Here is a 222,308-nt window from a genome sequence, read left to right on the forward strand (position 1 = left end):
GGACACCAGCGACGGGGAGTCGGTCCCGGAGCTACGCCGGGAGAACAGCCGTGTGGCCGGCGGCCGGTTCGGTGCGGTCACAGACAGATCTCCGATGTCGGGGGAGCGACGCGCGAGGGTTACGGGACGCACGCACGGACGGCACGCGCTGATGGGCACCATCTCGACACGTGCCGGGGCCTCACCCGGCGCAGCGGGCGACGGCCGTGGGGTCGGTCAGCGGCTGAGCGGACAGCCCGCGCTCGCGACCCGGAGCAGGTCGACGTAGCGCCGGGACACGAGCAGGCAGGGCCGCGGTACCGCCCTGCGCTCCGCCCAGCCGCTCAAGACCGTCCTGCCTATCCGGGCGAATCCGCCCACCGGGCCAGGCTGCGCCCGGGTCGTCCCAGTCGGGGAGAAGATCACCGGCGGTGATCGTCAGTCAAGCGTTCGCCGTCTTCCTCACATTCAGCCGCCGTGGCCGATGTCAGACGGTCGCCACTACCTTCTCCGCCAGCACGCAGGCCGTTCTCCTCAGAACGTGGCCCAACAGACCGCAGACGGCGACCACCGCGCGCGGCGCACAGGCGCACCGCATCGAGTGCCAACGCCGCCAGGGAGCACGGCCACGAAGCCAGCGGCGTTCCTCTGCCCGGTGTCGTGCATGCCCGGCAGCGGCCGTCCAAGGCTGCGACGTGGAGTGCCGTAAGCGACTCGATGACGTCCGGCATGGAAGCAAGCTCCTCGACGAACTCTCGCCAGATGTCGGCATGCGTAGCAGGCGTGCTCATCCCCCGGCCCCATCTGTGGACTGACGACAGGATCGCACAACTCGACCAAGTCGCCCAACACGCACAGATCGCCAGTATCGATCAGGTTGACCGTGTCGCTCTCGCCATCGCTTAGCGTGATCGCCGTGACGGAGAGCGATGACGAAGAGGAGTTGACGACGGGGGTTGCAGCCAAGCGACTCGGTATCTCTCGCATGACTCTCGTTCGCTACGCCGACGAGGGCTACGTCTCTCCGTCTCGCGTGCTCCCGTCCGGCCACCGGCGCTGGAAGCTCTCAGAGCTCCAGCGTCAGCTCCGCGACCTCCCGCCTCGGGGACAGCGCGGAGGCGGCTGAGAAGTCGCAGGGCTCGCCGACGCCATACGCGATGAGCGCAGGCGTCACCGTGGAGCGGGCAACGGGCCGCCCCGGGTGACCACCTGCAGGCGCGGTGCGGTGGGGTCGCCCCCGGCCACCGCGATGTCCCCACCGATGTCGGTGCGCCGGACGGTGGCCCCTGCCCGTTCGAGCCCGCTGAGGAGCCCCGGATCGGGGTGTCGGTACCGGTTGCCCGCACCGACGCTCACCAAGACGGTGTGCGGCGCCACCGCGTCGAGGAAGCCCGCCGACGTGTAGCGGGAGCCGTGGTGCGGCATCTTGAGCACGTCGGCCCGCAGGTGGGCGCCGGAGGCCAGCAGGTCGGCCTGGGCCGCGAGCTCGACGTCGCCGGTGAGCAGCACGCTGGCCGCCGGGGTGGCGGCCCGCAGCACCAGCGAGCCGTCGTTGACCGCCGTGCCGTCGTCCGGGTCGATGCCGGGCTCGGGGTGGCGGGGGGCGAGCACGTCCAGGGTGAGCCCGGGCCATTGGAGGCGCCGCCCGGCCGTGAGCGCTACGAGCGGGGCACCGGCTTCTGCGGCGCGGCGGGCGACCATCTGCAGCGCCCAGCGCGGCTCGTGGACCGGGCCGACCGCGACCGCCCCCACCGGCCGCCCGCGCAGGGCGCCCGCCAGGCCACCGATGTGGTCGGCGTGCAGGTGGCTCAGCACGACCATGGCGATCCCCTGCACGCCCAGCCGGTCGAGGCACACGTCGACCGGGCCGTCGTCGGGACCGGCATCGACCAGCACGACCCAGCCGGGGCGGCCGGTGGTCAGCACCACGGCGTCTCCCTGCCCGACGTCGCACATCACCAGGTGCCACCCGGCGGGCGGCCACCCGGGCGGGGCGATCCGGGTGGGCACGAGCACCAACGCGAGCCCGAGCAGCACGGCGAGCAGCACCGCCCGCGACCGTGGTGACCGCCCGAGCACGAGCAGCACGAGCACCAGCACGCCGAGCAGCACGGCGCCCCCGACCCCGTCCGGCCACGGCAGCACGGCCCCTGGCACGGCCGCCGCCCGGTCAGCGACCAGGACGAGCCACCCCACTGCCGGCCCGGCCAGCCAGGCGCAGGCCTGCGCCGGCAGCGGCCCGAGTGGGGAGAGCACCGCGGCGAGCACCCCGAGGACGGTGGCCGGGGCGACCGCGGGCACCGCGAGCAGGTTGGCGAGCACCGCGATCGGGCTCACCTCCCCGCTGAGCCCGGCCACCAGCGGTGCCGTGACGAGGAACGCCGCGGCGGGGACGGTGAGCGCCTCCGCGGCCCAGGCGGGCACGCCCCGGCGGCGCAGCGCGTCGGTCCAACCGGGAGCGAGGAGCACCAGGGCCGCGGTGGCCAGCACGGACAGCGCGAACCCCGGGTCGACCGCCAGTGCCGGGTCGGCGGTCAGGAGCACCAGCACGGCCGCGGCGAGCGCCGGCATCGCCGACCGCCCGCGCCCGAGCGCCAGCGCCAGCAGCACCACCGCACCCATCACGGCGGCCCGCACCACGCTCGGCGACGGCCGCGCGAGCACCACGAACCCGGCCACCGCCGCGGCGCTCAGCGCCGCCGCGAGCCGGGGGTCGGCCCGCAGCAACCGCAGGAGGGCGAGCACGGCGCCCCCGACGATGGCGAGGTTGGCCCCCGACACCGCGAGGAGGTGGGTGAGCCCGGCCGCCCGGAAGTCGGCGTCGACCTCCGAGGTGAGCCCTCCGGTGTCACCGACCGCCAGCCCGGGCAGGAGTCCGGCCGACGCGGGCGGCAGCACCCCGGCAGCCTCGCGCAGGCCAGCGCGCAGCCCGCCCGCCGCGTCCTGCCACCAGGACGCGGCCGTGACCTCCTGCGGCGGCCCGCGCACCCGTAGTACCGCGACGGTGAGGTCACGGCGCCCGGCCGGGGCGAGCAGGCCCTCCGCGGTGGCCTCCTGACCGGGCGACAGCCCGGTCCACCCCTCCGCGGGCGCGATCAGCAGCACGCGGCCACCCGCGCTCCACCGCCCGTCGCCGACCTGCACGTCGGTGAGCACCGCCGGGACCAGCACCTGGCCCGCCGCAGCGGGACGGGAGCCGTAGGCCGCGTCGCGGATGGGCCGGGGGTCGTCGCGAAGCACCACCCGCACCGTGGCGGCCGCCCCCCGCTCGGCGGGCTCGCGCAACGGGTGTTGCACGAGGAGCAGCGTGTGGGCCGTGACCACCACCGAGGCAGCGGCGGCGCAGCCCGCGGCGGCGAGGACGGCGGCCCCGTGCCGCGCGCTGGACGTCGCCCGCGCCGGTGTCCCTGCGGCGCGACGCGCGCTCCTGGCGAGCACCAGTGCGGCCGCGATGATCCCGGCCGTACTGATCACTGCGGCACACACCCCGGCGACGGGGCCGAGCCCGATGCCGAGCAGCACGACAGCCCACGCCGCCAGCGCGGCGGGCACCAGGCGCAGATCCGGGGGACGCGGGGGTTCGGCGGGATCGCGGGCGCGCATCAGACCGTGACCAGCTCACGCAGCTGCCCGAACCGGCGCTCACCGATGCCCTCGATCTCGCGCAGCTGCTCGACGCGGGCGAACCGGCCGTGCCGCGTGCGCCACTCCAGGATCCGCTGAGCGGTGACGGGCCCGACTCCCGGCAGGGCGTCGAGCTGCTCAGGGGTGGCCGAGTTGAGGTCGAGCTTCCCCGGTGGCCTGCCGGGCGCCGCCGGGCCGGACCCAGGAGGCGCCGGGCCACCCGCTCCACCCGCCGCGCCGGGCAACGCATCGGGGGCCGGTGGCACGCCGACCGCGACCTGCTCGCCGTCGACAACCCGGCGCGCGAGGTTGAGCCCGGCGAGATCGGTGCCGGGGACGGGGCCTCCCGCGGCCGCCAGCACGTCGGCGACCCGGGACCCCGCTCGTACCTCCACCAGCCCCGGACGCACCACCCTTCCCGAGACGCTGACCACGAGCGGCTCGGCCGGGACCGTGGCGGATCCGGTCGTCGGCGCAGCGGGGGCCGGGACGGGGACGGTGGCCGTCTCCGCGGCCGCGGTGGCAGCCGGCTCGGCGACCACTGCCACCTCGGGCAGTCCACCGACGGGTTCGGCCCGCGGCCGCTCCACCCAGACCCCGATGGCGGCGACGACAGCGGCGGCGGCCGCGACCAGCGCCAGCGCGGTGGCCCCGGGGCGGCCGGGATCGACCCGGGCGTCACGCCAGGCGGCAGGCAGCAGCCGCCGCAGTCGCCCCGGCCGCGGAGCATCGCCCCCGCCGATCACGACCCGCGGGAGCGGCCCCGTCGGCTGGTCGCCGACCGGCACCGACCCCGCCGCCGGCGTCGAGTCGGGGCCGGGCCCGCGCGGAGGCATCCCCGGCGGGACACCGAGCACCGCGGTGAGCCGTCCGGGCGCGGATGAGGGGTCGGGGCGAGCCACGCCTCGACGCTAGGTCCGGTACAGGCCCCCGCCCCGACGACTTCGGGACCTGTGGACGGCCGAAGGGCGATGGGGACAACTCGCGCCCCGCCGCCCCTGCACTCCCCGAACCGTCACCCCTCCCGACCACACTGGACACCGGGGGGCGGCGCCCAGCCCCCCGACCATGATCGCCGCGAACCGCACCGGACCGCCCTCGCCAGGGCCACCACGCACGGCTCGCCGCGACCACCCGGCCCGAGACGCACCTCACCGCCCTCCCCAGGGCCACCACGCACATCTCGCCGCGACCACCGGCCGCGCGGAAGCGCGTCAGCGCTTCGGCACCACCACGACGCCGAGCAGCCCGAGCCCGACGTGTGCGCCGATCACGGCTCCGACCTCCGACACGAGCAGCCGGGTCGCCGCGGGCAGGCGTTCCCGCAGCAGGGTGGCGACCTCCTCCGCCCGGGCGGCTGCCCCGAGGTGGTGGACGGCCAGGTCGACCGGCCCGTCTCCCGCGGCCCGCACCGCGAGCTCCACCAGCCGCTGCGCCGCACGTGCTGTGGTGCGCACCTTCTCCAGCGGCACGATGCGGCCCTGCACGACGTGCAGCAACGGTTTGACGGCGAGCGCGGTGCCGACCAGCGCCGCGGCGGCCCCGATCCGGCCGCCGTGGCGGAGGCGGTCCAGCGTGTCGACGGAGAAGAAGACGCGGCACCGGCCGGCCACGTCGGTGGCGGCCTCCTCGACAGCGGCGGCGTCGGCCCCGGCGTCGGAGGCGTCGGCCGCGGCCAGCACCGCGTACCCGAGGCCCATCGCGGCCGCCCGGGAGTCGACGATCCGGATGCGGTGGGGGCCGACCTGCTGGGCCGCCATCCGGGCCGCGTCCCACGTGCCGGAGAGCTCCCGCGACAGGTGCACGGAGACGACGCTGTCGGCACCGGCGGCGAGGGCGCCGCTGTAGCACGCCGCGAAGGCGGCCGGGGTGGGCCGGGAGGTCTGGACGTCGAGGTGGCGGTCGGCGAGCGCGGCGCACAGCTCGGCGGTGTCGATGTCCAGTCCCTCGAGCCCGACGCGGGAGCCCAGGCGGACCTCCAGCGGTACCACGCCGATCCCGCGCTCCTCCGCGACCCCGGAGGGAAGGTAGGCGGTGGAGTCGGTGACAACGGCGACGGTCACGACGACGCACCTTATGGCACGGATGTCCGTCAGCGTGGCAACACGGGCCGCAGCACGCCGGCGCAGGCCGCGCCGACCTCCGCGTGCGCCTGCCATCCCCAGTGCATGCCGTCGGGGTTGCCGTGGCCGCCGAGCACGTGGTCGGCGACGAGGGCCCGCAGGTCGAGCACCGTGGCGCCGCACTCGTGGGCCCAGCGGCGGGTGGCGTGCTCGGCTGCGGCCCGCCCGGCGTGCACCGATCCGTAGGCGGCGGCGCGGTGCACGGCAGGCAGCATCGCGAGTACGGGGATCCCGGGCCGGATGGTGAGCACGGCCTGGCGGCAGCGCTCCAGGTACTGCACGGTCAGCCGCGGCGGGAGCGCGACCGGGCCACCTCCCGGCACCGTCGCGGCGAACGCGCGCGCGAGCGCGGGCTGCGCCTTCCGGTACCCGGTCCGCACCACCCGGCGCAGCCCGGCGGGGCGCAGCACCGGGATCAGCTCGCGCAGCGCCGTGGGCAGTGGCGACGGGAGGCTGTCCATCCCGCCGACCCCGAACACCAGCGCGTCGACGGTGGGCATGACCGTCCACACCCGCGGATCGTGGGTGAGGGCGTGCCAGGCGTGCCGGGCCGTCCACCCGATCCCGGCGACGAGCTCCGCGCGCCCGCCGAGTGCAGCGGCGGCGACATTGGGCCAGAGCCTCGGGTCGTCGGCGGGTTCGGCCCGGTGCGGGCCGTGGAAGGCGAGCGAGTCGCCGAGTACCAGCAGGACGGGGGCGTCCGCCGTCACTCCGGGCCGTCGGTGTGGATCACGACGTGCCGACGTTGTAGCCCGACAGCCGCCAGCGCGGGTGGTCGGCACGGCGGGCCAGCGTGGCCCACCGGCAGTTGCCGATACCGCCGATGGACGGCCAGGACGACGTCGGCAGCGCGAGGAGCCCGCTGACCAGACCCGCGATCAGGCCGCCGTGTGCGACCAGCAGCACGGTGGCTTCCGGGACCGACGCGAACTCCTCGTCCAGCTCGTCGATCACGGGGCCGGCGCGCCGCACCACGTCGACGCGGGACTCACCGCCCGGGGGCCGCCACGCGGGATCGGAGCGCCACGCGGCTATCGCACCGGGCCAGGCCTCGTCGATCTCCGGCACCGAGCGGCCCTGCCACTCCCCCAGATGCGTCTCGCGCAGCCGGGGGTCGAGCTTCACGGGCAGGCCGCAGGCGGCACCGACGATGTCGGCGGTGTCGACCGCGCGCCGCAGATCCGAGCTGATGAGCCGGTCGGGGGCGACCCGCGCGATCTCGGGCGCGACGGCCGCGGCCTGGGCGAGCCCGGTCTCGGTGAGCATCGAGTCGATGTGGCCCTGCATCCGGCCTGCGACGTTGTAGTCGGTTTGGCCGTGGCGGAGCAGCACCAGCCTCCGCAGGCTCACCCGGCCGCGTCCCCGCCGCCGACGGACCCCGCCCCGTCGGGCACGACCTCGGCCTCCGGGAACGCGATCCGCGGACAGTCCTTCCAGAGCCGGTCCAGCCCGTAGAACCCGCGCTCCTCGGTGTGCTGGACGTGCACCACGACGTCGACGAAGTCCAGCAGCACCCAGCGGCCTTCCCTCGTGCCTTCCCGCCGGGTGGGCTTCGCTCCGTGCAGGCGCAGCTTCTCCTCGACCTCGTCGACGATGGCCTGCACCTGGCGCTCGTTGGGCGCTGAGGCGATCACGAAACAGTCGGTGATCACCAGCTGGTCGGACACGTCGAGCACGACGATGTCCTGGGCCTTCTTGTCTGCTGCTGCGGCCACCGCCACGCGGGCCATGTCGAGCGCCTCGTCGGTCGCCGTCACCGTTCCCCTCTCCCGGTGGACCTGGGCCCACCTCGTCACGGCTATTGTCCCAGCCCCTGCCGGGACCGCTGGACTCGGCCACCACAGGGCGCCACCCGAAGGTTTGCCGTCGGGCGCATCCGGGGTAAGGGCGAAGATCAGGCGCATGTGCGACAAGGCAGCCGGGGGGCCGATGACGCAGGAATCGACGACACAGGAACCGACCGCCGAGGACGAGGTCGCTCGGGCCGCCGCCCAGGATGTGGCACGCCTGCTCGACCGCCGCGGCCTCAAGGACATCGTCGCGTTGGCCCGGCGCGTCCTACGTGACGCTCAGCTGCGTGCTCCCTCTGTCGCGGTACCACGCGGGAGCGACACCTGACCGGCCATCTGTACGCTGCGCTAGCATGAACGGCTTCCTGGGCGGAATGCCGCCGGCCGAGCAACTGATGACCCTGAACCGGGACGACCGGGACGGGTGTCTCGTCCTCATCGTGCACGGCGAGGTGGATCTGAGCACGGGCAGCCGTCTGATGGAGGCGGGGAGCGAGGCCCTGCACCAGGCCGCGGGACGACCGGTGGTCCTCGACCTCTCAGGCGTCGACTTCCTGTCCTCCTCGGGCATGGGGCTGCTGGTCGCCCTGCACGACGAGGGCCGCACGATGCGCACCCCGCTCCGGGTGGTCGTCGACGAGACGCGCTCGGTGATCCGTCCCATCCGGACGATGGGGCTGGACGAGGTGCTCGCGTTGTTCGGCTCCCTCGACGAGGCCCTCACGGCCTGACCGGTAGAGACGTCGATGGCGTACCCCGAAGATCTCGACGCGGTGATCTCCATGGTCCTCATGGCGGATCCCGTGTCGCTCTCGGTCGTGCGTCAGCGGTTCCGGCGGTGGCTGACCACGCTGCGCTGGCCGGAGCAGGAGATCGACGACGTGGTGATGGCCGTCAACGAGGCGGTCACCAACGCCATCGAGCAGATCCACCCGTCGGAGATCGGCGCCGAGGTGCGGGTGGCCGCCCGACAGTACGCCGAGCCGGACGGCGGACGGCGCGTCCTCGTCGCGGTGGCCGGGGGCAAGCTGTGGCGGCCGGAGCCCGCCGGCTTCCGCGGCCAGGGTCTCCTGATGATCCACTCATGCATGGACGACGTGGGCGTGAGCCGTGAGCACGACGGCATCACGATGATGATGACCAGCGCGAAGGTGCCCCCGCTGACCTACGAGCCCTGACCGCGTCCCGCCGTCAGTGCGAGGTGACGGGGGCGCCCTTCCTGCCGAAGAACTCGACCAGTCCCCGGGGGGAGTCGTCGGCGAAGCACAGGTCGAGCCCGCGGGCGGACTTCCGGGCGGCGACCGCGGCGCGCGGGAACATCGCCGTCTCGTACTGGTGGAGCGCACCCTCGACGTCGTCACCGTGCTCGATCAGCGCCAGCGCGAGCTCACGGGCGTCGAGCATCGCGGCGTTCGCGCCCTCGCCGGCGAACGGCGACATCAGGTGGGCGGCGTCGCCGACCAGGGTCACACCCGGGATGCGCGGCCACGAGTGGCCGGCGGGCAGGGCGTAGATCCGGCGAGCCGTGATCTCGTCGTCGCAGTGGCGGATCAGGTCGGTCAGGGCCGGGGTCCAGTCGGCGAACTCCGCCAGCAGGGCGGTGCGGACGGCGGCCACGTCCGACCAGTCGACGCCGCGTGTCTCGATCCAGTCCTCGGCGGTCCGCAGCATGGCTCCCAGGTGCAGGTCGCGGCCTCCGTGCCCGCCGAGGTTCTTGTTGTCCGACAGGGCGAACAGGCTCCCCGTGCCGGCCAGGGCGGCGGAGGCGGGCACCGTGGTCGGGGCATCGGTGACGTGGAACTCGACGCAGCTGATCCCGACGTACTCCGGGGAGGCGCTCGAGAGGAGTTGTCGGACTCGCGACCAGGCACCGTCGGCCCCGACCAGCAGATCGGCGGTCCGGCGCGCGCCGTTGGCGAAGGCGAGCTCGAACCGTCCGTCGTCCAGGCGGCGGGCCCGGCTGAGCTTGTGGTCCCAGACGACCCGTCCCGGGTGGAGCGAGTCCAGCAGCAGGGCGCGCAGTTCCGTCCGGTCGATCTCGGGTCGTCCGCCCTGGCCCGACCCGTCGCCGGGGACCTGGTCGATGAAGACGGTGCCCGCCTTGTCCATCACCCGCATCGCCTCCGCCTGCGGCCGGGTCAGCCGGCGGAACTGCTCGTACAGTCCCGCTTCGCGCAGGGCCGATTGGCCGGACTCGACGTGGAGGTCGAGCAGGCCACCCTGCCTCCGGGCGTCGGCGGTGGCGTCGAGTTCGTAGACGGTGCTGGCGATGTCGTGCTGCTGCAGGATGCGGGCCAGCACCAGCCCGCTGAGGCCGCCGCCCACGACGGCGATGGACAGGGCGGACGAGGAGGGCATGTCGATACCTCGAATGTGTCGGCAGTGAGACGTATACGGCGTATGTGACCAGTCATGTACACCGTAAACGTCCCATAGGATGTCCGCAACCCACGCGAGGAGCACTGCCGTGACCGACGAACCGCCGCCCGTCATCTGGGCACGTCTCTCCAGCCAGGGGCGGGGGCCGGCGCGCACCCTCGACCACACGGCCATCACCGCGGTCGCGATCGCCCTGGCCGACGAGGAGGGGGTCGACGCGGTCTCGATGCGCAAGGTCGCGGCGCGGATGGACCACAGCCCGATGTCGCTCTACCGGCACGTCGGCAGCAAGGACGACCTGACCGAGCTGATGTACGACGCGGTGCTGGGCGAGCTGGACCTGACCGGGATCCCGTCCGGGAACTGGCGGGCCGACGTTGGCCGGCTCGCCCGCGAGATGCGCCGGCTGCACCACGCCCACCCGTGGATCGCCCGGTTCGGGCACCGGCCGACCCTCGGGCCCAACGCCCAGCGGTTCCGCGAAACCGGCCTGGCCTGCGTGGACGGGCTCGGTCTCGACATCGACGCGATGATGGACGTGCTGGCCACCGCCCTGCAGTTCACCCGGGGCTTCGTCGTGCAGGAACTGGGCGAGGTCGAAGCACAGCGGCACACCGGCCTGGACTTCGCGGGCTACCAGCGCCAGGTCGGACCGTTCATCACGCAGTTGCTGCAGGGAGGACAGCTCCCCTACCTGAAGCGGCTGATCGTCGAAGCCGAGGACCACCCCGATCCGGACGTGGTGTTCGAGCGTCGCCTGGCGATGGTGCTCGACGGGCTGGCGGCCGCGATCGGCCGCCCGGCCTGACGACGTCTCAAGACATCGCTCTATCCCGTCCGGGCCGTGATCGTGCCGAGGGGAATGTTGCCCGACCAGCACCCGGGAGCCGTGTCGTACCGGAGGAATCCGGTGCCGCCCGCACCGCCGTCGCAGTAGGTGGCCGCGTAGTCCGAGTCGAGGAATGCGGCGTCAGGATTGATGTCGGTGCCTGCGAACGGTGCTCCGGGGAAGGTCTCCGCTCCCACGTTCAACCAGTTGTAGTCGCAGTTGTCCGGGGACGTGAAGCAGGGCTGCTGGCCGATCGGGTTCGGACCGAAGGTCGTGGTGTTGAACGCCACCGTCCAGATGACCTCCGCGGGCAGCACGGTGGTACCGGTGATGTCGATCGTGACCCGGTGCACGAAACCGTCGTGACAGGTGCTGTCCGATGGGTCGAACCACTGGCCTGCGTTGGCGCCGACGCAGTTCACCGGGTCGGCCGACGGGCGGTACGGAATGCTGCTCGTCTCCGTCCGGCTCGCCAGCAAGGGTCCGGGTGCCGGGACGGCCCCGGAGTTGTCCACGGCATAGACGTTGACGGTGATCGGGTGGTCGAACGTGGCCCCCGGCGTGGTCGCACAGTTGTCGCTGACCCAGTTCCCGCTCTCGCAGGCCCAGCTGACGAGCACCACCTCCACCGACTCCAGCAAGGAGCCGGCCCCGGACTCGAGCCCCACGTGGTCACCGAGTTGGCTGGTGCCGTTCGCCTGGAAACCGAGAGACGGCACCTGCACGGGCATGTCGTCCGGAATCGAGCTGTACACGATCTCCGACTCGCCACCGGGACCGGGACCAGGACCAGGACCGGGTCCGGGTCCGGGACCGGGGGGCGACGGGGGACGGTAGGTACTCCCGTCACCGACGTTGACGCAGTTCCCCCGCTGGCTCTGGCTCGGGAGCGACAGGATCGGGCCGAGGAGCCCGGTGGCGGTCGCGTCCTGCTCGACGTCGCACCGGTTGACCTGGTTTCGCTCGACGCCGCGGTCCGCCGAGATCGAGGTGCCGTCACCACGGTCGTCCGCGCCGGTCGCGAACGCCAAGGGGGCGAGCGCGAGTACGCCGGCCGCGGCAGTGGCCACCACGGCTCCAGCCTTTTTCAGCACAGCACTTCTCCTCATTGCGGGCCGGCGCGAAATGCCGACGCTCCGAGCCGACGCGTCAGCTGCCGGACCACAGTGAGGGTCTCGAGAGGGGAGCCTGCTGACCGGGGGTCAACCTAGCGCGTATTCCCCACTCAACCAAATACCCGGACACCACCGAATCAGGGAAATACAGTTGGTCAGGTTACGCATCTGATGGGGTGGAGTATTCCCGGTGAAATGGAGCGCGGAATCGATCGCTCTCCACGGAGAGTCGCAGGGACATCACCCGGAGGGTGACGACGGTCAGAGCCGCCCGTACTTGTTGTAGACGTCGATCACCGGGACACCCGCCTGGACCTCCTCGCGGACCTTGTCCTCGACGTCCTTGGCCTCCTCGGACTTCGCCAGCACCTCGTCCAGCGCGTCCTTCGGAATCACCAGCACCCCGTCCTCGTCCCCGAAGATCCAGTCGCCGGGGTCGACGCGGACCTGGCTGCTGGTCGTGCCGGTCATCGCGATCGGGACCTCGATGTCGTGGATCCGGGAGCGGCGCAGCGACTCGATCGGCGACGTGTACCGCACGAAGACCGACAGCCCGTCGATCTCACGCACCAGCCGCCCGTCGCGGATGCCGCCGTCGATGACGACGCCCGTGGCTCCGCGGGCGCGGCTGGCGTTGCTCATCAGCTCGCCCCAGATGCCGCTCTGACGCTCCCCCGCCGCGGCAACGACGACGACGCAGCCGTCGTACATCTGCGTGAAGACCCCGAAGTCGGCCAGCTTCGTGTTCGGAGGCATCTCCGCGCGCTCCCGCATGTCGGGGCCGGCCGCCACGGTGTAGGCGGGGCCGGCCACCTGCATCGCGTGGTCGAGCGGTGTGATCGCCAGGTCGAGGCACTGATGGGGCAGGCCCATCTCGTCCATGATGTCGTAGACCACCGCCGAGTACAGCGCCTTCAACCGCTTCGCGGTCTGCGCCACCCAGGCCGGGTCGGTACGTGCGGCTCCGTGTCCGTTCGTCATGTTCTGCGTTCCCCTCCTACTCGAAGATCCCGTAGCCGGGCACGGCGTGCGCACGCACGCCGTCCATGTCGAGCTCGACGCCGATGCCGGGGGTGTCGGGGAGGGTGATGTACCCGTCCTTGACGATCGAGCCGCTGCCGTCGGGCGCCGTGACGTAGCTGTCCCACACCTCGCGCTCCTCGAGCGCGTGCCACTCCTGCACGAAGAAGTTCGGGATCGCGGCGCACTGGTGCGCCGTGGCCATCGTGCCGAGCGGCGTGGAGACGAGGTGCGGCGCGAACGGCACGTAGTGCATCTCGGCGAGGTTGGCGATCTTCTTGGCCTCGGCCAGGCCTCCGCACTTCGGAACGTCGGGCTCGATCACGTCGACCGCCCCGCGTTCGAGCAGCTCACGGAAGCCCCACCGGAGGTAGAGGTTCTCGCCCGCGCAGATCGGCGTACGGGTCTGGGCGCGCACCCGGACGAGCGCGTCGACGTTCTCGGCGGGGACCGGCTCCTCCAGCCACATCAGGTTGAACGCCTCCAGCTCCCAGGCGATCCGGCAGGCGCTCGGCACGTCGTAGCGGGCGTGCAGGTCGATGGCCAGGTCGATGTCGGGGCCGATCGCCTCCCGGACCGCCGCCACCCGCTCCACCATCGTGCGCAGCTCGGCGGCGTTGACCGTGTGGTTGAACTCGTCGAACTTCGCGCGATGTTGCAGGTCGTCGATGTCGAACTTGATCGCGGAGAAGCCCTCCTCGACCATCCGCTGGGCCCGGTCGACGCAGCCCGACACCGAGCCGGCCGGGTCGTCGCCGTCGCCGCAGTCGGCGTAGAGGCGGATCCGGTCGCGGAACTTGCCGCCGAGCATCCGGTAGACGGGCTGCCCCGCGGCCTTGCCTGCGATGTCCCACAGCGCCAGCTCGATCCCACTCAGGGCGATCACGAACACGCCACCCTGCGGGCCGGCGAAGACCTTCCGCCGCCGGAGCTTCTCCCAGCACCGCTCGACGTTGCGCGGGTCCTCCCCGATCAGCAGGTGCGCCAGGTCGCCGATCATCCCGACGACAGCCCCCGCTCCGGCGTCGGGGTTCGCCTCGCCGAACCCGCTGATGCCCTCGTCGGTGTCGATCCGCACCAGCGTGGCGTGACCGTGATAGGCGACCACGGCTGTCGTGACGTTGACGATCCTCATGCTTCCCCTCCCGGGAGCAGCCATCCGCCGGACACGGTGGTGCCCACGGCGTGCTGTGGGCGGGCAGGTGCCCCGGGGAGGCCGGGCGGAACCCCTCCCCGGAACTCGGATATCAGGCCTGGTAGCGGTGCGAATCCAGCGACTTGTCCGATAAGCTGCAGACATGGCAAGGAGACAAGAGCTGGCGGACGTTGTCAAGGTCCGCACGCTCCCGGTGCAGGTGGCCGCCCACCTGACCCGCCGGATCGCCGACGGGGAGTTCGCGGACGAGCGCACCCCGTCGGAGCTCGACATCTCGCAGGAGTTCGGCGTCTCCCGCGCGGTCGCCCGCGAGACGATCAAGATCCTCGCGTCGCTCGACATCCTCGACGTCGCCCAGGGCAGGCGCGTCGTCGTGCGGCCCGCGACCGAATGGGACTACCTGAACCCGTTGCTGGCCGAGTGGCTGCCGGAGGAGCACGTCGTCGGCCTGCTGAACGAGCTGCACCAGATGCGGCTGCTCCTCGAACCGGAGCTGGCGGCCATGGCCGCGGCCACGATCACCGAGGAGACGCTGGCCGAGCTGCGGGCGGAGCTGGCCAGGATGGCGAGCCTCGAGGAGGAGCCGGACGACTACCTCGAGGTCGACCACGAGTTCCACATGGCGATCTGCCGGGCGGCGAACAACCGGATCCTCGACCGGATCATGTACTCCGCACGGTGGCTGGGCACCGCCAGCCGGCGGGTGACGAACGCGGAGCCCGGCGGCCTGCACCGCGCCACCGACGACCACGCCCGGATCTACGCGGCGCTCGAGGCGAGGGACCCCGCCGCCGCGCGCGAAGCGATGCGGTCACACCTGCAGCAGACCATCCGGATCCTCACCGAGAAGCAGCAGAGGACGAGGACCCGTAGGGCGAAGCGGTAGGGCACGACGGCTCGGCCGCAGAGCCGCGGCGAGCCCCCTTCGATGTCCCGGCGTCGGGACGGAAGGACGGTGCGAGTTGGGAGCGAGCGAGAAAGGGCCGATCCGGCTCGGGCTGATCGGCACCGGGCTGGCCGTCGAGAAACTCCACTGGCCGGCGCTGCGCCGGCTCGCGGACCGGTACGTCGTCACGGCGTTCGCCGACCACTCCGTCGCCCAGGGCGAGCGCTTCTCGTCCTACAGCGGCGTCGACATGGCCGGCTTCACCACCGACCACCACCGGCTACTGGCCCGCGACGACGTGGACGCCGTGCTGATCTCGGTGCCGATCCCCTCCCTGTACGAGGTGGCGCAGGACTCGCTCGCGGCCGGCAAGGACGTGCTGTGCGAGAAGCCGGCCGGCACCGACGAGGACCAGGCGCGGGCGTTCCTCGCACTGGAGGAGCGGTATCCGCAGCGCACGGTCCTGATCGGGGAGAACTACTTCTACCGCGACGACATCCGCCATGCGCGCGCCCTGCTGGACGACGGCGCGATCGGCAAGCTGCACCTGATGGCGTGGCGCCGCGCCAGGCGGCTGGTGCCGTGGGAGGGCGTCTTCGCCGGCACGCCGTGGCGGCACCGGCCGCAGTACCGCGGCGGCGTCCACCTCGATGCCGGTGTCCACGACATCGCCCAGATCCGGATGCTCTGCGGCGATGCCGTCCGGGTCCACGGGGCCGCCCAGTGGGCCAACAGCACGATCGAGGCACCGTCGGACCTGACGCTCAACCTGGTCTTCGCCTGCGGCGCCATCGGCAACTACACGGCCACGTACTCCGAGATCGCCGTCCCGAAGGAGACCGAGGACCTGCGGCTGTACGGGACCGAGGGCGTGCTCGTGCTGTCGGGCCCGGAGTCGGAGCGGCAGGTCACGCTGACCCGCGCGGACGGATCGACGCAGACCGACGTGTTCCGCGGGATCGACAACGGCTACCACGCCGAGCTCTGCAACTTCTCCGACGCCGTCCGGCACGGTGAGCCGGTGGTGGGCACGGTCCGGCAGAGCGTGGCGAACATGCTGATCGTCCTGCGCGCGCTGGACTCGGCCGAGCAGGACACCGTCATGGCGCTCGACGACGCCCCGCCCGGCGGGGGCGGCGTCCCGCTGTGGCGGCCACGGGGCGGGTCCGGGCTGTTCGACGGCCTCCCCGGGGAACGTTCGACAAGAACGGCGATCTCGACCGTTGACAGACAGTGATTGCCCTTTTAGGGTGACCCGCGTCGCATTACGTGATACCGCGTTCCGCTACACGAAACCCGAGTAGCACAACACAGCGCTCTCTCCGGCAAGGGGGCCGGTGATCGCTGCGCCGCGCCCCGAATTCGGATTCTCGAAAGGCGCATCGAGCCGCCGTACCGGGCTCGTTCCTCGCACGACCGGGGAGGTGGACAACCTCCCGGCCCCCGTCGGTTGCACTGTCGCCCCGTCGGCACGCGTCCTCTCGAACAGGACGCAAGGAGGAGTGGTCATGACCCAGCGGTCGGAATGGTCCAGACGGAAGTTTCTCGGGACGAGCGCGCTCGGAATTCTCAGTCTCAGCGCGTGCGGGGGTCAGGCTGCCGCCCCGCAGGTGCAGGTCGATGTCCCGCAGGGCGTCATCGATGCGGCGTCCGGCCTGCGCGGAAGTTCGATGGGGATGCTCTCGCAGAAGCTCTACTCGGAGTCGGCGAACGCCGCGCTCGACCGCTCGATCCAGGCCTTCGCCGGCGCCACCGGCACCACGATCGAGAACTCCCTCGTCCAGGCCGACTCCGGCGACATGGTGGCCAAGACCGACGCCGAGGTGAAGGCCGGAAACGCCCGTGACCTGGCGTTCTTCACCGACTCGCGGTTCATCGCACAGTTCCACAACCTCGGCGACCTCACCGACGTCACCGACGTGGTGGAGGAACTGAGGGCCCAGTTCGGCGAGCCCGCTGCCGAGACCAAGAACTACTGCGTCTTCGACGGCCGGTGGTATGCGATCCCCTACCACTTCATCGGGGTCGGCTCGTTCTTCCGCAAGGACTGGCTCCAGGAAAAGGGTATCGAGCTGAAGGACGCCTATACCTGGGAAGAACTGCGGGACATCGCACTCGAGATCTCCGACCCCGCGCAACGACGTTTCGGGTGGGGTCAGACGGTGAACCGCTCCGGCGACGCCAACGGGTTCATCGAGAACGTCATCAACACTTACGGTGGCGCGATCTCGTCCAACGACGGGCTGAAGGTGGAGTTCAACTCGCCGGAGACCGTGGCCGCGGTCACGTTCATGGGCGACATCTACACGAACCCGAAGTACAAGCCGATGCTCCCGCCCGGCATCGAGAGCTGGACCGACTCCAGCAACAACGAGAACTGGCTCGCCGGAATCATCGGGTTCACCCGCAACCAGTACAGCGTCTACGCCGACTCGAAGACGAAGCAGAACCCGGTCTACGCCAATACGCACCCGTTCATCGACGGAATCGGGCCCGCGAGCGACCGCCCGATCACCTTCGGCCAGTCGCAGGCGTTCGTCGTGTTCAAGGGAGCGAAGAACCCGGATCTCGCGAAACAGGTGGCGAAGTACCTGGCGAGCGGCACTCCCCTGCTCGGCGTGGCGAAGGAGGCCCCCGGCCTGGTCAACCCGGCGTGGGACAAAGTGTGGGACTCCGACCCGTACTACACCAGCGGCGACCCCGCGTTCTCCGCCCTGCGCAAGATCACGCAGCAGCCGCTGCCGCTGACCACGTCGACCGGCTACGCGTTCCCGCAGACGCCCAGCTCCGGGCAGCAGGCCAGCGTGGCCGCCTACCTGCTGACCGACATGATGCAGTCGGTCGTCCAGGGCACGCCGCCCGCTGAGGCGGTGGCCACCGCGCACGACCGGATGGTGCAGATCTTCGAGCAGCAGGGCCTGCGGCAGTGACGATCCTGCGTCCCCGGCCGGCTCCGGTCGCGCCGGCCGTCACCCGGGCGTCGCTCACCTCCGTTCAGCGCCTGCTCGGCCGGGACTGGCGGCTCGCCGCGGTGTTCATGGCCCCCACGGTCATCCTGGTCGCCGCGCTGATCCTGTTCCCGATCGTCAGCTCGGCGATCACCAGCACCACCGAGCGGCACGGGGCGGAGACGGTCTTCGTCGGCGCCGACAACTACACGGCCCTGATCGGCGACGAGCTCTTCCACACCGGCGTGGTGAACTCGTTCGTCTTCACGGCGTACGCCGAGATCTTCAAGGTGGTCCTCGGCCTGATCGCCGCGCTGATGCTGCACCACATGCGGCGGGGGAAGGCGATCGTCGCGGGGGTGCTGCTGCTGCCGTGGGTGGTGCCCACCGTCGTCACGGCCTTCAGCTGGCGGTCGCTGTTCGACCCGATCTTCGGCAGCGTCAACACCCTGCTCACCGACTCCGGGATCGGCCCGGTGCTGGCGTCGCTGCACCTCGTCGACGCGTGGCCGGCAGGCTGGCTCTCCGACGCCTCGCTCGCCATGCCCTCGGTGATCCTGGTGAACGTCTGGAAGGGCATCCCGTTCTTCACCGTGACGTTCCTGGCCGGGCTCAAGGCGATCGACCACGGCCTGCACGAGGCCGCGATGGTGGACGGCGCGTCGCCGTGGCAGCGGTTCGTGCACGTCACGCTGCCCGGACTGCGCTACGTCATGATCGTCACGGTCCTGCTGTCGTCCATCTGGACGTTCAACAACTTCGACCTGATCTGGCTCATGACCCAGGGCGGTCCGGGCGACGCCACCGCGCCGTACGTGATGGTGGCGTACTCGAAGGCGATCCAGCAGCTGCAGTTCGGCGCGGGCGCCGCGGTGACGCTGGTGATGGTGCCGATCATCGGCATCCTCGTCGTCATCCTCGTGCGGATGATGCGGCGCAGCGACGCCCCCGGCGCCGGGGACCTCGGCCGCAGCCGGCTCACCCCCGCGCAGCGCAAGGCCCTGCCCTGGGTGGCCGTCGCCGTCGCCACGGCCGCATTGGCCTGGGCGTCGCCGCAGATCATCTGGAAGGCCGCACTGGTGCTCGGGGTCTGCGTGGTGCTCGCCGCGGGCGTCGGGCGCGCCATCTCCACACTCGCCGCGCGCGGCAGGGAGAGGGCCGCACGGACGGTCAACGGCGTCGGGTCCGGCGTGGCACTCATCGGGCTGCTGCTCTTCGTGCTCGGCCCGCTCTACTGGATCGTCGTCACGGCGTTCAAGTCCGACACCCAGATCACGATGCGGACCAGCGACCTGTGGCCCACGCCGTGGAGCATGGAGCAGTTCACGGACCTGTTCACCAGCCAGCCGTTCGGCACCTGGTACCTCAACACGATCCTGGTGTCGGTGGCCTCCACGGTGATCGCGCTGATCTGCGCCGCGCTGTCGGGCTACGCGCTCGCCCGGCTGAAGTTCCGCGGCTCGGAGAGCTTCACCGTGACGATCCTGCTGACGTACGTGATGCCGGGCGCGCTGCTGTTCATCCCGCTGTACCAGCTGATGAGCGGGATCGGGCTGAACGACTCCCTGTGGTCGCTCGTCATCACCTACCCGACGTTCACGCTGCCGTTCGCGACGTGGCTGCTGGTGGGCTACTTCAAGTCGATCCCGGCCGATCTGGAGGAGGCCGCGCTCACCGACGGGTGCACCCGGTTCCAGGCCTTCTACCGGATCGTGCTGCCGCTGGCCAAGCCCGGCCTGCTGGCCGTCGCGCTGTTCACCCTGACCAACGCGTGGAACGAGTTCCTCTTCGCCTTCGTGTTCATCACGAAGGACGGCTACAAGACGCTGCCCGTCGGGATGCAGTCGATGATCTTCGGTGACGTCGTGCCGCAGGGTCAGCTCGCTGCGGCATCGTTGCTGATCAGCATCCCGGTCGTCCTCATGTACGCCTTCGGGCAGCGGTTCCTCACGGAGGGCCTCACTGCCGGGGCGGTCAAGGGATGACCCCAGGCTCGGACGGGGCGCCGGCGTCCCGGCGGGGACGCTCCAGCCCCGTGGGGACGTCGGTGGAGAAGGCGATGCGGATCCTGGAGGCGCTGGCCGTCGAGGACGGGCCGCACCGGCTGATGGACGTGGCGGAGCGGGCAGGTGTCCCCCGCTCCACCGCGTACCGGGTGCTCGCCACGCTCGGCGCGCAGGGGTTCGCCCAGAACTGCGGCGACGGGCGCTACGGGATCGGCAGCCGCCTCGGCGGCCTCGGGGCGCGGGTCGTCCGGATGCTGTCGACCGGGGTCGGCCCGACGCTGCAGGAGCTGCAGCGAGGCGCGGGCGGCAACACGGTCCATCTGGCCGTCCGGGTCGGTGACCACGCCGTCTACCTGCACAAGGTCGACAACGACAAGCCCTACGAGATGCGCTCGCGGGTGGGCAACCAGCTGCCACTGCACAGCACGGCGATCGGCAAGGCGATCCTCGCGCACCTGCCGCCCGGCGAGGTGGAGGCCATCGTCACGACGGCGGGGATGGCGTCGCGCACCCCGGCCACGATCACCGAGGTGGGCGCGCTGCACGCGGAGCTCGCCGACGTGCGCGAGCGCGGTTTCGCCCTCGACGACGAGGAGAACGAGCTCACGGTGCGGTGCATCGGCGCCGTGGTGCTGGACCGCAGCGGCCGGCCCCGCGGCGGCATCAGCGTCTCGTCGGTGACGTTCATGCTGGACCGCGAGGAGCTGCTCGGCTACGTCCCGCTGCTGCAGGCCACCGCCCGGAAGGTGGCCGGCCTGATCTGACCCGTACGACCCGACGAGAGAGAGAAGGCGAACCGGACGTGCGCATCCAACCCGGCAAGGACGACCTCGAGGAGCTCACCGCAGCCTGGACGGGCGAGCGCTTCGGCTCCGGCCGGCCCCGCGTCCCCGACGAGGTGCTGGCGAGCCTGCGCCTCGCCACCACCGAGGAGGCGTGGGGGTTCCTGTTCCAGGCCGGCTACGTGCGGCAGTTCGCCGGCGAGTGGCGGGAGACGCACCCCGGCACCGTGATCGTCGGGCGGGCCGTCACGGCACAGTTCCTGCCGCACCGGCCCGACCTCGACGCGGTGGTGGTGGAGGCCGGCAGGCGGGAGGGACACCTGGAGGCCGACCGGCAGAACTCCTGGGTGATCGAGACCCTCGAGAACGGCGACATCATGGTCGTCGACATCTTCGGCAAGATCGTCGAGGGCACGGTGGTGGGCGACAACCTCGGCACCGCCGTGGCCACCCGCACCGGCGTCGGCGCCGTGATCGACGGCGGCATCCGCGACCTGCAGGGCCTGCAGCAGCTCGGGGGCGGGGTCAACATCTTCCACCGGGCCGTCGACCCGACACCGATCCGCGGCGTCACCCTCGCCGGGATCAACATTCCGATCCGCATCGGCGGCGCCACGGTGCTGCCCGGGGACGTCGTGCTCGGGACGCCGACGGGCGTTGCGGTGATCCCCGCGCATCTCGCCGCCGCCGTGGCCGCGGCCAGCGAGGACACCCGCGTCCGGGACGTGTTCGGCAAGCAGCGCCTGTCGGAGCGCCGCTGGACGAGCGCGCAGATCGACGTCCCGACGTGGAGCGAGGAGATCGAGGCCGACTTCCAGCAGTGGCGCGCGGCCCGCGCCGGAGAGGAGCGCTGACGGTGACCACCACCAGCAACGAGCCGTCCGTGATCACCGAGGAGCACATCAGCACCGCGTCGCGGCCGAGCGCCCTGCGCATCACCGACCTGCGGGTGGCCAACCTGCACGGGGTGCCGTTCCGGTCGTCGATCATCCGGATCGACACGAACCAGGGCCTCGTCGGGTACGGCGAGGTGCGCGACCAGGCGAGCGCCACCTACGCGCTGATGCTCAAGAGCCGCCTCGTCGGCGAGAACCCGTGCAACGTCGACAAGGTCTTCCGCAAGATCAAGCAGTTCGGCTTCCACGCCCGGCAGGGCGGGGGCGTGTCCGGCGTCGAGATGGCGTTGATGGACCTGGCGGGCAAGGCCTATGGCGTGCCGGCGTACGCGCTGGTGGGCGGGCAGTTCCGGGACTCGGTCCGGTGCTACGCCGACACGCCGTCCGTGCCCGACCCGCACGAGATGGGACAGCGGCTGCTGGAACGCAAGCAGCGCGGGTTCACGATGCTCAAGATGGACGTGGGCGTGGACCTGCTGTGGGACATCCCCGGCACCCTGATCGCCCCGCCCGGCGCCCGCGAGACAAAGACGGTGATGCACCCGTTCTCCGGCATCCAGGTCACCGCGAAGGGCGTGGACCACCTGGCGAGCTACGTGGAGACCGTGCGTTCGGTCGTCGGCTACGACGTGGCGCTCGCCGCCGACCACTTCGGACACATCGCGCTCGACTCGTGCATCCGGATCGGGCGCGCGCTGGAGCCGTTCACGCTGGCGTGGATCGAGGACCTCATCCCGTGGCAGTTCACCGACCAGTGGCGCCAGCTCACCGAGGCCGTCGCCGTGCCGACGTGCACGGGTGAGGACATCTACCTCACCGAGGGGTTCAAGCCGCTGCTCGACGCGGGCGCGGTCCGGGTGATCCACCCCGATCCCGCCACGTCCGGCGGCATCAGCGAGACCAAGCGGCTGGGCGACTACGCGCAGGAGCGCGGTGTCGCGATGGCGCTGCACCTCGCGGCGTCGCCGATCGCGACCATGGCCTGCGTGCATCTGGCGGCGGCCACGGAGAACTTCCTGGCACTGGAGCACCACGCCGCCGACGTGCCGTTCTGGAGCGACCTCGTCACCGACCTGCCCCGGCCGCTCATCCAGGACGGCCACATCATCGTGCCCGAGACCCCCGGCCTCGGGTTCGGCGACATCAACGAGGAGCTGTTCATGACACATCTCGACCCCCGGGACCCGGTGTTCTTCTCCGAGTCGACGCACTGGGACGGCGAGTCGAGCCACGACCGGCTCTGGAGCTGAGCATGCGGATCGCCGTCACCGGGGCGGGTGGAAAGCTGGGGCGCCACGTCGTCGCGCGCGCACTGCTCGCCGGCCACGACGTGGTTGCCGTCGACCTGCCGGCAGCGCTCGGCGAGTTGCAGCAAAGCCAATTTGACGCAACGACGTTGCCGCAAAGTGGCTTTGCTGCAACCGTCGAGTGCCGGGCCGCGGACCTCACCCAATTCGACGAGGTCCGGGCCGCGCTCGCCGGGACCGACGCCGTGGCTCACCTGGGCGCGCTCATCCACCCCCGGTACCCGGAGCCCGTGGTGCACCACACCAACGTCGGCGGCACGCACCACGTGCTGGTGGCGGCCGAGGAGCACGGGCTGGACGCGGTCTGCCTCGCGTCGAGTGTCAACGCGATCGGCGGGATATTCAGCGCGACCCCTCGCTACGACTACCTCCCGATCGACGAGGAGCACCCCACCTACTGCGAGGACTCCTACAGCCTGTCGAAGTGGATCGGCGAGCAGCAGATGGCGGCGTTCGCCAGGCGCCGGCCGACCGTCACATTCTCCGCGCTACGGCTGCACGCCCTCCGCCAGGACTTCGCCGCCGCCCGCCGGCCGGCCGAGGACGACCGGGACCCCCGGGAGCTGTGGGGGTGGACGTCCTTCGACTCCGCGGCAGCGGCCTGCCTGCTCGCCCTGCACCGCAGCACGCCGGGGCCGGCCGTCTACAACATCGTGGCCGCCCGGACCAGCACCGACGTCCCGTCGGAGGAGCTGGCCCGGCGGTGGTACCCGGACGTGCCGCTGCGCCGGCCGCTGCCCCGGAACACGGGCTTCTGGGACACCGGAAGGGCACTCGCCGAACTCGGCTGGGACGCCGAGGACGAGCATCCTGCGCTGTCGGACAGGGAGCGGAACGCCCGGTAAGGCGGTGGACGGAGACCATCGCGACCCCGTCCACCGCCGCACCGGCGCTACTCCACGAGCGCGGTGATCTTGCCGAGCGGCTTGTTGGTGTCCCAACACGATGTGGTGTCCGTGTCGAGCCGGAGGAAGCCCGTGCCGCCCGCACCGCCGTCACAGTAGAAACCCGGCTGGTTCGAGTCGAGAAATGCGCCGTTGGGGTCGATGTCGACCCCGACGTACGGTGCTCCGGCGAAGGTGTCGGCTCCGAGGTTCAACGAGTCGTAGGTGCAGCCTTCCACCGTGGCGACACAGGGGGCCGGACCGATCGGGTTGGGCCCGGCGTTCGTCGTGTTGAAAGCCACCGTCCAGATGACCCGGTCAGGCAACGGCGTGCCGGCCGGGAAGTCGAACCTCAGCCTGAACGAGATGCCGCTGTAGCAGGCATTGTCGGACGGGTCGAACCATTGACCGGCATCGGCGCCCGTGCAATTCACCGGGTCGGCCGACGGGCGGTACGGAATACTGCTGACTTCCGTGCGGGTGGCCAGCAGGGCGCCCGGCGTCGGAGTGGGACCGGAATCGTCCACGGCGTAGACATTCATGGTGATCGGGTGGGCGAACGTGGCCCCAGGCGTGGTCACACAGTTGTTGCTGTAGAAGTTGCCGACCTGACAGGCCGAGCTGTCCAGCACGACCTCCAGCGACTCCAGCTCCCGGTCGGGCCCTCCGGCGAGCCCGACCTCGTCGCCGAGCTCGCTGGTGCCGGTGGCGTTGTAGCTGATGGAGATCACGTGGCCGGGCAGGTCGTCCGGGATCGAGCTGTAGACGACCTCGGAGTCAGGGCCGGGCCCGGGAGGAGGAGGCGGCGGCGGCGGACCGAGGGAGCTCCCGTCACCGACGTTGACACAGTTGCCCTGCTGGCTCTGGGAGAGGATCGGGCCGAGAAGCCCCGTAGCGGCTGAGTTCTGCTCGAAGTCACAGCGGTTGACCTGGTTCCGCTCGACGCTGTCGTCCTCGATGACGAACGAGGTGTTGTCATCTCCGTCGCCGCGGTCGTCGCGGTCGAGCGCGAATGCCAATGGGGTCAGCGCAAATATGCCGGCCGTGGCGGCGACCGCCACGATTCCAGCCTTCTTCAGCACAGGTGTTCTCCTCATCGCGGGTCGGCAACAGGGCCGACGCTCGGAGTCAGCGCGTCGGCCGAGGCCAACTGCGGAAGGGCCTCTTCGGGGGAGCCCGCCGACCGGCGGCAAATGTATCGCGTACGCCACCGTCGACCAAAGCGGGTAACACTATCGTACGAATAAAGTACGGACAGTCAGGTTACGCGTCTGATCGTGCTTGTTAAGCCCGGGAGAATTGCCGCGGAACAGGCGCCCGACAACGGAGAGTCGGCTCATTATCACCCGAACGGAGGCGTACCTTATCGACGGCGCGCCCGAGAGGCGAACGCTCTCACCAGGCGCTGTTGCCGGGCCGGTCGGCCGTCCCCGTTTCGGCTCGTTCCGCGGCCGCGCCAGCGCCGCGCTCAGTCGAGGACCGCGGTGGCCTCGACCTCCACCAGATGATCGGGCACGTCCAGCGCCGCGACGCCGATCAGCGAGCCCGGCGGGACCGGGGTCACTCCCAGCTTCGCAGCCGCCCGGGCAACTCCCTCTCCGAAGAGGGGCATCTTGTCGGGGGTCCAGTCGGCGACGTAGACGGTCAGCTTCACGACGTCGTCGAAGGAGCCACCGACCCCGGCCAGTGCGGTGGCGACGTTGAGGTAGCACTGCTCGACCTGGGCGGCGAGATCGCCCACGCCGACCGTGCGCCCGTCGGCATCCCAGGCGACCTGACCGGCGATGAACACCAGCTTCGTACCGGTGGCGACCGACACCTGCCGGTACGCCTCGACCTGCGGCAACCCGTCGGGGTTCACCAGGGTGACGGCCATGCATGACTCCTTGTCGTGAGAGCCCGTGGTTCACGGACCCCGTAACCATAGCAATGCGATGCTATGTAATTTGGCGTCATGGCCAGGACGAAGGACCCCGCGGTCCGCACCGTGCTCGTCGAACGGGCCGCACGCATGCTCCGGACCCGCGAGCCCATCACCCTGCGATCACTGGTGGCCGGGACCGGTGTCTCGACGATGGCCGTCTACACCTACTTCGGCGGCATGGACGGCATGTGGAAGGCCCTGCGGCAGGAGGGCTTCACCCGCCTGGCGAGCAGGTTCGCGACGGTGCCCACGTCCGCGGACCCGGTGCAGGACCTGACCGCGCTGGTCGCCGCCTACCTCGGCAACGCCCTGGATCACCCGGACCTGTACCGGGTGATGTTCGACGCGAACTTCGACCTCGAAGACCTCACGGCCGCGGACGCGACCCTCGAGCATCTGGTTCGCGCCGTCGACCGATCCAGGCAGGCCGACCGCTTCCGCGCCGACACCGACCCGCTCGAACTGGCCACCCAGAGCTGGGCCATCGCCCACGGGCTGGTCTCCCTGGTCGCCAACGGCCCCCTGCCGCACAGCACGCTCGCCAACGGCGTCCCCCTGCTGACCGCACTGTTCGTCAGCAGAGGAGACGACCCCGACAGGTGCCGACTCTCGGTGGAGAACGGCTGGACACTGCCACCGGAGCGGCCGGGGCCGGCGTAGCGGCGACGCTTCGAGAGGCGTTGATAGGTTCAGCAGGTGGACCTCCCAGCGCCGGCACCGTCGATTCGGGGAATGGCCGATCTGGCCACCCCCATGTCCATCCGGGTGGCCGCGACGCTGAGCCTGACGGAGCGCGCGGGGGGCGGCGCCACGGCGGAGCAACTCGCCTTCGATACCGGAACCGCGGCGCCGGCGCTCCGACGCTTGCTCGATCACCTCGTCACGATCGGTGTCTTCGCCCTCGATCCGGAGTCCAGCCGCTACCGGCCCACGACCCTCGGTGCCCAGTTGAGCGAGGACGCCCCGGAGGGGATCAAACCCCTGCTCGACATCAACAGCGCCGGTGGACGCGCCGAACTCGCCTTCGTCGAACTGCTCGGGACGATCACCACAGGCGCTCCGGCCTACCCGCACCGATACGGGCGCGAGTTCTGGACGGACCTCGACGCCCACCCGGAACTACGGCGCTCGTTCGACGCCCAGATGAACTGGCGGTTCCGGGTACAGGCGACACAGATCGCCCAACGCTTCGACTGGAGCCGGTTCCCTGAGATCCTCGACGTCGGCGGCGGGGACGGGACCGTGCTCGCGGCGATCCTGACCGCCCATCCCGACGTTCGCGGACGGGTCCTGGACCTACCCCCGACGGCTACCGCTGCCATCGGCAGATTCGCCGCAACCGGACTCGATGACCGGGCCGGGGCGGTGTCCGGCAGCTTCTTCGACCCCTTGCTCGCCGGTGCCGACGCCTACCTTCTGTCCGACATCCTGCATGACTGGGACGACGACCACGCCCGCCAGATCCTGGCCGGGTGTCGCCGGGCCGCCGCGCCCGACGGCACCGTGGTGGTGATCGGGCCGGTGCGAGGGCAAGGCGCCGACACCGCGATGGACCTGTTCATGCTGATGTGCTTCGGCGGCCGGGAGCGGACGGTCGACGAGCTGGCCGAGCTGGCCGCCGACTGCGGGCTCACGCTCCGCGCCTCAGCACCAGTGGCCGAAGGGCGGACGGCACTGGAGTTCGCAGTCCCGCCCCTGTGATGGGCGATCCCGACTCTCCCGATCTACGATCGAGAAAGCTCAGGTATATGCAGTGCCGCCACGTCGCGGATTGCATCCGCAGTCTGAGCCGGCAACTGGTCGCTCGTCTCGATGACAATGGCGCCGACGACCCGTCCAGCAGATCTGAGCTGCTCTGCTTCACCCACGGCCGACTGCAGAATCTCTGCCTGCCGCTCTCCGTCGACACCCCGGATTTCATCACCCGCCAGAAGGGGTGACTCCCCCGCGGCCCTACGCGCGATTCTGTCAGCCAAAGCGGCCGAATCAGCCACCAATTCAACGAACAGTGCGGGGTCCGAGCTGCTCAGCTTGGCTGCTACCGAAGCGTCGCGATCCACAGCGATGAGCACCTGCGCCCCGGCCCGCTTGTAGGAATTCCACAGCGCAGCCGTACGCGCCGCACTGACCTCGACCGGAGGGCTCGGGTGACTGAAACGTAGTTGGCCGATGTCGACAAAAGCCGCCGAGACGCCTTCCTTCCAGAGGTCGTGAAGAAGCTGCCAGCAGGCCGTCGACTTCCCCGTCGCGGTCGCACCCGTGACGACGAGGACGGATCCACCGGATGCGGGCTCCATGTCGGACTCTCCCATCTCCTGGACAGGGGCCTCGTCCGTCTCGACATCGAATTGGTTCAAGAGCTCGTCGACCGTCTCATCAGGCCGCTGGCCCGTCGTATCGAACGAAGCCCCGAAGGCCGTTCGGTCCAACTGCTCAGCGAGGATCATCAGCTGCTCCAGAAGCCCGGCCGGCGACCCCCGACCAAGAAAGCGACGCCTCAGTTCATCTCTCTCACACACCAGTCGCACGACACGGAAATCCGCGATATTCCCCAGTGGATGACCAGCCAAATAGGGTTCGATCCCAACGTCTGGATCGATCACTCCGGACACGATGATCCGCCGAGCTCCTGCCAACCGGAGAACTGAGAGCTGCACGAGCAGGTTCTCGATCTTGATTCGATGACTTGCGTCGCCACCGCCCGGAGGAGGACCGATCAAGCCGAGCTGATCCATATCCAGATAGGCGACGTCTGCGCCGCGGGCCGCAATCTCTTTGAACAGACCCCAACCAACTGTTGATTTCCCCGTCCCGGGGGCGCCGCTGACCCAGAGGACCTGCATCTGGTGGGTGCTCATCACGGCCGACGGTACGGCGGCAGATCAAGCGAATTCCGCCGGCACTACAGCTCGGTCCTGATGGAACGGCACATCAGGTCAGGACGATGGCTCCTGGTACAGCCCGCGCTTCGAGATGTACTGCACGACCCCGTCCGGCACCAGGTACCAGACGGGACGGCCGTCGGCGACCCGGCGCCGGCAGTCGGTGGACGAGATGGCCATCGCGGGCACCTCGACGAGCGTGACGGAGCCGTCCGGCAGGTGGTGGTCGTCCAGCTCGTAGCCGGGCCGGGTGACCCCGACGAAATGGGCCAGGTCGAACAGCTCGTCGAGCTTCTGCCAGGAGAGGATCTGGGCCAGCGCGTCGGCGCCGGTGATGAAGTAGAGCTCCGACCCGGGACGCTGCCGGTGCAGGTCGGTGAGCGTGTCGGTGGTGTAGGTGGCCCCGCCGCGGTCGATGTCGACCCGGCTGACGGTGAAGCGGGGGTTGGACGCCGTGGCCACCACTGTCATCAGGTAGCGGTCCTCGGCCGCGCTCACCTCGCGCTCGGACTTCTGCCACGGCTGCCCCGTGGGCACGAACACGACCTCGTCGAGACCGAAGCGGTCGGCCACCTCGCTTGCGGCCACGAGGTGGCCGTGGTGGATGGGGTCGAACGTCCCGCCCATCACCCCGATCTTGCGCTTCACCTCATGCAGAGTAATGCGCGCGGCGAAACACAGTCGCAACTCAACGGCCGTAGCGTCATCTGAACCAATCGGTTCAACAAGCGCAGGAGACCGCCATGCACCTGAGTCCCGACCTCGCAGCGGCCTGTCTGGTGCCCCGCAGGGTGTCCACCCCGGAGGAGGCACGGGACGTGATCGCCGCCGACGGGGCGGCGATCGTCGGTGGTATCGCCGACGAGGAGGCGGCCATCGCCTTCGGCCGGGACGTGCTGGGCGAGGATCTCGTCCGGATCGGACGGCAGATCGAGGCCACCGCACGGCGTGCCGCCGCCGACGGCGCCCGCGTCGACGAGCAGCCGCCCGACGCCCGCGGCCGCAAGCGCCGGATCTCGGGCGACACCGCACTGCCGATGCCCCCGCACAACGACGGGTTCGCGTTCGGTGACCACGCGCCGGACCGGCTCTTCCTGTACGGCGCCCGACCGGCAGCCGTCGGCGGCGAGTCCTTCCTCATCGATGGCGTGGCGCTGCTCGACATCCTCGACCAGGACCCCGCGAACGCCGAGATGGTGCAGTTCTGCCGCACGGTCGACATCGACCACTCGGAGCCCAACTTCCCGCAGGACCGGTTCTCCCCGATCCTGCGCACCACCCCGGCAGGACGGCCGCAGGTGCGCCACCACCCCTATCTGGCGCCGGTCATGGGCCCCGACGAGGCGGCGCAGTGGCCGTTCGTCGAGCACTGGAAGGCCGCGGTGACCGCGGCGCGCGACACCGGCGCCCGCTTCCGGCTGGAGGCAGGCGACATGGCCTGCGTGGACAACTACCGGCTCTTCCACGGCCGCCACGGCTACACCGATCCGGCACGGGTGCTCTACTCGATCTGGGGCTGGAGCACTGCGGCCGTCGCGGTGCCGACCGGCGCGCTGGACATCGTCAACCCGCAGAACCCGGCTCAGCTCGCCGGCTGACGCACCTCGGCCGGGACCCGTTGCTCGGTCGCGGCCCGGCAGCGTTGCGCGAAGGCGGCGGCGGCGGCCGCGTAGGTCGCCGTCACCGCCTCGTGGTCGCCGGTGGAGATCAGGTCAAACTGCAGGCCGCGCCACAACGCGACGATCTCGCGGGCCAACCCGGCTGCGGGAGCGGCCGGAACCCCCTCGGCGCGCAGCGCGGCGGCCACCTGGTTGGTCCAGTCGTGGCCGACCCTCGCGAGGAACTCGTCGAAGCGGCCGGGGTTGTGGGCGGCCTGCCCGAAGATCTCGAAGAACAGCCGGTGGAACGGGAGGTTCTCCGGGGCGGCGATGCCCCTCCAGCAGTTCAGCAGGCGGTCGACCAGCGGCGTACCGGGCTCGTCAAGTGCGGTCATGGCCGCGGCGAAGGCCGGGAACCGGCGCGACGCCTCCAGCAGCGCCTGCCCGATCAGCTTCTCCTTCGAGCCGAAGTAGTAGAGCAGCATGCGGTTGTTCGTACCGATCGCCGCGCCCAGCCCACGCAGCGTCATCTCGGCGATGCCCTGCTCGAGCACGTGGTCGGCAGTCAGCCGCAGCAGTCGGTCCCTCTCGGGCTCCGCGCCACCGTCCACCATGGCGCATCACGCTACCCGGGCTGCCCGGAAGCCCTTCTCGTTACGTCCGGGCGCCGAGAGCGCAACACGCCAGCAACCGTTGATCCCTAGCGTGGCTGAACCGCTCGATTCACCGGAGTCCGAGATGCGAGCACGAGGCAGCGCCACCCCGTCCCCCACCGACACCCCCTCCGCCGGGGCCATCACCCTGCGCGGGATCGTCAAGGAGTTCCCCCTGCGGCGCGGCACGGCGCTGCGGGCCCTGGATCGTCTCGACCTCGAGATCGCCCGTGGCGAGTTCGTCGCGCTGCTCGGCCCGTCAGGCTGCGGGAAGTCCACCGTTCTCCGGCTCGCCGCCGGTCTCGAACAGCCCACCGATGGCGAGGTGCTCGTCGAGGGCCGCAGCCCCGCGGAGCTAATCACGGCGCACCGGCTGGGCGTCGCGTTCCAGGAACATGCGCTGCTGCCATGGGCCAGTGCACGCTCCAACGTCGCGCTGCCGTTCCGGGTGGCCGGGCGGCAGGTCGACCGCGAGCGCGTCGACGCCCTGCTCGAGCTCGTAGGACTCGCCGGCTTCGAGGACGCGCGGCCCCGCCAGCTCTCCGGCGGGATGCGCCAGCGGGTCGCCATCGCCCGCGCGCTCGCGCTGGAGCCCGACGTCCTGCTGCTCGACGAACCGTTCGGAGCGCTCGACGCGGTCACGCGGCGGCGGATGAACCTCGAGCTGGCCCGGATCTGGATGGAGCAGCAGATCACCACCCTGCTGGTCACCCACGACGTCGACGAGGCCGTGCTGCTCGCCGACCGGGTCGTCGTGATGACGGGCAGGCCGGGCCGGGTGCGGCACGTGCAGCAGGTGGAGATCCCGCACCCGCGGGGCAGCGACGTCACCCGCGACCCGGAGTTCCACGCACTCGTCGACCGGCTCACCGGGATGCTCGACGACCCCGAGCCAGCTGCAGCGGCCTCGTGAGCCGGGCCGCCGTCGGAGCAGCCGCGCTTCCCCGCAGCCCGGGGCTGGCCGCGGGCGGAGTTCTCACGTTGCTGGTGCTCGTCGAGGTCGTCGGCCGGCTCGGACTCGCCGGGCCGGGCTGGCCCCCGCTCACCGCCGTGCTCGGTTACGTGGCCGAGCCCGCAGCACAGCAACTGCTGGGCCGCGCGCTCGTGGCCACCGGCTCCGCCGCGCTCGGCGGGTTCCTGCTCGGAAGCGTCGCCGCGCTGCTGGTGGCCGCTCTCAGCGTCCTGCTGCCGGCCACGGCTCCCGGGCTCGACCGCCTCGCGGCCGTCGTCAACGCGGTCCCGCTCATCGCCCTGGGGCCCCTGCTGATCACCACTGCCGGCCGGGAGGCCACCCCGACCCTCGTCGCCGCACTGGCCGCGGGCTTCGCCCTGTTCGTCGCCGCGACGTCGGCACTGGCGTCGGCGAGCGACGCCCAGCGCGACGTGTTCGCCGTGCTCGGCGCGGGCCGGGCCCGCACGCTGCTGCGACTTCAGCTGCCTGCCGGGCTCCCGCTGATCGTCGACGGGCTCACCCTCGCCGCTCCGGCCGCGGTGCTCGGCGCCGTCATCGGGGAGTGGTTCGGCGCGCGGCGTGGACTCGGCGTGCTGCTGGTCAGCTCCATGCAGAACGTCCAGACCAACCAGTTGTGGGCCGCCGCGCTCACCGCGGCCGCGCTGTCGCTGCTCGCCTACGTCCTGCTGGTGGCACTGCGCGCGGCCGTGAACCGGAGGTTCCAGTGACCCAGCTTGCGAGCGAATCATCGCTGCCGGCGTCCCGGCAGGCTCCGGTGGGCCGGGAACACCCCTCCCGGCCCTCGCCGGTGCGGCTGGTCGCGCACGGGCTCGGCCGCGTCGCCTCCCGGTACTGGACGGTGGCCGCGTTCGTCGTCGGGTGGCAGCTCTGGTCGTCCCTCGGCGGCTACAACCGGATCGTCGTCCCGGCGCCGGCACTGGTGTTCACCGACGTGTTCGGCAACCTCGACGCCTACCTGCCCGATCTCGGCTGGACGCTCGCCATGGCCGCGGGCGGACTGGTCGTGGGCATGGCGCTGGGCTCGGGGCTCGCGGTCGCGGTGTGGGCGTCGCGGATCGCCTCGGGCATGATCACACCCTTCGCGCTCGTCATGCGGTCGGTGCCGGTGGTGGCGATGATCCCGGTGCTGGCCAGGGTGCTCGGCTACGGCTGGGTCACCGTTCTGGTGATCACCTCCGTGGTCTCGTTCTTCCCCGCCTTCGTGTTCGTCGGGGCCCGGCTGCGCGACGCGCCGCAGGCGACGTCCGACCTGATGGCCGTGCTGGGCGCGGGGCGCTCCACCGTGCTCCGACTGCTGCTGCTCCCCCACGCCGTGCCCGGGCTGCTGGTGGCCTTCCGGCTCACCGCCCCGACAGCGGTGCTCGCGGCGATGCTCGCGGAGTACCTGATGGGTGGACGGGGCCTCGGCACGTTGTTCGCGCAGTCGGTCAGCTTCTACCAGCCCGACCGGGCCTGGGGCACCGCGCTCGTGGCCACGGTCGTCTCCGTCGCCTGCTTCGTGGCCGCCCGGGCCGTCGAGCGCTGGGGCGTCGTCCGGTTCACCTGACTCCTGCCGACGCATCCCCACGACCCCCCGATCCCCGAACCTGAGGAGACCCATGTCCAGCGACCCCGCACTCTGGTCCCGCCGCCGGTTGCTGCGCACAGCAGGCATCGCCGGTCTCGGCCTCGGTCTGGCCCCCGCGGCGCTCGCCGCCTGCGGCGCCGGTGGCGACACCGGCGGCGGCGGAACGACCTCGGTCCGGGTCGCGCTGGGCTGGATCTCCAACGTCGAGTTCGCCGGCTTCTGGATCGCCGACGACCGCGGCTACTACACGCAGGAAGGCCTCGACGTGGAGTTCATCCCCGGTGGCCCGAACGCGCCGGATCCGACGCAGACCCTCGCCGCTCGGGGCGCCGAGATCGCCATCCCTGTGGCGCTGCAGGCGTTCCTCTCTGCCGTCAACCAGGGCAACGACTTCGTCGCCTACGGGACGATGTTCCAGAACGCGCCGTCGGCGCTGCTGTCGATGGCGCGCAGGCCGGTGCGCACCGCGCAGGACATCGTGGGCGCCCGGGTACTCGGGCAGCAGGGGGTGCAGCCCTACATCGACGCGGCGATGCGGCTGGCCGGCGTGCCCGTCGAGTACCAGTTCATCCCCGTCGGATACGAGCCGAGCCCGCTGGTGGACGGTCAGGGCGACGTCTACACCTGCTTCGCCACCAACCAGCCGATCACGCTCGAACAGCAGGGCCTGGTCCAGGATCGGGACTTCATCGTCACCACCTACCAGCAGCTCGGGCTGGAGCAGTACGCCAGCGTGCTCTGCAGCGAGCGTTCCTGGCTCGACGCCAACCGGCCGACGGTCGAGAAGTTCATGCGCGCGACGATCCGCGGCTGGCAGGACAACGCGGCCGACCCGTCGGTCGCGGCGCACCTCGCGGTCGAGAAGTACGGTGCGGATCTCGGCCTCGACCTCGCCCAGCAGACCAGGGAGAACGAGTTGCAGATCCCTTACACCGAGAGCGACCTGACGGCATCCAGCGGGCTGTTCCGGATCGACCCGGCCCGCCTCTCCGGCCCGATGTACAAGGCATACACGGCGGCCGGGGTGACCCCGCTGCCCGACGTCGCGAAGATCGTCGACACCGCGGTGCTCGACAACGTCTTCCAGGGCAAGGCCACCGTCTCATGACCCGTGACCTCGCCCGGCTGCCGAAGGCCCACCTGCACCTGCACCTCGAGGGCGCGATGCGCCCGTCGACGCTCGCCGATCTGGCCGCCGCGGCCGGTGTGCCGGTCCCGCCGGTGCGGGGCTACACCTCGTTCGCCGAGTTCGGTCTGCAGTACCGCGCGGCGTCGGCGTTGATCACCACGGAGGACCACCTGCGGCGCGTGGTGCGCGAGGTCGTCGACGACGCCGCGGACGACGGCGCGCTCTGGGTGGAACCGCACTTCTACCCGCCGCGCTACACCGGGCAGCTCGGCACCTCCGAGGACGTGCTCGAGATCGTCCTCGACGAGGGGCAGCGCGCCGCGGCGGCCCGCGGGATCGGGTGCGGCTGGATCGTCTCGGCGCTGCGGGACTTCGACCCTGCCCAGGCCGTGGAGCTGGCGAAGCTGGCCGCCCGGTACGCGGGCGCGGGCGTCGTGTCGTTCGGGCTGGCCGCCGACGAGGCGCTGTTCGGGCCGGAGCCGTTCGCGGAGGCGTTCGGGATCGCCCGCGACGCCGGGCTGATCTCCGCTCCGCACGCCGGCGAGCTGGCGGGGCCGGCCAGCGTCTACGGCGCGCTCGACGCCCTCGGCGCGCGGCGCATCTGCCACGGCGTCCGCGCGATCGAGGACCCGGCGCTGGTGGAGCGGCTCGCCACCGACGAGATCGTGCTCGACGTGTGCCCGACGTCCAACGTCATGCTCGCCGTCGTGCCGTCCTTCGACGAGCACCCGCTCGTCCGGCTGCTCGATGCGGGCGTCCGCTGCACCCTCAACGGGGACGACCCGCTCCTGTTCGGCCCCGGGCTGCTCGCGGAGTACGAGCTGGCGCGCGACACGATAGGGCTGTCCGACGAGCGGCTGGCACAGCTCGCGCGCTCGTCACTGGTGGGCTCGGGCGCTCCGGCGGAGCTCGTGTCCGACGGTGTGGAGCGCGTCGAGGAGTGGCTGACGACCCCGGTGTGACGCCGGATCAGCGAGCGGCGTTCTTCACGAACCCGGTGTCCGCGTCGCGCAGCGAGGTGTCTCCGCCGTGCCAGCCGCCGCGGACGTGGCGGCGCACGGTGTGGTCGTCGGTGGCGCGAGCGGCGGAGTGCCAGAGGTACGCGTCGTGCAGGATCACGTCGCCACGCTCGGCGTAGACCGGGATCTCCCCGCGGATCTTCTCGAAGCCCAGCGGCATGGGCGCGGGCGGTGGCGTGTCGGTGTAGCCGCGGGCGGCGGGCGTGCCCTCGGGCACGGCCACGTTGTTGATGTTCTCGAACGGCGACGCCGTGGCCCAGAGGTGGCTGCCGGGCACCACCCGGAGGAACCCGTTGGCCGGGCTGGTGGCGTCGATGTGGATCGTGAACGCCGTGCCCGGCCAGATGTCGAGGTGCGGGACGGCCTGCCAGTCCGCGTGCCAGCCGATGCGGGTGTAGCCGGACTCCCGGCCCGGCCGGGCGTCCTGGTAGACCACGCCACCTCGCGCCGGCCAGTGGTCCGGGCCGAGGATCCGCGTCACGAGCTCCACGAGGGCCGGGTTGGCGAGCGCCGCACCGATCGTCGGGGCGAGCTCCTCGACGCGCTCCACGTAGTTGACGACGTGCTCGGCCTTGCTCTCGTCGTCGAGGTACTTGCGGGAGCCGTGCCGCGCGTCGAGCTCACCGGCGAGCACGCCCTGCTGGGCGGCCACGCACTCCGCCTCCAGCGCGTCGATCGCGCTCTCGTCCAGCAGGCCGCGCAGCACCACGAAGCCCCAGCGGTCGTAGCAGGCCTTCGCCGCGTCGGAGCCATCGGCGGGGGCGAACACGCCGAGGTCGGTGAAGGCGGTCAGGTCCGGAACGGTCACGTCGACTCCTCTGTATGAACCGGGCGGTTCACACAGTGTGAACGATGACGGTGCGAGTCCGCGTTACGTTCCAGTGAAGGGGTCGAGCGGCCTACGCGCCGGCCCCCGCGGCCAGGGCATCGGCCAGGAAACGCAGCTCGCGGTGCATCGTGTCCTGGCCATCCTCCGCGTGGCGGGCCACCGAGTGCCGGTAGCTGACGGCCGAGGCCAGCAGGTGCGCGGCGCTGTCCACATCGGCGGCGGCGCAACCGCTCGGTCGGGCCGCCGCGACGACGGCGCGGATCTGCTCCACCAGGCGGGCGAAGCGCGCACGCAGTGCGTCGAGCACGGCGGGATGGGTGTCGGCCTCCCGCCAGAGCAGGTGCGAGAGCATCGCCGACGAGTCCAGGGTGCGGTCGAGGACATCGACCAGGCGGTGCAGGCTCGCCGCGACGTCGCCGGGCACCACCACGTTCGCCGGGTCGAGGTGCTCCTCGGGCAGCCGCTCGACCAGTGCCGTCAGCAGGTCCGGCTTCCGCTTGAAGTAGTAGTGCACCAGGCCCTTCGGCACGCCCGCCCGCTCCGCGATCCGTGACGTGGGCGTGGCGTCGAAGCCGTGGCCGGCGAAGAGTTCCTCCGCCGCGGCCAGGATCCGGTCGCGCGCACCCGGCTCGGTCATGTCGCACTCACCACCCGTCCATCGTGGCGCCGCCCATCCTGACGCGCAGCACGGCCGTGGCCAACCGGGCCACGGCCGTGCTGTAGATCTTCCTGTTACCGGCTCAGTGCTGTCCGGCCAGCCCCCGGTGCTCCGCGTTGGCGGCCGGCAGGGCGGCGAGCCCCACGGCGACCGTCAGCACGCCGGCGACCCAGGACGTCCAGGACGCCCCGCCCAGGTCGCTGTAGCCCAGCACCCACGGCGAGATGAACAACAGCACGCCCAGCACCGCGTGCACGTACTCACTGGCCACCGAACCCGGCTGCGCCAGCGACCAGAGCGCCGTGGCGGCGATCAGCACACCGAACACGATGAGCGTCCACAACGCGGTGGCGTCGGTGCTCACCACGATCGGCGACAGGAGCGTCAGCACGCCGATCACCAGCGCTGCCCAGTCCTGCCACCGGTGCCATGACCTTGCGGTCATCGCGATCACCCTTCCCTCGTGGAGATGAGATCCAATGAGTTGATGATGCGCCTGACTGGCCGCCCGGTCAAGTTTGTGGAGAGGCGTCCGGTGCGACCTCCGCCACACCGCGTCAGCGCTGGTAGGCGTGCCGGAACTGGATGCTGATGCGGGGCCCGACCAGGCGCGTCTTGGGTACGGAGTGCTGCCACGTGCGCTGGCAGGAGCCCCCCATCACGAGAAGGTCGCCCGGCCCGGGGAGGTACCCGATCGACGCGCCGCCGCCGGTGGGACGCAGCCGGAAGGGGCGGACCGCACCGAGCGAGACCAGAGCGACGATCGCCTCCGGAAGGTCACGGGCGACGCGATCGCCGTGCCAGGCGACGCTGTCGGCGCCGTCCCGGTAGAGGTTGACGCCCACCTGCGTGAACGCGACGCCGTAGCGCTCGCTCAGCACCCGCGCCATCTCGCCGAGCTCCGCGGGCGGGACGGGGCCGTGGTCGAGGCGCCAGCGATGGGTGAGGCGGGGCTCCGGCACGACCCGGTCGTACATCCGCACCTCCCGGCCCGCCCACGGCGTGGTGTCGAGGAGCCGGGCGAAGAGCCCGTCGGCACCACGGCACCACCCGGGCCCGTGGTCGACCCACGCCCCCTCCCCCAGCTCACGGCGTCGGACCCCGGAGAAAGCAGCGTCGATCTCGACGCCGTCAGCGGCGGCGTCGAGCAGCGACGGCTGCCAGGCGAGGTCGAAGGGCGACACGCAGGCGACGGTACCTCGAATCGAACATCAGTTCGATCTCGATCACGCGGGAAGCGCTACCGGCGGACCTCGTTGAGGTAGTTGTAGATCGTGTACCGGGTGACGGCCAGCTCGGCGGCGAGGCTGTCGACCGCGTCCTTGATCAGGAAGTAGCCCGCCTCGTCGAGCTCCTGCACCACGGCCGCCTTGTGGGTCTTCTTCATCAGCTCCACCGGCACCCCGGTGCGGTCGATGGCGTGGTCCACCAGTAACCGCTGCAGGCTGTCGACGTCCGGCGGGAACGTCTCGCGCCGTTCCCCCTCACGCGTGGCGCCGGTGGTGGCCGGACGTTCGCTGTTGATGCACAGGCAGCCCACCGCGACCCCGTTCTCGTCGCGCAGGAACATCGTGGACGACCGGATCGGCCGCCCGTCCGGTCCGTGCGTCTCGTAGTCGGTGAGGTCGTGCGTGGTGCCGCGGCGCACCAGCCCGAGCAACAGGTCGGTGATCGGGCCGCCCGGGGTGCGGCCGGTCAGGTCGCCGGCCACCGCGATGATCGAGTCGGGCAGCCGCGACAGGTCGTGCAGCACCACCTCGGTGCCCGGGCCGAGCATCGTGGCCAGGCCGGAGACCGCGGGCACCAGCGCGGCGAGCAGGGCGTGGGACGCCTCGGCGGGTGGGCCGGCCGGGGATCGGGAGCCCGGGGGCGCCAGCCGCGCGAGCCGGGCCAGCGCCACGCGGACGTGCTCGGCAGCCGAGGCGGGGGTGGAGGCGTGCGGTGACAGCCGGACGTGCTCGGGGCGGACGGTCGCGGCGATCCCCTCCGCGGCCAACGCGGCGCCGACCTGCTCGGCCGGGTGCCCGGGCAGCTCGAAGGCCAGGATCCCGGCCCGGCGCCCGGTGGAGGAGACGATCCGGGCGCCCACCGACAGCAGGGCCTCCTCCAGCTCCCCCACGCGCTCCCGGATCCGGGCCTCGACCGTCGCCACGCCGACGTCCTCCACCAGTTCGAGCGCCGCGGCGAAGGCGCCCGACGTGACCGGGCTGAGGTTGCTGATCGACCAGGCCGCGGCGGTGTGTGCGGGCGGGTGGATCTCGTCGTCGAACAGTCCCGGGTCGCGGGCCCCCGTCCAGCCCGACAGCACCTGGTCCATCCGCTCCAGCGCGCGGTCCGACAGCACGGCGAAGCCCGTGCCCCACCCGGCGCGCAGCCATTTCTGCCCGCCGACCACGAGCACGTCGGCCACCTCCCACGGCGCGTCCACCACACCGAACCCCTGGATGCCGTCGACCACGAGCAGCCGGTCGCCCGCCACGTCCCGGATCGCGGCGAGATCCGCGAGGTACCCGGTGCGGAAGTCGACCGCGCTCACGGAGACCACGGTGATCTCGTCGGTCAGGGCGGCCGCGACCGCGTCGGCGGTGACGTGGCCACCCGGTGGGGACAGCGGGCGCACCCGCGCGCGACCCACCTGCTCGGCGCGCGCCCAGGGATAGGTGTTGGACGGGAACTCCGCCACCGGCACGAGCACCTCGCCGCCCGGCGCGTGGAACGCCGCCTGGAAGAGGCCCGTGCTGGTGTTGGGCACCAGCACGACGTGGTCGGTGTCGCTGCCGCACATCCGGGCCGCGGCCGCCTTCGCGCGCACCTCCTGCCGCATCAGCTCGTCCACCGTGGTGGGGCCGGCCTTCGTCGACAGCTCCAGCAGGTGCGCCGTGGTGTCGAGCACCGCGTGCGACGGGGGCCCGAACCGCGCGAAGTCGAGGTAGCCGGGCGGCTCGTCGAACTGGGCGAGGTAGCGGGGCGAGAGCCGGGCAGGCGGCCGCGTCCCCGTCACAGGACCCGGGCCAGGAACTGGCGGGTGCGCTCGTGCCGCGGCGCGGCCAGCACCTGGCTCGGTGGTCCGGTCTCGACCACGGCTCCGTCGACCATGAACACCACCTCGTCGGCGACCTCTCTGGCGAAGCCCATCTCGTGGGTCACGACGATCATCGTCATGTCCTCGGCGGCCAATGCCCGCATCACCTCCAGCACCTCTCCGACCAGCTCCGGGTCGAGCGCCGAGGTGGGCTCGTCGAAGAGCATCAGCTTGGGCCTCATCGCCAGCGACCTCGCGATGGCCACCCGTTGCTGCTGCCCACCCGAGAGCTGACCGGGGTAGGCGTCCGCCCGGTGCGCGAGGCCCACCCGGTCGAGCAGGGCGAGCGCCTCCCGCCGGGCGTCGCCAGTGGCCACCCCGAGAACCCGGACGGGGCCTTCCGCCACGTTCTCGAGAACGGTGCGGTGGGCGAACAGGTTGAACCGCTGGAACACCATGCCGATGTGCCTGCGCTGCTTGGCCACCTCGCGTTCGGGCAGCTCGTAGAGCTTGCCGTGACGCAGCCGGAAGCCGATCGGCTCGCCGTCCACCCAGACCTGCCCGCCGTCGATCGTCTCGAGGTGGTTGATGCACCGCAGGAAGGTGCTCTTGCCCGCGCCGGACGGCCCGAGCAGGCAGACCACCTTCCCCTTGGACACCGTCAGGTCGATGCCGCGCAGCACCTCCGTGTCGCCGAACCGCTTGCGCACGCCCACGGCACGCAGCAGCGGCTGTTCAGGCCCGGCGTCAGACATCGCGGCTCCTCACCGTCGGTGCGGTGCGCAGGGCCCGGGCGGCGCGGGACCACGGACCGCTCGCCGAGCCGGTGCGGTCGGCCGCGTCGAACGCGCGCTCCAGGTAGTGCTGGCCGACGCCGGCGACCGTGACCACGACCATGTACCAGATCGCGGCGGCCAGCAGGGTCTCCATCACCAGCAGGTTGTTCGACGAGATGTTGTTGGCCGCGTGGATCAGCTCGGTGACCCCGATGACGGACGCGATCGAGGTGCCCTTGAGCATGTTGATGAAGTCGTTGCCGGTGGGCGGGATGATCACCCGCATGGCCTGGGGCAGCACCACCCGGCGCAGCGTCAGCAGCGGGCCCATCCCGATCGACTTCGCCGCCTCGGCCTGGCCCTGATCCACGCTGTTGAGCCCGGCGCGGACGATCTCGGCCATGTAGGCGCTCTCGTTCAGCGCCAGCCCGAGCAGCGCCGCCACGAACGCGGTGACCAGCACGTTGGTCTGCTCGTGCAGCAGGTAGCCGCCGAACGGCAGCGGGATCGAGATGTAGGTGAAGACCAGCGCCAGGTTGTACCAGATCAGGATCTGCAGCAGCACCGGAAGCCCGCGGAAGAGCCAGATGTAGGCCGCGGCGAACCAGCGGGCCACGGGGTTGACCGACCGGCGCATCAGGGCGATCACGACCCCGATCACGATCGCCGAGCCTTGGGCGACCACCGCGAGCACCACGGTGTTCAGCAGGCCGACCAGGATCACGCGGTACCAGAGGAACTCCGGCACCGACCCGTACTGGACCTGGGCCTGGGCCAGCGCGACCCCGAGCAGGGCGAGCAGACCGAGGACGACGACGCCACTGACCCAGCGCCCCCAGTGCCGGAGCCGGACGATCGGCAGTTCGCCGCCGACAGCGAGCGCGCGGCCGTCCTGCACGTCAGCTTCCGCCATTGACGCCCACCTGCGCGATGGCTCCCTGCTGGACGCCCCAGGCGTCGAGGATCGTGGCGTAGGTGCCGTCGGCGACCAGCGACTGCAGCGCGCCGCGGACCGCCTCGGTGAGCTGGGTGTTGGTCTTGTTCACGCCGATGCCGTACGGGCCGCCGTTGATCGGCTCGCCTGGGACGACCTCGAAGAACTCCCCGTCGCCCGCGGTGCGCGAGATGTAGACCGCGCTGGGGAGATCGTTGAGGATGGCCGCGACGCGGCCGGTGCGGAGCTGGTTCTGGTTCTGCGTGTCGCTGTCGGTGGCAGTGACCGTGATCGGTCCCTTGCCCGCCTGGACGCACGTCGCGCTCTGCTCGGTGGCGAACTCCTGGTGGCTCGTGCCCTGCACCACCGCGACGGCCTTGCCGCACAGGGTGTCCGGGCCCGTGATGCCGTCCGGGTTCCCCTTCTTGACCATGATCGTGATGCCCGAGGTGAAGTAGTCCACGAAGTCGATCTGCTTCTGCCGCTCGGCGGTGTCGTTCATCGCGGCCATCGTCATGTCCACCCGGCCGGACTGGAGGCTCGTGATGAGGGAGCCGAACGCCATGTCCTGGTAGGCGACGGTGACCCCCAGCTTCGCCGCGACGGCCTTCGCCAGGTCGACCTCGTAACCGATGGGGGTGGTGCCGTCGGCCGCGTAGAAGTTGTTGGGCGCCGACTGGAGGTTCGAGCCGATCGTCAGCTTGCCGGCCTGCGCGATCGTGGGCGGCAGTGTGGCGGCGAGCTGTGCGTCCTTCTGCACCCCCGCCAGCACCGACGACGTGTCGGGGACGGCGCCGCCCCCGGCGGGCGCGGCCGCGGGTGCGGCCGCGCCGTCGCCCGAGCCACCCCCGCACGCGGCGACGGCGATGGTCGCGAGCCCGGCGATCGCGGCGAGTCGCCAGCGGCCGGGCCGCTTTCGGCCCGTCGAGTTCTGCTGCAGGACGGACACGGGTACCTCCACGAGCTGGGGAGCGGGCGCGATGGGGGCAGACGGTACAACTGCCAGTTGAACCGGTCAACAGCGTGTTGAAACCACCCGGGAGTGTCGGACCCACCGGTTACGGTCCCCGCTCGTGAAGATCACCGGCCAGCGCGCCGCCTACGGGCTCGCCACCGAGTTCGATCCGTTCCGCCGCATCGAGGCCGACACGCTCGCCCTCGCCGACGCCGCCGAGGGGCACCTCGCCTCCCCGGTACCGAGCTGTCCGGCCTGGTCGGTGGCCGACCTGGTCTGGCACCTGCTCGAGGTGCAGCACTTCTGGGGGGCGATCGTCGCCGGCCGCGTGCAGGACCCGGCCACGGTGCCCGACCCGGTGCGCCCGGATGACGCCGACCTGGTCCCGGGGCTGCGAGCCGGCGTCGCCGGGCTCGTCGAGTCGCTGCGCGGCGCCGAGCCCGGGGATCCGGTCTACACCTGGGCCGCGCGGCGCGACGCGGGGTTCGTGGTGCGCCATCAGGTGCAGGAGGCCGCGGTTCACCGGTGGGACGCCGAACGGGCCACCGGCCGGGAGAGCCCGCTCGACGCCACGGCCGCCACCGACGCCGTGGAGGAGTTCCTCGAGGTCAGCACGCCGTTCCGGACGAAGGACGCGGCACCTGTCGGCGGCACGCTCCAGCTGGTCGCGGTGGACACCGGGTTCCGGTGGCAGGCCGCGGAGGACCACGATGGCGCAGCTCGCTGGCAGCGGCTGGCCGGCGGGGGCGCAGACCAGGCCGGCGGGGCCGACGGCCCGGACGCGGACGTCGTGGTCCGGGCGACCGCGTCCGACCTGCTGCTCTACCTCTACCGCCGCCGTCCGGCCGGCGCCCTGGACGTCACCGGCGACCTGGCGGTCGCCGAGCGGTTCGCGCTGCGCACCGGCACCGACTGACACCGATGCCTGACACCCCGAGACGCCGCGTCGCCGGCACGCAGGTGCGTGCCGGCGACGTATCAGCGGGAGATCGTCAGAGCGGGATCGTCAGGAGCGCAGCCCTCCGTGGTCGTGAGCCAGGCCGCCGCCACCCGCGGTCGCGCCGGTCGGTCCACTCGGCGCCGCGGGCGCGGCGCCCGTGATCAGCGCCGGGTCGGACGCCAGCGTGAAGGTCGAGTACGCGATGGCGTCGGCGTGCTCCTCCAGCGCGGTGTCGTTGATGTTGGCGATGGTGTCGCAGGCCTGGTGGTAGCAGGGGTCGTACGCGGCCCCGGCCGTGCCGCCGTAGGTGGCCGCCTGCTCCGGGGTCTTCACGCCCTCCGCTCCGGTGAACAGCCCGCCTGCGGGGATCCCGGCGGCGATGAACGGCCCGTAGTCCGAGCGCCCGTCGAAGTCGGTGCCTTCACTTGCGAGGCCGCGGTCGGCGAAGAACTTCTCGAACACGTCCTCGATCGCCGCCGATCCGGCCGGGCCGGGGCCTGCGCCCACGGCGTCGGAGTTGTCGCCGTCGTAGACGAAGCGCACGAAGTTGGGCGAGCCCACCATGTCGAAGTTCAGGTAGCCCGCGATCCGGGCCCGCTCGGGCTCCGGCAGCGACGCCACGTAGTGCTCCGACCCGAGCAGTCCGAGCTCCTCGGCTCCCCACCAGGCGAACCGCACGGTGGCCGTCGGCTTGGCCTTCCCCATGAGCGTGGCGACCTCGAGGATCGAGGCGCTGCCACTGCCGTTGTCGTTGATCCCCGGGCCCTCCGGCACCGAGTCGAGGTGTGCCCCGACCATCAGCACGGTGTCCCCGCCGCCCTTGGCGGTCTCGGCGAACACGTTGGTGGTGGTGCGGTTCTCGCTGATCGCGTCCACCTGCAGGCTCACGGTGGCGTTCTGCAGCGACTCACCGAGAGCGAACGTCGTGCCCACCACCGGGATGGCGAGCGGCGCCCCGAGCGTGCCCTCGAGGAGCTCGGTGCGGTCCGGGGCGTTGCCCTCGTTCATGATCACCGCACCCGCGGCCCCCGCCGCCGCGGCGTTGGTGGCCTTCACCCCGAAGTCGCACGTCCCGCGCTGGAGCAGGGCGATCCCCCCGGCGGGGAACCCGGCGAAGTCGGCCGCCTCGCAGCCGCTCGTCGAGCCACCGACCGACGGCAGCAGCAGGTCCACCGGCACCGCGGTGCCGGTCACGTCACCGCTGCCGGAGAACGTCATCGGAGCGAAGTCGGTGCCGACCGCGTAGGTGGCCTCCGCGGGCGCGGTCTGCGCGAACGCGGCGCTGTTGAGCTGGAAGAACGGGAACTCGAAGTCCTGGGTGGTGACGGTCAGCCCCGCCTCCCGGGCCTGGTCGGCCACGTACTGCACCGACGCGTCGTAGCCGTCGGTGCCGGAGGCACGGGTGCCGTCGTGGGCGTCGGCGATGTCCTGGAACGCCTGCAGGTGGGCACGCACTCCCTCCACCGTGACGCATTCCAGGAGCTTCTCCACGGAGTCGTTGGTGCGGTTGTCGCATCCGGCCGGCGCCGCGGACGCCGGCCCGGCGGTGAGCACGGAGCCGACGAGGGCGACGAGCCCGGCTGTGGATGCGGCGACGACCCGTGATCGACGGGGCCGCGTGGCTGCGGTCATAGAGGGCGCTCCACGTTTTGTCACGGTGACCCCTTTTGTGGGGGTCACTCCGATGGAGGAGAATGCGATCTTTGTCACGCAGAGTCAAGTGCTGGATTCGCTTGGTACGCGTGTGCTACCCAAGAGCTCCCGATTGGGTCAGACGGGGAGCAGGCCCTCCACCACATCGGCGAGCTGCGCCGCCGTGCGGCACTCGTGCATCGGCAGCACGCCGGCGTAGCGCAGAGCGGCGGAGTCGCCGGTGCCCCACTGGCGGCGCGGCTCCGGGTTGAGCCAGTGCGCATGCCGCGCCCGGCCCACCAGGCGCCCGAGCACGGTGAGGTTGGGGTCGCGGTAGTTGGTGCGCGCGTCCCCGAGCACCAGCAGCGAGGTCTTCGACGTCACCGCATCGCCCCAGTGCTCGGCGAAGGTGCCGAAGGAGCCGCCGTAGTCGCTGTGGCCGTCGAATGCGACGAGGTCGGCCTCGCGCAGCACCCGCTGCATCACCCCGGACAGCTCCGCCCCGGGGTCGAACAGGTGGGTCACCTCGTCGGCACGCTCGACGAACGCGAACACCCGCACCTTGCTGAACTGCTCGCGCAGGGCCTGCACCAGCAGCAACGTGAAGTGGCTGAACCCGGCCACCGAACCGGAGACGTCGCAGAGCACCACCAGCTCCGGGCGCCCCGGACGGCGCTTGCGGTAGGCCGGGCGCATCGGCACGCCTCCGGTGGACATCGAGCGGCGCAGCGTCCGCCGCATGTCGATCGTGCCGCGCCTGGCGTGCCTGCGCCGCACGGCCAGCCGGGACGCGAGCCTGCGGGCGAGCGGGTGCACGGTGCGACGGAGCTGGGCGAGCTGCTCGGCGTGGGCGGAGAGGAACTCCACCTGCTCGGCCTGCTTCGGCACGGCCGTCCTCGCCACCTGGTCACGGCCGCGCTGCTCGGCGGTCCGCCGCCGCACCTCGTCGGTGATCATCTTCCGGAACGCGGCGATGCGGTCGCGGATCTCGCGGCGCCGTACCTCGTCGGAGAACGCGTCCTCCTCGGCGCCGCCCGCCCTCAGCTCGTCAAGGATCCGCGCCAGCAGCGTCTCGGGCGAGAGCACCCGCAGCGCCTGGTAGGCCGACCAGCTCGGCTGGCCGCCCGCCCCCCGCACTCCGGTGCCGGCCGCCCCCGAGCGCCCGAGCGCGTCGACCACGGCACGCGCCAGCTCGGCGAGCGCCGCGGTGTCGCCGTCGCGCAGCAGGTCGGCGAGGATGTCCCGCAGCGCGTCGACGTCCACCGGCCCGTCGGCGGCGTCGTCCACGCGAGGTACCTCGACCTCCGCGGAGCCCGCCCCCAGCGCCGCCGGGAAGTACAGCTCGAAGAGCGTGTCGAACACCTGTCGCTGGCCGGAGCGGCGCAGCAGCGCGGCGGCGAGCCCTTCCCGGACGTGCTCGCGGTGGATCAGGTTGAGCGCCCCGAGCACGCGTGCGGCGTCGACGGTCTCCCCCGGCCCGACGGACACACTGTGGCGGCGCAGCGCGGTGACGAACTCGACGAGGTGCCCGGGCAGGCCGTGCTCCGAACCGATGCTCACCGCGGTGTCCACCACCCCATGATTACCGCCGATCAGTTCAACCGCAGCTCCGCGGCGGCCGCCGCGGCGTCGGACCGGTGTTTGAGCACCACGCCGAGCGTGGCGCGGACGGTGTCGTCGTCGAGGGTGTCGAGCCCCAGCGCCAGCAGGGTGCGTCCCCAGTCGATCGTCTCCGCCACCGAGGGGGCCTTGCGCAGCTCCAGGCCGCGCAGCACGCGCACGGTGCGCACGAGGGCGTCCACCAGCGACTCGGCGAGCTCCGGGACGCGGCTGAGCACGATCCGCCGTTCCAGGTCGGCGTCGGGGAAGTCGAGGTACAGGAAGAGGCACCGGCGCTTCAGGGCCTCGGAGAGCTCACGCGTGGAGTTCGAGGTGAGCAGCGCGAACGGCCGCCGGGACGCGGTGATCGTGCCCATCTCGGGGACCGTGACCTGGAAGTCGGAGAGCACCTCCAGCAGCAGGCCCTCCACCTCGACGTCGGCCTTGTCCATCTCGTCGACGAGCAGCACGGTCGGCTCGGTGCGCCGGATCGCGGTGAGCAGCGGGCGTGGGAGCAGGAACTCCTCGGAGAAGACGTCGTCCCGGGTGTCGTCCCAGGACTCGCGGCCCTGGCCCGCGGTGATCCGCAGCAGCTGCTTGGCGTGGTTCCACTCGTAGAGCGCGCGGGCCTCGTCGATGCCCTCGTAGCACTGCAGCCGCACGAGCCCGGCGCCGGTGGCCGCGGCCACGGACTTGGCCAGCTCGGTCTTCCCCACGCCCGCCGGACCCTCCACGAGCAGCGGCTTGCCCAGCCGGTCGGCCAGGAACACGGTGGTGGCGACGGCCGTGGAGGCGAGGTAACCGACGCCTGCCAGCCGCTCGGCCACGTCCGCGACCGAGCCGAACAGGGGTGACTGGGGAGCACTCATCGACCTCATCCTGCCTTGCAGCTCGTCGCTTCGCCCAGGGCCGGTCGGCGCCGGACAGCGGGCGGGGATCAGGGCGCGAAGGCCCGCCGTACGGTCTCGGCCAGGATGTGTCGGCGCTGCTGGTGGACGGCCTCCTCCTCGGTCCTGTCGGCGGTGTAGGTGAGGCTCGCTGGCCCCCAGGTGGCGGACAGGGCGACGACGAGCCGGTGGATCTCGGCCGCGTCGATCGAGGCGGTGACGGAGCCTGCCTGCTGCCCCTCGACGACCGCGCCGACCTTGTCGGCCTCGGCCTCGTCCAGTGAGGTGAACAGCGCCCCGACGGGCGTGCGCTCCAGCCGGGCCCAGGTGGCGAGGCGCACCAGCTCCGGCCGCTCGAGATAGAAGTCGTAGAGGCCCACCGCGTACCCGGGCAGGTCGTCGCCGCTGCTGGGGACGGTGGCCACGAGCAGGTCGAGGTGCTCCTCGATCACCGCGTCGAAGAGTCCCTCCTTGCTGCCGAAGTAGGCGTACATCTGCGCCTTGTTCGCCTGCGCTTCCGCGGCGATCCGGTCCACCCGGGCGCCGGCGATCCCGTGCGCGGCGAACTCCGCCGTGGCCGCGTCGAGCAGCCGCCGCCTGGTGGCCTGTCCGTCTCGCATGGGTTCCAGCCTAGCGAGCGAACAGACAAACCAGTTAGTTGCTTGCGGGAGGCGATGACCGTACCGTCGAACAAACCAACCAGTTTGTTTCTCAGTAGGGAGCGCACACATGCGCCAGGTACAGGGGTTCGCGTCGCTGGAGCCGGGAACGCCGTTGCAGCCGTGGCGGTTCACCCGTCGCGACCTGCGGCCCGATGACGTCGCGGTCGAGGTGACGTACTGCGGGGTGTGCCACAGCGATCTCCACGCAGTCGACGCCGCGGGCCCGCGGCCGCTCGTCCCCGGCCACGAGTTCGTCGGCCGGGTCGGCGCGGTCGGATCGGAGGTCACCCGCTTCGCGGTCGGCGACCCGGTCGCCGTGGGCAACATCGTGGACTCGTGCGGAACCTGCCGCGCCTGCCGCGCCGGTCAGGAGAACTACTGCGAGGCGTTCCCCACCACCACCTACGGCGGCGTCGACCGTGTCGACGGGACAACGACCCAGGGCGCCTACGCGAACGAGTACGTCGTGCGGGACGAGTTCGTCCACCACCTGCCGCCGGAGCTCGACCCGGCAGGCGCCGCACCCCTGATGTGCGCGGGGGTGACGGTGTGGGAGCCGCTGCGCCGGTGGGACGTCGGACCGGGAAAGGACGTGGGGATCGTCGGGCTCGGCGGCCTCGGCCACCTGGCCGTGAAGCTCGCCACGGCGCTGGGCGCACGCGTGACGGTGTTCACCACCTCGCCGGGCAAGGAGGAGGCCGCTCGCGCCCTGGGCGTCGACGAGGTCGTGCTGTCCCGCGACGAGGCGGCGATGGCCGCCGTGGCCGGACGCTACGACGTCATCCTCGACACGGCCTCCGCCGCCCACGACCCCGCTCCCTACCTGCGGGCACTGGCGATGGACGGCACCCTGTGCGTGCTGGGCATCCCCGCCGAGGGCTGGCACGTGGACGCCATGAGCCTGCTGGTGGGGCGCAAGTCGCTGGCCTCGGCCGGTAGCGGCGGTGTCCGGTCCACGCGGGAGCTGCTGGACTTCGCGGCCGAGCACCGCATCACCGCGGACGTCGAGGTGCTGCCGGCCGAACAGGTCGAGATCGCCCTGAAGCGGCTGCGCGCGAACGACGTGCGCTACCGTTTCGTGCTCGACATGACCGGTTGGGCGCCCGTGCCGTCGCGCGACTGAGGTCTCGGTCGGGGGAGCGTCGGCGGCCGCCCGCCCGGCTGTCGGTGCTGTCGTCCACCATGGGGCACGTGACGACAACCCCCCAGGCAGCGACGGCAGAGCCCGCAGCAGCGACGCAGGGCCTCCGGGCCCGTGCCGAGGCCGTGCTGGCCACCCTGGCCGGTCCGTCGGCCCGGCTGCGCGACGACCAGTGGAGGGCCATCGAGGCGCTGGTCGCGCAGCGCAGGCGCGCGCTGGTGGTGCAGCGCACCGGGTGGGGCAAGTCCGCCGTGTACTTCGTGGCCACCGCGTTGCTGCGGGCCGACGGCGCCGGGCCCACCGTCATCGTCTCGCCGCTGCTGGCGCTGATGCGCAACCAGATCGACGCCGCCGCGCGCGCCGGCATCCACGCCGTCACGGTCAACTCGGCCAACACCGCCGACTGGGAGCGCACCTACGACGCGGTCGACGCCGGCGAGGTGGACGTCCTGCTGGTGAGCCCCGAGCGGCTCAACAACCCCGACTTCCGCGACCGCGTCCTGCCCCGGCTCACCGCGAGCGCCGGGATGCTGGTGGTCGACGAGGCGCACTGCGTGTCCGACTGGGGCCACGACTTCCGCCCCGACTACCGCCGCCTGCGGGCACTCATCGCCGATCTGCCCGACGGCATACCGGTGCTGGCCACCACCGCCACGGCCAACGACCGCGTCGTCGTCGACGTCACCGAGCAGCTGGGTCTCGCCTCGGGGGAGCCCCTGGTCCTGCGCGGCTCGCTCGACCGCGAGAGCCTGCGCCTGTCCGTCGTGCGGCTGCCCACGCCCGCCCAGCGGCTGGGCTGGCTCGCCGCACAGCTCGACGCCCTCCCCGGCGCCGGCATCATCTACACGCTCACGATCGCCGCCGCCGAGGAGATCGCGGAGTTCCTGCGCGAGCGCGGCGTCCCGGTGTCGTCCTACACGGGCAAGACCGATCCGGCGGAGCGGCTGGCGGCCGAGTCCGACCTCCTGGCCAACCGGGTCAAGGCGCTGGTCGCCACCAGCGCGCTCGGCATGGGGTTCGACAAGCCCGACCTCGGGTTCGTGGTGCACCTGGGCGCTCCCGCCTCGCCGGTGGCCTACTACCAGCAGATCGGGCGCGCCGGGCGCGCCGTCGAGCGGGCCGAGGTGGTGTTGCTGCCCGGCCGGGAGGACCGCGACATCTGGGCCTACTTCGCCTCGCTCGCGTTCCCGCCGGAGCCGCTGGTCCGCCAGACGCTGCGGGTGCTCGGCCCCGAACCGCTCTCCACCGCCGCGATCGAGACGCGCGTCGACCTCTCCCGCACCCGGCTTGAGATGCTGCTCAAGGTGCTCGACAGCGACGGCGCCGCCCGCCGCGTCAAGGGCGGGTGGGTCGCCACCGGGCAGGACTGGGTCTACGACGAGGAACGCCACCGCCGCATCGCCGAGGCCCGCCACGCCGAGCAGCAGGCGATGCTCGACTACCTCGACACGGCCGAGTGCCGGCTGGTGTTCCTGCGCCGCCAGCTCGACGATCCCGACGCCCAGCCGTGCGGGCGGTGCGACAACTGTGCGGGGCAGGTGTGGAGCACCGACGTCGACGCCGGGGTCACCACCGCGGCCGAGGAGCGGATCACCCGCCCCGGGGTCGAGGTACCGCCCCGCAAGCAGTGGCCCAGCGGCATGGCCGAGCTGGGCGTGCCGGTGTCCGGCCGGATCGCCGCCGGGGAGCTCGCCGATGTCGGGCGGGTGATCGGACGGTTGTCCGACATCGGGTGGGGCACCCGGCTGCGCGAGCTGGTGGCGGGTCCCGATGCCCCGATCCCGGCCGACGTGCTCGACGCGTGCGTCCGGGTGCTCGCCGGCTGGGGCTGGGAGGAGCGCCCGGTCGGCGTGGTCGGCATCGGTTCCCGCACCCGGCCCCACCAGCTCGACCACCTGGCCCGCCGGATCGCCGAGATCGGTCGCCTGCCGTTGCTGGGCACGCTGGTCCCTGCGGGGCCGCGCCCCGCCGCGCACGACAACAGCGCTCAGCGCCTCGCGGCGGTGTGGGGAGCGTTCGAGCCGCCCACGTTCGCACCCCCCGGCGGGCCCATCCTCCTCGTCGACGACCTGATCGACAGCGGGTGGACGGCCACGGTGGCCGCACGGTTGCTGCGCCAGGCCGGGGCCACCGCCGTGCTGCCGTTCGCGCTGGCGCTGGCCGGCTGAGCGCGCCGCAGCGCGGCTCGTCACTTCGTCGGCAGTCCGGGCATGTCCAGGAGCAGGCAGCAGTGCTCCTTGCGGACCACGGCCACCCCCGGAGGCAGCGGCTCGCGCAGCGCCCCCGCTGGCACGGCCGCCATCTGCCACTCCGCCGCACCCGGCCGGCCCGCCGTCAGCCACCGTTCGAGCGCGGTGAGCAGCCGGACACCGAGCACGGGGCCGGCCGCCCCGTACACCCGCACCCCCACCGAGCTGGCTCTGCTCCCATCGGAGCGATCCGGGCCGGCCACCACCATCGCGAGACCCGACGGCTGCTCGCCCCGCACCGTGGCCAGCGCGATCGTGCCCCGGCCGGGCCCCAGCGGTAGCAGGTCGTCGGGCAGGCCCGTCTCCGCGTCGGACGCCAGCAGGCGGCACGTTCCGAGCTCGGTGAGGGCCAGCCAGAGCCCGAACCCGTCCCACACGTCCGCAGATCCCAGCCGCACCGGCACCGGGAGCAGGCCGCCCGGGCAGGCGAGGGCCGCGGCCACCTCGGCCGCGTCCGGTCCGGGCCCGTCCTCGGCCACCTGCAGCATGAGCCGGAAGCCGTCCAGCCGGGCCGCGACGTCGGTGCTCGCCCCGAGGCCGCGGAGCCGGATGAAGGCACAGCTGCGCACCGAGTCACTGCGCAGCACCCCGTCGGGGCCGAGGTCGAGAGCCGTGGAGAGCTGGCTGCCGCGCACCGCGAGTGGCAGCAGCAGGCGCCCACCCGGCGCGAGCTGCGCCACCCACTCGGGACGGATGTCGCTGCTGCCGACGGTCAGCACGATCCGGTCGTAGGGAGCCAGCGGTGGGTGCCCGAGTGCGCCGTCCCCCACCACCAGCCCCACGCCCGTCACCCCGGCATCGGCCAGGTGGACGGCGGCGCCGGCGATGAGGTCCTCGTCGATGTCGACGGCCGTCACCGCGCCGGTCGGGCCGACGATCCGCGCCATCAGCGCCGCGTTGTAGCCGGTGCCCGCCCCGATCTCGAGCACCCGGTGCCCCGGCCGCAGGTCGAGCTGCTCCAGCATGATCGCCATCATCGACGGCTGCGACGCCGAGCTGGTGGCCACACCCTCGGCGAACTGGACCGCGACCGCCTCGTCGGCGTAGGCGTCGTCGATCGAGAGCCCGGGCAGGAAGAGGTGGCGGGGCACTGCCCGGAACGCGTCCTCGACCGCAGGCGAACGGATGCGCCCGGCGTCACGCAGGGCGTCGACCATCCGGGCGCGAGCTCGGTCGGCGGCAACCACCACACCGAGTCTCGTCTCGGCACCGGGCGGCGACAACCTGGAACGAGCCCGTCACACGCGCGGGGGCGACTCGCGCACGGAGAACGGGCGACTCGCGGGGTCAGAACGGGCGACTCGCGCACGGGAAACGGGCGACTCGCGCACGGGAAACGGGCGACTCGCGGGGGTGGGGCGGGGGTGGTCAGGTCAGGGGGACCAGGTCGTCGGCGTGCACGACCTCGCGGCGCTGTTCGGGGGCGAGGTCGCGGGAGCGGCGGCCGATCAGCGACGGCAGCTCGGTGGCGTCGAAGCCCACCACCCCGCGCGCGACGACGACGCCGTGCGGCCCCACGAGGTCGACCACGTCGCCCGCCACGAAGTCACCGGAGATGCCGTGGATGCCGGCGGCGAGCAGGGAGCGCCTGCGGCCGATCACCGCGGCCACGGCGCCCGCGTCGAGGTCGAGCGAACCGCGCACGTCCGCGGCGTGCCGCAGCCAGAACCGGCGGGCCGACATCCGGCGTCCGGAGGGCTGGAAGGCGGTGCCCACCTTGGGGCCCACCTCCGAGGCGTCGAGTGCGGAGGTGACGTCCTCCGACGCCGCGAGCAGCACCGGGATGCCCGCGGCGGCGGCCATCGCGGCCGCCGTGATCTTGGTGGCCATGCCGCCACGGCCGAGGCTGCCCTCGCCGGGCCGCGCGATCCGCACGGTCTCCAGGTCGGACGGCGCCTCCACCTCGCCGATCAGGCGCGAGCCGGGCAGGCGCGGGTCGCCGTCGTAGAGGCCGTCGACGTCCGACAGCAGCACGAGGCCGTCGGCGCCGATGAGGTGGGCCACGAGTGCGGCCAGCCGGTCGTTGTCACCGACCCGGATCTCGTCGGTGGCGACGGTGTCGTTCTCGTTCACCACCGGGAGCACACCGAGGCCGAGCAGGCGTTCGAGCGTGCGCTGGGCGTTGCGGTAGTTGGCGCGGCGGATCATGTCGTCGGCGGTGAGCAGCACCTGCCCGATCGCCTGCTCGTGCCGCGCGAACGAGGCCGCATAGGCCTGTGCGAGCAGCAGTTGCCCCACGGCCGCCGCGGCCTGCTGGGTGGCGAGGTCGCGGGGGCGGCGGGACAACCCGAGCGGGGCCAGCCCGGCCGCGATCGCCCCCGAGGACACCAGCACCACCTGGCTGCCCGCCGCGCGCCGGGCCGCGAGGGCGTCGACCAGCGCATCGAGCCGCAGCGGGTCGAGCCCGCCGTCGAGGCTGGTGAGCGAGGACGACCCGACCTTGACGACGATCCGGCGCGCCGCGGCGAGCTGTCCCCGGGCGGTCACGGCCCGGTCCGGGGCCGTTCCCCGGAGCTCACGGACTCGTCCCACACCGCGTCGTCCCAGACCGGCGGGGCCGCCGGCTCGGCCGCCTGCTCCGCCTCCAGCAGCTCGGCGTCGGTGCGCGGCTTGCGCCGTTCGATGCGGGCGGCCTTGCGTTCGGCCGCGCTGATGCGGTCGTCCCGCTCCAGGCGCCGGTCGGTGCCACGCCCGGACATCAGCACGGCGACACCCGCGGGGGTGCTCGGCTCCCAGTCGAACGTGACGTCGCCGATCGTCACCGGGCAGCCCGGCTTCGCGCCTGCCTTGGCCAGCGCGTCCTCCACGCCGAGCCGGGCGAGCCGGTCGGCCAGGTACCCGACGGCCTCGTCGTTGTCGAACGACGTCTGCCGGATCCAGCGCTCGGGGCGGGCCCCGCGCACGACGAACCCGCCGGGGAGCTCGCGGTCGGCCTCCACCGTGAACCCGGCGTCGTCGACGGCCTGGGGCCGCAGCACGATGCGGGTGGGTTCGAGGATCGGCTGCGCCGCGCGGTAGGCGCGCACCTGCTCCGCCATGGCGAACGTCAGCTCACGCAGCCCCGCCCGGCTCACGGCCGAGATGGCGTAGACCGGCCAGCCGAAGCGCTCGGTGAGCTCGGCGGCGACGAGCTCGGACATGTCCTGGGCGTCGGGGACGTCGATCTTGTTCAGCGCGATCAGGCGCGGCCGGTCGGCCAGCTCCCCGCCGAGTGCCGGGGTGTAGCGGGCGAGCTCGTCCTCCAGCGCCTGGACGTCGGCGACGGGGTCGCGGCCGGGCTCGAACGTGGCGCAGTCGACGACGTGCACGAGCACCGAGCAGCGCTCGATGTGGCGCAGGAAGTCCAACCCGAGGCCGCGGCCCTCGGACGCCCCGGGGATGAGCCCGGGCACGTCGGCCACGGTGAAGATCTCCTCGCCCGCGGTGACCACCCCGAGCTGCGGCACGAGCGTCGTGAACGGGTAGTCGGCGATCTTCGGGCGCGCCGCGGAGAGCGCGGCGACCAGTGACGACTTGCCCGCCGAGGGGAACCCGACGAGGCCGACGTCGGCCATCGAGCGCAGCTCGAGCACGAGGTCGCGGCTCTCCCCCGGCTCACCGAGCAGCGCGAATCCCGGTGCCTTGCGGGCGGCGGAGGCGAGCGCGGCGTTGCCCAGCCCGCCACGGCCACCCTCCGCGGCGACGAAGCGGGTGTCGGCCCCCACGAGGTCGGCGATGATCTCGCCGTTGCCGTCGAAGACCACCGTGCCGTCGGGGACCCGCAGCTCCAGGTCCTCGGCGTTGGCGCCGGCCCGGAACCCGCCTTGGCCCTGCTTCCCGTTGCGGGCCATGGCGTGCGGCCGGTGGTGGAAGTCGAGCAGGGTGTGCACGCCGGGGTCGACGACGAGCACGATCGAGCCGCCCCGACCACCGTTGCCGCCGTCGGGGCCACCGAGCGGCTTGAACTTCTCGCGGTGCACGGAGGCGCAGCCGTTGCCGCCCGCCCCCGCGGTGGCGTGCAGCACCACCCGGTCCACGAACTTCGACATCGACTTCTCCTCATACACGACAACGGCGGGCCACCCCGAGGGCGGCCCGCCGTTGTGCAGAACTGGGGTGGTGCCGGCCTCAGACCGAGGCCGGAACGATGTTCACGACCTTGCGGCCGCGGGTGTAGCCGAACTCGACAGCTCCGTCGACGAGCGCGAACAGCGTGTCGTCGCCGCCGCGGCCGACGCCGGTGCCCGGGTGGAACTTGGTGCCGCGCTGGCGGACGATGATCTCGCCCGCACCCACGACCTGGCCGCCGAAGCGCTTCACGCCGAGGCGCTGTGCGTTGGAGTCGCGCCCGTTGCGCGAGCTGGACGCACCCTTCTTGTGTGCCATGGCTGCGTCTCCCTACTTCGCGATGCCGGTGACCTGGACCTTCGTCAGGGGCTGACGGTGCCCCTGGCGCTTGTGGTACCCGGTCTTGTTCTTGAACTTGTGGATGCGGATCTTCGGGCCCTTGGTGTGCTCGACGACCGTGGCGGTGACCGACGCAGCAGCGAGCGCCTCGGCGTCGGTGGTGACGTCGTCGCCGTCCACCAGGAGCAGGGCCGGAAGGGTGACCTCCGCGCCGGGCTCACCCTTGATCTTCTCAACGGTGAGCACGTCGTCGACGGCCACCTTGTACTGCTTACCGCCGGTCTTGACGATCGCGTACATCGACGCACTGCTCCTAGCTCGGGGGACGAAGCACAGAACTCTGTCCTCTTCTGTAGCTCTGCGCGGGCCGCGGCAACCGATGAACAGAGCGCGGCGCAGGGGTCCCAGGGTACGGAAGGGTTTCGGCGAGGGTCAAACCGGGTCTCCCCCGCCGTCGCCGGTGGCCGGGGGCCCGGCCGGACGGGAGGCCGCCCGGCGGGTACGCCGGGGCCGCGTGACCCCGGTGGGCTCGGGCTGCGGCGGCACCGCGACGGGTGTGGCGGGCTCGCTCGCCGCTGCCGGTGTGGCCGGCACCGTGACGACGGCCGCCACCGGTGCGTCCCCCGAGGCCGCGACCGGCGCGCCGGCCGTGCGGGTGACGCGGCCGCGCCGCTGGCGAGGCCGGGGCTGCCCGTTCGCCTCGGTGGCCGGGTCGGCCACCGTCGCGGAGGCGGAGTCGGCCGCCTCCTCCGACGCGGCAGGAGCGGGCCGCGTGGCCTGCTCCGCGAGCGACCGCTCGACGACGACCTCCTCGACCGCGTCGGCGGCCACGTCGACGGGACCGGCCTGGGGCGAGGTCTCGACCACGCCCCGGCGCACGACCCGGCGGCTGCCGGAGCGGCGACCGGTGGGTGCGGGTGCCTCGACGACCTGCGGGTCCTCGACGGCGGGCACGTCGACCACGGGTGCGTCGGCCGCCTCGGCGACCGGCACGTCGGCCACGACGGGTGCCTCCACCGCGACCGAGGGCTCGGCCGGTGCCGGCTCGGCCACCGCCGCCGGGGCCTCTGCCACCGGCGTCGGAGCGCCGACGTCGATCGCGGCGTCGGACGCGTCGGGCGCGGACACCGCGTCGACGGTGACGCCGTTGTGCTGGCCACCGCCCTGGTGGGCGCCGTTCTGCTGGCCACCACGCTCGTCGCCGTCACCGCGCCGGTTGCGGCCCCGCGACCGGCGGCCGGAGACGTCGCGGTCCCGGTCGGCCCCGCGGTCGGAGCGGTCGCCGCGCTCGGTCCGGCCCGGGTCGGCCTTCTCGGTGAGCGGCTCGGTGCTGATGAGCACACCGCGGCCGCGGCAGTGCTCACACGGCGTGGAGAAGTGCTCCAGCAGCCCGCCGCCGACCCGCTTGCGGGTCATCTGCACGAGGCCGAGTGAGGTGACCTCGGCCACCTGGTGGCGGGTACGGTCCCGGGCCAGGCACTCGGTGAGCCGCCGCAGCACCAGGTCGCGGTTGGCCTCGAGCACCATGTCGATGAAGTCGATGACGATGATGCCGCCGATGTCACGCAGCCGCAGCTGGCGGACGACCTCCTCGGCCGCCTCCAGGTTGTTGCGGGTGACGGTCTCCTCGAGGTTGCCGCCGGAGCCGGTGAACTTGCCGGTGTTGACGTCGATGACCGTCATCGCCTCGGTGCGGTCGATCACCAGCGTGCCGCCCGACGGCAGCCAGACCTTGCGGTCGAGCGCTTTGAGCAGCTGCTCGTCGATGCGGTACTCCTCGAAGACGTCGGACGGGCCGACGTGGCGGTGCAGGCGGTCGGCCAGCTCGGGGGCGACGTGCCCGACGTAGTTCTGGAGCGTGTCCCACGCGTCGTCGCCCTCGACGATGAGCCGGGAGAAGTCCTCGTTGAACTGGTCGCGCACGACCTTGAGGAGCAGGTCGGGCTCCTCGTAGAGCAGCACCGGCGCCTTGGGCTTGTTGGGGCCGGTCTGCTCGGCCCTGGTCTTCACGACCTCCCACTGCGCCTGCAGGCGGCGGACGTCGCGCTCCAGCGCCTCGTGGCTGACGCCCTCCGACGCCGTGCGGATGATCACCCCCGCCTCGCTGGGGACGATCTCCTTGAGCATGTCCTTGAGCCGCTTGCGCTCGACGTCGGGCAGCTTGCGGCTGATGCCGGCGGCACCGCCGGACGGCACGTAGACCAGGAAGCGGCCGGCCAGGCTGATCTGCGTGGTGAGCCGGGCACCCTTGTGGCCGATCGGGTCCTTGGTGACCTGCACCAGCACGCTGTCGCCACTGGAGAGCGCCTGCTCGATGCGGCGGGCCTTGCCACCGAGACCGGCGGCGTCCCAGTCGACCTCGCCTGCGTACAGCACGGCGTTGCGACCGCGACCGATGTCGACGAACGCGGCCTCCATGCTCGGCAGCACGTTCTGGACACGCCCGAGGTAGATGTTGCCGACCATGGACGGCCCCGTGCCGCCCTGGTCGGTGACGAAGTGCTCGACGAGGATGTCGTCCTCGAGCACCGCGATCTCGACGCGGTTGCTGTGCTCCCGCACCACCATGGCCCGGTCGACGGACTCGCGGCGGGCCAGGAACTCGGCCTCGGACAGGATCGGGACGCGGCGGCGCCCCGCGTCGCGGCCGTCGCGGCGGCGCTGGCGCTTGGCCTCGAGACGGGTGGAGCCGCGCACGCTCTGCACGCCGTCGCCGTCGCTGTCGTCGGTGCGCTGCTCGCGCGGCTGCCGCACCCGGACGACGGTGTTGGGTGCGTCGGGCTCGTCGGACGTGTCGGCGCTGTCGTCGCCCGCTCCACGGCGGCGACGCCGACGGCGGCGGCGGCGCGAGCCGCCTGCCTCGTCGTCGCTCTCGCGGTCGCTGTCGTCGTCCTGCTCGGCGCTCGGCTCATCGGAGGCAGCGGCCTCGTCGGCCTCGGCCCCGGCGGCGTCGGCGCGGGCCGGCTCGTCGGAGTCGTCGGAGTCGTCGCCGCTCTCGTCGTCGAAGCCGTCGCTGCCACGCCCGCGGCCCCGGCCACGGCGGCCACGGCGCCTGCGCCTGCGGGCCCCGTCGTCGTCGGAGTCGTCGCCGTCGGCCGCGGGCGGGGAGGCCTGCTCGTCCGTGGTGTCGGTGTCGGCGTCCGGCGCTGTGCCGGCGTCGGTGTCCGGGCCGGCAGGAGCGTCCGGCTCGACGTCGACGGGCGCGGGTGCGGCCTCGGCTTCGGCCGACCGGCGGCGGGTGCGCGCGGGGCGCGTGGGCGGCTGGAACAGCGGTGTGGGGGGCGCGAACAGCGGCGTGAGCGGCGCGGCGACCTCTGCGGCAGCGGGCTCGGCGGCCGCGGGCGGCTCCTCCACGACGGGCTCGGCGGAGCCCGCCGCCGGCTCGGCGGAGCCGGGCACCAGTGCGGTGACGACCTGCTCGGCCGACTTGCGGTCGATGCTGGACTGCGCGCTGCGCACCTCGACGCCCAGGTCGGTCAGTGCGGCCATGACCTCACGGCTGGTGCGTCCGAGCAGCTTCGCCAGTGCGTGCACCCGCATCCGCTCGGGCAGTTCGTCCAGGCCGGGTACGGTGACCGGCCCGCCGGTGCTACCGGCGGGCGAATCGATATTCGACATTCAGCTCCTCCGCCCCCGGGCGCCTCCGGGGAGGCCGCCGCGCGGGGACACGTGCAGTTCTGTTCTCGCCGCGCGGTGCGCGCCGAGCAATCCTCTGGTCTCGCTCCGCCCCGGAGGGCGACTGTGCTCGACGACGTGTCGTGACCGGCAGTAGCGCCGGAGCCGACCCGCCGGTTCAGGCGCGGGTTGTGACCCGGTCGGAACCGAGTGGGTCGGCCAAGTCGCCTCGATGGTCGAGCAGTCCCTGCGCCATCCGGGTCGCCTTCGCGGGCACCGGCGGCCTGAGGCCTGCGACAACGTCGAGTGCACCCAACACGTCATCGGGTCGAACGGCGGGTGTCGTCTGCCGTACGACCGCCGTCATTATCGCACAGTTTGGCGTCTGATCGGTGGGAGTCGCCGGTGACCCACCCGACGGCGCGGTTGCGACGGTGTCGTCGATCACCTCGGCCCGCACCAGAGCCGCCCTGACGTCGATCTGCCGTCGCCCGGACGGTGTGACGCGTTCCACGACCACGGAGGACTCCGCCAGCAGCGCCGCGAGCGCCTCCCGCAGGGCGTCGGGTTCGACGCCGGGCAGTTCGAGCAGCCAGTGGCTGGCGTCGATCCGGTCGGCCAGCGACGGCCCGTCGGCCACAGCCGCGGCGAGCACGTCGAGCCCGTCGGGCAGGGCCGCGTCGAGCGCGGCCACCAGCACGGCCGGGTCGACCGGGCTGGTCAGCCCGATCTCCAGGTACTCCGCCTCGCTCGCCGAGCCGGTGGGTGCCGCGCCGATCCAGGACAGCCGCGGATGCGGGCTGAAGCCGTGGGAGTGCGCCACCGGCACCCCGGCCCGCCGCACGGCCCGCTCGAAGCTGCGCGCCACGTCACGGTGGGAGAGGAAGCGCAGCCGGCCCCGTTTGGCGAAGCGCATCCGGATGCGCTGCACGGTGGGAGGAGCGGGGTTAGCCGCCTCCCCGGGACGCACGCGGGCCATGTGGGCAGCCTACGAGCACCGGGCCGCCGACTACTGCGCGGGCGGCCGGTTGGCCTTCACGGGGAACTCCCCGGTGTGGCCCATCCGTTCGGCGGCAGCGGACTCGACTCGCGTCCGCACGGCGAACCAGCCGCCCACCAGCGCCGGGACGATGACCACGAGCGAGCCGACCGTGAACGTCCCCACCGGGTAGTCGAGCGCCATCAGCACCAGCACACCGACGAGGAACACCAGGGTCACGTAGCCGGTCCAGGGCGACCCGGGCAGCCGGAACGATGGCCGCCGCACGACCCCCGCCTTCGACCACGCCACGAGCCGGAGCTGGCAGGCCACGATCATCCCCCAGCTCGAGAGGATGCCCAGCGCCGCGACGTTCAGCACGATCTCGAACGCCTGCTCGGGCACCACCGCGTTCAGCCCGACGCCGAGCAGCGTGATCACGGCGGTGAGCGCGATGCCGCCGAAGGGCACACCGCCGCCGGACATCCGCGCGGTGAACCGGGGCGCGGAGCCGTTCATCGCCATCGACCGCAGGATCCGGCCGGTGGAGTACAGGCCCGCGTTGAGGCTGGAGAGGGCGGCCGTGAGCACCACGAGGTTCATCAGCGTGCCCGCACCCGGCACCCCGATGGCCGCGAAGAACGTGACGAACGGGCTGGTGCCTGCCGCGTAGGAGGTGAAGGGCAGCAGCAGCGACAGCAGCAGCACCGAACCGACGTAGAACACCGCGATACGCAGGACCACCGAGTTGATCGCCCGCGGCATGACCTTCTCCGGGTCCGCGGTCTCCCCCGCCGCCGTGCCGACGAGCTCCATCGCGGCGTAGGCGAACACCACACCCTGGGTGATCACGATCGCGGGCAGCAGCCCGTTGGGGATGAGGCCGCCGTGGTCGCTGATCACCCCGATGCCGGTGGCCGCGCCCTGGATCGGGAACCGGCCCACCAGGAAGACGGTGCCGACCACCAGGAACGCGATCAGCGCGACCACCTTGACCAGCGCGAACCAGAACTCCAGCTCGCCGAACACCTTCACGGACACGAGGTTGACGCCCAGCACCACGACCAGTGCGACGAGCGCGATCAGCCACTGCGGCACCGCGCTGAACATCCCCCAGTAGTGCACGTACAGCGCGATCGCCGTGACGTCCACGATCGAGGTCATCGCCCAGTTCAGGAAGTACATCCAGCCCGCGGCGAACGCGGCCTTCTCGCCGAAGAACTCCCGCGCGTAGGACACGAACGAGCCCGACGACGGGCGGTGGAGCACCAGCTCGCCGAGCGCCCGCAGGATGAGGAACGCGAACAGACCGCAGACGGCGTAGACGATGGCCAGCACCGGGCCCGCCTCGCGCAGCCGCTCACCCGCGCCGAGGAACAGGCCGGTGCCGATGGCGCCGCCGATGGCGATCATCTGCAGCTGCCGGGGTTTGAGGCCCTTCTGGTAGCCCTCCTCCTCGTGGTGGAAGCTCGGGCGCGCCTCCACCGCCGTCCTGCTGTCGCCGTCCCCGCCAGTGCTGCTCGCGGCAGTCCCGGATCCCGTCATGCGTGCCCCCCGATCAGTTGATCGGCGCATTTCACCCCGGGGGCGTCACGGTCGCACGGTGGAACCGATCTTGGTCGGGACGAAGGTGACAGAGCTGGTCAGACGGGCACAGAACGCCGAGGACCGGACGTCAGAGCACGTCCTCCAGGTGGATGGGCAGGCGACGGAACCGGCGTCCCGTCGCGTGGTGGACCGCGTTGGCGACGGCACCGGCGACGCCGACCATGGACACCTCGCCGAGACCCTTGACCCCGAGGCTGTTGAGCATCGGGTCGGGGGTGTCGATGAAGTCCACGTCGATCTCGCCGATGTCGGCGTTGACGGCGATCGGGTACTCCTCGAGCGAGGCGTTCAGGAAGCCGCCGAAGCGCGGGTCGACCTCGCTGCTCTCCCGCAGTGCGGCACTGATGCCCCAGACCACTCCGCCGCGAAGCTGGCTCGCGGCGGTGGTGGGGCTGGCGACGCGGCCGCAGTCGGCGACGCTGACCACCCGGGGTACCCGGATCCGGTGGATGGTCGGCTCGATGTGGACCTCGACGAAGTGCGCCACCCAGCTGAACGTGACGAAGCCGGGGTGCTCGGGCCCTCCCGGGGCCGGCAGACCGGCCCGGAGCCGGTCGAGGACCTGGGGCGGCTGGCCGGGCGCGGTGTAGACGGCCTCGACCTCGACGGAGTCGCGTCCGGTCGCGGCCACCGCCGCGGCCACGTCGACCGGGCCCTGCTCGGGGACCTTCAGGGCGGTGCGCAGCTCCGCGAGAGCGAGCGCGATCGCGGGCAGCGCTCCCGCGGTGCCCCAGGATCCCGCGGTGAGGTGGTGCGGAAGGGCGCGGGTGTCCCCGACGGCGGGGGTGACGTCGCCTGCCGGGATGCCGAGGTCCGCCGCGACGGTCCGGACCATCGCGGTGCGCAGGCCCTGGCCCATCTCGTGCGCACCGACCTCCACCCGCACCGCGCCGCTCGGCTCGGCGCACACCCGGGCGGCCGTCGGTGCCGCCATGCCCGGGTAGCACCCCACCGCGACGCCCCAGCCGACCCGACTGCCGTCGTCGGCACGCATCGAGCCCGGCTCCGGCGTGCGCCGGGCCCAGCCGAAGCGCTCGGCGCCGCGGCGCAGGCACTCGGCGAGGTGTCGGGAGGAGAACGGCTCGCCGCTGACGGGGTCGGTGTCGGTGTCGTTGGCCAGCCGCAGCTGCACCGGGTCCTGCCCGAGCGCGACGGCGAGCTCGTCCACGGCGGACTCGAACGCGAACGCGGCCGCGTGCTCGTACGGCGCGCGCATGTAACCGGGTGTCTGGACGTCGGTGCGCACCAGGCGCTGGAGGCCGCGGTAGTTCGGGATGCCGTAGAGCCGGGAGGTGATCTCCGTGTGGGTCCCGGGGAACAGGTCGTGGCGCGAGGTCTGCTGGTCCACCTCGTGCACCGCCGCGAGCATCCGGCCGGTCCCGTCGGCGGCGAGCCGGATGTGCTGGCGGGTGGCCGGCCGGAAGCTGCTGTCGTGGAACACCTGTGTGCGCGGCACCACCAGCTTCACGGGCCGCCCCACCCGGCGGGCCGCGATCGCCACCAGCGCGGTCTGGGGCTGCAGCGAGTTCTTCTGCCCGAACCCACCGCCCACCGAGGGGGAGATCACCTCGACCCGGTCGGCGTCGATCCCGAGCTGCGTGGCCACCCCGTGCTGCACCGCACCCGCGTTCTGCGTGCCCTCGTGCACCGTGAGGATGTCGGCGCCGCCGTCGCCGGCACTGCGCCACTCGGCCACCGTCCCGATCAGCTCCATCGGGTTCTGGTGCTGAGCCGGGTGGTCGTACACCGCGTCGATCACCACGGCGCCGGGCCGGGTGGCGGCCTCGGCGAGTACGCCGTCGGCGTCACCGGCCACGACGTCGGCGAACATCGGCAACGGGATCGCCTCGGACTGCACCAGCGTCTCGGCGCCGGGTGCGTCGAGCGTGAAGGCGCCGGGCTCGCTCTCGTACTCGGCGCGCACCAGCGCGGCGGCCTCGGTGGCGACGTGCAGGGTGTCGGCGACGACGAGCGCGATGGGCTGGCCGCGGTAGGCGATGCGGTCCCCCGTCAACGGCTGGAAGCTCTGGAAGCCGTACCCGCCGCCCAGCAGGAACCCTCCCGAGGTCAGCTCGTCGGCGTCGGCGTGGGTGAGCACCAGGTGCACCCCGGGCAGTGCCACTGCCTCCTCGGTGTCGAGGTGGACGAGCCGGCCCTTGGCCACGGTCGCCACCGCGAGCGCCGCGTGCAGCATCCCCGGCGGCACCCGGTCGGTGCCGTACCGGAGGGTGCCGGTGACCTTGTCGCGGGCGTCCACCCGCACGGTGCTCGGCGGGGCGGTCTCGGTACTCACTGCACTGCTCGCTCTCCGGCGATGCGCAACGCGTCGGTGACGGTGCGGACGGCCAGCTCGATCTTGAACCCGTTGTGCCGGCCGGGCCGGGCACCGGCCAGTGCGGCCTCACCGGCCCGGCGGGCGGTGTCGACGGTCAGCGGCGCCCCCACGAGCGTCCGTTCGGCGGCGGCGGCCCGCCAGGGCCGGGTGGCCACCCCGCCCAGCGCGATCCGGGCGTCGGTGACCACACCGTCCGCGTCGAGGGCGACCGCCGTGGCCGCGGAGGCCAGCGCGAACGCGTACGACTCCCGGTCGCGGATCTTGTGGTAGGTCGACCCGCGCGCGGTACGGGTGGTGGGCACCCGGATCCGCAGGATCAGCTCCCCGGCCGCGAGGGTGCTCTCCCGCTCCGGGTGCGAGCCCGGCTCGTGGTGCAGATCGGCCAGCGCCACCGTGCGGGCGCCGTCCGGGCCGAGCACGTCGACCACGGCGTCGAGGGCGATGAGCGCGACCGCCCAGTCGCCGGCGTAGGTGGCGATGCAGCTGTCGCTGGTGCCCAGCACGGCGTGGGCGCGGTCGATGCCCTCCAGCGCGGAGCAACCGCTGCCGGGCTCGCGCTTGTTGCAGGCGAAGGGCGCGCCGCCGCGGAAGTAGCTGCACCGGGTGCGCTGCAGCAGGTTGCCACCGACGGTGGCCATCGTGCGCAGCTGCTGAGTCGCCGCCTTGGCCAGCGACTCCGCCAGCATCGGGTAGTCACTCAGCAGCACCGGGTCCTCGGCGACGTCGGCCATCCGGGCGCCGGCGCCGAACACCAGCTCGTCCGGGCCGGACGTGTCGACCACGGCCAGCTCGGGCAGCCGGTGCACGTCCACCACCGCGGGGGGCGCCTCGACGCCCAGCTTCATGAGGTCGTACAGCGTTGTGCCGCCGGCGAGGAACCGGGCGTCGGGGCCGGCTGCCATCAGCGCGGCGAGCGCTTCGGGCACGCTCGCCGGAGCCGCGTAGGCGAAGGGACGCAACGCTCAGCCCTCCGTCCGGTCGGCGACGGCGCGGACCGCGGCGACGATGCCCGGGTAGGCGCCGCACCGGCACAGGTTCCCGCTCAGGTACTCCCGCGCCTGAGCGTCGTCACCGGCGTGGCCCTCGTCGATGCACGCGATCCCCGACATCACCTGGCCCGGGGTGCAGTAGCCGCACTGCAGCGCGTCGTGGTCCACGAACGCCTGCTGCACCGGGTGCAGCTCCCCGCCGGGACCGGCGACTCCCTCGATCGTCGTCACCGCTGTCCCCTGCGCCTGCACGGCGGGGGTCAGGCAGGACAGCACCCGCCGCCCGTCCACGTGGACCGTGCACGCGCCGCAGTGGCCGTGGTCGCAGCCCTTCTTCGTGCCCGTCAGCTCGAGCCGCTCGCGCAGCACGTCGAGCAACGACTCGCGCGGGTCGAGATCCAGCTCCACGTCCTCGTCGTTGACCCGGAAGCCGGCATGCACCGTGGTGCGCAGTGGTGGGGACGGCGCGGTCGTACGCGCCGTCTCGTCGGTTCGTACCGGTGTGGCCATGGTGCGGAACTGTAAAGAGACCGAACCACAGATCGCATCTGCCAGATTGCTCAAAACCGCCGAAGAATTGCGGCGCTAGGAGCGCCGCTCCCGCCGATAGGCCGAGGGAGAGATCGTCATCTCCCGGGCGAACGCCGAGGAGAGATGGGCCGGGTTGCTGAACCCGCAGAGGTGCGCGATGTCGCTCACCGGCAGGTCGCCGCGCTCCAGGTGACGCCGGGCGGCCGCCACGCGGAGCTTGGTCAGATGGCGGTGCGGGGTGCGCCCGGTGGCCGCCTTGAACACCCGCAGGAAATGGAAGGAACTCAGGCCCGCCGCCCGGGAGATATCCGCCAGGCTGAGCGGTTGGTGGAGATTCTCCTGCATGAACTGCAGCGCCCGGCGCACGCGCGCATCCTCCTGCCGGGGCACCGGCCGCAGGAACCTGCCGGTGTGGCGCACGAGAAGGTGCACGGCGAGGAACTCGGCCGCGGACTCCGCGTAGAGGTCCGGCGCGCCCGTCGCGGCCGCGTCCGCGAGCCCGAGCATCACCTGCTCCAGGAGCGGGTCGGTCACCACCAGTGCGTCGGCCTCCGGCAGCTCCCCGCCCCCCATCTCGGCGGCGGCGCGGCGCAGCGTGCTGCCCGGCAGGTGGACGTGCAGCCTGCCGATCGGTTCGGGCGACGTGCTGCGCCACCGCAGCCGGGTGGGCCGCCCCGGCGCGGTCATCCCGATGCTCCCGGGCAGGTAGCCGGCGCTGCGCCAGCGGCCGTCGACCCAGGACTCGATCTCCGTGCGACCCGACGTGACCAGGACGACCTGCTGGGCGTCGGAGGGCGGGATCATGACGTCCTCGACCTCGGGGGCGTCATCGAAGCGGCGTACCAGCAGGGAGCGCCAGCCGGCCTCGTGCCAGCTGGAGAACACCTGGCGGGAGTAGCCGGTCTGGTCCACCTCGAGCGCCTCGAACCCGGCCCCGCCTTCCGCCTGCGGCGCACGGGGGAAGGTGGGCGGAGCGGGGTTCGTGGCCTCCCCGGAACGCTCGCGGGCCATGTCCCGAAACTACGCGAGCCGTCCTAGGGGGTGTCCCGTGGATCTTGGTCGATGAGAGCCGTGATCCAGGTGGTTCCTGACGGCGCCGCTGGATTGCCCTCATACCGGGCGTATTCGGGCGGTCCGGCGGTGTCGCCAGGGGCCGCCTGGGCGCGGCTGTCGCGATTGAAGATCCGCGGGACACCCCCTAGGGCGGTGGCGGCGCCGGAAGGGTCGACGGATCGAGCAACAGCAGCTGCTCCCCCGCCGACGCGAAGCCGGCCCGCCGGTAGAACGCCGCGCTCCCCGACGTGGGGGCGAGCAGCAGCCGCCGGTAGCGGCGTTCCCTGGCGTGCTCCAGCGCCGCGGACAGCAGGGCCGCGGGCACCCCGCGGTCGGCGAAGGCCGCCAGCACGAAGGCGTTGCCGACGTGCCCGATGCGACCGCCGCGCGTGCCGGGACGGGGCATGTGCACGATCTCGACCACGTTGATGGAACCGATGGCCGTGAACCCGCTGCGCGGCGTCCCGACCTCGGCCAGCCAGAACGTCCGGCGCGGCAGCTCCACCCGCCACCACTGCTCGAACGCGGCCTCGAAACCGGGATCCTCGACCGGTCGCCCCGCGCGTTCCTCCAGCCAGGCGCGGCGCAGCTGGGCCAGTGCGACCACGTCGCGCTCGTCGGCGACCCGGATTCCGAGCGGTGGACCGGAACCGGTGCGATCAGCCACTCGTGCCCGGGCCTCCGGACAGGGGGTTCACGACGGTCAGCGGGATGAGCGTGGTGCCGCTCGGCCCCACCTCGATGTCCGTGCCCGTGGACGGGCAGACGCCGCAGTCGAAGCACGGCGTCCACCGGCAGTCGTCCTGCTCGCGGCCCGACAGGGCGTCCTGCCAGTCGTCCCAGAGCCAGTCGCGCTCCAGCCCGGAGTCCAGGTGGTCCCACGGCAGCACCTCGTCGCGACCGCGCTCCCGGGTGGTGAACCAGTCGAGCGAGACGCCGAGCGGCTCCAGCTCGCTGGCCGCGGCACCCGTCCAGCGCTCGTAGGAGAAGTGCTCGCTCCAGCCGTCGAACCGGCCGCCGTCGCGCCACACCCGCTCGATCACCCGGCCGACGCGCCGGTCCCCGCGCGCGAGGAGGCCTTCGATCAGCGAGGGCTGCCCGTCGTGGTAGCGCATCCCGACGTTGCGGCCGAGCTTGCGGTTGCTGTTGACGGCGGCGCGCAGCTTGCGCAGCCGCTCGTCGACCACGTCGGGGTGGGCCTGGGCGGCCCACTGGAACGGGGTGTGCGGCTTCGGGACGAACCCGCCGATGGAGATGGTGCAGCGGACGTCGTTGTGCCCGGACGCCGCGCGACCGGCCTGGATCACCCGGTGGGCCATCCCGGCGATCTCGAGGACGTCCTCGTCCTCCTCGGTGGGCAGCCCGCACATGAAGTAGAGCTTCACCTGCCGCCAGCCCTGCGCGAACGCCTCGGAGACGGTGCGGATCAGGTCCTCCTCCGACACCATCTTGTTGATCACCCGCCGGATCCGCTCGGACCCGCCCTCCGGGGCGAACGTGAGCCCGGAGCGGCGGCCGTTGCGGGAGATCTCGTTGGCGAGGTCGATGTTGAACGCGTCGACCCGGGTGCTGGGCAGCGACAACGACGTGTTCGTGCCCTCGTACCGGTCGGCCAGGCCCTTGGTGATCTCGGCGATCTCGGAGTGGTCGGCACTCGACAGCGACAGCAGCCCGACCTCGTCGAACCCGCTGGCCCGCACCGCCGAGTCGACCATCTCGCCGATGCCGGCCAGCGACCGCTCACGCACCGGCCGGGTGATCATCCCGGCCTGGCAGAACCGGCAGCCGCGCGTGCAGCCGCGGAAGATCTCCACGCTGGCCCGCTCGTGCACCGTCTCGGCCAGCGGCACCAGCGGCTGCTTCGGGTACGGCCAGGCGTCCAGGTCGCTCGTGGTGCGCTTGGTGACCGTACGCGGGACGCGCTCGTCGAGCGGCGCGACCGCGGTGATCGCGCCGTCGTCGCCGTAGGTCACGTCGTAGAGCGAGGGGACGTAGCAGCCGTCGACGGCGGCCAGGCGCAGCAGCAGCTCGCGGCGGCCACCGGGCCTGCCCTGGGCCTTCCACTCCTTGACGACGTCGGTGATGTCCCCGACGACCTCCTCGCCGTCGCCGATCGCGGCCACGTCGACGAAGTCGGCGATCGGCTCCGGGTTGAACGCCGCGTGGCCGCCCGCGACCACGACCGGATGGTCGATCCCGCGGTCGGTGGCGTGCAGCGGGATCCCGGCGAGATCCAGCGCGGTGAGCAGGTTGGTGTAGCCGAGCTCGGTGGAGAAGCTCACGCCGAGCAGGTCGAAGGCTCCGAGCGGCCGGTGCCCGTCGACGGTGAAGGCGGGCACCCCGTGCTCGCGCATCAGCGCCTCGAGGTCGGGCCAGACGGCGTAGCAGCGCTCGGCGAGCGCGTCGGCCCGCTCGTTGAGCAGCTCGTAGAGGATCATGACGCCCTGGTTGGGCAGCCCCACCTCGTATGCGTCGGGGTACATCAGCGCCCACCGCACCGCGGCCGACTCCCAGTCCTTGAGCTGCGCGTTCAGCTCGCCGCCGACGTACTGCACGGGCTTGGAGACACGCGGCAGCAGCGGTTCGAGGTCGGCGAACACGGACGGAGCGGTCATGGTGCCTCGGAGGTGAGTGCGTCGCCGGTCATGCTGGTCCAGGGTAGTCCCACCATCGGGGCGGCCGCCGACCGCGCGGCCTCCGGCCCGGGCCCGCAGGTCGGTACGGTGATCGCCGGGACCAACGAGGGAGCGCGCCGATGACCGTCGGACGCATACCACCTGCCCTGCTCGCCGCTGCCGCGCTGGCGGTCGTGCCCCTGGTGACCCTGCCGCTGCCGTGGTGGACCGCACCGCGGCAGCCCGTGGTGCTCCTCGGCGTCGGTCCCGCGCTGCCGGGCGCCGCCGCGCGCTGGCCGGGCTGGGAGCTGCTCGGCCCACTCCGCACCGTCCTGCTGGCCGCGCTCGTCGTGGCGGCCGTGAGCGTGGTGCTGCTGCGGTCACGGCGCGGGGGGCGCTGGGCCGTGACCGCCCGGGTGCTGCTCGTGGCGGCCGGGGCCGGGCTCGTCGCGACCGGGGTGTGGGTGCTCGCCGGTTGGAGTGGCTCCGCAGCGGCGGGCGCCGTGATCGCGATCCTCTCGGGAGCGGGTGTCGTGGTGCTGGCGGCGGTCCGGACGCCCCGGGCCACCGTGGTGGGGGTCCTCGTCGCCGACTTCCTCGCCGTGGCGCTCGTGGCAGCGGCCGTCCCGCTGCTGCCCGGCGGGGCCCGTCCCGCCATGGGCGACCGCTCCGCCGGGCCGTTCGTGCGCGTCGCCGGGCTGGACGCACCGCAGTTCCGCAGCGGCACGACCGGGCTCGCCGGGTCGGCCGGGACGAGGGTCGTCGCCCTCGACGCCGGTGTCGGTACCGCGAGCCGGGACGGGCTCGCCGTCGTGGACGCCCGCGGGCGGGCCGACGTGCTCGCCGTGACCCCGCACGACCCACCCTCGACCGCCGGCCCGTCGATCCTCGGGGTGAGCGGCGGCCGGGTGGTGCGCTGGTCGGCCGCGGACGCCCTGACGGTGACGGGGCTCGACGCCGCCGACCCCGTGGCCGTCACCGTGCACGGCGTGAGCGCCGCGAGCCCGCCCGGCCCGGACGGCGTGGTGTGGCTGCGCGCCACCGGCGACCCGCCCGGCACCGCCCGCCTCCTCGACCTCGCCGAGCGCGACGGCACGCAGTCCGCCGCCGGCACGTTCCTGCCCGTGTTCACCATCCTCGGCCCCACCGACAGCACCCCGATCGACGTCACCGCGGTGCTGCCCGTGCGCGACGGCGGCCTGCGGTTCGTCGCGCAGGCCGCCGGTGTCCGCCTGGAACGCCTCTCGAGCGGGCCGACCGCCCGCGCGGAGGTCACGGTGCTGGCGGGCGGGCTCGACCCCGGCTGCGGCATCACCGGCTCCGGCCCGGCGAGCTTCCTCCCCGGCCCGAGCCCTCTCGCCGTCGACGCGGGGGGCGGCATCTGGTTCGTCGCGGGCGAGGCCGCGGCAGCCCGCCTCGTCCGGCTGGACCCGGGCGGGGACCTCCGGGCCGTGGCGGCACCGTTGCCGGGTGCCGTCGCCGCGCTGACGGTGGCTCCGGCGGGCGACGTCGTGCTCGCGCTGGCCGGGGCCGACGGCCCGGCGCTGTGGCGGCTCCCGCGGCCGGACTCCGCGCTCGGCGACCTCCCACCGCCGCCCTCGTCGTGCACCCCGCACCCGGCTCCGGTGGCCCGGCCCGTCGGCCTGGTGCCGGTGGCCCGGGCCGGGCGCGACACGCTCGGGGTGCCCCTGGGCGTGGACGGGCGGTGGGCGGCCGGCACCGCGGGGCCGGGCGCCGAGGTGGCCGTGGTCGCCGCCGACGGGACGCGCACGCCGGTCGGCACCCGCCGGGACGGCACCCCGGGGCGGGTGTGGCCCGACGGTGCCGGCGGCGTGTGGTGGCTCGAGTCCGCCCCCGGGCACGGCGCTCCGATCGCGCTCGTACACGGGACCGCCGCGGGCGAGCAGCGGTTGCCGGCCGGGCCCGACCCGGCGGCGGGCGCGGGAGGCGCCACCGGCCTGGTCCCCGACCTCGGCGGCCGCCCACCGCTGCTCGCCACACCGGCGGGCGCGTTCCGGATCGACGGCGGCACGGCCGTGCGGGTCCTCGACGGCCGGGTCGGCAGCGGGGTCGTCCGCGCCGACGGCCGGGGCTGGGTGCTCGTGGACGGCAGCCTGTTCACCCTCGACGGCGACCGCGTGCTGGGCACCGTCATCGACGCGGGCGGCCGGGCAGGCGACATCACGCCGGTGGCCGTCCAGCTGGCCCGCGGCGTGGCGCCCGCCGCGCTGGCGCTGCCCCGGGCCACCGTGGCCCTCGACCGGGCGGGGCGCGCGGTGGTGGTGGCCGACGACGTGGTGCTCGCGGTCGGCGACGACGGCGGCGTCTCCGTGGTGGCACAGGACCGGCGGCTGGTGGGTCTCGGGCTGTTCGCGGCCGAGGGCGGCCTCATGGCCTACGACGCAGGCGACGTGCTCCGGGTGGACCTTCCCTAACCCCAGGCGGCACGCATGGGGTTGCCCGCCGTGGTGAGCCTGCGGGTGGTGGCGGCGATGACCACCACGATCGCGATCGCCCCGGCGACGACCACTCCGGCAGGCGGGTCGTTGAGGGCGATCCCGGCGGCCGCCCACACCGCCGCGACCGCGTAGCCGACGACTGCCGTGCCGGAGAGCACCACCCACGAGGCGATCACCGCGACCGCCAGCAGCACGACGACCGCCGCGATCGCGGCCAGCGCCCCGGTGCCCGGCAGCCCGACCCACACCCCGGTGGCCGCGGTACCGAGCGCGGTGGCGAACGACACCCATCCCGTGTACAGCGCGACGGTGCCGCGCAGCACGACCCGCTCCAGCACGCTCTCGGCCGGCTGGCGGGTGAGGCGCCCGAACACGACGGCCAGCGCGACGAGCAGGGCGAGGATCAGCAGCTCGGCCAGTGGCAGCCAGCCAGCCCCGAACGACAGCACCCAGCCGGCGTTGAGCACGGCCGACACCGCGAGCCACCAGCCGATCTCCCGGTGGATCTGCCGCCCCCGCTGGCCCGGCAACGCCTGGTAGACCGCGTAGGCGAGGAACCCGGCGTAGATCGGCGCCCAGATGGCGAACGCCCACCCGGCAGCGAGCAACGGCGTGGCGTAGTCGCGGGCAACGACCCCGATGGGCTCCCCGACTCCCCCGGTTCCGGCGAGCGCCGAGACGACGATCTGGAGCACCGCGAGCAGCACCACCACGATGGTGCGGACGAGGTCGACGAGCGCAGGCCGCTGGGACGTTACCGTCATGGCAGCCATTGTCGGCCTGCTCACGGGCGCCCGGCCAACCGAGTCGATGACGGGTCGGTGACGGGTCAGGCCGCGAGGGCGAGCGGAAGATCGGCCATGGGCCGGTTCTAGCGGAGCAGAAGGACGTCCAGCCTGCGCGATGCCACCGTGACTCCGACCGCGATCATCACCACGAAGTACGTCAGATGGCCGAGCATCCCGAGGTGCACCACGCCCGTGGTGAGACCCCGCATCAGCTCGACGGCATGGAACAGCGGCAGGCACTCCACCACGATCTGCAGCCACCGCGGGTACACCGAGAGCGGATAGAACGTGGTGGAGAACAGGAACATCGGCAGGATCGCCAGGGTGACCAGGTCGAAGTCCTGCCACGACCGCATGAACGAGGTGGCCGCCATGCCGACGGCGGCGAACGCGAACGCCACCACGAGCGCAGCGGGCAGCGCGAGGAGCGCCCACGGGGAGACGAGCAGCCCGAAGCCCGCCATCACCGACAGGAACCCCAGCGCGTAGAGGCCGCCGCGGATGAGCGCCCAGCCGATCTCCCCGAGTGCGATGTCGACCGGCCCGAGCGGCGTGGCCAGCATGGCCTCGTAGAGCCGGCCGTACTTGAGCTTGAAGAAGACGTTGAAGGTGGCGTCGAACACGGCCCCGTTCATCGCCGATGCGGCGAGCAACCCGGGAGCGATGAACGCCGCGTAGCTGATGGGCGCGCCGTCGGGCCCGGGCAGCATCCCGACCAGCGACCCGAGCCCCTGGCCCATCGCGATCAGGTAGAAGACCGGTTCGAAGAACCCGGAGACGAACGCGAGCCAGGCGCGCCCGGACGCCGTGGCCGACCGGAGCAGCAACGCGTGGGAGCGCCCGGCGTAGCTCCCGGCGGGGAACAGCCGCAGCCACGGGACGGGCGCGGGTGCCTGCGTGGTCACCGGACCAGCCTCCTGGCGAAGAATCGGGTGGAGAGCGCGATCCCGAGCGCGAGCAGCGCGACGAGGTAGGCGAGATGCCCCAGCGCCGCGAGCGGCTGCCAGCGGTCGAGCGCGGCCGCGCGGGCGAGCTCGGTGCCGTGCCAGAGCGGAGAGACGAGCGCGAGGGGCTGCACCCACTCCGGCAGCCGGTCGACCGGGAAGAACGTGCCCGAGAACAGCGTCATCGGGATGACGACGAACCGGAACAGCGCGTTGAACGCCGCACCCTCGTTCTCCCGCGTGGCGGAGAACGCGGTGACCAGCGCCGCCACCGCCGCTCCGGCGAGCACGGCAGCCAGCAGCGACACCACGATGCCCGCGCTCGCGACGCCCCCGAACAGGGCGATCACGATGACGTAGATGGCGCCGGAGCCGGCCATCTTGGCCGCCACCCAGACCAGGTGCCCGAGCGCCACCTGCGCCGGGGAGATCGGGCTCGCCGCCATCGCGTGGTAGAACCGCTGCCACTTGAACCCCGACAGCACCGGATAGGTGGACTCGAACGCCGCGCTCTGCACCGTGGACACCGCCAGCAGCGCCGGCGCCAGCCACACCAGGTAGTCGACACCCCCGGTGGCCTCCGCGGCGCTGCCGGTGCCGGCGACCAGCGACCCGAACCCGACCCCGAAGGCCAGCAGGAACAGCAGCGGCTGCAGCACGGACGACACGGCGGTGGCCCGCCAGTTGCGCCGGTACCACGTCCAGAAGTGCTCCACCACCAGCAGGATCCCGCCCCACCGGCCCGGTGCCCGACCGGTGGACCGCGGCCCGGCACCCTGGAGCGCCGCATTCACCGCAGGCTCCCTCTGTGCCGATGATTCGCTCGCCAGCTCGCTCATCGCACGGCCTCGCTGCGCTCGGTCGACGCTTCGCAAGGGCGCTGTGTCGATGATTCGCTCGCAGGCTCGCTCATCAGTCCACCAGGGTGCGGCCGGTGAGCCGGAGGAACACGTCCTCCAGCGAGGAGCGCCGCACCAGCGCCGAGAGCGGCACGAAGCCGGCTCGGGCCACCTCGGCATGGGTGTGCTCGCCGTCGGCGGTGTAGAGCAGCAACCGGTCGGGCAGCTCCTCCACCCGCTCGGCCAGCGGCGCGATGACCGCCGCCTCGGGCCGGAGCGCGGGGTCGAACCGCAGCTCCAGCACCTCGCGCGTGGAGTAGCGCTCGATCAGCTCGGCAGGTGACCCCTCCGCCACGATCACGCCGCCGTCCATCACGACGAGCCGGTCGCACAGCTGCTCGGCCTCGTCCATGTAGTGGGTGGTGATGATCTGGGTGACGCCCTCGCGTTTGAGCCGGTACAGCCGCTCCCACAGCAGGTGGCGCGCCTGCGGGTCGAGACCGGTGGTGGGTTCGTCGAGCAGCAGCAGCTCCGGCTCGTTGACCAGTGCGCGCGCGATGGTGAGGCGGCGCTTCATCCCGCCGGAAAGAGGCTCGACCTCGTCGTCGGCGCGGTCGGTTAGCTGGGCGAACTCCAGCAGCTCGGTGGCCTTGGCCCGCACGTGCGCCCGGGAGAGCCCGAAGTAGCGGCCGTAGATCTGGAGGTTCTGCCGCACCGTGAGCTCGGCGTCGAGGTTGTCGAGCTGGGGGACGACGCCGATGCGGGCGCGGATGCGCGGGCCGTCGACGTCCGGATCCATCCCGAGCACCTGCAGCGACCCGTCCGTGCGGGGCGACACGCAGGCGATCATCCGCATGGTGGACGACTTGCCTGCGCCGTTGGGACCCAGGAAGCCGAACACCTCACCACGGGCGACGTCGACGTCGACACCGCGGACCGCCTCGAAGTCGCCGAAGCGCTTGCGCAGCCCGCGGGCCTGAACCAGTCCATCCGCCACGAGAAGCACGGTAACCGGCGAGCCCGACAAAAATCGCGCCGTTTGATCGGGGCCCTGGCTAACTAGTAGACCGGTCTCTATAGTCATGGTGTGCCTGATCGATCCACCACCCGTCAGCGCGTGATCCGGACCGCGGCGGACCTGTTCCGCGTGCAGGGCTACCACGCCACCGGCCTCACCCAGGTCCTCACCGAAGGCGGGCTGCCGAAGGGCTCGCTCTACTTCCACTTCCCCGGCGGGAAGGAGCAGCTGGCGGTCGAGTCGGTACAGCTGGCCGGCGCCGAGTTCGGAGCCGCGCTCGCCGCGACGCTGGCGAGCACGCCGGACCCCGCGGAGGCGCTGGAGCGTGCCGTCGCCGCGCTCGGGGAGCACCTGGCCGCCACCGGCTACCGCGAGGGCTGCCCGGTCGCGACGGTCGCCCTGGACACCGCGGCCCACAACGACGCCGTCCGCACGGCCTGCGCCGACGTCTACGGCTCGTGGCAGTCGCTCGTGGCCGACCACCTGCGCGCGGCCGGGGTAACGGAACCCGACGACCTCGCCACCGTCGTCCTCGCCGCGGTCGAAGGCGCCCTCCTGCTCGCCCGGACCCGCCGCGACGTCGCCCCCCTGCGCGCGGTCGGCAGCCGCCTGCGGGTCCTTCTCGACAACGAACGGAGCTCGCTATGAAGGTCCACCACCTCAACTGCGGCACGATGCGGCCCTTCGGCGGCAGGCTGGTGAGCGGGACGGGGCCCCTCCTCGCCACCGCCGAGCTGGTCTGCCACTGCCTCCTGATCGAGACCGACCACGGCCTCGTCCTGGTGGACAGCGGGCTCGGAACGGGCGACGTCACCGATCCGGACGCGTCACTGAGCAGAGGGTGGCAGTGGCGGTCCCGACCGGTGCTCGACATCGCGGAGACCGCGCTGCGCCAGGTCGAGCAGCTGGGATACAGCGCGTCCGACGTGCGCCACGTCGTGCTCACCCACCTCGACCTCGACCACGCAGGCGGCCTGCGGGACTTCCCCGACGCCCAGGTGCACGTGCTGCGCACGGAGCTGGAGGCGGCGACCGCCGCGCGCACCAGCGCCGAGCGCATGCGCTACCCGCGCCTCCACTGGTCGCACGTGACCCGGTGGGCACCGCACGACCCGCAGGGCGAGAAGTGGTTCGGCTTCGAGGCGGTGCGCGAGCTTCCCGGACTGCCGGCGGAGATCCTGCTGGTCCCGCTGATCGGCCACACCGTCGGGCACACGGGCGTGGCGGTGCGCGACGGCGACCGCTGGCTGCTGCACGCAGGCGACGCCTACCTCTTCCACGGTGAGATGCGCCCGGAAGCGCCCTGGTGCTCCCCGGGGCTGCGCTTCATCCAGAACCGGATGGAGACCGTACGCGGGCTCCGCCTCGCCAACCGGGACAGGCTGCGCGAGCTGGTGCGCTACCACGGCGACGAGATCACGGTGTTCAGCGCCCACGACCCCGTGGAGCTGCGGACCGCCCAGCGGGGCCGGGTGGCCGGCGGCCTCAGCGCAGCCGCAGCTGGAACCAGTGCTCGTCGCGCAGGTCGTCCGGGCCGAGCCGCAGCGTCTCCGGCCACACCCCGACCTCGGTGAAGCCCCGTCTCAGGTAGAAGCCGGCCACGTCGGTGCCACCGCGGGTGGAGAGCATCAGCTGCTCCAGCCCGAGCGCGGTGGCGTGGGCGACCGCCGCGTCGAGCAGCGTCCGGCCCCAGCCGCGACCCTGCAGGTCGGGGCGGACCATGAGGCGCAGGACGTCGGCCCGGTGGGCCTGCACGCCCACGCCGGTGCGCAGGAAGACCGTGCCGGCCAGCGTGTGGTCGGCGCCGATCACGATGAGTTGCTGGCGCTTGGCGCGGACATCCTCGACCGCCTGCACCGCGGCCGCGCGGATGTCGGCCTCGGGGGCGTCCGGGGCGAAGCCGACGGCCCCGCCCGCCCGCGTCACCGCGACCCAGAGCGTGCCCAGCGCCGTGTCCATATCGGGATGCACCTCGCGGACGAGGTGCGGGCCGCTGACGAAGGGCTCGTCGGCGGCGGGCGTCACAGGTTCGGGAACCAGAGCTTGATCTCCCGGGCCGCGCTCTCCTCGGAGTCGGAGCCGTGGACCAGGTTGAACTGCGTCTCCAGCCCGAAGTCGCCGCGGATGGTGCCCGGCGTGGCCTTGGCGACGGGGTCGGTGCCCCCGGCGAGCTGGCGGAACGCCGCGATGGCCCGCGGGCCCTCGACGACGGCCGCGAGCACCCGGCCCGAGGTGATGAACTCGAGCAGGTCGCCGAAGAAGGGCTTGCCGTCGTGCTCGGCGTAGTGCTGCTCGGCGAGCTCGCGCTCGACGGTGCGCAGCTCGAGCGCGACGATGTCGAGGCCCTTGCGCTCGATGCGGGCGAGTACCTCGCCGATGAGCTTGCGCTCGACGCCGTCGGGCTTGACGAGGACCAGGGTGCGTTCAGTCACGCGTCCAGGGTATCCACGGCCCGCGAGGGGGCCGCGTCAGGGATCCCGCAGCTGCTGGCTGGGGAGCTCTCCGCGGGCCATCTTCCCCGCGAGGTCGCGGCGCAGCAGCAGCAGCGCGACCCACACCAGCACGAACACCACGCCCATCACACCCAGGGCCGGCACCAGCAGGCCGCAGGCGACCATCACGACCTGCAGCGCCAGCGCCAGCCGGAGCCCCCATGGTCGCCGCTGCACCCCGGCGGCGACGACCATCGCGACGGCGAGGGCCAGGATCACCCCGACCGCGAGCGGCGTGGCGCCGTCGCCGAACTTCGACAGCACCAGCAGCGAGAGCGCCACCACGATCGACTCCAGGACGAGCGTGGCGGCGAAGACCCCGCGCACGCCCTTCATGGGGTCGGGAACGGTCACAGCGGTTCCTTGGCGAAGAGGGCCCTCACCTCACCGGCCGTGACCACCGAACCGGTGACCACCACGCCCACCCCGGACTCGCCGGCCTCCTCGGCCAGCTCCCCCGCCTGCTCCACGGCCGTGGCCAGCACGGGCTCCACGCTCACCCGGTCGGAGCCGAAGACCTCGACGGCGAGCGCGCCGAGCTCGTCGGGGTCCATGACCCGCGGCGAGGAGTTGGCCGTGACGACCACCTCGTGCAGCACGGGCTCCAGCTCCTCGAGGATGCCGCGGACGTCCTTGTCGCGCATCACCGCGAGCACGCCGACGAGCCGGGTGAAGCGGAAGTCGGTGGTCAGGGCGGTGGCCAGCGCGCGGGCGCCGGCAGGGTTGTGCGCGGCGTCGATGAGGACGGTGGGCACACCCTGACCTGCCGCGACCCGCTCGAGCCGCCCCGGGGAGGCGACACCGGCGAAGGCGGCGCGCACGGCGTCGGGGTCGAGCGGCTGCCGCGGCCCGGCACCGATGAGCGCCTCGGCCGCGGCGAGCGCCAGCACGGCGTTGCTCGCCTGGTGCTCGCCGTGCAGCGGCAGGAAGATGTCGTCGTAGGTGCCGGCGAGGCCCTGCAGGGTGAGCCGCTGGCCGCCCACCGCGATCTCGCGCTCGCGCACGCCGAACTCGGCGCCCTCCCTGGCCACCTGCGCGTCCACCTCGACGCAGCGCTCCAGCAGCACCTCGGCCACGGCCTTGTCCTGCGCGGCCAGCACGGCCACCGCGCCGGGCTTGATGATCCCGGCCTTCTCCCTGGCGATGCCGAGGATGTCGGTGCCGAGGAACTCCTGGTGGTCGAGCCCGATCGGGGTGATCACCGCGACGTTGCCGTCGGCGACGTTGGTGGCGTCCCAGCGCCCGCCCAGCCCGACCTCGATGACGGCCGCCTCGACCGGCGCGTCGGCGAACGCGGAGAAGCCCATCGCCGTGAGCACCTCGAACTTCGACAGCGTGCCGAGCTTGGCGTCGACCATCTCCGCGAACGGCAGGACGTCCCGGTAGATCTCGACGAAGCGCTCCGGCGTGATCGGCCGGTTGTCGATGGTGATCCGCTCGGTGACCCGCTGCAGGTGCGGGCTCGTGTAGCGGCCGGTGCGCAGACCGATCTCGGTGAGCAGGGCGTCGACCATCCGGGACGTGGACGTCTTCCCGTTGGTGCCGGTCAGATGCACGATCGGGTAGCCGCGGTGCGGGTCGCCGAGCACGTCCACGAGCGCGGCGATCCGCTCCAGCGACGGTTCGATCACCGTCTCCGGCGCCCGCCGGTCGAGCTCGGCGTCGGCGGCGAGGAACTCGGCGAAGCCGATCACCGTCGACTGGGCGGGCACGACGTCAGGGCTCTCCCCGCCACGGATGGCGTCGAGGACGTGGGAGACCACCGTGTCCTCGGCCAGCTGCTCGGGCGACCGGACCTCGCCCTCGCCCTCGGGCAGCTCGTCGGATGGCGTGCTCATGATGCGGGCAGGGCGGCCAGCCTGGCCTCGATCCGGTCGATGTCGGCGGCGGCCGCGGCGCGCCGTGACCGGATGCCGTCGACGACGTCGGCGGGCGCCTTCTCGACGAACTTGGGGTTGCCCAGCTTCTTGTCCGCCTGGTCGAGCTCCTTCTGCGCGGCGGCCAGGTCGCGCCCCAGCCGCGCACGCTCGGCGGCCACGTCGATGGCGCCCGACGTGTCGATCTCGACGTGGACGGTGCCCCCGGCCAGCCCGACCTCGAACGACGCGGTGGGCGCGAACTGCGCTCCCGGCGGGTCGAGGCGGACCAGCGAGCCGACGGCGGCGCGGTGCGCCCCGAGTCCGGCCTCGTCCAGCCCGACGAGGCGGGCGGCGATCCGGCGGCTGTCGGGGACGCGCTGCTCGGTGCGGAAGCGGCGGACCTCGGTGACCAGCCGCTGCACGTCGAGGACCCGGGCCGTGGCCGCGGCGTCGGTGGACACCCCGGCGTCGACCGGCCAGTCCGCGACGACGACCGACTCCCGACCGGTGAGCCCCTGCCACAACGCCTCGGTGAGGAACGGGATGACCGGGTGGAGCAGGCGCAGCAGCGCGTCGAGGACGTGCCCGAGGACGGCACGGGTGCCGTCGGCCGTGGCCTCGTCACGCAGCTGGACCTTGGCCAGCTCGACGTACCAGTCGCACAGCTCGTCCCAGGTGAAGTGGTAGAGCCCCTCCACCGCCTTGGCGAACTGGAAGTCCTCCAGCAGCGCGTCGGTCTGCTCGCGGACCTCGCGCAGCCGCCCGAGGATCCAGCGGTCGGCGTCGGTGGGCGCGGCGGGCAGCGGGAGCGCCGGGGACGCCCCGTTGGACAGGGCGAACCGGGTGGCGTTCCACAGCTTGGTGCCGAAGTTGCGCGACGCCTGGACGGCGTCCTCGCCGATCGGGACGTCGGTGCCCGGGTTGGCTCCGCGCGCCAGCGCGAAGCGCAGGGCGTCGGTGCCGTAGCGGTCCATCCACTCCAGCGGGTCGACCGAGTTGCCGGACGACTTCGACATCTTCTTGCCGAACTGGTCGCGCACCATCCCGTGCAGCGCGATGGTGTGGAACGGGATCGCGTTCTCCGGGCCCCGGTCCTGCATGGCGTAGAGGCCGAACATCATCATCCGGGCGACCCAGAAGAACAGGATGTCGTAGCCCGTGACCAGCACCGACGTGGGATAGAACTTCGCGAGGTCGGGGGTCTCGTCGGGCCAGCCCAGCGTGGAGAACGGCCACAGGGCCGAGGAGAACCACGTGTCGAGGACGTCCTCGTCCTGCGTCCAGCCTGCCGGCGGCTCCTCGTCCGGGCCGACGCAGACCATCTCGCCGTCGGGGCCGTACCAGACCGGGATGCGGTGGCCCCACCACAGCTGCCGGCTGATCGTCCAGTCGTGCATGTTGTCGACCCAGCCGAACCAGCGTGGCTCGAGCTCCTTCGGGTGGACGGCGACGCGGCCGTCGCGGACGGCGTCACCCGCGGCCTTCGCGAGCGGCGCGACCTTGACGAACCACTGCAGCGACAGCCGCGGCTCGATCGGCTCCTTCGAGCCCCGCGACGAGTGCCCGACGCTGTGGAGGTAGGGCCGCTTCTCGGCGACGATCCGGCCCTGCGCCGCGAGCGCCTCGCGCACGGCGACGCGCGCCTCGAAGCGGTCCATGCCGTCGAACTCCGTGCCGGTGTTCGCGATCCGGCCGGACTCGTCCATGATCGAGGGCATCGGCAGGTCGTGGCGCCGCCCGATCTCGAAGTCGTTGGGGTCGTGGGCCGGGGTGACCTTGACCGCGCCGGTGCCGAAGCTCGGGTCGACGTGCTCGTCGGCCACGACCTTGATCATGCGCCCGACCAGCGGCAGCTCGATCTCCCGGCCGACGAGGTGCGTGTAGCGCTCGTCGTCGGGATGGACGGCGATGGCGGTGTCGCCGAGCATCGTCTCGACGCGGGTGGTGGCGACCACCACCGAGTCGTCGCCGTCGCCGTAGCGGATGGAGACGAGCTCGCCCTCGACCTCGCGGTGCTCGACCTCGACGTCGGACAGGACGCTGCGCAGCTCCGGCGACCAGTTGACCATCCGCTCGGCGCGGTAGATCAGGCCGTCGTCGTAGAGCCGCTTGAAGATGGTGCCGACGGCCCGGCTGAGCCCCTCGTCCATCGTGAACCGCTCGCGCGACCAGTCGACGCTGTCGCCGAGGCGGCGCATCTGGTCGAGGATCTTGCCGCCGTGCTCGGCCTTCCACTGCCAGGTGCGTTCGACGAACGCCTCGCGGCCCATCTCGCGGCGGCTCGTGCCCTCCGCGGCGAGCGCGCGCTCGACCAGCGCGTGGACCGCGATGCTGGCGTGGTCCATGCCGGGCAGCCACAGCGTCTCGTAGCCCTGCATGCGGCGGCGCCGCACCAGGACGTCGATGAGGGTGTGCTCGAAGGCGTGGCCGATGTGCAGGCTGCCCGTGACGTTCGGCGGCGGGATGACGTTGCTGAACGACGGCTTGTCGCTCGACGCGTCGGCGGTGAAGTAACCGGCCTCCACCCACCGCTGGTACATACCGGCCTCTACCTCACCCGGATTCCACTGGGCGGGCAGGTCGGCAGTGCGGGATGGGAGGGTGTCGGTCACCCTTCGAGTCTACGAGCCGCCGTCGACCCGGTTCTCCGCGCACCCACCCCGGGGGGCGGGAGCAGGAGGGCGTGCAGGCGGTGGAAGCCCAGCACCGGGGCCGTCCGGCGCTGCCGCACGAGGCGCAGGTCCAGCGCACGCACCCGCCCGCTGCCGGGCTCGTAGACGCGCCAGCTGTCGGCGTCGAGCACACCGAGCGCCAGTACGTAGTGCCGCGGCACCAGCGAGCCCACCAGCATCGGCACCGGCCGGCCCGCCGCGAGGGCTGCGGTCGCCTCGTCGAGGGCGGCCGTGAGGTCGGCGCGGGACCTGTCGTCCACCAGCCGCACCCGGTAGGGCCCCGCGCCGGGGACGTGCCGGCGCAGCCACCGCACCATCCCCCACGGCGTGGTGCCGAGCGCCCGGGGCCAGAAGCGGTTGGTCTGGCGGTGCACCTGCTGCTGGCGTGCGTCGTACCGGGCGCCGAACCCGCTCGCGACGCCGTGCGCGTCGGCCACGGTCGTGCCGGAGGCGGTGGCCGCACCGGCCACCGCCTCCCCGTCCAGCCGCAGCATCTCGGCGGGGTCGGCCCACGCCGCCAGCGCGACGAGCACGGCGCTGCCGCAGGCCGTCCGGTCCACCTGGTCGAGGCGCGCGTCGCCGCGGCGCTGCTCGCCCATGTGCTCGCCGAGCAGCGGCCTGCGCCCGCCAGCCAGCGGAAGCACCTCCGCGACCCGGCCCGGCTGCCGCGCACCACCCGGGACGAGCGACCGGACCCGCCGCGCCACTCCGCACACCGTCCGCATGCCGCGATCCTCCCTGCGGACGGCCCGATGCGCACCTCCCCGGGATTTTCCGGGGCTTGCCGTCAGCGCGCCGCGGTCAGCGCCCTCGACCAGAGCTCCCCGCCGTCCTGGGCTCGCAGCGTCACCCGCAGCTCCCCGCCGCCGGGAGCGACCTCGACCTCACCGAAGTGCTGGAATCCCTCCATCGGGGAGGCGTTCGCCGCCGGAGGCGTCCGCGAGAACACGACCTCGGGGCCGAACGTGGAGTCCATCGCGTTGGGTCCGAACGCCCCGGCGTTCAGTGGCCCGGAGACGAACTCCCAGAACTCGTCGAACTCCGTGAAGGCCGCCCGGGAGGGCGAGTAGTTGATCGCCGCCGTGTAGTGCACGTCGGCCGTCAGCCAGACGACGTTGCGCACCTTGCGGTTCTTGAGCTGGGTCAGCACCCAGGCGATCTCCGCCTCGCGCCCGCTCGGCGGGCCCGCGACGCCGTTGGCGACAGCCTCCCACGCCGTGCCGTCGGGCACCTGGATGCCGATCGGCATGTCCGACGCGACGATCTTCCAGGTGGCCTTCGACGAGGCGAGCCCGTCGACCAGCCACTGCGCCTGCTTCTCGCCGAGGATCCGCTCCATCGGCGCGGTGTTGGCGTCGTTGGCGTCGCGGTAGGTCCGCATGTCGATGACGAAGACCTCGACGTGCGGGCCGTAGGGCAGGCGCCGGTAGACCCGCCCGTCCACCGCGCGGCGCGGGTCGAGCGGCACCCACTCGTGGAAGGCCTGGAACGCCCGCTTCGCGAGCACGTCGACGCGCTTCTCCGTGTAGCGGTCGTCGGTGATCACCTCGCCGGGGTACCAGTTGTTGAGGACCTCGTGGTCGTCCCACTGGTTGATCTGCGGCACGGCAGCGCTGAACGCCCGCACGTTGTCGTCGAGCATGTTGTAGGCGTGCTGCCCGCGGTACTCGGCGAGCGTCTCGGCCACCTTGGCCTTCTCCGGCGTCACGACGTTGCGCCACGTCCGGCCGTCGGGGAGCGTGACGGTCTCGGTGAGCGGGTTGTCGGCGTAGACGGTGTCGCCGCTGTGGATGAAGAAGTCCGGGTCGCGGTCGGCCATCGCCGCGAAGATCCGCATGCCGCCGAGGTCCGGGTTGATGCCGAAGCCCTGGCCGACGACGTCGCCCGACCACACGAAGCGGACGCCGTCGCGCTTGCCGGGCAGCGTGCGGAACGAGCCGCTCACGGCCTCGCTGACGCTGCGGTTGTCGAGGTCCTCGGCCGTGACGCGGTAGTGCACGGTGCGCCCGCCCGCAGGCACACGCAGCTTGCCCGTGAAGTCGGTGTCCGGGGTCAGGACCGGGCCGCGCAGGGTGCGGGAGTCACGGAACTCCGGGTTGTCGGCCACCTCGACGACCATCCGGGACGGGCGGTCGGCTCGTGCCCAGACCAGTCCGGAGCCGGCCAGCACGTCCCCGGACTGGACGCCATGGGTGAGCACGGGGCGGTCCGGACGGGCGAGGGCGGGCACGGCGAAGGCGGGAGCGGCACCGCCCAGCGGTACGGCGGCGGCGAGGCCACCGATCGCGGCGGTGCGGAGCAGGGTGCGGCGGTCGAGGTGTGGGGAGCGCATGGCAGGCATGCAATCCGATCGGGTGAACCGGACGCCGGATCGTCGAGGGGACGGGCAGGTGAACACTCCCCGTCCGGTTGCCGCGGCCAGGGGGTGTCCCGTGGATCTTGGTGGTGAAGATCCACGGGACACCCCCTACTCCCCGGCGCGGAGCTCGCGGCGGTCCAGCCGCCAGGACACCAGAGCCACCGCGATCGCCGCGGCCGCCAGCAGCACCCCGAGGTAGGCCGGGGCCGTGTAACCCCAGCCGGCCCCGATCGCCAGACCGCCCAGCGCGGGCCCGAGCGAGTTGCCGACGTTGAACGCCGAGGTGTTGGTCGCGCTCGCCAGCGTCGGGGCGGCGCCCGCCAGCGCGAACACCCGCGCGTTCAACGGGGCCCCCGCGATGAACGCGACGGCACCGAGCAGCACCACCAGCCCGACGACGACCACGGGTACCGGCGCGAACACCCCGACCAGCCCGAGCAGCACACCGGCCGCCGCGAGGCCACCGAACAGCGTGGGCCACGGGTACGGGTCGGCCAGCCTGCCACCGACCACCACGCCGACGAGGCTGCCGAGCCCGAACCCCAGCAGCACCCCGGGCACCCAGCGTTCGTCCAGGCCCGTGACGTCGGTGAGCAGCGGCGCGATGTAGCTGAACGCGCCGATCATGGCCGACTGGTACAGCGCCGTGGTGCCCAGCGCGAGCCAGAGCCGGCCGCGGCGGAACGCGGCGAGCTCGGCGGCCAACCGGGGCGCGGCGCCGTTCTCCGTCCGGCGCGGGACGCTCAGCACCACCCCGACGGCGCTCACGGCGGCCAGCGCACCGACCGCCCAGAACGCCGAGCGCCAGCCGAACTGCTGCCCCACGAGCGTGCCGAGCGGCACCCCGGCGACGTTCGCGACGGTCAGCCCCCCGAGCAGCACCGACAGGGACATGGCACGCAGCTCCGGCGCCACCACGGACACCGTGACCACGGCCGCCACCGCCCAGAACGCGCCCGTCGCAACGGCCGTGACCACCCGGGCGACGAGCAGCACCCCGTACTCCGGCGAGAGGGCGCTGACCACGTGCCCGACGACGAACACGGCGAGCGCGGCGAGCAGCGTGGTGCGCCGCGGCAGCCGCAACGTCAGCACGGCCATCGCGGGAGCGCCGACGATCATCCCGACCGCGAACGCCGAGATGAGGTAGCCGGCCTCGGGGATGCCGACCCGCAGGTCGGCGGCCAGCTGCGGCAGCAGTCCGGCGATCATGAACTCGCTGGTGCCGAGCGCGAAGATGCTCAGCGCCAGCACCGGGACGACCCGCGGGATGCGGGTGGGCAGCGACGGTGCGGCGACACCCGGCACGGTTCCCCCTTCGGTGCGAGACCGTCGATCACAACCGGCCACACTCGCCCCGGATTCCGCGGAACCCCGCGACCCCGTGGCACAGTGCACCTATGACCCAGATCGCACCCGAGATCCGCGCGTTCCTCACCGAGGGCACGCGCACCGGCAAGCTGGGGTTCGTCGCCGCCGACGGACGGCCGCTGGTGGCTCCGGTGTGGTTCGTGGTGGAGGGTCCCGACGACGCCCCCGAACTGGTGTTCAACACGGGCGCAAGCACCGCGAAGGGCCGTGCGGTGGCGCGCGACCCCCGCATCGTGATCTGCGTGGACCTCGAGGAGCCGCCCTACGCGTTCGTGCAGGTGCAGGGCGAGGCGACGGTGTCGGAGGACCCCGACGAGCTCCTGCGCACCGCCACCGCGATCGCCGCCCGCTACGTGGGCGCCGACCGCGCCGAGGAGTTCGGGAAGCGCAACGGCGTGCCTGGTGAGCTGGTGGTGCGCCTGCGCCCCACGAAGGTGGTCGCCGCGCTGGACATGCTCGGGACGTGAGGGCGGGTCAGGCTCGCTTCGACTGGTCGCCCGCCGGGGTGCCGCGCTCGCTGTCGCTGTCCCAGCCCTCGGCCAGCCTGCTGATCTTCTGGGAGTAGTCCCGGGCGGCGACCGCGGGGTCGTCGGCCCGCCCGGCCGCGACTCCGACCAGGAATGCCGTGACGGGTGCACCCGGGCGGCTGACGCCGTGGGCGACATCGGAGGTCAGGTCGAGCACCAGGTCGGTGGTGGCGGCGCTGTCCAGCGCCTCCTCCAGTCCCAGCTCCCGGGCCACCGCGGTGACCCACTCGGACAGGGCGTTCGCATCGCTGCTCGGGCTCACGTGCCCGACCCTATCCGGGGGACCGCGGTGGCGCCGGGTGGGTGGATCAGCCGAACAGGGCGGGGATCTTGATCAGGAGCTGGTACAGCCCGTAGCCGAGTGGAATGAGCACCCACAGCCAGGCGACGACGGCGCCCACCCACTGCAGGGGGCCCCACTCGGGTCCGGTGTCCCCGGTGACGTTCTCCGCCGTACTCATGCGCGTACTCCTGCCGTGGACGCCGACTCACCGGAGACCGGCTCGTGGAACTTCTCGTTCACCGGGCGGATCAGCTCGTTGCAGACGAACCCGATGGCCAGCAGAACAATCATGATCATGAACGCGGGTGTGTACCGGCCGGGCCCCTGCACCCCGGCCTCGATCCGCGCGTCCGCGATGGCGTTGACGATGAGCGGGCCCAGCACGCCTGCCGTGGACCACGCCGTGAGCAGACGCCCGTGGATCGCGCCCACCTGGTAGGTGCCGAACAGGTCGCGCAGGTACGCAGGCACCGTGGCGAAGCCCGCCCCGTAGAAGGACAGGATGAAGATCGCGCAGATCAGGAACACGACCCGGTTGGCGTTGGTCGTGAGCGTGACCGTGAGGTACAGCAGCGCGCCGACACCGAGGTAGATCCGGTACATGTTCTTGCGGCCCAGGTAGTCCGACAGCGAGGACCACAGGATGCGGCCGAGCGAGTTGGCCAGCGACAGGATGGACACGAACCCGACGGCCGCGGCCGCGATCGTCGTGGCGGGCGAGCTGCCGCTGAAGAAGTCGACGAAGATCGGGCTGGCGCGCTCGAGGATGCCGATCCCTGCGGTGACGTTGAAGCACAGCACCACCCACAGCAGCCAGAACTGCGGCGTCTTGATCGCGTTGCGCGCCGAGACGTTCCCGCGGCTGATGAGCGCGCCCTGCCGGGCCTGGGACGCGTCCCAGCCCGCGGGCTTCCAGTTCTCCGGGGGCACCCGGATCAGCAGCCATCCGACGGACATGAACACCGCGTAGATCAGGCCCATCACCAGGAACGTCATCGCGATGCCGTGGACGTCCGGGTCACTGCCGGAACCGCCGAACGCCGCGAGCAGCTGGCTGGTGAGCGGCGAGGCGATGAGAGCACCACCGCCGAAGCCCATGATCGCGATGCCCGTGGCAAGCCCCGGCCGGTCCGGGAACCACTTGATCAGGGTGGACACCGGCGAGATGTAACCGATGCCGAGCCCGATCCCACCCACGAAGCCGTAGCCGACCACGACCAGCCAGTACTGCGAGAAGTACAGACCCAGTGCGGAGATCAGGAACCCGGCGACGAAGCACGCCGACGACACGACCATCGCCCAGCGCGGCCCGTTGGCGTCGACCTTCGTGCCGAAGAGCGCGGCCGAGAGGCCGAGCATGATGATCCCGAGCGTGAACGGAAGCGCACTCTGGACACCCGAGATGCCGAGCCCGGCCTCCAGCGGCGGCTTGAAGACGCTCCACGCGTAGGCCTGGCCGATGGCGAGGTGGATCGACAGCGCAGCGGGCGGGATGAGCCACCGACTCCACCCCGGGGGAGCGACGATCCGCTCCCGTTCGAGAAACCCAGCAGCCATTACGGTCCCCTTGCCTAGAGCACGTGTGCGCCCAGAACTTAGGAGGATCTTGTTGCAGATGCAACTCGCACAGGGGTAAAAAGGTGCGCTTGACCTGGACATTTGAGGCAAGTCCGAAGATCCGGTCAAGACTCGTTCAAGATCTGCTACAGCCGGCATCCGGGCCTACACGGGCCGTGGAACGCCGAACGCCGGCCCCGCGATGCGGGACCGGCGTTCGGGCCGTGCGATGAGCTCAGGCGGAACGTTCCCGGCGCTCGCGACGCGGGGGAACCCGCGGCACGATCGTGGGGTTCACGTTCTCGCGCACCGTCTGCTCGGTGACGACCACCTTGGCCACGTCGTCGCGGCTCGGGATGTCGTACATGACCGGCAGCAGTACCTCTTCCATGATCGCCCGCAGGCCGCGGGCACCGGTGCCGCGCAGGATGGCCTGGTCGGCCACCGCCTCCAGCGCGTCGGCGGTGAACTCCAACTCCACGCCGTCCATCTCGAACAGCTTGTGGTACTGCTTCACCAGTGCGTTGCGCGGCTCGGTGAGGATCTTGACGAGGGCTTCCTTGTCGAGCGAGGTGACCGAGGCGACCACGGGCAGCCGGCCGATGAACTCGGGGATCAGGCCGAACTTGATGAGGTCCTCCGGCATGGTGTCACCGAAGCTCTCGGCCGACTCCAGGTCGTTCTTCGAGCGGATCTCCGCACCGAAGCCCAGACCGCGACGCCCCACCCGGTCGCCGATGATCTTCTCGAGGCCCGCGAAGGCCCCGGCCACGATGAACAGCACGTTCGTCGTGTCGATCTGGATGAACTCCTGGTGGGGATGCTTGCGTCCACCCTGCGGCGGAACGCTCGCCGTGGTGCCCTCGAGGATCTTCAGCAGCGCCTGCTGCACACCCTCACCGGAGACGTCGCGCGTGATCGACGGGTTCTCCGACTTGCGGGCGATCTTGTCGACCTCGTCGATGTAGATGATCCCGGTCTCGGCCCGCTTGACGTCGTAGTCAGCCGCCTGGATGAGCTTGAGCAGGATGTTCTCGACATCCTCGCCCACGTAACCCGCCTCGGTGAGCGCCGTGGCGTCGGCGATCGCGAACGGGACGTTGAGCAGCTTCGCCAGCGTCTGCGCGAGATAGGTCTTGCCGCAGCCGGTGGGGCCGAGCATGAGGATGTTGGACTTCGCGAGCTCGACGCCATCGCCGTCGGCCCCGCGTGCCTTGTCGCCCGCCTGGATGCGCTTGTAGTGGTTGTAGACAGCCACGGAGAGCGTGCGCTTCGTCTGGCTCTGCCCGACGACGTACTGGTCGAGGAAGTCGTGGATCTCGGCGGGCTTGGGGAGCTCGTCGAGCTTCACCTCACCGGCCTCCGCCAGCTCTTCCTCGATGATCTCGTTGCAGAGATCGATGCACTCGTCGCAGATGTAGACGCCAGGACCGGCGATCAGTTTCTTGACCTGTTTCTGGCTCTTCCCGCAGAACGAGCACTTGAGCAGGTCACCGCCGTCGCCGATGCGTGCCATGAGTGCAGACCCCAAATCCCATCTAGCGCTACCCCGTCCGGCGGGCCCGGTAGGAGCGTTCTCGTGACGGTACCCGTCGAACGCGTCCCCCGGGGAGCTTCAGCGCACCCTGAATCGTGGACGTGTCGGCGGACGGTCGGCGTCGAGGGTCGACGAACGGACCCCGACGCGCAACCGCGCCTTCTCTCTTGAGTCAGACAGCCGAAAGCTTGCGGCTCTGGATGATCTCGTCGACGATGCCGTAGTCCTTGGCCTCTTCGGCCGTGAGGATCTTGTCGCGCTCGATGTCCTCGCGGACCTGCTCGGGGGTGCGACCGCTGTGCTTGGCGAGCGTGGTCTCGAGCAGCCGCCGCATCCGCGAGATCTCCGCGGCCTGGATCTCGAGGTCGGACACCTGGCCGTAGATGCTCTCCACGGCGGGCTGGTGGATCAGGATCCGCGCGTTCTGCACGGCGAGCCTGCGGCCCGGGGTGCCGGCGGCGAGCAGCACGGCCGCAGCCGACGCGGCCTGCCCGAGGCAGACCGTCTGGATGTCGGGCCGGATGAACTGCATCGTGTCGTAGATCGCCATCAGCGACGTGAACGAGCCGCCGGGCGAATTGATGTACATGCTGATCTCGCGGTCCGGGTCGGCCGACTCCAGGCACAGCAGCTGCGCCATGACGTCGTTGGCCGACGCGTCGTCGATCTGCACGCCGAGGAAGATGATGCGCTCCTCGAACAGCTTGTTGTACGGGTTGGACTCCTTCACCCCGTAGCTGGTGCGCTCGACGAACGACGGCAGGACGTAACGGGACTGTGCGCCCTCGGGCGCGCGGCCCCCGGGCATCTCGAACCTGGTCACCGGGCACTCCCGTTCTCACTGACCGCGTCCGGCAGCTGGCCGGCGCGGGAGATCACGTGGTCGACGAATCCGTACTCCAGCGCCTCCTGCGCGGAGAACCACCGGTCGCGGTCGAAGTCGGCGGTGATCTTCTCGACCGGCTGGCCGGTGTGCCCGGCGATCAGCTCGGCCATCTCGCGCTTGTGACGCTTGAACAGCTCGGCCTGGATGGAGATGTCGGACTCGGTGCCGCCCACACCCGCCGAGGGCTGGTGCATGAGGATCTGGCAGTGCGGGAGCGCATAACGCTTGCCACGGGCGCCCGCGGAGAGCAGGAACTGCCCCATCGAGGCGGCCAGCCCCATCGCGTAGGTGGCCACGTCGCACTCGATGAATTCCATCGTGTCGAAGATGGCCATACCGGCGGTCACCGAACCGCCCGGCGAGTTGATGTACAGCGCGATGTCGGCCGTCGGGTCCTCGGCCGAGAGGAGCAGCATCTGCGCCGCGATCCGGTTGGCGATGTCGTCGTCGACCTGCTGGCCGAGCACGATGATCCGCTGCTGCAACAGCCGCTCGTAGACCGAGTCGGACAACGTCATCGACGCGGGCGCACCCCGTCGCATGTCCGCTCCGTAGGTACGGTCCGCGCTACGCGGGCCGGTGTCCTGTGGGCTCACTTCACCCTGCCTTCTGCTGGTCAGCTCGCGTGTTTGGTCGGGTTCGACCCTACGCGGACGGGCGGTCCGCCCGCCGCGTACGGCCGGGTTGTTCGCTGTAGGCGTGGCGGAGCCGGACTCAGGAGCCGGCGGGGGTCTTGTCCCCCGTGGCCTCCGAGCCGGCCGCGGCACCGTCGGCCGGGGTCTCGCTGGTCGTGTTCTCGTCGGCCGCGTTCTCCTCGGACGGGTTCTCGTCCGACGGGGTCTCGTCGGCCGCGTCCACCACCTGCGGCGTCTCGTCGTCGTCACCGAGCAGCTCGGAGAGGTCGACGGGCCGGCCCGAGGCGTCGGTGACGGTGGCCGCCCGCACCGCCTGGATCAGCGCCTTGCTGCGCCGCACGTCGGCGTAGATCGCGCCGAGCTGGCCCGCCTCCTGGATGCGCTGCACGAACTCCTCGGGCGGCATCTGGTACTGCTGCGCCTGGAAGACGATGCGCTCGGTGAGCTCCTGGTCGTTGACCGAGACCTCCTCGGCGTCGGCCAGCGCGTCGAGCACGAGGCGGGTGCGGACCGACTTCTCCGACTCCTCCTTGGCCTCGGTGTCGAACTCCTCGCGCGTGCGGCCCTGCGACTCGAGGAACTGCGCGAAGCGCTCCTCGTCGTGGTCGAAGCCGTGGACGGCGTCGTGCACGCGGGACTCGACCTCGGCGGCCACGACGCTCTCCGGCAGCGGCACGTCGGTGGCCTCCACCAGCGCGTCGAGCACCTTGTCGCGGGCCTGCGTGACCTGCTCCATCCGGCGCACCCGGCCCAGGCGCTCACGCAGGTCGGCGGTGAGCTCCTCCAGCGTGTCGAACTCGCTGGCGAGCTGGGCGAACTCGTCGTCGGCCTCGGGGAGCTGACGCTCCTTCACCGCGGTGACCGTGACGGTGACCTCGGCGTCCTGGTCGGCGAACTCGCCGGCCACCAGGCGCGAGGTGAACGTGGCGGACTCGCCTGCCGACAGGCCCTCGATCGCCTCGTCGATGCCGTCGATCAGGCCGCCCTGGCCCACCTGGTAGGAGAACCCGGTGGTGGTGGCCTCCTCGACGGGCTTACCGTCGACGCTGGCCGACAGGTCGATGAGGACGAAGTCGTCCTTGCCTGCGGCCCGCTCCACGCCCGTGAGCGTGCCGAAGCGGGCCCGCAGGTTCTCCAGCTGCTCGTCGACGTCGGCGTCGGTGACCTCGACGTCGTCGACGGACACGGCGACCGAGTCGAGCTCGGGCAGCGTGATCTCCGGCCGGACGTCGACCTCCGCGGTGAACGCGAGCTTGTCGCCGTCGGCGATCTCGGTGACCTCGATGTCCGGGCGCCCGATCGGGGTGACCTCACCCGCGGCGCTGACGGCCTCGGTGTACTTGGCCGGCACGGCGCCGTTGACGACCTCCTCGAGCACCACGCCGCGGCCCAGCCGCGCCTCGATGATTCGGGCGGGCACCTTGCCCGGGCGGAACCCGGGCACCCGGACCTGCTGCGCGATCTTCTTGTAGGCGCGGTCGAAGTCCGGCTTCAGCTCGTCGAACGGCACCTCGACGTTGATCCGGACTCGCGTCGGGCTCAGCCGCTCGACGGTGCTCTTCACGGTGGGGTACTCCTCGGTGCTGGGCAGTGTCGGGACACACGACGCGGACGGTGCGGGCCGCAGGCGAGGTGGGTCCTCAGGCGTACCCGGTCGCAGCGCCGGAGGGCGCGCGGCCGGTCGTTCCCGCGAGTCTAGGCGAGGCGGCGCGGCGCACCGCGTCCGGCCACCGCAGGCGCTCCCTAGAGCGACGTTGCGGGGCCGGCCACCACGTCGGAGAAGGTGACGTCCACGGCGACCGGCCCGAGCAGCCCTCGGACCACGGCGCCGAGCTCGGCGGCCAGCTGCGGCAGCGGCGTGCCGTACCGCGCGACGACGGCCAGCGCGACCGGTTCGCCGTCGACCCCGATCCGGACCCCGAGGACACGGCCGCCCGCCAGGTAGGAGGCGACAGTGCCGAACGGGCCGCCGTCGAGGCTCTCGACGGCGGGATGGGCGAGCACGGCCGCCGCGAGCTGGGCCGGGTCGCCGGACAGGGACATCGCAGCAGGCTACGGCTAGCGTGTCCGTGGTGGCGGGAACCCGGGGTGGGGCGGGACCGCGGACCGCGGAGCTGGACGAGCCCACGCTGGTGGTGCGCGCCCAGGAGGGCGACGTCCGGTCCTTCGAGATCCTCGCCCGCCGGCACCAGGCGGCGCTCTACCGGCTCGCGGTGCGGGTGCTGGGCGACCCGGGCGAGGCGGAGGACGCCCTCCAGGAGGCGTTGCTCGACGCATGGCGGCGGATCGGGAGGTTCCGGGGCGACTCGGCCTTCTCCACGTGGATGTACCGCGTGGTCACCAACCGCTGCATGAGCGTGCTGCGCACCAGGCGACCGCTGCCCGTCGACCGGCTCGACGAGTCGGCTGCCGCGTCCGACTCCCCCGAGCGCAGCGTCGAGGTGGACGCCGGGATGGCCGCGCTCGGTGAGGCGCTGCGGGGCCTGCGCGACGAGCTCCGGGTCTGCTGGGTGCTGCGCGAGCTCGAAGGGCTGGGGTACACCGACATCGCCCACATCACCGGGGCGAGCGAGGATGCGGTGCGCGGCCGGATCCACCGCGCGCGGGTGCAGCTGGCGGAGGTGATGCGACCGTGGCGGTGAACGGGGGCTCCTCGGCGGACGGCCCGGACGACTCCGTCCCCCGGCTGGGCTGCGGCCGCGATGCGGCGCTGGCCTGGGACCGGGCGGCGGCCGGGACCGCACCTGACGAGCACGAGCGCGACTGCCCGCACTGCGGCGCGGCGTTCGCCGACGCGCGTGGCCTCGACGCGGTGGTGCACCGCATGGCGTCGGAGGAGCTGGAGCCGCCGCCCTCGACGATGGACCGTGTCATGGCGGCCGTGCTCACCGAGCTCCGCCCGCACGACCTGCTGACGCTGCCGTCGCCGCACGGACCGGTGCGGCTGAGCCGCCCGGCCGCCGCGGCCGTGCTGCGCCACGTCGTCGACCGGATGGACGGCCTGCGGGCCCGCAGCTGCCGTATCGAGCAGCTCGGCGAGGCGGGAGCGCAGGCGCACGCGGCCGACGTGACCATCAGCGTCACCGCGCGGTTCGGCATCGACCTGATGTCGGTCACGGCCAGGGTGCGCCAGATGATGATCGCGGCGGGCGAGCAGGCGCTCGGGGTGCCGGTGCGGCGGGTGGACATCGACGTGGTCGATCTCTTCGGGGAGGAACGGCCGTGACCGAGCAGGACCCTCCGGTGCACCTGCACGTCGGTGACGCGGTGGTGGCCCGGGTGGCGGCCCACCGGGCCCGGCTGGTGCCCGGCGTCGTCGCGCTGCGGCCCGACCTGCCCCAGGCCCTGCTCGGGATCGCGGGGACGGTGTTCGGGCACGACCGCTCCCGGCTCCCGGTGGACGGGGTGAGCGTCACGGTGGACGGGCCGTCCGTCGAGGTGGCGGTCAGTGTCGTCACGCGGCTGGGACACAACTGCCGCGACCTCGCCGTGGCGGTGCAGCGGGACGTGGCGGCCGAGGTGCGCGCCTACACGGGGCTGGACGTCACGGTGCGGGTGACGGTGGCCGACGTCCTGCTCGACTGATTTCCCGCCCGTCGGCGTCAGCGCCGCCGGGCGTGCAGCACGCAGTCCTCGCACAGGCCGCCGCCCGGCACGCGGTAGTACAGGCAGCAGCTGCGGCGCCGGAACGACCAGTACCGGTCGGGACCCACCGGCGGGAGCAGCTCGCCGGTGCCGGCCAGCCGACCGGCCGCGAGCAGCCGCCGCGCCACCTCGGCGGCCCGCTCGGCGGCCTGCGGGCGCTGCATCCCGACCAGCCGTTTCGCCCCCGCCACCGACGAGGCCACGCTCCCCCACAGCACCCGCTCGGAGATCCGCACCTGCGCGCGCACCGCCGCGACGAGCGGCTCCAGGTGCTGCGCGAACAGAGCGGCCAGCGCGACCGCCGCCTCGTCCGGCCCGGGCACGGGCACGGTCTCGGGCGCGGAGCACCACAGCGGCCACGGGCCGCCCGCCGACGGCCGCCAGTGCAGGGCCTGCGGCGTCAGCTCCGGCAGCTCCCCGTGCAGCACCGCCGCGCCGAACGGCGCCGAGACCAGGAGGGCGGCCAGCCCCTGGAACGCGATCGACGCGGCCACTGCGGCGTCCACCTGATCGGACGCGTCCGTCGGGGTGAGTGCGCGGCGCACATAGGCGATGCGCTCGTGCAGGGGGCCGGGGTCGGTGTAAAGATCCACGAAGGGGCGCCACGAGGGGTCGACGCCCTCGGCCGGCTCGGTGGCCACCGTGAAGAACGGGCCGAGTGCGGCGACGTCGGCCAGCACGGCACGCGCGGTCGTCATCGCAGTGTGCCGGGACGGCCACGGGTCGTTAACGAGCCAGACACAATACCTGCTGGATGCCCGAAACCAAGCTTCCTGCGCTGGTCACAGTGGTCACTTCAGCTCTTACTGGCGAATCGCCGCATTGCCATGCGACATTAGCGGAAGCGATCCCGCACCCGCTGCCGTGTGCGCTCGCGCGCGTGCGCAAGAGCCGGCCGACGCCTCACGACGGCGCTCGGCCGTCGTGTCGGCTCCCGGGCGACAACCGGGTGAGGACGCTGCGCCGCGGAGCCGTCCATGCCAGAACAGGCAGTGGGTCGGACTGGTCCGTTACGTTGGTTTTTCCTACCACCACGTCGTCCCGATGCATGTGTCGGGCTGCGCACCGAGACGACAGGAGAGGCACTCATGGCTGTGAACCCAGCGGGTACCTCGGCGGGGCTCTACGCCCCCGAGTTCGAGCACGACGCTTGCGGCGTTGCCATGGTCGCCGACCTCGCCGGTCGCCGCGACCACAACATCGTCCGCAAAGCGCTCACGGCACTGCTGCGGATGGAACATCGTGGTGCGCGCGGCGCCGAGGTCAACACCGGCGACGGCGCAGGCATCCTCATCCAGGTCCCTGACGAGTTCCTCCGCGCGGTCGTCGACTTCGAGCTGCCCCCCGAAGGCACCTACGCCGTGGGCACCGCGTTCCTGCCCGTCGACGCCGGGAAGGCCGAGGCCGCCGTCGCGGAGATCGACCGGCTGGCCGCCGAGGAGGGCCTGCGGGTCCTCGGCTGGCGCGAGCTGCCCGTCGACCCCGACGCCGCCGACATCGGGCCGAGCGCCCGCGCCGCCATGCCGAGCTTCCGCCAGCTGTTCGTGGCCGGCGTCGAAGAGGGCGACGCCGCCCCCACCGGCATCGTGCTGGAGCGCCGCACCTACTGCCTGCGCAAACGCGCCGAGCACGCCACGGGCACCTACTTCCCCAGCCTGTCGCCGCGCACCATCGTCTACAAGGGGATGCTGGCCGAGCCGCAGGTCGAGGCGTTCTACCCCGACCTTTCCGACGTGCGCGTCACGAGCGCCGTGGCCGTCGTCCACTCCCGGTTCTCCACCAACACCTTCCCGGCCTGGCCGCTCGCGCACCCGTACCGGTACGTGGCGCACAACGGCGAGATCAACACGCTGCGCGGCAACCGCAACTGGATGGCCGCCCGCGAGGCGCTGCTGGAGTCCGACCTGATCCCGGGCGACCTCTCCCGGCTCTCCCCGATCGTCACCCCGGACGCCAGCGACTCGGCCACGTTCGACGAGGTGCTGGAACTGCTGCACCTGGGTGGTCGCAGCCTGCCGCACGCGGTGCTGATGATGATCCCCGAGGCGTGGGAGAACCACGACGAGATGGACCCGGCCCGCCGGGCCTTCTACGAGTTCCACTCCACGCTGATGGAGCCGTGGGACGGTCCCGCCCTCGTCGTGTTCACCGACGGCACCCAGATCGGCGCCGTCCTCGACCGCAACGGCCTGCGGCCCGCCCGCTACTGGATCACCGAGGACGGCACCGTCGTGCTGGCGTCGGAGGTCGGTGTGCTCGACGTCGAGCCGTCGGCCGTGGTGCGCAAGGGCCGCCTGGAGCCGGGCCGGATGTTCCTCGTCGACACCGAGGCCGGCCGGATCGTCGACGACGCCGAGATCAAGGGCGCGCTGGCGGCCGAGCACCCCTACGCCGACTGGCTGCACGCCGGGCTGATCCGGCTCGAGGACCTCGCCCCGCGGGAGCGCGAGATGCCCAGCCACACCGCGCTGACGCTGCGCCAGCAGTCCTTCGGCTACACCGAGGAGGAGCTCAACATCCTCCTCAAGCCGATGGCGAGCTCGGGTGCCGAGCCGATCGGCTCGATGGGCAACGACGCGCCGCTCGCCCCGTTCTCGCAGCGGCCGCGGCAGCTGTTCGACTACTTCACGCAGCTGTTCGCGCAGGTCACCAACCCGCCGCTGGACGCGATCCGCGAAGAGCTCGTGACGTCGCTGCGGTCGTTGCTCGGCCCGGAGCAGAACCTGCTCGACGCCGGGCCCGCCAACTGCCGCACGGTGGTGCTGCCGTTCCCGGTACTGGGCAACGACGACCTGGCCAAGATCATCCACATCAACGACGACGGCGACTTCCCGGGGTTCGCCTCGCACACGGTGCGCGGGCTGTTCCCCGCCGCCGACGGCGGCAAGGGGCTGCGCGACCGGCTCGACGAGATCCGGGCCGAGGTGTCCGAGGCCATCGCCGACGGGGCCCGGCTCATCATCCTGTCCAGCCGCGGCGTCGACGCCGACTGGGCGCCGATCCCGTCGCTGCTGCTCACGGGCGCGGTGCACCACCATCTCGTGCGCGAACGCACCCGCACCCGGGTGGGCCTGATCGTCGAGTCCGGCGACGCCCGCGAGGTCCACCACATCGCGCTGCTCATCGGCTACGGCGCCGCGGCGGTCAACCCGTACCTGGCGATGGCCACGGTCGAGGACCTCGCCGACCGCGGCGACATCCCCGGCGTCGACGCGCGCACCGCCGCGAAGAACCTGGTCAAGGCGCTGGGCAAGGGCGTGCGCAAGACGATGTCCAAGATGGGCGTCTCCACGGTGGCGTCCTACACCGGCGCGCAGATCTTCGAGGCCGTCGGGCTGGGCAGGGACGTGATCGACGCCTGCTTCCGCGGCACCACCTCCCGGCTCGGTGGCGTCGGCTTCGACGTGCTGGCGGAGGAGGTCCTCGAGCAGCACCGCCGGGCCTTCCCCGCCGACGGCGTGCGCCGCACGCACAAGGCGCTCGAGACCGGCGGCGAGTACCAGTGGCGCCGCGACGGCGAGCTGCACCTGTTCAACCCGCAGACGGTGTTCAAGCTGCAGCACTCCACGCGCTCGGGCCGCTACGAGATCTTCAAGGAGTACACCCGCCAGGTCGACGAGCAGGCCGGCAGGCTCATGACGCTGCGCGGCCTCTTCCGGTTCAAGGAGGGCGTACGCCCGCCCGTACCGATCGACGAGGTCGAGCCGGTCGAGGAGATCGTCAAGCGGTTCGGCACCGGCGCCATCTCCTACGGGTCCATCTCGCAGGAGATGCACGAGACGCTCGCGATCGCGATGAACCGGCTCGGCGGCCGTTCGAACACTGGTGAGGGCGGCGAGAACCCCGAGCGCTACACGCCCGACCCCAACGGCGACAGCAGGCGCAGCGCCGTGAAGCAGGTGGCGTCCGGCCGCTTCGGGGTCACGAGCGAGTACCTGGTCAACGCCGACGACATCCAGATCAAGATCGCGCAGGGCGCCAAGCCCGGCGAGGGTGGGCAGCTGCCCGGCGGCAAGGTCTACCCGTGGATCGCCGAGACGCGGTACTCCACACCCGGCGTCGGGCTGATCTCCCCGCCGCCGCACCACGACATCTACTCGATCGAGGACATCAAGCAGCTCATCCACGACCTGAAGAACGCCAACCCGCGGGCCCGCATCCACGTGAAGCTGGTCAGCCAGGTCGGTGTCGGCACGGTCGCGGCCGGCGTGGCGAAGGCCTACTCCGACGTCGTGCTCATCTCCGGGCACGACGGCGGCACCGGGGCCTCGCCGCTCTCCTCGATCAAGCACGCCGGTGGCCCGTGGGAGCTCGGCCTCGCCGAGACCCAGCAGACGCTGCTGGCCAACGGGCTGCGCGACCGCATCGTGGTGCAGACCGACGGGCAGCTCAAGACCGGCCGCGACGTCGTCATCGCCGCGCTGCTCGGCGCGGAGGAGTTCGGCTTCGCCACCGCGCCGCTGGTGGTCTCGGGGTGCATCATGATGCGCGTCTGTCACCTCGACACCTGTCCGGTGGGCGTCGCCACCCAGAACCCCGAGCTGCGCAAGCGCTTCGACGGGCGTCCGGAGTACGTCGTCAACTTCATGCGCTTCATCGCGCAGGAGGTGCGCGAGCACCTGGCACAGCTGGGCTTCCGGTCCGTCGCCGAGGCCGTCGGGCACGCGGAGGTGCTCGACACCGACGACGCCGTGCGGCACTGGAAGACCGAGGGGCTCGACCTCTCGCCGGTGTTCCACACCCCTGAACTGCCCGCCGGTGCCGCGCGGCACCGCACCAAGGGGCAGGACCACGGCCTGGACAAGGCACTCGACAACACGCTGATCCAGCTGTGCGAGGGCGCACTGTCGCTCGGCGACAAGGTCCACCTCGACCTGCCCGTACGCAACGTCAACCGCACCGTCGGCACGATGCTCGGCTACGAGGTCACCCGGAAGTGGGGCGGCGAAGGGCTGCCCGACGGCACCATCGACGTCACGCTCACCGGCTCGGCCGGGCAGAGCTTCGGCGCCTTCGTGCCGCGGGGCATCACCCTGCGCCTGGTCGGCGACTCCAACGACTACTTCGGCAAGGGGCTCTCGGGCGGGCGGCTCACGCTGCGCCCCGACCCCGAGGCGCCGTTCCCGGCCGAGGACAACATCATCGCCGGCAACGTCATCGGCTACGGGGCCACGTCGGGCGAGATGTTCATCCGCGGCGTCGTCGGCGAGCGGTTCTGCGTGCGCAACTCCGGCGCGCTGGCCGTCGTCGAGGGCGTGGGCGACCACGGCTGCGAGTACATGACCGGCGGTCGTGTCGTCGTGCTGGGCGGGATCGGGCGCAACTTCGCGGCCGGCATGTCCGGTGGCGTCGCCTACGTGCTCGACCTGCCGGAACACCGGATCAACCCGGAGATGGTCGATCTCGACCCGCTCGACGACAGCGACCGCGAGTTCCTGCGCGACGCCGTCGAGCGCCACCACACCGAGACCGGCTCGGCGGTGGCCCGGGCGCTGCTCACCGACTGGGAGGACGCGGTGGCGCGCTTCGGGAAGGTGATGCCCAGGGACTACAAGCGGGTGCTGCAGGCCCGCGAGGCGGCCGAGCGTGACGGTCGCGATGTCAACGCCGCGATCATGGAGGCCGCACATGGCTGACCCGAAGGGTTTCCTCAAGGTTCCCCGGGAGACCCCCACCCGTCGCCCCGTCGACCTACGCCTGAGGGACTGGCGGGAGGTCTACGAGGAGTTCCCGGACGACCAGCTGGAACTGCAGGCCAGCCGCTGTATGGACTGCGGCATCCCGTTCTGCCACCAGGGGTGTCCGCTGGGCAACCTCATCCCGGAGTGGAACAACCTCGTCTACCGCAGCGACTGGCGTGAGGCCATCGAGCGGCTGCACGCCACGAACAACTTCCCGGAGTTCACCGGCACGCTGTGCCCGGCGCCGTGCGAGTCGGCCTGCGTGCTGGCGATCAACAGTGACGCGGTCACGATCAAGCAGATCGAGCTGCAGATCATCGACCACGCGTGGCGCGAGGGATGGGTGCCTCCGCAGGTGCCCGAGGTGCGCACGGGCAGGCGGGTCGCGGTCGTCGGTTCCGGGCCGGCCGGGCTGGCCGCCGCGCAGCAGCTCACCCGCGTCGGGCACGACGTGGTGGTCTTCGAGCGGTCCGACCGCATCGGCGGCCTGCTCCGCTACGGCATCCCCGAGTTCAAGATGGAGAAGCACCGGCTCGACCGGCGGCTCGACCAGATGCGCGCCGAGGGCACCGAGTTCCGCACGTCGGTCGACGTCGGCGTGGACGTCACCGTCGAGCAGCTGCGGTCCGACTTCGACGCCGTGGTGCTCGCGGGCGGGGCCACGGCGTGGCGCGACATCCCGGTGCCGGGCCGCGAGGTCGATGGCGTCTACCAGGCGATGGAGTTCCTGCCGTGGGCCAACCACGTGCAGCAGGGCGACATCGACGCTCCCCCGGTCACGGCCGAGGGCAAGCACGTGGTGATCATCGGCGGCGGCGACACCGGCGCCGACTGCCTCGGCACCTCCCATCGTCAGGGCGCCGCGTCGGTCACGCAGCTGGAGATCATGCCGACGCCGCCGGAGCGCCGCACCGACCACATGCCGTGGCCCACCTACCCGATGGTCTACCGCGTGTCGTCCGCCCACGAGGAGGGCGGCGACCGGCTGTACTCGGTGAACACCACCGAGTTCGTCGCCGACGAGGATGGGAAGCTCGCGGGGCTGCGCCTGGTCGAGGTCACCCGCGACGAGAACGGACGGTTCGTTCCCGTGGAGGGCACCGAGCGGGAGCTCCCGGCCCAGCTCGTGCTGCTCGCCATGGGCTTCGTCGGCCCGGAGAAGGGCAAGCTGCTCTCCGACCTCGGCGTGGAGCTCGACGAGCGCGGCAACGTCGCACGTGACGCGGAGTTCATGACCAACGTCGAGGGTGTCTTCTCGGCGGGCGACATGGGCCGCGGCCAGTCGCTCATCGTGTGGGCGATCGCCGAGGGCCGGGCCGCCGCGGCCGGGGTGGACGCGTTCCTGACCGGCCGCGCCGTCCTCCCCCGCCCCATCGCCCCCACCGACCGCCCCCTCACGTAACCCGGGGCGCGCACTTCGGAGCCGTACTGCTGTCGCGGAGCCCGTTCCGGCAGCAGTACGGCTCCGTAACGCGAAGTGCGCGGGCGTCAGTGGCGTCGGAAGAACTCCGACGCGGTCGGGCGGAACAGGAGTGTCAGCGCCACCAGCACCGCCGCGATGTGCGCCACGCGCAGTCCGGTCACCAGCAGCGTCGGGCCGTCCGCCGTGGCCAGGAACGCCGTTGGTGAGCCGCCGGCCAGCAGCCACGTCGCCGGTTCGACCACGAGCGAGAGCGTGCCGATCCCACCGAGCAGCACCGCCACCGCCCACCGGACGGCGCCGCGGCCGGTGTGCAGGGCCAGCACCAGCACGGCGAGTGCGGTGTAGATCGCGAACCGGGCCCACAGCTGCGCCGGGGTGGGCGGCTCCGGCAGCAGCAGCCGGACCAGGACCTCGGCCGCTCCGGCGGTGATGGCCGTGAGCCACAGCAGCACCGAGAGCCGGACCGTTGCGGGGACGGGGGTGGGGGTTCCGGTGCGGGTGGGTGCAGCGGTCACGGGTGCCTCCTCGGTGGACGTGCCACCGAGTGTTCGCCGCCAGCCGGGTCGGGTCGGGCCGGTGCACCCCCTGATCGGGGCGGGGGCCCTCCCCCGTGGCGGCGCTCAGGCCCCCGCGTCCAGCCCTTCGCGCAACCGCTGCGCGCCCGCGCCGCCGTAGCGGTCGAGCACGCGCTGCCGCATGGTCGGGTCGGCGCGCGGCACCGGTTCGAGGAAGACCTCCTGGAGGTCGGGGAAGCGGTCGTGCAGCTCGATGTCGATGTCGACACACGCCCGCTCCAGCGCGGCCGCGTCGAGCGAGTCGGCGAAGTCGAGCCGTGCGCAGAGCAGCACCTGGTCGGTCCCCACGGTCATCGTGAGCAGGTCGACGACCGCGTCGACCTCGGGCCGGGCGGCGAGTGCGTCGCGCAGCGCGTAGACGGTGCGCCGGTCGGCCTGGCGCCCGATCAGCAGGCCGGCGTTGGTCCGGCCCAGGATGAACGCCACCCCGCTGAGCAGCAGGCCGATGAGCACCGACGCCAGCCCGTCCCAGAAACCCGAGCCGGTGAGCTGGTGCAGTCCCACGCCGCCGAAGGCGAGCAGGAGACCGATGAGCGCCGCGCTGTCCTCGAAGAACACGCTCTTCACGGTCGGGTCGTCGGTGTTGCGCAGCCACGCGCGGAAGCCGACGTCCTCGGCGGCGGCCTCGTTTCGCACCTGGCGCACCGCCTGCAGCCAGGACGCCCCTTCGAGCAGGAACGACACGCCGAGCACCGCGTAGGCCACCCACGCCAGGGTCTGCTCGGCATCGCTGCCGAGCATCGCGCGGATCCCTTCGATGAACGCGAACACGGCTCCGGAGACGAAGATGCTCACCGCCGCGATCAGCGCCCAGAAGAAGCGGGCCTTGCCGTAGCCGAAGGGGTGGCGCTGGTCGGGGCGGCGGGCCGACTGGCGCAGCGCGGTGAGCAACAGCAGTTCGGTGGCGGTGTCCGCGACGCTGTGCGCGGCCTCCGCGAGCATCGCCGCCGAGCCGGTGAGCAACCCCGCCACCAGCTTCAGCACCGCGATCAGCGCGTTCGCCCCGGTCGCGACCAGGACGGTGAACGTGCTCTCGCCTCCGCTGCCTTGCGGCTTCTCCCCGGGCGCCTCCCGTGGCTTCTCCTCGTGCACGGGCCGAGGCTAGGCGGCCGCATGGCCCGGTGCTCAGCCACGGTGCGCTTCGCCACAGCGCCCCTGCTTGCGGCCGGCGCCGGACCACCGCAGGCCGGTCCCGCGGCTACCGTCGTGGGCGCGTGCGTACCTTCCCGAGCGAAAGGAGCGTCCCGTGACCGACCCGCAGACCCTCCCGGACGATCTGCCGCGGCCCGTCGACGACGGGGCCGCCGACCACCTGGCCGGCACCACCATGCCGGCGGTCGTGCTGCCCACCACCGCAGGCGACACGCTCGACCTCGCCGCGTTCGGTGCCGGCCGCACCGTCCTCTACATCTATCCGCTCACCGGCAGGCCGGGCGCCGACCTGCCCACCGGGTGGGACGAGATCCCGGGTGCCCGGGGCTGCACTCCGGAGACGTGCGGGTTCCGCGACCACTACGAGGATCTCCGGGCGGCAGGCGCGCGAGCCGTCTACGGCCTGTCCAGCCAGGACACCGCCTACCAGCGCGAGGTCGTCGAACGCCTCCGGCTGCCGTTCGCGATGGTCTCCGACGAGACTCTCCGGCTCGCCGCAGCGCTGGACCTGCCGACGTTCGAGGCCGACGGGATGACGCTCTACCGGCGCATCACCCTGGTGGTGCGCGACGGAACGATCGAGCACGTCTTCTACCCGGTGTTCCCACCCGGCGAGCACGCCGAGCAGGTGCTCGGCTGGCTCCGCGAGAACGGCACCGGCTGAGAACCGGGGTCACCTCCCCGCGAGCCGCTCCACCACCGGCGCGAGCTGCTCGAAGAACGCGCCGTTGACGCTGATGTAGGAGACGCCGAGGGCGTCGCGGCGCCGCTGCAGCTCGTCGGCCATCTCCGTGGTGCTGCCGCGGAGCATCACGAGCGAGTCGTGCTCGATCAGCGTGGCGGCGTCCGCGCCGACGAAGCTCTGGGTCCACGGCGGCACCTCGGTGCCCACGACGAACAGGTTCATCGCGAGCTCGATGGCGTCCGCCCGGTCGCCCGCCGCGTTCCGGAGCGTGCGCACCATGCCCGCCACCTCGTCCCGGGAGGCGAGCGGCGCAGCGGCGAGCGTGACGATGTCGGCCTTGTCCGCGGCGACCGCGAGCGCATTGGGGCCGCCCGCGGCCACCAGCACGGGGGTGCGGCGCTCGGTGCCGTCGAGCTCACGCAGGTGGTCGATGCTGTCGGCCACCTGCTGGAGCCGCTCCGCAGCGGTGCCGAACGGGACGCCGAGGCTCTCGGTGAACTCCCGGACGGCCGGGCGACCCGTGCCGATGCCGAACTCGAACCGGCCACCGGTGAGGACCGAGAGGCTGTGGCCCTCCCAGGCGGCCGATCGGGGCGGACGCAGCGGGCTCGCCAGCACGAAAGTGCCGACGCGGAGGTCCTTGGTGGCGCTCGCCGCCACGGCGAGCGAGGGGAACGGTGCCAGCAGCTGCAGGCCGTCGGGCATCAGGAGGGACGAGTAGCCGAGCTCCTCGGCGCGCCGCGCGGACGCGATCCACTCGTCGGGACCGCCGGTGGGCGTCGCCACGACCCCGAACCGGAACGCTCTGTCGCTCATCTTTCCCTCCAGACAGAAGGTCGTTACATCTGTGAATGATTGACGTCAGAGAACGATTTGTCAACTGGTACGGTCGGCCGGTGACCGCGTCCCCCCGGCGTCTCGAGGACCCTCCCGGGGCCGCCTTCCTGCTCGCCGCGCTCGGGGCGCACGCCGCCGCCCGCTTCGCCGAGCGGATCGCCACCCTGGACCTGACGCCCCCGCAGACCGGCCTGCTGCGGGCGATCGCCGCCACCCCCGGCCAGAGCCAGCAGGCCTTGGCCCAGCTGCTCGGCACCCCGGCGAGCCGGCTGGTGGGCCTGGTGGACTCCCTCGCCGACCGGGGGCTGGTGGAGCGCCGGCGCAACCCGGCCGACCGGCGGCTGCACGCCTTGCACCTCACCGCCGACGGTGAGGCGCTCGCGGAGCGGATCGAGGCCGTCGGCCGCGAGCACGACGACGCGATCCTCGGCAGCCTGGAGGACGAGGAGCGGGCCCGGCTGCGCGCCCTCCTCGCCCGGATCGCCGAGGACCAGGGCCTCACCCCGGGCGTGCACCCGGGCTACCGGCGGCTCTGAGCCGGGCCCGTCCGCCGCCGCCGGAGGTGTGCGCCACCGACACATCCGGCGCTGCATCCGTGGTGTCTCCGCACCGCGCGTAAGCGCCCCGGCAGACGTACCGTCGTCCGGCATGACCCCTTCGACACCGGTGCTGGCCGACCGCACCGCGCTGGTCACCGGTGCGGCGTCGGGCATCGGCGCCGCGATCGTGCGACGGCTCGTCAACGACGGCGCGACGGTGCTCGCGGTCGACCGTGACGAGGCAGGCCTCAAGGTGCTCGCCGAGGCCGTGCCCCAGGTCGAGCCCGTGCCCTGCGACCTCGCCGACCTCGCCGCGGTCGACGCGCTACCTGCCGCCGTGGACGTCCTGGTCAACAACGCCGGGCTGCAGCACGTCGCCCCGCTGCACGAGTTCGATCCCGAGCGCTTCTCCCTGATCCTGCGGGTGATGCTGGAGGCGCCGTTCCGACTGGCCCGCCTCACGCTGCCGCACATGTACGACCGCGGCTGGGGCCGGGTCATCAATATCTCCAGCGTCCACGGCCTGCGTGCGAGCCCCTTCAAGTCGGCCTACATCAGCGCGAAGCACGGCCTGGAAGGGCTGTCCAAGGTGATCGCGCTCGAAGGGGCGGCGCACGGCGTCACCAGCAACTGCATCAACCCCGCCTACGTCCGCACACCGCTTGTCGAGCGGCAGATCGCGGACCAGGCTCGCACGCACGGCATCGACGAGGACGCCGTCGTCGAGCAGGTGATGCTCGGCCCGGTGGCCGTGAAACGGCTCGTCGAGCCCGACGAGGTGGCCGAGCTCGCCGCCGTGCTCTACGGCTCGGCGTCGTCGTCCATCTCCGGATCGTCGCTGTCCATGGACGGCGGCTGGACCGCTCACTAGGAACACCGGGAGACAACGTGGTCGACAGGGAACAGCCCCGCAGCAACATCATCAAGGTGGTCGCGGCCAGCATGGCCGGCACCACCGTCGAGTGGTACGACTTCTTCCTCTACGGCGTGGCCGCCGCCGTGGTCTTCCCTGCGGTCTTCTTCCCCTCGAGCGACCAGGCCGCCGGCACGCTGCTCGCGCTGGGCACGTTCGCCATCGGGTTCATCGCCCGACCGATCGGCGGCATGGTGTTCGGTCACTTCGGTGACAAGATCGGCCGCAAGACGCTCCTGGTGGTCAGCCTGGTGATGATGGGGGTCGCCACCTTCGCGATCGGGCTCCTACCGGGGTACGCGACGATCGGTATCGCGGCCCCCCTGCTCCTGGTGGTGCTGCGTCTCGTGCAGGGCTTCGCGCTCGGCGGCGAGTGGGGCGGGGCGGTGCTCATCGTCTCCGAGCACGGCGACCCTGCGCGGCGCGGCTACTGGGCGAGCTGGCCCCAGGCCGGCGTCCCGTTCGGTCAGCTCCTCGCCAACGGCCTGCTGTTCCTGCTGTCCGCCGTGCAGAACGACGCCGACTTCATCTCGTGGGGCTGGCGGATCCCGTTCCTGCTGTCCGCGGTGCTGGTGCTGATCGGGCTCTACGTGCGGCTGTCCGTGGAGGAGTCGCCGCTGTTCAAGGAGGCGCAGGCCCGGGCGGCGAAGCTCGCCGCCGCAGGCGAGAAGGAGGCCCTGCCGATCGTCGAGGTGTTCCGCCGCTACCCGCGCGAGGTGTTCACCGCGATGGGCGCCCGCTTCGCGGAGAACGTCTCCTACTACATCTTCACCATCGTCATCACGACGTACGTGACGCAGCGGCTGGGCCTGTCCAGCTCGTTCGTCCTCGGGGCCGTGCTGATCGGTGCCGCCGTGCACCTGGTCACGATCCCGATCTGGGGCGCGCTGTCCGACCGGATCGGGCGCAAGCCCGTCTACCTGCTCGGGGCCGCGGGCGTCGGGGTCTGGGCGTTCGTGTTCATAGCGCTCGTCGACACGGGGAACTTCGCGCTCACCGCGCTGGCCGTCGTCGGCGGGCTCGTGTTCCACGGCGCGATGTACGGCCCGCAGGCCGCGTTCCTGTCCGAGCTGTTCGGGACGAAGGTGCGCTACTCCGGGGTGTCGATCGGCTACCAGCTCGCGTCGGTCGTCGCGGGCGGCCTGGCCCCGATCATCGCGGTGGCCCTGTACACCACGTTCGACAGCGGCTACGCGGTGTCGGTGTACGTCGCCCTCAGCGCCGCCGTGTCGATCTTCGCGGTCGGCACGTACGCCGAGACGCGCACCCGCGACCTCGCCGCGGATCCCGCTGTCTTCGGCAGCGCGTCCCGCTGAGCTGCGGCGAGACCCGTCGGACCGGCACCGGGCTCCTCCGCGGCCCGGTGCCGGTCCGGCGGCGCACGACGCATGTCCGTGAGGCGACGGCGATCATCACGACGTTCCAGGCCGACTACCCCGAGCTGCCGACCGAGGACCGTCCCGCCGCCATGACGTCCGTTCTCCACGCCCTCGTGCTGCTGGCCGGCACAGACCCGAACCGCTGACCACGGGCGTTGTCGGCAGCACCCCGCCGCGGGCTCGATCCGTGCCAGGCTGCGGAGACGCGAGACGGGAGGCAGTGTGTACGAGCACGCGCCGCGAGGGACCGGTCATGACGCCCACGGTGATCACCGGACGGCGCACGCGATCCACCCGCGGACCGGGAACCGGAGAGTGGCCCGGCTGTTGACGCTCCAGCGCACGGCCGGCAACGCCGCGGTCCGGCACCTGGTGGAGCAGCGTCCCTCCACCGGCAACGACGTGGTGCCCGTGCAGCGGCGGCTGCGCCTGGCGGACCGCGACATCGGCGCGGAGGGGACACGGGCCGCCGAGGAGACGTGGCGCCGGGTGGAAGCTCTGCCGAGCTACCGACAGCGCACCCGCGACGAACAGGACCAGATGCGCAAGCAGTTCTGGAAATGGGTCGACGACGGCAAGATCGGCACGAAGGGCCCCAAGTCCCACCCGCTGTTCGGCAGCAAGAGGCAGGACCGCAGGTACGACACGGTCGATGAGCTCGAACTGGGCCTGTACGGGTGGGTGGCGGCGAAACCGGGGCGGCGGGCCGAGAAGGACCACGCCCACCTGATCGCGGGGAGCGCGGAGGTCAACACACGCCTCGACGGCATCCTCGTCGGGCTGTACCAGGCGGTCCTGAACCTCCCGGACGAGAACCGCCTCGCCGTCCTGCAGGAGCTCAACGAGAACGACGTGGACCTCGGCGACGGACCCAGAGCCCGCGGCACCTATCAGAAGTACTTCGAGGAGAAGGCCCGGAAGACCGGCGACCGGCGGATCGCCCCCACGATCACCAACGGCTTCCTCGACGTGCTGGCCCAGCCCTGGAGATACTCCTTCCGCGACAAGATGATCGCGATCCACGACCTCGAGGAGTACTTCGGGCCGGCCAAGAAATGGGTCCCACCGAGTGCGGGTGAGGGACTGCTGGACGTGCTGGAGCCCGACGAGATGTTGTCCACCGTGGGCTACCGGGACGGTGTGCGGCAGACCGACCCGAGTCGCGGACGCACTCGAGGACCCCGGAGGTCCCAGGGCACCCGCAACGAGCGCGACCCCGTCACCCGGTTCGCTCGGCAGCTCAAGCTCCCGATCTGGGCCGGCTCCTCGTCCACGGCGGCCCGGATGCTGAAGCTGGGCCAGGCCTCAGGTGCCGGCATCCGGGATCTCACGGTCCTGGCGCACAGCATCTTCGCCTTCTGGCGGGTCTCCTACGACCACACGTCGAGCCTGGCGCCCCACTCGATGCACGAGGTGATGGACATCGCCCAGAACTTCGGCATCCCCTACGACCCGCGCGACCCCTACCGCGAGCTCCGCTACAACGAGGTCGAGGAGCGGCAGCAGGAGCTCAAGACCGACATCGACAAGATCATCGACTCCTTTCTCGCCGGCATCGAGAGTTTCCGCCCCCAGCTGGAGCTGCCGGGCACGCACACCGGCCCCCGCGGACCTGCCACCGAGATCATCGACCACGCCGTCGAGGTCTTCACCGAGTTCAGAGCCCACTATCCGCGCATGGATCCGTCCGATCGGCCGAGAGCGTTCCGGGCGGTGCTCCAGTCCTTCACCACGCTGGCGGAGCTCGGGATCCAGGGCTGACGGCCGGAGTTGCCGTCCCTGGGGCTCTCTCCTCCGACTCTCCTCCCGCCGGGGGCGGTGGCATGATCACCGCCGTGTCCCGGACCGCGCTGGAGCTGCTCCGCCTGCTCGCGCAGGACGCTCCCGCCGAACGGATCGACGAGCAGTCGCGGGCACTCGCCGAGGCCGACCCGCAGACCGCGGCGGTGGCCCGCGAGCTCGCGTTGCGGGTGCGGAGCGGGATCGACGCGCAGCGCAGGCGGGAGGCCGAGCTGTCGGCGCTCGTCGACATCGCGCGCGACCTCGCGTCCCGGCCCGAGCCCGGCGGGGTGCTCGATGCGATCGTGCGGCGCGCCCGCAGCCTGCTGAGCACGGACGTCGCCTACCTGACCCTCGCCGACGCCGAGCAGGGCGACACGTTCATGCGGGCGACGGCCGGGTCGGTCTCGGCGGCGTTCCAGGCGTTGCGGCTGCCGCAGGGCGCAGGCCTCGGCGGCCTGGTGGCGCAGACCCGGCGGCCGTACTGGACCGCCGACTACCCGGGCGACGAGCGCTACGCCCACACCTCCGAGATCGACTCGGCCGTGGACGAGGAGGGGCTGGTCGCGATCTGCGGCACCCCGCTGCTGGTGGACGGCGAGTTCGTCGGCGTGCTCTTCGCGGCCAACCGCAGCCGCCGCCCGTTCAACCGCAGCGAGGTGGCGCTGCTCGGCTCGCTCGCCGCGCTCGCCGCCGTCTCACTCGTGCAGTCCCGGCGCGCCGCCGAGACGGCCCAGGCACTGGCGGCCCTGTCGAGCGCACACGCCGGGATCGAGCAGGCCGCGGCGGCGCACGACCGGTTCGCCGGGGTGGTGCTGTCCGGCGGCGGGGTGGACGACATCGCGGCCGCGCTCGGCGAGCTGCTGGGCTGCTGGGTGGCGGTGCTCGACGTCGACGACCAGCGGATCGCCTCGCACGGTCCCGCTCCCGCGCCCGGCCCCGACCACGACCCGCTGGCCACGGCGGAGGCGGTGCGCCATTCCGCCGCGTCGGGCCGGCTCGCGGAGGCGGGCGGGGTGTGGGCCGTCGTGGTGAGCGCGGCCGGCCAGCGGCTCGGCACGCTCGTGCTCGGCGGCTGCGCGCCGCTGGACAGCGGGCAGGGCCGCACCGTGGAGCGGGCGGCGATGGTGACCGCGCTCGTGCTGCTGTTCCGGCTCCGCGCGGCCGAGGCCGACCAGCGGGTGCGCACCGACCTGCTCGCCGACCTGCTCGGGCGCCCGGACGGCCAGATCGACGGCGCACTCGTCGAGCGCGGGCGGTTGCTCGGGCTGCGGCTGCAGACCCCGCACGTGGTGGCCGTGTGCCGCGGCACGCGGCGAGGGCTCCACCTGGCCGCAGCCACCGCGGGGGACGGCCGCGGGCTCGCGGGTGAGCACCACGGCGAGATCGTCGCCGTCGTGCCGGGACGCGACCCCTCCGCCGTCGCGGCCGTCCTGTCCCGTCGCCTGGGAGCAGACGACGCCCAGGTCACCGTGGGTGCCACCGGTCCGGTCGTCCCCGCCGCCGGCCTGCGTGACGCCCACGCCGAGGCCCGCCGCGTCACCGACGCACTGGCGGCGATCGGGATGCGGGCAGGCTCGGCCCACGACCTGGGGTTCGCGGGGCTGGTGACCAGCACCCCCGGCGACGTCGAGCGCTACCTGCACCGCGTCCTCGGCTCGGTGACCGAGTACGACACCCGGCGGGGCAGCGACCTGCTCGGCACGCTGGAGGCGTACTTCGCGGCGGGCGGCAGCCCCCGCCGGGCGGCGAGTGCGCTCCACGTCCACGTCAACACGGTGGCGCAGCGGCTCGACCGGATCGCGTCGCTGCTGGGCCCCGACTGGCAGGGCCCGGACCGGGCGCTGGAGATCCAGCTGGCGCTGCGGCTGCGCAGGATCCGCGCGGGCTAGCTCCGCCGCGTCCACAAGATCAACGTGCAGTCGTTCACCCGCGATCGTGGATCGTGAACGAGTGCATGTTCGGCCCGATGACAGGAGGGCTCGTGACCGCGTCGAACCCGTTCCTCGGGGCGCTGACGGGCGAGTACTACGCCCTGGGCCGCCCCGACTACCACCCGGCCGCGGTCGGGGCGGTGGCCCGGCTGCTGGACCTCGGTGATCCGCTCAGCCTCGCCGTGGACGTCGGGTGCGGCACCGGCATGTCCACGCGCGCGCTCACCGCCGTCGCGGCGCAGGTCGTCGGGCTGGACGTCTCGGCGTCGATGCTGCGCGCCGCAGCCCCGGCCGCCGGGGTCGGTTACCTGCAGGCCGGCGCCGAACGTCTCCCGCTGGCCTCGTGCTCGGCCGGGCTCGTCGTCACCGCCGCCGCGTTCCACTGGTTCGACCAGGCACGAGCCCTCGCCGAGGTGGCCCGCGTCCTTCGTCCGGGCGGCGGGTTCGCCGTGTACTCCGACTTCTTCAGCGGCCGGCTCGGCGGCGCCGATGCCCTCACGGACTGGCTCGCCGGCACCTACCGGCCGCGCTACCCGGGGCCGCCGAGACGCAGCCACTTCGACCGCGACGCGGCGGACGTCGCCGGGCTCGCGTTCGTCGGGTCGGAGGAGCTGCGGTACGACGTGCCGATGACCGCGGACGCGCTGGCGGATTACCTGCTCAGCCAGAGCAACGCGACCAGCGCGATCGACGACGGCCGCACCACCCGCGCCGAACTCCGCGCATGGCTCCTCGCCGAGTTCGAGCCGCGGATGCCGGCCGAGGTCGTCCGGGCCCAGTTCACGTGCACGGTGTGGTGCAGCCGGAAGTGACCAGGCCCGGGCGCCCCGCGACGGGGCGACTCACCCGCGCGAAACGGGCGACTCGCGGGGCAGGGGCGGGCGACTCGCGGGCGGGAAACGGGCGACTCGCGGGGCGGGGGGCGGGGGGCGGGGGCGGGGGCGGGTCAGGGGGACGCGCGGCGGCGGCGCACCAGCCCGACGAGGCCGCCGGGGGCGAAGAACACCACCGCAACGAACAACGTGCCCAGCACGAACGTCGGCTCCGACAGCGGCACGCGCAGCACGGCCGGGAGCCCGGCCACCGCGTCGGAACCGGCCAGCTCCAGCAACCGGTTGTCGAGGTAGGTGTAGAGCACGCCGCCGAGCACCGCACCCCACCTGCTGCCCGCGCCACCCAGCACCACCATCACCAGCAGCCCGAGGGTCAGCTCGCTGGTGGTGAGGGAGGGGGTCGCCCCGCCCACCACGAGCAGGTGGGCCACGCCGCCGAGCGTGCCGAGCAGGCCCGCCACCAGCACGGCGAGCAGCTGCGCCCGGTACACCGACAGGCCCAGCACCGCGACGCGTTCGGGGTTCTCCCGCGCCGCGGCCCAGATGTGTCCAGCGCGCGAGCGCACGAGCCAGGCCACCACCCCCCAGCACAGCGCCAGGTACGCCAGCGCGAGCCAGTACCGGTACGGCGCGTTGACGACGCCGACCAGCAGGTCCGGGAGGCCCTCGCGGTCGAGCGGGAGGCCCTCCTCGCCACCGGTGAGCCCGCCGGGGTTGCGCAGCACGAGGATCGACCCGGCCTGCGCGAACGCCAGCGTCACCATCGCGAACGCGATGCCGGTGACGCGCAGCGCGACCGCGCCGACGAGCAGCGGCAGGACCACGCCCACCACCACCGCGATCCCGACGGCGGCGGCCAGGCCCACTCCGGGCCGGGCCAGCGCCAGCGCGGCGGTGTAGGAGCCGGCCGCGACGAACAGCGCGTGGCCGAACGAGAGCAGCCCGGTGCGTCCGAAGAGCAGGTCGTAGGACAGCGCGACGCCCCCGAACACCAGGCAGAGCGCCAGTAGCTGCATCGACCCGGGGCTGTTCACCAGCCCCGGCAGCACCCCGGGCAGCGGCACCGAGACGTACGGCAGGGCCGCGAGCACCACGAGCATCACCACCGGCGCCACGGCCGAGCGCCACCACGGTGCGCGCCGCGGCGCCTCACCGGCCGTCGCCCGCTGCCGGACCTGCTCGACGATGCTCATGCCGTCCTCCCCGACAGCCCACCCGGACGCACGAGCAGCACCAGCGCGAGCAGCAGCACCACGGACAGGTCACCCACCCCGGAGGCCGTGTAGTAGTTCGCGAGCTGCTGCACCAGCCCGACGACGACCGCGGCCACCGCCGACCCGGTCAGCGAGCCGAGACCGCCGATCACGACGACGATGAACGCGAAGATCAGCAGCGAGGTGCCCTGTCCCGGCGACACGCTGCCCAGGTACACCGACCCGAGCACGCCGCCGAGTGCCGCGACCGCGCCACCGATGGCGAAGACCAGCGTGAACGTGCGGCGCACCTCGATGCCCAACGCCTCGACCATCGAGCGGTTCTCCACCCCGGCCCTGATGACCAGCCCGATGCGGGTGAACCGGAGCAACGCCAGGAGCCCGAGCAGCACCGCGACGGCGGCGACGAGGAGCACGAAGCGGTCGTTGGGGATCGCCGCGCCCCCGATCGTCGTGACACCGGACGCGAGCGCGGGCCGCGGGAACGGCAGCGGGTCGGCGCCCCAGATGCCGCGCAGCAGCGCCACGCCCACCAGCCCGAGCCCGACGGTGACCAGCACCTGCTCGATGTGGCGACGGTAGAGCGGCCGGATCAGCAGCAGCTCCACCCCGGCGCCGACGGCCGCCCCGACCACCACCCCGAACGCGGTGGCCAGCACGAACCCCCAGCCGTCACCACCGGCGCCGGGCAGCCCGCCGGACGCGGCCCACCACGCCGCGTAGGCGCCCGCGGCGAGGAACGCGCCGTGCGCGAAGTTCAGCACGCCCATCAGCCCGTAGATCAGGCTCAGCCCGGAGGCCACGAGGAAGTACAGGGCCCCGAGCCCCAGCCCCGTCGCCAAGAGCAGTACGAACGTACTCACGAACGGCTCCCCACTCCGAGCAGCTCCCTGGTCCGGCCGTGGTCGGCCAGCAGCTCGTCGGCCCGTCCCGTGTGGACGACGCCGCCGGCGTCGAGCACCACGACGTCCCCGGCGAGCCTGCGCACCACGGGCAGGTTCTGCTCCACCAGCAGCACGGGCGTCACCTGCGCCACCCGTTCCAGCGCGGCCGCCACCTCGGTGACCAGCCGCGGCGCGAGACCCTTGGTCGGCTCGTCGATCAGCAGGAGCCGGCTCGGCGGGAGCAGTGCCCGCGCGAGCGCCACCATCTGCTGCTGCCCACCCGAGAGCGTCCCCGCGCGCTGCTTGCGGCGTTCGGCCAGCTCCGGGAACAGCTCGTGCACGAGCGCCGCGCGTTCCGGCTCGGGGTCGGGGCAGGCCAGCCGCAGGTTCTCCGCCACCGTCAGGGTCGCGAACACCTCCCGGTCCTCGGGCACGTAGCCGACGCCCTGACGCACCACCCACGGTGTGCGCCCGCGGCCGATCTCGTCGCCCGCGAGCCGGATGGAGCCGGTGCGCGGCACCAGCCCGACGACGGCACGCAGGGTCGTGGTCTTGCCGACGCCGTTGCGGCCGAGCAGGGCGGTCACCCCGGTCGGCGCCACGGTCAGCGACACCCCCTGCAGGACGTGCGAGCCGCCGATGCGGACGTGCACGTCGTCCAGCTCGAGCACGGGAGCGTGTGTCACAGCTCCTCCCCCAGGTACGCCTGCTGGACCGTGGCGTCGGCGGTGACCTCGGCGGGCGAGCCCACTGCGAGCAGCCTGCCGTGGTGCAGCACCGCCACCCGGTCGGCCAGCCCGAGCACGACGTCCATGTGGTGCTCGACCATGGTCACGCTGACCCCGCCGGCACGCAGGCCGCCGATCAGCTCGACCAGAGCGGGCACGTCCTCCACCGACACCCCGGCCATCGGTTCGTCGAGCAGCAGCACCGACGGCTTCCGGGCGAGTGCGATCGCGATCTCGAGCTTGCGCTTGTCGCCGTGGGAGAGCTCGCCTGCCGTCGCCGTGGCGCGGTGGGCCATCCGGACCTGCTCCAGCAGCGCGTCGGCCTCGGCCAGCTCGTCGCGTCCCTGCGCCCCGCGCAGCACCGACAGCGGGCCCGGCCTGCGGCTCTGCACCGCCAGCCGGACGTTCTCCCTGGCCGAGAGACCACCGAACAGGCTGGAGGTCTGGAACGTCCGGCCGAGGCCGTGCCGGGCGCGGGCGGCGGCCGACGCGCGGGTCACGTCCCGCCCGCCCAGCTCGACGGTGCCGCTCGTCGGGCGCCGCACCCCGGAGAGCAGGTGCAGGAGCGTGGACTTGCCCGCGCCGTTCGGGCCGATCACGGCCAGCAGCTCGCCGTCGCGGACGCCGAGGGTCACCTCCGCGAGGATCACCGCGCCGCCCACGACCCAGCCGAGGTCGTGGGCGGCGAGGACCGGGGCTGCCGTGGCGGTGACGTCGACCGGGCTCACTTGACGGGTGCGACGGGTGGGGCCACCGCGTCCGGGGAGAGGGTGTCGACGAGCTGGGGCGCGAAGCCGCCGCCCGAGGGCGTGAGCCGTGCGGTGAACATCGGCTGCAGCACGGCGTGGTCCTCGGCGCGGATCGTCGTCTCACCCTTCGGCCCCGTGAACGTCCAGCCCTCCAGGGCCTTGGCCATCGCGGCGGTGTCGTCGCTGCCCTCCTCGAGGGCGTGCACCACCATCTGGGCGGCCACGAACCCGTCGTTGGTGAACAGGTCGACCTCGGCGCCCTGCTTCGCGAGGCCCGCCTCCAGCGCCTTGTAGGCCTCGTTGGAGGTGGCGCCGGGGAAGAAGTGCGACAAGAAGTGGATCTTGTCGGCGGCCGGGCCGAAGATCGGGTAGGTGGCCTTGATGTCCAGCCCCGTCACCACCGTGGACGCCTCGAAGGCGCCCTGCTGCTGCAGGGTCTGCCACATCTGGGTGGCGTTGGCGCCGGCCCAGGCGACGAACAGCAGGTCCGGTGCGGCGTCGACGGCCTGCCGGGCGAAGGGGGTGAGGTCGGTGGCACCAGCGGGCACCAGCACCGGGGTGACCCGCGCGCCCTTCCCGCCGAGCACGGTGGTCACCGCCTGGGCGTTGGCCTGCCCGAAGGCGCTGTCCTGTGCGAACACGATCACGGAGCGACCGGCCGGGTCGCCGACGATCGTCCCGGCGGTCAGCACGTCCTGGTAGGTCTGGCGCCCCGAGCGGAAGGTGTACGCGTTCGCGCCGGTGACCGCGTCGGTGGCGGCCGGGCCGGAGATGAACAGCACCCGGTTCTCCTCGGCCAGCGGCGCCACCTGCAGTGCCACGCCCGATGCCGTCGACCCGGCGATCACCTTGTAGCCCTGTCCGATCAGGTCGGTGGCGGCGGCGACTGCCTTGGCCGGGTCGCCCGCGTCGTCGGCCTCGGTGATCTCGACCGAGCGCTCGCCGACCTTCCCGGTGCCGCCCGTGGCGTAGTCCAGGCCGGCCCGGAACCCTGCCGCGTACTGAGCGCCGTAGCTCGCGAGGGGGCCCGTGGTGGAGTGCACCAGTCCGACCCGCAGCGGCGCGGTCGCGCCGTCGGCACCGGAGCCCTCGCCGCTCGATCCGGGCGCGCCGCAGGCGGCGAGCAACACGGCCAGTACGACGATGAGCAGGGCCGCTGGAGAGCGACCGGAACGCTGGAGCATGACTCCTCCTCGAGCACACGCGGGGCTGCGAGGACGCTACGAAGCACGGGACCGGTCGACCATGGGCGCCGACGCCACAGCGGTTACCTCCGGAGTGTGGTCAGCGCACTCCCCGCCGCGACTCGCCCATTCGGCGCATTCCACGTGCCGCCGAACGCGCAACTGCACCGCTTCCCGGCGGCAAGAGGGGTACGCCGATCACAGATCGTGTTCCCCCACTCGACGGAGAGTACGGATCGACCGAAACCAGACGAAGTGTCAGCCGTTGTTCCGAGTGACCGGGGCCGGCGGACAATGGGGAGCCTCCGCCGGCACCGGTTGATCCCCCGGGTCAGAGCAGCCGGAACACCGGGTACCCCGGAGCGATCGCGAGCAGCTGCTCATCGCTCGCCGAGGCATCGACGCCGTCGAAGAACACTCCGACCTCGAACTTCCACCGCCGCAGGTACTCCCGCAGCACGGGGGGCTTGTCGGCGTCGACGAGCTCGGTGGCGGTGAACGCCTCCACCCGTCGGCCGAGCCGCAGCTCTCCCCCTCCGGCGACCCGGAGGTTGCGTACCCACTGCGTGTGCCCGCGCGGGGCCACCAGGTACCGCACACCCTCGTGCACGAGCGGGTTGACCGGAGTGGTTCGCCACTCGCCGCTCTTCCGGCCGCGGACGGCGAGCAACCGGGAGCCGAAGACACTCAGGCCGAGACCGGTGAGCCGGCCGACGATGCTGTTGAAGACGGCGGTGCCCCGGGCGGCACGGATGTTGCGGGCACTGGTCATGGTGGCTCTCCTCGTCAATTCGAGAGCAGCGCTCTCGTTCACGAGCAGTGAACCAGGTGTGGTCGGCAGCGTCAAGAGCACCGCTCTCGTTCGGGTCCGGCGATCTCGCTACTCGACGAGCAGCAGGTCGAACGCGTCGTCCCCGATCCAGACCCGCAGGCCGTCGCCGTCGTCGGTGATGAACCCGTCCTCCTCCTCGCCGAGCTCACGAGAAGCCCCGAGGGCGCGTGCGGAGAACTCGACGCGACCCTCGCCGACCTCGCGGGGCCGGTACTCGGACGCGAGCCGCGCGGTGCGGCTCTCGGTGGCGAGCCAGCGCGCGTTGTCGGTGCCGACCTCGGCCACCCACCGTTCTTCACCCATGGGGCCGGAGTATGGCGCTGATCAGCGGGGCGCGACCAGCACCAACGGCGACTCGGTGGGGTGCTGCGCGGCCGCGAGCGCCCGGCGCGCCCGGTAGGCCCGGACGCGCTGCACCAGTGCGAACAGCCCCGCCGTCAGGACGGCCATCACCGCACCGGCGAGCAGGCTCAGCAGCGGGCTGCCCCCGGTGATCGGGCCGAGCAGCAGCCCGATCAGCAGCATGTAGACGCTCCACGCCGCGGAGCTGGCCACCGACCCGACGAGGAAGCGGGGCACGTCCAGCCCGAAGCGGCCGGCGGCCGCCGTGCTCACCAGCCGCCCGCCCGGCACGAACCGGGCCCCCACCAGCACGGTGCCGGGCCGCAGCAGCAGGTGGCGGCGGACCCACGACGACAGTCCACCCTCGCACTCAGTGGCGCGGGCCAGCACCCGGTGCGAGGAACGGCCGAGACCGAAGACCAGGAAGTCGCCCGCGACCGAGCCGATCAGAGCGGCCACGAACAGGCCGGTCACCGCCAGCGCGTTGTGCGTGCCGAACGCCACGGAGGCCGCGCTCATCAGCAGCGTCTCGCTGGGCAGCACCGGAAAGGGCCCGTCGATGGCGATCAGGACCACGAGCACGGGCAACAACCAGGGGCTGTGCAGGATCGCATCGCAGACGGCCACGACTTCCAGCACGATGGGCGGGTCCTCTCGGGTGCGGTCGTACGCAGGCGCGAGGCCCACATCTGGGGAGCTCCTCCCAGAGTGACAGATGGACGGCGGGCAACCAGTGGTGGTACCCGGATGACCCGGACGGAGGTTGTCCCCACCGTCCGAGCTCGTCGTTGCTCCGTCCGCAACCACTCCGTCGCGCACGTTCTTCCCGCGCGCCGCCACATAGAGTTCGACGTACCGGGGCGGACGCTCACGAGGAGGCTCCCATGGATCGACGACGTACGGCGCTCCGCGCCGTCGCCGTGATGGTGGTCGCCGCGCTGCTGGCACTGGCAGGCCCGGCAGCTGTCGCCGTCGCCGCCCCGGCCGCACCGGCTCCCACCCAGGCCGGCGAGGGCACCATCTCGCCCGGCGCCCTGATGATCAGCCCGATCGACGACGAGAGTGCCAACGCCTGCACGGCCGCCTTCGCCTTCTCCGGTGGCGGGAAGACCTACCTCGGCTACGCCGCCCACTGTGCGAGCGCAGGCGCGTCCACTGACCTGAGCGGCTGCCAGGAGCAGACGCTCCCGCTCGGCACCACCGTCCGCATCGAGGGCCGAGGGGGCGCCACCGGCACCGGCCGGCTCGCGTACAGCTCCTGGGCCACGATGAAGGAACGCGGCGAGACGAACCAGTCGCTGTGCCTCTACAACGACTTCGCCCTCGTCCAGCTCGACTCCGCCACGGCTGCGGCGGTCGACCCGAGCGTGCCGATCCTCGGCGGCCCCACCGCGCTGGACACCAACGGCACGGCCAACGGGGAGCCGGTGTTCAGCTACCAGCCGAACAACGGCGGCACGGTGGTCAAGGAGGGCAAGGCCGTCAGCGAGAGCGGCGGCGGGCGCGCCCACCGCGTCGACACCGTCCCGCCGGGGCGCCCCGGTGACTCCGGCAGCGGCTACCTCGACGGGGAGGGCAGGGCGTTCGGCGTGCTCAGCACGCAGTTCCTCGACGGCACCGGCACCAACGGCGTCACCGACCTCGCGATGGCCCTGAACTACGCCAACCGCTACGGCGGCATCGGGCGGGTCTCTCTCATGGCGGGAACGAAGCCGTTCACTCCGCCCCGGAGCTGATCCTGGATCGCCCGATCGATGACATCCCCATCTTGCATCGAAGGAAATCTGTAGTTATCGTTGTAGCTATCGGAGCGGTCGAGGCCCTCCTCACCGCTCCGGACGCATCGCAGCTTCAGTGTCGAGCAGGAGAGGAGTGGCGAGCGATGCTGATGCGTACCGACCCCTTCCGGGAGCTGGACCGCCTGACCCAGCAGGTGTTCGGCAACGCCCCGGGCACCTGGTCGCGTCCCACGGCGATGCCGATGGACGCCTACCGCGCCGGTGACCAGTTCGTGGTGGCCTTCGACCTTCCCGGGGTGTCCCCCGACGCGATCGACCTCGACGTCGAGCGCAACGTCCTCACCGTGAAGGCCGAACGACGCCCGGCCGCCGGCGGCGAGCACGTCGAGTTCCAGGTGGCAGAGCGCCCGCTCGGGGTGTTCTCCCGCCAGCTGTTCCTCGGCGACACCCTCGATGCCGACCACATCGACGCGACCTACGAGGCGGGCGTGCTGACGCTGCGGATCCCTGTGGCGGAGCAGGCCAAGCCCCGCAAGATCGCGATCGCCGACGTCGAGAGCGAACAGAAGCAGATCAACGCCTGACCGCAGCGATCACCCGGTTGCCCCGGGAGGCACGGGCATGACGAACCAGCACCTGATGGAACGGACACCCGTCGAGGCGCTCCGCATGGACCGCGGGGCACTGCGGGCGGAGTTCGACGCGATCATCGCCGCGAACTTCCCGGACGCCGCCGGGCAGCTGCGGCGGCTGCCGCCCCGGCGGGCGGCAGCCGTCACAGCCGCCGTCGCACCACTGGACGCGGACGGCCCGCCGCCGCCCCCCGACCCCACCCCGGAGGGCGGTCCCGCGCGGGACATCCGGGCCCGGCAGCGTGGGCCGCCCTTCCGGACACCACCTGATGACGGGTTCCCCACGGCGACAGCACCGACGGCGCCGGCCCTGCGCCGACAGGAGGTGATCACTCGGACGACCTGACAACCGAAGACGCGTTGCGGCCCCGCGCCCATCACCGCATCACGAGTCCTGCAGGCGACCGCGCTCCTCGACTCCCCTGAGCGAGCCCGCCTCACGCCTTATCGGCGACAGCGACGGTGACCGGCGCCGGGCCGCACGCCCGGGCCCGCGGTGCAGCGGCCGTCAGCGGAACGCGTCGGCTCGGCGAACGTCGTACCCGGCCGCCCGGTGACCTGCGCGACGGTCGGCGCTGCGGGTGCTGGGCCAGCTGGGCCATCCCCTCGATTGTCCTCGTCGTCCGGTTCGACCGTCGAAGGGCACCGCGTACAGTGTACGAAGTTGACCCTCTCCCCGTCCGCGAATTTCCAGAACCGACCAGAACTGGACCAACGTTCATTATCGGCAGATGATGAAGCGACGATAGTCACCTTTCATTACAGGGCGCGGCAGCTAGGCTCGGATATCCATGACCGACCCTGGGGGGATCGTCGTGCCGAGTCCGGTGACCGCAACAAAAGTGCAGGTGACCGTCCTGTGACGGCATCCGGGGAGCACCCGGGCTCGATGCCCGGCCGACGTGGCCTGCTGGCTGCGATCGGCATCGGAAACGCAATCGAATGGTACGACTGGAGCATCTACACGACGTTTTCCGTGTTCTTCTCCTCCCAGTTCTTCACGAGCGGAAATGCCGACACCGACCTACTGAGCACACTGGCCGTGTTCGCGGTCGGATTCGTCGCACGCCCCTTCGGGGGCCTTCTCTTCGGCTGGATGGCCGACCGGATCGGACGGCAGCCGGCGATGACGCTCGCCGTCGCCGTGGCCGCAGCCGGAAGCCTGATCATCGGCATCACGCCGACCGCCGCCACGATCGGCGTCGCCGCGCCGGTCGTGCTGCTGCTGGCCAGGCTCATCCAGGGGCTGGCCCAAGGCGGCGAACTGCCGTCCGCGCAGACCTACCTCGTGGAGGTCTCCCCGGCGCCCCGGCGCGGACTCTGGTCCAGCCTCATCTACTTCTCAGGCTCACTGGGCACGCTGTTCGGCACAGTACTGGGAGCACTTCTCGCAGCCCTGCTCAGTCACGCAGACCTGCTGGCCTTCGGGTGGCGTGTCCCGTTCTTGTTCGGCGGCATTCTCGGCGTGTTCGCGGTGGTCATGCGGAAGCGACTGGCAGAGACCCCGGTTTTCGCGCGAGCCCCCGCCCCCCGCACCACAGGCCGCCGGGAAAGTGCGACATGGCAGCAGTTCGTCGCGCGTCCCTCCGTTCTGCTGCGGGTGATCGGCCTGACCGGAGGCGGCACCATCACGTTCTACTCGTGGTCGGTGGCGGCACCGACCTTGGCGATCGGACAACGCGGCACGGACGCGGCCGGCGCTCTCTGGGCCGGTTCGGTGGCAACCGTGGTGTTCATCGCGGTACTGCCGCTGTGGGGGGCCCTGTCGGACCGGATCGGACGCCGCCCGGTCCTGCTGATCAGCTGGGTGCTGCTCGCGATGCTCTCCTTCCCCTTGCAGGCGCTGATCCAGGGCCAGGCGTGGCAGCTCCTGGTGGCGATGAGCATCGCGCTGATCCTGGTGGCCGGCACCGTCTCGATCGCGCCGGCCCTGTTCGCGGAGATGTTTCCCACCGGTGTGCGTGCCTTGGGCTTCGGCCTTCCCTACGCCCTGGCCGTGGCCGCGTTCGGGGGCACCGCGCCCTACCTCCAGGCCTACGCCTCCGCGCACCACGCCCCGGCGGCGTTCACCTGGTGGGTGATCGCCCTGGTCGTGGTCTCGGTGATCACCACGCTGCTCTCCCCGGAGACCCGCGGGCGCGACCTCGACACCGTCGACTCGCCGCTGGCCTCCTCGGGGAAGCGCGCCTGAGCACCTACGACCGCCGTGCCTGTCGTGCTCTCAACGAGGGCGCAGACCGTCGACGACGACCGTCACGATCGTCTGCGCCCGCGTGTCCCACTCCGTCTCGGGGATACGTGACAAGGCACCCAGGAGAAGGATGACGTCAGCGGCATCAACCCCGTCGCGCACCTGACCGGCGGCTCGTCCCCGATCGAGCAACGTCCCGAGCGCTTCGTCGAGCCGGTGGTGCTGGTCGACGTAGACGTCGCGCCACGCCGATGCCTCGATCGCCGCCATGACACCACGCTTGACCCGCGCGTACTCGACCAGCCGCTGCAGCCAGCAGGTCAGCGCCCGAAGCGGGGGATGTTCCGCCAGCAGCGGCGCCACGGCGTCGACGAGCTGGGTCAGCTCGTACCGGTACACCTCCGCCAGCAGGTGCTCCCGGGTCGGGAAGTGCCGATAGAGGGTGCCCTGTCCGACACCCGCCGACTTGGCGACCCCGTGCAGCTTCAGGTCGGCGGCCGCGCCGTTGGACCGGCTCAGTTCGGCCCGCGCAACCTCGACAATGCGGTCGCGGTTGGCGACGGCGTCGGAACGGCGCTCACGACCCGCCACGACGTCCCTCCCTTCCCGCTCACTGAAGCGGACAGTTGTCCGGTACCGTGCGACCCGTAACCGGACAACTGTCAGCTTAGAGGAGGCACATCGATGAGCAGACTGGACAGCAAGGTCGTCGCCATCACCGGAGCCAGCAGCGGTATCGGGGCGGCCACCGCACTGGAGCTGGCGACCCGTGGCGCGGCTGTCGTGCTGGGCGCCCGGCGCACCGACCGGCTCGACGCGCTCGTGGCGCGGATCCGGACCGAGGGTGGCCGCGCGGAGATGCTGGACGTCGACGTCACCGGGCGCGCCGATCTCGAGCGACTGGTCGCGCTGGCCGTGACCCGGTTCGGACGCCTCGACGTCCTGGTGGCCAACGCCGGAGTCGCCCGGATCGCCCCCATGGCAGCCCTCGACGTCGACGACTGGGACGCGATGATCGACGTCAACCTGCGCGGTGTCCTCCACGGCATCGCCGCCGCGCTGCCGGTGTTCCGCAGCCAGGGCCACGGGCACTTCGTCACCACCGTGTCCACGTCGGGCCTCAAGATCGTCCCGACCCAAGCCGTCTACGCGGGTACCAAGAACGCCGTGCGGACGCTGCTGGAAGCTCTGCGCCAGGAGTCGACCGACGGCGTTATCCGCACGACCTCCATCTCGCCGGGATACGTGCACACCGAACTCGTCGACCACATCGACGACCCCGAGACGCGAGAACAGGCCCAGCACGCCATGGCGACGCTCGGCATCAGCCCCGACGCCGTGGCGCGAGCCATCGCGTTCGCCATCGAGCAGCCCGATGACGTGGAGATCGGGGACATGACCATCCGGCCTGCCCGGCAGGGCTGAGGATGCCCTAGGGCTGGAACGTGAGCTCCGGGGTCACCGCCACCTCGAGGAGCAGGGGTTCGCGCCGATCGGCGAGGGTCGGCACCACGGCGTCCAGGGCCTCGACGAGGTCGTCGTAGGTGTCCACGCGCCGGGCCGGGCAGCCCAGCGCCAGCGCCAACCCGTGGACGCTGACCTCCTCGAACGCAGGCCACGGCGCCTTGCCACCGCCATGCTGCTCGGCCAGCCGGTCCATCACGGCGTAACGGCCGTTGGCGAGCACGACGAACAGCACGCCGCAGCCGTAGTGGGCTGCGCTCCACAGCGACTGGATGCCGTAGAGCGAGGACCCGTCGCCCACCACGGCGACCACCGGACCGTCCGGCCGGGCCATGCGCACACCGATCGCCGCGGGCATCGCGAACCCGAGCCCGCCCATCGCCGCGCTGAGGAACCCCAGCGGGCGCCGGGCGGGCAGCAACCGGTGCAGGTCGGGGCGGCTGGACGGGGTCTCCTCGACCACGACCGTCTCGGACCGGAGCCGCTGCGCCAGCGCCGCCATCACGTGGGCGGCGCGCAGCGGCTCACCCTCCTGCGGAGGCAACGGCGGCGACGGCCGCTCCGAACGGGTCGTGGCCGGCGGGCGTTGTGGCACCCGGTCGGCGAGCAGCCGGCAGACCGGCGCCGGAGCCGCCACCACGGCGAGGTCGACGGGGCTGTGGTGCGCGTCCTCGACGTCGTCGGTGACCAGCGCGACCGTCGTGCCGTCCTCGACCAGCGGGCCGGCCTCGAACGGGTACTGCCGGAACACCGGCGCGCCGACGACGAGCACGACGTCGTGGCCCGCGAGCGCCTGCCGCAGGCGCCCCCGGCCGGCCGGGAGGTGCCCGGCGAACTGCGGGTGGTCCTGCGGGAACCCTGCCCGGGCCGCGAACGACTCCTGCCAGACCGGACACTGCAGCCGCTCGGCGAGGGCGACGAGGGCGGCCCACGTCGCGGGGTCGTCGGCGTCCGCGCCCACGACCAGCGCCGGGGAGACCGCCCCGGCCAGCAGGCCGGCGAGTGCGTCGACGGCAGCGGGCTCCACGGCCGACGCGCGGTGCAGCACCACCGGCGCGGGCACGGGGGTGTCGTCCGCGGGAGCCGCCCAGTCGTCGCTCGGCACGATGACGAGCGCCGGACCCCGGTCGTCGCGCGCCTCGTGCCAGGCCCGGGCCACCGCGCCCGGCACGTCCTGCGGACGGGCCGGTGTCGTGACCCAGACCGGGTACCGCCCGGCCAGCCCCTCCAGGTCTCCGGCCAGGAACGGCTGCAGCGCGAGGTGGCGGCGGTCCTGCTGGCCCACGATCACCACCAGCGGCACGCGGTTGACCCGTGCGGTCGCCAGCGCGCCGACCGCGTTGCCCAGGCCCGCCGTCGTGTGCAGGTTGACGAGAGCGGGCCGGTCCATGGCGGTGGCCCAGCCCGTGGCGATGCCGACGACCGAGCCCTCGTGCAGCGCGAGGACGAAGTCGACGTCGTCGGGCAGGTCGGTCAGGAAGGCCACCTCGGTGGAGCCGGGGTTGGCGAAGATCGTGGTCAGGCCGTGGCGGCGCAGGACGTCGAACGTCGCGTCGCGGACCGTCCGGGTGGGGCCGCTCATCCGGTGGTCGCCTTCTCGACGGAGGCGGGTTCACCGGTGCGGGCCACGACGGCCACGGAGACCGCGCCGATGGCCGCCGCCGCGGCGAAGATGTAGAAGCCCCACGGGTAGGCGAGGCCGGCGCTGAGCAGCGCGCCACCGATCAACGGGCCGGAGATCGCACCGAGCCTGCCCACCCCGCTGGCGGCGCCCAGCGCCGTGCCGCGGGCCGCCGCCGGGTAGAGCTGGCTCACGTAGGCGTAGACCAGCACCTGGGCGCTGAACACGAACACCCCTGCGAGCAGCACGCTGATGTACACCCCGACGCCGGGCAGCCGCACGCTGAGCAGGGCCAGGAACAGCGCGGCGGCGCTGAACCAGGCGATGGCCGAGCGGCGGGTGCCGATCCGGTTGGCCACCTGCCCGGCGACGAGCAGGCCCGCCACCGCGCCGACGTTGAGCACGAGGAGCAGCGCCAGCGCGGCACCGAGCTCGTACCCGGCCGACCGCATGATCTCCGGCAGCCACGTGTTCAGCCCGTAGACCAGCAGCAACCCCATGAACGACGTCACCCAGAACGCGAGCGTGGCGCGCAGGTACCCGCCCCGGAACAGGATCGTCACCGGGTTGCGCTCGCCCGCACCGCTCGCGGTGACGCCGGTGGCCCGCTCGCGCAGGAACGACTCCGACTCGGGCAGGTACCGCAGCAGCAACGGCACGAGCACCAGCGCAGGCAGCGCCCCGAGCACGAACATCGGGCGCCACCCCCAGGCCGGGATCACGACGATGCCCAGCAGGGCGGTCAGGACCGCGCCGGCGTGGTAGCCGGTCATCAGCGTGGTGGTGGCACTGCCGCTGCGGCCCTGGCGGGCGTACTCGTTGACCAGCGCGAGCGCGACGGGCAGCACGCCGCCGAGCCCGAGGCCGGCGAGGAAGCGCAGGAGCCCGAAGACCCACGGGTTCGGGGCGAACGCGCACAGCAGCGTGAGGACGGAGAAGCCGATGACGGTGAGCAGCATCGTCCGGCGCCGCCCGATGATGTCCGTGACGGGACCGATGGCGAGCGCTCCGACCATCACACCGAGCAGCCCGACCACCGAGATCAGCGACGCGGTGCCAGGTGTGAGCCCCCAGTCGGGATAGCGCAGCAGGGGCGGCAGCACCACGCCCAGCACCACCAGGTCGAAGCCTTCGAGGGCCACGGCCGACCAGCACAGGGGCGCCACCCAGCCGTCCCGGCGCGCACGAGGGTTCGTCGGGTTCACCGTTGAATCCGCGGACATGACCCCACCTTTCTCCGTTGGGCGGGAGTATGGGCGGCAGGTCCGCGCCCGTCAGCGCCTCTTCCCGCCCAGTGGAGAACGGGGGCCGAGCGCCCGGGTCACCGCGGCCGCCGTGACCCGCACCGCCGGCACCAGCAGTTGCAGGTTCTCCGTGCTGCTGGGCACCACCACGGACAGGCTCGCGACGACGTCCCCGGACGGCCCGACGATCGGCGCCGCGACGGACGACGCGCCGTCGGTCATCTCGTCGCGGGACAGGCAGTAGCCGGTGCTCCGGATGTCGGCGAGAGCCCGTCTGAGCCGGCCGGGGTCGGTGATGGTGCCTGCGGCCGTCCGGGGCAGCTTCCGCGCCAGGAACTCGTCGACGAACTCGGCCGGGGCGTGCGCCAGCAGCACCTTGCCGGGCCCGCTGGCGTGCAGCGGCAGCCGGCGGCCCACCCGCGACCGCACCGGCACGTCGGTGTGCCCGGCGAGCCGCTCGACGAAGAGCGCCTCGTGATCGTCGAGGACGACGAGGTGGACGACCTGCCCCGTGACCGCGGCGAGGTCCTGCAGGGCGGGCAGCGCGGAGTCGCGCAGGTCGCGGGCCACGGGGGCGAGGGAGCCGAGCTGCCACAACCGGATGCCGATCCGGTACCGGCCACGCGCGGGCCGCTCCAGCACGCCCCACTCCACGAGCTCCGCGACGAGCCGGTGCGTGGTGGCGGAGGCCAGCCCGGTGGCCGCTGCGATCTCCCCGAGCGTCTGCTCCGGGCGCTCGTCGGAGAACGACCCGAGCACGGCGAGCGCGCGGCCCAGCACGGACCTGCCCCGGCGGGAGTCCCCCATCGCCACTCCCTCCCCGTCCGTCGGCACGCCGATGAGTTCCGCGCCGGGGGGCGGTCCTACCGCCGTACGTCCGCCTCCCTCACCCGAAGGAAGATCTCATGTCCTCCACCACACGCACAGCCTCCACCGGCCGCGTCTCCCACCGCATCCTGTGGGGCGTCCAGATCCTGATCGGTCTCTTCCTCGTGATCGGCTCCGCGATGCCGAAGTTCTTCGGCGAGGCGTACGCGGTGGACATCTTCACCCGGATCGGAGCAGGCCAGTGGTTCCGCTACCTGGTCGGCGTCCTGGAGCTGGCCGGCGGGATCGGGCTCCTGACCCCATGGCTGGCCGCACCGGCGGCGCTCGGGCTCATGGGCCTCATGGTCGGGGCCGCCTTCACCCAGGCTGTGGTGCTCGACGCGCCCGCCATGGTGCTGACGCCCGCGATCCTCTTCGTCCTGCTCGCCGCGGTGGCGTGGGGGCGCCGCGAGCAGTTCGCGCGGGTCCTCGAGATTGCCCGACCCTAGATCGTCCGCGTGCTTCCGCCGTCGATGACGTGCTCCGCACCGACGATCGACGAGGCCCGGTCCGAGACGAGGAAGGTGACGAGCTCGGCCACCTCCTCCGGCCGGGCCGGGCGGCCGAGCGGGATGCCGCCGATCGAGTCCATGATCTTCCGGCGCGCGGTGTCCTCGTCGACGCCGTCCGCGGCCGCCAGCGCGCTGACCATCCCGCTCGCCCCCGCCGTCTCGACGAACCCGGGCGAGACGGTGTTGACCCGGATCCCCTTCGGGGCCATCTGGCCGGCGAGGTTCTTGCTGTAGCTCGTCAACGCGGACTTGGCCGCCGCATACGGCACGGTCGTGGGGAGCGGCACCCGCCGCTGGACCGAGGTGACGTGGACGACCGCCCCCCTGCCCTGCTCGATCATCGACGGGAGCAGGGCGCGGTCGAGCCGCACGGCGGAGAACAGGTTGACGGCGAACTCGTGCTGCCAGTCGTCGTCGGAGAGGGCGAGCACGCCGCCGGGCTCCTGGCGGGACCCCCCGACGACGTGGACGACGATGTCCACGCCGCCCAGCCGGTCAAGGGCCGCGCGCGCCACGCGGTCCACCCCCTCCGGTGTGCTGACGTCGGCGGCCACGAACAGCTCAGGGTCCGGCAGGTCGGCGGGCGTGGACCGGGCGGTGGTGATCACGGTGGCGCCCGCGGCGGTGAGCCGGGCGGAGATCGCGGCCCCGATACCGCCGCGGGTGCCGCCGGTGACCACGGCTCTGCGGCCGTCGAGCTCACCCATCACGGCGCTCACGGGCAGATCGTGAGGGCGGTGATCCGGCCCTCGGAGACGGTGAAGTGCTGGTGCAGCTCCACGGGGCTGCCCGGGAAGTTCCCGTCGACTCGGATCCGCACCAGGGTGGCAGCGCCGCTGCGGCGCGTCCCGAGCACGGTGCGGGTGAGCTCGTAGGTGGCCGAGATCGAGTCGCTCCAGGCGCGGATCGCGTCGGTTCCGATGTGGTCGCGGCCCTCGTCGTGCACGACCGCGTCGGGGGCGAAGCTGGCGAGGGCCGCGCCGGCGTCGTCGCCGTCCTTCGCCTCGAGGTAGGCGGCGACGGCCGCGGGGATGTCGTCGGACATGGGTGTCTCCCGGTTCGTGTGCAGTCCTGTGTTAGGTGTCGACGCCGAGGCGTCCCGGCGGTCAGTCGCCGGTGGTGGTGAGGTCCTGGTCGCCGATGACGCGCAGCAGGCTGAGCTTCTCGGCGGTGTCACTACCCGGTGGTGGGGTGAAGACGAGCACGCGCTGGTCCTCGGCGGGCGTCAGCAGGGTCTCGCTGTCGAGCTCGACCAGCCCGATCTGCGGATGCAGCACCCGCATGCGGCTCCGCCTCCGGACGGCGACCTCGTGCCGGTCCCACAGGGTCGCGAACTCCGCGCTTGCGGTGCGGAGCCGCCGGACGAGCCCGGCGGCCCCGGCGTCGTCGCCGCGGCGGGCGACGGCGGCACGCAGGTCGGCCACGTGCACCCGGCTGAGGTACTCGTGCTCGTCCTGCGGGTGCGCCGCGCGCACCCGGGGGTCGGTGAACCACCGCACCACCACGTTGCGGGACTCCTCCCGCTCCGAGCAGACCTCCCCGAACAGGTACCGGGCCATCTCGTTCTGGGCGAGGAGGTCACCGAGGTCGCCGAGGATCTGCGCGGGCGTGGCGGGCAGCGCGTCGAGCAGGTGCATCAGCCCGGGCCGGACGTGGTCGCCCGCGAGCCGGCCGGTGGGCGCCTGATGACCGGCCAGTACGTAGAGGTGGTCGCGCTCGTCGTCGGTGAGCCGCAATGCGCGGGCCAGCGCCGCGACCACCTGGGTGGAGGGCTGCGAGCTGCGCTGCTGTTCCAGCCGCATGCAGTAGTCGGCCGACACCCCCGCCAGCTGCGCGACCTCCTCCCGGCGCAGGCCCGGCGTGCGCCGCCGCGAACCCGCCGTGAGCCCGACGTCCGCCGGGCGCAGCTGCTCCCGGCGGCGACGCAGGAAGTCGGCGAGCTCGCGGCGGTTCATGGCTCCGAGCATCACCGCTTTCCCGGCCCCGTGCCACGGAGAGCGAGTCCTAGCCTGCGCCGGGCATATCCGGCACCCCGTCCGCGTTCCATCCACCGTACTAATTGCACACGCAACAACTGGAGGCGAGACATGCAGCTCGGCATCTTCTCGGTCGGCGACGTCACGCCCGACCCGACGAACGGCCGCACGCCCACCGAGGCGGAGCGGATCAAGGCGATGGTCACGATCGCCCTGAAGGCCGAAGAGGTCGGGCTGGACGTGTTCGCCACCGGTGAGCACCACAACCCGCCGTTCGTGCCGTCGTCACCGACGACGCTGCTCGGCTTCGTCGCCGCACGCACGAAGCGGCTGGAACTGTCGACGGGGACCACGCTGATCACCACGAACGACCCGGTGAAGATCGCCGAGGACTACGCGATGCTGCAGCACCTCGCGGACGGCCGGGTGGACCTCATGATGGGGCGCGGCAACACCGGTCCCGTCTACCCGTGGTTCGGCCAGGACATCCGCAACGGCATCGCGCTGGCCGTGGAGAACTACGCGCTGCTGCGCAGGTTGTGGCGCGAGGACGTGGTCGACTGGGAGGGCCGGTTCCGCACGCCACTGCAGAGCTTCACCTCGACCCCGCGACCGCTCGACGGCGTGCCCCCGTTCGTCTGGCACGCCTCGATCCGCAGCCCCGAGATCGCCGAGCAGGCGGCCTACTACGGCGACGGCTTCTTCCACAACAACATCTTCTGGAACAAGGAGCACGTGCAGCGGATGGTGGAGCTGTACCGCACGCGCTTCGAGCACTACGGCCACGGTGCGGCCGACCAGGCGATCGTCGGGCTCGGCGGCCAGGTGTTCATGCGGAAGAACTCGCAGGACGCCGTGCGTGAGTTCCGCCCGTACTTCGACAACGCCCCCGTCTACGGCCACGGCCCGTCGCTCGAGGACTTCACGGACCTGACGGCGCTCACGGTGGGCAGCCCGCAGCAGGTGATCGAGAAGACGCTCTCCTTCCGGGAGATGGCAGGCGACTACCAGCGTCAGCTGTTCCTCATGGACCACGCCGGGCTGCCGCTCAAGACGGTGCTGGAGCAGCTGGACATCCTGGGTGAGGAGGTCGTGCCGGTGCTGCGCCGTGAGTTCGCGGCGCTGAAGCCCGCCCACGTCCCGGACGCCCCGACGCACGCCAGCCTGCTGGCCGCGGCCGAGTCCGGCAGCGACCACGAGGTCAGCGAGAACGAGAACGAGGAGGTCGTGGCATGACCAGCCGCAAGATTGCCGTGGTGAGCGCCGGGGTCAGCGTCCCGTCCTCCACCCGGCTGCTCGCCGACCGGCTCGCCGCCGCCACGGCGTCGGCCCTGCGCGAGCGCGCGGTCGACGCGGACGTCGACGTGATCGAGCTGCGCGACCACGGCCACGAGCTCGTCGACAACGTGCTCACCGGGTTCCCGGGTCCGTCGTTGGCGGCGGCGCTGAGGTCCGTGACGGACGCGGACGGCCTCATCGCCGTCACGCCGACGTTCTCCGCGTCCTACAACGGCCTGTTCAAGCTGTTCTTCGACGTGCTCGAGCCCGAGTCGCTGGCCGGGAAGCCGGCGCTCATCGCCGCCACCGGCGGCACCGGCCGCCACTCGCTCGTACTGGAACACGCCGTGCGCCCGCTGTTCGCCTACCTGCGCGCGTTGGTGGTGCCGACGTCGGTGTTCTCGGCGCCCGAGGACTGGGGCGCAGGCGACCGGACGGCGCAGTCGCTGGACCAGCGGATCGCCCGGGCCGCCGGGGAGCTGGCCGACCTCGTCGCCGCCCGTCCCGCGCAGAAGGCGGCGGACCCGTTCCTGGAGCCGACCCCGTTCGAGCAGCTGCTGAACGGATCGTGATCCCCGGCTCGCGATGATCGGGAGCACGCAGCATCGAGGCGTGGAACCGTGGCCGTCCATGCGCAGGTACAGCATTTGGCAGGTGGAGACGGGGAGGGCGGCGTGTGCGACGACGTCGTTGCCGGAGGTGCGTTGCTTCATCACGAACATCACACGTGAAGCGCGTATACGTGCATTGTTCCGGTAGCTATGTGCAGGATCTCGAATTGCCCAGACGTGCGGCCTCTCCGGCTGAAGTGGCAGCCGTTCCCGGCTCGCCAGGATTCGTCAGAGATCTGTAAGACGGGAGCATCGCCACCGGAGGCAGCGGACCTCGGCGTAGAACGTAGGGTTGAGTCGCCCATTCGCCTAAGCGAGGAGGAGTGCACTCGTGAGTATGACCGTCGGATCCGACTCCACGATCGGGCATCGAGTCTCGGCTGCTGGTGCGACGATTCTGAGGTACGGGCTCGCTGTGGTCGTCGCCTGGATCGGGGCGCTCAAGTACACAGGTTCCGAGGCAGAGCGCATACAACAGTATATATCACCCAGTCCGTTGATGAACTGGATGGATGGCATTCTTACCGTCAGAGTCCTCTCCGATGCGCTGGGGACCGGCGAGATCATCGTGGCCGTGTTGATCGCTCTGAAGCTGCTGCTCCCCCGGCTGTCCGCCCTCGGCTCCGGCCTCGCCATACTGCTGTTTCTCAGCACCTTGAGCTTCTTGTTCACCACTCCGGGCATTGGTGATGCCTCGGCTGGGGGGTTCCCCGCCTTATCGCCGGTCGGACAGTTTCTGATCAAGGATTTGGTGCTGCTCGGTGCGTCTGTCTGGACCCTCGGTGAGTCCCTTCTTGCGGGGCGACCGCCAGTTACTCCAGATTGACGGAATACCAGAGATCGACATTCTTGATCGGGTTGCAGCTGACCAGACGCCATCCTCGTCTCCTACGCCGCCGCCGGACGTGACGACCAGCGGTTCGGGGACACCCAGCGCACTCCGCCCTGCCGATCCGCCTCGGTCCGCCGGGCGGCGTGATCGGTGCGCCGGCGGGTTGTCCGAGTCCTGGTGGGGACGGTGACCGCGGCCCTACGATCTTCCGGCGTGGGTCCCGGACGCCGGGACGGAACGGGAGACGACAAGGGATGCGGACCGTCGCGCTCCTCGCCTACGACGGGGCCCAGGTCCTCGACCTCATGGGTCCCGCCGAGGTGTTCTACGTCGCCAGTGAACTGGCGGGCGGCGGCGCCTACCGCGTCCACATCGTCTCGCCGGACGGGCGCGACACCGTGAGCGCCTCCGGTCTCCGGATGGGCGTCACGTCGTCGCTCGCCGATCTCGACGACCCGATCGACACGTTCCTGATCCCCGGCACACCCCACTGGGCGCGCGTGATGCGGGACGAGCCGCTCCTCGCCGTGATCCACGGCGGGGCGGCCCGGGCCCGGCGCGTGGCGGCCGTCTGCGCCGGCGCGTTCCTGGTGGGCGCGGTCGGCCTGCTGGAAGGCCGGCGCGCCACCACGCACTGGATGTTCCTCGACGACCTCGCCGAGCGTTTCCCCACCACCACCGTGGAGCGTGGCCCGATCTTCGTGGGCGACGGGCACGTCTTCACCTGCGCGGGCGTGACGGCGGGGATCGATCTCGCGCTGGCGATGGTGGAGGCCGACCACGGCCCGGACCTCACCCGGCAGGTCGCCCAGTTCCTCGTGGTGTTCATGCAGCGCCCTGGCGGGCAGGCCCAGTTCAGCGTCCGGATGCAGGCGCAGCCGCCCGCCCGGTCACCGCTGCGCGCGATCCTCGACGCCGTCGTCACGGACCCGGCGGCCGACCACCGGCTGTCGGTGCTCAGCGAACGTGCCGGGTTCAGCGAGCGGCACCTGGCACGGGTGTTCCTCCGCGAGATCGGCATGACCCCGGCCCGGTACGTCGAACAGGTGCGGGTCGAGGCCGCCCGCGCGCTCCTGGAGACCTCGGACGCCCCCCTCGACGCCATCGCGCGCCAGGCCGGGCTGAGCTCCACGGAGGCGCTGCGGCGCAGCTTCACCCGCGAGGTGGGCACCACCCCGCACGCCTACCGGCAGCGCTTCCGGACCACGGGGGTGGCGACCACGAGCGCCGGGTGATCTCCCGCCTCAGGCCGGGATCTCGACACCCGCCCCGATGGGCAGCCAGCGCACCCGGCCCCGGAGGTCCTCCGGCGCCCCCTCGAACTCCCTCTCGACCGCGTCCCGGCCCTGCCTGAAGTGCTTCCAGCCCTCGTAGTGCACGGGGACGACGGTGCGCGGACGGACGAGCCCGACGGTCTCGACGGCCTGCGCGGCCGTCATGGAGTAGCGCACCGGCCCGGTCACGGGGAACTGGACCCCGCCGAGGTGCAGCAGCGCGGTGCCCACCTCCAGCCGGTCGGCCACCTCCCGTACCCCGTCGTAGAGCACGGTGTCGCCCGAGATCCACAGCACCCCGTGCTCCTGGCCGTCCCAGCGCAGGGCGAAACCGATCACCTCGCCGACGATCGCGCGGCTGCCGGGCGGCCCGTGCCGGCACGGGGTGGCGGTGACCTCGATCGTCGTGCGGCCCGGCGCCTCGAGATGCGTGGTGCCCCAGGCCCGCAGGCCACGGGCACTCCCGCCCAGGCGGCCCGCGCCGGGCACGGTGGTGAGGACCGTGCCGGCCGACGGCAGCAACGCGCGCCCGGCGTCGTCCAGGTTGTCCCCGTGGTGGTCGTGGCTGAGCAGCACGGCGTCGATCGGCCCGAGATCGGCCACGGCGACGGCAGGCCCGACGAGCTTGCGCGACGACGTCCCCCAGCCGAAGGCGTACCTCCGGCCGGGGGCGTCGAACGTCGGATCGGTGAGAAGCCGCCAGCCACCGACCTCGATCAGCGCCGTCGGACCGCCGATGTGGGTGATCCGAACGGCCGTCACGCTGTGGTCGCCGCTCCTTGCGTGAGCCTCGCGGACGCGTGCCGGGCGGCCCAGGCCAGCGCGTAGTCGGCGATCTCCTCCCAGCCCTGCTGGGCGGGCAGCAAGTGGCACTTGCCGCTGAACTCGGCCACCTCGGTGACCGTGGCGGACTTGTAGTGCTTGGCGTTGGACCACTGGATCTTCGCCGGCATCAGGTGGTCCTCGGTGCCCGCGACGAACAGCAGCGGCGCGCGCTGGTCGTTGTGGTAGTCGACGTAGGTGCCCTGGTGGCCGGGCACCAGGTTGGCCAGCGCCGACTCGAACAGGATCGAGCCGGAGGCGGGGATGTGGTAGCGCTCGTAGAGCGCCCGCGACTCCTCCTCCGTGAAGGTGTTCGTGAACGCGTAGTGCCACTGCTCGTGGGTGTAGCCCACGGCCTTGTGCCGGTTGGCCGGGTTGCCCAGCACCGGGAACGTCGCCTTGATCTGGCTGAGCGGCACCACCGGCACGCCCTCGGTGGGAGCCGAGTTCAGCGCCACGCCCGCGGCCCCGAAACCGTGGTCGAGCAGGATCTGCACGAACGCGCCACCTGCGGAGTGGCCCATCAGGATGGGCGGGGTGTCGAGCTCGCGGACCACGGACTCGAGGTGCTCGACGATCCCGGGGATGGTGGCGGCCTCGATCGGCGACGGGTCGGCGTTGAGTGCCTCCACCTCCACCTCGTACCCGGGGTAGGCGGGGGTGATCACGCGGTAGCCCTGCTGCTCGTAGCGCGTGACCCAGTGCTCCCAGCTCCGGGGCGTCACCCAGAAGCCGTGGATCAGCACGATCGTGTCGGTGGTGGAGTCGCTGCTCAAGGTCGTCCTTCCCAGACGGAGTCCTGAAAGGAGCATCGAGGTCGGGAGGGTGACGAACAAGGACATAACGCCCTTGTTTACGGACATTTCCCCCAGGCCCCGCCGAGGCCGCCTGCCGAGCGGGTGAGGTCGACCTGGTGGGCGTGGGGCGCGGACGCAGGCCCGCTCACGTCGATCTCGCGCGGTCCAGGGCCCGGGCGAGCTGCGCGAGGATGCGGTCGGGGCGGTGCAGGATGTCGAACTTGGTGTACCGGTAGATCCGCCAGCCCTTGTCGACGAGAGCGGTGTAGCGGCCGACGTCGCGCAGCACCGCGCCCACATCGGCGTGCCCCGCGCCCTCGTACTCGATGCCGATCAGGCGCTCCGGGTAGGCCAGGTCGAGCCACACCGCGGTGCGGGACCGCTCGTCCTGCACCACCCACTGCGCTTCGGGGCGGGGGAGGCCGCCCTGCACGATGAGCATCCGCAGCCGTGACTCCATCGGTGATCCAGCCCTCCGGTCGGCGTGTGCGAGCACCCGGGCGATGCCCTCGTTCCCCCGAGCGCCCGGGTAGTGGCCGGCGAAGTGCAGCAGCAGGTCCGGCGCGAACCCGTGCCGGTTGGCCAGCGCGTCGACGGCGACGACGCGGTCGACGAGATCACCGCGGCGCGCGAGGTCGTAGGCCGTGCGCACCGGGCTCGTGACCTCCAGCCCGTCGACGTTTCGGATCTCTCCCCGCGCCAGCCGCTCGCGGCGCACGAGCAGTCCGGGCGGGGTGCGCTGCCCCCGGTGCGGCACCGTCACCTCGGGCAGGGCGTTGCGCGGCCCGCAGGAGGCCCCGAGCACCTCGGCCGCGGAGTAGCCCGACAGCACCCCGCGGCCCTCGACGTAGCGGTACGCGGCGTGCGAGCGCAGTGTCAGGTCGGCTGGCGGCGTGTCGGGCGCCGCGACGTAGGTGTCGGGGAACAGCCGGAGGAACCGGGGGCCGCGCAGCCGATCCCGGGTGACGAGGCCGGCGGCGACGGCAGCCGACCCGCGGAACGCCACGGGCCATCCGGGAACACCAGACATGCCCCGAGGATGGCCAGGGCCGGGCCGCGGCGGGCGCGTTCCGCAGAACTGCCCGCGAGATCGACCTCAGCGGGGTGCGCGGACCGGAAAACCCCCACCTCGTCGATCTCGAGCGGCGCCTATTCCTCCCACCCGGCCCGGCCGAGGATCTCGCGGATGACGGGCCACTTCGCCTCGGCGTAGTAGTTGATGTCGCGCCACTCCCGTTCGGCCAGCTCGCGCTTGGTCCTCTCGTAGAGGTCGCGGTCCGCGTCGCTGGCGCGCAGCCGGTTGCGGAAGGCCAGGTACCTGCGGGTCTCGACGTCGTCGGGCGGATAGCAGTGCAGGTTGACCGGCTCGTCGGGCTCACCGATCCGCAGGCAGCGGTGCCCGGGCTCGCGGACGCGCACCTCGTAGCCCGCCGCCTCCAGGTCGGGAAGGTAGGCGGGCTCGTCGTCCGGGTCGTCGATCCCGACGACGATGTCGACGATCGGTTTGGCGGCGAGGCCGGGCACGGAGGTGGAGCCGATGTGCTCGATCAGCCGGGCCCGATCGCCGAGGATCCGGCGGAGGTCCGCGGCCCGCGCGGCGAACCGGACGGGCCATTGGGGGTCGTACTCCGCGAGTACGACGCGGGTCGGGCGCAGCGGGCGCATGAGAATGGCACTGAGGACGTCGTCGGTGAGGGGTTCGCCGGCCATCGGGACAACCTTTCGGTGGGCAGCAGGCAAACGTAGCTCCGGCACCCGCGCTCGATCAACGCCGTTACGTCAGTCGCGGTCGGGATCCGGGTGGACCGCGACGAACACCGACCAGGGCCGTCCTCCCGGGTCGGGCGTCCGGGCCGCGAACTCCTGCAGCACGTCGTCGAGCCGCCGGACGAGCTCGGCGTGGCCGGCGTCGTCGAGCCGCAGGCCGAGGCGGGAGACGGAGAGCTCGTCCTCACCGACGCCGGACGTGGTCTCCAGGAACGCCTCGATCATCGGGCGCGACGACCGGTGCTCCTCGAGCATCCAGGACTTGCGGGTGGCGCGGTACGGCACGGGACGCGACCCGCGGGGGCCCTCCTGCACGGGCAGGGCCTCGAGGAACCCGGTGGCCCGGAGCGTCCGCACGTGGTGCAGGACGCTCGCCGGGGGGCGGCCCAGCCGCTCGGCCAGCTGGGCGTTGGTCATCGGCTCGTCCAGGCACATCCGCAGGATCCGCAACCGCAGTGACGACGCGAGAGCCTTCGCCTCGGCGTCCGTCGCGGGGCGCCGCCGGGAGTCGGAGGGGTCCACGACGACAACGGTAGCTGCCGTTTCTCACTGATTGACTTTTCTCAATCGGTTACCCAGGATCACCGGCGTGAGCTCCACCGAACCCGCCGCCGCGTCCCGGGTCGCCCGCTGGTACCGCAAGAGCCTCGCGGGCCACCCGGCCGGCCGGGACTTCCGGCAGCTGTGGGTCGGCGACACCATCAGCCAGTTCGGCACGCAGATCGGCCTGATCGCGTTGCCGCTGCTGGCGGTGTCCGTCCTGGGCGCCGACGAGTTCGAGATGGGCCTGCTCGCGACGTTCGAGACCCTCGCCTTCCTGGTCATCGGCCTACCCGCGGGCGCGTGGATCGACCGCATGCGCAAGCGCGACGTCCTGATCGCGGGCGACGTCGTGCGCGGCATCGCCTTGCTCACGCTGCCGCTCGCGTGGCTCCTCGGGGTGCTCACGTTCCCGCTGCTGCTCGTGGTGGCCACGATCGTCGGGGTCGCGACCGTGTTCTTCGACGTCGCGTACCAGAGCTACCTGCCCTCGCTCGTCCCGTCGTCACGCATCAGCGAGGGCAACGCGAAGCTGCAGGTCTCGCAGTCCGTCGCGCAGGTCGCGGGGCCGGGGATCGGCGGCGTGCTCGTGCGCGTGCTGGGCGCTCCCCTGGTGATCCTGCTGGACGCGCTGTCGTTCCTCGGCTCGGCCCTCTTCGTGCTGCGGATCCGGCACCGGGAGGAGCGGCCACCCGCAACCGGACGCCGCGCGCTGCACGTGGAGATCGGGGAGGGGCTCGCGTTCGTCTTCCGCCAGCCCCTGCTGCGGCGCATCGTTGCGACCACCGCGGTGTCGAACCTCTTCGGCGGCATCAGCAACGCACTGCTCGTGCTGTACGCGATCCGGGACCTGGGCGTGGGGGAAGCGGGGCTCGGGCTCGCGCTCAGCGTCGGCGCGGTCGGGGGCCTCGCCGGGGCCCTCCTCGCCGAGCCCCTGATCGCGCTGGTCGGGGAGGGCCGTTCCATCGCCCTCGCCCTGCTGCCAGGCCTGCCGGCGCTGGCGCTCGTCCCGCTCGCCCACGGGCACTCGCCGCCGGCCGCGATCGCGATGCTCGCGGCGTCGACCGCCGTGGTCGGCCTCGGGATCGTCGTCTACAACGTCGCGCAGGTCTCCTTCCGGCAACGCCTGTGCCCCCGGCTGCTGCTCGGGCGCATGAACGCCTCGGTCCGCTTCGTCGTGTGGGGGACGATGCCGATCGGCGCGTTCCTCGGCGGGGTCCTCGGCAGCCGGTACGGCGTGGTCACCGCACTGTGGGTCGGGGTGGCCGGGCAAATGCTCGGAGCGCTGCCGGTGCTGCTCAGCCCGCTCGCGCGCATGCGCGACCTGCCCCGAGACCTCGACGAGCACGCCGGCGACGAACCCGCCACGCACCGCGTCGACGGCTAGGACGGCGCGGCTGACCTGCCGCGGATGCTGTAGAGCGCGAAGGGGGCATCCTCGTGCACGCCGTCCTTCCCCTCGACGAGACCGGTGGCCCGGACCTCCCCGACGAAGGACATCCCCAGCCGTTCCATCACGGCGCGCGACCGCCGGTTGTGGATCTCGGTGTAGGCCGCCACCTCGTCGACGCCGAGCACCTCGTCGACGAAGCTCAGCGTGGCCCGACCGATCTCGGTGGCGTACCCCTGGCCCCAGAAGGCCTCCCGGACCGCCCAGCCGATCTCGACGTACTCCGTGCCGGCGATCGTGGTGCGCGACGCACCACCGCGCCCGACGAGCTCACCGGTGACCTTGTCGTAGGCGATCCACTTGCCGATGCCGTCGGCACTCCACGACTCCGCCATCGTCGCTGCCCGCGCCGCGGCATGGTCACGGGTCCACGTTCCGCCGTACCAGGCCGCGATGCCCGGGTCCTGGTGAAGTTGCCACAGGTCGCCGGTTCTCGTCGGGTCGACGGCTTCCAGCCGTAGCCGCCGTGTGTGGACGGGAACGGGACCGGACAACGGGCACCTCCTGGTCATCGGTGATGGGCCGCGCGCCGGATGTGGTCGGCGAGCGCTCCGGCGGCGGGCGACGAGGTGCGTGCCGCCGAGCCCCGGCACAGCGACAGGCGTCGATGCGACCAGCTCTCGTGCAGGTCGCAGACATCGAGCGCGCCGTCCTGGTCGAGAGCGCGGCGTGGGACGACGGCGAGCCCGACGCCGGCGGCGGCGAGGGAGATCACCGCGCCGAGGGTGCCGACGAGGGTGCGGTACCGGGCCACCGGTGCGTGAGGTCCGAGGTTGGCCTCGATCGAACGCTGCAGCGGGGCGTCGGACTGGAGCCCGACCAGGGGATGTTCGGCGACCTCACGGAACGTCATCGCCGTCCGTCCGGCCAGGACGCCGCCGGCCTGGCCGATGACGACCAGTGAGTCGTCGCCGAGAGGTTCGGTGTCGAGACCGGAGCCGGCTGCTTCGTCGTCGAGCACGACACCGAGATCGGCCTCCCCGTCGACGAGCATCTGGACGATCTGCGAGCTGCGGCGTTCCGACGCGACGACGTCCGAGTCGGGGTGCTCGCACAGGAACGACACCAGCGCTTGCGGCACGAGCCGGTGCATGGCCGAGCTACCGGCCAGCACGATCAGCGGGGCGGTCTCGGGCCGGAGGTAGCCGGCGACGGCACCCTCGAGACGTGCGGCGTGGGTGAGGACCTCGCGCGCGTGGCGGGTGAGTGCCGCTCCGGCGGGCGTGGGCCGCACTCCCCGCCGCCCGCGTACCAGCAGCGGCACCCCGGCGTGGTGCTCCAGGGCACGGATCCGGCTGCTGGCCGAGGGCAGGCTCAGGTGCATCCGCCGGGCGCCGGCGGTGATCGACCCTTCCGCCACGGTGTGCAGGAAGAGCCGTAGATCGACCAGGTCGTACCGCACTCGGCCAGCCTATGGGATCTCCGAAGGACAGCTGCGCCGATTCCGCATTGTGAGTCGGGCACCGTCGGCCGATGCTTCCTCGCGTGACGGATTTCTGGGCTCTGCTACTGGCTGGCATTGCGTCCGGAGCATTGAACTCCGTCGGCGGCGGAGGGACCTTTGTCGCCCTGCCCGCACTGGTTTCCGCCGGCCTGCCCCCGGTCACGGCCAACGCGTCGTCGACCGTCGCCCTGCTACCCGGGGCCCTGTCCAGCGCGTGGGCCTACCGTGGCGAGATCGTCCCGGTCGGCACCACGACGAACCGCTCGTTGACGTCGGTGAGCCTCCTCGGTGGCGGGGTCGGCGCCGGCCTGTTGCTGGCTCTGCCTGCGGCAACGTTCGACGTCGCGGTGCCGTGGCTGCTCGCCTTCGCCACCGCCGTGCTCGCCGTGGGCCGTCCGGTGTCCCGCCTGCTTCGAACGACATGGGGACATCCGCTCGACCTGGGACCGCGCAGCGTTCTCGCCGGCCAGTTCGTCCTGGCCGTTTACGGCGGGTATTTCGGCGGCGCCGTCGGCATCATGATGCTGGCATTGTGGAGCGTGGGCCTCGGATTGGACGCCGCGGTCGGAAATCCGATGCGCGTCGCTCAATTGGCAGCCATCTACACGCCTGCCGCCGCGTTGTTCCTCATCGCGGGCGAGGTCCTGGCCGACCCGATCCCGCTCACGGCGGTGTTGGTCGGAGCACTGCTCGGCGGGTATCTGGGCGCCCACCTCGCACGCCGGCTCCCGGCCCCGCTGCTGCGCGCCATCGTGCTGACGACCGCCGTGACGATGACCGTGCTCTATTTCAACCGCGGTTGATCACCGCGCTGCCGTCGGCGCGCAACACGCGGTCTCCTCGACCTCGGGCGCCGCTCCGCCGCACTGGCAGTCGCCGGCGGCGCCGGCCGTCGCGCCGACGGGGTGGATGCTCGTGGCGTCGGGGGCGTCGGCCTTCACCGTGTAGACCTCCCACCGCTCCTGGCCGGGCCCGCGCACCCACACCTTGTCCTGCAGGGCGTAGCAGCAGGTGGTGTCGTTCTCGACGTCGGTGAACAGGCCGAGGCCGGTGAGCCGCTGCGTCGCCTCGTGCACCTCGTCGGTCGTCTCGACCTCCACCCCGAGGTGGTCCATGACGGTGGGCAGGCCGGGCTCCCCCTCGATGAGGACGAGCTTGAGGGGCGGTTCGGTGATCGCGAAGTTGGCGTAGCCCGGGCGCCTCTTGGCCGGTTCCACGCCGAACAGCGAGCGGTAGAAGGCAACCGAGGCGTCGAGGTCGGACACACGCAGCGCGAGCTGGACTCGGGACATGACCACTCCTTGTTTCGATGTCTGTCAAGACAAGAGGTTGCACCCTTGGATTGATGGCTGTCAAGATAGAGACATGTCGAATCAGGAGCGGATGCTCGCCGACCTCGCCGACGCGGTGGGCTGCTGCTCGCCGCTGGCCCGGGAACCGTTGTCAGCGGGCCAGGCCGTCGAACTGGCCCGGCTGTTCAAGGCGATGGGCGACCCGGTGCGGCTGCGCCTGCTCTCGCTGATCGCGTCGCACGAGGGCGGCGAGGCCTGCGTCTGCGACCTGACCGACGTCTTCGACCTGACGGGCCCCACGATCAGCCATCACCTCAAGGTGCTGCGCGAAGCCGGGCTGATCTCCGGGGAGCGGCGCGGGACCTGGGTGTACTACCGCGTCCAGCCCGAGGCGTTGCGACGGCTGTCCGCCGTGCTCGTCCCCGACGACGCCCTGACAGTCCCGGCGTGAGCACGCAGGAGGCCGACAGCACGTCCAACGCGCCGGCGGTCGTCGGGAAGCTCTCCACGCTCGACCGGTTCCTGCCCGTCTGGATCCTCGCCGCGATGGTCGTCGGGCTCGCCGCCGGCCGTCTCGTCCCCGGTCTCGGTCCGGCGCTCGACGCGATCGCCGTCGACGGCGTCTCGTTGCCCATCGCGCTGGGGCTGCTGATCATGATGTATCCGGTGCTGGCCAAGGTCCGCTACGACCGGCTCGACACCGTCACCGCCGACCGGCCGCTCCTGGTCTCCTCGCTGCTGCTGAACTGGGTGCTCGGACCGGCGGTGATGTTCGCACTGGCGTGGCTGCTGCTGCCCGACCTGCCCGAGTACCGCACCGGCCTGATCATCGTCGGGCTCGCTCGGTGCATCGCCATGGTCATCATCTGGAACGACCTGGCGTGCGGTGACCGGGAGGCCGCCGCCGTGCTCGTCGCCCTGAACTCGGTGTTCCAGGTGATCGCGTTCGCCGGGCTCGGCTGGTTCTACCTCGACGTACTGCCCGGCTGGCTCGGGCTCCCGCAGGCCGGCCTCGCCGTCTCCGCCTGGCAGATCGCGACCTCGGTGCTGATCTTCCTCGGGGTCCCGCTGCTCGCCGGCTACCTCTCCCGCCGGCTGGGCGAACGCACCAAGGGCCGGGAGTGGTACGAGTCCCGGTTCCTGCCGAGGATCGGCCCGTTCGCGCTGTACGGGCTGCTGTTCACGATCGTCGTCCTCTTCGCACTGCAGGGCGACGCCATCACCAGCCGACCCTTCGACGTCGCCCGCATCGCATTCCCCCTGCTCGCCTACTTCGCGATCATGTGGGCCGGCTCGTTCCTGCTCGGACGAGCGATCGGCCTGAGCTACGAGCGCACCACCACGTTGGCGTTCACCGCAGCGGGCAACAACTTCGAGCTCGCGATCGCGGTGGCCATCGCCACCTTCGGCGTGACGTCCGGGCAGGCGCTGGCCGGTGTGGTCGGCCCGCTGATCGAGGTGCCCGTGCTCGTCGGGCTCGTCTACGTCTCCCTCGCCGCCCGCCGGCGCTGGACCCGCCACCCCACTCCCGGAGGAACCCCGTGACCGACGACCCGACCACCGTTCCCGAGGTGCTCTTCGTCTGCGTGCACAACGCCGGCCGGTCCCAGATGGCCGCCGCGCTGCTCCACCACCACGCGCAGGGCCGGGTCCGGGTCACCTCGGCAGGCTCCGCGCCCGCCGACGACATCAACCCGGCCGTGCGCACGGTCATGGCCGAGATCGGCCTCGACCTGACCACGGCGTTCCCGAAGCGACTCACCACCGACGCCGTCGAGGCCGCCGACGTAGTCGTCACCATGGGCTGTGGCGACGCCTGCCCGGTCTTCCCCGGCAAGCGCTACCTGGACTGGGGGCTCACCGACCCGGCCGGCAGAAGTGCCGAGCAGATCCGCCCCATCCGCGACGAGATCGACGCCCGGGTCCGCGGGCTGCTCACCGAGCTCGTTCCGGCTCCCCCGTCCTGACCCCCGCCGGGGCCGTCGTCGATGAACAGGCGAGGACCGCCCGGGGGTGGGATGCTCCGATGCGTGGTGAGACCAGGGTGACCGACCACGAGGCCGCCCGGGTCGGGCCCGAGGTCGAGCCCCTTGCGCCGATCCGCGCCACCGACGGCGCTCTCGCCGAGGACACCGACGCCGACCTGGCCCGCCGCTTCCGGGCCGGTGATCCGGCGGCGCTCCGGGAGGCCTACGACCGGCACTCACGCGTGGTGTTCGGGCTCGCGTCGCGGGCTCTCGCCGGACACGACGACGCCGAGGACGTCACCCAGCAGGTGTTCGTCGGGGCCTGGCGCTCGCGCGCGACGTTCGACCCCGGGAGGGGCTCACTGGGGGGTTGGCTGGTCGGCATCACCCGCCGTCAGATCGCCGACGGGTACGCCGCCCGCGCCCGCGACCGCAAGATCACCGAACGGGCGGCCCACGCCGCCGTGGCCCAGCACCCGGGACCGGTGCCCGACCACGTCGTCGACGCTGTCGTGGTCGCCGACGAGATGGGACGGCTGCCTCCCCAGCAGCGCACCGTGGTGCGGCTGGCATTCTTCGACGACCTGACCCACCAGCAGATCTCCGCGGTGACGGGGCTGCCGCTGGGCACGGTCAAGAGTCATCTGCGGCGAGGGCTCGTGCGGTTGCGACGGCGGTGGGAGGTCGACGGTGTGGCATCCCGACCCTGACGCGCTCACTCTTGCCGCGCTGCCCGCAGAACCGCCCGACCCGCAGGTCGACGCCCACCTGACGACGTGCGCGCTGTGCCGCGAGGAGGTTGCGGCGCTGCGCGACACCGTCGCGATGGCGCAGGCCGGGGACGCCGGCCCCGCCGCGATGCCGCCACCCGCGCGCGTCTGGCAGGCCGTGCTCGACGAGCTGGGCGACACCGCGGCCCCGTCGCCCTCGGGGGTCGACCGCGGTACCGGTGGGCGTTCCGGCGCCGCCCGCCCGCGGTGGCGGCGCTGGGCCCTCCCCGTCGCGACGGCCGCAGCCGGTCTCGTCGCGGGCGTCGTGCTCGGTGTCGGGTTCGCCGGAGCTCCCCGGCCGGCGACGCTGGCACAGGTGCCGCTCGCGCCGCTGGCCGCCGCCGACCCCGCCGCGTCGGGGAGCGCGGACGTCCTGGAGTCCGGCGGGATGCGCCAGGTCGAGGTCACGGTCGACGATCCCGGCGGGATCCGGCCCGGGGCCTACCTGGAGGCGTGGCTGATGGACGCTGCGGGGACGCGGCTGTACTCGCTCGGCGCCCTCGCTCCCGAGGTCGACGGCTCCCGCTTCCGCGGGACGTTCGCGCTGCCCGCGGACCTGACTCTCGACCAGTTCGGTGTCGTCGACGTCTCGGCGGAGTCGCTGGACGGCGACCCGTCGCACTCCGGCACGAGCCTGCTGCGCGGGCACACGACATGAGCCGCCGGGGACGGCTGTGACTCCCTCGACAGTGGTTCTGCCCGCTCGCGGCCTACGCTCGTGATCGATCGGACCGGCAGTCTCCGGGAGGCCGGTCAGCCGAGACGTTCCGGGAGTGCCGATGCCGACCACCACCCGCGCTGCCGTGATGTGGGGCGCCGACCAGCAGTGGGACGTCGTCGAACTCGATCTCGACGACCCCAGGGACGGCGAGGTGCTGGTCCGCTTCGAGGCGGCAGGCCTGTGCCACTCCGACGACCACATCCGCACCGGTGACATGCCGGTCCGCTACCCGATGGTCGGCGGGCACGAGGCGGCCGGCGTCGTCGAGGCCGTCGGCCCCGGGGTGCGCCGCGTCCGGCCCGGTGACCGCGTCGTGTGCTCCTACATCCCGGTCTGCGGCACCTGCCGCTACTGCTCCACGGGCCGCCAGAACCTCTGCGACGCCGGCCGCAACGCCGTCAGCGGGATGCTGCCCGACGACACCTTCCGGTTCCACTCGCGCGACGGCCTCGACGTGGGCGGCATGTGCGTGCTCGGTGCCTTCGCCCAGCGCGCCGTGGTCAGCGAGTTCTCGTGCATCCCGCTGGACGACGACATCTCGTTCGAGCTCGCCGCCCTCGTCTCCTGCGGCGTCCCCACCGGCTGGGGAAGCTCGGTCTACGCCGCCGGGGTCCGGGCCGGGCAGACCGTGGTGATCTACGGCTGCGGCGGTGTCGGCATCAACGCGGTGCAGGGCGCGGCCTACGCAGGGGCCAAGAACGTCGTCGTGGTCGACCCCGTGCAGTACAAGCTGGACACGGCACAGGAGTTCGGAGCCACCCACACGTTCAGCGACCCGCAGGAGGCCAGGCGGTTCATCAAGAACGCCACGCGGGGCCAGTACGCCGACCACGCCATCGTCACGGTGGGGGTGAACGACGACACGGTCGTCTCGCACGCGATCGCCATCACCGGCAAGGGCGGACGGGTCACGATCACCGCCGCGGGCCGGGTGAGCGAGCAGCAGGTGAGGACGTACGACGGGCTGCTCGTCGCCTACCAGCGCCAGGTGCAGGGCGCGCTGTTCGGAGCGTGCAACCCCCTCCACGACATCCCCCGCCTGCTCGGTCTCTACCGCAGTGGCGACCTGAAGCTCGACGAGCTGATCAGCCACCGGTACACCCTCGACGAGATCAACGACGGCTACCGCGACCTGCTCGACGGGAAGAACATCCGCGGCATCCTCGTCCACGAGCACTGACCCCCCCCCCGCGAGTCGCCCACTCCGCGCCCGCGAGTCGCCCATTTCCTGCTGCGAGCGGCCCCGTGACAGCGTTGTGGTCCCGTGTTGCTGTTCCAGGGCGCTCTGACGCAGCGATATGTGTCCATGACGCGGAGGCATGGCCTGGGCGGGTCTCAGGTTCCGCTGAAGTCGGGTGCCGGGCCCATCGCGTTGAGTGCCGTGACGATCGTCCGCTCCTCGTAGGCGAAATGTGCCTCCAACTCGGACGAGAGCCGATCGAGCTCGTCCCGTAGCCGTCCGGGGTCGCTCTCACCGGAGACGTAGCCGTCGACGAGCCGGCGGATCTCCCCTTGCAGCCGTGCGACGACAGCGTGTTCCTCACCCAGTTTCGCCAGTTCCGGAGCGAGCGCGGGGAACCGTTGCGCGAGCATCGGGAATGCGCCCATGTTCTCGCCCGTGTGGTGTTGTTCCAGCGCTCCGCAGAACTCGAGGCACCGCCTGCGCATCTGTTGCGCGAGGTCGTCCGGCCTGCGGTCAATGGTGACGGCATCCGCCCGGCCCTCGTATATCTCGTCCACCTGACGACGAAGCTCGACCAGCTCGCTGCGCAGCCAGTCGTGGCCCTCCACAAGCAAATCGCCTAGCCCCCGCGCCCGATCCACACCCGGTGTCGGCGAGATGCGGTGCAGGGTCACCACCGGAATCACCCGCGTGGTCCTGGTCTGGTAGTCCCCGAATCCCGGAGCCTGCTCGACGACTTTGCGAAAGAGCGCGTCGCGCTCCTCGCCGACGGGGATTCCCGCGATCGCGTCATAGGTCTCGGTGCCGGCCTCGACCGTCACCGCCGGGTTGTGCCGGATGTTGTGGTACCACGCCGGATGGGTGGGTGCGCCCATGGCGGACGCGACGACGAGCGGCTGCCCGTCGATCTCCAGATACCCGAGCGGACTCGTCCGGCGCAGGCCGGTCCTGGCGCCGACGGTGGTCAGGAGGGCCAGCGTGGAACCCTCGAACATCCCGCCCACTCGGCCGCCGTTGGCCCGGAACTCCGCGATGATCTGGCGCTGGAACTCGTCGAAGTCAAAACTCTCCTCGGTCATGCTGCCCTTTCGAATCGATCCATCGGATCGGAGGACGACACCACCAAGAGACGGCACGAAAGAACCCCGCGGGCCAAACGCACTGGGAAAGCGATACCGCGACTCCGGCGAGGAGCAGTACCGATCTCTATAGTGGCTGAGTAGCCGCTACCTCCATGCGTAGGCCCATACGGGGCTCGCCGGAAAATTAGCACGAGGCCCCCGACGCGGCAAGGCCGGATCATCGCCGCGATAGGCACGTCCCGCGGTCAGGGCCCGCCCATCAACACGTACTCGGCGAGGCGGTCGTCGTCCCCGACGAACACCTCCATGCCGCACACCGATTCGTCGGGACGGCCGAGGATGTCCATACGGTGATGCAGCGGCGGAGCGAAGGTCCCCAGCCTGCGGAGGGGCTCTCGGTCCGGCGCCGCGGCGTCGACGTCATGCCTGGTCGTCACAATGGCATTGCCATTGCCCGACATGGCGAAGTGCCGGCCGCAGACCTGCACCTTCTCGGGCAGCGCCGCCGGCGAGAACAGCGACACCCTGTACAGGTGCTCATGAACCACGCTGTACCCGCCGACGAGGACGACCAGCGCTCCGAGCACGAGCAGGGCCCTCTGTCGCGGTAGCACCGTTGAATCTTGGCACCAGAGGCACCACGCTGTGACGGCTCTGGCGCTCGGCATCGTCGTCGGCCAGACTCCCCGCATGGGGCCCGGTGATCCTCAGGTCCGACGCGACGCCCGGACCGTCGAGATCGCTGTCGCGGTGCTCCTGGGTGGCCTCATCGCAGTTGTCCCCAACGTCGCGCTGTGGCTGGCCGGCCTTGCCGTGGGTGTCGAGGACCCCGGCTGGGACTCGACGAGACACACGGTCCTGATCGCCACGATCGTCATCGGCGTTGCCGTGGCGGCCGGGTGGCTGTTTCGGGCGCGCCGAAGAGGGCTCTGATCGGAGAAGATGCCGGGCTGTGGCCGCCGACTGCCTGATCTGTGAAAAGCACGCCGGACGCGGCCCGCTCGTCGGCCCTGTGGTGTGGGGGAACCGCGATGTGCTTGTCTCGCACCGGCCGGCCGACCCGGACGGCCGAGGTTTCCCGGGCCATCTCTTCGTGGAGAGCCGACGACACGTCGCCCGCTGGGACGAGTTGACGTCGGGCGAGGCCGAGTCCGTTGCGAGGGCGGCATGGCTGGCAGCCCGGGCCCTACGCGCCGAACTGCCCGTGGAACTCGTCTTCTCCGCGATCATCGGAATGAATGTGCACCACTTTCACCAGCACGTCTTCGTGCGGTACCCCGAAACACCGAGTGACGTCGACTGGATGGGGTCGCTCTCGTGGGACGGGGCACCGCGATCACACGTCGACGCTCTCGCAGCCCGGCTCGGACGGCACTTCGGCCGGGAGTGAATCCGTCACGCGGTCCGGGCGAGGCGGAAGCCGAGGTCGTCGATCGCGAACGACGGGTGGCTGCGGCGACGGACCGTGGCTCCGCAGCCCCGAGCCGACTCGGCCCAGCCACCGCCGCGGAAGATGCGGTAGGAGCCGTAGACCTCCTCGTCGTAGAGGTCCCAGCACCACTCCCAGACGTTTCCCAGCATGTCGTACAGCCCCCACGGGTTGGGCGCCTTGCCGCCCACGTCGTGGAGCCGACCCCCGGAGTTGTCCGCGTACCAGGCGATGTCGTCGATCTCCCCGTACCGGTATCCGCTGGTCCCCGCCTTACAGGCGTACTGCCACTCCGCCTCGGTGGGTAGGCGGTAGCCGTTGGAGGCCCAGTCGCAGGTCACCTCCCCGGTCCGGGCGTCGCGGGAGTAGGCCTGCTCGAGGCCGGAGCGGTCCGACATCAGGTTGCACAGGTCGATCACGTCGTGCCAGCTGACGTTCACCACGGGCGAGGCACCGCCCTCGGTCGTGACGGGATACCGGCCGAGCAGGAACGGGGCGATCTCGACCCGCCAGCGGGTGCCGCGGCGGTCGTCCCGAAGATCCACGGCGCCACCGGGGACGCGGACCATCGAGGAGACCGACGAGTCGTCGGCGGGCGGTTGCACGCGGTAGGCCTCTCGGGTCGGACGCCCACGAGACGTGGCGCGGCGGCTGGTTGGCTCCTGCTCGGCGGTAGGGCGTCCCAGCCGAAAGTCAGTCGGCCGCGGACCCGCGCCGGCCGTTGCGCTGGTGGACGGGTGCGGCGTCGGGCTCCACGGACCACTCGACGAACCTCCGGGCGAGCCCGGTGCCCATGCCGAGGTTGTCGGGCCGCCGGTCGCTGTACTGCCGTCGCGCGCTGAGCACAGGGCGGAGGCAGAGCACGTAGGTAGCGCCGATCATCAGTACCGCGAGCACGCCGGAGAACAACACGGCGATCATCACCGTGAACGAGTCGACCATCACTGACATCCCGCCGTGCGGCCGGTCAGGTCGGCGAACCGCTGCTCGACACCGTCGGCGTCGGACCAGTGGTGCTGCCCGTACATCATCATCAACATCTCACGCCCCCCGGCGAGTACGGCGACTCCGTACAGCAACTGCATAGCTCCCCCTCGAGACATGACCACACGGCCTCCGACGGCACCGCGGATCTACTGCCTACGTACGGAGACAGTACAACGTCCGTGGCCGCGGAGAAGCTGATGGTTCGCTGTCAATATCACTACGGACAACGGGCCCGACCGGTTCAGTGGTTGCTGCCCACATGTGACACGGACAACGTGCTCGAACCACCCGCCGCCGGCGTCAGCAGGCTCCCGGCGCGGTGGAGCGGGCCACGCGGGGCGGCTGCCGGCGCGGCCGTCCACCATAACTACGACCTCGGTACGGAGGTAGTAGTTCTGTCCGTGCTGCGTCAGGATGAGCACGGTCGATGTCTGGAGGCGGCATGCGCGGGTTCGGCGAGCTGGAGGCGGTGGTGATGGACCGGCTGTGGGCGATGGGCGGGTCCGGCACGGTCCGTGATGTGCTCGAGCAGCTGCAGCAGGACCGCACCATCGCCTACACCACGGTGCTGTCCACGATGGACAACCTCTACCGCAAGGGCCACCTCACCCGGGCACGGGAAGGTAAGGCGCACCGCTTCCAGACCGTGGTCAGCCACTCCGAACACACCGCTGCGCTGATGCACCAAGCCCTCAACACCGACTCCGATTCCGAAGCGGTGCTGACGCACTTCGTCGGAGAGATGACCGACGACGAGCTGGCCCGGCTGCAACAGGTCCTGCGCCGCCGCTCCAGCGAAACACCTCGATGAGCTTGCCCGTCTGCGTCCTGGGCTCCAGCGTGGTGGTGACGGTGGCCGGCCCCCCGGTGCTGCGGCGGGCCACGCGCGCCGGGGTCGCTCCGGCATGGGGGATGGCCGCGTGGATCACCACCATGGTCAGCGTGCTGGGCGCCTGGGTGGTGGCGGCGGCCATGCTCGTCGATGGGCTGGCCAAGGGTTGGGGCCATCTCGACGGGGCGCTCGGCTGCTGTGTCGCCGTACTGGCCGGCCTGGTCGGGGATGCACCTCGCGGGATCGTGCAGAGCGGACTGACCACGGCAGTCACGCTCACCACCCTCGCGCTCGCGCTGGTCGTGGTGCGGGTGGGGTTCGACCTGCGTCGGGCTCGCGCCGGCACCCGCCGTCACGCGGAAGCTGCGGTGCTGGCCGCCCGGGGGACCCCACGCGGCCCCGGCGGAGCGCTCGTGGTGGACGTGAAGCACCGCAGTGTGTACTGCCTGCCCGGGCGGATCCGCACCATCGTGTTCACGCGTGCCGCCCTGGACGCGCTCGACGAGGCCCAGGTGGCGGCGGTCATGGCCCACGAACGGGCCCACCTGACCGGACGCCACCACCAACTGCTCGCCTTCACCGCCGCACTGGCGCGGATCCGGCCCGGCAGGCGCTTGTTCGCTGAAGGCGCCGCCTCGGTCGCCCGACTGGCGGAGATGGCCGCCGACGACGCCGCCGCGCGACGCCACGGCCGGGAGACGGTCGTCGGCGCGTTGCTCGCCCTGTCCGGACCCGACCGGTCGCCTCAGGGCCGAGTCCCGGCCCCAGGGCTCGGTGCGGCGGGGGCCGGGGTGGCCGACCGCGTGGAACGCCTGCTGTTCCCGCCCGGCCCGGTCCGCGCCCGCCTCTCCCGCGTCGCCACCACAGGCGCTCTGCTGTTCGGCCCGCTCCTGGTGGGATCCCTGACGGTCCTGTCCCCGCTGTGCATGCCCCTCATGCTGTGACCGGAACCGGGTGCCCGGTGGCCGGCACGGAAGAATGCTGCGGTGACCTGGACATCGCCTGCGCCCGCCCCTGCACCCGGCCTGCTGACAACCGGACCGATGACGGGCGCGGAACGGCCCATCCTGGAGAGCTACCTGGCCCACCACCGCGCGACGTTGCTCAGGATCTGCGCAGGCCTGACCGGCGAGCAGCTCGCCGCGCGGCCGGTGCCACCGTCGACGTTGTCGTTGCTGGGGCTCGTTCGGCACCTGGCCAAGGTCGAGCGGATCTGGCTCAGGCAGCGAGTCGCCGGGCAGGACGTACCGCCACTGCACGGCGGCCCGGGCAACAACACGGACTTCGACCTGGTCGACCCGGCTCGCGCCGAGCACGAGGTGCAGGCTCTGTGCGAGGAGTGGCACCTCGGGGATGAGGCGGTCGCGACGGTGCCGCTCGACCACGAGTTCGACTTCCGCGGCGACCCGATGTCCCTGCGCATGGTCTACGTGCATCTCATCGGTGAGTACGCCCGGCACAACGGCCATGCCGACCTGCTGCGTCAGGTGCTCGACGGCGTCACCGGGCGCTGAGCTCCCGGACTACCGGTTCGCCCGGTGGAGTTGCTTCTCGACGAGACGCCGGACTGCGGGGATGAGCATGGCGCGCATCGTCATGTCGGTGAGCCAGACGTGCGCCTGGGTGGGCGGGGCGTACTGGCGCACCCCCGCCCGGGCCGCCGCCTGCCGCTTCGTGATCGTCGGGCGCAGCGCGGCCTCCCACCGGTCGAGCGCGGCGGTGACACCGACGTCCGCGACATCCTCCAGGGCGGTGCCGAGTCGATCGGCGCCCGTCATGGCCAGGGTGGCGCCGTAGCCGGCGAACAGCGTGACGCACCAGGCGGCATCACCCAGCAGCACGACCCGGCCGCTGCTCCACCGGTCCGCGACGATCTGGCTGACCGAGTCGAAGTACGCGGCTGACGGGTTGGCCGCGAGCTGACGCAGGGCGTCGGGCACGCCGCCACCGAGGTCGCCGAACGCCGCGGCGAGCGCGTCAGCAGCCCCGCGCGCCAGCTCGGCGTCGGGGTCGGCACACCGGTAGGTGAAGAACGCCGACGACCGCTCCGAACCCATGTTGATCACCGCGGCGGTACGGCCCGGTCCGATGAACGTGGTGCCGGACGCGTCCGGGACGCTCGCCGGAGCGTCGTCGAGCGGGAACGCGGCCACGACGAGCCCGAGATCGACGCGGAGGTCCCGCTCGGCCCCGATCACCGCAGCACGGACACCGGAGTGCAGCCCGTCGGCGCCGACGAGGAGGTCGACCCGCTCCGTGCTCCCGTCGCTCAGGGTCACCGAAACCCCGTCGGCACCGTCCTCGACGCGAGCGACGGTGGTGGCGAAGCGGATCTCGACGTCGTCGCGCACCGCTCGGTACAAGGCGGACTCGAGATCTCCCCGGAACACGGTGACGGCCCGGCCGCCCAGCGCGGCCTGTACGACCGACTGGGGGACGGCGAACTTGTGCCGCCCATCTGCCTCACCAGGATCGAGGTGAAGGTTCCCAGGTCACGAGCCTCCAGCTCGGGAAGGATGCCGAGCTGCTCGGCCGCGTCGTAGCCCGGTCCGACCAGGTTCACCAGGTAGCCGCTGCTGCGCCGGCCGGGCGCGCGCTCGACGATCAGCGTCTCCCACCCGATGCGACCGAGCCGCGTCGCCGTGGCCAGCCCGGCTATCCCAGCACCGGCGATCAGCGCCCGCCTCGCTCGTCCTCGGCCGTTCGTGTCGTGCTCGCCGTGATCCACCGTCATCTCCTCGGACGTGAAATGAGCGATCGCTCATACTTAGTATGAGCATTTGTTCATACTCGGCGCAAGGAGGCGGGATGCACGTGCCCGGGCACCTACACTCAGGTCATGCCCCGTGGCATCGCGATCCCCGAGGTCCGGCAGCAACTGTTCGCCGCCACCGAACGCGTGATCGTCCGCGACGGAACAGCCCGCCTCACCACCCGGGCGATCACCCGCGAAGCCGGGGTGGCCACCGGACTGCTGTACGCCCACTTCCCCGATCTCGACGACTTCCTCGCCGCGTACGCCGTTGACCGCGCCTTCCTGCTGTGCGCGCAGGCCGCCCACCTGCCGGGGCGCGCCGGCACCGGCACCGTGGCCGGGAACCTGACCGACGCCCTCACCGCGACGCCACCGGAGGCCCTGCTGGCGCAGGTGCAGCTGCTCTCCGCCAGACCGGGACTGGCCGGCCGGGTCCGCGCCGTCCTGGGCGACACCGCAGCCGGGCTCGATGCCGTCGAGCAGGCGATCAGCCACTACCTCACCCAGGAGCAGCGCATCGGCCGGCTGCCCGCCACCGCCGTTCCCGCGGCGCTCGCCCTCGCCCTGGTCGGCACGCTCCACCATCTCGCCCTCGGCGCGGAGTCCACGCCGGTTCAGCGATCCCGGATCGCGGAGCTCACCAACGCGCTGATCAACGGGGACGCGGCCGGCTTCCCCGACCCGCACACCACGACGACCGAGAACGCCGAACCCAGGTAGCCGTCGCCTGCGGCGCTCCGGTCAGCTCTCCGGGGACACCCCGGGACGACGCACCCCCGTGACCCGGACGCGGAAGCCCGTCGTCGGGCCGGGGGTCGGGGCCGCCTTGCGCCGGAGCACGTAGTCGGGCGGATCGAGAGCCAGGTCGAGCCGGTGGAACAGGCGCGCCGCCGTGAGAGTCATCTGCACGTCAGCGATGCCCTTGCCGAGACACGTGTGCGGGCCCTTGCCGAACGGCGCGTACGCACCGGGGGTGGCGTGCTCGCGCCGCTCGGGGCTGTAGCGGTCGATGTCGAACGCCTGCGGGTTCGGGAAGTACTCGGGCAGGAAGTGCGGGACGGTGACCGCGCAGTACACCGGTTCACCCTCCCGGATCCGGTATCCCGCGTACTCGAAGTCCCGATCGGCGACCCGCGGCTGCGCGACGGCGATCGGGTAGAGGCGCATCGCCTCCATCACGGCCCCGTTGATGGACGGCATGTCGGCGAGGGACGCATCCGTGACGGGACCGCGGGCGAACACGGCGTCGGCCTCGGCCCGGACCCGCTCGAGCACCTCGGGGTGCTTCAGGACGGCGTAGACCAGCGAGGACAGGGTGTTCGCCACCGTGTCGAGACCCGCGACGTAGGGGCCGGTGAGGGCGAGGACGAGGTCGTCGGCCGAGACGAGTGACGGATCGCGGTCGTGCGCGTCCATGATGTCGTCGACGAGCGTGCGCGCGTCCCCGACGGCGGCCGGCCGGTTGCGATGGTCCCGGATCATCTGCCGGCCGAGTTCGTTGACGCGCGCCTTGGCCCGCCGGTACTTCGGCCGCTTGAGCACGATCGCGGGACGCTGCTCGGTGACCAGTGCGTTGAGGATGTACAGGATCACCGTCCGGATGTCCGTGACGTACTCGCGCGGCGCGTGGCCGGTGAGCAGGATCCCGAGCTGGCTCGTCACCATGTACTGGATCGCGGTGACCACCGGCACCGCCGTCCCGGCCCGCCAGTCCTGGTCGAGGCAGCCGTCGGTGATGGCGACGACGTCGTCGAGCCTGCCCCGCAGCGCCTCGCGCGAGTACCCGCGACGCATGACCTCCCGCAGCCTGCGGTGCTCGGGACCGTCGACCCCCGTGAGCGTCCGCGTGGCGCCGTACTCGTCGACGAGCCCCTGCCACACCTCCTTGGACCGCAGGCTCGCCTGGCCGTCACGCGAGCCCATCCAGCGGGCGAGCTCCGGCCCCGCGAGGACGGTCAGCGTCCGGTTGAGGGCGCGGACGCGGAAGACCGGGCCGTGTTCGAGATAGCTGCGGACGAAGAACGCCGCCGGGTCCCGCGCGAGGTCGGCGACACTGCCCACGACGGGCAGCCCTCGCACGACGGGGATCGTCTTGTCCGCGACTGTCGGTGTGCTCATCCAGTCCCCCCTGATCCGCGTACCAGCGTCCCGCCTCCACCGGCACCGCGTCCAGGGTGGTCCGGCCCACCGTCGGGCGATCAGTCGCGCCACGGGTGCCGTAGCTTGCCCCGGTGTCGACCGCCCTTGCCGGCTACACCGCCGACCATGCGCTCCCCCTGGCCACGCTGGACCCGGACGCGCCCTTCGACGACCTCGAACCGCTGGCCGCCCGCTTCCGCGCCGCGCGGGTCGTCGCGATCGGCGAGAGCGCGCACTTCGTCCGCGAGTACTACTGGTTGCGACACCGCCTGCTGCGGTTCCTGGTGGAGCGGTGCGGGTTCACGGCCTTCGCGATGGAGTCCGGGTTCAGCGAGGGGCTCGAGGTGGACTCCTGGGTCCGCGGCGGCCCCGGCGACCTGGACACCGTCGCCGAGCGGGGCATCACCTACCGGATGGGCCGGTGCCCGGAGATGCGCGCCCACCTGAGCTGGATGAGGTCGGCGTCCGTGCCGTTCGCCGGACTCGACGTCCCGGGTTCGGCCGCCTCGCCACTGCCCGCGTTGCGCAACATCCGGCGCTACGTGGACGGTGCCGACCCCGGCGCCGTCCCGCTGGTCGACGAGCTGATCAACCGGGTCGAGAAGTACGCGAGCGAGTCCACCATCACCGCGCTGGCCGCCTACACGCAGCTCGACCGGGCCGACCGCGATGCCGTGACCGCCGGCCTCGCCGATCTGGCCGTGTGGTTCGACGCCACACAGGGCGCAGCCGCCCGAGACACCCACGACGTCGTGCGACACGAACTGCGGTTGGCCTGCCTGCTCGACCATGGTCTGCGCAGCCAGGCAGCGCAGATCCTCGCCGGGTCGACCGCCCATCCCCCTGTCTCCGCACGTGACCGCGGGATGGCCGAGTCGGTGTTCTGGATGCTCGACCGCTTCGGGGCGGACGCGAAGATCGTCATCGGCGCCGCCAACAACCACATCCAGCGGGCCCCCTTCACCATGCCGGGGTTCGAGCTGTCCGTCGCCGGGACCCACCTGGCCCACCGGCTCGGCGACGCCTACGTGGCGGTGGCCGTGACCAGCACCGGGGGCACGACGACGACGCGCCGGGCCAACCCCGCCGCTCCGGGTGGTGTCGAGATAGCGGGTGCCGAGCTCGGGCCGCCCGTGGACGGCAGCATCGAGGCGGTGCTCTCGGGGCTGAGCGTCGTGGACCTTCGTGGCGCCCGCGGTCACATCGCGGGGCCCGACAGCATCCGGGTCATGGACATCTACCAGCCGACGCCGGTGCTCGACGCCTTCGACCTGGTGGTCAACATCCCGCGGATCTCCCCCAGCGCGCAGGTCACCGGCTGAGCACGCCGGTCAGAGGATCTTGCGGAAGTACGTGGCGTGCCGGTCGTAGCCGATCGCCTCGTAGAAGCTGTCCGCTCGGGTCGTCGCGAGGGCGACCAGCCTGCCGCCCCGCCCGCGCACCCCGTCCTCGAACGCGGCCATCAGTCGCGAGCCGAGGTTCCGGCGCCGCAGGCTCTCGTGGACGGCGATCTCCTCGACCCAGGCCACCGGCCCGTTGGCGAAGAAGGCCGGGTGCTCGAACCCCAGCAGGTAGCCACCGACCTGCCCGTCGACGTCGATCACCAGCACGTGCGCATCGGTGGCGGACAGGACGGCGGCGAAGCTTCGACGGAACGCCGCCGGCTCGACGGTGAACGAGACGGCCATGTCGGCGGCCAGCTCGAACACGGCCTCGACGTCGCCGATGTCCGCAGGCCGGACGCGCGACGTGGGGAGATCGGTCATGTGGTCGACGCTACGACAGCTGTCCTGACGTCACCCGGTACGGGCGTTGCCCGGCCTGGGATGGGTGAGACGCCGCAAACCGGGCATCCCGGGGTCGTCCCCCAACAGGCCGATGACAAGGACGTCGCACATGTTCATGAACGTTCAGCGCCTGATCAACGAGATCGTCCCCGACGAGCCGGATCCTGCCGCGGCGAACGCCCTGCAGGAAGGGCTCGGCGGTCAGTTCGGCGAGATGCGCACGATGATGCAGTACCTCTTCCAGAGCTTCAACTTCCGCGGAGCGGCAGCCAAGCCCTACCGCGACCTGCTCTACGGGGTGGGGACGGAGGAGATCAGCCACGTCGAGCTGATCGCCACCACCATCGCCCGGCTCACCGACGGGTCGCCGCGTTACAAGGGCTCGGCCAAGAAGCCCCTCGACGAGCCGGGCAAGGGCGGCGCGACACCGCTGGCCGACGCGATGAGCATGGGCAACATCCACCACTACCTCGTCGGAGCCCAGGGCGCCCTGCCCGTGGACGCCGCGGGCAACCCGTGGTCGGGCTCGTATGTCTACAACAGCGGCAACCTGGTGCTCGACCTGCTCTACAACCTCATGCTCGAGTCCACCGGCCGGCTGCAGAAGTGCCGGATCTACGAGATGACCAAGAACAAGACCGCCCGCTCGACGGTGGCCTACCTGATCGTCCGCGACCAGGCACACGAGAACGCCTACGCGAAGGCGCTGGAGACCCTGGGCGTCAACTGGGGCAAGACCCTGCCGATCCCGAAGACCGACGCCGAGCGTTTCCCGGAGGTCAAGAAGCTGCTCGACCAGGGGCTGCACCTCAAGCAGTACACGTTCAGCCTCGACAACCTGTCCGAGGCCGGCAAGATCTACCGCGGCTCCGCTCCCGCCGCCTCGAACGGTGCCGCGTTGACCACCGAGCAGCGGCCCGAGGGGTTCCCGATGGACATCGCGGTGGAGCGTCCGGAGGAGTTCGCGCCCGGGCTGGACCCGGCGCTGCTCGAGCTCGTGCAGGCCACCGCCGAGCTGGAGCTGGCCGAGGCCGACGCCCCGGGCTCGGGCGCGGGCAAGAAGCGCCGCTGACCTCCCCGGTCACCACGCTGAGCAGAAGCCCCTCCGATGTCGGAGGGGCTTCTGCCGCGTGATGGGTTGCTGCCGGTGGCTCAGGGGGCGACGGGAGCAGCACGCCCGACGAGGGCCGTCAGCACCACGAGGAGCGCGACCGATCCGCCGAGCACCATGACGGTCGACGGGGGGCGGCGTCCACCACGACACCCCGAAGCAGTGCCCGATGGCGATCGTGGCTTGGAAGGACGACGTGAAGAGGATGGAGGCCGCCTCCGGCGCGGGGGGCCGAGGTGGAGAACCAGGTCTGCGAGCAGACCGGGACGGCGCCGTAGGCCAACCCCCACATTGACCGGTGGGGGTCTGGCGGAACTGGTCGCTCGCGGCCGTGCTCCCGCCGGTGCCGCCGTCGTGGAGCCGACCGAGCTTCTTCACCTCCACGTGCGCCAGCCCGCCCGGGCGGGTGCGTTCGCAGCGGCGGATCACCGTGCCTGCCGGTGGGGCGGTCGAGCCAGGCCGGCCGTGCGAGTCCGTGGCGGTCGGACGGCGTGGAGCGATCGGCAAGCCCGGCGGCCACTGTCACGAGCGCTGAACGGCCGTTGACCTGCGACGATGAACATCAGCTCGAACATATGTTCGAGTATGATGGAGGGGTGTCGGACAGCCCGCTCACCACCGCGCACCGCCTCCTGGCCGAGGCGATCCACGCGCTGTCCGCGGTCACCGACGCCGCCACCGACGACGACCTGCTGTCCGTCCTCACCTTGTGCGAAGGCACCAGCCGGCGGCTGGACCGGGTCGTCGTCGCCACCGTGGCCACTCTGGAACGGCGGGGCACGTTCGCCGAGCGCGGCTACACGTCCACCTCGGCGGCGTTGGGGGATCTGCTCGGCTGGGAACGGTTCGAGGCCCGCCAGCGGGTGGTCGCCGCCGAACAGGTCTGCCCACGGGTCGGACTCGACGGCACCGCGCTGCCCGCGAAGCTGCCTGCCACCGCCGCGGTGTTCGCCGCCGGGCACACCGGCCTACGCCACGTCGCAGTGATCGCCCGCGTGCTCGCCACCCCGGCCGCAGAAAGGCTCACCCCCGACGTGTGGGCCGGCGCCGAAGCCCAACTCGCGGAGAAGGCCGCCGTCTACACCCCATCCGAACTACAGGCCTGGGGCACCGCTCTCGTCGAGGCCCTCGACGAGGACGGCGCCGAGCCCGACGACCGCCCACCCGCCGCGGTCAACGAACTGCACCTGCTCCGGCACCGCGGCAAGCCCGGCGGCACGGTGAAGGGCCGGTTCGACGACGCGGCGATGTTCGACGCCATCGCCACCGTGATCGACGCCCACGCCCGGCCCGCCAGTGGCGACGAGCACCGCAGCACCGCGCAACGGCAGGCCGAAGCGCTGGCCGATGTGTGCGGGTACGTGCTTGACCATGGTGATGTGCCCGCGTGCGGTGGGCGGCGTCCACACCTGAATGTGTTGGTTCGGCTGGAGGATCTGGAGAACCGGGCTCGCGCCGCGTGTTTGGACTTCGGGGGCACGTTGTCGCCGGAGTCGTTGCGGATGCTGGCTTGTGACGCGAGGGTCGTGCCGGTGGTGTTGAACGGGAAGGGTCAGCCCCTCGATGTCGGGCGGGTCACCCGCACCATCCCGGACGGGCTGCGCCGTGCCATCGCCGCCCGCGACCGCGGGTGCGCCGGGTGCGGGCGGCCGCCGTCATGGTGCGAGGTCCACCACATCACGGCTTGGCAGAACGGTGGCGACACCGCCCTGCACAACTGCGTGATGTTGTGCCGGGCGTGTCACCGGCTGCAGCACCACTCCGAGTGGGAAGTCCGGATCCGCGACGGGTTGCCCGAGTTGATCCCCCCGGCCTGGATCGACCCGCAGCGAAGACCCCGCCGAAAACCACTCCTGCACCTCGCCGCATAAGAGGTCGCGAAGAGAGGCGCGGTCGGCAGAGCCTCTGTGATCACTGGGGGACACATGTCCTCAGGCCACGCCGTCAACAACGCTCATGGTCACTACAGCTAGACCCCCAGCTCGGCCGGGACGCGGGCAGCCGCGATCGCCTTCAGCAGAAGGGCGTGGTCGCGCTCGTTGCGGTCCGCGTACACCTGCGCGAAGTCGGTGACCGCATCCGCGAACGTGTTCGAGGAACCGAGGTAGGCCGCGATCGCGATGCGGTCGCCGGTGCGGGCGTGCGCACGGGCGAGGGTCCACGCGCACAGCTGGGCGTAGATCCGCATTCCGGCGGGGACCATCTCCTCGACCTCCACCGAGCCCTTCCAGTCCCGCAGCTGGCGGAGGTAGAAGTCGCGTTCCTGCCCGTCGACCCCGGACACGCGCTGCCACCCCAGCAGGATGTCGCCGACGGTCTGCATGAGCCGCTGGCCGACCACCACCCGCTCGGCGTGGTTGGGCTGTTCCGCCGCGCCGAGGTACGGCTCCAGCACCGACGCAGTGGCCTCCTTGGCCTGCAGGAACAGCGGGTCGCCTGCGTCTCGGCCCAGGAACAGGATCATCCACGAGCGGGTCCCGACGCTCCCGATGCCCACGACCTTGCGGGCGACGTCGACGGGGCGGTACTGGTCGTACAGGGCTCGTCGCTCGGGCGGCAGGCTCGCGCGGTAGCTGCGCAGCAGCTCGTCGATGTCGCGCTCCAGGTCGCTTCGAGCCGCGACGTCCGGGTACAGGTCCCGCACCGGTACGACGAGGGGCGGCTCGGCGACGAGCCGCAGGCGCCCGTCCTCCATGCTCGTGAACCGGCGCAGAGCGCCGAGGTTGTCGCGGGTGCGCGCCTTGGCCAGCCCGCGGGCCAGGCGCTTGCGCCCGGTGGCGGCGAGCTCGGACTCGTAGCGCCGGCGGATCTCCTCGACGTCCGCACGGGCGTACCAGACCTCCAGGGTGGGCATGCCGGCGAACGAGTGCATGGCTCGCTGGTACTCGCGGGCGGCGGTGCGGAGGATTCGCCGGCGGTCGGCGGCGCGGAACCCCCGGTCGCGGCCGGCCACCTCGAGGCTGGTGATCAGCCGCTTGACGTCCCACTCCCACGGCCCGCGCAGCGTCTCGTCGAAGTCGTTGATGTCGAACACCAGCCGCCGCTCGGGTGAGCCGAAGAACCCGAAGTTGGACAGGTGCGCGTCACCGCAGAGCTGGACGTCGATACCGGACACCGGCGAGCCGGCCAGGTCGCAGGCCATCACAGCAGCCGCGCCGCGGAAGAACGCGGAGGGCGAGGCGGCCATCCGCCCGTACCGGATCGGGAGCAGGTCCGGTTCGCGCGACCCGTCCTGCTCGGCCAGTACCTCGACCGGATCCGGGCGCGGTCCGGCCAGGCAGCGCCGGTCGTGCGCGGAGCGTGGGGCGTCGACGCGGGCGGCCCTCCCGCGGTCGACGCACTCCGCGACGCTCGGCGGCCGGATCCCCTCGGCGGCAGCCCGTTCCGGAGCGGTGGTGGCCATCCGGTCCTCCTGGTTCTCGAACGGTGGACGGGCGGTGCCGGTCACGCCAGGCGTGGCGGAGCGCCCTCGTGGAGCGCGTCGTCGATCCAGCGCAGGACCGGCGGGTCGATCGGCATGCCCCGCACGTGTCGGGGTGCCACCCACTTCGCCTCGCACGTCTCCCTGCCGTCGGGGGCCGGAGTGCCTCCGACGGCGCGGGCCTGCAGGACCACGACGAACTGCTGGCGGACGCTCCCGTCCACGGCGCGCACGACGTGCGCCGGGTCGGTGTAGATCCCGACGAGCCCGGTGATCTGGGCCTGCACGCCCGCCTCCTCGGCGGTCTCGCGCACACCGGCGGACATGGCGCTCTCCCCGACGTCGACCCGCCCGCCGGGGAGCTCCCACGATCCGCTGTCGCAGCGCCGGACGAGCAGCAACTGCGCCAACGGGTTGCGGGCGGCGACGAACACCGACGGCACGACGGTGGTGGCCGAGGGCGCGCGCGGATCGTGGAAGTGGACGGCGCGGGCCGGCTCGGCCGGGGATGGCGGGGGTGGAACGGCTCCGGGGCCCGGCCCGCGTTCGGCGCCGAGGCTCCCACGCTCGGACGAGCGGCCGGCGGTCTCGCTGCCGAAGGACGTCGTGTCCATCCCGCCTCCTTCCGGCCGCCGCGGGTGGTGCCCGGCGCACCGTGACAGCGTCCGCGTGACCGGATGGCCGCACATCCTCCGCTGCGGGTGAGGGCTGCCCCTCCGGGTTCTGTCACCCGGCGAGGGTGATGCCCGCCGGGCGACCGAGCCCGCAGAGTCGCCGGCACCAGGACCGACCGGAGGGTAGGCAGATGGCAACTTTGACGGTGTGGCGGTTCGACACGGCCGACGGGGCGCAGAACGCGCTCACGACGCTCGAGCGGCTCCAGAAGGAGGAGCTCATCCAGGTTGTGGACGCCGCGGTGGTGTCGTGGCCCGAGGGGCGGAAGAAGCCACGGACCAAGCAGCTCCACAGCCTCGCCGGGGCGGGTGCGCTCGGCGGGAGCTTCTGGGGCCTGCTGTTCGGCCTGATCTTCTTCGTGCCCCTGCTCGGCATGGCGGTCGGCGCCGCGATGGGCGCGCTGACCGCCTCGATGGCCGACGTGGGCATCGACGACGACTTCATCCGCAAGGTGCGCGACAAGGTCACGCCGGGCACCTCGGCCCTGTTCGCGATGACCTCGAACGCCGTCACCGACCGGGTGCTCGAGCACTTCCAGGGCACCCGCGCCGAGCTCATCTCCACGAACCTCTCGGCCGAGCAGGAGGCGAAGCTGCGCGCGGCGTTCGAGGAGAGCGAGCAGGAGGCTTGACCCGACGTTCATCACCATCTTCGGGTGACCTCGACGATCAGGGGGCGCCATAGCGTGCCGTCATGGGCGTACCCGCTGATGCTCCGGACCCGTCCCCGACCGACGGCCGGCCCGGCGCCGCGCCGGTGGGGGCCGCGCTCCCGCGCGGGGTGGTGGTGCTGCTCGGCACGGCCGCCGCGATCGTCATCGCGGCGGGCCTGCGCTCGGTCGCCTGGCTGATCGGGCCGGTGTTCCTGGCCCTCATCATCGTGATCGCGGTGGCGCCGGTGCAACGCTGGTTCCGGCAACGCGGCTGGCCCCGGTGGGTCATCACGCTCGTGCTGGTCCTCGCGGTCTACGGGGTCGTGGTGGTACTCGCCCTGACGGTCGTCGTCTCCATCGCCAGGCTGGCCACGACGCTGCCGGAGTACGCCGAGCAGAGCAAGGCGCTGGCACAGTCGGCCACGAACCTGCTGGCACGGTTCGACGTGAGTCCTGAGCAGTTGCGGCACATCGTCGACTCCCTGGACATCGGCAAGCTCGTCGGGCTGCTCGGCGCCTTCCTCGGCAGCATCGCCGGCCTCGCCGGCAACCTCGTCTTCATCCTGGCGCTGCTGCTCTTCCTCAGCATCGAGACCGGCGGCGCCGCAGCGCGGATCCGGCTCATCGCCACGGACCGTCCCGCCGTCAGCGAAGCGCTGGGCAACTTCGCGCACGGCACCCGCCAGTACCTGGTCGTCACGACGGTGTTCGGCCTCATCGTCGCCGTGCTCGACACCATCGCACTGGCCCTGATCGGCATCCCGCTCGCCGTCACGTGGGGCCTGCTGTCGTTCGTCACCAACTACATCCCCAACATCGGGTTCATCCTCGGAGTCGTTCCCCCGGCACTCCTCGGTCTGCTGGTCGGCGGCCCCCAGACGATGGTCCTGGTCATCGTCCTCTACTGCGTCCTCAACTTCGTGGTGCAGTCACTCATCCAGCCCCGCTTCATCGGCGACGCGGTCGGCCTCTCGATCACCGTCACCTTCCTGGCACTGGTGTTCTGGACCTGGCTGATCGGGCCTCTCGGCGCGATCCTGGCGATCCCGCTCACGCTGCTCACCAAGGCCCTGCTCGTCGACATCGACCCGCGCGCCGCCTGGGCGGACGCCCTGCTCCGGTCCTCCGCCATGAACGTGGACGAGTCACCGGCCACGCCGACCACCCCGGCCACCCCGGCCGCACCGCGCCGGCCATGGACCCGGTGGCGGCTGCGCCATCAGCGCACACCGGGCTGAGCGTCCGGCCCGCGCGGCCACTCCGGACGGCGACCGTTCACCCGTTCCGGGCGACGCGACCGCCCGTTCCCGCGGCGACGATCGCCGCCCAGGTATCGCCGCGAGGAGGAGCCACCGATGAGCACCCGGATCCCGTCCCGCGGAGACCCGCCGTGACGCCCTGCGAGCCGGAGCGCGCCATGACCGGACCCGGCGGGAGGAGACGAGCATGAGGACCGGTCCCGAACCTGCGACCGCACACCCGCAACACGGGATGAGCCCGCGGCGGATCCTCGCGCTGGTCGTCGCCGCACTGACGCTGATCTTCATCGTCCAGAACCGGGACACGGTGCAGATCCAGTTCTTCACGCTCACCGTGACCGCGGCGCTCTGGCTCATCCTGGTCATCATGGTCGCCGTGGGCGTGCTCATCGGCGTGCTGGTCGGCCGCCGGAGCTAGCCGACCCGTCGAGGCGCGAGGCAGCCCGCTCGGCGTCCCTCGCACTCCGAGATCTTCCCGCGACCACCTGCCGGTGCACCCGGACCGGGCGTGCGCACAACCGCGCAAGCACCGGGGCGCAGGGCCCTGCGTCCCGGTCCCACAACGCCAGAGGCGCCGTCCATGAACGCATCCGCCCTCATCGTGCTGGTCATCGTGACCGCGCTCGTGTTCGACTTCACGAACGGCTTCCACGACACGGCGAACGCGATGGCGACGTCCATCGCGACCGGTGCCCTGCGTCCCAGGGTGGCGGCCGCGATCGCCGGTGTCCTGAACCTGGCCGGCGCGTTCCTGTCGGTGGAGGTGGCCAGGACCATCGCCGGCGGCCTCGTCGACGACACGCGGATCACCCCGGCCGTGGTCTTCGCCGGGCTCGTCGGCGCGATCCTGTGGAACCTGCTGACGTGGCTGTTCGGCCTGCCCTCTAGCTCGTCCCACGCGCTGTTCGGCGGGCTCATCGGTGCGACGCTCGTGGCCGGCGGGTTCGGTGCGGTGCACGTCGACGCGGTGGTCGGCAAGATCCTCTTGCCCGCGGTGATCTCCCCCCTGCTCGCGGGGCTCATCGCGCTCACGGTGACGTTCCTGGCCTACCGGATCACGGTGCGGTCCGACCGCGCGACCGTGCACCGGGGCTTCCGGCTCTGTCAGGTCGTCTCGGCGTCGATGGTCGCGCTCGCCCACGGCGCCAACGACGCGCAGAAGACCATGGGGGTGATCACGCTGACGCTGGTCACGGGGGGTGTGCTCGTCCCGGGTTCGGGCCCGCCGTTCTGGGTGATCGCGGCGACCGGGATGGCCATCGCGATCGGTACCTACATGGGCGGCTGGCGCATCATCCGGACCTTGGGGCACCGGGTGAGCACCATCCACACCACGCAGGGCTTCACCGCCGAGACGACCAGCGCGGCGGTGATCCTCACCTCGACGCACCTCGGGCTCCCGTTGTCCACGACGCAGGTGTGCACCGGTTCGATCTTCGGTGCGGGTGCGGGGCGCAGCCGAGCCACCGTGCAGTGGGGACTGGCCGGGCGCATGGCCGTGACGTGGGCGGTCACCCTCCCCGCTGCCGCGGCCGTCGGCGCGATCGCCTCCGCGGTCGCGGCGCACGGCACGGGCGGCGTGGTCGCGGTCGCCGTCGCCGGCGTCGCGCTCGGTGGCGGCATCTACGCCGCGTCGCGCCGCAACCCCGTGAGCGCGCTCAACGTCAACGACGTGCCGACGCCGCCGCCCGTCCGCGCCGCGGCCTGACCGGAGGTCCGCATGACGATCGCCTGGGGTTCCCTGCTCGTCGTCGCCGTCGGGTCCGTGGCGGTGGCGGTCACGGTCGTGTCGCTGGTCGCGTTCGCCCTCGTCGCGCTGTCGCGCTGTCGCGAGGAGGCGGCGGCCGGCGGAACCTCCACGGCGGGGCTGGTGCTCGTTTCCGGCTGCCTCGCCGGGGCGCTGCTGGTCGTCGGCTACGGGCTGTACGTCATCGCCGCGTGACCACGGCGCCGGCCGGCGGTCCGCTCATCCGATCCGGGTGAGGACGCTGCCCGACCTTGCTCGCACGCTGGCGGCCCACCCGCCCGTCCCCGGGCAATGGCCGAGGAGCAGCTGGGCATGAGCGAAACGACCGCCGGCGGCGCGACCGGCCCACCCCGACCGTCCCCGGCACGGCGCATCGCTGCGGCCGGAGCTCTGCTGGGCCTCCTCGCGGCGATCGTCGCCGTCGTCTCCGCCGCCTTCCGGAACCTGGGGCTGCTGGCGCTGACCGCGGTCCTGGTGGCGCTCGCCGTCGTCGCGGGGTGGACCGCGCTGGTGAACCGCGGCTCGCGGCGCCTGGTCGCCGCGGTGGCAGCGGGCGCGGCGCTGCTGGGCGTCATCGCCCTCCTCGTGGTCGCCGTGCTGCAGCTCGACGCCGCGGAGATCGGGCGGATCGTGCTCGTCATCGTGCTGGTGGCGGCGTCGCTGGCGACGGCGAGATACGCGCTCGGCGACGAGCCCGCCCGCCATCCGGAGGGGCTTCCGGTGGGCCCGGCCCGGCGCGGGGTGCTGCTCATGAACCCGCGGTCGGGCGGGGGCAAGGTCGACCGCTTCGACCTGGAGGGGGAGGCCCGCCGGCACGGGGTCACCCCCGTCCGGCTGCGTCCCGGAGACGACCTGCGGGCGCTCGCCGAGCAGGCCGTCGCCGACGGAGCGGACGTTCTCGGCATGGCCGGGGGCGACGGGTCGCAGGCCCTCGTGGCGGACGTCGCGCGCACACACGACGTGGCCTTCGTCTGCGTCCCGGCCGGCACGCGCAACCACTTCGCGCTCGACCTCGGCCTGGACCGCCTCGACGTCGCCGGGGCGCTCGACGCCTTCGGTGCCGCGGTCGAACGCCGCGTCGACCTCGCCCAGCTCGGAGACCGGATCTTCGTCAACAACGCCTCGCTCGGGGTGTACGCCACCGTCGTGCAGTCCGAGGCCTACCGCGACGCCAAGCTCGCGACCACCGCGCGCCTGCTGCCCGACCTGCTCGGACCCGAGGCCGACCGGTTCGACCTGCGCTTCGACGGGCCCGACGGGCAGGCCGTGACCTCGGCCGACATGATCCTGGTGTCCAACGACGTCTACCGTCTGGACAGCATGAGCGGCTTCGGGACCCGCCCCCGGATCGACGACGGCCTGCTCGGGGTGGTCACGGTGGACGTGGACCGGACCCGGGACGTCCCGGCGCTCGTCTCGGCCGAGGCGACCGGGCGGATCCGCCGCTTCCGCGGCTACCGCGCGTGGAGCACCCGCGAGTTCGTCGTCGACTCGGCCGAACCCCTGATCGACGTCGGCGTCGACGGCGAGGCGCTGTGCCTGCCGCCGCCGCTGCGGTTCCGCTCGCTGCCGGGTGCCCTGCGCGTGCGGGTGCCGACCACCGCGCCCGGCCTCTCTCCCGCCGCGGCCGCACCGCCGAAGGTCGGCGAGGCCGTCCCGGCTCTTCTGCGGGTGCTGAGCGGCCGGACGGCCCGGTAGCACCGGCGGACCGGGCTCCCACCGTCACCCTGTCGGGGTGAGGACGGCACAGGCCGGCGCAACCAGGCTGGCCCCGCCGAAGCCGGGCGGCAGTCACGGGCCCGGCGACGGCCGCAGCGGAGGAGGTGTCCCATGCCGGTCGGAGCAGGCGGCGGCGAGGCTCTGCGCAGGATCGAGGCGGCACTGGCCGCGGACGACCCGGCACTGGCCGAGTTGTTCCACAGGTGGCGCGAGCGCCCCGGCGCCGATCCCGGCGACCCGGACTACTGCCCGGTCGACCGGTGGACGGGGCTGGTGCTGCTGCTCGGGCTGGCGTCCCTCGCCGTCGGGCCGATCGCCATCGTGGTGCTGCTGGTCCTGGTGGGCCCGCTGTACCTGGTCACGCTGCGAGCCCGAAGGGCGGAGGTCCGTTAGCCCGTGCATCCCGAGGACGGGCAGGACGGCCGGGGCCGCTGGAAGGCGCTGGTCCCGCTGGGGCTCGCGCAGTTCCTGGTCGTGCTCGACACGTCGGTGATGAACGTGTCGATCAGCCAGCTGGTCGCCGACTTCTCGACCACCATCACCGCGATCCAGGCCACGATCACGCTGTACACCCTCGTGATGGCGGCCTTCCTCATCGTGGGGTCCCAGGTCGGTGACATCATCGGCCGGCGGCGGGCCTTCGGGATCGGGCTCGTCGTCTACGGGATCGGCTCGGGCCTGACCTCGATCGCGCCCGCGCTCTGGGTGCTCGTGCTCGGCTGGTCGGTCATCGAGGGCCTGGGCGGGGCGCTGGTGCTTCCGGCGCTGGCCGCGCTCGTCGGCGGCAACTACACCGGCCGCGACCGCGCCGCCGCCTACGGGGTGATCGGGGGGCTCGCCGGCGCCGGAATCGCGGTGGGCCCCCTGCTCGGCGGCTGGATGACCACGTACCTGAGCTGGCGGTTCGTCTTCGCCGGGGAGGTGGTCGTCGTCGTGTTCATCCTCCTGACGATGCGCTGGATCGCCGACGCGCCGGCGATCGGGCCCCGCCGCCGACTCGACGCCGTCGGTGCCACGCTGTCCGTGGTCGGCCTCGCCCTGGTGGTCCTCGGGGTGCTGCAGAGCGGGGCCTGGGGATGGCTGCGACCGCTCGACCCGCCCGTCACGGTGTTCGGGCTCTCCCCGACCCCCTTCGTGATCGCGGCCGGCCTGGTGCTGCTCGGCCTGCTCCGCAGCTGGCTGCGCCGCCGGGAACGCCGCGGGCTCGACCCGCTCATCCGCTGGAGGTTGTTCGACGTGACCCCGCTGCGGGCCGCGCTGGCGACCCTCGTCGCCCAGAACCTCATTCTCCTGGGCCTGTTCTTCACGATCCCGCTCTACCTGCAGGTCGTGCACGGCCTCAACGCGTTCGAGACCGGGCTGCGCCTGCTGCCGGTGTCGGTGACGATGCTGGTGACGTCGATGTGCGCGCCGCTGCTCAACCGCGTCGCGAGCCCCCGGACGGTGGCCCGGGTCGCGTTCGCCGTGCTGTTCGCCGCCACGATGTGGCTGGTCGCCACCGTGCGCCCCGCGCTCGACGACGCCTCCTTCGCGGTCGCGATGGCGCTGCTGGGGATCGGGACGGGGCTGCTCGCGGCGCAGCTGGGCAACGTCGCGCAGTCGAGCGTCGGGGACTCCGAGCGCAGCGAGGTCGGCGGCCTCCAGTACACCGCGCAGAACCTCGGGTCGTCCCTGGGCACCGCGCTCATCGGGTCCGTCGTCGTCGGCGCCCTCACCGTCACCGCGCTGTCCGGGGTGCAGGAGGACCCGCGGATCTCCGACGCCGTGCAGGAGCAGGTCGGGGTCGCGGTGGCGGGCAGCGTCCAGTTCGTGCCGATCGACCAGGTCCGGCAGGCGCTGGCGGATGCACAGGTCCCACCTGCGGAAGCGACCGCCATCCTCACGACCTATGCGGACGCTCAGCTGCAGGCGCTGCGGATCGCGCTGCTCGTCGCCGCCGCGATCGCGCTGCTGAGCCTCTTCCTCACCCGTGGGCTGCCCGGGACCAGGCTCGCGGAGCCGGTCGGCGAGCCCGAGCGCGGCCCGGCCGGACCGGAACCCGTGGAGTTCCTCCGTCGCGGGTGAGGCAGGCGACGCCGGAGCGGTCCAGTCTCCGGTTCGCGGAGCCCTTCCGCGACTGTCGACACCTTCGGGGTGATCACGATGACGCTGGCGGCAACCCAGAGCGGCTATCCGCTGCTCAACCTGTTCTGGACGATGCTGCTGATCTTCGGCTTCGTGCTGTGGTTCTGGCTGATCATCGTCGTCTTCACCGACCTGTTCCGCCGCGACGACATCACGGGGTGGGGAAAGGCCGGCTGGACCGTGTTCATGATCGTGCTGCCCTTCCTCGGCATCTTCTGCTACCTCATCGCCCAGGGTCGGTCCATGGCCGAACGCCGGCAGTCGGAGATGGAGGCCGACCGGGCGAGGTTCGAACACGACGTCCGCAGCATCGCCGGCAACGGCGACCGCCCGGCGGACCAGATCGCGAAGGCGAAACAGCTCCTCGACTCGGGCAGCATCACGCCCGACGAGTTCGAGGTGCTGAAGCGCAAGGCGCTGGGAGCGCAGACCGCACCACGATGACGCCGCCGCGGTGACCGCGCCGGCGGCCGGTGGGTCGCCGGGACGCCGGCGAGGAGGCGACGTGGACGCCGGAGCAGGAGAACGGGGTGCCGGGATCACGGTCACCCTGGCCGAGGCCGGGGCGGGCGCCGTGCTGTCGGCGTGGCGGATCGGCCGCCCGGTCCGCGCGCTCGCCGGTGCCGCACTGGGCACGGCGGCGAGCACGGTCGCGCGGCTCACCCCGCCCGACGTGCTGGCGGAGCTCACCGAACGCGGACGGGCGGGGCGGGCCGGGCTCGAACGGCACGCCGCCGCGGTGCTCCGGTTCGCCGTGCGCCAGGTCGTCGCGGCGCTCCTCGAGACCACCGACCTCACGGCGCTGGTGCGCCGCCACGTCGACCTCGACGCGGTGGCGGCGGGGCTCGACGTCGACGCCGTCGCCGCGCGGATCGACCTCGACGCGATCGTGCGCCGTATCGACCTCGACACGGCGGTCGCCCTGGTCGACATCGACGCCGCCGTCGCCCGCGTCGACCTCGACGCGATCGTGCGCCGCGTCGACCTCGACACCGCGGCCGGACGCATCGACCTCGACGTCCTCGCCGCACGGATCGACCCCGACCCGGTGGTCGCCCGGGCCGACCTCGACGCCGTACTCGCCCGCGTCGACATCGTCGGGATCGCCCGCGCCGTGATCGACGCGATCGACCTACCGGAGATCGTCCGGAGCTCGACAGGCACCCTGACGTCGGACACGATCCGCGGCGTCCGGCGCGAGGCGATGCAGGCCGACGAGGTCGTGGCCGGCTTCCTCGGCCGCCTGCTGCGTCGCCCCGCGCAGCGGGCACCGGTACCGCCGTGAACGCCCGGGCGGTGTCCGACGCACCGCCGGGCGAGGTCGCCGGGATCGTCACACGGACGGCCGCGGCGATCATCGACCTGGTCGTCGTCCTGGCGATCATGGGTGGCCTGCTGGTCACCGCGGCCGGCCTGCTGTTCGTCTGGTCGCCTCTGTCGTTCCGCTGGCCCACCCCGTCGTGGGCGCTCTCGCTGGGGATCGGGGCGCTGATCGCGGCGACCTACCTCACCGTCGCCTGGGCCACGAGCGGGCGCACCTTCGGTGCCGGCGTGCTCGGGCTGCGGGTGCTGTCCGTGCGGCGCACCCCGCTCGGATGGGCGCGGGCCGCCCTCCGCGCGGCGCTCTGCCTGCTCTTCCCGCCCGGCCTGCTGTGGGCGGCGGTCAGCCCGCACCGCCGCTCGCTCCAGGACGCGGTGCTGCTCACCGTCGTCGTCTACGACTGGAGCGACGACGCCGGCATGCGGCGTTCGGCGCCACCCCGGTCTGGCGCGACCGACCGCACCGGGCCGCTGTGACCAGCAGCCGGCAGGCCGCGGCTCCCCTGCCCGGCGCACCGGATCGTCCGATCCGGGTGGGGTCACGGCAGCCGGGATGCGCGAGCCTGCCCGGGAACAGCCCGCCCGCGGGAGCAACCGACGTCGGGAGGTCGGAGATGGCAACGGCGGCCACCGCATACCCGTTGCTCGGCCTGATGTGGACGATGCTGATCCTCTTCGGCTTCGCGCTCTGGTTCTGGCTGGTCTTCGTCATGTTCGGCGACCTGTTCGGCAGGACGGACCTCAGCCCGTTGGCCAAGGCGGGGTGGATGGCCGTCCTGATCCTGGTGCCGATCCTCGGGGTCCTGGCCTACCTGGTCGCGCGGGGCACCGGACTGGGCGCAGGCAGGCGCGAGGAGACGCGCTGAGACCGTCAGTCGCGGGGAGCCCTCTGCACCGCCACGACCTCCAGACCCAGCGACTGGATCAGCGCCAGCACCTCCTGCACACCGCCGTCCTCGGCGACCTCGCCCGAGATCACCGTCTCGGCGGGCACCTCGTGGACCTCCATGCCACGGAAGGCGCCCCGCGCCCGTTCCGACAGGCGCCCGATGATCCGGAACTCGTAGCGGCGTTCGGGCACGACGTTCCTCCAAACCTCGAGGGCCGGCTCCGCGCGGCCGGTCCCTCGGCTGCCTCGTCGGCAGGGCAACGGTCGCGCCCCGGCCGGACGGCCGCGTCATCCCGATGAGGTGAACAGCCGTCAGGGGAACAGATGCCGTTCGTGGGCGAGACGGACGGCGTCCCGGCGGGTGGACACGCCGAGCTTGCCGTAGATCGAGCGGATGTGACTCTTCACCGTGTTGATCGACACCGTGAGCTCGTCGGCGATGTCACCGGCACTGAGCAGTGACGGGAGCAGGGAGAGCACGGCCAGCTCCCGCTCGCTCAGTGGGGCGGGGACGTCCGGGTGGATCACCGCCAGCGCGGCCGCGATCCGCTTCGCGAACCGCGCGTCCACCCCGGGGGGCGGGCCCGGGGACAGCAGGTCACGGATCGGTCCGCTCGTCAGCGCGAAGGGACGGGCCACGTCCATGGCCGATCCCAGCTCGAGCGCGGCGGCGAGCTCGGCACGGCCGCCGGCAGGCTCGCCGCGGCGCAGCGCGACCTCGGCCTGCAGGAGGTGAACCTCGATCGGCGTGTGCGCGGCCAGCACCACGACGGAGCCGGCGGCGAGCGGTTCCAGCGCAGCGCCGGCCGCCTCGATCCGGCCCGCGCGCAGGTGCGCCCATGCGTCCATCAGGAGCACCTCGCCGACCTTGCCGACCCGCCGTTCGAGCCATTCGGCCACCTCGCCCGCGAGGTCGCCGCCGCTCTGCACCAGGGCCGCCCGGTGCTCGAGGACGGCGAGCGCCGCCAGCAGCGGGGCCGGCCCGTCGGCATCGCCGAAGGCGGCGCGGGCCAGCCGGCACCCGGCGAGACCGGCCGCCCGCTCCCCCAGGTCACCGAGGGCGGTCCCGTGCACCATCCGGAGAGCCAGCTCCGTGTCCGGCGTCGGCAGCGCCCGGGTCGCCGGCACCGCCTCGGCCCGCGCCCGGGCGGCAGCGGGATCGCCTGCGAGCAGGCAGCCGTAGGCGATCAGCGCGGCGGCGCCGGCCGTCCACACGGTGGAGCACCTCCTCTGACCTGCGGCCACGAGGGCGCCCGTGGCTGCGGCCGTCATCTCGCGGTACCGGCCCAGCGCCGATTCGAGGCCGGCGAGCAGCGACAGCGCCCGCACCTCGACGTATGGGAGGTCGTGCTCGCGCGCGAGCGCCACGACGCCGTCGAGGCGCTCGCGCAGATCCTCGGGGTCGGCCTCGGCCTGCCCCAGCGCTGCCTCGGCGCGGCTCAGCCGCAGCAGCGCGTCCAGCTCGACGGGGACCGGCCATGGCGGACGGGCCGCGAGTGCATCCACCGGCGTGCGGCCGGTCACGAGCAGCTCGACGCTCGCGCGGAGGACCGCGAGCGCCGCTCCCCCGTCGCTGGGCCGGAGCCGCCGGGCCCGCTCCAGCGCTGCCGCGGCCTCGGCGGGGGCGTTGTCCTCGTGGTGCACGAGCGCCTCGAGCAGCGCCGGCCACGGATCAGTGGCACGGGTGCCGGGCCCGGCCACGGCGAGTGCCTGCCGCACGGCCGCGAGCCTGCCCGTGGCGACGAGCCGGACACCGCCTGCCCGCAGGACGTCGAGCAGCAGCGCGGGCTCGCCGGCCCGCTCGGCGTGGCGCAGGGCATGCTCCGGCTCGGCGGCAGCGAGCCACCAGCGGGCCGCGCGGGCGTGCGCCCGGTGGTGGCTCGCGGGGAAGTGGCGCTCCAGGTCGGTGATCAGGTGCGTCCGCAGCAGCGTGTGGATGCGGTAGGTCCCGGCTGCCCGGCGCTCGACCAGCGCGGTGGCGCGAGTCAGCTCGTCGAGCACACGCTCGGCGTCAGGGCGCCCGGACAGGGCGACGGCCAGCCCGGCCGGCAGCTCCGCACAGATGGCGGTCACGCGCAGGAACTGCCGGATCTGCACCGGTAGCCCCGCCATGACCTCGTCGGTGAGATAGTCGGCGACCGACCGCTCGCTTCCCGAGAACTGCGCGATGAAGCGCTCGGGGTCGGCCCGGCTGCGCAGTGCGAGCGCGGCCAGCCGGAGGCCGGCCACCCAGCCCCCGGTCTCGGCGTGCAGGACCGCCACCTGCTCGGCGGTGACGTCGAGCCCGGACGCGTGCAGCAGGGCGGCTGTCTCGTCCACGGTGAAGCGCAGGTCCTCGGCACGCAGCTCGTGCAGCCGGCCCTCCAGGCGCATCCGCGGCAGGGGCAGCGGTGGGTCCACCCGGGCCGCCAGCACGAGCCGCAACCGCGCAGGCCTGCGGCGGACGAGCCGGGCAAGGTCCCGCAGTGCGGCCGGGTCGATCAGCGCGTGGACGTCGTCCAGGACGACCCTGATCACCGGACCCGGGCCGTCGAGCGCCATCGCCAGCTCGTCGACGACGTCCAGCCCGGCCAGGTCGCCCCCGCCGCTACCGACGGTCCGCAGCGGGCTATCGGCCGGCAGACCGGGGAGCGCCGCCACGGCGGCGAGCAGCGCGGACCGCAGGCGCGGCGCGTCGTCGACGGCGTCGAGGCAGATCCAGGCCGACGGCGGCCCACCGGGGCGGCTCAACCAGTCGACGAGCAGCGCCGTCTTGCCGTGGCCGGGTGGCGCGATGACGGCGATGAGCTGCCCGGGGCCCACGCGGTCGAGCTCCTGGAGCACGCGCGGGCGCGACGTGAAGCCGGTCGGCAGCGCGGGCCTGGTGATCCTGACTGCCGGTATCCGCATCCCCACGTACCGAGAATCACCCGCCGGGGATGAGGCGGCGTCCTACTGTCGGGGTGAGTTGCGACGAGCGGACCATAACGGTCAGAGCAGGTCCAACGCGCGGGCCTGGGCCACGGCCTCACGACGGTTCGTCACCCCGAGCTTGCGGTAGAGGGCCCGTTCGTGGGTCTTCACGGTGTTCACCGAGACGTAGAGCTCCGCCGCGATCTCGGAGTTCGACAGGGTGCTCGCGAGGTAACGCAGGACCGTGCGCTCGCGCTCGGTCAGCGGGTCGACCTGCGCCCGGTTCTCCGGGGCGGCCCCCGCCGCTCCGGACAGCCGCGTCAGGATGTCGACGACGAAGGCCGGCACGAGGGTTCCGCGTTCCAGGCGGCGTTCGAGCAGCGGCCGCAGGTCGATCACCTCGGCCAGGAACGGGCGGCGCAGGGACCAGGGCTCGGCGGCGGTCAGGGCCTCCTCGAGCCGGTCCGGCGCCGCGTCCTCGTCGCCGGTTGCTGCGGCGAGCACGGTGTCGAGCAGGGCGATGTCGACCCGGCCGCGGGGATGGTCCGCGACCTCCACCCGGCTGCGGGCGGCAACGGCGGCCGGCAGGTCGTCGAGCAGCACCAGTAGCCGCGCGGCCATGGGCGCCGCGGAGGGTGAGCGCGCAGGCGGGAGCCGGTCGAGGAGCGCCCGGGCGAGCGACGGGTTGCCGAGGTTCGCGAGCAGCGTCGCCTCCGTCAACGACCAACGTTGCCGTACCGCGGGCGGGAGGGTCGGGAGATCGACCGACGCCGCGGTGGCGCGCAGGCCGGAGAGGGCCCGTTCCGGGTTCCTCGCTGCCACGCGGCGAGCCGCCAGGAGGAGCGCCACCTCGACCCGGACGTGCGGCTCCGCGGCGATCGCCTGGGCCGCTTCCGCGCGGCCGAGCCAGTCGTCGATCTCGTCCGGCTCGGCCCGGTCGAGCGCGACGTGCGCCATGGTCAGGTAGGCACCGGCGGCCTGGGGAAAGTTGTCGAGGCCTGCGTCCACCGCGGTGCCGATGACCTCGAGCGCGGCCCGCTCGGCCGTGTCCAGCTCCCCGCGCTCGCACCGCACCATGGTCAGGTAGGCGGCTGCGTTCAGCTGCGAGATCGGCCGGGGCTCGACGGTGGCCGACACGGCGGCGCGCAGTTCGCGGTCCGCTTCCGGGAGGTCGCCCGACAGCAGCGCGGCCATCCCCAGGAAGTTGTTCACGAGGACCGGCACGGTCTCGGCCTTGACGAGGCCCAGACCGGCCAGGGTCACCGGGTCGACCGGGACGGACCGGTAGAGCGCGACGGCGGTGTCCCAGTCGCCCTCGATCCGCGCGAGGGCGCCTGCGGTCAGGTCGTGGAGGATCCGGGCGCGGGCCGCGCGTCGCGGCGGGAGCCCGCCGATCCGTGCCCGGCCGGCGGCGATCAGCTCGGCGACCTCGTTCCGCACGCCCCGGACCACTCGGGCTGCGGCGAGCCCACACGCGAGCTCGGGGTGAGCGGCCGTCACGGCCCGCGGCACGCGGTCCAGCACCCGTTCGAGGTCGCGGGAGTGGCCACCCAGAACCAGTACCACGAGATGGCGCCCGACCAGGTCCGCGGCCAGCGGCCAGAGCGCACCGGCGATCGCCGACCGGACCGCGTCGAGAGGCATGCCGTTGCGCGCGAACCACTCGGCGGCCCGCCGCCGCAGGTCACGGCGCTCCCGGCGCGGCACCGGCCGGGCCTGGAGAAGGTCGCCGATCAGCCGGTGCAGGTGGTACCAGCGGCCGGGCCGGTCGACGGCCTGCACGAACAGGTGCGACGCCGCCAGCTCCGTCAGCACCTGCTCGCTGTCCCGCCGACCCGTCAGCGCGTCGGCGAGATCCGCGCAGACGAGGTCGACCGTGCTGATCTTCTCCACGAACCGCACCAGCTCCGGAGGCTGCGCGTCGAGCACCTCGGTGACCAGGTAGCCGGCCACGCTGTGGTCGTCGCCGGAGAACGCGGCGACCTCCGCCTCGACATCGGCGCGGTCGTGCAGGTGCAGGGCCACCAGGCGCAGCCCCGCCGGCCAGCCCTCGGTGCGCTCGACCAGCCGGCGCACCTGCCACGGGTCGAGGTCGACGTGCAGCAGCGCGAAGAGCTCGGCGGCCTCGGCCTCCCGGAACGCGAGATCCTGCGCGCGTACCTCCGCGAGCAGGCCCGCCATCCGCAGGCGCGAGAGCGGCCACGGCGGGTCCCGCCGGGTCAGGACGAGCATGGACAGGGCCGGTAGCGGTCGCTCGACGAGCCGGACCAGGCCGGCGTGCACCTCCGGCGAGGTCACCTCGTGCAGGTTGTCGAGGACGAGGACGACAGGCCGGGGGGCGAGGCGCAGGGCAGCCGCGAACCCGGCCGGTAGGGCCTCGTCGACGTCGCGGGTGTCGACGGTCAGCCGGCGCAGCGCTGCTCCCGCCTCCGGGCCGGTGACCGGCGCCAGCGCGGCCGCCACGGTGCGCCAGAAGCCGACGGGGTCATCGTCGTCGGAGTCCAGCCGCACCCACGCCGCCTGCCGGTCTCCCGCACCCGCCGCGAGCCACGACGCGGCCAGCAAGGTCTTCCCCCAGCCCGCGGTGGCGGCGACCAGCGTCACCGGGCACCCCAGCCCGGCGGTCAGCTGCTCCTCCAGGCGCGGCCGGGCGACGAGGTGGCTCGCCACCGGCACCGCGAACTTCGCCGGGGTGTCGGGCGGATCGACGGCGTTCATCCTCGGCGGACGGCCCCGCCTCACCCGGGTGTCCGTCATCATCGCAGTCCGTTGCGTCCGGTGAAGGAGGTCGGTGTGGGCATCGAGTACGCCTTCAGGGTCCGGGGCCGGCTGAGCCCCGACGTCGTCGCGGCGCTGGAGCCCCTGCGCCCGACACGCCCGGCGACCGAGACGGAACTGCGCGGGGAGGTGGCCGACCAGGCCGCGCTGCAGGGGCTGCTGGCGCGCTTCGACGCGCTCGGCGTAGAAGTCGTGGAGTTCATCCGGCTCCCGTCACCTCAGTGAAGGACCCCGCCGTACCTCAGGGATCTGATCCGTGGCCCCGTCGCAACGAGGTGATCGACGCGACCCTGCGCCTCGCAGGAACCCGCCCTGCCCCCCGGCGCTCCCACCGCAGGGTCCGTCACAGGGACCAGCACGGCTGGGAGAAACGCATGATGCTACCCGGATCCGCTCCGGGCCTGCATCACCTCATCGGCACGGCGGCCACCGAGGGACGGGCTCGGCCTGGACCTCAGCCACAGCAGGCCGTGTTCGTGGGCGGCCAGCACGGCCGCGCGGCGCGTCCCGGCGCCGAGCTTGTCGTAGATCGACCGGACGTGGCTCTTCACGGTGTTGACCGAGACCGCCAGGTCCTCGGCTATCTCGTCGAGGTTGAGCAGGGACGGCAACCGGGACAGGACATCGTGCTCGCGCGCCGTGAGCAGTTCGGTGCCCGACCGGCAGGCGCAGTGCGGAGCGGCCAGCACGCGCGCGGCGAAGTGGCTGCGGTCGTCGCCTCCCGCGAGCTCGTCGACGATCAGGGACCGCACACCGGACGGCGCCAGCGTGAACGGGCGGACCACGTCGAGCTCGCGCCCGCGGTCCAGCGCCGCGCGCAGCGCCTGCCGGGCAGCCGGTCGATCACCGCAGTGCAGCGCGGTGTGCGACGCCACCAGGCACGCCTCCACCACGGTGCCCGGCCACGCCGGCCGCGCGGCGGGGTGCAACAGCGGGGCGACGGTCACGCGGGCGGCGTGGAACGCCCCGCCCGCCGCCTCCGACCACGCCCGCACGAGGCGCCGTTCGGCCCTGGCTGCGGGCCGTCCCCCGAGCCGGCTCGCCGTGCCGGCCGCCGCCGTCGCGTAGCCGAGCTGCAGGGCGATGCGGTACTCGAGCAACGCGGCCACCGCCGCGAGAGCCACGGGGACGCGGTGCTCGCTCACGTCGGCGCGCGCCTGCTGCAGCTCGAGCAGACCGGACGCCTTCTCGCCCCGGTCGAACAGGGCGCCCCCGCGGACCGTGCGCAGGGCGAAGCGGACCACCGGGTCGAGGTCGGCGGGTCCGGCCCGGAGGCCGGCGTCCGCGGCGTCGAGCGCGGCGTCGGGCCGCGCCTGCTCGAGTGCTGTCAGCCCGGCGACCGCGTTCGCGGCCGCAGCCCAGCCCGTGCCCTCCCATCCACCCTCGCGGGCGGCGGCCGTCGCCGTGGCCGCGGCCCGGGCCGCCTCCCGCAGGTCTCCACCTGCCCATGCGGCAGCGCCGAGCATGCAGAGGCAGAGCACCTCGAGGAAGGGGAGGTCGAGGCGGCGCGCGTCGTCGAGCGCCGCCTCCAGCTCGGTCCGCGCCGGCCCGGGCGCTCCGGTGGCGACCCTGGCCGCTCCCCGCCCCGCCCGGGCCAGCGCACGCAGTGCCGGGTCGTCGGGCGCGGGCTCCGGGCCCGGAGCGCGCCGGTCGACACCGGCCAGCCGCTCCGTGGTGGTGAGCAGGACGGCGAGATCCGGCTCCGGGACCGTGTCGAGGCTCCGGGCGTGCCGGACCGCCTCCGCCGTGGCCCGGCCATCTCCCCGCTCGAGATGCAGACATGCGGTCAGCGCTGCGCGCCAGGACGCGGTGGCAGTGTCGTTGTCGAGGGCCGCCAGCGCGGCGGACAGGGCGGCGTGCTCGCCTCGCGCGACGAGCTCGGCGACGCGCCCGCGCAGCAGGTTCGTGACGAGGGCGGCGTCGCCCGTCTGCCCCGCGTGCCGGAGCGCGTCCGCAGGCCTGCCCTCGCGATCACACCACCGCGCCGCGCGCCGGTGCAGGGAGGTGACGTGGTCGGCGCCGTACCGGTGCAGGTCGCCGAGCAGGTGCGATCGCAGCAGCTCCTCGACGCGGTAGTCGGTCCGGTTCGGGCCGGTGGTCGTGACGAGGCCGAGATCTCGGGCCAGTGAGTCGAGGACGTCGGCGGCGTCCTCCCGGCCGCAGAGCTCGACCGCCATGGCCGCGGGGACGGGATCGGCGACGCTCGTGCGCCGGAGCACCTCGCGCTGGAGGTCCGTGGTGCCGGCGAGGACCTCTCCGACCAGGTAGTCCGCGACGGCGCGCTCGTCGCCCGAGAACGCCGCGAGGAACTGGACGGGGTCCGGGTGGCGCCGCATCGCCCGCGCCGCGAACCGCAGGCCGGCGACCCAGCCGCCGGTACGCGCGTGCAGTTGCCCGCACTGCCGCGCGTCGAGCCGCACCCCGTTGCGTTCGACCAGCGCCGCCGACTCCCCCACGGTGAACCGCAACTGCTCGGCGCGCAGCTCGCACAGCTCGTCGTCGAGACGGAGCCGGGCCAGCGGCAACGCCGGGTCCAGCCGGCTCGCGACGACCAGGTGCACGAGCGGCCCCCGACCACGGACCAGCAACCGCAGCTCGTCCAGAGCCCGCCCGTTCCGCAGGTGGTAGGCGTCGTCGAGGATCAGCCGCAGCGGCTGCGGCAGGGCCGCGAGACCGTCGAGCAGATCGTCGATGAAGTCGAGCTCCACCGTCGTCCGGGACACGACGAGCCGGTGCAGCCTGCTCGACGGCGGCACGGCCGGGCACGCGCGCAGCGCCGCGAGCACGGAGCTCCACAGCAGCCGCGGGTCCGCGTCGTCCTCGTCGAGGGACACCCAGGCTGCCGGGATGCCCGGGCTCCGCTTCACCCAGTCCGCGAGCAGCAACGACTTGCCGAACCCGGCCGGGGCGCACACCAGGGTGAGGGCGCGGCCGGCACCGCCGTCGAGCGCCTCGCGCAGCGCCGGACGCGGGACGAGGTCGCGCGGCAGCGCGGGAGGCGTCAGTTTCGACGGAGCGACACCGTGCATCGGTACGCCCCTTCCCGGTCGGCCCCGTGCGTGACGGGCCCGGCCCACCCGTCGCGGGAAGAGCCTGGCGCAGCGCAGGATGACACCGCCTCGTCCTGCGGGGACGAGGGGCGGAGTCGTTCAGGCTCTCCTGGTCATCCCTTCCGGGTGATGCCTCGGCCCGAACCGGGCGGAACCGTCCGGCGGGTGGCGGACGGAGGCGTGATGACCTCGAGGACATACGAGTTCCGGGTGGACGGGCAACTGCCGGCCGAGGAACGGGAGACGTTCGCCGACCTGCGGATCGAGGAGGTTCCGGCCGGGCTGATCCTGCGCGGCGAGGTGATGGACGAGTCCCACCTGTACGGGATCATCGCCAGGTTCGAGACCCTCGGGCTGGCCATCGTCTCGGCTGCGCCCGTGCGCGACTGACCGTTCGCCGTTCACCCACACCGAACGAGGCGACCGGCCCCCCGGGCGGTGCACCGTGTTCCCTGCCCGACGCATACACCGTCCGCGTGATCGCCAGGCGGTGACGGGACCTCGGCGGAAGCGGGGGTGGGAGAGATGACGGACGAACGGGCCCAGCGCATCGCCGAGTTCATCGAGCCGCTGCGGGTACGGCCGGGCAGCACGGTGGACCTCGCGCACGACTTCGACCCGGCCTACCGCTCCGAGCAGGTCCGGAAGAAGAAGGACGGCGTCGAACTGCTGCGGGCCGGCGTCGACCTGCTCGCCGACTACCAGGCACGGCTGGCCGCCCAGAACACCTACGGCGTGCTCATGTGCCTGCAAGCCCTCGACGCAGGCAGCAAGGACGGCACGAAGGAGGAGCAGCGGATCCGCTTCCTGCGGCGTATGGACGTGCCCGAACGCATGACCTTCCTCGGGGCGAGCGTGTTCGACATCGCAGGTGGCGAGCCGTTCACCCCGGCGCAGGTCCTGTGGATCCACTTCTTCGTCAACGCGGCGTTCGGGGCGGCCCTCGGCTTCGACCGGGAGGAGCCGGGCCTGATGGGGCTGCGCCCGCGACCGCGCGGTCAGTCGGTGCTCACGCGCGACCTCGTCGCCACCGTCGCACTCACCGGGCTGTACATCGGCGCCTGCCAGCTCGTCGCCCGGTGGGCGGCGCACACACCGGCACCCGCAGCCGCACCGTGACGGCGCAGGCGCCCCCGGCCCGGTGGGGCGAGCGGCTGGCCGCCGCCGCGCCCGGGCTGGTCGCGCTCAGCTCGTACCGGGCGCGCTGGCTGCGCAAGGACCTGACCGCCGGGCTCGTCCTCACCGCGCTGCTCGTGCCGCAGGGGATGGCCTACGCCGAGCTCGCCGGGCTGCCCGCGATCACGGGGCTGTACACCTCGATCCTCTGCCTCGTCGGCTACGCGGTCTTCGGGCCGTCCCGGATACTGGTGCTGGGCCCGGACTCCTCGCTCGGCCCCATGATCGCGGCGACGATCCTGCCGCTGGTCGGCGCGAACGGCGACCCGGCCCGCGCGGTGGCGCTCGCGTCCGCTCTCGCCCTCCTGTCCGGCGTGATCACGATGGTCGCGGGGCTGAGCGGGTTCGGGTTCGTGGCCGACCTCATCTCGAAGCCGACCATGATCGGCTACATGAACGGCCTGGCCCTGACGATCCTCGTCGGCCAGCTCCCGAAGCTGTTCGGCTTCTCGGTGGACGCGTCGGGCTTCCTGGGCGAGGCCGTGGGCTTCGTGCGGGGGGTCCTCGACGGTGCGACGGTCCCCCCCGCGCTGATGGTCGGCGGGCTCGGGCTGCTGCTGATCCTGGCGCTGCAACGGACGTTGCCGAAGCTGCCCGCGATCCTCGTCGTGGTGGTGCTGTCGATCGGCGTCACCGCGGGCCTCGGGCTCGACGAGCGCGGGGTCGACGTCGTCGGCGTCCTGCCCCAGGGGTTCCCCCCGCTCACGATCCCGGCCGTCGGCCTCTCCGACGTCGCCCTGCTGCTGGCCGGCGCGCTGGGCATCGCCGTGGTGTCGCTCGCCGACACGATCTCGACGGCCTCGGCGTTCGCGGCTCGCGCGGGCCGGACGGTCGACGGCGGCCGCGAGATGACGGGCATCGGCGCGGCGAACATCGCGGCCGGGCTGTTCCAGGGGTTCCCCGTCAGCACCAGCGGCTCGCGCACAGCCGTGGCCGAGCAGACGGGGGCGAAGAGCCAGGTCACCGGGCTCGTCGGAGCCGTGGCGATCACCCTGATCCTCGTGTTCGCCCCCGGCCTGCTGCGCGACCTGCCCCAGCCGACGCTCGCCGCCATCGTCATCGTCGCGTCGTTCTCGCTGGCCGACCTGCGGGGCACGATGCGGCTCCACCGGCTGCGGCGGACCGAGTTCGCGCTGTCGGTCGTGGCCTTCCTCGGGGTCGTCGCGCTCGGTGTGCTCCCCGGCATCGCGGTGGCGGTGGCGCTGTCGATCGGCAACGTCTTCCGGCGTGCGTGGTGGCCCTACCAGGCCGTGCTGGGGCGGGTGCCGGGTGTTCCTGGGCTCCACGACGTGCGCAGCTACCCGCAGGCCGAGCTGCTCCCGGGTTGCGTCGTCTTCCGGTTCGACGCCCCGCTCTTCTTCGCCAACGCCCGCACCTTCCGCGAGCAGGTCACGGTGCTGACCCGGCCGGACCCGCCACCGACGTGGGTGATCGTCGCCGCCGAGCCGATCACCGACGTCGACACGACGGCCGCCGACATGCTCCACGACCTCGACGTCACGCTCAACGCCCGCGGAGTGCACCTCGTCTTCGCGGAGATGAAGGACCCCGTCCGGGAGAAGATCGACCGCTACGAGCTCACCCGCACGATCGACCCGTCCCACTTCTTCCCCACCGTCGAAGCGGCTGTCGCGGCGTTCCGCGCCGCGACCGGTGCCGACTGGCGCTCGGCCCGGGAACCGGACAGTGGTGGGCCGAGGTGACGCCGCACCTTCGTTCGATCACGCGGGCTCGCGGTGATACAGCGCCAGTGCCCATATGACGACGACGTCCAACGCGATGATCACCAGCGACCACAGCGGGTAGTACGGGATGAACAGGAAGTTCGCGATCAGGCTGAGCCCGGCCAAGATGATTCCGACCACCCGCCCCCAGGTTCTGCCCTGCAACACGGCGACGCCCGCGGCGCCGACGACGACTCCCAGCACCACATGGGCCCAGCCCCACCCGGTGATGTCGAACGAGTAGATGTACTCGGGCGTGGACACGAAGATCACGTCGTGCACCAACGCCGCGACGCCGGCGAGGACGTGGTAGACGCCGACGACGAGCATCAACGCTCCGGCGAACAGGGCGAAGCTCCTGACCCATGGGGTCTCCCGGAGTCCGGGGCTCTTCGTCGGCTGGGACGGGACCTGTGTGCTCATCAGCGCGCTCCTTGATCTCCCGTGGATCATGGTCGTGTCAGTTGATCGAGCGGGGCCGCGGATCGAGGCTCCTTCCCCACCGTGCTCGCGGGCCATCGACCCCGCTTCACCCGATTCGGGGGAACGTCCGTGCCGGAAAGCAGGGTTCACCCGTTGCGGGTGTGGTCCTCACCGGGCTTTCTCCGGACCGTGGGCGAACTTGCGGACGGAGGAAACGGCATGGACGACGCGACACCGGCAATGGGTCCTGTGGACTACCTGGTTGTCGAGTTCCCCCGGTCCCGGGTGTCCGGCGAGCCCCTTGCCCGGCTCATCGAGCTCGTCGACCTCGAGGTCGTGCGCGTGCTCGACCTCCTGTTCGTGACCAAGGAGGAGGACGGTTCGGTGCGGGTCACCGAGATCGCCGACCTCGACGGGGACGGCGAGCTCGATCTCCAGGTTCTCGAGGGGGCCACCTCCGGCCTGCTCGGGTCCGACGACGTGGACGAGGCCGGTGCCGTACTCGAGCCGGGCAGCGCCGCGGCTCTGCTCGTCTACGAGAACCTCTGGGCGATCCCCTTCGCCACGGCGTTGCGCCGAGCCGGTGCCCAGCTGGTGGCGAGCGGGCGCATCCCCGTCAACGAGTTGCTCGACGCACTGGACGCCGTCGAGGGAACCGAGCCTGCAGAGGTGTGACGAGGAGGATGCGATGCCCTTGCTCCGAGGAATAGCGCGCACTGCGGTGATCGCCGGAACGGCAACGACGGTGTCGAACCGCGTCTCACGCCGTCAGCAGGGCCGCTGGGCGCAGCAGTCCGAGGCCGCCTCCCAGCCGGCGCCCCCGACCGCCCCCGATACCGGAGGGCAGGATCGCCTTGCTCAGCTCCGCGAGCTGGGGGACCTCCGGGACCGCGGGGTACTCACGGACGAGGAGTTCGAGCAGCAGAAGCGCCGGGTTCTCGGCGCCTGAGCGCAACAACAGCCGGCCGCGACCATGACGGAGAACGTCAGGCCTCCACGACCGTCCGCACCGCTGCGGAGCATGCTGGTCCCTCTCGCCCTCGCTCAGTTCATCTGCAGCTTCGCCGGTTCGAACATGAACGTGATGATCAACGACATCAGCACGGACCTGGACACGACGGTGCAGGGTGTCCAGCTCGCGATCACGGTGTTCCTGCTCGTCATGGCTGCGCTCATGATCCCGGCCGGCAAGCTGACCGACCGCTGGGGCCGGAAACGGTGTTTCACGCTGGGCCTGGGCATCTACGGGATCGGCGCCCTGTTGAGCGCGTTCTCTCCCGGCCTCGGCATCCTGATACTCGGCAACTCCATCCTCGAAGGCGTGGGCACCGCCCTGCTGATCCCGCCCGTCTACATCCTCACCACGATGCTCTTCAGCGACGTCGCCTCGCGCGCACGGGCCTTCGGGGTGATCACCGGGATGGGCGGTATCGGTGCGGCCGCCGGGCCCTTGATAGGCGGTGCCATCACCACCGGCATCAGCTGGCGGGCAGCCTTCGTCTTCCAGGCCGTCGTCATCGTCGTCATCCTGCTGCTCAGCCGCACGATCGTGGACCCGCTGCCGCCCGACCCCACGCGACCCTTCGACGTCGCCGGAACGATCCTCTCGGCCACCGGCCTGGCGTGCCTGGTGATGGGGATTCTCCAGGCGGACGACAACCTGACGCTGACGGCCATCCTGCTCGCCGCCGGAGCCTTCTTCCTCGTCTGGTTCTTCATCCACGCCCGTGCCCGGGAGCGAGGCGGTCGGGAGCCACTGCTGTCCACCGCGCTCTTCCGGAACCACACCTCGAACGTCGCGCTCGTCACCCAGAACGTTCAGTGGCTGCTGCTCATGGGCGTCGCCTTCGTCGTCTCGGCCTTCCTCCAGGTCGCTCGCGGCTACAACGCGATCCAGACGGGCGTGATCTTCACCGCCGCCACCGCCGGCATCCTCATCTCGTCACTGGCCGCGGAGCGACTCACCAGGAGACACGCGCAGCGCAACCTCGTCATCACGGGGTTCGTCGTCACGCTCGCCGGGATCGGTGTCCTGCTCCTCATGGTCAGGTACTCGTCGAACGTGTGGGCCTTCGCACCCGGGCTCCTGCTCATCGGCCTCGGGCTCGGCACGATGCTGACCCCCTCGGTCAACGTCGTCCAGTCGGCGTTCCCCGAGGACCAGCAGGGCGAGATCTCGGGCCTCTCGCGCAGCGTGTCGAACCTGGGCTCGTCCCTCGGCACCGCGATCGCCGGGACCGTCCTCGTCGCCGGTCTCACATCACCGGAGCACGCGTACGCTCTCGCGATGATCGTGCTGGCAGGCATCGGTCTCATCGGCCTGGTGGCCGCCACTCGTCTCCCGGTCGGCGCTGCGACGCACCGACGCTGAGTCCGACGTGCGGGCTCAACCCTGCTCTGCGGATGCCATTTCTTCGGCCACCACGGCGATCCCGAACGCCCGCAGGATGTTGCCGGCGGCCGCCGCCACCCTCGCGCTCCCGACAACCGGCGCAATGGCGATGAGCGCACCCTGCGCCTCCTCCAGCGTCACGCCTGCGTCAGCGCCCAACCCGAGGTTGATCAGGTAGGACACCGGTGGGGCGTCGATCGCGACGAGAGCCGCCAACCGGACGAGGAAGTACGTCCTCACGTCGAGCTCCGAGGCCTCCAGCGAGTCGAGGTTCATCGTGACGAGGCGTTCCAGCACGGGTGCGTCACCCTGGGCGACCCTGCTCAACGTCTCCTGCGGAGTGGTTGCGGCGGTCATGGCTCCTCCACTGAGGGCTTGTCGGCCCCGTCGAACCGGCGAACGGACTCGACCACGCTGGCACCGCCTGACCGGCTCGACCTCATCCGGTCGGGGTGAGCGGCGCCGCACGGGCTCGCTGCCTCGGTCAGGCGCGAGCGCTGCCCGCCGGCTCGAAGGAGTGGATCTCCTGCTCGCCTCGTCGAACCACCGCCCAGGAGTTCTCCGGGACCTCGTTCCAGGCCCCGGGAAGATCACGCAGTGGCTCGGAGACGATGAAGCGGGTGTCGTCTCCCAGTTCGTCGAGGGCATCCAGCTCCGGATACAGCCGCCGCAGCTGGGAGACGTCGCTCGAGTAGTAGAGCGAGCTGGTGCTCTTCTCACTCGAATAACGGAAGACCCAGATCGACTGCCCGTCGCTGGTGGCCACGGTCATGTGAACGGGATACTCGATCCCGCGGCGCCGGCCGGTCTCTTCGACGAGGCCGACCGCCCGGGCCACGGCGGCCGGCGGGTCATCGACCAGACCGAAGGTGAGCGCCAGAAAGAACAACGTCTCGGTGTCGGTCGATCCCTCGACCTTCGGGTACAGCGACTCGTCCACTGCCGTGAGGAGATCGCGCTTGACCTCCGGGAACATCGCGAGCGACCCGTTGTGCATCCACAACCACCGGCCGTGCCGAAACGGGTGGCAGTTGCTCCGCTGCACCGGCGTCCCACTCGACGCGCGGACGTGGGCGAACAGCAGTGGCGTGCGGATGTGCCCGGCGACCTCGCGGAGGTTGTCGTCATTCCAGGCGGGATGCGTGCTCTTGAAGACCCCCGGTTCCGGCCGACTTCCGTACCAGCCGATCCCGAAGCCGTCACCGTTCGTCGCGAACCCCCCGAGCTTGGCGTGCAAGCTCTGGTCGATGATCGAATGCTGCGGCCGGAACAGCAGGTCGTCGGCGAGGACCGGATCCCCCAGATAGGCCATCCATCGACACATCGAAACTCCACGTCTTCGGGTGACCCGAATGGGTCGCGCACAGCCAGTCAACCGCCGCGGAGGCGATGGACCATCACCTGGCGAGGGTGATCCTGATGAGACCGGCGGCCTCACCTTCGGTGGGGGGAGCGAGTGCCTGGAGAACGGGGGCGCAGGTCAGGACCGAAGCTCCGTGAGGCCCCTGACGATCAGGTACACACCCAGGAGGCCGAACGCGGTCATCATGATCCCCACCTGGCGGCGCCAGACCCACCCGGTCGCCCGCCGCAGGAAGTCACGCAGCTCGACCGGTTTACGCAGGTCGAGCGCCAGGGCCGCCACCGGCAGGGCGAACCAGATCGCGTTGTACACGCCCACCTGCAAGATCCGGTCCGCGTTGCTCGACGTGCTGTTCGCGATCGCGCTCAGCGCGGCGAGGTAGAAGAGCCCCGGCTTGTGGGTGAACACCCCGGCTACGGCCGCGCGGGGTGCGGAGAGGTCGGCCAGCTGACGGCCGATCCACGAGCCGGAGCCGGGCCGGGGATTGGCATCCGCGGGGTTCGGCAGCCGTCGTTGGACCCGTCCGCTGAGCAGCGCGGCGGCGCAACCGAGCGAGCCTGCACCGAGGGCGAAAGCGATGAGCGCTCGCGTCTCGCTCGGGGCCCGCGGCCCGACCGATATGCCGAACAGGATGACCAACAGGATGCCGACCACGAAGCTGAAGACGAACCCGGCGACGATGTAGGCCGACAGCAAGCGGGTCGGCCGCGTGGACGCGAGCATGGCGTACACGGCCGCCGCGCTCAGCGGGCGCACGACCGAGGCCACTGCCAGCACCAGCGCGTCCACGCTCACCCTTCCATGTTGGACGCTCCGGACCGTGCAGGCTTCGCCCGGGCAGGGTTACCGACTCCTTCGGGCGCTGACGAACGTGCGGCCCGAGCACCTGACACGAGGCAACCCCACGGCCGCGAACGGCCGTCCTCGCACGATCATCCGCTCGCGGTAAACGTGGCGACGTCGGTGGTCATCCCCCTCGATGATGGCCGACGTGGACGAGGTCGAGGTCGTCGTCGCCCATCACGAGCGCGCGACCCTGCGCGTCGGCGACGTGTTCCTGAAGATCGACGGTGATCAGACGCGCACCGACGTCGAGATCGAGGCGATGGCCATGGCGCCGATCCCGACTCCGGAGGTCCTGTGGCGGAAGCCGCCGGTACTCGCGCTCGCCGCCCTCCCCGGGACGGCACTCGGCCGCCTCGGCGAGCCGTCGACCGCGTCGTCGGCGGCGTGGGCCGCAGCGGGCGCCGCCGCACGACTGCTGCACGACGCGCCGCTACCGCCATGGCCCGGCCGCAGCCTCGACGAGACCGGATCGCACCTCGACGCCGAATGCGAATGGCTCGTCACGAACAGCGTCCTTCCCACCGACCTCGTCACGCACAACCGCCGGATTGCCGAGGCTGCGCTCCGGCCGTGGACACCGGCGTTCACGCACGGCGACCTGCAGATCACCCACGTGTTCGTCGACGGCGACGAGATCACCGGCGTGATCGACTGGTCCGAGGCGGCCCCGGGCGATGCCCTGTTCGACCTCGCCACCTTGACGCTCGGACACGAGGAGCACCTTGACGACGTCGTCGTCGGCTACGGCACCGACGTGGACCTCGACGTGATCCGCGCGTGGTGGTCGTTGCGAAGCCTGGTGGGGGTCCGCTGGCTGGTCGAGCACGGCTTCGACCCGTCCTCGCCAGGCTGCGAGATCGACGTGCTGAGAGCCCGGATGTGAGGATGCACGAGACCTCGCAATGGGTGGTAGAACATTGCGTCGCATCGGACATCGCTATGAACCCACATGCCGCGCGCGTGTAATAAAAGCGCGATGGAGAGCTGCTCCCGGCCTCACGGTCGCGTGGCCGGCCGGGGATAGGGTCTCGCCTCATGGATCATGATCTGCCCGGCCGGGTGGACTCCGCTCGCATCGATCGCACGAGCGCGCTGGGCGGCATTCCGGAAAGGGCTGCGCTCGAAGCGATAGAGCGCGGGCTACATGAGGGCGAGGCTGCAGACTTCACAACCAATGTGCCGAAGATTCGAGAAGTGCGATCTCTGCCCGCTCAGCAGCGGCGGCGTCACCAGCGTGCGCCCGGATCGTGCTGTCGGACGTGATGAGAGGTGTGAGAACTGCACGGGCTCAGTCGCTGATCGAGCTCGGCCGGTTCGCCGAAGCGCTTGAGGTGCTGGCGGCGCCATCACCGGACGACGACGAGGCGGAGGTGCTGTGCCTGCGGGCTCAGGCGCTGCAAGGCAAAGGTGACCACGGGGCGGCTCTGAGAGCAGCCGAAGCCGCGTGCGAGGTCGCGCCGGCGTGGGAGTGGCCTCACCGTCTGCTGGCAATCTCCCTGAGTCACCGGGGGCGTCATCGCGCGGCTCTGGCAGCGGCGGCGGAGTGCGTGCGGCTGGCGCCGGGCGCTCAGGATCCACGCTATGCCCTCGCGATGATCCAGTCGGACCTCGGCGACCACGACGCGGCCATGCGAAGCGCGGCTACCTGCGTCGAGCTCGGGCCTGATGTATCGGTTGGGCACGAGGCCGTCGCTCGCGTCGCCCTCGAGGCTGGACGGTACGACCTCGTCGAAGCTGCCTCTCGACGCGCCCTCGCCCTCGATCCGCACGATGACCGACTGCGGTCCCTGCTCGCGAGCGCTCTGGAGGCCCAGTCGCGACACGATGAGGCGACGCAACTGCGGGTGAAGGCGCTCGAGTCCAACCCGCGCGACAGTTCGCACCGCTGGGGATTAGCCACCGCCTCCATCCCTGCCGGTGTCGCGGGGGGTGGCCTGGCCGTCCTCGCTCCGCTGACAGCCACCCAGGTGCTGCCGAAGCTGCTCGGGAGCACTGCCGGTCATGCCGTGAGCGCGCTTGTTGTCGCGGTCGCGTTGTCGCACGTTCTGCTGCTCGTTGTCTGGGCGGTCCACGCGCGCGGCCGCCGTCGAGCCGGTGAGCTGATGCCGCCCGGTACCTACGCAGCGCTCTGGCCGGACCGTCGCGTCCACGACCTCGGCTGGGTGGCCACCGCAGGTGTCCTCACGGCTGTGTGCGCCGTCCTTGCGCTGGCCCTCGTCCGCGGCAGTGCGACGGCCGGGACCGTCGGTACCTTGGTCGGCCTTGCGGTTGTCGAGCTCGGCGCGTCCATCCTCGGGAGAAGGTGGCTGCGGCGGCGGCACGGGATCGTCCGCCAATCGTGGGTCGGCTGGTACCTGCGTCGAACGGCGAGCCGATTCGCACACCGCGTCTCCTATCAGGCCGTTGACGCGTCCGACCGACCCGCCGGTGAACTGGTGCTCGCGCTCCGGGTCGAGTCAGCGGTGACCGGGGTGACGTTGCCGCTTTTCGCGGGCGTGTGGATCCTTGCGGTCGGGTTCGGCTGGAACCAGGCCTCCCTCCCGCCGCTCGCTGCTGTACCGGCTGCCCTTGGCACGGCCGCTGTGATCGGCGCCGTTCAGGACCGCCGTCCGCGCAGCATCACCAGCCTGCGCGGCGCGCCCGCCGGGGGGCGGCGGCTGGTGGTCGATGCGGCGAAGGGCGAGTGCCTCAGCGGTCCCCGGCTCGCACTGCGCGGCGTGCTCCGCGTGCTGCTCCTCCCGGCGCTCGTGGTCGAACATCTGATCTTCCGTAACGCCGCCCGTCGGTGTCTGCATGACCGCCTGACCGGTGCCACCGTCGTGCGCCTGCCCGACCTGACCGACCAGACAGGAGCACTCGCTCGATGAGCGACGCCGAACCGCTGATCATCAGCTTGCAGGCCGCGGTCGCCGCGATGCCGCAGGACCGGTCCCTGCGCCTGCACCTGGCTGAGCTTCTCGTCGAAGGCGATCGGCCTCATGACGCTCTCCCGCACATCACTCATCTGCTCGGCGCGGACCCTGCCGACCAGCACGCGCTCGCGCTGCTCGCGCGTGTGACGAATCTGCTGGTCGGCACGGCACCTGCGGCAACGGAAGCAGCGTCCCCCGGCCCGGTGGAGCGGTCATCGGGTGGCGACGCCTTCGACTGGTCGGCTGCGGAGGCAGAGGTCCGGGACCTCGCGCCGCCGATGTTCATCGACGGGAGTTCAGACGGCCCGGACGAGCCGGACGTCGTCGAGCGCCCCCAGGTCCGGCTGGCCGACGTGGGTGGGATGCAGCAGGTCAAGGACCGGCTCGAGGCCGCCTTCTTGGCGCCCATGCGAAATCCCGAGCTGCGGCGGCTGTACGGCAAGAGCCTGCGTGGTGGGCTGCTGCTGTACGGGCCGCCCGGGTGCGGGAAGACGTTCCTGGCTCGAGCAGTGGCCGGCGAGTTGGGAGCGGCGTTCTTCACGGTGAGCTTGGCGGACGTCCTCGACATCTTCATCGGCGCAAGTGAGCGCAACCTCGCCGATGTCTTCCGTACGGTGCGCGCCAACACGCCGTGCGTGTTGTTCCTCGACGAGGTCGACGCGCTGGCGCAGAAGCGCAGCCAGGTGCGCGGCTCTGCCATGCGCGGCACCGTCAACCAGCTCCTTACCGAGCTCGACGACGTACTCGGCAGCAACGACGGCGTGTTCGTGCTGGCAGCGACGAACGCTCCCTGGGACGTCGACCCGGCGGTGCGCCGGCCCGGCCGACTCGATCGGATGCTGCTCGTGCTGCCGCCGGACGCCTCAGCGCGCGAAGCCATCCTCCGGTACCACCTGCGTGACCGTCCGCTGTCCGGCATCGACCTCGCCAAGATCGTCAAGCGCACCGACGGGTTCAGCGGTGCCGACTTGGCACACCTGTGCGAGAGCGCTGCTGAGACGGCGCTTCTCGACAGCGTTCGCAGCGGCGAGATGCGGATGATCGATCAGCGCGACATCGACCGCGCGCTCAAGGTGGTTCAGCCCAGCACAGGCGCATGGCTGCAAGAGGCGCGCAACGTCGCGCAGTTCAGCAACGCCTCCGGCGACTACGACGATCTCGTCGCCTACCTGCGCCGGCGCAAGATGCTGTGAGATCGCAGTGAGTGACCTGCTGGCGCATACCTGCCGGCTGCTCGACCTGCAACGGCCTCGCGAGGCCATCAGGTGCCGTCTCGCCGAAGAGACTCACCGTCCGCTGTGGGGATTCTTATGGCCTTCGCGTTAGAGATGTACTTCGACGGCGACGCCGACGCCGCCGTACGGAGGATTTGGGCGCTGCTTGAGTCGCGCGGGGTGGCCTCAGCGGGCAGCGGTCCGGTTGCCGATGCACGGCCGCATGTCACGCTGTGCGTGTTCGACTCGGCGCCGATGGACTCCGTCGAGCGCGTCGTATCCGCGCTGGCGAGCGAACTGCAGAACCTGTCCATCGTGCTGAGCTCGCTCGGATTCTTCAAGACAGCGGAGTCCGTTGCGTTCCTCGGCGTTACTCCCACCGAACGGCTGCTGCGAGTGCAGCGCGCGGTAGCGACCGAAGTGCTATCCCTTGCAGTCGGATACTGGAACTACTACCGACCGGACACCTTCGTCCCGCACTGCACGCTCGCGTCGAACGTCGGCGACTTCGCCGCCACGATCGACGCGGTCACAACCGCGGCGTTACCCATTAGCGCCACTATTACATCGGTGGGCGTGATCGAGGTTCCCAGCGGGAAGGTGAAATTCGACATCGCGGTATGAGCGAGGTACACATTGTCGCCTCCTGATGACACGACACCCATCATCGCACGGTCACAATCAACGTGACGTCAGCGCACCAAGTAGTTACGACTGCAGTTGGGGACCGCTACCTGCGCATCCGCGTAGTGGCAAGAACCCCGCTCAAGTCGCCACCGTCCATGTGGTGCGCTGTTGACGTTGACACACTGATCGCATGAAAGGTTTGACCGCCGAACTCGTGGTCGAGGGTCGCGTCCCGCAGAGCCCGGCTCTCGCTCCGAACGGGCATCTGCTCTGCTACGTTCTCGCCCCCATCAGCCGAATCGATGACCACCTCGACACCGCACTCTGGCTCGCCGACATCGAAGGCGACGGTGTGTGGCGTCGGGCGACCGCCGACACCGCAACGGAATCCCGGCCTCGCTGGTCCGCGGACTCGCGCACGCTGTACTTCATGTCTGACCACGCCGAGCGTGGTACTCCGCAGGTGCACCGGTTCACCCTTGCCGACGACGGGGTGACCGCGGTGACCAGTTGGCGCGCTGGCATCACCGACCACCTGCCGCTCGCCGATCCCAACCTGGTCGCTCTGCTCGCCGAGGACGAGCCCACCGAGCAGGACACGCGCCGCGCCCAGGACCGCGACGACGCCATTGTCGTCGGTGAGCGCGAACCGCGTGCTCGGCTGCGCCTGCTCGACCTGCGCACCGGCCAGGTCACCACCCCGAGCGTGTTCGGCGACCGGCACGTCGTGGAACTGCGGCAACGACCCGACGGTGGCCCGCTCGCCGTACTCACCCAGGCCAGCGCCGACAAGGACTACGGCCCCCGCACCGGCCTACTGCACCTGTTCGACCCCACAACGGGGACCGCGGAGGACCTCGGACCGGTCGAGGCCGAGGCACACTCCCTGGCCTGGTGGCCGACCGAAGACGGTTGGCACCTCGGTTACATCGCCCTCACGCCACCGGTCCTCCACGCCGGCACCGCGGTGTTCGACCTGGCCATGAGCAGCCGCGTCCGACGCAACCGCACCGCCGACCTTCCGATGTGCCCCACCGAACTGTGCCAGACCGACGCCGCCCCTCTGGTGGTGTTCGCCGACGGCCTGAACACGACCCTGGCCCGGCTCGACCCCGACGGCCCCACGCCACTGTCGCAGCACCCCGGCCACCTCGACGCCCTCACCACCACCCCCGCAGGCAGGACGATCGCGGCACTGACCGGTACCCGTCACCAGGCCACGAACGTTCACGTGGGGCAACCAACCGGGCCGCTGCGGAAGATCACGGACACCCGCCCCGAACTGGACGGCATCGCATTCGGCACCCAGCGACCGCTGGCCTATCGAGCCGCCGACGGCCTCGATCTGGACGGCCTGCTCGTACTGCCGGTCGGGAAATCCGCTTCGGACGGCCCGTTCCCGCTCGTAACGATCGTGCACGGGGGCCCCTACGACCGTTACGCCGATCGCCTCCAGTTGTTCTCGTTCCACGGCGCACAGCCACAGTGGCTGGCCACCGCTGGATACGCGGTGTTCCTGCCCAACCCGCGCGGCGGCCAGGGCCACGGTCACGAGTTCGCGGCCAGCGTCGCGGGCAGGGTCGGCCGGGAGGAATGGACCGACATCCTGACCGGCATCGACCTGCTCATCGCCGAGGGCATCGCCGACCCCGACCGACTGGGCATCGCCGGCGGGAGCCACGGCGGATTCATGGCCGCCTGGGCCGTTGGGCAGACCGACCGGTTTCGCGCCGCGCTGGTCAGCGCGGGCATCGTCGACTGGGGGATGCTCGCCGCGACCGGGGAGTACGGCCAGTTCGACGGTGCGCTCGGCGGCAGCATCGGGTGGGACGGAATCGGCCCGCACCCGCATGACGCGGTCAGCCCGGTCTCCTTCGCCAGCCGCGTCCGCACTCCGGTGCTGATCCTGCACGGTGCCGAGGACACCAACGTCCCCCTCGGCCAGGCCGTGTACTTCCACCGGGCACTGCGCCACTTCGGCGCCGAGCACGAGTTCGTGATCTACCCCAGAGAGGGCCACTCGATCCGGGAACGCAATCACCAACTCGACGTCCTGCGCCGCACCCGTGCCTGGTTCGACCGCTGGCTCCAGCCCTGACCGGGAACGCTTGGTCCTGGCGTGGTTCTTCCCATACTGACGACTGGAAGAAACAAGGGCGTGATCGCGCGCTCGATCAGCTCGAGGTCCCATTCCGGCTCCGCGCTCGGCTCCGCGTCCGCCCCCGGGACGTCACGGCTGCGCACATGCAACCGGCCGATCTCGACCGGGCAGATCGCCTGTGCCACTCGCCCCTAACGTGGGGGGACCCCGTGCACCTCCTGGCGGGTGCCAGTGGCGCGCGATCGGTGCATCGGCAGAAGTGCTCGAGAGTTCGCGGTCAGGGGTGTGGAACTGGGAGCTTCCTGCTCCGCACTAGCGCTGTGCGGCGACGAGGAACAGCGGGACCGCGACGAAGATCCGGTTCGTGCGGGCGCGCTCGGCCTGCTCAGCGAGCCAGCCCTCCTCCTCGGTGATTCGGTGCAACAGGGCGAGCGCGATGCCGTCGGTGAACACGGTGGTGTGCACCTCGACGACCGGGTCGGTGAACCCGGCGTCGAGCAGGAGGTTGCGGTACTTGCGGGCGGCGTGCGGCGACGGGAGCGAGTCCGCCTTCGCGTGGACCAACCGACGGGTGGTCTCCGGGTCTTCCGAGTCGATGATGATCGTGTCCCAGTCCTGGCCGAGCAGCACCGCCCGGCCGCCCGGCGCGAGCACCCGGCGGGCCTCGGCCACTGCCCGCGCCGGGTCGTCCATCGCGTGCAGGACCTTGTCGGCGCGGTAGCCGGCGGCCGTGCCGGTCTCGAGCGGCAGCTCGGAGGCGTCGCCGACGTGGAACTCGCCGCCGGGCCAGCGCTCGCGGGCCACGGCGATCATCTCGGGGTCGAGGTCGACGCCGACCGCGCGAGCCCCGCGCTCGGCGAGCTCGGCGACCGCACGGCCGCCCCCGCAACCGGCGTCGACCACGGTCCGGCCGGCGAGCGGCTCAAGCAACTCGTAGGAACGCGCGCGCAGCTCGCCGGCTCCCGGCTGCGCGTCGGCGGCGTCAAGGATGGGCAGCAGAGTGGACATGCCCGCCATGCTCGGACTTAATGTGGACATGAAGTCAAGCCTGCTGACGATCGGCCAGGTGGCCGACCAGTTCGGCCTGCCGACACACGTGTTGCGGCACTGGGAGTCGATCGGGCTGCTCGCCCCCGCCCGGGTCACCGGCGGCCGCCGGCGCTACAGCCGTGACGACCTGTTCCGGGTGGCCTCGATCCTGCGTGCGAAGCAGGCCGGTCTGCCGTTGGGGGAGATCCGGGAGTTCCTCACCGCGGGCGACCCGACCGCGCGCAAGGACGTGCTGCGCCGCAATCACCGCGCCCTGCTGGACCGGATGGCGGCGCTGCGGGCCGCGCTCGACCTCCTGGAGACCGGGCTGAACTGCACCCACGACGACATCGCGACCTGCCCGAACTACCAAGCCCACCTCGAAGAGCTGGTGGCAACGCCGTGAAGCTGGAGCGGTGGCGCGGATCTCGAGGCCGTTTCGGCGGGGCGGGAGCGTACGTCCCGGAACTGGCGACATACGTGCTTGAGATGGGGACATGCGTGCTGGAAGTGGGGAGATGCGCGGAATCCCCCTTGGCCTCCAGTGGCCCTCGACAACTGTCCGAATCCCTAACTTCGCCGACGGTGCCGCCCTGGTTCTCCCAGACAGCCACCCGGCAACCGAGGCTCTGATCTGGAGCGCTTGCGGGCTGCGGGTCCATCTCGTTCCTAGACGGAGAAGCGGAACGAATTCGGGCAGATTCTGCGGGCGCTGGATGTCACGACCTGCGCCACATGACGCGCCAGGTTGTCGTAAGATTTTTCTGAAACTGCCCCGCGGCCTGTCCACCGTCACCGTGGATGTCGCGCATCGCCTCACGGAGGCGTTTCATGGACTGGTCGATTCATGAACATTGCAACGGATGACGGCCGGAGCAAGCGGAACTCGTGCCGGATCAAGGGCGCGGGCCAGCACCGGACACCGGAGCGCCCGACTGCGAGCGTGACGCAGGTCTACCGCCTCGCCGATCTCGTCCCTGCCCGGTACCGCGTGCTCGTCCTCGCCGCCGCATTGACCGGGCTTCCGCTGGGGAGAACTGGTCGCGTCCGGCATTGTGACCTCGATCTGGAGGGACGCGTCGTGCACGTGTACCGCCGCATCGCGCAGACCCGACGCGGTCAGATGTGCCCGCCCCACGAAGTCCGTGGCCGGCGCCCGGTCGATCGCTTTGCCGGACGTCGTCGTCGACGAGCTTCGCCAAGCTCGACTCGTTCGCGGAGTCAGGACCAGAGGGTCTGGTGTTCCTCGGTGACCGGGACGGCCCGCTGCGCCGAGGCAACTTCCACCGCAGCACGCCGTGGACGCAGACGGTGGTCGGACTGCCACGCGGGTTCCACTTCCACGACGTCCGCCACACCGGCAACCAACTCGCCGCCGCTGCCGGCGCCAGCACACGCGAACTCATGCAGCGGATGGGCCACGGCTCGATGCGCGCCGCGTTGATCTACCAGCACGCCACACGCGAGCGAGACCGCCAGATCGCGGACCGGCTGAGCACCATCGTCACGCACTCCACGGCCACGACAGCCGCCCAGCCCGACGCGAAATAACACCTTCTCAGAACTCGTGTTTGATCAAGCGGCGAAGTTCTGATCAGGACCATGTCCCAGGGTCAGCAGCGGGCCAGCGGGCGTGTCCCACCAAGTTGACGGCACCTCGCCGTTGCCGCCCCGGCACGTCCGTCAGCACCGCGTCAACGGCGACCGCAGCCTCCCGTCCCGTGGCACGACCAGCACGGCCGCGTCGGCGCGTTGGCCGCCCCGGAGCATTTGCCTACGCCGGCGGCGGAGTGGTGGCGACTCGGACCCAGCCGTAGACACATTTGATGAGTGCACTAACTTTAGGTCGTGCAACCTAATCCCGGGTCGAGTGAACTAACCTTCACCGAGGCTGCACGCCGGAAGCAGATCGTCGCCGCTGCGATCGAGACCATCGCCGAACTCGGCTACGCCCGTGCCTCGTTCGCGCAGATCGCCCGGCGGGCGGGGCTGAGCAGCCCGGGGTTGATCTCGTACCACTTCGCCAACAAGGACGACCTGATCGGGCAGGTGGTGGCCGAGATCTACGCGACCGGTGGCGCCGTGGTGCGCCCGCACAGCGACGGCGCCACGTCGGCCTGGGAGACCCTGCGCGGGTATCTGGAGGGCAGCATCGCCTTCTACGACACCCACCGTGCCCACATGCGTGCCCTGGTGCAGATCCTCCAGGGCCATCCCGAGGCGCTGGGCCGGTGGGTCGGGGCCAGCAACTCCGTCGAGCTCGACGGCGTAGAGGAGGTGCTGGTCCGCGGGCAGCGCGCGGGCGAGTTCCGCGAGTTCGAACCGCGCACCGTCGCGGTGATCATCCGGCAGATGCTGTCCGGCGCGCTGCAGCACCTGCTGACCCAGCCGGACCTGGACCTGGCCGGCTACACCCGCGAACTGGTGGCCATGTGCGAGCACGCCGTGGCAGCACCGGAGAGAAGAGTCGATGGCTGAGATCGAGGGCGAGACCGCCCCAGGATTCGAGGGCGTTCGCGACGCGTTCGCGGCCAACTTCGCCGAGGGCGCCGAGGTCGGGGCCGCGGTCAGCGTGTACCGGCACGGGGAGAAGGTGGTCGACCTGTGGGGCGGGATCGCCGACCCGCAGCAGGCCCGGCCCTGGCAGAGGGACACGCTGCAGGCCGTCTACTCCACCACCAAGGGGGCGACGTCGGCCTGCGCGCTGCTGCTCGTTCAGCGCGGCGAGCTGGACCTGGACGCCCCGGTCCGCGACTACTGGCCGGAGTTCACCGCTCCGGTCAAGGTCCGCTGGCTGCTCACCCACCAGGCCGGCCTGCCCGCCCTCGACCGGCCGGTCCCGCTCGCCGACGCGCTGGCGTGGGACCCGATGGTGGACGCGCTGGCCGCGCAACGCCCGTTCTGGACGCCCGGCACCGAACACGGCTACCACGGGCTGACCTTCGGCTGGCTGGTCGGCGAGGTGATACGGCGGGTGTCGGGCCGAAGCCTCGGCACCTTCTTCCGCGACGAAATCGCCGAGCCCCTCGACCTGGACTTCTGGATCGGCCTGCCCAAACCGCAGCACCACCGGCTGAGCCGGATCGTCATGCCTGAGCCCGATCCCGACGCGATGGCCGGGTTCAACCTCGACGACCTGCCCGAGCAACTGCGGGACGTGCTTGCCGCCTACACCGACCCGACCTCGCTGACCTCGCGCACCTACGACGCCGTGGAACCTCGCATGGACAACAACGACCCGGACGTGCTGGCCGCCGAGATCCCGGCCACCAACGGCGTGTGCACCGCCCGCGCGCTGGCCAGGTTCTACGCCGCGCTGATCGGCGGCCTCCTCGAACCCGACACGCTGGCCCTGGCCACCACCGAGCAGGCAGCCGGCCGCGACCGCATCATGCGCATCCCCGTGCGATGGAGCACCGGCTACGCCCTATGGACGTCGGAGGCGCCCTGGCTGCCGCAGACCATGTTCGGCTTCTCCGGCCTCGGCGGCTCGATCGGCTTCGCCGACCCGGAGACCGGGCTGGCGTTCGGCTACGTGATGAACCGCCTCAGCGACGGTCTCACTCCCGACCCCCGAGCCGCGCGCCTGGTCACCGCGACCATCAACAGCATCAAGGAGCAGCGATGACGAACCGTTTCACCCCGCAGGAGGACGCCGAGGACCTCGCCATCGTGCTCCGCGAGGCCCGCGAGATGCAGGGCGTGTCGGCCGCGGAACTGGCCCACCGCACCGACATGCGCACCGAGGACATCCTCGAGTTCGAGGCAGCCCGGGTCATCCCGGCCCGAGACCAGTTCGCCGTCTACATGCGGGCGCTCGGGTTCGAGGCCTGAGCCTTGAGGTAGTCGACGAGGGCGTCCATCGCCGCGATCGTCGGCCCTCGATGAGTCGCTGCTGCCTCAGCGTCACGGCCGAAGAGGATCACAACTCGATCCCTCAGGATCAGGTACCGACACGCGAGTTCAAGACCAGGGCTAGTTGCACGCTAGTTGCACGGAAACAAACGGCCACCCCACCCAAGATCAGGTGGGGCGGCTGTTCTTGCTGGTAGAGACGCTGAGCGGGCGACGGGAATCGAACCCGCGTAGCCAGTTTGGAAGACTGGGGCTCTACCATTGAGCTACGCCCGCGTGTCCCCCACCGACTCGGGGACGTGCCCAGCGTAGCGGACTCCGCAACGCCCCCGTCCCGCGCCTCGATGGTCACCAGTCACCGCCGACCAGCGGCGCCGTCGTACGGCCCGCCGGCCGCCCCCGTTCTGGGATCCACGGTCGGTCCTGAGCCCGCCGCTCGGAACGGATTCCGAACAGGACGGTCGGCTGGGGCAGGTCCGAGGACTCCGCGTCACGAGTCCCGGGACGACCACCTAGACTTCACCCGACGGGGTGTGGCGCAGCTTGGTAGCGCACTCGCTTTGGGAGCGAGGGGCCGTGGGTTCAAATCCCGCCACCCCGACCACGTCAGCCCGGTTGCATGCGATCTTGCTCCCGGCTGGCAGGTCGACCGCCGGCGCACGACGCGGGACGACGTTCCGGGGTCGGAACCTCGTTGCGACCCCGCCCCGCTCCCGACGACGATGATCGGGTGAGCTCCGCCGGCGGCATGGCAGCAGCATCAGGAACTCGGATCCGGCTGAGGGCGATGGAGCCCGGTGACGCCGACGACCTGTGGCGGTGGAACCACGATCCGGACGTCATGCGGTGGATGAACGACGGATACGGCTCGTCACTCGCGCAGACCAGACGACGGATGGAAAGCCGGGAGCCGAACTCCTATCGCGACGTACTCTTCGGCGTCGAGGTGGTTGCCGACAGGAAGCTCATCGGGATCGTTCGGCTACGCGACGCCGAACCCGAGCTCGGTTGCGCTGAGCTCGACATCTACCTCGGCGAGAAGTCCTACTGGGGCCAGGGCTACGCCACCGAGGCCATGCGTGCCATGTGCCGGTACGGCTTCGACAAGATGCGCCTGCACAGGATCTTCTTGAGTGTCGTGGCCGAGAATCACGCCGCCCGCCATGTCTACGAGAAGGTGGGGTTCGTCGAGGAAGGCAGATTGCGCGAGGCGTTCCGGCGGGACGGAAGCTGGTACGACATGTTCATCATGGGCCTGCTCGAAGGCGAGCTGAGGTAACGCCCGGCGCCTTAGGTCGCCGGCCCGCCGAGCACCCGGCGCACGAGGATGTCGGTGAACTCGGCAGGTCTTTCGTACAACGACCGGTGCCCGCTTTCGGCGAGAAGGACATGTTCCTTGTGCGGCGCCTGGAGCCCCGCGAACCACTCCTGCATCGGCTGTACACGACCGGGAACCTCGTCAGCACCGTCCACGAAGTACACCGGCACCTCGAGCCGCGGGATGTCGGTACGCAGGTCGACGTCCCGGACCCGCGGGTAGTAGACGTCGTGGGCGTCGACGAGTCCCGCGAAGAGATGGACCTTGTCGAGAACCGTGTACTCCGACGCCGCGAGGCTCTCGTCGAGTCCGCCTTGCCCACCGGCGCGGGGGAAGGCCCTGCTCTCGGCGAGGATCAGCGGTTCGTAGTCGTAGATCCGAGCGTACGGGGGTGGGCCCACCGCGGTGAGGGCCGCGGCGAGTTCGTTGTCGTGGTGGTGGCGAGCCCAGTCGAGCGTCGCGGCGTACTGCGCCTGGTCGGCCTCGGTGGTGTCGACGGCCTGGCCGACGCCGATGTAGGCGCTGAACAGTTCGGGGTGGCGCTGCACCGCGAACGCGGCCGGGATCGACCCGCCGGAATGGGCCAGCAGATAGATCCGGTCGGCGCCGAACCGCTGCCTGAGGTGGTGCGTGGCGGCGACGACGTTGTCGATCTCGTCGTCCAGGGTCATGGTCGGCGTGGGTTCGATCGCCGGGTAGGAACTGCCGCCGCCGCGCCGGTCCAGGGTGGCGACGACGACGTGCTGCTCCAGTCCGGAGAGGTGCGCGCGGACCGCACCCCGTTCGGCTGCCCCGGGCGCACCGGGCACGAACAGCAGGACCGGTCCGGCTGTGTCAGCGCCGCGGATCATCATGCCGAGCTGATGGGAGCCGGCGTCGACGCTCGCGAGTTCGGCGATGCTGCGGTCGCCGGGGATCGGGTCCGTGCGTGCCGGCAGCGCCACCGCGCCCGTCACCAGTACGACGACGGCGGCGAGCCCGCCGATCATGGCCCGATCGAGGTAGCGGCCCAGGCGGCCGCGGCGGGCCGGTCCGGCGCCGTAGGCGGCGGCGACGACCATCGGCAGCACGGTCAGGAGCCCGTGCACCCCTCGCCCGGCGGCCAGCGCGACCGCACCCAACATGCTGGCGTGCGGGGCGTCGACGGTCGGCCCGACGGCACCGGTTCGGACGATCTCGACCGCGATCACGAACAGGGCCGGTGCGACCAGCATCGCCCACCGCGACCGGCTCCACCGGCCGGCCACGCCACCGACCACGAGGCTGACGCCGACGCTGATCAGGGCCTCGGTCGGGGTCAGTGGGCCCCGTGGGGTGGTCAGGCCGGCGATCATGCCCCACGTCACCGGGGCCAGAGCGGCACCCCACCGTCTGTACGTCATCGCGGCACCGCCGATCGACTCGCCCGACGTAGCGGTCGCTACAGCCGAAACGTAGCAGACGCTACGCCGACGGGTGAAGCGGTTGCTACGGTTCAGCGGTGGATCGTCGCGCCGAACTCGCCGAGGGTGCCCTGGACTACGTGCTGGTCCACGGGCTCGTCGGGTTGTCGCTGCGGCCCCTCGCGGCAGCGCTCGGCACCAGCGACCGGATGCTGATCTACCACTTCGGCAGCAAGGAGCGCCTGGTCGGCGAGGTCCTGGCCCTCGCACAACGGCGCCTCGCCGCGTCGCTGGAGCCACCGGGGCCGGACGTGCGCGGTCTCGCCGACCTGGTGCACCATCTGTGGGCCGCGCTCAGCACCCCGGCGGCGGCCCGGGTCACGCGGCTGTATCTCGAGATCTGCGTGCTCGCCGTGCAGGAGCCGGAACGCTTCCGCGCAGCCCCCGAGCGACTGCGCGGACCCTGGCGGGCGCCCCTGCAGTCCGGCCTGGTCGCGTTCGGCATCGCGCCGGAGCGGGCGGCGCCGGTGGCCGACCTGATCCTGGACACCCTCGACGGGCTGGCGCTGGACCGGCTCGTGGCCACCGACCCCGCTCGCGTCGACGCGGCGGCAGCCGTCTTCGCCGAGCTTCTCGAGGGTCACCACCGGGCAACGGGCGCGAAAGGCAGCACCTGACGGCGCACGTGACAGTTCCCACTATTGTCGCGAATGGCCCCATGTATTCCCGCGTAGAATTGCTTCGGCAGCGCGCATGACGAATTCCAGGGAGCACGCATGACGTTGGCGTCCGAAGAGGCCGGAGCCTTCGCGGGCTTCGAGCTGTCGCAGATCACCGTGGGCGAGGTGTCCCTGCGGGTGCGCCACGGTGGTTCCGGCCCGCCCCTCCTGCTGCTGCACGGGTACCCGCAGACGCACATGATGTGGGGTCAGGTCGCGGGCGGGCTGGCCGAGGACTTCACGGTCGTGGCGCCCGACCTGCGCGGCTACGGCGACAGCAGCAAGCCCGAGTCCGTCCCCGACCACGCGAGCTACGGCAAGCGCGCCATGGCCAGCGACGTCGCCGGCCTGATGCACCAGTTCGGGTTCGAGAGCTTCGACGTGGCAGGCCACGACCGCGGCGGCCGGGTCACCTACCGCCTGGCCCTCGACCACCCGCAGGCCGTTCGCCGGCTCACCGTCCTGGACATCGTCCCCACGAGCGAGGCGTGGGCCCACGCCGACCGGAGCTTCGCGCTCGACTACTGGCACTGGCCGTTCCTGGCCCGGCCGTATCCGTTTCCCGAGACCCTGATCGGGCACGACCCGGAATGGTTCTTCTTCGACTCCCAGTTCGGCGCCGACGCGCCGAACTTCCGGCCCGAGGCCCGCGCCGACTACGTCAGATGTGCCCGGAACCCGGCGGTCGTGCATGCGATCTGCGAGGACTACCGCGCCGGCGCCACGTACGACCGGCTGCTCGACGAGCAGGACCACAGCGCGGGCCGGAGGATCGCCTGTCCGATCCAGGTCCTGTGGGGCGCGAAGGGCCGGCTGGGCGGCGACTACGACCCGCTGACGATCTGGCGCGGCTGGGCGGACGACGTCACCGGTGAGGCGCTCGACAGCGGACACTTCCTCGCGGAGGAGAAGCCGGCCGAGACGCTGGCGGCCCTGCGCCGGTTCCACGGCGAGGGCCGCTGATGCGGCCTCACCAGAGGCTGGGGTGGAGCTCAGCCGAGCGCCACGGCGATCCCCTTGCCCGCCCCCCGGCTGGCTCCGGTGACCACGGCGATGTCGGTCATGACGACTACCAGGTCACCGGCAGTTGCTCGACGCCGTAGACGACGGCGTTGTCCTTGTACGTCAGCTTCTCGATGGGGGTCGCCAGCTGCAGGTCGGGGAGCCGGCGGAACAGCGTGTCGAACACGATCTGCAGCTCGGCCCGCGCCAGGTTCTGCCCGAGGCACTGGTGGGGGCCGAAGCCGAAGGCCACGTGGTGACGGGCTCCGCGCGCGACGTCCAGGCTGTCCGGGTCGTCGAACACCTCCGGGTCGGTGTTGGCGGCGTAGCTGAGCGCGAACACGCCGTCACCAGCCTTGATCCGGACTCCGTCGAGCTCGATGTCGGCGGTGGCGACCCGGGCCGTCGCGGTGTCGGCGATGCTGAAGTACCGCAGCAGCTCCTCGACGGCGTCCGGGGTCCTGGACGGGTCGGCCTTGATGATCGCGAGCTGGTCCGGATTCTGCAGCAGCGCGATGGTGCCTAGCGAGATCATGTTCGCCGTGGTCTCGTGCCCGGCGATCAGGAGCAGGAAGGCCATCCCCACCAGTCCCGCATGGTCCACCGTGCCGTTCTCGCGCTGCTTCAGCACCTGCCGGCCGAGCAGGTCGTCGGTGGGCTCGTGCTCCTTCGAGGTGACCAGCTCGTCCAGGTAGTTGCGCACCTCCTCCACCGCACGGAACCGATCCTCGGCACTCGTCGTGCGGGTGATCAGCAGCTTCGACCGGGACTGGAAGAACTCGTGGTCGGCATAGGGCACCCCGAGCAGCTCGCAGATCACCAGTGACGGCACGGGCAACGAGAACGCCTGCACGAAGTCCGCCGGCCGGGGGCCGGCGACCATCGCGTCGATGCTCTCGTCCACGATCTGCTGGATCCGCGGCTGCAACGCCCGGGTGCGCCTGACGGTGAACTCGCCCACCACGGCGCGGCGGGCCGGACCGTGCTCGGGCGGGTCCATCGAGATCAGGGAGGGCGAGAACATCGGCCGGTCCGGCGGCAGCTCGATCAACCGCGGGAAGTCGGGGTGGTTGCGGTCGGAGCTGAACCGGGTGTCGGCCAGTACCGCGCGCACGTCCTCGTGCTTGGTCACCAGCCAGGCGTGGCGCCCGGTGGGCAGCAGGACGCGGGCGATCGGCGACTGCTCGCGCAGCTCCTCGTACGCCGCAGGCGGGGAGAAGGGGCACGTGCGCTGCATCGGGAACGTCGGAACCTGCTGGTCGACCAGTTCGGTCATCGCGGTACCCCCATCGGAACGCCTACCATGTGGAGGATTGACCTCCGGTTACGCTGTCCACGGTACGCAAGCGGAGGATTTTCGTCCACCTAGTCGGAGCACGTCCACGGAGCCAACCGGACCCCGTGCAACAATCCGGGCGAAGTACGGGGGGTGATCTGCATGACCGCGGATCCGGTGACGGGCCTGAGGGCCGACGCACGCCGCAACCGTGACCAGATACTGGCCGCGGCCAAGCAGTGGTTCGCCGTGCAGGGGCCGGATGTGCCGATGGAGGAGATCGCGCGTGCCGCCGGCGTCGGCATCGGCACGCTCTACCGCCGCTTCCCCGACCGGGAGGCGCTGATCCAGGCCGTGGCCCGGGACAGCTTCGAGAAGGCGCTGGCCGAGGCACGTGCGGCGGTGGCGGAGGAACCCACGGCGTGGGAAGCGCTGGTCCGCTTCCTGCACCAGTCCCAGGAGCTCCGGTTGACCATGCAGCTCGCCATGACGTCGCCGCCGAGGATCGCGTTGCGCGACGACGAGGAGCGCAACGAGCTCCGCCGGGCGCTGATCGAGGTGCTCGACACCGTGGTGCACGCCGCACAGGCGGAAGGCACCCTGCGCGACGACATCGACACCGGTGATGTCGCAATGGTGTTCGCACTGCTGGTACGGCAGGTGCCCAAGACCGACGACACGGTCGCCGGACTGGCGGCAGAGCGCTGCATGGCGCTGATACTCGACGGCCTACGCGCGCCGTCCTCCGGCGCACCGCTGCCCGGGCGGCCCATCACCGCCGAGGACATCGGCCCCTAGGGGGTGTCCTGTGGATCTCGGTCGATGAGAGCCGTGGTCCAGGTGGTTCCTGGCGGCGCCGCTGGATCGCCCTCATACCGGGCGTATTCGGGCGGTTCGGCGGTGTCGCCAGGGGCCGCCTGGGCGCGGCTATCGCGATCGAAGATCCGCGGGACACCCCCTAGCTGTACTCGGCCAGGACGTTGGTGGCAGATCGGTTGTCGTGACACGCGGACGGGGTTGTTGAACGAGGGAGAGCCTCCGGTTGGGGTGTGGCTTGTCTAGGACCCACTCCGCCCGGAGGCTCTCGTGTCACACGGTAATGCCCGCCTGACCTTCCACGGCCGACGCACGATCGTCGAGCGAGTCCTGCACCAGCGGCGTCCGCGCTCCCACGTGGCCGCCGAGATGGGGGTCTCCCGCCAGTGCGTGAGCCGCTGGATCGCCCGCTACCGCAGCGAAGGCGAGCACGGGCTGCACGACCGTTCTTCGCGACCCCACACCTCACCGGCCCGTACTCCCACCCGGACCGAAGCCCAGGTTGTGGCCCTGCGGGAACGCCAGCGGCGCGGGCAGGACTGGATCGGCCCCGAGCTCGGCATCCCGGCCCGGACTGTGTCACGGATCCTGCGCCGCCACCAGATGCCCTACCTGCGCGAACTCGACCCGCTGACCGGCGCCCCGATCCGGGCCAGCAAGACCACCGCGGTCCGCTACGAACGCGACCGACCCGGCGAGCTGGTGCACATGGACGTGAAGAAGATCGGCCGGATCCCCGAGGGCGGCGGCTGGCGCGCCCACGGACGCGCCGCCCGCGACCGGGACCGCACCCGCACGATCGGGTTCGACTTCGTCCATTCCCTCGTCGATGACCACTCCCGGCTGGCCTACTCCGAGGTCCTCCCCGATGAGAAGGGCCCCACCTGCGCCGGATTCCTGCACCGCGCCGCGGGCTACTTCGCCCACCACGGGATCGGTCGTATCGAGCGGGTCATGACCGACAACGCCTGGGCCTACAAGTACTCATTACGCGAGGTCATCGCCGCACTCGGCGCCCGGCAGGTGTTCATCAAACCGCACTGCCCCTGGCAGAACGGCAAGGTCGAACGACTCAACCGCACCCTGCAGACCGAGTGGGCCTACCGGCAGGTGTTCACCAGCAACCACGACCGCACCGCCGCTCTTGCACCCTGGATCGAGCACTACAACACTCGACGCCGCCACAGCGCACTCGCAGGACTCCCACCGATCAGCCGGCTGTCACCAACCTGACGGCCGAGTACACCTAGCCCCGCAACGCCGGGAGCCCGCCTCCCCTGGGGAAGACGGGCTCCTGGTGAGCGAGGTGGATCAGACGACGCGAACGCCGGTGGCCTGCGGGCCCTTGGTGCCCTGGCCGATCTCGAACTCCACGCGCTGCCCCTCGTCGAGGCTACGGAAGCCCGAGGCGTCGATCTCGGAGTAGTGAACGAAGACGTCAGCGCCGCCCCCGTCGACCGAGATGAAGCCGAAGCCCTTCTCGCCGTTGAACCACTTCACAGTTCCCTGCGCCATGCGATGTGCTCCTAGCAGACGGTGGGACCCGCACCGTGCGCGTCCCGGCCGACCCTGATGGGCTGATCAACGTCACGTCGACGCCGACTCCCCCACCAACCTGTTCCCGCGAGCGTGCATCACACGAACACCGAAACTGAACGACCTGCACCCATCCAACCACGTCGCAGGCGGTTCTGTCCCGCGCCCCCGCGACACGCCGCGTTCCGTCGGGTGACGTGGGGCGATCGGGACACTTCACATCGCCGACACCTCGGGTAACTCCACCGATACGGGACCACATGACGATCACCCGATGATCTCGCCCGATCCGATCGTCGCACGCGCACTCATCGTCGAAGGCATCGGGAGGAGGGGGTTCCTGCGGGCCGCCACCGCCGTCACCGCCGCAACGATGGGATCGTCCCTGCTCGGAGCCTCGCCCGCCGCAGCAGGCACCCGGTCATCGGTGCCGGCCGCCCCGCTGCAGCCGGGCACCGGCCCGATCGACGGCGACCACTACCTGCCCTCCACGCCCGAGGCCGTGCGCTGGGGGTACGTCCCGGCGATCGGCGCCACCCCGGCCCTGCGCATCGCGTCGGGCGAGACCGTGACCATCGACACGGTCTCGCACGAGGGCATCCTGGAGGACCAGGGCCGCGACCCGATCGCGTACTTCGGGCGCCACCAGGTGGCGCCGGAGGGCGTGCTCACCGATGCCGTCGCGATCGCCCGCGACTACAACCGCACGCCGCGCAACTTCGACGTCGACGGCCCGCACGTGATCACCGGGCCGATCTTCGTCGAGGGGGCGGAACCGGGCGACGTGCTCAAGGTCGAGACGCTGTCGGCCGTCCCGCGCGTGCCCTACGGCGTGGTCTCCAGCCGGCACGGCAAGGGCGCGCTGGCCCGCACCGCCGACGGGGGCGCCCCCGCCGGCATCACCGTCGAGGAGGTGATGCCGCCGGTCGCCACGGACGGTCGTGCGACGAAGGACCCCCTGCGCTACGGCAACGTCTCGACCTTCACCAGCGTCCGGGCGGGAAAGGGGGGCGGAGCCGTCGGCGTGATGCCGTTCGGGTCGGGCCGGGGTGAGGTCGTGTTCCCCCTGCAACCGTTCATGGGGACGATGGGCGTGGCGCACACGACTGCGGCAGGCGAGACCGCGCCCGAGCTCAACTCGATCCCGCCCACGCTCGGTGGCGGCAACATCGACATCCGGCTGCTGGGCCCGGACTCGGCGTTCTACCTGCCCGTCCACGGGGAGGGCGCGCTGTTCTACGTCGGCGACCCGCACCTGGCGATGGGGGACGGCGAGGTGGCCCTCACCGCGCTGGAGGGGTCGTTGCGGGCGACCTTCCGGCTCACCGTCTGCAAGCCCGGCTCCGGGGACGCTCCCTCGGTCGCCTACCGCTACCCGTTCGCGGAGACGCCCGACGTGTGGGTACCGATCGGCCTGTCCGACCCGGACGGTTCGGCGAACGGGCAGGGCACCGACCTGAACGTCGCCATGCGCCGTGCCGTGGTGAATGCCCTCGACTTCCTCGAGCACGACCAGGGCATGGACCGGCCCACCGCCTACGCCTACCTGTCCGCGGCGGCGAACTTCACGGTCTCGCAGGTGGTGGACCGGACGGTCGGGGTGCACGGGGCGATCTCGAAGTCGCACTTCCCGACGGGCTGACCTGCCGGGCGAGGTGGTGGTCGACGGTGGTCACCCGTCAGGAGCCGAGCAGCGCCAACTGCCGGTGGACGGCGGCGGTGGTGCGATCCACGTCCCCGGAGGCCAGCAGGTCCAGCAGCGCTCCCCGCAGCACGGCGAGCACGGCGGTGGCGGCTGACCGGTCCGGGCCCAGCACGGTACGCAGGACGTCGAGCCAGTCCTCGACGCTGCGGGCCGCGAACCCGCCCCACGGCCCGTCGGGCTCCACGAGCGAACGCGCGTAGCCCTCCGTCCAGAGCCGCAGCAGGTCCCGGTGGGCGGGGTCGGCCAGCCAGTCCCACAACCGGCGGACCGCATCGGCCGGGCGGTCCGTCGATCCGGCCTCGGCCAGCAGGGCGACCTCCTCCCGCCGCGACCGCGCGAGCAGCGCCTGCACCAGGCCGTCCTTGGAGCCGAAGAGGTAGAGCAGGACGCGCGGGCTGGATCCGATGGCCTCCGCCAGCGGCCGCAGCGACATCCCGGCCAGTCCGTGGGACAACGCGTACCGGTAGGCGAGTTCGAGGAGTTCCTCGCGGCGGGGAGACGGAGGTTGCGCATCCGCGGTCACCGCGTCATTCTGGCACTGAAACGACCGTTTCAGTGGAGGTGACCGATGGGCGAGGTCCGGGTCCGGACACTCGGCGAACCGGGCGACCTGGGCTGGGTGGTCCAGGCGCACGGCGAGCTGTACGCACGCGAGTACGGCTGGGATGCCTCGTTCGAGGCTCTCGTGTCGCAGATCGTCACCGACTTCGCACTCGCCCATGACGAGAGGTGCGAGCGCGGGTGGATCGCCGAGCTGGACGGCAGCCGCGTGGGCTGCGTGCTCTGCGTGGCAGATGACGATCCCGGCACGGCCAAGCTGCGGGTACTGCTCGTGCATCCCGACGCTCGCGGCCACGGGCTGGGCGCCCGGCTGGTCGACACCTGTGTGACGTTCGCCCGTGACGCCGGATACCGGCGGCTGCGACTCTGGACCAACGACGTGCTCACCAGGGCCCGGCACATCTACCTGGCGGCGGGCTTCCTCATGGTGGAGCAGAAGCCGAGCTGCAACTTCGGTGTGGAGCTGGTGGAACAGACCTACGAACTCGACCTGGGCCCGGCCTGACGGCCGGGCCACCCGTGCCGTGTCAGGCGGCGGCGTCCCACTGCCACTGCTCGGTCATGGCCTCGCCGCAGTCGGGGCAGGGCACCTGGAACCCTGAGGTCGCCGTGGTCGGCAGCTCCACCTCGACGCTGCAGCCCAGGCAGTTCCACCATCCGGTTGTGTTCGACGTGTCCATGCGACCGATGCTAAATCACAAGCCTGTCATTTTCCGGGCTGCGGCTTCCCGCACCGCTGTGACCTGGGCGTTCGCGGTCCGACCATGATTCAGATCTCGTCCACCAGGTCGGCGATCGAAGGCACGACGCGGAACGGCCGGTAGGGGAAGCGGTCGATCTCGTCGGCCTGCATGATCCCGGTCAGCACCAGGATCGTGCGCATCCCGGCCTCCAGTCCCGCGACGATGTCGGTGTCCATGCGGTCACCGACCATCACGGTGGTCTCGGAGTGGGCCTGCACCCGGTTGAGGGCCGCCCGCATCATCAGCGGGTTCGGCTTCCCGACAAAGTACGGGCTGACGCCGGTGGCGCGGCTGATCAGCGCGGCCACCGCACCGGTGGCCGGCAGCACCCCGTCCTTCGACGGGCCGGTCGCGTCGGGGTTGGTGGCGACGAAGCGGGCGCCCGCCGCAATCAGCCGGATCGCCGTGGTCACCGCCTCGAAGCTGTACGTGCGGGTCTCCCCGAGCACCACGTAGTCGGGCGAGTTGTCGGTGAGCACGTAGCCGATCTCGTGCAGCGCCGTGGTGAGGCCGGCCTCGCCCACCACGTACGCGCTGCCTTGGGGCCGCTGGTCGTCGAGGAAGGTGGCGGTGGCCAGCGCGGAGGTCCAGATCGACTCCACCGGCAGGTCGATACCGCTGGTGCGCAGCCGGAACTGCAGGTCACGTGGGGTGTAGATGGAGTTGTTGGTGAGCACCAGGAACGGCTTGCCGACCTCGCGGAGCCGCGAGACGAACGCGTCGGCTCCAGGGATGAGCCTGCCCTCGTGTACGAGCACGCCGTCCATGTCGGTCATCCAGCAGTCGATCGCCTTGGGGTCTCCCACGATGGGAGCCTAGGGGAACGATGCCTTTCCTACCGGCGTTGTCCAGCTTGAGGCGTTATGAGGGAGTTGGTTGGCATGGCGGGAACGATCCTCACCGTGGTCGTCCTCGTGCTGATCGTGGCGGGCGCCGCCTGGCTCATCCGGCAGCGCGCGGCCGCCCGGGAGCGGGAGCTCGAGGACGCGAAGTCCGAGGCACGACGCTGGGTGGAACGGCTGGGTGGGCAGGTGCTCAACCTCGTCGGCACCAACGAGGCGGCGAAACAGGCACTGGCCGACGCCGCCGAGCGCTACACCGCGGCAGGCTCCCAGATGGAGCAGGCGCGCAGCACCACCCAGACCAGGCAGGTCACCGAGACCGCCTACGAGGGCCTCTACTACGTGCGCGCGGCCCGCACCGCGATGGACCTCGATCCCGGACCCGAGCTGCCCCCGCTGCCCGGGCAGCAGCGCGCGGGCGCCGTCACCGAGGAGCGCGACGTGGAGCTCGACGGCCACTCCTACAGCGCCTCCCCCGCACCGTCCGAGCGCAACCGGCACTACTACCCCGGCGGGGACGTCGCCGGTCGGCCGGTGCCGCGCGGCTGGTACTCCGAGCCGTGGTGGCGCCCGGCCCTGGTCGCCGGCGCCTGGGGGATCGGCTCGGCACTGCTGTTCAGCGCGATGTTCTCGGGCATGGCGGGCGTGGCGTACGCCGACGGGTTCTCCGACGGCGCCGGCTACGACGACGCCCAGGGTGACGTCGGGGGCGACGACGGCGGCGGCATCGACGGGGGCGATCCGGGGGGCGGCGACTTCGGCGGCTTCGACGGCGGCGGCGACTTCGGCGGCGGGGGGTTCGGCGACTTCTGACCAGGGCGAGATGGTCGCTCCGGCGCCGCGCGGGGCGGTAGCGTCGGCGATCATGACGGTCGGAACGGGCCCATCGCCCTTCACCGAGACCACCACCTCTGCCCGCCGCGCCGCCTACGAGCAGCTGACGGCGTCCGGTCCGGTGCAGGAGACCGTGCTGTTCACCGGTGTCCGGGTGTGGCTGGTCTCCGGGTACGCCGAGGCCCGGGCACTGCTGGCCCACCCCGGCATCGCGAAGCGTCCCGGCGGTCCGCATTTCGACCAGATCCCCGCGGAGCTCAACGCGGCGCAGAACACGCACATGCTCACCAGCAATCCCCCGGACCACACCCGGCTGCGGCGGCTGGTGTCGGCCGCGTTCACGCGCCGGCGGATCGACACGATGGCGCCCCGGATCCAGGCGATCACCGACGCGCTCCTCGACGACGTCGCCACCGCCGGACGCGCCGGTGCGCCGGTCGACCTCGCCGCGGTGTTCGGCTACCCCCTGCCGATCGCCGTGATCACTGAGCTCCTCGGGGTGCCCGAGCAGCGCCGGGAGGCGTTCCGGGACTGGACCACGATCGTCATCAACGGCTCGGTGTATCCCGCGGACACCTACGTCGACGCGGTGGAGCAGCTGGTCGGGTACGTCCGCGGGCTCATCGCGGAGAAGCGGGCCGCTCCCGCCGACGACCTGCTCTCCGACCTCATCGCCGTGCGCGACGGGACCGATCGGCTCTCCGAGGACGAGCTCACGTCGATGGTGAAGCTGCTGCTGGTGGCCGGGTACGAGACGACGGCCAGCCTGATCGTCCTCGGTACGCACGCGCTGCTCTCGCATCCCGAGCAGCGGCAACTGCTGCGCGCGGAGCCGGATCGGCTGCCCGCGGCGATCGAGGAGATGCTCCGGTACGACCCGCCGCTGCAGGTGGCCATCCCGTCGGTCACCACCACACCCGTCGAGGTCGGCGGCGTCACGATCCCCGCAGGCGAGGTGGTGGTTCCGGTGCTGTTCACGGCCGGCCGCGACCCGGCCCGGTTCGAGGACCCCGCCGGGTTCGACATCGCCCGCGCCGACGCCGCCCAGCACCTCGCGTTCGGCCACGGCGTCCACCACTGCCTCGGCGCACCGCTCGCGCGGCTCGAGGGCCGCATCGCGATCGGCTCGCTGCTCGCCCGCTTCCCCGACCTGCACCTGGCCGACGGGGCGGGCGACCCCACGCGCCATCCCTCCCTGCTGGTGAACGCGATGGCCGAGCTGCCCGTCAGAACCAGCCGATCGAGGGTCGCCCAGCCGGGGTGACGACGTCGTCAGACCTGGAGTTCGGGGGGAAAGCCGGTCCAGCGCAGGTCGGCGGGCAGATGCCGCATGTCGTTGTGAACGAGCACGGAGGACGGCCTGCCGGGCGCGTAGCGGATCACCGTCAGAGCGGCGTTGCCGTGGTTGAGGCCCATCCAGCGCCACTCGGGCGCGTCGAGGGCGGCTCGTACCAGCCATCCGACGAGGAAGTTGTGGGTGACGACCAGCTCGTGCCGGGGCCGGCCGCCCTCGACCGGTCCGGTGAACGCCGCAAGGGCTTGCCTGGCCAGCGCGGGGCCGTGCTCGCGTTCTGCTTCCGTGAAGCCGCCGAGGAAGCCGAGCAGGGAGCCGGCCGCGTCCTCGGGCAGTTCCTGTCTCTGCGGCAGGTAGGGCAGGTAGTCCCCCGCGAGCTCCGACGATCGCAGCGGGACGTCGGCACACTGCTCGCCGATCAGCCGGGCCGTCTGTTCCGCTCGGGGCAGCGGGCCGTGATGGATGGCGGACAGCGGTGTGCTCCTGAGCCGTTCGCCGAGCAGGACGGCCTGGCGGCGGCCTTTCTCGGTCAGCGCGGTCTCGTCGGCCGAGGCCTCACCGTGCCGGGCGAGATAGAGGTAGCGGGCGGCTCTGTCCGTGGTCCGGGCTTCCGTCGGCACCGCTGAAGCCTGCCAGGGTCCCCCCGCAGTGGTGACGAGCGCACAATGGTCGCCATGATCGGTCGGCGCTCATGACCACGTTCGTCCTGGTCCACGGCGGGTGGCACGGCAGCTGGTGCTGGCGGCGGGTCACACCGTTGCTGGTGGAGAAGGGGCACGAGGTCCATGCCCCCACCCTGACCGGAGTGGGCGACCGCGCTCACCTGCACGGCCCGGACACGGGCCTCCACACGCACGTCGAGGACGTCGTGGCGGTGCTGGAGATCGACGACCTGCAGGACGTGGTGCTCGTCGGGCACAGCGCCGGCGGCGCGGTGATCACCGGGGTGGCCCAGCGCTGCGCCCACCGGCTCCGCGAGCTCGTGTACCTCGACGCGTTCGTGCCGAAGCCCGGGCAGTCGATCCTGGACACGCTCACCCCGCAACGCCGCCAGTTCTTCACCGCCGCCGTGGACGCGCTGGACCGGATCGTCCTGGACCCGGACACCGGGATGGACGGCTGGGCCGTCACCGATCCCGCCGACCGCGACTGGGTGCGACCCCGGCTGCGCCCGCACCCCCTGCGCGCACTGGCCGACCCGCTGCCGCCCGGCCCGGTGCCCGAGGTGCCGCGCCGTTTCGTCCACTGCACGGTGAAGCCCGGCCACGACAGCTTCGCCGGGTTCGCCGCGGCCGCGGGCGCGGACCCGTCCTGGCGGCTCGACGAGATCGCCGCAGGCCACGACGCGATGATCACCGCGCCCGCCGAGCTCGCGGCCCTGCTCGCCGACTGACCTGCGGGTCAGGCGCTCACCGCCGGCTGGCAGGTGGGACACCAGAACAGGTTGCGGGCCGCATGCTCGACGTGCGCGATCGGCGTGCCGCACACCAGGCAGGGGCTGCCGGCGCGGCGGTAGGCGTAGACCTCCCCGCCGTGCCGGTCCTGGCGGGGCGCGCGGCCGGTGCGGCGCGGGTCGTGCTCGGGGGCGACGGTGTCGATCCGGCCCCGGCGCACGCCCGCGCGCATCAGGGCGACCAGGTCGGCCCACAGTGCGTCCCACTGCGTCCTGTCCAGCGCGCGGCCGGGCAGCTGGGGGTCGAGCCCGTGGCGGAACAGAACCTCGGCGCGGTAGACGTTGCCCACGCCGGCGATCACGGACTGGTCCATGAGCAGGGTGGCCAGCGGGGCGCGGGAGCGGGAGATCCGCTCCCAGGCGCGGTCCGGGTCGGCGTCGCGACGCAGCGGGTCGGCACCGAGCCGGGCGCGGATCGCCCTCGCCTCGGCCGCGGTGATCAGCTCACACGCCGTGGGTCCGCGCAGGTCGGCGTAGTGCGTGGCTCCGACCATCCGCATCCGGACGAGGCCGCGCGGGGCCTGGGCCGGCAGCGGCTCGTCGCTGAACTGCCCGTACAGGCCGAGGTGGACGTGCACGACCAGACCCGGACCGTAGTGGTGGAACAGGTGCTTGCCGTGCGCCTCGGCGCGCACCAGCACCCGGCCGTCGAGGACGGCGGCGCTCGCCGTGAAGCGGCCCTGCGGGCTCGACACGGCCACGGGCAGGCCGGCGAAGCGGCGACGGTGCAGGCGGGCGAGCCGGTGGAGCGTGTGACCTTCCGGCATTGCTACGGGGCAGCCGGGACCTGACCGGGCGGCAGCGGGGGCGGGGTGCCGGTGCGCTCGTAGTCGGCGAGCAGGTCGATGCGCCGCTGGTGGCGGGGCTCCCCGGAGAACGGGGTGGCCACGAACGCGGCCACGAACTCCGCCGCCTCGTCGAGGGTGTGCATCCGCGCGCCCACGGCGACGACCTGGGCGTCGTTGTGCTGACGGCCCAGCGTCGCGGTCTCGACGCTCCAGGCGAGCGCGGCCCGGATGCCGGGCACCTTGTTGGCCGCGATCTGCTCGCCGTTGCCCGAACCGCCGACGACGACGCCGAGCGTGCCCGGGTCGGCGAGGGTCCGCCGGGCCGCCTCCACGCAGAACGGCGGGTAGTCGTCCTCGGGATCGTAGGTGGCCGGCCCCACGTCGATCGCCTCATGGCCCAGGCTGGTCAGGTGCGCGACCAGATGGGCCTTGAGCTCGAAGCCTGCATGGTCGGAACCGAGGTAGACGCGCACACGAGAAATACTGCCCCATGCCCGCGCCGGGCGCCGTCGACGGGGTTGCGCGCCCGGGGGATTGCAGCAAAGCCACGTTGCGGCAACCTCGTTGCGTGAAAGTGGCTTTGCTGCAACGGGGCGGCGTCAGCTGCGCTGCTCGTCCTTCTTCGAGGCCTCGGCCTCGTCCTCGGGGGCGACGTCCTCGGTGTGGGTGGCGGGAGCGGTGGGAACGGGAGCGTCCGGGTCGGGCGCCGACCCGTCCGGCGACAGGGCGCCCGGCATCGCGAGGACGGTCTGCACGGTCTCCAACGGCGGATCCACCCGTGGCGGCGGTGCCGCACCCGATGCCCGCGCGTCGATCCGCTCGCTCAGATAGCGCAGCACCACCGCGCCCGTGGCGGCCACCGGCACGGACAGGAACGCCCCCGCGATGCCGAACAGGGTGCCGCCCGCGGTGACGGCGAGCAGCACGACCGCGGCGTGCAGCCGGAGGCTGCGCCCCTGCAGGATCGGCTGCATCACGTTCCCCTCCAGCTGCTGCACGACCACGATGATCGCCAGGACGATCAGCGCCGTGGTGAACCCGTTGCTCACCAGCGCCACCAGCACGCCGAGCGCGGCGGCCACGATCGCGCCGACGATCGGGACGAACGCGCCGAGGAACGTGAGCACGGCCAGCGGGATCGCCAGGGGCACCCCGAGGATCAGCAGGCCCAGTCCGATCAGGACGCCGTCCACCAGCGCGACGATCGCCTGCACGCGGATGAAGTCGGCGACGGTCTTCCAGACCCGGCGCAGCACCTCGGCCATGTGACCGCCTGCGCCCTCGCCCGCCACGGCCCGCAGCCACGGCAGGAAGCGGGGCCCGTCCTTGAGGAAGAGGAACACGAGCACCACGGTCAGCACCGCGGTGATCACACCGGAGGCCACGCTCCCGATCCCGGTGAGCACGCTCGTGGTGATCGCCGAGATGCTCTGCTGCAGCTCGGTGGTCGCGGTCCGCAGCACCTCGTCGAGCTGGCCCTGGGCGAGGTTGAGCGGCGGCCCGGCCAGCCACTGCTGGATCGACTGGATGCCGCTGCTCGCGCTCTGCGTGATCTCCGGGATGCTCCCCGCCACCGACGTGGTGATCAGCGCGATGAGCCCGGCGAGCACGACCAGCCCGGCGAGCAGCACCGTGGCCGCGGCGAGCGCCGGCGGGAAGTGGTGCTTGCGCAGCCACCCGACAGGCGGCCACAGCACCGTCGAGACGATCACGGCGAGGATCACGGGGAAGATGACGGACCACAGGAGCCCGATCACCATCCAGATCAGCCAGGCGCCCGCGGACACCAGGAGCAGCCGCAGGCTCCATCGCGCTGCCCAGGTGACACCCTCGCCGATCGCGGTGCCGCGACCACGGCGGGGGTGCTCGGTCGTCGTCACGCCAACTCCTCTGTCTCGTTCTGCCGGTGCCCTACGGGGGTGGGTGCCGGGCAGTGCAGCCGTACCCGCGGACAAGGCTCTCAGACATCGGTGATCTCCACCGGACGTCGCACCGCCTACGATCGTGGGGGTGAGCAGCCACAGCGTTGCACCCGACGACGGGTCGGCCGCGGGGATCGTGCTCGCCGGCGGCCGCTCCTCGAGGATGGGTGAGTCCAAGGCCGCGCTCGAATGGCACGGCTCCACCCTGCTGCGCCGCACCACCGGGTTGCTGGCGCGCACCGTCGACGGGCCGGTCGTCGTGGTCCGGGCGCCGGGCCAGGCCCTCCCCGCACTGCCGGCGGGTGTCGAGACGGTGGACGACCCCGTGGAGGGCCGCGGGCCGATGCAGGGCATCGCCATCGGGCTCGCCGCGTTGTCGGACCGCGCGCGCATCGCGTTCGTCTGCTCCACCGACCTGCCGTTCCTGCACCCCGCATACGTGCGGCGGGTGCTGTCCGCGCTCGACGCCGAGGTCGACGTCGTGCTGCCGCACGCAGGCGGGCACCGCCAGCCGCTGGCGGCCGCGTACCGCACTGCGCTCGCGCCGGTCGTCGCCGGGATGGTGACGCACGGGCAGCTCAAGCTCGCGATGCTGTTCGACCACTGCCGGGTGCGCCGCATCGACGACGCCGGCCTGCTCGCCGACCCCCGGCTGCGCGCGCTGGACCCGGAGCTGGACTCGGTGCTGAACGTCAACGAGCCCGACGACTACCGCGTCGCGCGGGCCCGGCCCGCCCCGGAGATCACCGTCCAGCGTTTCGGGGCGCTCGCGTCCGGTGGCAAGCGCGGCCCCACCGTGGTGGAGGCGGCCACTCTCGGCGCCGCGGCGGCCGCCGTCGGGCTACCGCTGGACCGGCACGTCGTCGCCGCCCTGAACGGAGACCAGATCACCCGCGACGCGGAGATGCCGCTGGTGGCAGGCGACACGGTCGCCTTCCTGTCCGCCGACGCGGGCGGCTGACCCGTCCCCCGGCACCGAACGCGCGAGCAGCGGCGCCAACATCGGCATACAGTCTTCACCATGACGGCAGGCGGATATTTCGGACAGGCCATGGTCGTCGACGTGAGCGGCGCCGGCGCCACAGGCACACCACTCGAGCTGGACGACCAGGTCCTCCGCGCGTACCTCGGTGGGGTCGGGCTGGGCACCTGGCTGCTGCACCGGCTCGCTCCCCCCGGCGTCGACCCGCTGGCTCCCGAGGCCCCGCTCGCGTTCGTGTTCTCACCGCTGGTGGGCACCCCGCTGACCACGAGCGCCAAGTTCGCGGTGCTCGCCAAGTCGCCGCTGACCGGGATGATCACCGACGCGCTGGCGTCGTCCCAGTTCGCGATCTCCGGGAAGCTCACCGGCAACGACGCCATCGTCGTGCGCGGGCGGGCCGACGAGCTGTCGGTGGTGCTGGTCGACGCGTCGG

229 protein-coding genes and 2 tRNA genes (2 of these 231 running past the window's edge) are annotated in these 222,308 nt (G+C 72.0%); 111 read left to right on the plus strand and 120 right to left on the minus strand.

The window, feature by feature from the left end; genetic code table 11:
- Positions 1-9: the 5' portion of an ABC transporter permease gene (locus ACQPZA_RS28125; protein WP_433283028.1), read on the minus strand. It extends 882 nt beyond the left edge of the window; 9 of the gene's 891 nt are visible here — the first part of the coding sequence; it begins with the start codon at positions 7-9; its stop codon lies off the left edge, out of view.
- An 886-nt stretch (positions 10-895) separates the two neighbouring features.
- On the opposite strand from ACQPZA_RS28125, the gene ACQPZA_RS28130 reads away from it, so the two are divergent.
- Positions 896-1,105: a MerR family DNA-binding transcriptional regulator gene (locus tag ACQPZA_RS28130; protein WP_433275178.1), complete on the plus strand. Its 210-nt coding sequence runs from the start codon at positions 896-898 to the stop codon at positions 1,103-1,105.
- A gap of 44 nt (positions 1,106-1,149) precedes the next feature.
- Here ACQPZA_RS28130 and ACQPZA_RS28135 read toward each other — a convergent pair whose 3' ends face one another.
- From ACQPZA_RS28135 to rsfS, 6 genes are all read right to left on the minus strand, one after another.
- On the minus strand, positions 1,150-3,582 hold the full coding sequence (locus ACQPZA_RS28135; RefSeq protein WP_433275179.1) for a ComEC/Rec2 family competence protein: 2,433 nt from the start codon (positions 3,580-3,582) through the stop codon (positions 1,150-1,152).
- A complete protein-coding gene (locus ACQPZA_RS28140) occupies positions 3,582-4,505 on the minus strand; it encodes a ComEA family DNA-binding protein (protein ID WP_433275180.1) in 924 nt (307 codons plus the stop codon). The genes ACQPZA_RS28135 and ACQPZA_RS28140 overlap by 1 nt, the downstream gene beginning before the upstream one ends.
- A gap of 312 nt (positions 4,506-4,817) precedes the next feature.
- Positions 4,818-5,666 (minus strand): DegV family protein, encoded by an 849-nt coding sequence (locus ACQPZA_RS28145; RefSeq protein WP_433275181.1) that lies wholly within the window; start codon positions 5,664-5,666, stop codon positions 4,818-4,820.
- Between the two features lie 29 nt (positions 5,667-5,695).
- Positions 5,696-6,436, minus strand: coding sequence for a diglucosylglycerate octanoyltransferase (octT, locus tag ACQPZA_RS28150; protein ID WP_433275182.1), 741 nt, complete (start codon positions 6,434-6,436; stop codon positions 5,696-5,698).
- Between the two features lie 19 nt (positions 6,437-6,455).
- Positions 6,456-7,076 (minus strand): histidine phosphatase family protein, encoded by a 621-nt coding sequence (locus ACQPZA_RS28155; protein WP_433275184.1) that lies wholly within the window; start codon positions 7,074-7,076, stop codon positions 6,456-6,458.
- Positions 7,073-7,483 (minus strand): ribosome silencing factor, encoded by a 411-nt coding sequence (rsfS, locus tag ACQPZA_RS28160; RefSeq protein ID WP_169395711.1) that lies wholly within the window; start codon positions 7,481-7,483, stop codon positions 7,073-7,075. The genes ACQPZA_RS28155 and rsfS overlap by 4 nt, the downstream gene beginning before the upstream one ends.
- 172 nt (positions 7,484-7,655) lie before the next feature.
- On the opposite strand from rsfS, the gene ACQPZA_RS28165 reads away from it, so the two are divergent.
- The 3 genes from ACQPZA_RS28165 to ACQPZA_RS28175 are packed head-to-tail and all read left to right on the plus strand — an operon-like array spanning position 7,656 to position 8,694.
- The gene (locus ACQPZA_RS28165) at positions 7,656-7,844 is read left to right on the plus strand and encodes a hypothetical protein (RefSeq protein WP_433275185.1); all 189 of its coding nucleotides are present in this window, start codon (positions 7,656-7,658) and stop codon (positions 7,842-7,844) included.
- 25 nt (positions 7,845-7,869) lie between these two features.
- On the plus strand, positions 7,870-8,247 hold the full coding sequence (locus tag ACQPZA_RS28170) for an STAS domain-containing protein (RefSeq protein ID WP_169395709.1): 378 nt from the start codon (positions 7,870-7,872) through the stop codon (positions 8,245-8,247).
- Between the two features lie 15 nt (positions 8,248-8,262).
- The gene (locus ACQPZA_RS28175; RefSeq protein WP_169395708.1) at positions 8,263-8,694 is read left to right on the plus strand and encodes an ATP-binding protein; all 432 of its coding nucleotides are present in this window, start codon (positions 8,263-8,265) and stop codon (positions 8,692-8,694) included.
- 13 nt (positions 8,695-8,707) lie between these two features.
- Here ACQPZA_RS28175 and ACQPZA_RS28180 read toward each other — a convergent pair whose 3' ends face one another.
- The gene (locus ACQPZA_RS28180; protein WP_433275186.1) at positions 8,708-9,874 is read right to left on the minus strand and encodes an FAD-dependent oxidoreductase; all 1,167 of its coding nucleotides are present in this window, start codon (positions 9,872-9,874) and stop codon (positions 8,708-8,710) included.
- 109 nt (positions 9,875-9,983) lie between these two features.
- Between ACQPZA_RS28180 and ACQPZA_RS28185 the strand changes: the two genes are divergently transcribed.
- The gene (locus tag ACQPZA_RS28185; protein WP_433275187.1) at positions 9,984-10,703 is read left to right on the plus strand and encodes a TetR/AcrR family transcriptional regulator; all 720 of its coding nucleotides are present in this window, start codon (positions 9,984-9,986) and stop codon (positions 10,701-10,703) included.
- A 20-nt stretch (positions 10,704-10,723) separates the two neighbouring features.
- Here the strand turns inward: ACQPZA_RS28185 and ACQPZA_RS28190 are convergent, their stop codons facing one another.
- The 3 genes from ACQPZA_RS28190 to ACQPZA_RS28200 all read right to left on the minus strand — a co-directional run bounded on the left by ACQPZA_RS28190 (position 10,724) and on the right by ACQPZA_RS28200 (position 13,994).
- Complete coding sequence (locus ACQPZA_RS28190; protein WP_433275188.1) at positions 10,724-11,818, minus strand: hypothetical protein; 1,095 nt, start codon at positions 11,816-11,818, stop codon at positions 10,724-10,726.
- A 282-nt stretch (positions 11,819-12,100) separates the two neighbouring features.
- Positions 12,101-12,820 carry an RraA family protein gene (locus ACQPZA_RS28195; protein ID WP_433275189.1) on the minus strand — a complete coding sequence of 240 codons (720 nt, stop codon included), beginning with the start codon at positions 12,818-12,820 and terminating at the stop codon, positions 12,101-12,103.
- Positions 12,821-12,836: 16 nt separating this feature from the next.
- Positions 12,837-13,994, minus strand: coding sequence for a mandelate racemase/muconate lactonizing enzyme family protein (locus ACQPZA_RS28200; RefSeq protein ID WP_433275190.1), 1,158 nt, complete (start codon positions 13,992-13,994; stop codon positions 12,837-12,839).
- 163 nt (positions 13,995-14,157) lie between these two features.
- Between ACQPZA_RS28200 and ACQPZA_RS28205 the strand changes: the two genes are divergently transcribed.
- The 8 genes from ACQPZA_RS28205 (at position 14,158) to ACQPZA_RS28240 (ending at position 23,685) form a co-directional block, all read left to right on the plus strand.
- Entirely contained in the window at positions 14,158-14,901 is a 744-nt protein-coding gene (locus ACQPZA_RS28205) for a FadR/GntR family transcriptional regulator (protein WP_211174095.1), read from the plus strand.
- A 76-nt stretch (positions 14,902-14,977) separates the two neighbouring features.
- Complete coding sequence (locus ACQPZA_RS28210) at positions 14,978-16,138, plus strand: Gfo/Idh/MocA family protein (RefSeq protein ID WP_433275191.1); 1,161 nt, start codon at positions 14,978-14,980, stop codon at positions 16,136-16,138.
- A gap of 373 nt (positions 16,139-16,511) precedes the next feature.
- Positions 16,512-17,831 carry an extracellular solute-binding protein gene (locus ACQPZA_RS28215; protein WP_433275192.1) on the plus strand — a complete coding sequence of 440 codons (1,320 nt, stop codon included), beginning with the start codon at positions 16,512-16,514 and terminating at the stop codon, positions 17,829-17,831.
- Complete coding sequence (locus tag ACQPZA_RS28220; protein WP_433275193.1) at positions 17,828-19,834, plus strand: ABC transporter permease subunit; 2,007 nt, start codon at positions 17,828-17,830, stop codon at positions 19,832-19,834. Before ACQPZA_RS28215 ends, ACQPZA_RS28220 begins: the two co-directional genes overlap by 4 nt.
- A 50-nt stretch (positions 19,835-19,884) precedes the next feature.
- Positions 19,885-20,619: an IclR family transcriptional regulator gene (locus ACQPZA_RS28225; protein WP_433275194.1), complete on the plus strand. Its 735-nt coding sequence runs from the start codon at positions 19,885-19,887 to the stop codon at positions 20,617-20,619.
- Positions 20,620-20,657: 38 nt separating this feature from the next.
- Positions 20,658-21,491 carry an RraA family protein gene (locus tag ACQPZA_RS28230; RefSeq protein ID WP_433275195.1) on the plus strand — a complete coding sequence of 278 codons (834 nt, stop codon included), beginning with the start codon at positions 20,658-20,660 and terminating at the stop codon, positions 21,489-21,491.
- A gap of 2 nt (positions 21,492-21,493) precedes the next feature.
- Positions 21,494-22,783: a mandelate racemase/muconate lactonizing enzyme family protein gene (locus ACQPZA_RS28235; protein WP_312859072.1), complete on the plus strand. Its 1,290-nt coding sequence runs from the start codon at positions 21,494-21,496 to the stop codon at positions 22,781-22,783.
- Positions 22,784-22,785: 2 nt separating this feature from the next.
- Entirely contained in the window at positions 22,786-23,685 is a 900-nt protein-coding gene (locus ACQPZA_RS28240; RefSeq protein ID WP_433275196.1) for an NAD-dependent epimerase/dehydratase family protein, read from the plus strand.
- A gap of 47 nt (positions 23,686-23,732) precedes the next feature.
- Here ACQPZA_RS28240 and ACQPZA_RS28245 read toward each other — a convergent pair whose 3' ends face one another.
- Together ACQPZA_RS28245 and ACQPZA_RS28250 are read right to left on the minus strand one after the other, a co-directional pair.
- The gene (locus ACQPZA_RS28245; protein WP_433275197.1) at positions 23,733-24,806 is read right to left on the minus strand and encodes a hypothetical protein; all 1,074 of its coding nucleotides are present in this window, start codon (positions 24,804-24,806) and stop codon (positions 23,733-23,735) included.
- Between the two features lie 386 nt (positions 24,807-25,192).
- Positions 25,193-25,600 carry a RidA family protein gene (locus tag ACQPZA_RS28250; RefSeq protein ID WP_433275198.1) on the minus strand — a complete coding sequence of 136 codons (408 nt, stop codon included), beginning with the start codon at positions 25,598-25,600 and terminating at the stop codon, positions 25,193-25,195.
- Positions 25,601-25,678: 78 nt separating this feature from the next.
- Here ACQPZA_RS28250 and ACQPZA_RS28255 point away from each other — a divergent pair, with 78 nt between their 5' ends.
- On the plus strand, positions 25,679-26,308 hold the full coding sequence (locus ACQPZA_RS28255) for a TetR/AcrR family transcriptional regulator (RefSeq protein WP_433275199.1): 630 nt from the start codon (positions 25,679-25,681) through the stop codon (positions 26,306-26,308).
- 72 nt (positions 26,309-26,380) lie between these two features.
- Complete coding sequence (locus ACQPZA_RS28260) at positions 26,381-27,349, plus strand: methyltransferase (protein ID WP_433275200.1); 969 nt, start codon at positions 26,381-26,383, stop codon at positions 27,347-27,349.
- Between the two features lie 23 nt (positions 27,350-27,372).
- On the opposite strand, the gene ACQPZA_RS28265 is transcribed toward ACQPZA_RS28260, so the two are convergent.
- Positions 27,373-28,506: a hypothetical protein gene (locus tag ACQPZA_RS28265; protein ID WP_433275201.1), complete on the minus strand. Its 1,134-nt coding sequence runs from the start codon at positions 28,504-28,506 to the stop codon at positions 27,373-27,375.
- Positions 28,507-28,584: 78 nt separating this feature from the next.
- The gene (nadD, locus tag ACQPZA_RS28270) at positions 28,585-29,178 is read right to left on the minus strand and encodes a nicotinate-nucleotide adenylyltransferase (RefSeq protein ID WP_169395693.1); all 594 of its coding nucleotides are present in this window, start codon (positions 29,176-29,178) and stop codon (positions 28,585-28,587) included.
- 95 nt (positions 29,179-29,273) lie between these two features.
- Here nadD and ACQPZA_RS28275 point away from each other — a divergent pair, with 95 nt between their 5' ends.
- Positions 29,274-30,128, plus strand: coding sequence for a TauD/TfdA family dioxygenase (locus tag ACQPZA_RS28275; RefSeq protein WP_433275202.1), 855 nt, complete (start codon positions 29,274-29,276; stop codon positions 30,126-30,128).
- Here ACQPZA_RS28275 and ACQPZA_RS28280 read toward each other — a convergent pair.
- Complete coding sequence (locus ACQPZA_RS28280; RefSeq protein WP_433275203.1) at positions 30,113-30,742, minus strand: TetR/AcrR family transcriptional regulator; 630 nt, start codon at positions 30,740-30,742, stop codon at positions 30,113-30,115. The genes ACQPZA_RS28275 and ACQPZA_RS28280 overlap by 16 nt on opposite strands.
- A gap of 124 nt (positions 30,743-30,866) precedes the next feature.
- On the opposite strand from ACQPZA_RS28280, the gene ACQPZA_RS28285 reads away from it, so the two are divergent.
- The 5 genes from ACQPZA_RS28285 to add are packed head-to-tail and all read left to right on the plus strand — an operon-like array spanning position 30,867 to position 35,412.
- On the plus strand, positions 30,867-31,694 hold the full coding sequence (locus tag ACQPZA_RS28285) for an ABC transporter ATP-binding protein (RefSeq protein WP_433275204.1): 828 nt from the start codon (positions 30,867-30,869) through the stop codon (positions 31,692-31,694).
- Complete coding sequence (locus ACQPZA_RS28290) at positions 31,691-32,461, plus strand: ABC transporter permease (protein ID WP_433275205.1); 771 nt, start codon at positions 31,691-31,693, stop codon at positions 32,459-32,461. Before ACQPZA_RS28285 ends, ACQPZA_RS28290 begins: the two co-directional genes overlap by 4 nt.
- A complete protein-coding gene (locus ACQPZA_RS28295; RefSeq protein ID WP_433275206.1) occupies positions 32,458-33,300 on the plus strand; it encodes an ABC transporter permease in 843 nt (280 codons plus the stop codon). The genes ACQPZA_RS28290 and ACQPZA_RS28295 overlap by 4 nt, the downstream gene beginning before the upstream one ends.
- 52 nt (positions 33,301-33,352) lie before the next feature.
- A complete protein-coding gene (locus ACQPZA_RS28300) occupies positions 33,353-34,429 on the plus strand; it encodes an ABC transporter substrate-binding protein (protein ID WP_433275207.1) in 1,077 nt (358 codons plus the stop codon).
- Complete coding sequence (gene add / locus ACQPZA_RS28305) at positions 34,426-35,412, plus strand: adenosine deaminase (protein ID WP_433275208.1); 987 nt, start codon at positions 34,426-34,428, stop codon at positions 35,410-35,412. The genes ACQPZA_RS28300 and add overlap by 4 nt, the downstream gene beginning before the upstream one ends.
- 7 nt (positions 35,413-35,419) lie before the next feature.
- On the opposite strand, the gene ACQPZA_RS28310 is transcribed toward add, so the two are convergent.
- From ACQPZA_RS28310 to ACQPZA_RS28345, 8 genes are all read right to left on the minus strand, one after another.
- Positions 35,420-36,277 carry a phytanoyl-CoA dioxygenase family protein gene (locus ACQPZA_RS28310; protein WP_433275209.1) on the minus strand — a complete coding sequence of 286 codons (858 nt, stop codon included), beginning with the start codon at positions 36,275-36,277 and terminating at the stop codon, positions 35,420-35,422.
- Positions 36,278-36,368: 91 nt separating this feature from the next.
- The gene (locus ACQPZA_RS28315) at positions 36,369-36,935 is read right to left on the minus strand and encodes a TetR/AcrR family transcriptional regulator (protein ID WP_433275210.1); all 567 of its coding nucleotides are present in this window, start codon (positions 36,933-36,935) and stop codon (positions 36,369-36,371) included.
- Between the two features lie 103 nt (positions 36,936-37,038).
- Complete coding sequence (locus ACQPZA_RS28320) at positions 37,039-37,401, minus strand: SPW repeat protein (RefSeq protein WP_169395690.1); 363 nt, start codon at positions 37,399-37,401, stop codon at positions 37,039-37,041.
- A 112-nt stretch (positions 37,402-37,513) separates the two neighbouring features.
- Positions 37,514-38,140, minus strand: coding sequence for an alpha-ketoglutarate-dependent dioxygenase AlkB (locus ACQPZA_RS28325; RefSeq protein ID WP_433275211.1), 627 nt, complete (start codon positions 38,138-38,140; stop codon positions 37,514-37,516).
- Positions 38,141-38,196: 56 nt separating this feature from the next.
- Entirely contained in the window at positions 38,197-39,957 is a 1,761-nt protein-coding gene (locus ACQPZA_RS28330; protein ID WP_433275212.1) for an aminotransferase class V-fold PLP-dependent enzyme, read from the minus strand.
- Positions 39,954-40,733: an amino acid ABC transporter ATP-binding protein gene (locus ACQPZA_RS28335; protein ID WP_433275213.1), complete on the minus strand. Its 780-nt coding sequence runs from the start codon at positions 40,731-40,733 to the stop codon at positions 39,954-39,956. The genes ACQPZA_RS28330 and ACQPZA_RS28335 overlap by 4 nt, the downstream gene beginning before the upstream one ends.
- Positions 40,726-41,667: an amino acid ABC transporter permease gene (locus ACQPZA_RS28340; protein WP_433275214.1), complete on the minus strand. Its 942-nt coding sequence runs from the start codon at positions 41,665-41,667 to the stop codon at positions 40,726-40,728. Before ACQPZA_RS28340 ends, ACQPZA_RS28335 begins: the two co-directional genes overlap by 8 nt.
- Positions 41,654-42,574 (minus strand): ABC transporter substrate-binding protein, encoded by a 921-nt coding sequence (locus ACQPZA_RS28345; RefSeq protein ID WP_433283030.1) that lies wholly within the window; start codon positions 42,572-42,574, stop codon positions 41,654-41,656. Before ACQPZA_RS28345 ends, ACQPZA_RS28340 begins: the two co-directional genes overlap by 14 nt.
- A gap of 187 nt (positions 42,575-42,761) precedes the next feature.
- Between ACQPZA_RS28345 and ACQPZA_RS28350 the strand changes: the two genes are divergently transcribed.
- Positions 42,762-43,559, plus strand: a complete 798-nt coding sequence (locus ACQPZA_RS28350; protein WP_433275215.1) for a maleylpyruvate isomerase family mycothiol-dependent enzyme — start codon at positions 42,762-42,764, stop codon at positions 43,557-43,559.
- Positions 43,560-43,649: 90 nt separating this feature from the next.
- Here the strand turns inward: ACQPZA_RS28350 and ACQPZA_RS28355 are convergent, their stop codons facing one another.
- The 4 genes from ACQPZA_RS28355 to ACQPZA_RS28370 form a co-directional block, all read right to left on the minus strand.
- Entirely contained in the window at positions 43,650-45,215 is a 1,566-nt protein-coding gene (locus ACQPZA_RS28355; protein ID WP_433275216.1) for a M28 family metallopeptidase, read from the minus strand.
- Positions 45,216-45,353: 138 nt separating this feature from the next.
- A complete protein-coding gene (locus ACQPZA_RS28360; RefSeq protein WP_433283032.1) occupies positions 45,354-46,769 on the minus strand; it encodes a vWA domain-containing protein in 1,416 nt (471 codons plus the stop codon).
- 38 nt (positions 46,770-46,807) lie between these two features.
- The gene (locus ACQPZA_RS28365; RefSeq protein ID WP_433275217.1) at positions 46,808-47,683 is read right to left on the minus strand and encodes an AAA family ATPase; all 876 of its coding nucleotides are present in this window, start codon (positions 47,681-47,683) and stop codon (positions 46,808-46,810) included.
- A 68-nt stretch (positions 47,684-47,751) separates the two neighbouring features.
- Entirely contained in the window at positions 47,752-48,321 is a 570-nt protein-coding gene (locus tag ACQPZA_RS28370) for a TetR family transcriptional regulator (RefSeq protein WP_433275218.1), read from the minus strand.
- Between the two features lie 109 nt (positions 48,322-48,430).
- Between ACQPZA_RS28370 and ACQPZA_RS28375 the strand changes: the two genes are divergently transcribed.
- Together ACQPZA_RS28375 and ACQPZA_RS28380 are read left to right on the plus strand one after the other, a co-directional pair.
- On the plus strand, positions 48,431-49,486 hold the full coding sequence (locus ACQPZA_RS28375) for an NAD(P)-dependent alcohol dehydrogenase (protein WP_169395681.1): 1,056 nt from the start codon (positions 48,431-48,433) through the stop codon (positions 49,484-49,486).
- A 68-nt stretch (positions 49,487-49,554) separates the two neighbouring features.
- Entirely contained in the window at positions 49,555-51,672 is a 2,118-nt protein-coding gene (locus ACQPZA_RS28380) for a RecQ family ATP-dependent DNA helicase (RefSeq protein WP_312859070.1), read from the plus strand.
- A 20-nt stretch (positions 51,673-51,692) separates the two neighbouring features.
- Here the strand turns inward: ACQPZA_RS28380 and ACQPZA_RS28385 are convergent, their stop codons facing one another.
- From ACQPZA_RS28385 to ACQPZA_RS28450, 14 genes are all read right to left on the minus strand, one after another.
- Positions 51,693-52,940: a methyltransferase domain-containing protein gene (locus ACQPZA_RS28385; RefSeq protein ID WP_433275219.1), complete on the minus strand. Its 1,248-nt coding sequence runs from the start codon at positions 52,938-52,940 to the stop codon at positions 51,693-51,695.
- A 181-nt stretch (positions 52,941-53,121) separates the two neighbouring features.
- Positions 53,122-54,240 (minus strand): glutamate 5-kinase, encoded by a 1,119-nt coding sequence (proB, locus tag ACQPZA_RS28390; protein WP_169397183.1) that lies wholly within the window; start codon positions 54,238-54,240, stop codon positions 53,122-53,124.
- On the minus strand, positions 54,237-55,781 hold the full coding sequence (gene obgE / locus ACQPZA_RS28395) for a GTPase ObgE (RefSeq protein ID WP_433275220.1): 1,545 nt from the start codon (positions 55,779-55,781) through the stop codon (positions 54,237-54,239). Before obgE ends, proB begins: the two co-directional genes overlap by 4 nt.
- A 79-nt stretch (positions 55,782-55,860) precedes the next feature.
- Positions 55,861-56,118, minus strand: a complete 258-nt coding sequence (gene rpmA / locus ACQPZA_RS28400; protein WP_169397181.1) for a 50S ribosomal protein L27 — start codon at positions 56,116-56,118, stop codon at positions 55,861-55,863.
- Between the two features lie 12 nt (positions 56,119-56,130).
- Complete coding sequence (gene rplU / locus ACQPZA_RS28405; RefSeq protein ID WP_169397180.1) at positions 56,131-56,439, minus strand: 50S ribosomal protein L21; 309 nt, start codon at positions 56,437-56,439, stop codon at positions 56,131-56,133.
- A 132-nt stretch (positions 56,440-56,571) separates the two neighbouring features.
- Positions 56,572-59,757, minus strand: a complete 3,186-nt coding sequence (locus ACQPZA_RS28410) for a translation initiation factor IF-2 N-terminal domain-containing protein (protein WP_433275221.1) — start codon at positions 59,755-59,757, stop codon at positions 56,572-56,574.
- Positions 59,758-59,932: 175 nt separating this feature from the next.
- Positions 59,933-60,733: a TIGR03936 family radical SAM-associated protein gene (locus ACQPZA_RS28415; protein WP_433275222.1), complete on the minus strand. Its 801-nt coding sequence runs from the start codon at positions 60,731-60,733 to the stop codon at positions 59,933-59,935.
- Between the two features lie 30 nt (positions 60,734-60,763).
- The gene (locus ACQPZA_RS28420; protein ID WP_433275223.1) at positions 60,764-62,278 is read right to left on the minus strand and encodes an amino acid permease; all 1,515 of its coding nucleotides are present in this window, start codon (positions 62,276-62,278) and stop codon (positions 60,764-60,766) included.
- Between the two features lie 130 nt (positions 62,279-62,408).
- Positions 62,409-64,634: a xanthine dehydrogenase family protein molybdopterin-binding subunit gene (locus tag ACQPZA_RS28425; RefSeq protein ID WP_433275224.1), complete on the minus strand. Its 2,226-nt coding sequence runs from the start codon at positions 64,632-64,634 to the stop codon at positions 62,409-62,411.
- Positions 64,631-65,635, minus strand: coding sequence for an FAD binding domain-containing protein (locus ACQPZA_RS28430; protein ID WP_433275225.1), 1,005 nt, complete (start codon positions 65,633-65,635; stop codon positions 64,631-64,633). Before ACQPZA_RS28430 ends, ACQPZA_RS28425 begins: the two co-directional genes overlap by 4 nt.
- 3 nt (positions 65,636-65,638) lie before the next feature.
- The gene (locus tag ACQPZA_RS28435; protein ID WP_433275226.1) at positions 65,639-66,175 is read right to left on the minus strand and encodes a (2Fe-2S)-binding protein; all 537 of its coding nucleotides are present in this window, start codon (positions 66,173-66,175) and stop codon (positions 65,639-65,641) included.
- 75 nt (positions 66,176-66,250) lie between these two features.
- Entirely contained in the window at positions 66,251-67,207 is a 957-nt protein-coding gene (locus tag ACQPZA_RS28440; protein ID WP_433275227.1) for a helix-turn-helix domain-containing protein, read from the minus strand.
- 187 nt (positions 67,208-67,394) lie between these two features.
- Positions 67,395-67,916, minus strand: coding sequence for a GNAT family N-acetyltransferase (locus tag ACQPZA_RS28445; protein ID WP_433275228.1), 522 nt, complete (start codon positions 67,914-67,916; stop codon positions 67,395-67,397).
- On the minus strand, positions 67,909-69,864 hold the full coding sequence (locus ACQPZA_RS28450) for a TIGR03960 family B12-binding radical SAM protein (protein WP_433275229.1): 1,956 nt from the start codon (positions 69,862-69,864) through the stop codon (positions 67,909-67,911). The genes ACQPZA_RS28445 and ACQPZA_RS28450 overlap by 8 nt, the downstream gene beginning before the upstream one ends.
- A 140-nt stretch (positions 69,865-70,004) precedes the next feature.
- Between ACQPZA_RS28450 and ACQPZA_RS28455 the strand changes: the two genes are divergently transcribed.
- Complete coding sequence (locus ACQPZA_RS28455; RefSeq protein WP_433275230.1) at positions 70,005-72,299, plus strand: hypothetical protein; 2,295 nt, start codon at positions 70,005-70,007, stop codon at positions 72,297-72,299.
- Here the strand turns inward: ACQPZA_RS28455 and ACQPZA_RS28460 are convergent.
- From ACQPZA_RS28460 to ACQPZA_RS28475, 4 genes are all read right to left on the minus strand, one after another.
- On the minus strand, positions 72,296-73,087 hold the full coding sequence (locus ACQPZA_RS28460; RefSeq protein WP_433275231.1) for a hypothetical protein: 792 nt from the start codon (positions 73,085-73,087) through the stop codon (positions 72,296-72,298). The two genes, ACQPZA_RS28455 and ACQPZA_RS28460, sit on opposite strands and share 4 nt — an antisense overlap.
- A 107-nt stretch (positions 73,088-73,194) precedes the next feature.
- On the minus strand, positions 73,195-74,016 hold the full coding sequence (locus tag ACQPZA_RS28465; RefSeq protein WP_169397170.1) for an ABC transporter permease: 822 nt from the start codon (positions 74,014-74,016) through the stop codon (positions 73,195-73,197).
- A complete protein-coding gene (locus ACQPZA_RS28470; RefSeq protein ID WP_433275232.1) occupies positions 74,013-74,849 on the minus strand; it encodes an ABC transporter permease in 837 nt (278 codons plus the stop codon). The genes ACQPZA_RS28465 and ACQPZA_RS28470 overlap by 4 nt, the downstream gene beginning before the upstream one ends.
- A gap of 118 nt (positions 74,850-74,967) precedes the next feature.
- Positions 74,968-75,891: an ABC transporter ATP-binding protein gene (locus ACQPZA_RS28475; protein ID WP_169397168.1), complete on the minus strand. Its 924-nt coding sequence runs from the start codon at positions 75,889-75,891 to the stop codon at positions 74,968-74,970.
- Between the two features lie 90 nt (positions 75,892-75,981).
- On the opposite strand from ACQPZA_RS28475, the gene ACQPZA_RS28480 reads away from it, so the two are divergent.
- Both ACQPZA_RS28480 and ACQPZA_RS28485 read left to right on the plus strand, forming a co-directional pair.
- Positions 75,982-76,560, plus strand: a complete 579-nt coding sequence (locus ACQPZA_RS28480) for a TetR/AcrR family transcriptional regulator (protein WP_169397167.1) — start codon at positions 75,982-75,984, stop codon at positions 76,558-76,560.
- Positions 76,557-77,486 carry an MBL fold metallo-hydrolase gene (locus tag ACQPZA_RS28485; RefSeq protein ID WP_433275233.1) on the plus strand — a complete coding sequence of 310 codons (930 nt, stop codon included), beginning with the start codon at positions 76,557-76,559 and terminating at the stop codon, positions 77,484-77,486. The genes ACQPZA_RS28480 and ACQPZA_RS28485 overlap by 4 nt, the downstream gene beginning before the upstream one ends.
- On the opposite strand, the gene ACQPZA_RS28490 is transcribed toward ACQPZA_RS28485, so the two are convergent.
- The 8 genes from ACQPZA_RS28490 to ACQPZA_RS28525 form a co-directional block, all read right to left on the minus strand.
- Positions 77,398-77,937, minus strand: coding sequence for a GNAT family N-acetyltransferase (locus ACQPZA_RS28490; protein ID WP_433275234.1), 540 nt, complete (start codon positions 77,935-77,937; stop codon positions 77,398-77,400). The genes ACQPZA_RS28485 and ACQPZA_RS28490 overlap by 89 nt on opposite strands.
- Positions 77,934-78,344, minus strand: a complete 411-nt coding sequence (gene ndk / locus ACQPZA_RS28495; protein WP_169397166.1) for a nucleoside-diphosphate kinase — start codon at positions 78,342-78,344, stop codon at positions 77,934-77,936. Before ndk ends, ACQPZA_RS28490 begins: the two co-directional genes overlap by 4 nt.
- Before the next feature lie 36 nt (positions 78,345-78,380).
- A complete protein-coding gene (locus ACQPZA_RS28500; RefSeq protein WP_433275235.1) occupies positions 78,381-78,758 on the minus strand; it encodes a DUF4233 domain-containing protein in 378 nt (125 codons plus the stop codon).
- Positions 78,755-80,242 (minus strand): bifunctional folylpolyglutamate synthase/dihydrofolate synthase, encoded by a 1,488-nt coding sequence (locus ACQPZA_RS28505; protein WP_433275236.1) that lies wholly within the window; start codon positions 80,240-80,242, stop codon positions 78,755-78,757. Before ACQPZA_RS28505 ends, ACQPZA_RS28500 begins: the two co-directional genes overlap by 4 nt.
- Positions 80,239-82,875, minus strand: a complete 2,637-nt coding sequence (locus ACQPZA_RS28510; RefSeq protein ID WP_433275237.1) for a valine--tRNA ligase — start codon at positions 82,873-82,875, stop codon at positions 80,239-80,241. Before ACQPZA_RS28510 ends, ACQPZA_RS28505 begins: the two co-directional genes overlap by 4 nt.
- Positions 82,872-83,660, minus strand: coding sequence for a hypothetical protein (locus tag ACQPZA_RS28515; protein WP_433275238.1), 789 nt, complete (start codon positions 83,658-83,660; stop codon positions 82,872-82,874). The genes ACQPZA_RS28510 and ACQPZA_RS28515 overlap by 4 nt, the downstream gene beginning before the upstream one ends.
- A 62-nt stretch (positions 83,661-83,722) precedes the next feature.
- The gene (locus tag ACQPZA_RS28520; protein WP_433275239.1) at positions 83,723-85,267 is read right to left on the minus strand and encodes an alkaline phosphatase D family protein; all 1,545 of its coding nucleotides are present in this window, start codon (positions 85,265-85,267) and stop codon (positions 83,723-83,725) included.
- A gap of 135 nt (positions 85,268-85,402) precedes the next feature.
- Positions 85,403-86,602 (minus strand): Cmx/CmrA family chloramphenicol efflux MFS transporter, encoded by a 1,200-nt coding sequence (locus tag ACQPZA_RS28525; RefSeq protein ID WP_433275240.1) that lies wholly within the window; start codon positions 86,600-86,602, stop codon positions 85,403-85,405.
- A 92-nt stretch (positions 86,603-86,694) separates the two neighbouring features.
- Between ACQPZA_RS28525 and ACQPZA_RS28530 the strand changes: the two genes are divergently transcribed.
- Positions 86,695-87,132: a PPOX class F420-dependent oxidoreductase gene (locus ACQPZA_RS28530; protein WP_433275241.1), complete on the plus strand. Its 438-nt coding sequence runs from the start codon at positions 86,695-86,697 to the stop codon at positions 87,130-87,132.
- Positions 87,133-87,139: 7 nt separating this feature from the next.
- Here the strand turns inward: ACQPZA_RS28530 and ACQPZA_RS28535 are convergent, their stop codons facing one another.
- The 8 genes from ACQPZA_RS28535 to ACQPZA_RS28570 form a co-directional block, all read right to left on the minus strand.
- Complete coding sequence (locus tag ACQPZA_RS28535; protein WP_433275242.1) at positions 87,140-87,454, minus strand: DUF6457 domain-containing protein; 315 nt, start codon at positions 87,452-87,454, stop codon at positions 87,140-87,142.
- Positions 87,455-87,500: 46 nt separating this feature from the next.
- Complete coding sequence (locus ACQPZA_RS28540; protein WP_433275243.1) at positions 87,501-87,653, minus strand: MFS transporter small subunit; 153 nt, start codon at positions 87,651-87,653, stop codon at positions 87,501-87,503.
- Positions 87,650-89,032 carry an L-lactate MFS transporter gene (locus ACQPZA_RS28545; protein ID WP_433275244.1) on the minus strand — a complete coding sequence of 461 codons (1,383 nt, stop codon included), beginning with the start codon at positions 89,030-89,032 and terminating at the stop codon, positions 87,650-87,652. Before ACQPZA_RS28545 ends, ACQPZA_RS28540 begins: the two co-directional genes overlap by 4 nt.
- A gap of 235 nt (positions 89,033-89,267) precedes the next feature.
- Positions 89,268-90,548: an ATP-dependent Clp protease ATP-binding subunit ClpX gene (clpX, locus tag ACQPZA_RS28550; RefSeq protein ID WP_169397158.1), complete on the minus strand. Its 1,281-nt coding sequence runs from the start codon at positions 90,546-90,548 to the stop codon at positions 89,268-89,270.
- Between the two features lie 193 nt (positions 90,549-90,741).
- Positions 90,742-91,392: an ATP-dependent Clp protease proteolytic subunit gene (locus ACQPZA_RS28555; RefSeq protein WP_407692217.1), complete on the minus strand. Its 651-nt coding sequence runs from the start codon at positions 91,390-91,392 to the stop codon at positions 90,742-90,744.
- Positions 91,389-91,997 (minus strand): ATP-dependent Clp protease proteolytic subunit, encoded by a 609-nt coding sequence (locus tag ACQPZA_RS28560; protein ID WP_169397157.1) that lies wholly within the window; start codon positions 91,995-91,997, stop codon positions 91,389-91,391. Before ACQPZA_RS28560 ends, ACQPZA_RS28555 begins: the two co-directional genes overlap by 4 nt.
- Before the next feature lie 172 nt (positions 91,998-92,169).
- The gene (gene tig / locus ACQPZA_RS28565; RefSeq protein ID WP_433275245.1) at positions 92,170-93,654 is read right to left on the minus strand and encodes a trigger factor; all 1,485 of its coding nucleotides are present in this window, start codon (positions 93,652-93,654) and stop codon (positions 92,170-92,172) included.
- Between the two features lie 179 nt (positions 93,655-93,833).
- Positions 93,834-94,133, minus strand: a complete 300-nt coding sequence (locus ACQPZA_RS28570) for a hypothetical protein (protein ID WP_433275246.1) — start codon at positions 94,131-94,133, stop codon at positions 93,834-93,836.
- Positions 94,134-94,162: 29 nt separating this feature from the next.
- On the opposite strand from ACQPZA_RS28570, the gene ACQPZA_RS28575 reads away from it, so the two are divergent.
- From ACQPZA_RS28575 to ACQPZA_RS28585, 3 genes are read left to right on the plus strand one after another with little or no spacing between them, the layout of a single operon-like run.
- On the plus strand, positions 94,163-94,732 hold the full coding sequence (locus ACQPZA_RS28575) for an RNA polymerase sigma factor (RefSeq protein ID WP_433275247.1): 570 nt from the start codon (positions 94,163-94,165) through the stop codon (positions 94,730-94,732).
- The gene (locus ACQPZA_RS28580) at positions 94,723-95,316 is read left to right on the plus strand and encodes an Asp23/Gls24 family envelope stress response protein (RefSeq protein ID WP_433275248.1); all 594 of its coding nucleotides are present in this window, start codon (positions 94,723-94,725) and stop codon (positions 95,314-95,316) included. The genes ACQPZA_RS28575 and ACQPZA_RS28580 overlap by 10 nt, the downstream gene beginning before the upstream one ends.
- Positions 95,313-95,675 carry an Asp23/Gls24 family envelope stress response protein gene (locus ACQPZA_RS28585; protein WP_312859592.1) on the plus strand — a complete coding sequence of 121 codons (363 nt, stop codon included), beginning with the start codon at positions 95,313-95,315 and terminating at the stop codon, positions 95,673-95,675. Before ACQPZA_RS28580 ends, ACQPZA_RS28585 begins: the two co-directional genes overlap by 4 nt.
- A 17-nt stretch (positions 95,676-95,692) precedes the next feature.
- Here the strand turns inward: ACQPZA_RS28585 and ACQPZA_RS28590 are convergent, their stop codons facing one another.
- The gene (locus tag ACQPZA_RS28590) at positions 95,693-96,433 is read right to left on the minus strand and encodes a (2Fe-2S)-binding protein (protein WP_433275249.1); all 741 of its coding nucleotides are present in this window, start codon (positions 96,431-96,433) and stop codon (positions 95,693-95,695) included.
- Between the two features lie 390 nt (positions 96,434-96,823).
- On the opposite strand from ACQPZA_RS28590, the gene gltB reads away from it, so the two are divergent.
- The gene (gene gltB / locus ACQPZA_RS28595) at positions 96,824-101,371 is read left to right on the plus strand and encodes a glutamate synthase large subunit (protein WP_433275250.1); all 4,548 of its coding nucleotides are present in this window, start codon (positions 96,824-96,826) and stop codon (positions 101,369-101,371) included.
- Entirely contained in the window at positions 101,364-102,818 is a 1,455-nt protein-coding gene (locus tag ACQPZA_RS28600; RefSeq protein WP_433275251.1) for a glutamate synthase subunit beta, read from the plus strand. The genes gltB and ACQPZA_RS28600 overlap by 8 nt, the downstream gene beginning before the upstream one ends.
- 86 nt (positions 102,819-102,904) lie before the next feature.
- On the opposite strand, the gene ACQPZA_RS28605 is transcribed toward ACQPZA_RS28600, so the two are convergent.
- Both ACQPZA_RS28605 and ACQPZA_RS28610 read right to left on the minus strand, forming a co-directional pair.
- Positions 102,905-103,354 carry a hypothetical protein gene (locus ACQPZA_RS28605; RefSeq protein ID WP_344015850.1) on the minus strand — a complete coding sequence of 150 codons (450 nt, stop codon included), beginning with the start codon at positions 103,352-103,354 and terminating at the stop codon, positions 102,905-102,907.
- A 105-nt stretch (positions 103,355-103,459) separates the two neighbouring features.
- The gene (locus ACQPZA_RS28610; protein WP_169400313.1) at positions 103,460-104,506 is read right to left on the minus strand and encodes a cation diffusion facilitator family transporter; all 1,047 of its coding nucleotides are present in this window, start codon (positions 104,504-104,506) and stop codon (positions 103,460-103,462) included.
- Positions 104,507-104,660: 154 nt separating this feature from the next.
- Here ACQPZA_RS28610 and ACQPZA_RS28615 point away from each other — a divergent pair, with 154 nt between their 5' ends.
- Positions 104,661-105,230: a peroxiredoxin gene (locus ACQPZA_RS28615; RefSeq protein WP_211175323.1), complete on the plus strand. Its 570-nt coding sequence runs from the start codon at positions 104,661-104,663 to the stop codon at positions 105,228-105,230.
- Between the two features lie 9 nt (positions 105,231-105,239).
- On the opposite strand, the gene ACQPZA_RS28620 is transcribed toward ACQPZA_RS28615, so the two are convergent.
- The gene (locus ACQPZA_RS28620) at positions 105,240-106,067 is read right to left on the minus strand and encodes an LLM class flavin-dependent oxidoreductase (protein WP_433275252.1); all 828 of its coding nucleotides are present in this window, start codon (positions 106,065-106,067) and stop codon (positions 105,240-105,242) included.
- 80 nt (positions 106,068-106,147) lie between these two features.
- Here ACQPZA_RS28620 and ACQPZA_RS28625 point away from each other — a divergent pair, with 80 nt between their 5' ends.
- The 7 genes from ACQPZA_RS28625 (at position 106,148) to ACQPZA_RS28655 (ending at position 113,444) form a co-directional block, all read left to right on the plus strand.
- Positions 106,148-106,624, plus strand: coding sequence for a MarR family winged helix-turn-helix transcriptional regulator (locus ACQPZA_RS28625; protein ID WP_433275253.1), 477 nt, complete (start codon positions 106,148-106,150; stop codon positions 106,622-106,624).
- A 112-nt stretch (positions 106,625-106,736) separates the two neighbouring features.
- Entirely contained in the window at positions 106,737-107,498 is a 762-nt protein-coding gene (locus ACQPZA_RS28630; RefSeq protein WP_433275254.1) for a 3-hydroxybutyrate dehydrogenase, read from the plus strand.
- Between the two features lie 71 nt (positions 107,499-107,569).
- Positions 107,570-108,856: an MFS transporter gene (locus tag ACQPZA_RS28635; RefSeq protein ID WP_433283034.1), complete on the plus strand. Its 1,287-nt coding sequence runs from the start codon at positions 107,570-107,572 to the stop codon at positions 108,854-108,856.
- A gap of 47 nt (positions 108,857-108,903) precedes the next feature.
- Complete coding sequence (locus ACQPZA_RS28640) at positions 108,904-109,065, plus strand: hypothetical protein (RefSeq protein WP_433275255.1); 162 nt, start codon at positions 108,904-108,906, stop codon at positions 109,063-109,065.
- 169 nt (positions 109,066-109,234) lie between these two features.
- On the plus strand, positions 109,235-110,680 hold the full coding sequence (locus ACQPZA_RS28645) for a hypothetical protein (protein WP_433275256.1): 1,446 nt from the start codon (positions 109,235-109,237) through the stop codon (positions 110,678-110,680).
- Between the two features lie 62 nt (positions 110,681-110,742).
- Positions 110,743-112,590, plus strand: a complete 1,848-nt coding sequence (locus tag ACQPZA_RS28650) for a helix-turn-helix domain-containing protein (RefSeq protein WP_433275257.1) — start codon at positions 110,743-110,745, stop codon at positions 112,588-112,590.
- Positions 112,591-112,682: 92 nt separating this feature from the next.
- Positions 112,683-113,444 carry a class I SAM-dependent methyltransferase gene (locus ACQPZA_RS28655; protein WP_433275258.1) on the plus strand — a complete coding sequence of 254 codons (762 nt, stop codon included), beginning with the start codon at positions 112,683-112,685 and terminating at the stop codon, positions 113,442-113,444.
- A 134-nt stretch (positions 113,445-113,578) separates the two neighbouring features.
- Here the strand turns inward: ACQPZA_RS28655 and ACQPZA_RS28660 are convergent, their stop codons facing one another.
- From ACQPZA_RS28660 to ACQPZA_RS28695, 8 genes are all read right to left on the minus strand, one after another.
- Positions 113,579-114,658: a branched-chain amino acid ABC transporter permease gene (locus ACQPZA_RS28660; protein WP_433275259.1), complete on the minus strand. Its 1,080-nt coding sequence runs from the start codon at positions 114,656-114,658 to the stop codon at positions 113,579-113,581.
- Positions 114,655-115,542, minus strand: a complete 888-nt coding sequence (locus tag ACQPZA_RS28665; RefSeq protein ID WP_169400049.1) for a branched-chain amino acid ABC transporter permease — start codon at positions 115,540-115,542, stop codon at positions 114,655-114,657. Before ACQPZA_RS28665 ends, ACQPZA_RS28660 begins: the two co-directional genes overlap by 4 nt.
- Positions 115,539-116,249, minus strand: coding sequence for an ABC transporter ATP-binding protein (locus ACQPZA_RS28670; RefSeq protein ID WP_433275260.1), 711 nt, complete (start codon positions 116,247-116,249; stop codon positions 115,539-115,541). The genes ACQPZA_RS28665 and ACQPZA_RS28670 overlap by 4 nt, the downstream gene beginning before the upstream one ends.
- The gene (locus ACQPZA_RS28675) at positions 116,246-117,019 is read right to left on the minus strand and encodes an ABC transporter ATP-binding protein (protein WP_433275261.1); all 774 of its coding nucleotides are present in this window, start codon (positions 117,017-117,019) and stop codon (positions 116,246-116,248) included. Before ACQPZA_RS28675 ends, ACQPZA_RS28670 begins: the two co-directional genes overlap by 4 nt.
- On the minus strand, positions 117,016-118,224 hold the full coding sequence (locus ACQPZA_RS28680; protein WP_433275262.1) for a substrate-binding domain-containing protein: 1,209 nt from the start codon (positions 118,222-118,224) through the stop codon (positions 117,016-117,018). Before ACQPZA_RS28680 ends, ACQPZA_RS28675 begins: the two co-directional genes overlap by 4 nt.
- A gap of 331 nt (positions 118,225-118,555) precedes the next feature.
- On the minus strand, positions 118,556-118,996 hold the full coding sequence (locus ACQPZA_RS28685) for a nitroreductase family deazaflavin-dependent oxidoreductase (protein ID WP_169400053.1): 441 nt from the start codon (positions 118,994-118,996) through the stop codon (positions 118,556-118,558).
- A 108-nt stretch (positions 118,997-119,104) separates the two neighbouring features.
- A complete protein-coding gene (locus ACQPZA_RS28690) occupies positions 119,105-119,359 on the minus strand; it encodes a hypothetical protein (RefSeq protein WP_169400054.1) in 255 nt (84 codons plus the stop codon).
- Positions 119,360-119,380: 21 nt separating this feature from the next.
- Positions 119,381-120,037, minus strand: coding sequence for a DedA family protein (locus ACQPZA_RS28695; RefSeq protein WP_433275263.1), 657 nt, complete (start codon positions 120,035-120,037; stop codon positions 119,381-119,383).
- Between the two features lie 245 nt (positions 120,038-120,282).
- Between ACQPZA_RS28695 and ACQPZA_RS28700 the strand changes: the two genes are divergently transcribed.
- The 4 genes from ACQPZA_RS28700 to ACQPZA_RS28715 all read left to right on the plus strand — a co-directional run bounded on the left by ACQPZA_RS28700 (position 120,283) and on the right by ACQPZA_RS28715 (position 123,960).
- Positions 120,283-121,134: a serine protease gene (locus ACQPZA_RS28700; RefSeq protein ID WP_169400056.1), complete on the plus strand. Its 852-nt coding sequence runs from the start codon at positions 120,283-120,285 to the stop codon at positions 121,132-121,134.
- A gap of 146 nt (positions 121,135-121,280) precedes the next feature.
- On the plus strand, positions 121,281-121,721 hold the full coding sequence (locus ACQPZA_RS28705) for an Hsp20/alpha crystallin family protein (RefSeq protein WP_433275264.1): 441 nt from the start codon (positions 121,281-121,283) through the stop codon (positions 121,719-121,721).
- Between the two features lie 37 nt (positions 121,722-121,758).
- Positions 121,759-122,115 (plus strand): hypothetical protein, encoded by a 357-nt coding sequence (locus tag ACQPZA_RS28710; RefSeq protein WP_433275265.1) that lies wholly within the window; start codon positions 121,759-121,761, stop codon positions 122,113-122,115.
- Between the two features lie 318 nt (positions 122,116-122,433).
- Positions 122,434-123,960, plus strand: a complete 1,527-nt coding sequence (locus ACQPZA_RS28715) for an MFS transporter (protein ID WP_433275266.1) — start codon at positions 122,434-122,436, stop codon at positions 123,958-123,960.
- Positions 123,961-123,990: 30 nt separating this feature from the next.
- Here the strand turns inward: ACQPZA_RS28715 and ACQPZA_RS28720 are convergent, their stop codons facing one another.
- A complete protein-coding gene (locus tag ACQPZA_RS28720; RefSeq protein ID WP_433275267.1) occupies positions 123,991-124,551 on the minus strand; it encodes a TetR/AcrR family transcriptional regulator in 561 nt (186 codons plus the stop codon).
- Positions 124,552-124,644: 93 nt separating this feature from the next.
- Between ACQPZA_RS28720 and ACQPZA_RS28725 the strand changes: the two genes are divergently transcribed.
- Positions 124,645-125,385, plus strand: a complete 741-nt coding sequence (locus ACQPZA_RS28725; RefSeq protein ID WP_433275268.1) for an SDR family oxidoreductase — start codon at positions 124,645-124,647, stop codon at positions 125,383-125,385.
- Positions 125,386-125,392: 7 nt separating this feature from the next.
- Here the strand turns inward: ACQPZA_RS28725 and mdlC are convergent, their stop codons facing one another.
- The 3 genes from mdlC to ACQPZA_RS28740 are packed head-to-tail and all read right to left on the minus strand — an operon-like array spanning position 125,393 to position 129,096.
- Positions 125,393-127,006, minus strand: a complete 1,614-nt coding sequence (gene mdlC, locus ACQPZA_RS28730) for a benzoylformate decarboxylase (RefSeq protein WP_433275269.1) — start codon at positions 127,004-127,006, stop codon at positions 125,393-125,395.
- Positions 127,003-128,268 (minus strand): MFS transporter, encoded by a 1,266-nt coding sequence (locus ACQPZA_RS28735; RefSeq protein WP_433275270.1) that lies wholly within the window; start codon positions 128,266-128,268, stop codon positions 127,003-127,005. The genes mdlC and ACQPZA_RS28735 overlap by 4 nt, the downstream gene beginning before the upstream one ends.
- Positions 128,269-128,319: 51 nt before the next feature.
- Positions 128,320-129,096 carry an IclR family transcriptional regulator gene (locus ACQPZA_RS28740; RefSeq protein WP_433275271.1) on the minus strand — a complete coding sequence of 259 codons (777 nt, stop codon included), beginning with the start codon at positions 129,094-129,096 and terminating at the stop codon, positions 128,320-128,322.
- A gap of 98 nt (positions 129,097-129,194) precedes the next feature.
- On the opposite strand from ACQPZA_RS28740, the gene ACQPZA_RS28745 reads away from it, so the two are divergent.
- Positions 129,195-129,605, plus strand: a complete 411-nt coding sequence (locus ACQPZA_RS28745; protein ID WP_433275272.1) for a DoxX family protein — start codon at positions 129,195-129,197, stop codon at positions 129,603-129,605.
- Here the strand turns inward: ACQPZA_RS28745 and ACQPZA_RS28750 are convergent.
- The 3 genes from ACQPZA_RS28750 to ACQPZA_RS28760 form a co-directional block, all read right to left on the minus strand.
- A complete protein-coding gene (locus tag ACQPZA_RS28750) occupies positions 129,602-130,387 on the minus strand; it encodes an SDR family oxidoreductase (RefSeq protein ID WP_433275273.1) in 786 nt (261 codons plus the stop codon). The two genes, ACQPZA_RS28745 and ACQPZA_RS28750, sit on opposite strands and share 4 nt — an antisense overlap.
- Positions 130,384-130,713 (minus strand): nuclear transport factor 2 family protein, encoded by a 330-nt coding sequence (locus tag ACQPZA_RS28755; RefSeq protein WP_433275274.1) that lies wholly within the window; start codon positions 130,711-130,713, stop codon positions 130,384-130,386. The genes ACQPZA_RS28750 and ACQPZA_RS28755 overlap by 4 nt, the downstream gene beginning before the upstream one ends.
- Before the next feature lie 61 nt (positions 130,714-130,774).
- On the minus strand, positions 130,775-131,623 hold the full coding sequence (locus ACQPZA_RS28760) for a helix-turn-helix transcriptional regulator (protein WP_433275275.1): 849 nt from the start codon (positions 131,621-131,623) through the stop codon (positions 130,775-130,777).
- Between the two features lie 132 nt (positions 131,624-131,755).
- On the opposite strand from ACQPZA_RS28760, the gene ACQPZA_RS28765 reads away from it, so the two are divergent.
- The 4 genes from ACQPZA_RS28765 (at position 131,756) to ACQPZA_RS28780 (ending at position 135,600) form a co-directional block, all read left to right on the plus strand.
- The gene (locus tag ACQPZA_RS28765) at positions 131,756-132,880 is read left to right on the plus strand and encodes an LLM class flavin-dependent oxidoreductase (protein ID WP_433275276.1); all 1,125 of its coding nucleotides are present in this window, start codon (positions 131,756-131,758) and stop codon (positions 132,878-132,880) included.
- On the plus strand, positions 132,877-133,494 hold the full coding sequence (locus tag ACQPZA_RS28770; protein ID WP_433275277.1) for an FMN reductase: 618 nt from the start codon (positions 132,877-132,879) through the stop codon (positions 133,492-133,494). Before ACQPZA_RS28765 ends, ACQPZA_RS28770 begins: the two co-directional genes overlap by 4 nt.
- A gap of 376 nt (positions 133,495-133,870) precedes the next feature.
- Complete coding sequence (locus ACQPZA_RS28775) at positions 133,871-134,359, plus strand: DUF417 family protein (RefSeq protein WP_433283036.1); 489 nt, start codon at positions 133,871-133,873, stop codon at positions 134,357-134,359.
- 260 nt (positions 134,360-134,619) lie between these two features.
- Positions 134,620-135,600 carry a GlxA family transcriptional regulator gene (locus ACQPZA_RS28780; protein WP_433275278.1) on the plus strand — a complete coding sequence of 327 codons (981 nt, stop codon included), beginning with the start codon at positions 134,620-134,622 and terminating at the stop codon, positions 135,598-135,600.
- A gap of 9 nt (positions 135,601-135,609) precedes the next feature.
- On the opposite strand, the gene ACQPZA_RS28785 is transcribed toward ACQPZA_RS28780, so the two are convergent.
- From ACQPZA_RS28785 to ACQPZA_RS28805, 5 genes are all read right to left on the minus strand, one after another.
- Positions 135,610-136,401, minus strand: coding sequence for an MBL fold metallo-hydrolase (locus tag ACQPZA_RS28785; RefSeq protein ID WP_433275279.1), 792 nt, complete (start codon positions 136,399-136,401; stop codon positions 135,610-135,612).
- A complete protein-coding gene (locus ACQPZA_RS28790) occupies positions 136,398-137,237 on the minus strand; it encodes an alpha/beta hydrolase (RefSeq protein ID WP_433275280.1) in 840 nt (279 codons plus the stop codon). Before ACQPZA_RS28790 ends, ACQPZA_RS28785 begins: the two co-directional genes overlap by 4 nt.
- A gap of 166 nt (positions 137,238-137,403) precedes the next feature.
- Positions 137,404-138,288, minus strand: a complete 885-nt coding sequence (locus ACQPZA_RS28795; protein WP_433275281.1) for a type IV toxin-antitoxin system AbiEi family antitoxin — start codon at positions 138,286-138,288, stop codon at positions 137,404-137,406.
- Between the two features lie 119 nt (positions 138,289-138,407).
- The gene (locus tag ACQPZA_RS28800; protein WP_433275282.1) at positions 138,408-138,968 is read right to left on the minus strand and encodes a GrpB family protein; all 561 of its coding nucleotides are present in this window, start codon (positions 138,966-138,968) and stop codon (positions 138,408-138,410) included.
- A gap of 69 nt (positions 138,969-139,037) precedes the next feature.
- Positions 139,038-139,547, minus strand: a complete 510-nt coding sequence (locus ACQPZA_RS28805; protein WP_433275283.1) for an ArsR/SmtB family transcription factor — start codon at positions 139,545-139,547, stop codon at positions 139,038-139,040.
- A 67-nt stretch (positions 139,548-139,614) separates the two neighbouring features.
- Here ACQPZA_RS28805 and ACQPZA_RS28810 point away from each other — a divergent pair, with 67 nt between their 5' ends.
- Positions 139,615-140,952, plus strand: a complete 1,338-nt coding sequence (locus ACQPZA_RS28810) for an MFS transporter (RefSeq protein WP_433275284.1) — start codon at positions 139,615-139,617, stop codon at positions 140,950-140,952.
- Here ACQPZA_RS28810 and ACQPZA_RS28815 read toward each other — a convergent pair.
- Both ACQPZA_RS28815 and ACQPZA_RS28820 read right to left on the minus strand, forming a co-directional pair.
- A complete protein-coding gene (locus ACQPZA_RS28815; RefSeq protein ID WP_433275285.1) occupies positions 140,949-141,509 on the minus strand; it encodes a GNAT family N-acetyltransferase in 561 nt (186 codons plus the stop codon). The genes ACQPZA_RS28810 and ACQPZA_RS28815 overlap by 4 nt on opposite strands.
- A gap of 14 nt (positions 141,510-141,523) precedes the next feature.
- Positions 141,524-142,417: a LysR family transcriptional regulator gene (locus ACQPZA_RS28820; protein WP_433275286.1), complete on the minus strand. Its 894-nt coding sequence runs from the start codon at positions 142,415-142,417 to the stop codon at positions 141,524-141,526.
- A 71-nt stretch (positions 142,418-142,488) separates the two neighbouring features.
- On the opposite strand from ACQPZA_RS28820, the gene ACQPZA_RS28825 reads away from it, so the two are divergent.
- Positions 142,489-143,262: a sulfite exporter TauE/SafE family protein gene (locus tag ACQPZA_RS28825; protein WP_433275287.1), complete on the plus strand. Its 774-nt coding sequence runs from the start codon at positions 142,489-142,491 to the stop codon at positions 143,260-143,262.
- Here the strand turns inward: ACQPZA_RS28825 and ACQPZA_RS28830 are convergent, their stop codons facing one another.
- Positions 143,263-143,751 carry an ArsI/CadI family heavy metal resistance metalloenzyme gene (locus ACQPZA_RS28830; protein ID WP_433275288.1) on the minus strand — a complete coding sequence of 163 codons (489 nt, stop codon included), beginning with the start codon at positions 143,749-143,751 and terminating at the stop codon, positions 143,263-143,265.
- Between the two features lie 73 nt (positions 143,752-143,824).
- Here ACQPZA_RS28830 and ACQPZA_RS28835 point away from each other — a divergent pair, with 73 nt between their 5' ends.
- The 6 genes from ACQPZA_RS28835 to ACQPZA_RS28860 all read left to right on the plus strand — a co-directional run bounded on the left by ACQPZA_RS28835 (position 143,825) and on the right by ACQPZA_RS28860 (position 148,389).
- The gene (locus ACQPZA_RS28835; protein ID WP_211174486.1) at positions 143,825-144,202 is read left to right on the plus strand and encodes an ArsR/SmtB family transcription factor; all 378 of its coding nucleotides are present in this window, start codon (positions 143,825-143,827) and stop codon (positions 144,200-144,202) included.
- On the plus strand, positions 144,199-145,296 hold the full coding sequence (gene arsB, locus ACQPZA_RS28840; protein ID WP_433275289.1) for an ACR3 family arsenite efflux transporter: 1,098 nt from the start codon (positions 144,199-144,201) through the stop codon (positions 145,294-145,296). The genes ACQPZA_RS28835 and arsB overlap by 4 nt, the downstream gene beginning before the upstream one ends.
- Positions 145,293-145,718 (plus strand): arsenate reductase ArsC, encoded by a 426-nt coding sequence (locus ACQPZA_RS28845; RefSeq protein WP_433275290.1) that lies wholly within the window; start codon positions 145,293-145,295, stop codon positions 145,716-145,718. The genes arsB and ACQPZA_RS28845 overlap by 4 nt, the downstream gene beginning before the upstream one ends.
- 59 nt (positions 145,719-145,777) lie before the next feature.
- Positions 145,778-146,428, plus strand: a complete 651-nt coding sequence (locus tag ACQPZA_RS28850) for an RNA polymerase sigma factor (protein WP_433275291.1) — start codon at positions 145,778-145,780, stop codon at positions 146,426-146,428.
- Positions 146,409-147,146: an anti-sigma factor gene (locus tag ACQPZA_RS28855; protein WP_433275292.1), complete on the plus strand. Its 738-nt coding sequence runs from the start codon at positions 146,409-146,411 to the stop codon at positions 147,144-147,146. Before ACQPZA_RS28850 ends, ACQPZA_RS28855 begins: the two co-directional genes overlap by 20 nt.
- A 121-nt stretch (positions 147,147-147,267) precedes the next feature.
- A complete protein-coding gene (locus ACQPZA_RS28860) occupies positions 147,268-148,389 on the plus strand; it encodes an NDMA-dependent alcohol dehydrogenase (RefSeq protein WP_433275293.1) in 1,122 nt (373 codons plus the stop codon).
- Positions 148,390-148,544: 155 nt separating this feature from the next.
- On the opposite strand, the gene ACQPZA_RS28865 is transcribed toward ACQPZA_RS28860, so the two are convergent.
- Positions 148,545-149,471, minus strand: coding sequence for a nitroreductase/quinone reductase family protein (locus ACQPZA_RS28865; protein WP_433275294.1), 927 nt, complete (start codon positions 149,469-149,471; stop codon positions 148,545-148,547).
- A gap of 248 nt (positions 149,472-149,719) precedes the next feature.
- Complete coding sequence (locus ACQPZA_RS28870; RefSeq protein WP_433275295.1) at positions 149,720-150,061, minus strand: hypothetical protein; 342 nt, start codon at positions 150,059-150,061, stop codon at positions 149,720-149,722.
- A gap of 58 nt (positions 150,062-150,119) precedes the next feature.
- Here ACQPZA_RS28870 and ACQPZA_RS28875 point away from each other — a divergent pair, with 58 nt between their 5' ends.
- Together ACQPZA_RS28875 and ACQPZA_RS28880 are read left to right on the plus strand one after the other, a co-directional pair.
- Positions 150,120-150,407, plus strand: coding sequence for a hypothetical protein (locus ACQPZA_RS28875; protein WP_169397202.1), 288 nt, complete (start codon positions 150,120-150,122; stop codon positions 150,405-150,407).
- A gap of 160 nt (positions 150,408-150,567) precedes the next feature.
- Entirely contained in the window at positions 150,568-150,864 is a 297-nt protein-coding gene (locus ACQPZA_RS28880) for a histidine triad (HIT) protein (protein ID WP_433275296.1), read from the plus strand.
- A 5-nt stretch (positions 150,865-150,869) separates the two neighbouring features.
- On the opposite strand, the gene ACQPZA_RS28885 is transcribed toward ACQPZA_RS28880, so the two are convergent.
- The 3 genes from ACQPZA_RS28885 to ACQPZA_RS28895 form a co-directional block, all read right to left on the minus strand.
- Positions 150,870-151,508, minus strand: coding sequence for a formylglycine-generating enzyme family protein (locus tag ACQPZA_RS28885; protein ID WP_433275297.1), 639 nt, complete (start codon positions 151,506-151,508; stop codon positions 150,870-150,872).
- Between the two features lie 88 nt (positions 151,509-151,596).
- Positions 151,597-151,845 carry a hypothetical protein gene (locus ACQPZA_RS28890; protein WP_169397201.1) on the minus strand — a complete coding sequence of 83 codons (249 nt, stop codon included), beginning with the start codon at positions 151,843-151,845 and terminating at the stop codon, positions 151,597-151,599.
- Positions 151,845-151,988 carry a hypothetical protein gene (locus tag ACQPZA_RS28895; RefSeq protein WP_169397200.1) on the minus strand — a complete coding sequence of 48 codons (144 nt, stop codon included), beginning with the start codon at positions 151,986-151,988 and terminating at the stop codon, positions 151,845-151,847. Before ACQPZA_RS28895 ends, ACQPZA_RS28890 begins: the two co-directional genes overlap by 1 nt.
- A gap of 344 nt (positions 151,989-152,332) precedes the next feature.
- On the opposite strand from ACQPZA_RS28895, the gene ACQPZA_RS28900 reads away from it, so the two are divergent.
- From ACQPZA_RS28900 to ACQPZA_RS28910, 3 genes are all read left to right on the plus strand, one after another.
- Positions 152,333-152,701 carry a BlaI/MecI/CopY family transcriptional regulator gene (locus ACQPZA_RS28900; RefSeq protein WP_433275298.1) on the plus strand — a complete coding sequence of 123 codons (369 nt, stop codon included), beginning with the start codon at positions 152,333-152,335 and terminating at the stop codon, positions 152,699-152,701.
- The gene (locus ACQPZA_RS28905) at positions 152,698-153,666 is read left to right on the plus strand and encodes a M56 family metallopeptidase (RefSeq protein ID WP_433275299.1); all 969 of its coding nucleotides are present in this window, start codon (positions 152,698-152,700) and stop codon (positions 153,664-153,666) included. Before ACQPZA_RS28900 ends, ACQPZA_RS28905 begins: the two co-directional genes overlap by 4 nt.
- A gap of 99 nt (positions 153,667-153,765) precedes the next feature.
- On the plus strand, positions 153,766-154,236 hold the full coding sequence (locus ACQPZA_RS28910) for a DinB family protein (protein WP_433275300.1): 471 nt from the start codon (positions 153,766-153,768) through the stop codon (positions 154,234-154,236).
- A 9-nt stretch (positions 154,237-154,245) separates the two neighbouring features.
- Here the strand turns inward: ACQPZA_RS28910 and ACQPZA_RS28915 are convergent, their stop codons facing one another.
- Together ACQPZA_RS28915 and ACQPZA_RS28920 are read right to left on the minus strand one after the other, a co-directional pair.
- Positions 154,246-155,073: an FAD-dependent monooxygenase gene (locus ACQPZA_RS28915; RefSeq protein ID WP_433275301.1), complete on the minus strand. Its 828-nt coding sequence runs from the start codon at positions 155,071-155,073 to the stop codon at positions 154,246-154,248.
- Positions 154,998-155,450, minus strand: a complete 453-nt coding sequence (locus tag ACQPZA_RS28920; RefSeq protein ID WP_433275302.1) for a hypothetical protein — start codon at positions 155,448-155,450, stop codon at positions 154,998-155,000. The genes ACQPZA_RS28915 and ACQPZA_RS28920 overlap by 76 nt, the downstream gene beginning before the upstream one ends.
- A gap of 111 nt (positions 155,451-155,561) precedes the next feature.
- On the opposite strand from ACQPZA_RS28920, the gene ACQPZA_RS28925 reads away from it, so the two are divergent.
- Entirely contained in the window at positions 155,562-156,197 is a 636-nt protein-coding gene (locus ACQPZA_RS28925) for a TetR family transcriptional regulator (RefSeq protein WP_433275303.1), read from the plus strand.
- A gap of 21 nt (positions 156,198-156,218) precedes the next feature.
- On the opposite strand, the gene ACQPZA_RS28930 is transcribed toward ACQPZA_RS28925, so the two are convergent.
- The gene (locus ACQPZA_RS28930; protein ID WP_433275304.1) at positions 156,219-157,595 is read right to left on the minus strand and encodes a cytochrome P450; all 1,377 of its coding nucleotides are present in this window, start codon (positions 157,593-157,595) and stop codon (positions 156,219-156,221) included.
- A gap of 113 nt (positions 157,596-157,708) precedes the next feature.
- On the opposite strand from ACQPZA_RS28930, the gene ACQPZA_RS28935 reads away from it, so the two are divergent.
- Complete coding sequence (locus ACQPZA_RS28935; protein WP_433275305.1) at positions 157,709-158,938, plus strand: erythromycin esterase family protein; 1,230 nt, start codon at positions 157,709-157,711, stop codon at positions 158,936-158,938.
- 9 nt (positions 158,939-158,947) lie between these two features.
- Here the strand turns inward: ACQPZA_RS28935 and ACQPZA_RS28940 are convergent, their stop codons facing one another.
- Positions 158,948-159,382, minus strand: coding sequence for a GNAT family N-acetyltransferase (locus tag ACQPZA_RS28940; RefSeq protein ID WP_433275306.1), 435 nt, complete (start codon positions 159,380-159,382; stop codon positions 158,948-158,950).
- 130 nt (positions 159,383-159,512) lie between these two features.
- On the opposite strand from ACQPZA_RS28940, the gene ACQPZA_RS28945 reads away from it, so the two are divergent.
- Positions 159,513-160,475 carry a manganese catalase family protein gene (locus ACQPZA_RS28945; protein ID WP_433275307.1) on the plus strand — a complete coding sequence of 321 codons (963 nt, stop codon included), beginning with the start codon at positions 159,513-159,515 and terminating at the stop codon, positions 160,473-160,475.
- 635 nt (positions 160,476-161,110) lie between these two features.
- Complete coding sequence (locus tag ACQPZA_RS28950; RefSeq protein WP_433275308.1) at positions 161,111-162,385, plus strand: DUF222 domain-containing protein; 1,275 nt, start codon at positions 161,111-161,113, stop codon at positions 162,383-162,385.
- A gap of 98 nt (positions 162,386-162,483) precedes the next feature.
- Here the strand turns inward: ACQPZA_RS28950 and ACQPZA_RS28955 are convergent, their stop codons facing one another.
- Together ACQPZA_RS28955 and ACQPZA_RS28960 are read right to left on the minus strand one after the other, a co-directional pair.
- Complete coding sequence (locus ACQPZA_RS28955) at positions 162,484-163,917, minus strand: DUF2252 domain-containing protein (protein WP_433275309.1); 1,434 nt, start codon at positions 163,915-163,917, stop codon at positions 162,484-162,486.
- A gap of 41 nt (positions 163,918-163,958) precedes the next feature.
- The gene (locus ACQPZA_RS28960) at positions 163,959-164,549 is read right to left on the minus strand and encodes an NUDIX hydrolase (protein ID WP_433275310.1); all 591 of its coding nucleotides are present in this window, start codon (positions 164,547-164,549) and stop codon (positions 163,959-163,961) included.
- A gap of 191 nt (positions 164,550-164,740) precedes the next feature.
- Between ACQPZA_RS28960 and ACQPZA_RS28965 the strand changes: the two genes are divergently transcribed.
- From ACQPZA_RS28965 to ACQPZA_RS29020, 12 genes are all read left to right on the plus strand, one after another.
- Complete coding sequence (locus ACQPZA_RS28965; RefSeq protein WP_169400632.1) at positions 164,741-165,241, plus strand: DUF1269 domain-containing protein; 501 nt, start codon at positions 164,741-164,743, stop codon at positions 165,239-165,241.
- A 62-nt stretch (positions 165,242-165,303) separates the two neighbouring features.
- Positions 165,304-166,500, plus strand: coding sequence for an AI-2E family transporter (locus tag ACQPZA_RS28970; protein WP_433275311.1), 1,197 nt, complete (start codon positions 165,304-165,306; stop codon positions 166,498-166,500).
- Between the two features lie 208 nt (positions 166,501-166,708).
- The gene (locus tag ACQPZA_RS28975; protein ID WP_433275312.1) at positions 166,709-166,939 is read left to right on the plus strand and encodes a lipopolysaccharide assembly protein LapA domain-containing protein; all 231 of its coding nucleotides are present in this window, start codon (positions 166,709-166,711) and stop codon (positions 166,937-166,939) included.
- 162 nt (positions 166,940-167,101) lie between these two features.
- The gene (locus ACQPZA_RS28980; protein ID WP_433275313.1) at positions 167,102-168,229 is read left to right on the plus strand and encodes an anion permease; all 1,128 of its coding nucleotides are present in this window, start codon (positions 167,102-167,104) and stop codon (positions 168,227-168,229) included.
- 12 nt (positions 168,230-168,241) lie between these two features.
- Positions 168,242-168,463, plus strand: coding sequence for a hypothetical protein (locus ACQPZA_RS28985; protein WP_433275314.1), 222 nt, complete (start codon positions 168,242-168,244; stop codon positions 168,461-168,463).
- A gap of 117 nt (positions 168,464-168,580) precedes the next feature.
- The gene (locus ACQPZA_RS28990) at positions 168,581-169,966 is read left to right on the plus strand and encodes a diacylglycerol/lipid kinase family protein (RefSeq protein ID WP_433275315.1); all 1,386 of its coding nucleotides are present in this window, start codon (positions 168,581-168,583) and stop codon (positions 169,964-169,966) included.
- 132 nt (positions 169,967-170,098) lie between these two features.
- Positions 170,099-170,380 (plus strand): DUF3040 domain-containing protein, encoded by a 282-nt coding sequence (locus ACQPZA_RS28995; RefSeq protein WP_433275316.1) that lies wholly within the window; start codon positions 170,099-170,101, stop codon positions 170,378-170,380.
- Positions 170,381-170,383: 3 nt separating this feature from the next.
- The gene (locus ACQPZA_RS29000) at positions 170,384-172,051 is read left to right on the plus strand and encodes an MFS transporter (RefSeq protein WP_433275317.1); all 1,668 of its coding nucleotides are present in this window, start codon (positions 170,384-170,386) and stop codon (positions 172,049-172,051) included.
- Between the two features lie 78 nt (positions 172,052-172,129).
- Entirely contained in the window at positions 172,130-172,555 is a 426-nt protein-coding gene (locus ACQPZA_RS29005) for an SHOCT domain-containing protein (RefSeq protein ID WP_433275318.1), read from the plus strand.
- Between the two features lie 61 nt (positions 172,556-172,616).
- On the plus strand, positions 172,617-173,396 hold the full coding sequence (locus tag ACQPZA_RS29010; protein WP_433275319.1) for a hypothetical protein: 780 nt from the start codon (positions 172,617-172,619) through the stop codon (positions 173,394-173,396).
- Entirely contained in the window at positions 173,393-173,908 is a 516-nt protein-coding gene (locus tag ACQPZA_RS29015) for an RDD family protein (protein ID WP_433275320.1), read from the plus strand. Before ACQPZA_RS29010 ends, ACQPZA_RS29015 begins: the two co-directional genes overlap by 4 nt.
- Before the next feature lie 137 nt (positions 173,909-174,045).
- The gene (locus ACQPZA_RS29020) at positions 174,046-174,297 is read left to right on the plus strand and encodes a PLDc N-terminal domain-containing protein (RefSeq protein WP_433275321.1); all 252 of its coding nucleotides are present in this window, start codon (positions 174,046-174,048) and stop codon (positions 174,295-174,297) included.
- Positions 174,298-174,302: 5 nt separating this feature from the next.
- Here the strand turns inward: ACQPZA_RS29020 and ACQPZA_RS29025 are convergent, their stop codons facing one another.
- The 3 genes from ACQPZA_RS29025 to ACQPZA_RS29035 form a co-directional block, all read right to left on the minus strand.
- On the minus strand, positions 174,303-174,512 hold the full coding sequence (locus ACQPZA_RS29025) for a hypothetical protein (RefSeq protein ID WP_433275322.1): 210 nt from the start codon (positions 174,510-174,512) through the stop codon (positions 174,303-174,305).
- A 120-nt stretch (positions 174,513-174,632) separates the two neighbouring features.
- Entirely contained in the window at positions 174,633-177,209 is a 2,577-nt protein-coding gene (locus ACQPZA_RS29030) for a LuxR C-terminal-related transcriptional regulator (RefSeq protein ID WP_433283038.1), read from the minus strand.
- Positions 177,210-177,290: 81 nt separating this feature from the next.
- Positions 177,291-179,930 carry a LuxR C-terminal-related transcriptional regulator gene (locus ACQPZA_RS29035; protein ID WP_433275323.1) on the minus strand — a complete coding sequence of 880 codons (2,640 nt, stop codon included), beginning with the start codon at positions 179,928-179,930 and terminating at the stop codon, positions 177,291-177,293.
- Between the two features lie 60 nt (positions 179,931-179,990).
- On the opposite strand from ACQPZA_RS29035, the gene ACQPZA_RS29040 reads away from it, so the two are divergent.
- A complete protein-coding gene (locus tag ACQPZA_RS29040; RefSeq protein ID WP_433275324.1) occupies positions 179,991-180,215 on the plus strand; it encodes a hypothetical protein in 225 nt (74 codons plus the stop codon).
- Positions 180,216-180,370: 155 nt separating this feature from the next.
- On the opposite strand, the gene ACQPZA_RS29045 is transcribed toward ACQPZA_RS29040, so the two are convergent.
- Entirely contained in the window at positions 180,371-183,019 is a 2,649-nt protein-coding gene (locus tag ACQPZA_RS29045; protein ID WP_433275325.1) for a LuxR C-terminal-related transcriptional regulator, read from the minus strand.
- A gap of 204 nt (positions 183,020-183,223) precedes the next feature.
- Between ACQPZA_RS29045 and ACQPZA_RS29050 the strand changes: the two genes are divergently transcribed.
- From ACQPZA_RS29050 to ACQPZA_RS29060, 3 genes are all read left to right on the plus strand, one after another.
- The gene (locus tag ACQPZA_RS29050; RefSeq protein ID WP_433275326.1) at positions 183,224-183,430 is read left to right on the plus strand and encodes a hypothetical protein; all 207 of its coding nucleotides are present in this window, start codon (positions 183,224-183,226) and stop codon (positions 183,428-183,430) included.
- 135 nt (positions 183,431-183,565) lie between these two features.
- Complete coding sequence (locus ACQPZA_RS29055; RefSeq protein WP_433275327.1) at positions 183,566-184,159, plus strand: cation-translocating P-type ATPase C-terminal domain-containing protein; 594 nt, start codon at positions 183,566-183,568, stop codon at positions 184,157-184,159.
- Positions 184,120-185,919, plus strand: a complete 1,800-nt coding sequence (locus ACQPZA_RS29060; protein WP_433275328.1) for a SulP family inorganic anion transporter — start codon at positions 184,120-184,122, stop codon at positions 185,917-185,919. The genes ACQPZA_RS29055 and ACQPZA_RS29060 overlap by 40 nt, the downstream gene beginning before the upstream one ends.
- Positions 185,920-185,937: 18 nt before the next feature.
- Here the strand turns inward: ACQPZA_RS29060 and ACQPZA_RS29065 are convergent, their stop codons facing one another.
- The gene (locus tag ACQPZA_RS29065; RefSeq protein WP_433275329.1) at positions 185,938-186,363 is read right to left on the minus strand and encodes a DUF7144 family membrane protein; all 426 of its coding nucleotides are present in this window, start codon (positions 186,361-186,363) and stop codon (positions 185,938-185,940) included.
- A gap of 219 nt (positions 186,364-186,582) precedes the next feature.
- Between ACQPZA_RS29065 and ACQPZA_RS29070 the strand changes: the two genes are divergently transcribed.
- The 3 genes from ACQPZA_RS29070 (at position 186,583) to ACQPZA_RS29080 (ending at position 188,734) form a co-directional block, all read left to right on the plus strand.
- Positions 186,583-187,038 (plus strand): DUF6325 family protein, encoded by a 456-nt coding sequence (locus ACQPZA_RS29070; RefSeq protein ID WP_433275330.1) that lies wholly within the window; start codon positions 186,583-186,585, stop codon positions 187,036-187,038.
- 13 nt (positions 187,039-187,051) lie between these two features.
- A complete protein-coding gene (locus ACQPZA_RS29075; protein WP_433275331.1) occupies positions 187,052-187,312 on the plus strand; it encodes an SHOCT domain-containing protein in 261 nt (86 codons plus the stop codon).
- 72 nt (positions 187,313-187,384) lie between these two features.
- Complete coding sequence (locus tag ACQPZA_RS29080; protein ID WP_433275332.1) at positions 187,385-188,734, plus strand: MFS transporter; 1,350 nt, start codon at positions 187,385-187,387, stop codon at positions 188,732-188,734.
- A gap of 15 nt (positions 188,735-188,749) precedes the next feature.
- On the opposite strand, the gene ACQPZA_RS29085 is transcribed toward ACQPZA_RS29080, so the two are convergent.
- The 3 genes from ACQPZA_RS29085 to ACQPZA_RS29095 form a co-directional block, all read right to left on the minus strand.
- A complete protein-coding gene (locus ACQPZA_RS29085) occupies positions 188,750-189,112 on the minus strand; it encodes a carboxymuconolactone decarboxylase family protein (RefSeq protein ID WP_433275333.1) in 363 nt (120 codons plus the stop codon).
- Positions 189,113-189,239: 127 nt separating this feature from the next.
- A complete protein-coding gene (locus tag ACQPZA_RS29090) occupies positions 189,240-190,067 on the minus strand; it encodes a class II glutamine amidotransferase (RefSeq protein ID WP_433275334.1) in 828 nt (275 codons plus the stop codon).
- 168 nt (positions 190,068-190,235) lie between these two features.
- Positions 190,236-190,913: a GAP family protein gene (locus ACQPZA_RS29095; RefSeq protein WP_433275335.1), complete on the minus strand. Its 678-nt coding sequence runs from the start codon at positions 190,911-190,913 to the stop codon at positions 190,236-190,238.
- 187 nt (positions 190,914-191,100) lie between these two features.
- On the opposite strand from ACQPZA_RS29095, the gene ACQPZA_RS29100 reads away from it, so the two are divergent.
- From ACQPZA_RS29100 to ACQPZA_RS29125, 6 genes are all read left to right on the plus strand, one after another.
- Complete coding sequence (locus tag ACQPZA_RS29100; protein ID WP_433283041.1) at positions 191,101-191,847, plus strand: phosphotransferase family protein; 747 nt, start codon at positions 191,101-191,103, stop codon at positions 191,845-191,847.
- A 152-nt stretch (positions 191,848-191,999) separates the two neighbouring features.
- The gene (locus ACQPZA_RS29105) at positions 192,000-192,227 is read left to right on the plus strand and encodes a hypothetical protein (protein ID WP_433275336.1); all 228 of its coding nucleotides are present in this window, start codon (positions 192,000-192,002) and stop codon (positions 192,225-192,227) included.
- An 8-nt stretch (positions 192,228-192,235) separates the two neighbouring features.
- Positions 192,236-193,831, plus strand: a complete 1,596-nt coding sequence (locus ACQPZA_RS29110; protein WP_433275337.1) for a tetratricopeptide repeat protein — start codon at positions 192,236-192,238, stop codon at positions 193,829-193,831.
- Positions 193,828-195,069: an ATP-binding protein gene (locus ACQPZA_RS29115; RefSeq protein ID WP_433275338.1), complete on the plus strand. Its 1,242-nt coding sequence runs from the start codon at positions 193,828-193,830 to the stop codon at positions 195,067-195,069. Before ACQPZA_RS29110 ends, ACQPZA_RS29115 begins: the two co-directional genes overlap by 4 nt.
- Positions 195,070-195,186: 117 nt before the next feature.
- A complete protein-coding gene (locus ACQPZA_RS29120) occupies positions 195,187-195,714 on the plus strand; it encodes a 2'-5' RNA ligase family protein (protein ID WP_433275339.1) in 528 nt (175 codons plus the stop codon).
- A 433-nt stretch (positions 195,715-196,147) separates the two neighbouring features.
- Positions 196,148-197,815 carry an alpha/beta hydrolase family protein gene (locus tag ACQPZA_RS29125; RefSeq protein ID WP_433275340.1) on the plus strand — a complete coding sequence of 556 codons (1,668 nt, stop codon included), beginning with the start codon at positions 196,148-196,150 and terminating at the stop codon, positions 197,813-197,815.
- Between the two features lie 315 nt (positions 197,816-198,130).
- Here ACQPZA_RS29125 and ACQPZA_RS29130 read toward each other — a convergent pair whose 3' ends face one another.
- Positions 198,131-198,826, minus strand: coding sequence for a methyltransferase domain-containing protein (locus ACQPZA_RS29130; protein ID WP_433275341.1), 696 nt, complete (start codon positions 198,824-198,826; stop codon positions 198,131-198,133).
- Between ACQPZA_RS29130 and ACQPZA_RS29135 the strand changes: the two genes are divergently transcribed.
- The 5 genes from ACQPZA_RS29135 to ACQPZA_RS29155 all read left to right on the plus strand — a co-directional run bounded on the left by ACQPZA_RS29135 (position 198,825) and on the right by ACQPZA_RS29155 (position 202,681).
- The gene (locus ACQPZA_RS29135) at positions 198,825-199,253 is read left to right on the plus strand and encodes a MerR family transcriptional regulator (RefSeq protein WP_433275342.1); all 429 of its coding nucleotides are present in this window, start codon (positions 198,825-198,827) and stop codon (positions 199,251-199,253) included. The genes ACQPZA_RS29130 and ACQPZA_RS29135 overlap by 2 nt on opposite strands.
- A gap of 833 nt (positions 199,254-200,086) precedes the next feature.
- Complete coding sequence (locus ACQPZA_RS29140) at positions 200,087-200,398, plus strand: tyrosine-type recombinase/integrase (protein WP_433275343.1); 312 nt, start codon at positions 200,087-200,089, stop codon at positions 200,396-200,398.
- 297 nt (positions 200,399-200,695) lie between these two features.
- On the plus strand, positions 200,696-201,325 hold the full coding sequence (locus tag ACQPZA_RS29145) for a TetR/AcrR family transcriptional regulator (protein ID WP_433275344.1): 630 nt from the start codon (positions 200,696-200,698) through the stop codon (positions 201,323-201,325).
- Complete coding sequence (locus ACQPZA_RS29150) at positions 201,318-202,475, plus strand: serine hydrolase domain-containing protein (RefSeq protein ID WP_433275345.1); 1,158 nt, start codon at positions 201,318-201,320, stop codon at positions 202,473-202,475. The genes ACQPZA_RS29145 and ACQPZA_RS29150 overlap by 8 nt, the downstream gene beginning before the upstream one ends.
- Complete coding sequence (locus ACQPZA_RS29155; RefSeq protein ID WP_433275346.1) at positions 202,472-202,681, plus strand: helix-turn-helix domain-containing protein; 210 nt, start codon at positions 202,472-202,474, stop codon at positions 202,679-202,681. Before ACQPZA_RS29150 ends, ACQPZA_RS29155 begins: the two co-directional genes overlap by 4 nt.
- Before the next feature lie 226 nt (positions 202,682-202,907).
- On the opposite strand, the gene ACQPZA_RS29160 is transcribed toward ACQPZA_RS29155, so the two are convergent.
- Positions 202,908-202,978, minus strand: a tRNA-Gly gene (locus ACQPZA_RS29160).
- A 251-nt stretch (positions 202,979-203,229) separates the two neighbouring features.
- Between ACQPZA_RS29160 and ACQPZA_RS29165 the strand changes: the two genes are divergently transcribed.
- Together ACQPZA_RS29165 and ACQPZA_RS29170 are read left to right on the plus strand one after the other, a co-directional pair.
- Positions 203,230-203,306 (plus strand) — tRNA-Pro (locus tag ACQPZA_RS29165).
- 144 nt (positions 203,307-203,450) lie between these two features.
- The gene (locus tag ACQPZA_RS29170; RefSeq protein WP_433283043.1) at positions 203,451-203,981 is read left to right on the plus strand and encodes a GNAT family N-acetyltransferase; all 531 of its coding nucleotides are present in this window, start codon (positions 203,451-203,453) and stop codon (positions 203,979-203,981) included.
- An 11-nt stretch (positions 203,982-203,992) separates the two neighbouring features.
- Here ACQPZA_RS29170 and ACQPZA_RS29175 read toward each other — a convergent pair whose 3' ends face one another.
- Entirely contained in the window at positions 203,993-205,402 is a 1,410-nt protein-coding gene (locus tag ACQPZA_RS29175) for an alpha/beta fold hydrolase (protein ID WP_433275347.1), read from the minus strand.
- A gap of 98 nt (positions 205,403-205,500) precedes the next feature.
- Between ACQPZA_RS29175 and ACQPZA_RS29180 the strand changes: the two genes are divergently transcribed.
- Together ACQPZA_RS29180 and ACQPZA_RS29185 are read left to right on the plus strand one after the other, a co-directional pair.
- Positions 205,501-206,079 (plus strand): TetR/AcrR family transcriptional regulator, encoded by a 579-nt coding sequence (locus ACQPZA_RS29180; RefSeq protein ID WP_433275348.1) that lies wholly within the window; start codon positions 205,501-205,503, stop codon positions 206,077-206,079.
- A 99-nt stretch (positions 206,080-206,178) separates the two neighbouring features.
- Positions 206,179-207,084, plus strand: coding sequence for an alpha/beta fold hydrolase (locus ACQPZA_RS29185; protein WP_433275349.1), 906 nt, complete (start codon positions 206,179-206,181; stop codon positions 207,082-207,084).
- 106 nt (positions 207,085-207,190) lie between these two features.
- Here ACQPZA_RS29185 and ACQPZA_RS29190 read toward each other — a convergent pair whose 3' ends face one another.
- Complete coding sequence (locus tag ACQPZA_RS29190) at positions 207,191-208,399, minus strand: cytochrome P450 (RefSeq protein WP_433275350.1); 1,209 nt, start codon at positions 208,397-208,399, stop codon at positions 207,191-207,193.
- Positions 208,400-208,561: 162 nt separating this feature from the next.
- Between ACQPZA_RS29190 and ACQPZA_RS29195 the strand changes: the two genes are divergently transcribed.
- Both ACQPZA_RS29195 and ACQPZA_RS29200 read left to right on the plus strand, forming a co-directional pair.
- The gene (locus tag ACQPZA_RS29195; RefSeq protein ID WP_433275351.1) at positions 208,562-209,197 is read left to right on the plus strand and encodes a TetR/AcrR family transcriptional regulator; all 636 of its coding nucleotides are present in this window, start codon (positions 208,562-208,564) and stop codon (positions 209,195-209,197) included.
- Between the two features lie 288 nt (positions 209,198-209,485).
- Complete coding sequence (locus ACQPZA_RS29200) at positions 209,486-210,448, plus strand: IS481 family transposase (RefSeq protein WP_433275352.1); 963 nt, start codon at positions 209,486-209,488, stop codon at positions 210,446-210,448.
- A gap of 78 nt (positions 210,449-210,526) precedes the next feature.
- Here the strand turns inward: ACQPZA_RS29200 and ACQPZA_RS29205 are convergent, their stop codons facing one another.
- Entirely contained in the window at positions 210,527-210,730 is a 204-nt protein-coding gene (locus tag ACQPZA_RS29205) for a cold-shock protein (protein WP_169395190.1), read from the minus strand.
- A gap of 295 nt (positions 210,731-211,025) precedes the next feature.
- Here ACQPZA_RS29205 and ACQPZA_RS29210 point away from each other — a divergent pair, with 295 nt between their 5' ends.
- A complete protein-coding gene (locus ACQPZA_RS29210) occupies positions 211,026-212,393 on the plus strand; it encodes an acetamidase/formamidase family protein (RefSeq protein WP_433275353.1) in 1,368 nt (455 codons plus the stop codon).
- Positions 212,394-212,430: 37 nt separating this feature from the next.
- Here ACQPZA_RS29210 and ACQPZA_RS29215 read toward each other — a convergent pair whose 3' ends face one another.
- Complete coding sequence (locus ACQPZA_RS29215; protein WP_433275354.1) at positions 212,431-212,979, minus strand: TetR family transcriptional regulator; 549 nt, start codon at positions 212,977-212,979, stop codon at positions 212,431-212,433.
- Positions 212,980-213,024: 45 nt separating this feature from the next.
- Between ACQPZA_RS29215 and ACQPZA_RS29220 the strand changes: the two genes are divergently transcribed.
- Positions 213,025-213,522, plus strand: coding sequence for a GNAT family N-acetyltransferase (locus ACQPZA_RS29220; RefSeq protein ID WP_433275355.1), 498 nt, complete (start codon positions 213,025-213,027; stop codon positions 213,520-213,522).
- A 22-nt stretch (positions 213,523-213,544) separates the two neighbouring features.
- On the opposite strand, the gene ACQPZA_RS29225 is transcribed toward ACQPZA_RS29220, so the two are convergent.
- Both ACQPZA_RS29225 and ACQPZA_RS29230 read right to left on the minus strand, forming a co-directional pair.
- Positions 213,545-213,697 (minus strand): hypothetical protein, encoded by a 153-nt coding sequence (locus ACQPZA_RS29225; protein ID WP_433275356.1) that lies wholly within the window; start codon positions 213,695-213,697, stop codon positions 213,545-213,547.
- Between the two features lie 89 nt (positions 213,698-213,786).
- Positions 213,787-214,527, minus strand: a complete 741-nt coding sequence (locus tag ACQPZA_RS29230; RefSeq protein ID WP_211173972.1) for an HAD-IIA family hydrolase — start codon at positions 214,525-214,527, stop codon at positions 213,787-213,789.
- Positions 214,528-214,641: 114 nt separating this feature from the next.
- Here ACQPZA_RS29230 and ACQPZA_RS29235 point away from each other — a divergent pair, with 114 nt between their 5' ends.
- Together ACQPZA_RS29235 and ACQPZA_RS29240 are read left to right on the plus strand one after the other, a co-directional pair.
- Positions 214,642-215,415, plus strand: coding sequence for a hypothetical protein (locus ACQPZA_RS29235; RefSeq protein WP_433275357.1), 774 nt, complete (start codon positions 214,642-214,644; stop codon positions 215,413-215,415).
- Positions 215,416-215,467: 52 nt separating this feature from the next.
- The gene (locus ACQPZA_RS29240) at positions 215,468-216,700 is read left to right on the plus strand and encodes a cytochrome P450 family protein (RefSeq protein ID WP_433275358.1); all 1,233 of its coding nucleotides are present in this window, start codon (positions 215,468-215,470) and stop codon (positions 216,698-216,700) included.
- Between the two features lie 8 nt (positions 216,701-216,708).
- Here ACQPZA_RS29240 and ACQPZA_RS29245 read toward each other — a convergent pair whose 3' ends face one another.
- A complete protein-coding gene (locus tag ACQPZA_RS29245) occupies positions 216,709-217,350 on the minus strand; it encodes a histidine phosphatase family protein (protein WP_433275359.1) in 642 nt (213 codons plus the stop codon).
- Positions 217,351-217,421: 71 nt separating this feature from the next.
- On the opposite strand from ACQPZA_RS29245, the gene ACQPZA_RS29250 reads away from it, so the two are divergent.
- A complete protein-coding gene (locus tag ACQPZA_RS29250) occupies positions 217,422-218,123 on the plus strand; it encodes an alpha/beta fold hydrolase (RefSeq protein ID WP_433275360.1) in 702 nt (233 codons plus the stop codon).
- An 8-nt stretch (positions 218,124-218,131) separates the two neighbouring features.
- On the opposite strand, the gene ACQPZA_RS29255 is transcribed toward ACQPZA_RS29250, so the two are convergent.
- The 3 genes from ACQPZA_RS29255 to ACQPZA_RS29265 all read right to left on the minus strand — a co-directional run bounded on the left by ACQPZA_RS29255 (position 218,132) and on the right by ACQPZA_RS29265 (position 220,851).
- Positions 218,132-218,950, minus strand: coding sequence for an Fpg/Nei family DNA glycosylase (locus ACQPZA_RS29255; protein WP_433275361.1), 819 nt, complete (start codon positions 218,948-218,950; stop codon positions 218,132-218,134).
- Positions 218,951-218,952: 2 nt separating this feature from the next.
- Positions 218,953-219,444: a ribose-5-phosphate isomerase gene (locus ACQPZA_RS29260; RefSeq protein ID WP_169395179.1), complete on the minus strand. Its 492-nt coding sequence runs from the start codon at positions 219,442-219,444 to the stop codon at positions 218,953-218,955.
- 126 nt (positions 219,445-219,570) lie between these two features.
- Entirely contained in the window at positions 219,571-220,851 is a 1,281-nt protein-coding gene (locus tag ACQPZA_RS29265) for an AI-2E family transporter (protein WP_433275362.1), read from the minus strand.
- A gap of 130 nt (positions 220,852-220,981) precedes the next feature.
- Between ACQPZA_RS29265 and ACQPZA_RS29270 the strand changes: the two genes are divergently transcribed.
- Complete coding sequence (locus ACQPZA_RS29270) at positions 220,982-221,854, plus strand: NTP transferase domain-containing protein (protein ID WP_211173962.1); 873 nt, start codon at positions 220,982-220,984, stop codon at positions 221,852-221,854.
- 60 nt (positions 221,855-221,914) lie between these two features.
- On the plus strand, positions 221,915-222,308 hold the start of the coding sequence (locus ACQPZA_RS29275; RefSeq protein WP_433275363.1) for an aldehyde ferredoxin oxidoreductase family protein. 1,409 nt of this gene lie beyond the right edge of the window; the window shows 394 of its 1,803 coding nt (coding positions 1-394); it begins with the start codon at positions 221,915-221,917; its stop codon lies off the right edge, out of view.

The sequence above is a fragment of the Pseudonocardia xinjiangensis genome, from assembly GCF_050948425.1.
GTDB lineage: Bacteria > Actinomycetota > Actinomycetes > Mycobacteriales > Pseudonocardiaceae > Pseudonocardia > Pseudonocardia xinjiangensis.

What these genes read in the sequence shown, in the direction of transcription:
- ACQPZA_RS28135 (WP_433275179.1), bottom strand. Translation starts at nt 3,582, where the DNA reads ATGCGCGCCCGCGATCCCGCCGAACCCCCGCGTCCCCCGGATCTGCGC.
- ACQPZA_RS28165 (WP_433275185.1), top strand. Translation starts at nt 7,656, where the DNA reads ATGACGCAGGAATCGACGACACAGGAACCGACCGCCGAGGACGAGGTC.
- ACQPZA_RS28170 (WP_169395709.1), top strand. Translation starts at nt 7,870, where the DNA reads ATGAACGGCTTCCTGGGCGGAATGCCGCCGGCCGAGCAACTGATGACC.
- ACQPZA_RS28175 (WP_169395708.1), top strand. Translation starts at nt 8,263, where the DNA reads ATGGCGTACCCCGAAGATCTCGACGCGGTGATCTCCATGGTCCTCATG.
- ACQPZA_RS28180 (WP_433275186.1), bottom strand. Translation starts at nt 9,874, where the DNA reads ATGCCCTCCTCGTCCGCCCTGTCCATCGCCGTCGTGGGCGGCGGCCTC.
- ACQPZA_RS28195 (WP_433275189.1), bottom strand. Translation starts at nt 12,820, where the DNA reads ATGACGAACGGACACGGAGCCGCACGTACCGACCCGGCCTGGGTGGCG.
- ACQPZA_RS28200 (WP_433275190.1), bottom strand. Translation starts at nt 13,994, where the DNA reads ATGAGGATCGTCAACGTCACGACAGCCGTGGTCGCCTATCACGGTCAC.
- ACQPZA_RS28205 (WP_211174095.1), top strand. Translation starts at nt 14,158, where the DNA reads ATGGCAAGGAGACAAGAGCTGGCGGACGTTGTCAAGGTCCGCACGCTC.
- ACQPZA_RS28240 (WP_433275196.1), top strand. Translation starts at nt 22,786, where the DNA reads ATGCGGATCGCCGTCACCGGGGCGGGTGGAAAGCTGGGGCGCCACGTC.
- ACQPZA_RS28250 (WP_433275198.1), bottom strand. Translation starts at nt 25,600, where the DNA reads ATGGCCGTCACCCTGGTGAACCCCGACGGGTTGCCGCAGGTCGAGGCG.
- ACQPZA_RS28255 (WP_433275199.1), top strand. Translation starts at nt 25,679, where the DNA reads ATGGCCAGGACGAAGGACCCCGCGGTCCGCACCGTGCTCGTCGAACGG.
- ACQPZA_RS28260 (WP_433275200.1), top strand. Translation starts at nt 26,381, where the DNA reads ATGGCCGATCTGGCCACCCCCATGTCCATCCGGGTGGCCGCGACGCTG.
- ACQPZA_RS28265 (WP_433275201.1), bottom strand. Translation starts at nt 28,506, where the DNA reads ATGAGCACCCACCAGATGCAGGTCCTCTGGGTCAGCGGCGCCCCCGGG.
- ACQPZA_RS28275 (WP_433275202.1), top strand. Translation starts at nt 29,274, where the DNA reads ATGCACCTGAGTCCCGACCTCGCAGCGGCCTGTCTGGTGCCCCGCAGG.
- ACQPZA_RS28280 (WP_433275203.1), bottom strand. Translation starts at nt 30,742, where the DNA reads ATGGTGGACGGTGGCGCGGAGCCCGAGAGGGACCGACTGCTGCGGCTG.
- ACQPZA_RS28285 (WP_433275204.1), top strand. Translation starts at nt 30,867, where the DNA reads ATGCGAGCACGAGGCAGCGCCACCCCGTCCCCCACCGACACCCCCTCC.
- ACQPZA_RS28300 (WP_433275207.1), top strand. Translation starts at nt 33,353, where the DNA reads ATGTCCAGCGACCCCGCACTCTGGTCCCGCCGCCGGTTGCTGCGCACA.
- add (WP_433275208.1), top strand. Translation starts at nt 34,426, where the DNA reads ATGACCCGTGACCTCGCCCGGCTGCCGAAGGCCCACCTGCACCTGCAC.
- ACQPZA_RS28315 (WP_433275210.1), bottom strand. Translation starts at nt 36,935, where the DNA reads ATGACCGAGCCGGGTGCGCGCGACCGGATCCTGGCCGCGGCGGAGGAA.
- ACQPZA_RS28320 (WP_169395690.1), bottom strand. Translation starts at nt 37,401, where the DNA reads ATGACCGCAAGGTCATGGCACCGGTGGCAGGACTGGGCAGCGCTGGTG.
- ACQPZA_RS28335 (WP_433275213.1), bottom strand. Translation starts at nt 40,733, where the DNA reads ATGTCTGACGCCGGGCCTGAACAGCCGCTGCTGCGTGCCGTGGGCGTG.
- ACQPZA_RS28340 (WP_433275214.1), bottom strand. Translation starts at nt 41,667, where the DNA reads ATGGCGGAAGCTGACGTGCAGGACGGCCGCGCGCTCGCTGTCGGCGGC.
- ACQPZA_RS28355 (WP_433275216.1), bottom strand. Translation starts at nt 45,215, where the DNA reads ATGACCGCAGCCACGCGGCCCCGTCGATCACGGGTCGTCGCCGCATCC.
- ACQPZA_RS28365 (WP_433275217.1), bottom strand. Translation starts at nt 47,683, where the DNA reads ATGAGTGCTCCCCAGTCACCCCTGTTCGGCTCGGTCGCGGACGTGGCC.
- ACQPZA_RS28370 (WP_433275218.1), bottom strand. Translation starts at nt 48,321, where the DNA reads ATGCGAGACGGACAGGCCACCAGGCGGCGGCTGCTCGACGCGGCCACG.
- ACQPZA_RS28375 (WP_169395681.1), top strand. Translation starts at nt 48,431, where the DNA reads ATGCGCCAGGTACAGGGGTTCGCGTCGCTGGAGCCGGGAACGCCGTTG.
- obgE (WP_433275220.1), bottom strand. Translation starts at nt 55,781, where the DNA reads ATGTCGAAGTTCGTGGACCGGGTGGTGCTGCACGCCACCGCGGGGGCG.
- rpmA (WP_169397181.1), bottom strand. Translation starts at nt 56,118, where the DNA reads ATGGCACACAAGAAGGGTGCGTCCAGCTCGCGCAACGGGCGCGACTCC.
- rplU (WP_169397180.1), bottom strand. Translation starts at nt 56,439, where the DNA reads ATGTACGCGATCGTCAAGACCGGCGGTAAGCAGTACAAGGTGGCCGTC.
- ACQPZA_RS28410 (WP_433275221.1), bottom strand. Translation starts at nt 59,757, where the DNA reads ATGTCGAATATCGATTCGCCCGCCGGTAGCACCGGCGGGCCGGTCACC.
- ACQPZA_RS28415 (WP_433275222.1), bottom strand. Translation starts at nt 60,733, where the DNA reads ATGGCCCGCGTGCGTCCCGGGGAGGCGGCTAACCCCGCTCCTCCCACC.
- ACQPZA_RS28420 (WP_433275223.1), bottom strand. Translation starts at nt 62,278, where the DNA reads ATGACGGGATCCGGGACTGCCGCGAGCAGCACTGGCGGGGACGGCGAC.
- ACQPZA_RS28435 (WP_433275226.1), bottom strand. Translation starts at nt 66,175, where the DNA reads ATGGCCACACCGGTACGAACCGACGAGACGGCGCGTACGACCGCGCCG.
- ACQPZA_RS28440 (WP_433275227.1), bottom strand. Translation starts at nt 67,207, where the DNA reads ATGGCCCGCGAGCGTTCCGGGGAGGCCACGAACCCCGCTCCGCCCACC.
- ACQPZA_RS28450 (WP_433275229.1), bottom strand. Translation starts at nt 69,864, where the DNA reads ATGACCGCTCCGTCCGTGTTCGCCGACCTCGAACCGCTGCTGCCGCGT.
- ACQPZA_RS28455 (WP_433275230.1), top strand. Translation starts at nt 70,005, where the DNA reads ATGACCGTCGGACGCATACCACCTGCCCTGCTCGCCGCTGCCGCGCTG.
- ACQPZA_RS28460 (WP_433275231.1), bottom strand. Translation starts at nt 73,087, where the DNA reads ATGACGGTAACGTCCCAGCGGCCTGCGCTCGTCGACCTCGTCCGCACC.
- ACQPZA_RS28485 (WP_433275233.1), top strand. Translation starts at nt 76,557, where the DNA reads ATGAAGGTCCACCACCTCAACTGCGGCACGATGCGGCCCTTCGGCGGC.
- ACQPZA_RS28505 (WP_433275236.1), bottom strand. Translation starts at nt 80,242, where the DNA reads ATGAGCACGCCATCCGACGAGCTGCCCGAGGGCGAGGGCGAGGTCCGG.
- ACQPZA_RS28515 (WP_433275238.1), bottom strand. Translation starts at nt 83,660, where the DNA reads ATGCGGACGGTGTGCGGAGTGGCGCGGCGGGTCCGGTCGCTCGTCCCG.
- ACQPZA_RS28520 (WP_433275239.1), bottom strand. Translation starts at nt 85,267, where the DNA reads ATGCGCTCCCCACACCTCGACCGCCGCACCCTGCTCCGCACCGCCGCG.
- ACQPZA_RS28530 (WP_433275241.1), top strand. Translation starts at nt 86,695, where the DNA reads ATGACCCAGATCGCACCCGAGATCCGCGCGTTCCTCACCGAGGGCACG.
- ACQPZA_RS28540 (WP_433275243.1), bottom strand. Translation starts at nt 87,653, where the DNA reads ATGAGTACGGCGGAGAACGTCACCGGGGACACCGGACCCGAGTGGGGC.
- ACQPZA_RS28545 (WP_433275244.1), bottom strand. Translation starts at nt 89,032, where the DNA reads ATGGCTGCTGGGTTTCTCGAACGGGAGCGGATCGTCGCTCCCCCGGGG.
- clpX (WP_169397158.1), bottom strand. Translation starts at nt 90,548, where the DNA reads ATGGCACGCATCGGCGACGGCGGTGACCTGCTCAAGTGCTCGTTCTGC.
- ACQPZA_RS28560 (WP_169397157.1), bottom strand. Translation starts at nt 91,997, where the DNA reads ATGCGACGGGGTGCGCCCGCGTCGATGACGTTGTCCGACTCGGTCTAC.
- ACQPZA_RS28570 (WP_433275246.1), bottom strand. Translation starts at nt 94,133, where the DNA reads ATGTCCCTGTCCGGCGACCCGGCCCAGCTCGCGGCGGCCGTGCTCGCC.
- ACQPZA_RS28590 (WP_433275249.1), bottom strand. Translation starts at nt 96,433, where the DNA reads ATGACGACCGCGCGTGCCGTGCTGGCCGACGTCGCCGCACTCGGCCCG.
- gltB (WP_433275250.1), top strand. Translation starts at nt 96,824, where the DNA reads ATGGCTGTGAACCCAGCGGGTACCTCGGCGGGGCTCTACGCCCCCGAG.
- ACQPZA_RS28600 (WP_433275251.1), top strand. Translation starts at nt 101,364, where the DNA reads ATGGCTGACCCGAAGGGTTTCCTCAAGGTTCCCCGGGAGACCCCCACC.
- ACQPZA_RS28620 (WP_433275252.1), bottom strand. Translation starts at nt 106,067, where the DNA reads ATGAGCGACAGAGCGTTCCGGTTCGGGGTCGTGGCGACGCCCACCGGC.
- ACQPZA_RS28630 (WP_433275254.1), top strand. Translation starts at nt 106,737, where the DNA reads ATGACCCCTTCGACACCGGTGCTGGCCGACCGCACCGCGCTGGTCACC.
- ACQPZA_RS28635 (WP_433283034.1), top strand. Translation starts at nt 107,570, where the DNA reads ATGGCCGGCACCACCGTCGAGTGGTACGACTTCTTCCTCTACGGCGTG.
- ACQPZA_RS28650 (WP_433275257.1), top strand. Translation starts at nt 110,743, where the DNA reads ATGATCACCGCCGTGTCCCGGACCGCGCTGGAGCTGCTCCGCCTGCTC.
- ACQPZA_RS28660 (WP_433275259.1), bottom strand. Translation starts at nt 114,658, where the DNA reads ATGAGCATCGTCGAGCAGGTCCGGCAGCGGGCGACGGCCGGTGAGGCG.
- ACQPZA_RS28680 (WP_433275262.1), bottom strand. Translation starts at nt 118,224, where the DNA reads ATGCTCCAGCGTTCCGGTCGCTCTCCAGCGGCCCTGCTCATCGTCGTA.
- ACQPZA_RS28685 (WP_169400053.1), bottom strand. Translation starts at nt 118,996, where the DNA reads ATGACCAGTGCCCGCAACATCCGTGCCGCCCGGGGCACCGCCGTCTTC.
- ACQPZA_RS28690 (WP_169400054.1), bottom strand. Translation starts at nt 119,359, where the DNA reads ATGGGTGAAGAACGGTGGGTGGCCGAGGTCGGCACCGACAACGCGCGC.
- ACQPZA_RS28700 (WP_169400056.1), top strand. Translation starts at nt 120,283, where the DNA reads ATGGATCGACGACGTACGGCGCTCCGCGCCGTCGCCGTGATGGTGGTC.
- ACQPZA_RS28705 (WP_433275264.1), top strand. Translation starts at nt 121,281, where the DNA reads ATGCTGATGCGTACCGACCCCTTCCGGGAGCTGGACCGCCTGACCCAG.
- ACQPZA_RS28710 (WP_433275265.1), top strand. Translation starts at nt 121,759, where the DNA reads ATGACGAACCAGCACCTGATGGAACGGACACCCGTCGAGGCGCTCCGC.
- ACQPZA_RS28725 (WP_433275268.1), top strand. Translation starts at nt 124,645, where the DNA reads ATGAGCAGACTGGACAGCAAGGTCGTCGCCATCACCGGAGCCAGCAGC.
- mdlC (WP_433275269.1), bottom strand. Translation starts at nt 127,006, where the DNA reads ATGAGCGGCCCCACCCGGACGGTCCGCGACGCGACGTTCGACGTCCTG.
- ACQPZA_RS28735 (WP_433275270.1), bottom strand. Translation starts at nt 128,268, where the DNA reads ATGTCCGCGGATTCAACGGTGAACCCGACGAACCCTCGTGCGCGCCGG.
- ACQPZA_RS28740 (WP_433275271.1), bottom strand. Translation starts at nt 129,096, where the DNA reads ATGGGGGACTCCCGCCGGGGCAGGTCCGTGCTGGGCCGCGCGCTCGCC.
- ACQPZA_RS28745 (WP_433275272.1), top strand. Translation starts at nt 129,195, where the DNA reads ATGTCCTCCACCACACGCACAGCCTCCACCGGCCGCGTCTCCCACCGC.
- ACQPZA_RS28755 (WP_433275274.1), bottom strand. Translation starts at nt 130,713, where the DNA reads ATGTCCGACGACATCCCCGCGGCCGTCGCCGCCTACCTCGAGGCGAAG.
- ACQPZA_RS28760 (WP_433275275.1), bottom strand. Translation starts at nt 131,623, where the DNA reads ATGAACCGCCGCGAGCTCGCCGACTTCCTGCGTCGCCGCCGGGAGCAG.
- ACQPZA_RS28765 (WP_433275276.1), top strand. Translation starts at nt 131,756, where the DNA reads ATGCAGCTCGGCATCTTCTCGGTCGGCGACGTCACGCCCGACCCGACG.
- ACQPZA_RS28770 (WP_433275277.1), top strand. Translation starts at nt 132,877, where the DNA reads ATGACCAGCCGCAAGATTGCCGTGGTGAGCGCCGGGGTCAGCGTCCCG.
- ACQPZA_RS28775 (WP_433283036.1), top strand. Translation starts at nt 133,871, where the DNA reads ATGACCGTCGGATCCGACTCCACGATCGGGCATCGAGTCTCGGCTGCT.
- ACQPZA_RS28780 (WP_433275278.1), top strand. Translation starts at nt 134,620, where the DNA reads ATGCGGACCGTCGCGCTCCTCGCCTACGACGGGGCCCAGGTCCTCGAC.
- ACQPZA_RS28795 (WP_433275281.1), bottom strand. Translation starts at nt 138,288, where the DNA reads ATGTCTGGTGTTCCCGGATGGCCCGTGGCGTTCCGCGGGTCGGCTGCC.
- ACQPZA_RS28800 (WP_433275282.1), bottom strand. Translation starts at nt 138,968, where the DNA reads ATGGCCGGCGAACCCCTCACCGACGACGTCCTCAGTGCCATTCTCATG.
- ACQPZA_RS28825 (WP_433275287.1), top strand. Translation starts at nt 142,489, where the DNA reads ATGCTTCCTCGCGTGACGGATTTCTGGGCTCTGCTACTGGCTGGCATT.
- ACQPZA_RS28830 (WP_433275288.1), bottom strand. Translation starts at nt 143,751, where the DNA reads ATGTCCCGAGTCCAGCTCGCGCTGCGTGTGTCCGACCTCGACGCCTCG.
- ACQPZA_RS28835 (WP_211174486.1), top strand. Translation starts at nt 143,825, where the DNA reads ATGTCGAATCAGGAGCGGATGCTCGCCGACCTCGCCGACGCGGTGGGC.
- ACQPZA_RS28850 (WP_433275291.1), top strand. Translation starts at nt 145,778, where the DNA reads ATGCGTGGTGAGACCAGGGTGACCGACCACGAGGCCGCCCGGGTCGGG.
- ACQPZA_RS28860 (WP_433275293.1), top strand. Translation starts at nt 147,268, where the DNA reads ATGCCGACCACCACCCGCGCTGCCGTGATGTGGGGCGCCGACCAGCAG.
- ACQPZA_RS28865 (WP_433275294.1), bottom strand. Translation starts at nt 149,471, where the DNA reads ATGACCGAGGAGAGTTTTGACTTCGACGAGTTCCAGCGCCAGATCATC.
- ACQPZA_RS28890 (WP_169397201.1), bottom strand. Translation starts at nt 151,845, where the DNA reads ATGGTCGACTCGTTCACGGTGATGATCGCCGTGTTGTTCTCCGGCGTG.
- ACQPZA_RS28895 (WP_169397200.1), bottom strand. Translation starts at nt 151,988, where the DNA reads ATGCAGTTGCTGTACGGAGTCGCCGTACTCGCCGGGGGGCGTGAGATG.
- ACQPZA_RS28900 (WP_433275298.1), top strand. Translation starts at nt 152,333, where the DNA reads ATGCGCGGGTTCGGCGAGCTGGAGGCGGTGGTGATGGACCGGCTGTGG.
- ACQPZA_RS28905 (WP_433275299.1), top strand. Translation starts at nt 152,698, where the DNA reads ATGAGCTTGCCCGTCTGCGTCCTGGGCTCCAGCGTGGTGGTGACGGTG.
- ACQPZA_RS28910 (WP_433275300.1), top strand. Translation starts at nt 153,766, where the DNA reads ATGACGGGCGCGGAACGGCCCATCCTGGAGAGCTACCTGGCCCACCAC.
- ACQPZA_RS28925 (WP_433275303.1), top strand. Translation starts at nt 155,562, where the DNA reads ATGCCCCGTGGCATCGCGATCCCCGAGGTCCGGCAGCAACTGTTCGCC.
- ACQPZA_RS28930 (WP_433275304.1), bottom strand. Translation starts at nt 157,595, where the DNA reads ATGAGCACACCGACAGTCGCGGACAAGACGATCCCCGTCGTGCGAGGG.
- ACQPZA_RS28940 (WP_433275306.1), bottom strand. Translation starts at nt 159,382, where the DNA reads ATGACCGATCTCCCCACGTCGCGCGTCCGGCCTGCGGACATCGGCGAC.
- ACQPZA_RS28945 (WP_433275307.1), top strand. Translation starts at nt 159,513, where the DNA reads ATGTTCATGAACGTTCAGCGCCTGATCAACGAGATCGTCCCCGACGAG.
- ACQPZA_RS28955 (WP_433275309.1), bottom strand. Translation starts at nt 163,917, where the DNA reads ATGGCCACCACCGCTCCGGAACGGGCTGCCGCCGAGGGGATCCGGCCG.
- ACQPZA_RS28960 (WP_433275310.1), bottom strand. Translation starts at nt 164,549, where the DNA reads ATGGACACGACGTCCTTCGGCAGCGAGACCGCCGGCCGCTCGTCCGAG.
- ACQPZA_RS28965 (WP_169400632.1), top strand. Translation starts at nt 164,741, where the DNA reads ATGGCAACTTTGACGGTGTGGCGGTTCGACACGGCCGACGGGGCGCAG.
- ACQPZA_RS28970 (WP_433275311.1), top strand. Translation starts at nt 165,304, where the DNA reads ATGGGCGTACCCGCTGATGCTCCGGACCCGTCCCCGACCGACGGCCGG.
- ACQPZA_RS28975 (WP_433275312.1), top strand. Translation starts at nt 166,709, where the DNA reads ATGAGGACCGGTCCCGAACCTGCGACCGCACACCCGCAACACGGGATG.
- ACQPZA_RS28980 (WP_433275313.1), top strand. Translation starts at nt 167,102, where the DNA reads ATGAACGCATCCGCCCTCATCGTGCTGGTCATCGTGACCGCGCTCGTG.
- ACQPZA_RS28985 (WP_433275314.1), top strand. Translation starts at nt 168,242, where the DNA reads ATGACGATCGCCTGGGGTTCCCTGCTCGTCGTCGCCGTCGGGTCCGTG.
- ACQPZA_RS28990 (WP_433275315.1), top strand. Translation starts at nt 168,581, where the DNA reads ATGAGCGAAACGACCGCCGGCGGCGCGACCGGCCCACCCCGACCGTCC.
- ACQPZA_RS28995 (WP_433275316.1), top strand. Translation starts at nt 170,099, where the DNA reads ATGCCGGTCGGAGCAGGCGGCGGCGAGGCTCTGCGCAGGATCGAGGCG.
- ACQPZA_RS29005 (WP_433275318.1), top strand. Translation starts at nt 172,130, where the DNA reads ATGACGCTGGCGGCAACCCAGAGCGGCTATCCGCTGCTCAACCTGTTC.
- ACQPZA_RS29020 (WP_433275321.1), top strand. Translation starts at nt 174,046, where the DNA reads ATGGCAACGGCGGCCACCGCATACCCGTTGCTCGGCCTGATGTGGACG.
- ACQPZA_RS29030 (WP_433283038.1), bottom strand. Translation starts at nt 177,209, where the DNA reads ATGCGGATACCGGCAGTCAGGATCACCAGGCCCGCGCTGCCGACCGGC.
- ACQPZA_RS29035 (WP_433275323.1), bottom strand. Translation starts at nt 179,930, where the DNA reads ATGAACGCCGTCGATCCGCCCGACACCCCGGCGAAGTTCGCGGTGCCG.
- ACQPZA_RS29045 (WP_433275325.1), bottom strand. Translation starts at nt 183,019, where the DNA reads ATGCACGGTGTCGCTCCGTCGAAACTGACGCCTCCCGCGCTGCCGCGC.
- ACQPZA_RS29050 (WP_433275326.1), top strand. Translation starts at nt 183,224, where the DNA reads ATGACCTCGAGGACATACGAGTTCCGGGTGGACGGGCAACTGCCGGCC.
- ACQPZA_RS29055 (WP_433275327.1), top strand. Translation starts at nt 183,566, where the DNA reads ATGACGGACGAACGGGCCCAGCGCATCGCCGAGTTCATCGAGCCGCTG.
- ACQPZA_RS29065 (WP_433275329.1), bottom strand. Translation starts at nt 186,363, where the DNA reads ATGAGCACACAGGTCCCGTCCCAGCCGACGAAGAGCCCCGGACTCCGG.
- ACQPZA_RS29070 (WP_433275330.1), top strand. Translation starts at nt 186,583, where the DNA reads ATGGACGACGCGACACCGGCAATGGGTCCTGTGGACTACCTGGTTGTC.
- ACQPZA_RS29075 (WP_433275331.1), top strand. Translation starts at nt 187,052, where the DNA reads ATGCCCTTGCTCCGAGGAATAGCGCGCACTGCGGTGATCGCCGGAACG.
- ACQPZA_RS29080 (WP_433275332.1), top strand. Translation starts at nt 187,385, where the DNA reads ATGCTGGTCCCTCTCGCCCTCGCTCAGTTCATCTGCAGCTTCGCCGGT.
- ACQPZA_RS29085 (WP_433275333.1), bottom strand. Translation starts at nt 189,112, where the DNA reads ATGACCGCCGCAACCACTCCGCAGGAGACGTTGAGCAGGGTCGCCCAG.
- ACQPZA_RS29090 (WP_433275334.1), bottom strand. Translation starts at nt 190,067, where the DNA reads ATGGCCTATCTGGGGGATCCGGTCCTCGCCGACGACCTGCTGTTCCGG.
- ACQPZA_RS29100 (WP_433283041.1), top strand. Translation starts at nt 191,101, where the DNA reads ATGGCCGACGTGGACGAGGTCGAGGTCGTCGTCGCCCATCACGAGCGC.
- ACQPZA_RS29105 (WP_433275336.1), top strand. Translation starts at nt 192,000, where the DNA reads ATGGATCATGATCTGCCCGGCCGGGTGGACTCCGCTCGCATCGATCGC.
- ACQPZA_RS29115 (WP_433275338.1), top strand. Translation starts at nt 193,828, where the DNA reads ATGAGCGACGCCGAACCGCTGATCATCAGCTTGCAGGCCGCGGTCGCC.
- ACQPZA_RS29120 (WP_433275339.1), top strand. Translation starts at nt 195,187, where the DNA reads ATGGCCTTCGCGTTAGAGATGTACTTCGACGGCGACGCCGACGCCGCC.
- ACQPZA_RS29125 (WP_433275340.1), top strand. Translation starts at nt 196,148, where the DNA reads ATGTCTGACCACGCCGAGCGTGGTACTCCGCAGGTGCACCGGTTCACC.
- ACQPZA_RS29135 (WP_433275342.1), top strand. Translation starts at nt 198,825, where the DNA reads ATGCCCGCCATGCTCGGACTTAATGTGGACATGAAGTCAAGCCTGCTG.
- ACQPZA_RS29130 (WP_433275341.1), bottom strand. Translation starts at nt 198,826, where the DNA reads ATGTCCACTCTGCTGCCCATCCTTGACGCCGCCGACGCGCAGCCGGGA.
- ACQPZA_RS29150 (WP_433275345.1), top strand. Translation starts at nt 201,318, where the DNA reads ATGGCTGAGATCGAGGGCGAGACCGCCCCAGGATTCGAGGGCGTTCGC.
- ACQPZA_RS29155 (WP_433275346.1), top strand. Translation starts at nt 202,472, where the DNA reads ATGACGAACCGTTTCACCCCGCAGGAGGACGCCGAGGACCTCGCCATC.
- ACQPZA_RS29170 (WP_433283043.1), top strand. Translation starts at nt 203,451, where the DNA reads ATGGCAGCAGCATCAGGAACTCGGATCCGGCTGAGGGCGATGGAGCCC.
- ACQPZA_RS29175 (WP_433275347.1), bottom strand. Translation starts at nt 205,402, where the DNA reads ATGACGTACAGACGGTGGGGTGCCGCTCTGGCCCCGGTGACGTGGGGC.
- ACQPZA_RS29185 (WP_433275349.1), top strand. Translation starts at nt 206,179, where the DNA reads ATGACGTTGGCGTCCGAAGAGGCCGGAGCCTTCGCGGGCTTCGAGCTG.
- ACQPZA_RS29190 (WP_433275350.1), bottom strand. Translation starts at nt 208,399, where the DNA reads ATGACCGAACTGGTCGACCAGCAGGTTCCGACGTTCCCGATGCAGCGC.
- ACQPZA_RS29195 (WP_433275351.1), top strand. Translation starts at nt 208,562, where the DNA reads ATGACCGCGGATCCGGTGACGGGCCTGAGGGCCGACGCACGCCGCAAC.
- ACQPZA_RS29205 (WP_169395190.1), bottom strand. Translation starts at nt 210,730, where the DNA reads ATGGCGCAGGGAACTGTGAAGTGGTTCAACGGCGAGAAGGGCTTCGGC.
- ACQPZA_RS29210 (WP_433275353.1), top strand. Translation starts at nt 211,026, where the DNA reads ATGATCTCGCCCGATCCGATCGTCGCACGCGCACTCATCGTCGAAGGC.
- ACQPZA_RS29220 (WP_433275355.1), top strand. Translation starts at nt 213,025, where the DNA reads ATGGGCGAGGTCCGGGTCCGGACACTCGGCGAACCGGGCGACCTGGGC.
- ACQPZA_RS29225 (WP_433275356.1), bottom strand. Translation starts at nt 213,697, where the DNA reads ATGGACACGTCGAACACAACCGGATGGTGGAACTGCCTGGGCTGCAGC.
- ACQPZA_RS29230 (WP_211173972.1), bottom strand. Translation starts at nt 214,527, where the DNA reads ATGGACGGCGTGCTCGTACACGAGGGCAGGCTCATCCCTGGAGCCGAC.
- ACQPZA_RS29235 (WP_433275357.1), top strand. Translation starts at nt 214,642, where the DNA reads ATGGCGGGAACGATCCTCACCGTGGTCGTCCTCGTGCTGATCGTGGCG.
- ACQPZA_RS29240 (WP_433275358.1), top strand. Translation starts at nt 215,468, where the DNA reads ATGACGGTCGGAACGGGCCCATCGCCCTTCACCGAGACCACCACCTCT.
- ACQPZA_RS29250 (WP_433275360.1), top strand. Translation starts at nt 217,422, where the DNA reads ATGACCACGTTCGTCCTGGTCCACGGCGGGTGGCACGGCAGCTGGTGC.
- ACQPZA_RS29255 (WP_433275361.1), bottom strand. Translation starts at nt 218,950, where the DNA reads ATGCCGGAAGGTCACACGCTCCACCGGCTCGCCCGCCTGCACCGTCGC.